Raw genomic sequence first — 230,686 nt, 5'->3', positions numbered from 1 at the left:
CTACTTGTTCACGTTCTTTGGTGAAAATATTGACCAATAAATCAGGATTTTCACTCTTGCTAAAGCCTTTGGCAGTCATTTGTTCGTCAATGGCACGCAGGATTCTTTTTTTGTCTAAATCGGAAATCTCGACTTTGTCAATACCGCTTTTTTGATAGGCATACGTTCGGTATTGCGTAAAATCAACACTTTTATCATAATCTGAATAAACTCTTACGGAGCTACATGAAGCAAATACGAAGAGAAAAAGTAAGGGTAGGAATTTGAGTGTTTTCATAGTATTTTGTTGTTTCAGGTTTCACGTTTCAGGTTTCAAGTCCTCAGGGTTAACTTGAAACCTGAAACTTGAAACAATTTATAATAAATCATCATCTACTACATTAGGGATGGTCACTTTCAATAAAGGTTGCGTCTCCATCGCTCTTTTTATCGCAAAAATTGCACCTTCATTTCTTGCCCAATTTCTGCGAGCGATTCCATTGTTGACATCCCAAAACAACATCGATTTTAGTCGTCTGTCGCTATCCTCTGTACCATCAAGAACCATACCAAATCCGCCGTTAATTACTTCTCCCCAACCAACGCCACCACCATTGTGGATGGATACCCAAGTGGCTCCACGGAAACTATCACCAATCACGTTGTGAATCGCCATATCTGCCGTAAAACTCGAACCGTCATAAATGTTAGACGTCTCACGATAAGGCGAATCGGTTCCGGAAACATCGTGGTGGTCGCGACCTAAAATGACATACCCAATTTCCTTTTTCGCAATGGCTTTGTTGAATGCTTCGGCAATTTTCATTCTTCCTTCGGCATCGGCGTATAAAATTCGGGCTTGCGAGCCTACGACTAATTTATTTTTCTGAGCTTCTTTAATCCATTTGATGTTGTCTTGCATTTGCTGTTGGATTTCTATTGGAGCGGTTTTAGCCATTTCCTCCAAAACATCACATGCAATTTGATCAGTTTTAGCTAAATCTTCCGATTTCCCACTGGCACAAACCCATCTAAACGGACCAAATCCATAATCAAAACACATCGGACCCATAATGTCTTGCACATAACTGGGGTACTTAAAATGAATGCCATCCATCGCCATTACATCAGCACCGGCTCGAGAAGCCTCTAATAAAAAGGCATTTCCGTAATCAAAGAAATAGGTTCCTTTGGCAGTGTGTTTGTTCACAGCCGCAGCATGTCGAACTAACGTTTCTTTCACTTTTGTTTTGAAAAGTTCTGGATTATTGGCCATTAACTCATTCGATTCCTCAAAAGAAAGTCCAACCGGATAATAACCACCCGCCCACGGATTGTGCAACGAAGTTTGGTCTGAACCTAAATCGATATGAATATTTTCAGCATCAAATCGTTCCCAAACATCTACAATATTTCCAAGATAAGCGATGGAAACGACCTCTTTATTGGCTTGAGCTTTTCGTACTCGAATCACCAATTCATCTATATTTTCAATCACTTCGTTAATCCATCCTTGCGAGTGACGAATATGTGTTATTTTAGGATTCACTTCAGCACAAACGGTCACACAACCGGCAATGTTTCCTGCTTTGGGTTGTGCACCACTCATTCCACCTAAACCGGAGGTAACAAATAAGGAACCAACAGGGTCTTTTTTAATTTTTCTAAAACCATTCAATACCGTGATGGTTGTTCCGTGCACGATTCCTTGCGGACCAATGTACATATAACTTCCGGCTGTCATTTGACCGTATTGTGAAACACCAAGTGCATTCATTTTTTCCCAATCATCGGGTTTGGAATAATTTGGAATTACCATTCCGTTGGTAACCACAACCCTCGGAGCATCTTTGTGGGAAGGAAATAATCCCATTGGATGACCGGAATACATCACTAAGGTTTGTTCGTCGGTCATTTCCGAAAGGTATTTCATGGTTAAGCGATATTGAGCCCAATTTTGAAAAACCGCTCCATTTCCTCCATACGTAATTAATTCATGCGGATGTTGTGCCACAGCATAGTCTAAATTGTTTTGAATCATCAGCATAATCGCTTTTGCTTGTTCGCTTTTTCCGGGATATTCCGAAATGGGTCGAGCATACATTCGGTAGTCCGGACGAAGACGATACATGTAAATACGTCCGTATTTTTCTAATTCTTCTCTGAATTCAGGTAGGAGCGTAGCATGGTGTTTCGGTTCAAAGTAGCGTAATGCATTGCGAAGAGCTAATTTTTTTTCTTCCTCTGAAAGAATTTCTTTTCGCTTAGGAGCGTGATTTATTTCAATTTCGTATGGTTTTGGAGAAGGTAATTCGGTTGGAATTCCTTCTGAAATTTGCTCTTTGAATGTTTTCGTATGTATTGCTTCCATTTTTGGATTGTTTGATAATCTGATTTGACTAATTAAAGCCATTATAATGTGTTTTATTCAAGTCTTAGTTCAATCAATTGCTTTATCATTGGATGATTTTCCGCTTTATTCAATTCACTCAGCGTTCTTTTTCCAATTCGTTTATCAACTACTGCGAGAGCCTTAATAATAGGATTATAACTTTTAATAGCATCTTGAACATTCAGGTTTAAAAATCGGAAGGCGTTATCTGCAAAATCATATTTTGAAAATTCACCTTTTTCCATAATTTTTCCTTCGGTTCTGTCAGTAGTTTTTATTCCTTCGTGAGAAATGTAATGAGTTTCGGCTAATTTATTAGAGTAGCTTTGAAATTCATTCCAAGTGTCTTGGTTAGAGAAATTCAAAATCTCTTTTCCTTCCCAAGTTATCCAAGCTCTACCTATATAACTTGTCGAATTTTTATAAGTAGTCAAATGATAGTCAAGTCGGTCTTTTAAATTATCCGCCAATCTATCTTTCAACTCTTTTCTTAATTTACTCCATTTCATTTTTCAACATTATGCACAACTATTTACTAATCACTAATTACTTCTTCACCCTTCCTGTTTTTTTATCAAAACCATACGGACAATGTCGGCATCCGCTTTTGCAGCAATAGCCTCTTTTTAAATGGTATTTTTCTGTAAAACATTTATAACCTTCCGGCGTATAATAAAAATCTTCGCCTTCGATTAATTTATTTTCAGGATTTGGTGTATTCATAACTACAAAATTAGCAACTTTGCCACAAATGTTTGTATTAGTTATTAAATATTTAACCCCGAAAGGTTTTCGAGGACTCACTTTGTATCCGTTTGTGTTTTTAAAAGACAAATCGGACAAAGAAAATGTTGTGTTATTGAACCACGAACGCATTCATATTCGGCAACAAATTGAATTGTTGGTTGTGCCTTTTTATGTTTGGTATAGTTTAGAATATTTAGTCCGCTTCATTCAATATAAAGATAGAAATTTGGCTTACAGAAATATTTCTTTTGAAAGAGAAGCGTATCAAAACGAAAAAAACCTTCACTATGTAAAGCAAAGGTCTTTTTGGCGTTTTATCAATTATCTTTAATAGATTACTTTTTCGATGGATGTTGTAGTATTTTGTAATTTTATTTTCAATAATAAAGTGGAATTATTTTTTTGTAAATCACTCAATATTAATTGATTTGCATTAACGTTTTTGTATTCGGCTAATTTTTGCCCCAACACATTATAAACCAAAACAGATTCCATTAATTCGCTACTGGAATGAACAATAAGATTTTCATTTGATGTAACTCTTATTATATTTTCTAGAGAAAAATCTGGATTATTTAGCGTTTCATTTTGATATACAACTTCAAATCGATTGTTAAATGTTCCTTGTTCTGAATAAAAAGAATAAGGATTTTCTTTGATGTTGTGAAAGATATTTGTCAATTTATCTTTTAAATAAATGATTTGGTTTTCAAATAAACCATCAATGGCAGCTAGAGCAATGGTGTATTGACCACCGGATGGAATGTACACTCCGATTGGAACAATATCATTTACATCAAATGGTAAGCTTCTTCCTTGAATGGTTAGTTTTTCTTCGTCCAATAGAGAATAAATAATCATATTTCCGGCAACGGCTGTATTTGCATCAAAGAAACTGTCTCTTCCCATGGTTGCATTTTCAATATAGCCGATTAACGTTCGGTCATTTAATCCATCTGAATTGATAATGTCAAACCACATTCTGTGCCTTTCTAAATTGGTTAAATTGGATTCAGTTTCAATTTGATACGCATTTCTGTAGAATAAACTGTTATCATAGCTTGGATTTCTCAAACCATTATCAAAAGAGACAAAATCACTAGCCGGAGGTCCATCAATCATTTGAACAAAGAAACCTTGACCAGCTCCTATAAACAAATCGGATCCTGCGGCAGGACAACAAGAAGCTCCAGTGAAATTAAAGATATAATAATCACCCGGAGTATAATTATAAGCATAGGTGTCATAAAACGGACTGGTTATGGCGGCGGGTAAAGTGCCGTGTGTCCATAATCGTACATTACCTTCAATTTTGGTGTTATTATTATAAAGAAACTGACTGGCTCTAATTGCGGAAGGGTAAGGATTTCCTATCAAGTTGTAATTATCACTCAGATTGGTAATTTCTGTCCCGTTTAAACCATAATGAGTGGCAGTATTGGTGTCGCTTCCACGTGAGATGGATGTTGTGATTTGACCATTGTTTGGGACTCCTGTAAAACTGCCATTCAGAGTTGTTGGAGTATTTCCAAAACTATTTGGCCCACGCATGATATAGCCAACAGCAGGTTGCATGGTACTTCCGGCAGCACCTATCCAATAACCTTGACCTCCGTTTGGATTAGCAAACGTAGGGTTCCAGGTAAAAATAGGACCGGGAGTAATAGGGGCTGGGATATTGCTTACATTGAATCCTGCAACTGGCGATGACCAATAAACATAATCTAATCTTCGGATATCTGTATCCCTTCGGTAGATTATATTTCCTACGTTGGCAGTATTATTGATTTGAACTAAGCTGGAATTGTCCTGAATGTCAAATGTTCCATTCGGTTGTACATTTACCCAATCTGTGACGGTTATGCTATTGTTTGAGTTTACAGTTAAGGTTGCATTATTCAGAATTCGTAATGTTCCTGCCAATCCATTGTAATTGGTTCCTGAGATGATAGGATCGTTTGGTGTAATTGGAATTAAAACACAATCGGTATTATTAGGAATGCCTACAGGAGTCCAGTTATTGTTTTTATTCCAATCTGAATCAATTGACCCGTTCCAAGTTTTGTCTCCAATTACGGTTACAATCGTTTCATCGTTTTCAACAATTGTTGAGCCGTTGCAAAGGGCATACGTAACTTGTGCAGTATAGGTAGTTGTAACAGTTGGACAAACATTGATTACGTCAGTATTACCAATAACAGGACCTGATGTGCCGGAACCTTCATACCATTGTATTGATGTTATCGATGGTCCAGAAGGAACAAAACGCCAAGCTTCATTAGTTACAGTCCAATCAGCATCGAGACCATTTCTTCCGGGAGCTACAACGGCTTGCGTTCCGGTTTCATCTTGTATACCTACTATGGCATTTCCTCCATTCCAAGTAGCACATACGTTTTTTTCTTTGATATACACTTCAATTACATTTGTGTCTTCATATAAAACAATCATTCCGGTATAAAGTATAGAATTACAAACGGATGAAAACATTGGGATGTCATTCCAAGAAGCTACAAGTGCTCTACAGCCTGTGTTTAGTGTAATTAACTCCCATCCAACCGTGCCTCCTACGCTTGGATCTATATCGTGGTAAACACCGTAAATTGTATTGGGGAATAATGCACCGACCAAACTTGGAAGATTATCACTAAAAGCATAACCGGAAGGACTACTTGCATTAGTGGTGTCGAACGAAATCATTCCATTAGAACCCATTATACAGGAATTATAGGTGTTTCCATAGAAACAGAAATCGAAAGGAATATTAATTACCGGAGACCAAATGTCGTCAATATTAACGCTTACCGGATTTTGAAGACAATCAAATTGATAAGGAGGAGCATAAGTTATTGATTCTACTGTATAGGAAGAAGTATCCCCTAATTGTAGGTAAGTAGCTTCTAAGTCAACACATGTAGAAACTGAGTTACAATCTAACGGAATAGGGTCGGCTCCGTTTAAACCTAATCCTCCGGATAGAACAGACGGACAAGCCAGAGCTGAAGTGCCTGTTCCTGATCCATTGGTACAAGGATTTGTGGTACAGTTTATTATAAAACTAACATTTCCTCCCGCACTGTTTTCAGGATCTAAGAGAAAATAATATTGAATACCTGCCGAAAGGAAAAAAGAAGAGCTGGTGGAAGCTCCAAACAAATCATCAACACAACTCCAACCAATATTATTACAACCATCGGATACGGCTTTATAATGGTAATCAATTGTTGTATAAGAATTTAATTGTTGAATAGTATAAGTCCCTGATTGAGTAGGAGTAAAAGTATAGATAGATTCAATACCCGGTGTAGTCCATCCGCAAGGAGAATTTGGGTAGCTTCCGATTCCGGAAGGAACAGTAAGATTTATGGTTGACCCACAAGTAGCAATATTTGTTACAGTTAAACAAGGGTTTGGAGGAGTAGTGACACACATAGTAAAAGTTCCTTGTCCACTTCCATTAGCATAACTATAGACTCTAACAAAGTAAGTGTTTCCTACTGTTAAGCCAGTTATGACAGAAGATTCGTTTCCTGTTATAGTATCGTCAACACAATCTAAACTAGACAAAGTACCACAAGAGCCACTAAAAACTTGTAGTACGGCATCACTTAAGGAGCCTGGTGTTACAGTAACATTATGGATCGTTGAAGTAGCTACAAAACTAAACCAAACATCATCATCTGCACCTCCAACACAACCTGCTAAAGATTGACTTGCTCCAAAGGTTGATCCTGCAGTTGTAGAAGTGCATGTAGTAGTTGGATTAACAGTTAGATTAACTGCATTTAAACAGTCGTCGTTACCAATTGGAGGTGTACAACTTCGAGAGATTGTAAAGGTTCCTGTTGTCGTACTTCCTGAAAGCCAATGAGCTATGTAAACGTAGTAAGTGGTACCATTTATTGTGCTAAATGTGGCTGTTTCTGGGAATGCATCAGTACAAGCAATATTAGTTAAAGAACCACAAGTTCCTGTGGCTACTGAAAGTTTTATATCAAAAGAAGGATTTGTTGTTATAGTTGTTACATTCCCATCTCCGACAAAAGTATACCAAACACCATAGTTAGACATTGAACAACCTGAAACATTAGCAATATTAGTTGTGTTAACAGTTGTGCCTGCAAGATTGGTCGTTCCGCAAGGAAGAGGTGTTGCATTGGAACATAAGTCATTAGCTGGAGGTGTAGGAGCGGGTGAACAAGTCCTACTAATGGTAAATGTACCGGTTGTGGTACTTCCTGCTAACCAATGAGCAACATAAACATAATAGGTAACACCATTTACTGTAGTAAAAGTGGCAGTTTCTGGGGCTGTATCTGTACAAACAATATTTGTCATTGAGCCACAAGTTCCAGTTGAAACCGATAATTTAATATCAAAGGAAGGATTTGTAGTGATTGTAGTCTGTTGACCATCTCCGACAAAAGTATACCAAACACCATAATTAGACATTGAACAACCTGAAACATTAGCAATATTAGTTGTGCCAACAGTTGTTCCGGCTAAATTTGAAGTTCCGCAAGGGAGTGGAGTGGCGTTTGAACATAAATCATTTGAGGGTGCCGGTGGTGCTGCCCCAATTAAAGTAACAGTAATTGTTCCGTTTAATTGATTTGTAGTACTGCAATTAAAACGATTTAATTGCATACGATAATCGCCAGTAGCTGGGGGAACGAAATCAATAGAAGCGGCTGATCCCGCACAACCCGGGCCATCATCATCATTGTATGCTAAGGAGGCAGTTCCTGCAGCATTAAAGATTGTTAATTGTGTGTCAAAACCTGAGCCGCAATTTGATACTCTATAAACATTTCCTGCTATCATATTTGTAACTAAAAAATTTCTTCTACCGCCATTATTCGTTGGAGGAGTACAAGTAATGCTATTCCCAATTATTGTTGGAGCAGCTGTTGTACAATGAATATTAGCTGTGTAGGCAGTACATTGAGCATTTATCTCAATACCGTTCAAAAAAAGTATAGTTGTGAAAGTAATAAATCGAAATACGAATAGCGGAAAAAAAAATCTCCAATTTTCTTTTATCATTGTCAGGTTTCAATTAATTTCCACTAAAATAAAAATTTTAATTTAAAATGTAACAAAACAATAATCATTTGTTAATAAATTGTTATAAAGTTTAAAAAAATCGTTAAAATCACCTTTCTATATAAGTTTTTACTTAATATTTTAAGATTGAAAATAATAAAGATTATACAAACCGACAGTTTTTAGTAAACTTATTATTTATTCTCTCATAAAATTAAATATAAAAAAACCGTCTGATTTTTCAGACGGTTTTTTTAATTTATATTTGATTTTTAAAACAGTACTTTCTTAATCGAAATATTATCATTTACGGTTTTAATTTTTAATAAGAGAGTTTGTTTACTTCTTTTTTCATTTAATGAAAACTCATTTGCATTGACAGAAAAATAGTGATTAACTTTTCTTCCTAACATATCAAAAACCTCAATTTCACTTATTTGCTCATTACCGGATCGTATAACAATGTTTTCATTTGTAATTACTTTTATTCCAAAATTTTCTACTTGGTCAATTCCAAGTGTTTCGTCTTGATACAGTAATTCAAATCTATCATTATAGATTCCAGAATTTACAGTGAAAGTATAGGGATTTGCTGACAAATCATGCACTAAGTTTAGAACTTTATCTCTCAAGTAAATGGTTTGATTGTTAGAAAAAATTCCATCAACAGCTGCTATTGCAATGGTATAAATCCCATCTGTGCTAACTTTGAAACCAAGAGGAACCACATCATTAGAATCAAACGGTAATGGTCTTCCTTGAATACAAGCTTTTTCACTATCGATTAATGAATATATTATCATTGCATTTGATGTCTTTGTATAGGCATCAAACATTCGATCTTTTTCGTAAGTAGCACCTTCTATATAACCAATTAGTGTTCTACTAACAGTTCCACTTTGAGCTACTATATCCAACCAAATTCTACTTTGTTCTTGACCGGATTGAACTTCATTAGTTGAATTTCTATAAAATTGAGTGTTATAATTTCTAACTCGCATAGAATTTGTAAAATTAGCATTGGTAGTCAAAGCGGGTCCATCTAACATTGCCACAAAGAAACTTTGACCAGCAGGAATAAATCCGTCATAGGTTTCAGGACCACTAATAGTTCCGGTACCGTTATGTATAATATAATCTGCCGAAGTATAATTGTAACCAAAACTTCCATAGAATGGGTTAGGAGTTGAATTATTAGGTAATGTACCATGTGTCCACACTCTTATTGAGCCTTCTAAATCAGGGTTAGCAGCCATAAAGTCTGTAAATCTGATAGCCGATGGATATGGATTTCCAATAAGGTTAAAATTATCATCCATATTTGTTATTATTACTCCGTTGGTACCTGGGTAATCTGCTCCCGTATAACTACCACGAGCAATAGGAACACTAATATTTCCATTATTTGGCACGCCAACAAAGTTTGCGGTAAATTGTTGTATTGTTGTATCGAAGGAATTTGGTCCTCGTACAATATAACCTTTACCGGGGATCATATTTTCGTTAGCATTTGTCCAGGTTCCAAGACCACCATTTGCATTGGCAATAGTTGAATTCCAGAAGAATCTCAAAGAAGCTGAAGTTCCCGGCGAAACCGCACTTACGTGGAATGGAGACACAGGTGAAGACCAGTATACATAATCTAATTTTCTTATAAATGCATTTCTTTTGTATTCAATATTCCCTGTATTTGAAACATCGTTTATTTGAACAAGACTAGCATCATTTTCAATTTCAAAAAGAGCAGTTGGTTCAACTTCAACCCAATCAGTTACTGTGATTGCATTTTCAGATTTTATTGTAAGCGTCGCACCATTTAAAACTCTCAAATTTTTTGCTAAACCTTCATATTCTGTTCCAATTACTTCCGGGTTATTAGGGGTTACCGGAATAGTAACACAATCCGAACTATTTGGAACACCAACAGGAGTCCAGTTATTAGCGTTATCCCAATCTAAATCGATAGTACCATTCCAAATTTTATCTTCAATCACTAAAACTTCAGTTTCATCGGTTTCAACAACGGTTGATCCATTACATAATTCGTAAGTTACTCTAGCTGTGTAAGTAGTAGAGGTTAAAGGACATACCTCAATTGTGTCAGTTGTTCCAATCATTGGTCCTGATGTTCCAGATCCTTCAAACCATTCTAAGGTTGTGATAGGAGCTCCAGATGGAACAAAACGCCATGCTTCATTAGTCACAGTCCAGTTAGGGTCTAAAGAATTTCTATTTGGAGCAACTACAGCTTGTGTACCGGTACTATTTTGAATACCTACAACAGCATTTCCTCCATTCCAAGACGGACATACATTTTTTTCTTCTATATAGACTTCAATAACATTAGAGTCTTCATATAACACCATCATACCGGTGTAAAGAATAGAATTACAAGTGTTTGAGAACATTGGTATATCATGCCATGAAGCAACTAATGCTCTACATCCGCTGTCAAGGTAAATTAATTCCCATCCAACCGTTCCACCTTTACTTGGATCGATATCATGATAAACACCATAAATAGTATTGTTGAATAAAGCACCGACAGTACTAGGTAAGTTGTTGCTGAATTGCCATCCTGCATATCCACTGGCATTTGACGTATCAAAGGTTAATGTACCGTTTGATCCAATTAAGCATGAATTATAAGTGTTGCCAAAAAAGCAGAATGAAAAAGGTAAATAAATTTCCTCTGACCATACGTCATCAATGTTAACACTCACAGGGTTTGCTAAACATTCAAATTGATAAGGAGGAGCATAGGCAATCGATTCAACTGTATAATTTGTTGTTTGTCCTAATTTTAAATAGTTAGCTTCAAGGGTCGTACAAGTTGAAGGAGCATCACAAGGTATAGGATCCGGATTGGCACCGCTTAATCCCAAACCTCCTGATGTAACCGAAGGGCAACCCAAAGCAGAAGTTCCAACGCCTTCACCGGCAGTACAAGGAGCTGTTAAACAATTTATTTGAAATGTAAAACTACCACCAATACTATTTTCAGGGTCAACCATAATGTAATAGGTTGTACCTGCTGACATGTAAAATGTATAACTTGTTTGATTACCATTTAAATCCTGAATACACGTCCAGCCTGTTCCACTACACCCTGTAGCAGATGACTTGTATTGATAATTTATGGTTGTATAGGAACTTATTTGTTCTATGGCAAAAGTTCCTGACATAGTGGGAGTGTAAGAAAATATTTTCTCTAAACCCGGTGTTGAATTGAAACAAGCGGAAGTGCTATAAATACCACTACCTGATGCTATTGTTGTACTTGTAGTGGTTCCACAACCGCTGATACTGGTTATTGAGGAGCATGGGTCAGCAGGTGTTGTTACACAAATAGTAAAACTGCCACGGTCACTACTTGAACTATAATAGCTATAAGTTCTAACATAATATGTGTTTCCAATAGTTAAACCACTTGCTGTAGCTTCTTCCGGTGAGTATGCTAGTGTTGCATCTTGACACACTAAACTTGTTAAGGAACCACAGGATCCGGAGAATATTTCAACAACAGCATCATATAATGTGTTTGGTGTCACTGTTACCGTATGTATAGTAGATGTCGCTACAAAACTATACCATACGTCATCATCAGCAGAACCGGCACATCCCGATTGTGATTGTGTTGCTCCAATTGTAGATCCAATTGTTGATGAACTACAAATGGTATTAGGATTAACCGTTAAATTAATTGCATTGCTACAATCATTATTAATGACAGGTGCAGAAGTCAATGAAATGTTATCAATCGCAGCCGGAGGTTGTGTACCACTACTATTATTATTTATCCATTCAAAAATCAATCTAAAAGTTTGACCAGCATAATCAGTTGGTAAATATACAGTTGCATTAGTCCAAGATGATTGGTTTTGATAGACGGCTAATAATACTCTTCCAGTAGGAGCAGATCCTGTTGCAGTAACTGATGCCCCATAAGTAGGAGTGTAAGATGTTGGTGTTAACCAAATTCTCATAAAATCGTTATTTGTTTGACCTCTTCCAATCCAGTCAAAGTTTAACTCAATATTTGTTTCACCTGAAGGTACAGTTACATCACGGTACAAATGTGTTCTGCGACTTGCATTTAATGTATAACTATGAGGTGGAGGTGTAATTGATGTATTATTAGTTATATATGCACATCGTACTCCAGAAAATCCTGAAGTTGCTCCGGTATTACACACCCATTGATTTCTAGTGGATACGCTTGTTGTAGCAGTCCAACCATTAGCAGCGAATGTAGTTCCACTTTCGAATCCGCCATTGGTAGCTGGATCAATCAATAATGTTTGAGCTAATGACATTTGAATTGTACACAACAATACTAATGTGATTTTTAAAAAGAGTTTGTTTAGGCTAACTTCTTTTTTTGATTTATTAATTAGTGTAGAATAATTTTTCATGACTATTAATTTTTAGGATTTTCTTTTCTTAATTTTTGACTGGACAAATATATTATAAAATCGACAAAGTGTATAGAAAAATCGATGAAATACACAAAAATAATAAAAATGTAAGAAAAGTAATATCTAAATGTTAATTTTAAATGCTCACATTTGATAATTTAGACACTTTTTTTAAACAATGATTTACTTAATTTTCTAATTTCTTTAAAAAAAATATCTACAATTTATAATTGAATGAAATAATTAATTAAATTTGTTTTTTAAGTTTTTAATTATGAGAAGATTACTAAAGTTTTTTGTCGTTTTAGCATTTGTTTCTTTTGCATTGCAATCGCAAGCCCAACTATATGTTAGCCCGGGTAGTTTTGTTTATGTTAATGATCAATACGTTACAGTAACACAAGATGTAAATTTGGCTAGTACGAGTAATATTTATTTGCGAAATGAAAGTCAATTGCTACAAAAGACTACCGGAGGTTCTTCCAATACCGGATTAGGAACATTGTCTGCATTTCAAGAAGGTACATCAAATAATTTTGGTTATAATTATTGGTGTTCGCCAGTTGGAGAACCTTCTGCTTCTGTGGGTAATTCTAATTTTGGAATTACGCTCTTAAAACGCCCGACGGGTTTAACTTCATTTGGTGGGGAAACAATCACAACTAGTTTAAATGGTACTACTACAAATACGGCACTTAATATCTCAAGCCGTTGGATTTATACTTTAACCACAACCAATCAGTATTCAAGTTGGAATTACATTGCCGCAGCAACTTCTATTGCAGCCGGTCAAGGTTTTACTATGAAAGGAGTTAGTGGTACTGATAATACTACGGTTCTTGGTTTTCAAAACAATCCAGGAAATAACCAACGGTATGATTTTAGAGGAAAACCGAACGATGGTACAATTAATATTCCAGTCGGAAATTCTGTTGATGGAGGAACGGGATACACCGAAAGTACTTTAACAGGTAATCCATATCCCTCAGCAATTAATTTAAATTTATTTTTGTTAGAAAATAACGGTTACGCTGTTGATTATGTAACAGGGGTGGTAACACCATCAGGCTCACCAATAATCAATGGTCTTGCTTATTTTTGGGAACACCAGAAACCGGCTACTTCGCATACATTAACAGATTATGTTGGTGGTTACGGTGTTTATGCTCCAAATAATGTTAATGCTTTTTCACCCGGAACCTATACAAGTGCAACTTGGAATACCTATAATGGAGATGGATCACCAAATACTACTGGTGGATCTTCCGGTACAAATTACCGCAGAATGTTTTCTCCTGTTGGGCAAGGTTTTATTATCAAAGGTGATGTTGCTTCCGGAACTGCAGTAATGAGAAATCGTTACCGTGTTTTTATAAAGGAAGGAGTGGTAAACAATTCTGAATTTGAAAGAAATGCAAATAATTATGAAACATATTCAGAATCAGATACCAATTGGCCTTCTATTCCTAACTTAACAGGAACTGATTATACACAGTTTTCTAAATTGCAAGTACCTCAAATTAGAATTCAGACCATTTTAAATAATCAATTTACACGTGAAGTTGTTTTAGCTTTCAATCCCAACGCAACGGACGGTCTTGATAATGCTTACGACGCACCAATGCAAGGTTTAAATTTACCAACAGATGTATATTTTCCATTAACCGAGAATAATCAATTTGCTATTTCTACTTTACCTTTCGATATAAATAAAAGAGTGCCATTTGCTTTAAAAGCAGTTAATCAATCTACTTTCAGAGTCTATGTTGGCGAAATTATTAATTTTGATGAGGCGGAGAATATTTTTCTTTTTGATAGTGAAACCAATATTTATCATGACATCAAAAATGGTTTTGTAGATATTACTTTACCAGCTGGTGGAACCACAGCGGATCGATTTGAAGTTACTTTCCTTGACGAATCGTTAGGTAATGAAACAATTAAAAGCGAACAATTTATGATTGTTCAAAACAATGAAAATGAATTACTTTCCATCAAAAACCCAAATTTAGTTGATTTAAAATCAGCTACATTGTTTGATATTACCGGTAAATTGATTTTTACCAAAGAAAAGTTAGGAGCCGAGGAGCTTTATTCTTTTCCTACTGTTGGATTAAGTGAAAGCATTTACATTGTAAAATTAGTAACAGCTGACAATCAGGAAATAACTAAAAAAGTTTCTATTTTTAGAGTAAATTAATAATAATCTTTATACTAATTCGAAGACAGTTCTAATCGAGCTGTCTTTTTTTATTTAATAGCATTTCAATACCTTTGTACCATTATGATTTTTGATGTTTTTAATCAAGAAATAAAAGAGTTTACTAATCAAGTTTCGCTTTTTATCAAAAGAGAAGATTTGATTCATCCTTTTATTTCCGGAAATAAATATCGAAAACTCAAATATAACCTCATTCAAGCACAAGAAGAAGGGCATAAAACCTTATTGACTTTTGGTGGAGCTTTTTCAAATCATATTGCCGCAGTTGCTTTTGCAGGTAAAGAGTATGGTTTTAAAACGATTGGTGTAATTCGTGGAGAAGAACTTTCTTCTAAAGTAATTGATAATTCTACCCTTTCCTTTGCTCATGAAAACGGTATGGAATTCTACTTTGAAACACGAGAAAATTACAGAAAAAAAGATTCAGAGGAATATTTAAAGAATTTAAAATTACTTTTTGGAAACTTTTATATGGTTCCGGAAGGAGGGACAAATACATTGGCCATTCAAGGTTGTGAAGAGATTTTAACAAAAGAAGACAATAGGTTTGACTATATTTGTTGCTCTGTAGGAACAGGCGGAACGATTTCAGGATTAATAAATACCAGCTCAAAACATCAAAAAATAATTGGTTTTCCTGCAATATCAGGAGGTTTTTTAAAAAATGATATTCGTAAATTTGTAACCAAAGAAAATTGGGATTTAATAGAAACATATACTTTTGGAGGTTATGCTAAAACATCAAATGAATTGATTGCATTTATAAATTCATTTTATTATGACACTAAAATACCTTTAGATCCCGTTTACACCGGTAAAATGATGTTTGGAATAAACGATTTGATAAAGAAAAATTATTTTCCAAAAGGATCAAAAATTTTAGCCATTCATACAGGTGGATTACAAGGTATTAAAGGGATGAATGCAAAGTTAGAAAACAAAAAATTACAAAAAATAGAGTTCAATGTTTAAAAGAATGTTATTTATTTTCGGTTTGTTAGCCATAGTATCTTGCTCAAGTTCGAAACCTGTTGTTCGAACAACTAAGAAAAGTACACCGGTAACCCGAACTACAAAGAAACCAATAGCGAAATCCAATACCTCCGGTAAATCGAATCAAAAAACAATACATAAATCTGAAAAACCAACTACCGAAGTTTTAGAAGCCACTTCTAACGTAAAAGTAACAACAGAAATGGTACTCGATTACATTGAAGATTTTAAAAATATAGCAAAAGATAATATGCGTCAACATGGTATCCCGGCAAGTATCACATTAGCACAGGGAATTCTGGAATCCGGAGTTGGACAAGGTTCTTTGAGTAAAAGGGCAAATAATCATTTTGGTATAAAATGCCATAAAGAATGGAGTGGACCAAGCGTTCGGCATGACGACGATGCGGCTCAAGAATGTTTTAGAAAATATGATGACCCAGCCGATTCTTATCGAGACCACTCTTTGTTTTTGACTTCCAGAAGTAGATATGCATCTCTTTTTAAATTGGACAAAGATGATTATAAAGCATGGGCAAAAGGTCTTCGTGCTGCAGGATATGCAACTGACACAAAATACCCTGATAAATTGATTAGTTTAATTGAACGCTATCAGTTATATCAATATGATGAAGAAGTGTTAGATAGTTCAGCTTCTCCTTCAAATAAAGTTGTTTCAAATAAATCTGCTGAAAAAGAATATGTTGTAACCAAAGGTGACACATTGTATTCACTTTCTAAAAAGTTCAATATTTCAATAGAAGAAATAAAACGCAACAATAACATGAAATCAGATTCACTTTCTGTGGGTCAGGTTATTTACCTAAAATAATTCAAAAAATTACCCATGCAATACCAAAGAAGCAGCAAATTATTTGCGGAAGCTGAAAAAGTTATACCCGGCGGAGTTAACTCTCCTGTTAGAGCATTTAAAGGAGTTGGTGGAACTCCAATTTTTGTAAAAAGTGCCAAAGGGGCTTATTTATATGATGAAGATGGAAATAAACTCATTGACTATATAAATTCTTGGGGTCCGATGATTTTGGGTCATGCCCATGAACCGGTCATACAAGCTATCACCGAAAGAGCTAAATTGGGAACTTCTTTTGGAATGCCCACCGAGTTGGAAACGCAAATTGCAGAATTAGCCGTTTCAATGGTGCCCAACATTGATAAAATTCGTTTCGTTAATTCAGGTACAGAAGCTTGTATGAGTGCTATTCGTCTGGCTCGCGGATTTACGAAAAGGGATAAAATTATAAAATTTGCCGGTTGTTATCATGGTCATTCCGATTCGTTTTTAATTCAAGCGGGAAGCGGAGCCAGTACGTTTGGTATGCCAAATAGTCCGGGTGTAACTCAAGGAACTGCAAAAGACACTTTATTGGCTCAATATAATAATTTGGAAAACGTTCGGGAATTATTTGAAAACAATAAAAATGAAATTGCAGCTATTATAATTGAACCCGTAGCCGGTAATATGGGATGTATTCCTCCAAAAAAGGGGTTTTTAGAAGGATTAAGGGATTTATGCTATGAAAACGACACTTTATTAATCTTTGATGAAGTTATGACTGGATTCAGACTGGCAAAAGGTGGAGCACAAGAGTTGTACAATATTGATGCTGACATTGTTTGTTTTGGAAAAGTTATTGGTGGAGGTTTGCCGGTGGGAGCTTTTGCAGCAAGAAGTGAAATAATGAATTATTTGGCTCCATTAGGGCCGGTTTATCAAGCCGGAACGCTATCCGGAAATCCATTGGCTATGGCGGCCGGTTTAGCAATGCTATCGGAACTTAATACAGATTCAGAAATTTTTAAAAGATTAGATGAAAAGACTGCCTATTTAGAAAATGGAATACGTCAGGTTTTACTGCAAAATAAAGTTGTTTTTACTATCAATCGTGTGGGTTCAATGATTTCCGTTCATTTTAATGAAACTCCGGTTATTGATTTTGAAACAGCAAAAGGAGGGGATAATGAAAGGTTTAAAAAGTTCTTCCACGGATTATTGCAAGAAGGGATTTACATTGCTCCTTCCGCTTATGAAACATGGTTTATAACAGATGCTCTAACTTACGACGATTTAGATTTGACTATTAAAGCAATCGAAAAGGTTTCAAGAAATTTATAAAAAAAATCCCGGTTTTGTACCGGGATTTTTTTATTGCATTTTGTATTTTAAATTGGTTAATTTATTATACAATTCTTTATTTTCTGACAACTTTTTTGATTGCTCTTCACTCAAGCCACTTAAAAGTTTTTTTCCAAATCGCTCGTAAATTGCTGACTTTTCTTCGTAAGATTTAGCATTGTTAACAGCCTCATTTCTCATAATTAATATGTTGAGAAAATCATTTTTTAATTCAGGTGTTAATTCAACAACTGAGGAAAGTTCTCTTAATTCATTGTAAGCCATTTCTTTAACATTCAATTCTTTAGAATTAGCATCAGCCACTGATTTAATATTTGACTGTGCATTTGCTGAAAAACAAAAGGCAAACATTAATACTACTATAGAAACAATTTTTTTCATGATAAAGTTAATTATTTAATTTGTTAGAAAGCGAATATAAATCAAAAAGGCTAATTAACAAAATATTATCTTGAAATTTATTTCCGCTCGTTTTCTTTTTTTGCTTTTTTGTTTCTTCGACTTTCCATTTTGTCTTTTCTTTCTGCATGATTCGCTTCCCATTTTGAAAATTGATCCGCTGTAAGAATTTTTTTCATCTCAGCCTTCATGGCAATTTGTTCATCTAATGCTTCATTTTTCATAGCAAATTTTTCGTCTTTACTTATTGTTTTTCCGGCTTCTTTATTTGCTTTCCATTGTGCCTTTTTTGCTTCTCTTTTTTTGGCTTGTTCTAAGACAATTTTTTTAATTTCTCCTTGCTGTTTGGAATTTAAATCCAGCTGAAGAGTCATCCTTTTAACTTGAATTTCAGCTTGTTGTTCAGGCGAAAGACTTTCGCGATTTTCCATTCGGGCTTTTCTGTCTCTTTTTTGTTCTGCCTTTTCTTGAGCAAATGTTAGAAATCCGACTAACATAACTGCAACAAATACTAATTTTTTCATTTTCTTTAATTTTAATGATTATACTGCTAAGACTTTACAATTTGAAAAAGGTTTAATATTTAATTTTTATTTGCATAAATAGTAACAATATAAATTTTATATATTGCATACAATTAACCATACAAATCTTTAAAATTATGAATGAATTAGAGAATTCAAATCAAAAACCAATGTCAGTAAAAGACTGGCTCATTACCTTGTTAATCATGGCCATTCCTTTGGTAGGATTTATTATGCTTTTTGTATATGCTTTTAGCGATACCGAAAATGTAAATCGAAAAAATTGGGCAAAAGCACAATTGATTGTTTTAGCTGTAGTAATTGGTTTAGTGATTTTATTTGGAATTTTGTTTGGAGCGATATTTGCTTCCGCTCTTGCAGGTTCTCAAAACTACTAGAAATAAATAATCCCGACTAATAAAAAGTCGGGATTTGTTTTATTGGATCTCTGTTCTTATTAACTTTTTAGTTCAACAGTTTTTAATTCTCCATCAACATTTACTTTAACTAAAGCGTGTTTAGCTAAACCTTTCATCGCAGCATCCCATTTCTTTCCGCTTAAAGCAGTTTTTTCTTTTAGTTCACTTAAGCCAATGTTGTTGGATGTTTTTAGTATTTCAATGATTACTTTTTCATCATCTGTCAATTCAACTTGTTTTTTTTCTGGACGCATTTGAGGAAAAAATAAAACCTCTTGAATGGACTGGTTATTGGTTAAAAACATGATTAAACGGTCCATGCCGATTCCTAAACCTGAAGTTGGAGGCATACCATATTCTAATGCTCTTAAAAAATCGTTATCAATAAACATCGCTTCATCATCCCCACGGTCTGCTAATTTTAATTGGGCTTCAAAACGTTCGCGTTGGTCAATTGGATCATTTAATTCTGAATAAGCATTTGCAATTTCTTTGCCGCAAACCATTAATTCAAATCGTTCTGTTAGTTCAGGGTTTGAGCGATGTTCTTTGCATAGCGGACTCATTTCTTTTGGATAATCCGTAATAAAAGTAGGTTGTATAAAATTTCCTTCGCATTTTGCTCCAAAAATTTCATCAATTAATTTCCCTTTACCCATCGTATCATCCACTTGTATTCCCATTCCTAAAGCAGCTTTTCTAATTTCATCTTCCGATTTTCCTGAAATATCAAAACCCGTAAATTGAATGATGGCATCGGTCATGGTTACACGGGCATAAGGTGCTTTGAAATTCACGTTATACTCTCCAAAAGTTGCATCAGTTGTTCCGTTTACTTGTAAAGCACAGTATTCTAATAAGTTTTCTGTAAACTCCATCATCCAATTGTAGTCTTTGTAGGCTACATAAATTTCCATGGCAGTGAATTCCGGGTTGTGCGTTCTGTCCATTCCTTCGTTGCGGAAGTTTTTTGAGAATTCATAAACCCCGTCAAATCCACCAACGATAAGCCTTTTTAGGTATAATTCATTAGCAATTCGCATGTATAAAGGAATATCTAAACTATTGTGGTGGGTGATAAACGGACGTGCCGCCGCTCCACCTGGAATAGATTGCAAGATGGGAGTTTCAACTTCAAAGTAACCTCTGTCGTTAAAAAAAGTTCGCATGGCATTAAAAAGTTTTGTTCTTTTAACAAAAACTTCTTTTACATGCGGATTTACCACTAAATCAACATATCGCATACGGTAACGTAATTCAGCATCGTTAAATGCGTCGTATACTTTCCCGTCTTCGTCTGTTTTTGGTAAAGGTAATGGACGTAAAGTTTTGCTCAAAAAAGTAAAATGGTCAACACGAACGCATTGAGCACCCACTTTTGTGGTAAATAATTCACCTTCTATACCTACAAAATCGCCTAAATCGGTTAGCTTTTTAAAAACTTGGTTGTATAAGGTTTTGTCTTCGCCCGGGCAAAGCATATCACGGTTTACATACAGTTGAATACGACCTGTGCTGTCTTGTAATTCAGCAAAACAAGCTTTTCCTTGATCGCGGATACTCATGATTCTTCCGGAAATAATCACCTTTTTTCCTTCTTCAAAGTTTTCTTTAACTTGTTTGGAAGTATGGTTAACAGGAAATAAATCGGCAGGATAGGGATTGATCCCTAACTGACGAAGTCCGTTGAGTTTTTCTCTTCTGATGATTTCTTGTTCCGAAAGTTGCATAATATCGTTTTTTAAGCGTGCAAAGATAGGTAAATTTTAGATTTTTTAATGATTGGAATTTTAGATAGTTTGATTTTAGGAGCGAATTTATTTTGAAAAAGGAATTTTTTATGAATTCATTTTTAGCCCCGACAGCAGCGGCATCCTTTTGCAAAGCAAAAGATAGAGCGGATGGCGGGAACATGGATTACTGAAAAAGCCCAAGCCATTCGCTTCAAAAAAAAACAGGTATATATATTAAGGTATAAAATTGTATTTTTGTAATTTAAATATGGATTATGAATAAAGTGGTTTGGAAGGATGATTTAGGTTTAATGGATTATAAATTGGCTTGGGATTTTCAGGAAACTTTATTCAAGGAGATTGTCGATTTAAAAATTCGTAACAGGCGAGAGGAGGCTAATTTACCAACCTCAAATTATTTTTTATTTGTTGAGCATCCGCACGTTTACACGTTAGGCAAAAGTGGGGATTTAAGTAATTTGCTATTGAACGAAAATCAATTAGCAGAAAAAGGAGCGACTTTTCATAAAATTAACCGAGGCGGAGATATTACTTATCACGGTCCCGGTCAAATCGTAGGTTATCCGATTTTGGATTTAGAAAATTTTTTTACAGATATTCATAAGTATCTGCGTTTGCTCGAAGAAACCATTATTTTGGCATTAGCTGAATATGGTTTAAAAACTGAACGCAGTCCGGGCGAAACGGGAGTTTGGTTAGATGTAGGAACGCCGTTTGCGAGAAAAATATGTGCCATGGGTGTTCGGGCTTCGCGATGGGTCACCATGCATGGATTTGCTTTGAATGTAAATGCAGACTTGGGTTATTTTGATAATATTATTCCGTGTGGTATTCGTGGGAAAGCGGTTACTTCTTTGCAAGTGGAGTTAGGGATTGAAAAAGTAAATGAAGAAGAAGTAAAATCAAAAATTTTAAAACATTTTGAACATCTTTTTGAGTGTGAATTAAAAGCTGCTGTTTTGAATGATTCTTTAAATAGAACAAAGATTGATCAAAAGTGATAGGTTTTATAGATGACATCTTTTTTTATTTTGTCGTTTTTTTTGAACACAGATTTTAGAAATTAGAAAAATTTTTGAAATATATTTTTATACAACAATCTAACAATCTAAAAATCCAATTTCAATTGTTCGGGCAGTAAACGAAAACTCAGTCGGTGGTATTTTGTTATGCCGTATTTTGCGATTGCTTCTCTATGTTCTTTGGTTGGGTAGCCTTTATTTTTTTCCCAATTATACATTGGGAATTCCTCATGAATTTTATTCATGTAATCATCTCGGTAAGTTTTGGCCAAAACGGAAGCGGCTGCAATGCTCATGTATTTACTGTCTCCTTTTACGATGCAACTGTAGGGAATGTTGTTGAGTGGTTTAAAACGATTTCCGTCAACGATAATAAATTCAGGTGTAGGAGTTAATTTCAAAATACTTTCTTGCATAGCTTGAATAGACGCATTAAGTATATTGATTTTGTCAATAAGTGCTGGCTCGAGGTGTGTGTAGCTAAAAGAAATAGCTTGTTCTTCTATAATAGGTCTTAAGTTTTCTCTGATTTTTTCGGATAATTGTTTGGAGTCGTTTAGTAGTGGCAGCGAAAAGTTCTCAGGCAATATGACTGCGGCTGCAGTTACAGGGCCGGCAAGGCATCCACGTCCGGCTTCATCGGTGCCGGATTCGAGTTTAAAATTGGAATAATTTATAATTAACAAACAGACTAAATTTAATAATAGGTAAATTTAACATTAAAGATTGTAATATAATTGTTAGATTTGGCACAATTTTTAAAAATTTGTTAAAACATTTAAAAATGTATTAACATCAAGCAATAATAAATTATTTTTACAAAAAAAAGGTTATGAACAATAAATTATTATCCACAGGAGTGCTCTTGTTTTTTGCCTGTTATATTACAGTAGCACAAACTACAGAAAAAAGAGCAAAAATTATTTCGAATTACGATTTAAATTTTCTGAATGAACTATCGCAACAGTTAGAGATTGATTATTTAGAAAATAAAAGATTAGCCTACGAAGTAGCAAAAGAAAAAAATTGGCCGTTGAAGTTTAGAGCGGAGGATGGTTCTATGTCTGAACTTCAAGGTATAGATAATAATGGAAATCCAATTTATTATCAAACAGATAATAGAGGAGCTACCAGAACTATTAATGCACATCATATAAATACAGCCGGTTCATTAGGTTTAAATATAAATGGACAAAATATGATTGCCGGAGTTTGGGATGGTGATGCAATTAGAATTTCTCATCAAGAATTTCAAGGAAGAGCAATCAATAAAGATGGAGTAAGTTTTACAAATTATAATGATAACAGCGACCATGGAACACATGTAGCTGGAACTATTATTGCAGCTGGTATCAATATAAATGTGAAAGGAGCAGCTTTTCAAGGAAATGCATGGGGTAATGATTGGAATTCTGACACGTCAGAACTGGCCAGCCAAGCTGCAGAAGGATTATTAGTTTCTAATCATTCATACGGACCAAATGCTGAATTTTTAAGTGCATGGCAGTTTGGAGCATATAATTTTACTTCTAGAATATATGACCAAATAGCATTTAACGCACCCTATTTGCAGATTGTAAAATCGGCTGGAAACGATCGTACAACTCCTGGTTATTCGGGAAAAGGTGGTTATGATTTGCTAACTGCTGCTAGTTTATCTAAAAATGTATTAACGGTTGGAGCAGTAGAGCAAGTTACAAATTATACAAGCCCAGCTTCAGTTGTTATGAGTAATTTTAGTAGTTATGGACCTGCAGATGATGGGAGAGTAAAACCAGACATTGTTGCCAAAGGTGTAGGAGTTTTGTCGACAAGTTCTTTTAGTAATACAGCTACTGTAACAAAAGATGGAACTTCTATGTCATCTCCAAGTGCTGCGAGTGGTGTGTTGTTACTGCAACAATATTATGATGAGTTAAATGATAATTTCATGCGAGCTGCAACAGTAAAAGGGCTAGTTATTCATACTGCTCGTGAAGCTGGATTGCAACCAGGACCTGATTCCTCTTTTGGATGGGGTTTGATGGATGTTAGAGCAGCTGCATTAGTAATTCAAGGTAATGGAGAAACATCAATTATCGAAGAAAATGTTTTAAATCAAGGAAGTTCATATAGTTTTGATGTAATTAGCGATGGTGTTAACGAATTAGTAGCTACAATTTCTTGGACAGATCCGGAGGGTCCAATAGTTAACACTGGTACAGTAGATATACAAACTCCAGTATTAGTTAATGATTTAGATTTAAGAATAACTAAAAACGAAGAAGTATATTTTCCATGGAAACTAAGTGCAACAGCATATGCAAGTCCTGCAACATTAGGTGATAATTCAGTTGATAATGTTGAAAAAGTTCAGGTAGCAAATGCTGCAGGGACATATACAATTACCGTTTCTCATAAAGGGAATCTTCAAGGAGGTTTACAGAATTATTCCCTAATTGTTTCTGGTATAGATGAGTCATTAAGTTTGGTTTCTAATGAAAAATTAAATTACTCTGTTTATCCAAACCCAGTTAAAGATTATTTATTTGTAAATTTTGATAACAATAATTCAGAAGAACTTGAGTTAAGTTTATATGATTTGAATGGTAGAATGATTATGAGTGAATCGCATTTGGCTTCTACTGGACAAAAAATGATTAACATGCAGCAATTAGATTTAGGAGTTTATTTTCTGGTAATTTCAACTAATGGTTCTGTTAAGACGCATAAAATTATAAAAAATTAAAATTATTTTTATTACATGAAAACTCAAATCTCGATTATTTTTTTATTTATTCAATTTTCTTTTTTTGCTCAAGACATGAGCCAAAGTTTAATTTCTACCAATGGTAGTTCAAATTCAACCGGTTTGATAGATTTGAAACCTTTTGAAAATAACTCTAAAGTTGAAGGTAGTCAATACGTAATTGATAAATTTTTACCGGCTACTATAGAAGGTGTAGAAGGAACACACTTGATGCGTTACAATGCTTTAAATGATGATATTGAATACCAAAAAGAAGAAAATAAAATTTTTGTATTAGACAAAACAAATAAGAAGTATGATGTTGTTTTTACAACGAATAAACAAAAATTTGGTGTCTATGAATATACTGATATTAAAGGAGAAATGGTAAAAGGTTTTTTAATAGAATTATATGCGGGGAATGTTTCCTTATTGAAAAGAGAAAAGGTTAAGTATGTTAGTGAAAAGTATCCCAAAAGTGGGTACGAGGATTTAATCCCAGCACACTATGAAAGAGCCGATGACGAATTTTACATTAAAAGCGGAAATAATATTTTAGCCTTTCCAAAAAATAAAAAGGCATTGATTAAAATGTACCCAGACAAGAAGTCTAGTTTAGATGACTTTTTTAAAAAAAATAGAGTTTCATTTAAAAATGAAAAAGATATAATCTCTATTGTTGCTTTTTTGTCAAGTCTAGAAAATTAAGATTATAATAATTATGTAAAGGGTTTAGTTATTACTAAACCCTTTTTTTGTTTATAAAAATCAAATACCCTTTTTTTAAAATAATATATTGTTAAAAAAATTACGCAACCTTTTGTTAAATTTTGCATCTTAAAAAATGGTATTTGGTTTCAATGACTAAGCTTAATATTTTTTTAACATTAGAAAAACATTATTATTCCGAGGTAATATTTGTTTATTTAAGAAATTATTAAGAAGTTTGCGGAATAACTAACTCAAATAAATTTAATATGAGATCAAAGTTCAAATGGATTTTTACGCTTTTACTAGCGTTTTCAATGCAGTTTTCTTTCGCTCAAGAGAAAACCATTAGTGGTATCGTAACAGAAAGCGGCTTGCCACTGCCTGGAGCAACAGTTCTGGTTAAAGGAACAAATAATGGGGTTTCGACTGATTTTGATGGAAAATATTCCATTCAAGCAAAATCAGGTGATGTCCTTGAGTTTTCTTACGTAGGTATGAAAACAAAATCAGTTACTGTAGGTGCATCAAATAAAATTGATGTTACAATGGAGTCTGATACCAATTTAGAAGAGGTTGTAGTTGTTGGTGTTAATACCAAAACTAGAGCACAACTTACTTCTGCTGTGTCAAATGTAACTTCAGAACAATTAGCAAGAATTGCTCCTTCGGTGAGTATTGACAACATGCTACAAGGTCAGGCATCTGGTGTACAAGTTACAGCTCAGAATGGTAAACCAGGGCAAACGGCTTTTATAAGAGTACGTGGTATTGGTTCTATCCAAGCTGGTAATGAGCCTTTGTATATTGTTGATGGTGCTCAGATTAGTGAAGGTGATTTAAATGGTATTAATCCTGCTGATGTTGCATCTGTCAGTGTTTTAAAAGATGCCGCTTCCACCTCTATTTATGGTGCTCGTGGTGGTAATGGTGTTGTTTTGATAACTACTAAACGTGGTTCTAAAGACAGAGATGCTGTTATTAACTTTAATTCAAGAGTAGGTTTTACTAGAAGAATTAAAGATAATTTTACTATGATGAATGCAGAGCAAAAACTTCAATATGAAAGAGAATTAGGTATTGGAGTAGGTGGTAATGTTTCTTCTCAAGCTGAATGGGATCGTTTAGTAGGTCTTGATCACAATTGGGAAGATGATTTACTTGACGATGGATTCGTTACTTCAAATTCAATCTCAATCACTGGAGGTGATACTAAAACAAGATATTTCTTGTCATTAGCTAATGATGAAGATTCTGGTATTATTCGTGATATTAAAGAATACAGACGTATCGCTGGAAGATTAAATGTGGATTATGATGCGAAAAAATGGTTAACTGTTGGAACAAGTTTGTCTTTCTCTACAGTAGAATTAGCTGACTCTAGAGATAGAAATAACGTGCAAAACCCTTTCAGAGCAATGTATGATTATTTGCCATACCAAACATTATTTTTGTTTGATGCAGATGGTAATCAGTTGTTTGATGATTTTGGTAGACCTCGTTACAACCCAACTTCTGCAGGTTATCCTGTAAAAGATGAGATTTTGTATAACCGTACACAAAGAATTTTCAATCGTTTTATTGGAAACATGTTTGCTGAGTTAAAATTAGCCAAAGGGTTAACTTTCAGAACACAAGGTTCTGGGGTATATGAGCAATTCAGACGTGAGAATTACCTTGAGGCTGGTTCTACTTTAGATTTGATTGTAAATGGTGGAGAGCCAACAGGTTCAAGAACGGACAACGGTTCTTTTGATTTTACTTACAACTTTTTAAATCGTTTAAATTACCAAAAAACATTTAACGAGAAACATAATTTTGACGTATCGATTTTGTCAGAGTATATTGAGAATAACACCAGAACTTATTTGGCAAATGGTATTGGTGGTTTTTTACCGGGTCCAGGAAAGCCTAATTTGTTGGATGTGGCTAATGAACCAAATAATGTAGATGGTAATTGGTTTCAATTTTCACTTTTTTCGTTAGCAGGTAATATAGATTATAACTATGACGGAAAATACATTGTTACAGCAACTGTACGTCGTGATGGTTCGTCTCGTTTTGGTTACAATACTCAGTATGGAACTTTTTATTCAGGAAGTTTGGCTTGGAATATAGCAGAAGAGAACTTTATGAAAGGTGGTAAAGTGGATGTGTTAAAATTAAGAGCTTCTGCAGGAACATCGGGGAATGACCAAATTGGACGTTATACTTCAAGAACTACATTCACATTTACGCCTTATAATGGAGAAACTACAACTGGACCAGGTAACTTTGGTGATCCAAATTTATCTTGGGAACAGAATTTTAATTATGGTGTCGGTTTGGAGTTTGCTGCTTTTAACAGTAGATTAAGAGGTTTGGTGGATTATTACAGCAGAACAACCACAGATTTATTATTAGGAAAACAATTGTCCTTTTCAACTGGTGCTAATGCTGTAACTGGGAATCTTGGAGAAATGGTTAACACTGGTTTTGAGTTTGAGTTGGCTTATGATGTGATTAGAAATGAAAACTTAAAGTGGACCGTTCAAGGAAATTTGAATCTATATGACAACGAAGTTAAAAAATTAGATGGGACTGATCAATTATTTGTAGCTTCTAATTTTTATACAGTTTTAGAGATTGGTGAAGAGGTAAATACTTTCTTTTTACCACGTTATGCAGGAGTTAATCCGGCTAATGGAGAAGCTTTGTATTATGATACCGAGGGTAACATAACCAATGTTGCTGATGGTAACGAAGTGGCCCTTTCAGGAAAATCTCCTTTTGCTCGTTTTGATGGTAGCTTTAATACCAACATCGAATACAAAGGAATCGATTTATCTGCCAATTTTTACTTTAAGTATGGTAATTACACGTACAACATCGTGGAACAAAATATGTTAAGTGATGGTGATAATGCTGTAAACTCGAACCAACGTTTAGATGCTTTTAATTATTGGAGAGAGCCAGGTGATGTGAATGTTTTACCTCGTCCTTTTAGCAACGCAAATCAAACTTCGGATCGTTTCTTACAGGATGCTTCGTATATCCGTTTAAGAAGTGTTCAGTTAGGGTATACGATTCCTAAAAAGTTCCTTGAAAAAACTTCGCTTCAAAACATTAGATTTTATTTAGCCGGTACAAATCTTTGGACGTATGCACCTTACTTCAAAGGAGATCCTGAGGTTGGTATTGGTTCAGGTGAAACACAGGGTGCAAACGTAATTCCGGGTGAGTTTAATCTTTATAGTTATCCTACTACGAGAAACATTTCTTTCGGAGTTGATGTTAAATTTTAAAAATAAAAATGATTATGAAAAAATATTTTAGATTATTGCTTGTTGGAGCTGTCTTTAGTGTAGTTGTATCATGTGATGATAAATTAAACTTAGACCCTCTTGCTCAAGTTCCTTCAACTACAGCATTGGTTACTGCTCCTGATTTTGAAAATGGAGTTCGTAATTTGTATGTTGTCATGAGAAGAGAAAGTTATTATTCAGGAAACTTAATTTCTTTTCCTGATGTTCAGTCAGACAACCTTACTTTTAAAGAAGCAGGTAGACAAACGCAACGTGTAGCCCACGAGTGGCGATACAACAGTAATGCTACACAAGGAGCTTTTATGGCTAGTTGTTATTCTGTAGCTCAAAGAGCAAATTTTGTCCTTGAAAACATTGATCGTTTAGAAGACGGTGAATTTAAAGATAATATTATAGGTGAAGCAATTGCAGCTAGAGCTTTAGCACATTTTGATGTTGTTAAAACATTTGCACCTATACCATCATCAAGTGCTTCTGCAAATTCAGCACCGGGTATGCCATATATGTTTAGTTCTGATATCAATCAATTACCGTCAAGAATCCCAGTTGGTGAGTTTTATGATAATTTGGTAACAGATTTAACTACTGCTTTACCTCTTATCTCAGCTAATAATGGTTCTGGCAGACTAAATAAAGACGGTGTTAATGCCTTATTATCTCGTTTGTATTTATATATGGGTCGTTGGCAAGATGCAATCAACGCAGCTAATGCAGTTACTACAGCTACTGGTACTAGAGCTGACTTCACAGGAATTTGGAATGATTCTAATAGTTCTGATATTATTTTTGATATCAAATTAAATCAAGTAAATCCTGAAACTCCTGGAGTTCCATACAACCAAACGTTACCTTCTGGAATTCGTTCAGAGTATGTTTGTTCTTTCCAATTGTTCCAATTGTATAACAATTCTGATATCCGTAAAACAGCTTATATCACAACTGCTCCATTTGATGGAAACAACTATAACCATGTTATTAAATGGTTATCAAGTGTAAATAACCAAAGTACAGGTCGTGTAAACGTTAAAGTTTTACGTAAAGCAGAAGTTTTATTAAACAAAGCAGAAGCTCATGCTAATTTAAATCAAGATGTTGAAGCTTTAGCAGCGTTAGATGAATTAAGACAAAATCGCTATGCTCCATTTGTTTCAGGTGGTGAAACTGGACAAGCTCTAAAAGATGCAATTCAACTAGAAAGACGTTTAGAATTGGCTTTCGAAGGACATAGATTCTTCGATTTAAAACGTCAAAACAAAGCAATAGAAAGAGATCCAAATTATGGTGATTTTGCTGATGGTACCGGTTTATTACCACTTGAGCCAACTTTACCTGCAGGTGATTGTAGATTTAACATGCCAATTCCACAATTGGAGTTGAATGTTAATCCAAATATGACTCAAAACGAATGTACATTTTATTAATATAAAGCTATGAAAAAAATTCTTTTACTAACAGTCTTGTCTGTCTTTATGTTTGTCGGTTGTGATACTGATGACGACAGACTAATTTATAATGGTGATGACATTGCCTATTTTGATACCGCAACAGGAACTTTTTTGGTGACTGCCGATAATCCATCTTTTATGATTAAAGTTTTAACAACTACTTTATCTACTTCAGATAAATCATATAATGTAGTTGTTTATGTAGATGATGCTGAAGGTGTTCCTACTCCTGCCGGAGTAGAAGCTGTTTTAGCTTCTACAACTGTAACAATTCCTGCCGGTGAGTATTTTGGAATGATTACTGTTAATGGAAACTTTGAAGCTGCTTTGGAAAGTGGTTCAAGATTAAGCTTAAGACTTGAAGATGGTTCAGGTAAAGTTGCAGGTTTTAAAAACACCTATGCTTTAGATGTTTTCAAATTATGTGAATCTGATTTAGCAGGTGTTTATAATGTTACCACTACTTATGGTTTCCATGATTTCTTACCTGATTACAACCCAAACACTGTAGAAGGAGTTGTTATTTCTAGTGAAGGTGGTAATGTTTATTCTGTTACTGATTTCTCAGGAGGATTATACAGTACAGGTCCTTATGCTACAGCCTATGGTACCGGAGCAGCCGATAATTCATTGGTTTTCTCTGATGTTTGTGGAAATATAACTTGGTCAGGTCAAACTGATCCTTGGGGTGATATTAATATGAATGGTGTAAATTCAGTTGATTCAGCAACAGGAGTAATTACTATTTCTTGGTTCTGTACAGGTTACGGAGAAAATGGAGTGTCTGTTTATACTCCTCAATAATTAATTTTAATCTTTATTAAATGAAAAATATATTAAAATCTTTCGGTATCATTTTAGCTTTAGTAGTAGTAGCTTGTAGTACTAAAGAAGATGATTCTGTTTATTTAAATGACAGGACTTCTGTAGCTTATTTTGTTCCTGGTTCTGCAGGTACCTTATTTGTACGTGAAGATTCAGCTTCAGTATTCGAAGTTAAAGTAGGTGTTTCCGAAGCTAAAAGTTTTGCTCGTAATTTCGAAATAGAAGTACTTCCAACATCAACAGCTAACCCAGATTCATATACTATTCAATCTGGAGTTTTTACAATTCCTGCAAATAGTGTTGTTGGTTCTTTTACTGTTACGGGTGATTTCGCAAATGCATCTTTAAGTGGAGAAATTTTAAGACTTAAACTTTTAGGTGTTGAAGACACTATGTTGGGTTCTAGAGATGTTTTTAACTTAACTATCATTAGATTATGTCCTCTTAATGCAAGTTTTACAGGTGCTTATACACTTACTCAAGTTACACCTGGTTATGCACCAGCTGCTGGGGCACCAGTTTTTGGTAATAATGTTACCGTAAATGTAACAATGGGTTCAACTGAATTAGAAAGACAATTTGAAGTAAAATTTTACCCAAGTTTAGGTTTAGGTAATCCTTCAAATGTTCCAGTTGTATTTGAATTATCTTGTGGTAATGTTAACATGATAGGTAACTCATCAGCTTCTGGAATTGGATGTGGTGGAAGTATTGAAGTTGGTCCAACAAATGGAACTCCTTCAACTTTTGATGCCAATGATGATTCAGTTTTTGAAATTACGTTCCATGAAGATTCATCTGGAGGAGCCGGTTCTTGTAGTGCTGGTCAACAAACTACAATTCGTTTAGAAAAACAATAATTATAATTTATTATTATAATTTTAGAAGCCCGCTCTGTGCGGGCTTCTTTTATTATTTTTTTATTATTTTTGTCTCCAATTTTATTGTATGAAATATTTAATTGTAGTTTTCTTTTTTTATTGTAATGTTTTTTCTCAGGTCAGAGAGGAAAAAGTTCTCAAAGAAGTACCTGTGAGGACTAACAATAGGATTACTAACAATAGCCCTTCATCATTTGATGATTCAAAAGATAAAAAAGTTGCATCTATTGCTAAAATCTCAGAATATAAAATCATCACAATCGAACGTGATACTACTCATTATGACACTTCTTTAACCATTCAAAAAGAATATAAATACAATTACCTTCGCAAAGATATTTTTGGTTTACAACAATTTGCAAATGAAGGACAAACCTATACTACATTGGATTTTGGACTAACTCAATTCAATCCTTATCCGGAAATTGGTTTAACCGGTAAACATTTTAATTTTTTAACTGCTAATGATATTCTTTATTATCATGTGCCAACTCCATTAACGGAATTGTATTTTAAAACCGTGATGGAACAAGGTCAAAACCTCGATGCTTTCATTACTTTGAATACATCCGAAAGACTAAATTTTTCTATTGCATATAAAGGACTTCGTTCCCTCGGAAAATATATCAATCAGCTTTCCAGTACCGGAAATTTTCGCTTTTCAACCAGCTATCAAACAAAAAGTAATCGCTATCAATTAAAAGCTCATTTTACAGCACAAGATATTTTAAATGGTGAAAATGGGGGGATTATCAATTTAGAAGATTTTGAAGGAGGTGAGGAAGATTTCAGAAATCGTGCTCGAGTGCAAGTGTATCTCAATGATGCAGAATCGCTGCTAAAAGGGAATCGTTACTTTTACGACCATTATTTCAGAATTAATAAAAACGATGCTCAAAATAATCTTTATTTACATCATCAACTAAATTATGAACATAAGTTTTTTAATTACAAGCAATCTACCATTGCCACAACAATTATCTCTGATGAAGGGAATCGTGTAGTCAATCGTTTTGGTGATTCTTATGTGCTTAGTAATATCAATGATGAAAACCGTTACAATAGATTGTATAACAAAATTGGAGCTTTATACGAAAATAAATTACTGGGTGAGTTCCAGTTTTTTCTGGAAGATTTTAGATTCAATTATTTTTATAACAGGGTAATCGTTCAAAACGATCAACTTATTCCAAGTAATCTAAGCGATGAAATTCAATCTGTTGGAGGACAATATACCTATCAAAAAAACAAATGGAACGGAAAATTCAGTTATTCTACTTCCATCACAGACCAAAGTTTATCTAATCTTGATGCGAAATTACTTTTTAAATACAACGATAAAAACAGTTTTGATTTTCGTTTTCAAAATTTAAATCGTTTGCCGAATCATACCTTTTCTTTGTTTCAAAGCAGTTATGTCAATTACAATTGGGTCAATACTTTTAAAAATGAAAAAATTAATAACATCGAAGTAAAAGCCAAAACCCAATGGTTAGACTCGGCAATTCAACTCACAACGCTTAATGATTTTCTTTATTTCGGTCAAGTCACATCTTCGGAAGATCAATTATTGGTTTCACCAAAACAATACGATAATACCATTAATTACTTGAGCATAAAAGCAGGAAAAGATATAAAATTCTGGAAGTTAGGATTCGATAACACCGTGCTTTATCAAAAAGTAGATCAAGAGGATGACATATTAAACGTTCCCGAACTCACACTTCGAAGCACATTATATTTTTCAGGCCATTTTTTCAAAAAAGCACTTTTTCTTCAAACCGGTGTAACGGTGAATTATTTTAGCAAGTATTTCGCCAATGATTACAATCCGGTAATAGCTGATTTTTATGTGCAAAACACTCAAGAAATAGGTGATTTTCCCATGATTGATTTCTTTGTCAATGCCAAAATAAAAACAGCAAGAATTTATCTCAAAGCAGAACATTTTAATGCAGCTATGACGGGATTCAATTACTATTCTGCACCCAATAATCCGTACAGGGATTTTATAGTTCGTTTCGGACTCGAATGGAATTTCTTCTTATAAGGAGCGGAAGCACTCGGGCTTTTTCAGTTATTCATTTTCCCGCCATCCGCTATATCTTTTGCTTTGCAAAAGGATACCGCTGCTGTCGGGGCTAATATGTTAACCATAAAAAAAATAATTTCAAAAGTTAAGCGATCCAATAATCCATCCACTGAATAATCCAAAAATCCCTATCTTTGCCACCGTAAAACAAACAAAATGAATTTCGCCAAAAACATATTAGAAACAATCGGAAATACACCGCTTGTCAGAATCAACAAAATCACCCAAGAATTAGATTGTTTAGTGCTTGCCAAAGTAGAAACATTCAATCCAGGGAATTCGGTGAAAGACCGCATGGCTATCAAAATGATTGAAGATGCCGAGGCAGATGGTCGTTTAAAACCTGGAGGAACCATCATCGAAGGAACATCCGGAAACACCGGAATGGGCTTGGCATTAGGAGCAATTGTTAAAGGCTATAAGTTAATTTGCGTAATAACCGACAAACAATCCAAAGAAAAAATGGATATCCTTCGTGCTGTTGGAGCCAAAGTAATTGTTTGTCCAACCGACGTAGAACCCGACGATCCGCGTTCGTATTATTCTGTTTCCAAACGATTAGGAACTGAAATTCCGAATTCTTGGTATGTGAACCAATATGACAATCCTTCGAATGCGATCGCTCATTACGAACAAACCGGTCCGGAAATTTGGGAACAAACCGAAGGTAAAGTAACGCATTTTGTAGTTGGAGTGGGAACAGGAGGAACCATTTCTGGAGTAGCTAAATACCTGAAAGAACAAAATCCAAACGTGAAAATTTGGGGTGTTGATACCTATGGTTCGGTGTTTAAAAAATACCATGAAACCGGAATTTTCGACGAAAACGAAATCTATTCGTATATAACCGAAGGAATTGGGGAAGATATTTTACCAAAAAACGTAGACTTTTCACTCATCGATGGTTTTACCAAAGTAACCGATAAAGACGCTGCTGTTTTCACCAGAAGATTAGCTTTAGAGGAAGGGATTTTTGTAGGTAACTCTGCCGGTTCGGCCATCAAAGGTGTTTTGCAGTTAAAAGAACATTTCAAACCCGAAGATGTTGTCGTCGTTTTATTCCACGATTCAGGAAGTCGTTATGTTGGCAAAATGTTCAACGATGATTGGATGCGTGAACGTGGTTTTTTAGACGAAGAAATCACCACAGCAGCCGATTTAATTAAAAATCACAGAGATAAATCATTAGTTATTGTTCGTACAGAAGAATTGGTTTCACATGCTATCGATCGTTTGAAAAAATTTAATATCTCTCAAATTCCCGTGATTGACACTTCAGGCTTTGTAGGTTCACTTGACGAATCAGACTTGTTTAGAAGTTATTTTGCGGATAAAGATATTGCCGAAAAACCGATCCGTGAAATCATGGGAAAACCGTATCCGATTGTGCAGGAAAACACGCCCGTTGAGGAAGTTTCCAAACTCATCAATAAAGACAATCAGGCCGTTTTGGTTCGGTTGGAAAACGGAAAATACCATATTATTACGAAACATGATATTATTAGTTCCATAAAATAATCATTCTGATTAATAAATTTAAAATCCAATCGCATTAGGTTGGATTTTTTTATTAAATTAGCTTCTCTATTTAACGCCATAATTTTATACTACACGCCATGAAAGAAGATTTTCTCCATTACGTCTGGCAATACAAAAAGTTTGCCTTTACCAATCTCAAAACCGTTTCCGGTCAAGAACTTACAATCATTCATTCCGGTTATTATATTCAACAAGCAGGCCCCGATTTTTTTAATGCTCAAATTGTTATCGACACTCAAAAATGGGCCGGAAATGTTGAAATTCATCTAAAATCTTCCGATTGGTACGTACATCATCATCAAACGGATGCGAATTATGATAATGTTATTCTTCACGTAGTTTGGGAGCATGATACAGATGTTTATCGTAAAAATAATTCAGTTCTACCTGTGTTGGAACTTAAAAACTATGTTCTAAAGGAAGTTTTGCAGCAGTACCACCAATTATTTAAGCAAAAAGCATGGATTAATTGTGAAAATCAATTGGCAACAATCGATAATTTTACAATTTCGAATTGGATAGAACGGCTTTTTTTTGAACGATTGGAGAAGAAATCTAACGAAGTTGAAAACCTTCTTCAACAAAATACCTTCGATTGGGAAGCCACTTTTTTTCAATTATTGGCTAAAAGTTTTGGGCTCAATACAAACGGCGAAGCTTTTTTAAAAATGTCCCACTCAATCCCTTATGCTGTGATAAAAAAAGAACGATTTGACATAGAAAATATGGAAGCTCTTTTTTTTGGCTCAACTGGACTTCTTGATGAAGAATATGAAGATTTGTATTATGTTGATTTAAAACGGAGATGGCATTTTCTAAAGCATAAACATCAATTGGGAACAGCTTATTATCAACCGGTTCAGTTTTTTAAACATCGACCGGATAACTTTCCTACCATCCGATTAGTGCAATTGGCTCAGCTAATTGTTCAGCACCAACAAATTTTTCATTTGATTGTTAAAGCAAATTCAACCCAAGAAATTTACCCAATTTTTAATTGTACCGTTTCGGATTATTGGCAATCACATTATGTCTTTGATAAACCACATCCAAAGAAGCAAAAAAAAATATCAAAAAATTTTATAGATTTAATTATTTTGAATTGCATTCTTCCACTCAAATTTGCATACAGTCACGCCAATGGAAACATCAATCCCGAAGAACTTATTCGGTTGGCCTCAGAAGTTGGCTCAGAGAAAAATACTATCATTGAAAAGTTCAATTATTTTGGTCTTATTTCTAAAAATAGCTTTCATTCGCAAGCAATTCTTCAGCTAAAAAAAGAATATTGTAATACAAATAAATGCCTGAATTGTGCAATTGGGCAAAAGTTGATTAACTTTACTACTTAATTATCACAATATGGAAAAAAATACAGATAAAAAGTCGTTTGGAAAAAATGTAAAAAAATACTTTTTTCGCTTTATTTTTTTATTTGTTGTGTCATTTTTTGGTTACTTCGCTTTTATTTATTATGTTCCTTATTCAGAAGGGGTTCGTTCCGGTGAATTAATAAAATTTAGTAAAAAAGGAGTGGCCTTCAAAACCTGGGAAGGTGAAATGAGTCAAGGAATTTCAGGAGCTCAAATCTTTCAATTTACTGTTCCAAATAAAGAAAAAGACGTAATTCTAAAAATGGAAAACCTTCAAGGAAGGTATGTGAAACTAACGTATGAAGAACGCTATAAAACTTTTTTCTGGTGGGGAGATACACGTTATTTTGTTACAGCCGTTCAAGAAGAACAATCTCCATTTGTAACCCCAAAATAATTTTTCTAATGAATTGGATTACTTCAATCAGACTTTTTTTTGAAAAACGCGGTTTTCATGTTTCTTCCCGTCTAGCTGATAGGTTAGGAATGAGAGCAACAAATGTCCGACTGTTTTTTATTTATATTTCATTTGTTACAGTCGGCTTAGGATTTGGTGTTTATTTAACTTTTGCTTTTTGGTTAAAGCTAAAAGATATGATTTACACAAAGCGAAGTTCAGTGTTTGATTTATAGCAAATTTTTAAAAAAAGATGGATGATACTTTTTTTAAAACCAATTTTTTTTGCATCTTGCTGAGCTAAACTTAAAACAAGTAAAATGAGACTAAAATTATTTTTATTAATCTTATTTCTAAGTCAGGTTTCTTTTTCTCAAGACTTAATTATTAAAGAAAAGTTGATTAATGTATCAGAAAATATTGATGATGCAAAAATTGAGATTGAAGTTTTAAATGGTTCGGCACCATTTTCTTACAAATGGAATAAACAAGATGTTAGTCTAAGTTCAAATTTTGCAGACAAGTTAACAGAAGGAATACCATACTCAGTTATTATCACAGATAATTTGGGTAAAAAGATAGAAAAAACTTTTTTAGTAGAACCACAAAATATTGAGGAAAAACTAAATTCCTACATGAAACCAGTTGTTGGTAGAATAGGGGATTTTATTTTCTTTGATCCATTTGATAAAGTTGGTATTTATGATGCCACAATTAGAGATAACTCAGGTAAAATAGTGTTTCATCCAAATGGAGATCCTAAAAAAACAAACTTTCCTTTTATCGTTTTATGGTTAGTTATTGGAGCTACTTTTTTTACCATTTATATGGGTTTTATCAATCTTAAAGGTATTAAACATGCTTATCAATTAATTAGAGGAGATTATGATAAACCGGGTGATGAGGGTGAGGTTTCGCACTTTCAAGCATTGGTCACAGCACTTTCCGGAACGGTAGGTTTAGGTAATATTGCAGGAGTTGCTGTTGCAATATCATTAGGTGGGGCAGGGGCAACTTTTTGGATGATTTTAGCCGGATTTTTAGGAATGTCATCAAAGTTTGTAGAATGTACACTCGGTGTAAAATACAGACGATTAAATGATTTAGGAGAAGTATCCGGTGGACCAATGTATTATCTTTCAGAAGGTTTACGTAGAAAAGGATATGTTGGTTTAGGGAAAGTATTAGCCGTAATTTTTGCAATTTTAGCAGTTGGTGGTTCGTTTGGTGGAGGAAATATGTTTCAGGCAAACCAATCATTTGCTCAGTTAGCTAATGTTTTTCCTGTTTTTGAAGGAAAAGGTTTTTGGTATGGAATAGTAGTTGCTTTTTTTGTTGGAATAGTGATTATTGGTGGGATTAAAAAAATTGCTAGTGTAACGGATAAAATCGTACCCTTTATGGTAGGGATTTATGTACTAACTTCTCTAGTAATCATCTTTGTTAATATCGCTCATGTTGGAGATGCTTTTAGGGAAATTTTCGCAGGTGCTTTTACTGCGGATGGAATTACCGGTGGAGTAGTTGGAGTTTTGGTAGTTGGTTTCCAACGAGCAGCTTTTTCAAATGAAGCGGGTGTCGGATCGGCAGCCATTGCTCACTCAGCTGTTAAAACAGATGAACCTGTAAGCGAAGGTATCGTTGCTCTATTAGAACCTTTTGTAGATACAATTGTAGTTTGTACGATGACTGCTTTAGTACTTATTTTTTCTGGTTATGCTCATGATACTCAAGGATTAGAAGGTTCTGCCTTAACTTCTGCTGCGTTTAGTAGCGTTTTGCCTTGGTTTAAATATGTCTTATTGGTTGCTATTGTTCTTTTTGCCTTTTCAACAATGATTTCTTGGTCTTATTATGGAATGAAATCATGGACGTTTTTGTTCGGAAACACTAAGAAAATGGAAAACCTGTATAAGGCTCTTTTTTTAGTTTTTGTGGTTTTAGGTGCTTCTGCTAGTTTGGGAGCAGTTATAGATTTTTCAGATATGATGATTCTTGGAATGGCTTTTCCAAATATTTTAGGTTTATATTTTCTTTCTAGTGAAGTAAAAGAAGACTTAAAAGATTATTTCAAGCGACTCAAGTCCGGGGAAATAAAAAAATATGAGTAAATTCTAAATTAATGATACATGAATATAAAATCCTATTTCCGATTTGCTAAGCAACAACGAAATGGGATTTTTTTGTTGTTTTTTCTCATTATTTTAACTCAACTAGGTTATTTTTTTTGGATATCAAATCAACAATCTCGTACTAATAATTCTGATCATAAATGGTTAGGGATGCAATCGGTCATTGATAGTTTAAAAAATGCTGATAGCAATACAAATCCGCAAATTTACCCATTCAATCCTAATTTTATTTCGGATTATAAAGGATATAAACTCGGAATGTCGGTAAAAGAATTAGAAAAACTTTTTGCCTTTCGAAAGCAAAATAAATATGTTAATTCTGCTGAAGAATTTCAAACTGTTACCGGTGTTTCAGATAGTTTACTCAATGCAATTTCACCTTATTTTAAGTTTCCTGACTGGGTAAATCAACCCAAAAAGCAATATGCTTCTTATTCAAATAATAAGTTCGAGAACAAAAAAACAATTGTAAAAATTGATATTAATCAGGCAACGCAAGAAGATTTAATTAAGGTTTATGGAATTGGTCCGGCTTTGTCTGAAAGAATTTTAAAAAACAAAGAAAGTCTTGGCGGATTTTTCTCCATGGAACAATTGCAATTTATTTGGGGTCTTAGTCCGGAAGTTATCGAAAATCTCAATAAACATTTTGAGGTAACTACAGAACCAAAAATTAACAAAGTTGACATAAATAATGCTTCCGTAAAAGAATTAGCCAAATTCCCTTACTTCAATTATTCAATCGCAAAGGAGATTGTAACACACCGCAGCATGAATGGTGAAATAAAAAATATTGAGGATTTAACAAAAATTAAGGGTTTGACTAGTGAAAAAATCAAAATTATCGTCTTATATTTGGAATTCTAAAAAAATAGCTCATTCTAAGCAAATAATTTTAATCTATGAATTCAGAATACTTTACGGAAGAACATCAATTATTTAGGGCAACTTTACGCGATTTCCTGCAAAAAGAAGTTGTTCCTCACATTGAAAAATGGGAAAAAACCGGAAGCATTGAACGATTTATTTGGAAAAAGTTTGGTGATATGGGTTTTTTCGGATTAACCTATCCTGAAGCTTATGGCGGGATGAATTTGGATTTGTTTTATACCGTTATTTTTTTAGAAGAACTCCAAAAAATAAAGTCATCCGGTTTTGCTGCTGCTATGTGGGCACATTCCTATTTAGCCATGACACATTTGAATGCAGAAGGTGATGAACGAATTAAAGAAGATTATTTAGCACCTAGTATTTCCGGTGATCAAATAGGGGCATTATGCATCACCGAGCCTTTTGGAGGAAGTGATGTAGCAGGTATGCGAACTACAGCTGTTAAAAAAGGAGATAAATTTGTAATAAATGGCTCCAAAACTTTTATTACAAATGGTGTTTATGCAGATTATTACGTAGTAGCAGCAAAAACACAACCTGAATTGGGTAATAAAGGTATAAGTATTTTTTTGGTTGATACTTCAACAAAAGGAATATCAGCTACAAAGCTTGATAAATTGGGTTGGAGAGCTTCTGATACTGCAGAAATTTCATTTGACAATGTGGAAATTCCATTAGATAATTTAATGGGAGAAGAAGGAAAAGGGTTTCCTTATATTATGCAGCATTTTGCTTTGGAACGACTAATAATGGCCATTAATGCTCATGCTCGTGCAGAATATGCAATAGAATATACCATTGAATACATGTCGCAGCGAGAAGCTTTTGGAACTAGTATCAATAAATTTCAAGCATTAAGACATACTATGGTTGAACATGCTACCGATGTAGAGCATTGCAAAATTTTTAATTATGCTGCTGTAGCTCGATTAAATAAAGGAGAATATGTTGTAAAAGAAGCTACTATGGCCAAATTGAAATCCACTAAAGTGGCTGATGAAACCATTTATAGTTGTCTTCAAATGCTTGGCGGTTATGGTTATATGGAAGAATATCCGTTGGCAAGATTGTTAAGAGATAGTCGTTTAGGACCAATTGGGGGTGGAACTTCAGAAATCTTAAAAGAGATTTTATCCAAAATGATAATTGATAATCAAAATTATAAACCCGCAGTAAAATAATTTATTGTTTTAGTTTATAAGTAAAAAATAATTATTAGTTTTGCACCTCTAAATGAGAGGAGGTGTCTAGATTATGTTAATTATACCAATTAAAGACGGAGAAAATATCGACAGAGCGTTAAAACGCTACAAAAGAAAATTTGATAAAACTGGAACTGTTCGTCAGTTGAGAGCACGTCAAGCTTTTATTAAACCTTCTGTTGTTAGAAGAGCACAAGTACAAAAAGCTCAGTACATTCAAACATTGCGAGACAGTGTAGAAATTTAATAGCTTTTTTAAAAAAATAAACCGTTAGTTTGATAAGTTTTGTAACTTTGAGGCTAACGGTTTTTTTATGCAATCAAATCAGCAAGCTTTCAAAGATTATCTTCACATGCAAAAGAATTATTCTTTGCATACTGTAAAGGCATATTTGAAAGATTTAGAAGAATTTGAAGAATTTAATAAGGTTTATTTTGAACAAGATTCCATTGATCAAGTTATTTATTCGCAAATCAGAAGTTGGATAGTCTCGTTAGTAGATAATGGAATTTCAACCTCGTCAATCAACCGAAAAATTTCATCTTTAAAGAGTTATTATAGATTCCTGTTGCGAATTAAACAAATAGAACAAAGTCCTTTGCTCAAACACAAAGCACTCAAAACACCAAAAAAAATTCAGATTCCTTTCTCTGAAAAAGAAGTAGATTTGGTTCTCAATCAAATTGTGTATCAAGAAGGATTTGAAGGAATTCGTGATAAATTAATTATTGATTTGTTTTACACTACCGGAATAAGAAGAGCAGAACTAATTAACTTAAACATTAGTGGAATAGATTTTTCAAATGCAACTCTTAAAGTTTTAGGCAAAAGAAATAAGGAACGAATCATTCCTTTATTGCCCATTATTGTCAATCAATTAAACAGTTATATTTTACAACGTAGTCAACTTCAAGAAATTAAAGATGCAGACAAATTATTTTTAACACAAAAAGGTGTTAAATTGAATGATACACTTGTATATCGATTAATAAATATGTACTTTAGTAATGTCTCCGAGAAGGTAAAAAAGAGTCCTCATATTTTGCGGCACACGTTTGCAACGCACTTATTAAATAACGGAGCCGATTTGAATTCAGTTAAAGAATTATTAGGTCATTCGAGTTTGGCATCAACTCAGGTTTATACACACAGTAGTTTGTCTGAGTTGAAAAAAGTTTATGGAAATGCTCATCCTCGAAACCAAAAATAATTCGCAAAGTTTGTTTAACCTTAAAAATTAGATTATGAAGGTAAATGTTAATGCTGTAAACTTTAATATTGACGGAAAGTTAGTAGATTTCATTCAAACTCGAATGGATAAACTCGAAAAATATTATGATAAAGTAGTTGTAGCTGATGTTTTTTTAAAGGTAGAATCTACCAGTGAGAAAGAAAATAAAATTGTCGAAATTAAAATTCATGTACCGGGCGATGATTTTATGGTGAAAAAACAGTGTAAAACATTTGAAGAAGCAGTTGATTCTTCCACAGAAGCATTGGAGCGTTTGCTTTTAAAAAGGAAAGAAAAAATCAGAACACATATATAGTATAAATTTTTTTTAAAAAATGTTTTGATTGACAAATAAAATCTATACATTTGCAGTCCGTTAGAAATAGCGGGCTTTTTTTATTGAGTAACGCCGGTGTAGCTCAGCTGGCTAGAGCAGCTGATTTGTAATCAGCAGGTCGTGGGTTCGAGTCCCTCTATCGGCTCAATTAAAAGATTTGTTAGAAAATGTTTTGTAAGATTATAATTTCAAAGCATTTACGTTCATTTAAAAGTTTTAAAAATTTGAGGGGAGATACTCAAGCGGCCAACGAGGGCGGACTGTAAATCCGCTGATTACATCTTCGCAGGTTCGAATCCTGCTCTCCCCACAATTTTTAACTTGAAAGATTAATTTCTTGCCGGTGTAGCTCAGGGGTAGAGTGCTTCCTTGGTAAGGAAGAGGTCACGGGTTCAAATCCCGTCATTGGCTCAAAGTCGTAAGATTTAAACACTATTATATAACTAAGATTAAAAATTAAGTAAAATGGCAAAAGAAAGTTTTAATCGTTCCAAACCGCACTTAAATATAGGTACAATTGGACACGTAGATCACGGTAAAACTACATTAACTGCGGCAATTACTAAAGTATTGTCTGAGAAAGGTTTCTGTCAAGCAAAATCGTTTGATCAAATTGATAATGCTCCTGAGGAGAAAGAAAGAGGTATTACTATCAATACTTCACACGTAGAGTATGAAACAGCTAACCGTCACTACGCTCACGTAGACTGTCCAGGTCACGCGGATTATGTAAAAAACATGGTTACTGGTGCTGCTCAAATGGATGGTGCTATCTTAGTAGTTGCTGCTACAGACGGTCCAATGCCACAAACACGTGAGCACATCCTTTTAGGGCGTCAGGTTGGTATTCCAAGAATCGTTGTATTCATGAACAAAGTGGATATGGTTGATGATGCTGAGCTTTTAGAGCTAGTTGAAATGGAAATTAGAGACTTATTATCTTTTTATGAATATGATGGAGATAATGGTCCGGTTATCCAAGGTTCAGCTTTAGGAGGATTGAATGGAGATGCTAAATGGGTTGAAAAAATCATGGAATTAATGGAAGCTGTTGATGCTTGGATCGAAGAGCCAGTGCGTGATAATGCTAAACCATTCTTGATGCCTGTTGAAGACGTATTTACAATTACCGGTCGTGGAACTGTAGCTACAGGTCGTATCGAAACAGGTGTTGCTAATACTGGAGACCCAGTTGAAATCATCGGTATGGGTGCAGACAAATTGACTTCCACTATTACAGGGGTTGAGATGTTCCGTAAAATCCTTGATAGAGGTGAAGCTGGAGATAACGTAGGTCTTTTATTGAGAGGTATTGACAAAGCTGATATCCGCAGAGGTATGGTAATTTGTAAACCAGGTTCAGTAAAACCACACGCTAAATTCAAAGCTGAGGTGTATATCTTGAAAAAAGAAGAAGGTGGTCGTCATACGCCATTCCACAACAACTATCGTCCACAGTTCTATGTAAGAACAACTGACGTAACTGGTACTATTTCTTTACCGGCTGGAGTTGAAATGGTAATGCCTGGTGATAACTTAACTATCGACGTAACTTTATTGAGCCCTATCGCTCTTAACCTAGGTTTACGTTTTGCTATCCGTGAAGGTGGTAGAACTGTAGGTGCTGGTCAGGTTACTGAAATCGTTGACTAATTCATAAATTATATAAAGCCAGTTCATATTCTTCGGAGTGTGACTGGCTTTTAACAAACGGGTGTAGTTCAAGGGTAGAATAGCGGTCTCCAAAACCGTTGATGGGAGTTCGAATCTCTCCATCCGTGCAAAAATCAATTATAATGACAAAAGTTGTTAACTATATAACAGAAGCTTTTCAAGAACTTAAAACCAATGTAACTTGGTTGCCTTGGGCAGAAGTACAACGTTTAACCATAATTGTAGCGGTATTTACAATTGTATTTTCACTTGCTACGTGGGGTGTTGATGAAGTTTTCAGAAAAGCAATATCAGGATTTTTTAATTTGATAAAAGGATAATATCTGTTATGGCTGATAGTAGTTTAAAAAAGTGGTATGTCGTTAGAGCTGTAAGTGGCCAAGAAAATAAGGTTAAAACTTATATCGAAAACGAAATAAATCGTCTTCAATTAGCAGATCATATTGCTCAGGTTTTGGTTCCTACCGAAAAAGTAGTACAAGTAAGAGACGGCAAGAAAATAGCAAAGGATAAAGTATATTTTCCTGGTTATGTTATGATTGAAGCTAATTTGATAGGTGAAATTCCACACATTATTAAATCTATTACAGGAGTAATTGGTTTTTTAGGTGAAGTAAAAGGTGGCGATCCTGTCCCTTTACGTTTATCTGAAGTGAATAGAATGTTAGGTAAAGTAGATGAATTGGCGATTACTGCCGATACTCAAAATATACCATTCAATATTGGTGAAACCATCAAAGTAATTGACGGTCCTTTCAACGGTTTCAATGGAACAGTTGAAAAAATTAATGAAGACAAGCGTAAACTTGAAGTAATGGTGAAAATTTTCGGAAGAAAAACACCTTTAGAATTAGGGTTTATGCAAGTTGAAAAAGTATAATTTGTTACATTATTATAAACCGCATCTTGCTTCCAATTGAGATGTGCTAAATTTTTTAAAACACAATGGCTAAAGAAGTTAGTAAAGTAGTTAAACTACAAGTAAAGGGAGGTGCCGCGAATCCTTCGCCACCGGTCGGACCTGCTTTGGGAGCTGCTGGAGTTAACATCATGGAGTTCTGTAAGCAATTTAATGCAAGAACTCAGGATAAACCCGGCAAAGTTTTACCAGTACAGATTACAGTGTACAAAGACAAATCGTTTGATTTTGTCGTAAAAACTCCACCCGCTGCTATCCAATTATTGGATGCAACGAAGCTTAAGTCAGGTTCAGGTCAACCAAATCGTAAAAAAGTAGCTAGCGTTACTTGGGATCAAATTAGAACAATTGCTGAAGACAAAATGGTAGATTTAAATGCATTTACTATCGAGTCCGCTATGAGTATGATAGCAGGAACAGCTCGTTCTATGGGTATAACAGTATCAGGAGTTGCTCCTTTTTAATTAAAAGAAAGACATGGCAAAATTGACAAAAAAGCAAAAAGAGGCTGCAGCAAAAATTGAAAAAAGCAAATTATATTCTTTAAAAGATGCTTCGGCATTGTTAAAAGAAGTTGCTTCTGCAAAATTTGATGAGTCTGTTGATATCGCAGTAAAATTAGGAGTTGATCCTAGAAAAGCGAATCAAATGGTAAGAGGTGTGGTTGCGTTACCACACGGTACTGGTAAAGATGTTAGAGTATTAGCACTTGTTACTCCAGATAAAGAAGCTGAAGCTAAAGCTGCTGGTGCAGACCACGTAGGTTTAGATGATTATTTACAAAAAATTAAGGACGGTTGGACAGATGTTGATGTAATCATCACAATGCCTGCTGTAATGGGAAAATTAGGTCCATTAGGTCGTGTTTTAGGACCCAGAGGTTTAATGCCTAATCCTAAAACAGGTACTGTAACAATGGATGTTGCTAAAGCTGTTCAAGAAGTGAAAGCGGGTAAAATCGACTTTAAAGTGGATAAAACCGGAATCGTTCACGCCGGAATCGGAAGAATTTCTTTCGATGCAGATAAAATTGTAGATAATGCACACGAAATTATTCAAACATTAATCAAAATGAAACCAACTGCAGCAAAAGGTACTTATATCAAGTCTATTCACTTGTCTAGTACAATGAGTCCTGCAATTGCTTTAGACCCTAAAGCAGTTTAATTGGTAGTTAAACAAATATATTATGACTAGAGAAGAAAAATCAAGAGTTATTGAAGATTTAACTGCACAGTTGGCTGATACTAATGTTGTCTACATTGCAGATATTTCTAACCTTAATGCTGAAACTACTTCAAATCTTAGAAGAGCTTGTTTCAAAGCCGGAATCCAATTGAATGTTGTAAAAAACACGTTGTTGGAAAAAGCGATGGAAGCATCTTCAAATGATTATGGAGATTTACCTTCAATATTAAAAGGAAATACTTCAATAATGATTGCTGAGAACGGAAACGCTCCTGCAAAAATCATTAAAGAATTCCGTAAGAAATCTGATAAACCAATCTTAAAAGGAGCTTATATTCATCAAGCAGTATTTATTGGCGACAACCAATTAGATGCTTTGATTGCTCTTAAATCAAAAGAAGAAGTTATTGGAGAAATTATTGGACTTCTTCAATCTCCTGCTAAAAATGTTATATCTGCACTTAAATCAGGTGGAGGTAAAATTGCAGGAATTGTTAAAACCTTATCTGAAAGATAAGAAACCCGCGAGAACGCACTTAATAAATTATATTTTACAAACTATTTAAATCGATAGAAAAAATGGCAGATTTGAAACAATTCGCAGAACAATTAGTTAACTTAACAGTAAAAGAAGTTAACGAATTAGCAACAATTTTAAAAGAAGAGTACGGTATCGAGCCTGCTGCTGCAGCTGTTGCAGTTGCTGGTCCTGCTGCTGGTGGTGGTGATACTGCTGCTGCTGAAGAGCAAACGGAGTTTACTGTAGTATTAAAAGACGCTGGAGCTTCTAAATTAGCTGTAGTTAAAGCTGTAAAAGAATTAACAGGTTTAGGACTTAAAGAAGCTAAAGATTTAGTTGATGCTGCTCCTTCTAATGTAAAAGAAGGTGTATCTAAAGATGAGGCTGAAGGGCTTAAAAAATCTTTAGAAGAAGCTGGAGCTGTAGTAGAGCTTAAATAAGCTAACTTAGGTTTTAAGAACTAGGTTTAGGTCTTGGATTAACCTCCAACGACCTAAACCATTTTTCGTATAATAAAATTATAACAAGTTTTATTATCATAGTAGTTTACTATACGAAAAGAATTTTTGATTGATACGAAGAAAAAATATAAATGAATTATACCATTTATTTTTAGAGATGTAACAATTTTAAAAAAGAAAGTATAAGTTAAACAGTGTATTTACACAAAAAAATTACTTTTTTTTAATCAAAATTTTGTCCATTGATGATAACAAATCAGACTGAAAGATTGAATTTTGCCTCTACAAAAAATATACCGCAATATCCAGATTTTTTGGATATACAGGTTAAATCTTTTAAGGATTTCTTCCAATTAGAAACGAAATCTGACGAAAGAGGCAACGAAGGTCTATACAACACCTTCATGGAAAATTTTCCAATCACCGATACAAGAAACAATTTCGTACTTGAATTTTTAGATTATTTTGTAGATCCTCCTCGTTATTCTATTTCGGAATGTATCGAAAGAGGGCTAACTTACAGCGTGCCATTAAAAGCAAGGCTAAAACTTTATTGTACAGATCCTGAACATGAAGATTTTGAAACTATAGTACAAGATGTTTACCTAGGTACTATTCCTTATATGACACCTAGCGGTACTTTTGTAATCAATGGTGCTGAGAGAGTTGTTGTATCGCAGTTACACCGTTCACCGGGTGTTTTCTTTGGACAGTCATTCCATGCTAATGGAACCAAATTATATTCTGCCCGTGTAATTCCTTTTAAAGGTTCATGGATTGAATTTGCTACCGATATCAATAACGTGATGTATGCGTATATCGATAGAAAGAAAAAATTACCTGTAACCACTTTATTCCGTGCAATCGGTTTTGAAAGAGATAAAGATATTCTAGAAATCTTTGACCTTGCAGAGGAAATTAAAGTATCTAAAACAGGATTAAAAAAATACATCGGACGTAAATTAGCTGCTCGTGTATTAAACACTTGGCACGAAGATTTCGTTGATGAAGATACCGGAGAAGTAGTTTCTATTGAAAGAAACGAAATCATCTTAGATCGTGATACCATTATCGATAAAGATAATGTGGAAGAAATCATCGATTCTAATGTGAAATCTATTTTGTTACACAAAGAGGATAATAATCAAGCAGATTATGCAATTATCCATAACACGTTACAAAAAGATCCAACCAACTCAGAAAAAGAAGCCGTAGAGCACATCTACCGTCAGTTGCGTAATGCAGAACCGCCTGATGAAGAAACTGCTCGTGGTATTATCGATAAATTATTCTTCTCAGATCAACGTTATAACTTAGGTGAAGTTGGTCGTTATAGAATGAACAAAAAATTAGGTTTGGATATCCCAATGGAAAAACAAGTGTTGACCAAAGAGGATATTATTACCATTGTAAAATATTTGATTGAATTAATTAACTCGAAAGCAGAGATTGATGATATCGATCACTTATCAAACCGTCGTGTGAGAACTGTTGGAGAACAACTTTCTGCACAATTTGGTGTAGGTCTTGCTCGTATGGCGAGAACTATCCGTGAAAGAATGAACGTTAGAGATAACGAGGTGTTTACACCTATCGATTTGATAAATGCGAAAACATTATCATCGGTAATCAACTCTTTCTTCGGAACCAACCAGTTATCTCAATTCATGGATCAAACCAATCCATTGGCTGAGATTACACACAAAAGAAGATTGTCTGCTCTAGGACCTGGTGGTCTTTCGAGAGAAAGAGCCGGATTCGAGGTGCGTGACGTTCACTATACCCATTATGGTCGTCTTTGTCCGATTGAAACACCTGAAGGGCCAAACATTGGTTTGATTTCTTCGCTTGGTGTTTATGCTAAAGTAAACGGAATGGGATTCATCGAAACACCTTATCGTACAGTAACGAATGGTGTGGTTGATTTAAAATCTGAACCAATTTACTTAAGTGCTGAGGAAGAAGAAGGTAAAATGATTGCTCAGGCAAACATTGAAATGGATGACAATGGAAAAATTACTTCCGATAAGGTTATTGCCCGTGAAGAAGGCGATTTCCCGGTAGTAGAACCAAATGTTGTACATTATACTGACGTAGCTCCAAACCAAATTGCATCGATTTCAGCTTCGTTAATTCCTTTCTTGGAACACGATGATGCGAACCGTGCGTTGATGGGATCAAACATGATGCGTCAGGCCGTACCATTGTTACGCCCTGAAGCTCCAATTGTTGGTACCGGTTTAGAAAGGCAAGTTGCTTCAGATTCCAGAGTTCTGATTAATGCTGAAGGAAATGGAGTGGTAGAATATGTTGATTCTGAAAAAATCACTATTAAATATGATCGTACAGATGCTGAACGAATGGTGAGTTTTGATTCAGATGAAAAAACCTATCAATTAATTAAGTTTCAAAAAACCAATCAAAGTACCTGTATTAACCTAAAACCAATCGTAAGAAAAGGGGATAGAGTTACAAAAGGACAAGTACTTTGTGAAGGATATGCAACACAAAACGGAGAATTAGCCATCGGTAGAAACCTTAAAGTAGCATTTATGCCATGGAAGGGATACAACTTCGAGGATGCAATTGTAATCTCTGAAAAGGTTGTTCGTGATGATATTTTTACTTCTATCCACATCGATGATTATTCGTTGGAAGTTCGTGATACCAAATTAGGTAACGAAGAATTAACCAATGATATTCCAAACGTTTCAGAAGAAGCGACAAAAGATTTGGATGAAAACGGTATGATTAGAATTGGTGCTGAAGTAAAACCTGGCGACATCCTTATCGGAAAGATTACTCCAAAAGGTGAATCAGATCCAACACCGGAGGAAAAATTATTACGTGCTATCTTTGGTGACAAAGCGGGTGATGTAAAAGATGCTTCCTTAAAAGCTTCTCCCTCATTACATGGTGTTGTTCTTGATAAAAAATTATTTGCAAGAGCTGTTAAAGATAAGCGTAAGCGAACTAAAGACAAAGATGATTTGGCTTCATTAGAAATGGAGTTCGAAGTAAAATTCAACGAATTAAAAGATAAATTAGTCGATAAATTATTCAACATCGTAAACGGAAAAACATCGCAAGGTGTCATGAACGATTTAGGAGAAGAAGTTTTACCAAAAGGTAAAAAATATACTCAGAAAATGTTGAATGCAGTGGAAGATTTTGCTCACTTAACAAAAGGACAATGGGTAGCCGATGACGAAACGAATGCATTAGTAAACGATTTGATTCACAATTATAAAATCAAATTAAACGATTTACAAGGTGCGTTAAGAAGAGAGAAATTTACTATTACTGTAGGAGATGAATTACCGGCCGGAATTTTAAAATTAGCCAAAGTTTACATCGCTAAGAAACGTAAGTTGAAAGTGGGTGATAAAATGGCAGGTCGTCACGGAAATAAAGGTATTGTTGCACGAATCGTAAGAGACGAAGACATGCCATTCTTAGAAGACGGAACACCTGTAGACATCGTGTTGAATCCTCTAGGTGTACCTTCTCGTATGAACATCGGTCAGATTTATGAAACGGTTTTAGGATGGGCTGGTAAGAATTTAGGAAGAAAGTATGCAACGCCAATTTTTGATGGGGCTACGATCGATCAAATAAATGCTTTAACAGACGAAGCAGGAATTCCAAGATTTGGTCACACCTATCTATATGATGGCGGAACCGGAGAACGTTTCCACCAAGCAGCAACAGTAGGAGTAATCTATATGTTGAAATTAGGTCACATGATCGACGATAAAATGCACGCACGTTCTATCGGACCATACTCGCTTATTACACAACAACCATTGGGTGGTAAAGCTCAATTTGGAGGTCAGCGTTTTGGAGAGATGGAGGTTTGGGCTCTTGAAGCGTATGGAGCTTCCAGTACTTTAAGAGAAATATTGACGGTAAAATCAGATGACGTTATCGGTAGAGCAAAAACTTACGAAGCTATCGTAAAGGGTGAGCCAATGCCGGAACCGGGATTACCAGAATCATTCAACGTTTTAATGCACGAATTGAAAGGTCTTGGTCTAGACATCCGATTAGAGGAATAATAGTATTGTTTCAAGTTTCAGGTTTCAAGATAATTGTTACCTGAAACTTAAAACTTGAAACAAAAACAACAAATTTTATTAACTATGATGAATAATAGAAATAATAAAGATAAAAATACCGTTAAAAGGTTTAATAAAATCACCATCGGTCTTGCTTCACCAGAATCTATTTTGGCTGAATCAAGAGGAGAAGTTCTTAAACCGGAGACAATCAATTATAGAACCCACAAACCGGAACGTGATGGTCTTTTTTGCGAACGAATTTTCGGTCCTGTAAAAGATTATGAATGTGCTTGTGGTAAGTATAAAAGAATTCGCTACAAAGGAATCGTTTGTGACCGTTGTGGTGTTGAAGTTACCGAGAAGAAAGTACGTCGTGATAGAGTAGGACATATCAATTTGGTAGTGCCGATTGCTCACATTTGGTATTTCCGTTCGCTTCCAAATAAAATTGGATACATTTTAGGTTTACCATCTAAGAAATTAGATATGATTATTTACTACGAAAGATACGTAGTAATTCAAGCCGGTATTGCTAAAAATGTGGATGGTGAACCATTAGAAAGATTAGACTTTTTAACAGAAGAAGAGTATTTAAATATTTTAGATACCCTTCCGATGGAAAACCAATATTTAGATGATAGTGATCCAAATAAATTCATCGCCAAAATGGGTGCAGAGTGTATTATGGATTTATTGGCTCGTACAAACTTAGACGAATTGTCTTATGATTTACGTCACGCGGCTAACAATGAAACATCTAAACAAAGAAAAACAGAAGCATTAAAACGTCTTCAAGTTGTAGAATCATTCCGTGAAGCAAATGAAAACAGAGAAAACCGTCCGGAATGGATGATTTTAAAAGTAATTCCGGTTATACCACCAGAATTACGTCCGTTAGTGCCGCTTGATGGTGGTCGTTTTGCAACTTCCGATTTGAATGATTTATATCGTCGTGTAATCATCCGTAACAACCGTTTAAAAAGATTAATGGAGATCAAAGCTCCTGAAGTAATCTTACGTAACGAAAAACGTATGTTGCAAGAAGCGGTTGACTCATTATTTGATAATACGCGTAAAGCTTCTGCGGTTAAAACAGAATCAAACAGACCATTAAAATCGCTTTCAGATTCTTTGAAAGGTAAACAAGGTCGTTTCCGTCAAAACTTATTAGGAAAACGTGTGGATTATTCTGCTCGTTCTGTAATTGTCGTTGGTCCGGAATTGAAATTGTTCGAATGTGGTTTACCAAAAGATATGGCGGCTGAATTGTATAAACCATTCGTTATTCGAAAACTAATCGAAAGAGGAATCGTTAAAACAGTAAAGTCGGCTAAGAAAATTATCGACAAAAAAGAGCCTGTGGTATGGGATATCCTTGAAAATGTTATCAAAGGTCATCCGGTATTACTAAACCGTGCTCCTACGTTACACCGTTTAGGTATTCAAGCTTTCCAACCAAAATTAATTGAAGGAAAAGCAATTCAGTTGCACCCATTAGTGTGTACGGCTTTTAACGCAGATTTTGATGGTGACCAGATGGCGGTTCACTTACCACTTGGACCGGAAGCTATTTTGGAAGCTCAATTGTTAATGTTGGCTTCACACAATATCTTGAATCCTGCAAACGGTGCTCCAATTACGGTTCCTTCTCAAGACATGGTTTTAGGTCTATATTACATGACCAAAGAGCGTTTGTCAACTCCGGATCATAAAATTTTGGGTGAAGGTTTGACATTCTATTCTGCTGAAGAAGTAAATATTGCTTTAAACGAAGGCAGATTAGAATTGAATGCCCGCGTTAAAATTAGAGCAAAAGATTTTAATGAAAACGGTGAATTAGTTTATCAATTAATTCAAACAACTGCCGGTAGAGTATTATTTAATGAAGTAGTACCGGAAGCTGCCGGATATATCAATGAAGTTTTAACCAAAAAATCGTTAAGAGATATTATTGGTAGAATTTTATCGGTAACGAATGTGCCAACAACTGCCGCTTTCTTGGATAGCATGAAAGACATGGGATACAAATTTGCATTCCGAGGTGGTTTATCATTCAGTTTAGGTGATATTATCATTCCTCACCAAAAGCAAGAATTGATTGCCGATGCAAGAGAAGAAGTAGATGCAATCACCATGAATTATAACATGGGATTGATTACCAATAACGAAAGATACAATCAAGTTATTGACGTTTGGACTTCTAAAAACGCCTTGTTAACTGAGTTAGCGATGAAAAATATCCGCGAAGATCAACAAGGATTTAACTCGGTATACATGATGCTTGACTCTGGTGCAAGGGGTTCTAAAGAGCAAATTCGTCAGTTAACCGGTATGCGTGGTTTGATGGCTAAGCCAAAAAAATCAACTGCTGGTGGTGGTGAAATTATTGAAAACCCGATTCTTTCTAACTTTAAAGAAGGTCTATCCATTTTAGAATACTTTATTTCTACGCACGGTGCTCGTAAAGGTCTTGCCGATACGGCTTTGAAAACGGCCGATGCCGGATACTTAACAAGAAGATTACATGATGTTTCTCAAGACGTTATCGTAAACACAGATGATTGTGGTACGTTAAGAGGAATTGAAGTTTCTGCTTTGAAAAAGAATGAAGAAATCGTTGAAACCTTAGGAGAAAGAATTTTAGGACGTGTAGCTCTTCAGGATGTAATCAATCCATTGAATTTGGAAGTATTGGTTGAAGGCGGTCAAGAAATTACTGAATCTATTGTAAAAGCGATCGAAGCTTCTCCATTAGAAAAAGTAGAAGTACGTTCTCCATTAACTTGTGAAGCAACAAAAGGTATCTGTGCAAAATGTTACGGAAGAAACTTAGCCACTGGCCGTATGACCCAAAAAGGGGAAGCGGTTGGGGTAATTGCGGCACAATCAATTGGTGAGCCTGGAACTCAGTTAACTCTTAGAACATTCCACGTTGGAGGGGTTGCAGGAGGTATGTCGGAGGAATCTAGTATTGTTACCCGTTTCAAAGGAAGATTAGAAATAGACGATTTAAAAACAGTTAAAGGTGAAGATGCTGAAGGTAATTCAATTGACATCGTTATTTCTCGTTCAACCGAATTAAAATTAGTTGATGAGAACACCGGAATTGTTCTAAATACGCACAATATTCCTTATGGTTCTACCATTTTTGTAAAAGATGGTCAAACCGTAGACAAAGGCACTACTATTTGTAAATGGGATCCATATAACGGAGTTATTATTTCTGAATTTACCGGAAAAATCGCTTATGAAGATTTAGAACAAGGTCAATCGTTCCAAGTAGAAATCGATGAGCAAACCGGATTCCAAGAAAAAGTAATTTCGGAAGGTAGAAATAAAAAATTAATTCCAACTTTATTAATTTATGGTAAAGACGGGGAGTTAATTCGTTCTTACAACTTACCGGTTGGTGCTCACTTAATGGTTGACGATGGTGAAAAAATTAAAGCAGGTAAGATTTTAGTAAAAATACCTAGACGTTCATCAAAAGCAGGTGATATTACCGGAGGTCTTCCAAGAATTACGGAGCTACTTGAAGCACGTAATCCTTCGAATCCGGCTGTAGTTTCTGAGATTGATGGAGTGGTAACATTCGGTAAAATTAAAAGAGGTAACCGTGAAATCATCATCGAATCTAAGTTTGGTGAGGTGAAGAAATACTTAGTGAAATTATCTAACCAAATTTTGGTACAAGAAAATGACTTCGTAAAAGCGGGTATGTCTTTGTCGGATGGTGCAATTACACCGGAAGATATCTTGAGAATTCAAGGACCATCTGCTGTTCAACAATATTTGGTGAATGAAATTCAGGAAGTGTACCGTTTGCAAGGGGTAAAAATCAACGATAAACACTTTGAGGTGGTTATCCGTCAGATGATGCGTAAAGTTAGAGTAGAAGATCCGGGTGATACGTTGTTCCTTGAAGAGCAATTAGTACATACCAAAGATTTTATTATCGAAAACGATAAGTTATTCGGAATGAAAGTGGTAGAAGATGCGGGCGATTCTCAGAACTTGAAACCAGGACAAATGATTACGCCAAGACAGTTGCGTGATGAAAACTCCTTGTTAAAACGTGAGGATAAAAACCTTGTTGTAGCTCGTGATGTTATTACTGCTACAGCAACACCAGTTCTTCAAGGTATTACAAGAGCTTCGCTTCAAACCAAATCGTTTATTTCTGCGGCATCGTTCCAGGAAACAACAAAAGTATTAAACGAAGCAGCTGTGGCAGGAAAAGTAGATACGTTAGAAGGCTTAAAAGAAAACGTTATTGTTGGACACAGAATCCCAGCCGGTACCGGAATGAGAGAATATGACAATAATATTGTAGGTTCTAAAGAAGACTATAACGAGTTAATGGCTGCCAAAGAAGAATATAATTATTAAGAAAATGAGTGATAACAATCAACAACCCGGACAAATTAACATTGAATTGGATGAAAAAGTTGCAGAAGGAATTTATTCTAACTTAGCAATTATCAATCATTCAGCGTCTGAATTTGTATTGGATTTTGTAACATTGATGCCCGGAGTTCCTAAAGCAAAAGTGAAATCAAGAATCATTTTAACACCTCAACATGCTAAACGTTTGTTGAAAGCTATTGGTGAAAATATTCATCGTTTTGAATTAGCTCATGGTGAAATTAAGGATTCTGAACAACCACAAGTTCCATTAAGTTTTGGACCAACAGGACAAGCATAAATAGTTATTCAACTTTTAAGAAAAAGCTTTCGAGAAATCGAAGGCTTTTTTGTTTTTATTAAATCCAATCTATATAAATTTTCGTAATTGTTAAGTAATTAATTTAAGATAGAGAATCTGATTTTTTAAAAGTAAAATACCTATTGATAGGGATTTCTGTATTCATTTCATCAATTAATTTTGTTGTGAAAATATTATTATTAATGTTTTTCTTTTAAAAGCATAAATCGTCGATTTAATACTACATAGATGCATTTCATCGATTATTTAAGCTTATTACCGTTAATTATTTAATGCGGAATAGGAGTAGTGTAATTTTGACAAAAAATTAAAAATTCCAACAAATTGTATTGAAGTGAATTGTATGTTGTTAATATTCAATTATTTAAAATAGAATTAAAAAATAGTATTTTCTTTTTATTCTGTTTTTATTAAGAATTTATTAGCAAAAATATATTTAAAAATGTTAAATAAACTTACATTTTTTATTAAAAGTTAATAAATGTATTAATCATACAAATTCGAATGAATTGTTTTTATAGATTTTCTATCAAGAAGATTTCTGAAAATTAATTTTTACAAATTATAAAAAGCATGTTTTTTTAATTTTAATATAGGCCCCCAAATACTATGAAAAGGATAAATAGACAATGTGATCTAGAAAAGTTTTGTTTTTCAATTAAGGCAATTTTTGTACTTTATTTTATTGTTTTTTCAACAAATAATGCTCTAAGTCAAGATGGTCAATTTGAGCTTGACGGAATCGGTGCTACTGATCAAGTAATTGGATCTTCAATTTTAAACATGTATCCATCTCCTTTTTTACCTAATAAAAAGGACACACGTGTGCAGTTTTTATACGAAGCTGCCGAAACGGGACTTTCTTTAGCTAACATGTCTGGATATACAACAATTTCTTCGTTGGCTTTTCATGTGTCCGGATTTTCCCTTGAAAGTTTAAAGAGCTATCAAATGGAAAATATCAAAATCAGTATGGGGCATACGATTGCCACCTACGATGGATATGATGGTACAGAAGTATGGGGAATAAAAATGCCACCACCAGGCTATTGCACTTGGTCAGGTTCAACAGATCCTATGGCTGAACCACTTCAATTAGTGAAAAATTCATTCAACCTTATCATTAGCGATACAGGGTGGGTAGAACTTGAATTAGATACTCCCTTTGTTTGGGATGGTGTTAATAGTATTGTCGTTGAAATTTGTAAAGCAGATCCCAAAATTGGCTCCTCTCCAGCGTTTAGTTCCGGGAGATATCAATTTACGGGAATAAGGCATACAACACCTCCGGGTAGTTCTAATTTTACCTTAACAAGAAGTTTATATAGTAATAATAACAACGGAACTGGTTCAAATTATACCTTAGGTTGTGATATGGAGTTGTCAGGAAGTAGTTACAATACATCAGCAGCTTTAAATAACTCGTATAGAAAATATCGTCCAAATATACGTTTTACTTTTCAATGTGCAGGTGCTCCTGCAAGTGGTGAGGCAATAATTGAAGCTGATAATTTTTGTAAAGATGAAGCAGTTACGATACGTGTCATTAATGGTGAAAAATCTACAGGATTGAACTATCAATGGTACTATTCTTATGCAGATGACGATAATTATTTACCTCTTCCAGGTAAAACAAATGCCACAATTACAGTAGATAGAGCTGAGGTTGATATGTGGTATAAAAGAGATGTAGGTTGTGATTTTGACCCATTGGTAGGAACCAGGTCTTCCTTTCCTGTAAAAGTTGAGGGTGTTAATACTTGGGATGGTACATTTTGGAGTTTTGGAACAAATCCATTACCCTCTTTACCAGTAAGAATTCAAGGTGATTACAATTCTTCTGTTGACGGGAGTGGGATTCTTGAAGCTTGTAGCTTAAAAGTTTTGTCGGGCACTTTTACTGTAGGAAGTGGAGATATTGTTTCAATTAAAGATAAATTATTTGTCCACGAAGACGCTACCGTAATTTTTGATAATAATGCTAGCTTAATTCAGGAAAATGATAATGTTATTAATGAAGGTAAAATTGTATACAAAAGAGATTCTCAACCGGTTCGAATGCTGGATTACACCTATTGGTCCTCTCCTGTTGCTGGTATGACTCCCTTTCAATTTTCACCGGGAACTCCTACAAATAGAGTTTATCATTGGAATCATCTAACAACAGGTTCTAATCCACAAAGTTGGGTTGGTGGTGTTGCAAATAGTCCAATGTTAGCAGGTAAAGGCTATATAATTCGTGCACCTAATGGTTATCCTTCATCTGGTAATGGAATTGTTTTTGAAGGCTCTTTTGAAGGGGTGCCTAATAATGGACTCATTTCCATTCCTGCCCAAGGCGGGGCTGGTAATTGGAATTTAATCGGAAATCCATATCCGGCTGCTATTGATGCAAATAAGTTCTTATTGGCGAATAGTGCTGTTTTAGATGGTACAATTCGATTTTGGACACATAATTCTCTTCCAAGTGCTATACCGTCCTATCCTGGATTTTCTCCACAAGCTTTGAATTACTCTTCAGATGACTATGCAACCTATAATTTATCAGGCTCAATAGGTTTTCCTGCGGATAATTCCGGTTTCAATAATAATTCACCCGGGCGTTTTATTGGGGCTGGTCAGAGTTTTATGATCGAAGGTGGGGCCTCATCCGGAAATGTGATTTTTAACAATGAAATGAGAAAAATTGAATCAGGCTATGATAACACTCAATTTTTTAGAAATAGTATTAGTAGCTCAAGTGAGGTAGAAAAAAATCGATTGTGGTTAGAAGTGATTCATCAAAATGGAAAATTTCATCAATCGATGGTTGGTTACATTGAAGGAGCAACAAATGATGTAGATTGGGGTTATGATTCAAAAATTAGACCTTCAGGAAACGTTAGATTATATAGTTTAGTAGGTGAAACTAAATTAGCAATTCAAGGAAAAGCTTTGCCTTTTAATGAAAATGATGTCATTCCATTAGGCTATACAACTACTTTATCGGGTGAGTTTATATTAAAATTATATCAATTCGATGAGTTTTTTGAGAACCAAACAGTTTATTTATTTGATAAATACACCAATACATTTCACAATATTAAAGAAGAGATTTATCTCTTTACCACTGAAATTGGTACAGTTGATGATCGATTTGAACTTCGATTTACAAATGAAACATTAAGTTTAAATCCAATAATTAAAACTACTAATAATGTACTTTGTTATTCGAAAGACAATACCATTTTGATAAAGTCTAAAGAGGTTCAAATACACTCTGTAACAGTTTTTGACAGTGCAGGAAGAGTACTATTTGATCAAAATGAATTAAACACAACAGAATTAACAATTTCAGATGTTGCAAAAATCAATCAGGTGTTATTTATTCAAACCATAACGACTGATGAAGAAAAAACAACACAAAAACTTATATTCTAAAAAAAACGATTTTAATTTAATTATGTTTAAAGATAACAAAATCATGAATCAACTTGCACAAAGCGATAGAATTATAAAAAATACATTCTTATTCAAGTGTGTACTATTAATTACACTATTTCATTTTTGTGATTTGAGAGCTCAAGAGACATTCACTTTAGGAGATGGCGAAGAATCTTATAACACTCTTGGGGTATCTCCTTTTGCAACTATAAACCGTAACAACAGATCTCAATATATTTATTATGCAGAAGAATTGTATAATGCCGGATTTAATATTTCCGGTAATGTAATTTCCTTAGCGATTAATATTACAGAACTAGGATTGCCAGCTAGCTTAAAGCCTGAGAATATTAAAATAAAGATGGGGATGACTACTTCATTTGAAATGGGACCTAATCTTGTTGATAATTTACCGATTTATTATGAGTCTTCAATTGAAAATATAACTGAATTAGGATGGTATACATTTGAGTTAGATACACCTTTTGCTTGGGATGGTTTTAGAAATATTATTGTAGAAATTTGTAGAAGTAATACAGATTTTGGAACTAGTTTTGCAATACAAGGGAAGAATTTTCCAATGGGAGAAATTGTTGCCGCTGCAAATTATACTAACAATTCCGAATTAACCGGATGTAATTTAAATAATGAGAATCTTTTACAGGATCTATTTGCCAGAAGAAGACCAAACATGCAATTTACTCTAACGAATCCTTGTGAAACTACTCCAACTGGAGGTCAAACTGTTGTAACACAAGGACCCTATTGCTCTGGAGATTTATTTACCCTTTCGGTACAAAACGGTTCTATTGAGTCTGGTCTTTCCTATCAATGGCAGTCTTCTCCAAATGATAATGGACCTTGGACAGATATTCCTGATGCTACAGATGCTTTTTTAGTAACTTCTCAATCAATAGCAACTTATTATCGTCGTGCAACTACTTGTGACATAGCTTCTTCAACAATATTTGATTTTCCATTGTTAGTTGGTGGTGAAGGTTGTTATTGTACTTCTTTAGTAGTCAATTCAAATGAAATTGGAATTACAAACGTTGCTTTTGGTGAAATTGATAATGCATCGTTTAGTACACCTTCCTATTCAAATTTTACATCCATTCAAACTGAGTTAGAAAGAGAATCTATTGTTCCATTATCTGTAAACGTAAATACTTCAGGAGGAACAAATCAAACTAAAGCTTGGATTGATTGGAACCAAAACGGAGATTTTGAAATTAGTGAATCAATTGAATTAGGTTTTGTTACAGGAGGAAGTAATGTGAATTCCGGTATTATTGCCAATATTCTTGTGCCAAGTAATGCAGCTTTAGGAAATACGATCATGCGTGTTAGAACAAATCAATCTAATACAACGGAAGAGCTAACTCCTTGTGATTCTATCGAAAATGGTGAAGCAGAAGATTATACAGTTATTATTACTGAAAACTTAAGTATTGTAGAATTTAATAATTCTAAAAATAATATTCTGATTGCTGCTAATGATGAAGGTATCCATTTCAAAATTTCAGAAACGGGTATACAACAAATCGATTTATTTGATATAAGTGGTCGTTTGATTGTTAGTAAAAAGCTATCGGACTTATTAGAAGTTACTATTTCTGAAGTGAAAAAATCAAATCAATTATTTATTGTTAAAGTTAGTTTATCTAATGGAGAACAGATTGCGAATAAAATTCTATATTAAAAAAAATCACCCTACTAATCTATACCTAAATTAATCAATTATGAAGTTTAAATTTACTACTAAAATACATTTTTTAATTTTGAGTTTAATTATAGCAACGACTAATTATGCTCAATGTAATCAGCCAACTGGAATTAATGTAACAGATATTACTTCTGTTTCTGCTGTTTTAAGTTGGTCTGAATCAACTTCAGCACCCGGAATAGCTTATAGTTTTGAAGTTCGATTATCCGGTTTACCGGGTAGTGGTGTATCTGGTCTGGTAGATAGTGGCTCCGTTGGTGACGGTGTTTTTACTTCTCCACTTTCTGGTTTAATATCAGATACAACTTATTTCGTTTATATGCGTTTTCAATGTTCTTCTGAACCACTATTTAGTGATTGGACATCAGCGGTTACTTTTACCACAAGCACCTTATCCTCTCCAGTTGCAGGAGCTCCTGCTGGATTGTCTGATACATTCTTTTCTGCTCGTTGGATTGCAGTTCCGGGAGCCACCGGATATCGTTTAGACGTTAGTGAATTTAGTGACTTTTCAACCATGTTGGCGGGTTATGATAACTTATTTGTTTCCGGTGGTTCAACAAGTAGATTAGTAAGTGGATTAAATCCTTCAACAGACTACTATTATCGTTTGCGTGCTGAAGGATTAAGTGGAAGTGGTCCCGTAACCAGTGATAATTCAAATGTGATTATGATAACTACTTTTAATGAGCCAACATTCGTAGCTGTTTGGACAGAAGGTGCCTGGTTAAATGATATTTTGCCAACCGCTGATCATGATGTTATTTTAGATGATGACTTTGTTTCTGATGAGAATAATTCTACAATGTTTGAAGTAAAAAGTATTACACTAAATGAAGGCTACTCTTACACCATAGCTTCTGGGAACAGTCTTATTGTTTATGAAAACATCATTAACAATAGTAATGCCAGTTCATTTGTTGTTCAAAATAATGCTAATTTGTTTCAACTTAATGATGCTGCTTCACCAAACTTTGGAGAAATTACTGTAATACGAAATAGTTCCGAAATTTTTCGTTTGGATTATACAATGTGGTCATCGCCGGTGATTGGAACTCAAACATTGAAACAGTTCTCTCCTCAAACGGTAGATTCGCGCTTTTATGAATATAATTCTTCAGATGATATTTATTCTCCAATTGATCCTTTGACTTCAACTTTTGAACCTGGAAATGGTTATTTTATTCGATCTCCAAATAATCATGTAGCAAATAATGGTACGAATGATCCGCAACGTTGGACAGGTACTTTTACAGGAGTTCCAACGAATGGTGAAGTAAATGTTGCCTTAGAAACAAGTGGTCAAGGATTTAATTTAGTTGGAAATCCTTATCCGACAGTTATTAGTGCTGATGTTTTGCTACAGCAAAATGCTGCAAATATTGACGGCACTATTTATTTTTGGAGAAGGTTAAACGATATATCGGGTTCAGGGCCTTTGGGTTCTTTTTATGCAACATATACTGAATTTGGTGGTGTCGGTTCATCAACAAGCGAGGATCCAAATGGCTTTATTCAAGTTGGACAAGGGTTTTTAGTAAAAGCATTGAACACTGAATTAGTATTTAATAGCGAAATGAAAGTGCCTGACGAATTTGAAAATCAATTTTTTAGATACTCTACACAAAATCAAATGGATAAACACCGTTTGTGGTTAAACTTAACTAATGAAAATGGTTTGTATAGTAAATTATTATTGGGTTATGCAGCCGAAGCTTCAAATGGGCTAGACCGTTTAGATGGAAAGTATATAAATGATTCTCCAGTGGCTTTAACTTCTTTATTAAATAATGAGGAATTTACTATTCAAGCAAAAGCATTACCCTTTTCAATGGATGATTTCTTTCCACTTGGTTTGAAGATAGTTAGTGGTGGTGAATACAGCATTGCAATAGAAAACATGGATGGTTTTTTTGCAGAAGGTCAACTTGTTTACTTGGAAGATACTTTTACTGCTACAATTCATAATCTTAGTGAATCAGCATATGTTTTCAGTTCTGAGGCTGGAGCGTTTAACAACCGATTTATCTTGCGTTTTACTGATGAAGTAATGAGTATTGAACAACCATTAAATACAAATGCTATTGCAATTTTTGAACAAGACAATCAGATTAAAATAAATGCAGGTGACCAAGAAATAAAAACATTAAAAGTAGTTGACATTCAGGGTAGAATTCTGTTTTTTGAAAATGATATAAACGCTACTGAATTTTCAATAAATTCTTTAAATAAAAATAATCAAATTTTAATTTTTCAAATACAAGATTATAATAACAATGTTATTATTAAAAAACGGATTTATTAAGAAGAAAATGATTAATTATTTATATCAACTCCTCAATTTTTTGAGGAGTTTTTTTATTTTTTATCATTTTATTTAATTTATTTTTGAGAACATCATTTTTTACGTGTATTTCATCGATGATTTAAGATTTTAATCGATTTGATAACATATTGTTAACGGTTATTTTAAGAATCACCTTAACTTTATGTATTAATTTAATTTTATTAACTAATTATGAATTCAAACTACAATTTTTTGAACACGCGATTGGGGTCGCTATTCAAAGGTGAAGAAAATGATGATGGGAAATCATTCGACTTTTTTCGATGGTGTAATTTAATAACAGCATCAGTAATTATACTTTTTGCAAATATTTCATTTGCACAAACCGTATCAATTGGTTCTGGAACGGGAACTAATACAAATTTACCGATTGTTTCCTGTTATGGTTTTACCTATTCTCAACAAATTTACACTGCTGCTCAATTAACACAAGCGGGTAACATTGAAAAAATCAGATTTTATTACAGTAGTGGAGGAACAACACTCTCAACTTGGAATAACTGGACAGTCTATGTAGGGCATACTTCAAAAACTACATTTAGTTCGAGTACCGATTGGGAACCAATTGCTAATTTAACACAAGTTTTTACAGGTAATATTGTTGCAGTAGCGGGGAATTGGTTTGATGTAGTTTTTACAACACCTTTTTCATACAATGGGACTGATAATTTGATTATTGCAGTTGATGAAAATACAACTGGATTTTCTTGTTCTGCAGCATTTAGATCGTTTTCAAGTGGAACAAATACTGGTATTTATTATAGGTCTGATAGTACCAATCCTGATCCTTCAAGTCCTCCAACTTCAACTAGTCGTACTAGTACTTTAGCTCAAATGCAAGTTGTTTTTCAGTCCTTAACACCGCCAAATTGTGCTATTTCGCAAATTCCAGCAGATGGTGCAATAGATGTTGCAAAAAATCCAACATTAACTTGGGCAGATGGAGGTGGAGGCCCAACTTCATATGATGTATATTTCGGAACTTCAGCCGGAGCACCACTTGTTGGAAATCAAGCAGGGACATCTTATACACCACCAACTCTTTTAGCTGCTAATACGCAGTATTTTTGGAAAATTGTTCCAAAAAATGCTAATGGAGCTGCAATTGGTTGTGTTGAACAATCATTTACAACAGGAACTGATTTAGCCTATTGTGCTCCAACCTATTCAAGTGGATGTGGAAGTGCAGGTGCTGATGCGATAACGAATGTTGCTTTAGAAACGTTAAGCAACACCTCGGGTTGTGCGGCTTCTCCATACTACACTTTCTTTAATGCTGTAACGGTTCCTGATTTAAACCAAAGTGGTAACTTTACTGTTTCAGTTACAATGGGTGCCGATGGTTCTCAATTTTCAGCTGTTTGGATTGATTTTAACCAAAATGGAGTGTTTGAAGCCACAGAAGGGTTTTTAGCACCTGGGAATGCCGGTGCTAGCGGTACGGCTTCAATTGCAATCAGTATTCCATCCGATGCAGTTCTTGGTCAAACCAGAATGAGAGTTAGAGGGGGTAATGATACTGCCTTAACAACAGCACAAGCTTGTGGAGCTTCTTCAAGTACTTGGGGTGAAACCGAAGATTATATTGTGAACATAGTGACTCCTGCTGTTTTACCACCAAGTTGTGCTTCTGCTCTTGTTCCTGCTGATTTGGCAATAGATGTTATTAGAAATTCATCCTTATCTTGGTCTGCCGCTACCGGTGGTCCAACAAGTTATGATGTTTATTTTGGAACTTCTACTAATCCCGGATTAGTGGCAAATGTTACTACTTTAAACTATACACCAGCAGTAATGGCTGCCAATACAACTTATTACTGGAAAATAGTTCCTAAAAATGATAACGGTGATGCAATTGGTTGTGTTGAACAATCTTTCACAACAGGTGCTCAATTACAATATTGTACATCTGTACCGACTAGTAATGATAACTCAGGAATTACACAAGTAGTATTAGGATCTACTACTTTAGCCATCCCAGACGTAACATATCAAGATAATACGGCAACAACAGTTTCCATTAATCAAGGTGCAGAATTAAATACACAAATTACTTTTGCTACCGGATTTACTTATGGTACAAACATTTGGATAGATTTTAATGACAATGGCTCATTTGATGATTCAGGAGAATTAGTTTATTCAGGAACATCTTTAGCGACCAATCCTACCACTTTAGACGCAACATTTACTTTGTCCATGACTGCTGATTTAGGTGCTCATAGAATGAGAATTGGTACAGCTGATTCAGGTCAAGCTATTCCAAATCCTTGTTATAGTGGTACTTTTGGTGTAACCTTAGATTTTACAGTTCAAGTAAATCCATTGCCAACAGATACACCTAATTACGTAAATCTCCAATTCCCCGGAAGTGCAACCATTTTAGCGGGTGAATCAACTATAGTATATGCTCAGGTATATGAACCCGGCTTAACAGATGTAGAACCGGGTATTTCAGGACAAGCTGCAGGTATTGAGGCTTGGATTGGTATTAGTCCGGAAGGAGCAGACGCCTCTTCAAACCCAAATACATGGACAACATGGATTCCTGCAACACACAATGCAGGTGCCATTGGTAATAATGACGAATACCAAGCGACTATTGGTTCTACCCTTGCAGCAGGTACTTATCGTTATGCTTCACGTTTCAGATTAAATGGAGGACCATTTGTTTATGGTGGATTCCCATTTAATCAATGGAATGGTTCAGATAGTAATAGTGGTGAGTTAACAGTTAATCCAAATCCAACTCAATGTGCTGGAATTGGAGTACCTGCAAATGCTGCTACAGACGTTACAATCGGAACTATTGCTTTGTCATGGACAGCTCCTACTTCTGGTCCAGCACCAACAGAATATAAAGTTTTCTTTGGTACTACTTCCGGAAGTTTAACCCAAATTGGTACTACTGCTAATTTAACATTTAATGCATCTGCACCGGCTTATTCTACAACATATTATTGGCAAATTGTACCGACATCTGCTATTGGTGGAGGTGATGCGATAGGATGTGCTGAATGGAGTTTTACAACTCAAGCTGATCCGTTTGCACCCTATTGTTCTGCAATTACCTTCTCTTCAAATGTAGAACCAATTACTTCTGTTAATTTTGCAGGTATTGATAATCAAAGTAGTGCAACATTAAATGGCACTCCTGCTTTACAAAACTTTATTTCAATATCTGGAAATGTTACTGCAGGGGAGTCATATACAATGACTCTAAAAGGTAATACAGATGGAAATTTTTTAAATAATTTTAGAGTGTTTATTGACTGGAATCAAGACGGTGATTTCAATGATGAAAACGAAACATTTAATGCGGGAACAGTTCAAAATTCAACCGGGTTAGATGCTCTTCAAGCAGTTTCAAATATTGAAGTACCCTCAAATGCTTTACCTGGTACAACTCGAATGAGAGTTAAAAAAATATTTGGTACCACCAATATTGACAATCCTTGTGTTGGTACAAGTTATGGTCAAGTTGAAGATTACTCATTACTTGTTAGTATTCCTTGGTATCTAGATGCAGACAATGATACTTATGGAGATGATAACAATGTTGTTGTAGCTGTTGAAAATCCTTTCCCAGGTTTATATGTTTCAGTTGGCGGCGACTGCGACGACACCAACGCCTCTATTAACCCAGGAGCAGCAGAAATCTGCTACGATGGATTAGACAACGATTGTGATGGCATCATCGATAATGGTTGTACGCCAATAGTATCGGTTGTTCAACCGGCACAGTGTGGAATAACATTACCAACCATTGACAGTTATGTTTATGCCAACTTGGTAGCGGGAGCACAAGGATACCGTTTTAGAGTAACCAATTTATCAACCAATGAAGTACAAACCATTGACAGAGCTTTACGTGTTTTCCGATTTACACAATTAACAAGCTATGCTTTTGCAACCGAATATTCGGTTGAAGTTTCTGTGAGAATCAATAATGTATGGCAACCGTTCTACGGCACACCATGTACTGTTTCTACACCGGATACCACTACGCAAATTCAAGCTTCTCAGTGTAATACCGCTATCAGTAACTTGAACAATTCAATTTTTGCTGATATTGTACCTTTTGCAACGGGTTACCGATTCAGAGTAACGAATACGTTGAATCCAATCGATGTACAAACCATTGACCGTCCGATTAGAGATTTTAGAATGACTAATTTGGCTACTGTAGAATTCAATACCACGTACAATGTGGAAGTAGCAGTTAGAAATACAGACGGAACGTATTTATCATATGGTGCTGTTTGTAACATTACTACGCCTATGTTCCCAACTGTTGGCTTGGAAGATGCACAATGTGATGAGTACTTAGTAAGTTCTAACACAGAAACATTATTTGCAGAATCTTACCCTGGTGTTGAACAATACCGATTCTTATTGGAGAACATCAACCTACCATACAGCCAAACGGTAGACAGAGCCACAAGAACAGTTACGTTGAATAATTTCACAGGTTTAGTACCGGGAGAGATGTATACCGTACGCGTTGCAATTCGCTTAAACGGCGTTTGGGGACCTTATGGAAAATCGTGTAGTATCATTACTCCTGGTGGAGAAATCATACTTATCCGACCAGAGGAATCAACTAACGAAACAGGCTTTAAAGCAGTAGCTTATCCAAACCCATTTGCAACAAGCTTTACCGTTGATGTGAGAACATCCAACACTGAAGCTGTAAGCTTGACCGTGTATGATATGGCAGGAAGACTTTTAGAAGTGAGAGAGGTAAAAGCTCAAGACGTTACCAACTACCAATTCGGTAATCAATATCCTTCCGGAGTTTACAATGTGATTGTAACACAAGGAGAAGAAACGAGAGCCGTACGAGTGGTGAAACAATAAGCTGAGTTGCTAAGCAACGAGTTAACCATATTAAACCTCCGAGTAATCGGAGGTTCTTTTATTTAAAGTCGTGAATTAGACCATTTGTAAACAAACAAAGTAATTTTCAACAAATAAACTCACAAAAAAATAATACATTTGAAAAAATTTTTTTTGAAGATGAATAAAACAAAAAATGAAGATTGGTTATTTGAAATTTCTCCGAAAAAATCAGCTTTAGAAATTAATTTTAAAGAGTTGTGGCATTATCGAGATTTATTGATGTTGTTTGTTAAAAGAGATATTGTTACTTTTTATAAACAAACTGTTTTAGGGCCTATTTGGTTTATTATTCAACCTTTATTAACTTCTGTAATACAGTTTATAATTTTTAGTAAAATAGCTAATATTCCTTCTGATGGTGTACCTTATTTTTTGTTTGTACTTGCGGGTAATATTTTGTGGTTCTATTTTTCAGATTGTTTAAAAGCAGTTTCTGAAACGTTTACAGCAAATCAAAATATTTTTGGAAAAGTTTATTTTCCTAGGGTAATAATGCCAATAAAAGTTGTTTTTTCGAATCTCGTAAAATTTAGCATACAATTTTCTTTTTTTATAATAGTTCTAATCTATTATATAAATAAAGGCTATGACATATCGCCTTCATTATTAATTTTAATAACACCGGTTTTGTTAATAATTACCGCTATGCTAGCCATGGGTGTTGGGATGATAATTTCTTCTTTAACTGTAAAATATCGAGATCTTAATTTTGTGATTACTTTTGGTATCTCGCTTTTTATGTATATCACTCCAATTGTCTATCCTACTTCATTGGTTTTAGAAAAAATCAATCCGAAATACCATATTTTAGTTTATTTAAACCCTTTAACAGGCATTTTAGATTTTTTTAAATATGCATTTTTAGGTTCAGGGTCGATTAATTTGAGTTATTTACTATATTCTTTGTTTTTTGGGATTGTTGTTCTTTTTTTAGGTGTACTTTTTTTTAATAGAACAGAGAAGAGTTTTATTGATGTAATTTAATTTTTGAGAATAAATTTAAATGAGTGATATTATATTAAAAGTTGAGAATCTTTCAAAACAATACCGACTAGGAAAAATAGGAACCGGAACATTGAGTCATGACTTAAATAGATGGTGGCATACTGTTAGAGGTAAAGAAGATCCCTACTTAAAAGTCGGAGAGGTTAACGATAGAAGCTCAATGTCAAACAACCAATATGTATGGGCTTTAAAAGATATAAATTTTGAAGTTCAACAAGGAGAAGTCTTAGGAATAATAGGCAAGAACGGTGCAGGGAAATCAACCTTATTAAAAATTTTATCAAGAGTAACTTCACCTACTGTTGGAAGTGTTAAAGCTAAAGGGCGTATTGCAAGTTTGTTGGAAGTGGGTACTGGTTTTCACCCGGAAATGACTGGTAGAGAAAATATATTTCTAAATGGTGCTATTCTAGGAATGACAAAAAAAGAGATAGCTTCAAAATTAGATGAAATAATTGACTTTTCCGGCTGCAAAAGATATATTGATACTCCTGTAAAAAGATATAGTAGTGGGATGACTGTACGTTTAGCTTTTGCTGTTGCTGCTCATTTAGAGCCTGAAATATTAGTTGTTGATGAGGTTTTAGCCGTTGGCGATGCTGAATTTCAAAAAAAAGCAATCGGTAAAATGCAAGACATTTCTAAAACAGACGGAAGAACCGTATTATTTGTGAGTCATAATATGGCTGCTGTTAAAAGTCTATGCACAAAAGGAATTGTTTTAGAGCATGGCGGAATAACTTTTAGCGGAACAAGTGATGATGCGATTAATTATTATCTTGAGAATTCCTATAAAAAGAGCGAAATTAAATTAAGTGAAAGAATTGACCGAAAAGGAAATCAAAAATTATCTATTCTAAATATTTTTGTCAAAAATAAAGATGAAGTTGTAGTAGGTGAAATGCATAGTGGTGAATACTATAAACTAATTTTTGAATACCAAAAGCAAAAAGATATCGATCCAAAACAATTGACAATTGTACTTCAATTTAAAAATGAAAATGATGAATTAGTCACAACCATTGCAACCGATGAATTGGGGACCAAATTTTCAGAAGTAAAAGAGAAAGGTACAATTGAAGTAGAAATCCCTCGATTACAATTCAGAGAAGGAAGATATTCTATGCAATACATGATTAGTGAAAAATTATCGTTTAACACGCCACATCAAGTTGTTGATTATTTACAAGATGCTTTCACGTTAACAGTGATTCGAGGTGATTATTGGCATTCAGGAGTTTTAAATCGACCAAAAGGGTTTATTCAAGAAGCATCAATTCAACTACTCTAAGTAGAGTTATTCAAATTATAAAATAGATGTAATGAGTTTTTTACAAAATAAAAAAATATTAGTCACCGGAGCAGATGGATTTATTGGTTCTCACTTAGTTGAATTTTTAATTACTCAAGGTTATCAAGTCAAGGCATTTTGTTTTTACAACTCATTTAATTCTTGGGGTTGGCTAGATAGTTTAGACAAAGAAAATCTGCAAAGAATTGAAATTTTTATGGGTGATGTGCGTGATCCAAATGGTGTTCGTGAAGCCATGAAGGATTGTCAGATAGTTTTTCATTTGGCAGCACTCATAGCCATTCCGTTTAGTTATCATTCTCCCGATTCTTATATAGATACTAATGTAAAAGGAACACTCAATATATTACAGACAGCTCGCGATTTAAACATAGAACGACTATTAATCACTTCTACTTCTGAAGTTTATGGAACTGCTCAATATGTTCCTATTGATGAAAAGCATCCAAAACAACCACAATCACCTTATTCTGCTTCTAAAATTGGTGCCGATGCAATTGCTGATTCTTTTTACAGAAGTTTTAATCTGCCCGTTACCATCGTTAGACCATTTAATACTTTTGGACCACGTCAATCAGCTAGAGCTTTTATTCCAACCATAATTACACAACTTCTGAGTGGGAAAACAGAAATTAAATTAGGTGATGTTACACCTACAAGAGATTTATTGTTTGTCAAAGATACTGTTAGAGCTTTTGAAGCAATAGCAAATTGTAACGAATTAATTGGTCATGAAGTAAATATTGCTACAAATTCAGAAATCAGCATTCAGGAAGTGGCAGATTTACTAATCCAAAAAATTAATCCGAAAGCAAAAATAGTTACTGATAAAAATAGAATTAGACCTGAAAAAAGTGAAGTTTTTAGACTTTTTGGAGACAACACTAAACTTAATAATTTAACGGGATGGGAACCCAAAACTAATTTTACCCAAGCTATTATACAAACCATTGAGTGGTTTTCAAATAGAGAAAATTTAAGCCATTATAAATCCGATATTTATAACGTTTAACAATGCTTAATTTTGATAAAAAAATTGCTGTTTTCGGAACTGGCGGATTGGCCAAAGATGTATTTTATTGTTTAAAAGATATTTTTAAAGCAAATAATATTTCCATCTATGATCAAGTTATTTTTGTTGATAAAGAAAAAACAAGTGAAAATTATTTTTTAAATTGTCCGTTATTGGTTGAAAATGATTTCATTAGCGATGATTTTCAGATTGTTTTAGCAATTGGAAATCCGAATATTCGTAAGCGACTTGTATCCGGCTTATCAAAAAATACTTTTTTCCCCACCATTATTCATCCTACAGTACTTTTGAATGAAACGGCTAATGTTGGAAAAGGGGTTATAATTTTACAAAATTCAGTAATTAGTTGTGATGTGACAATAGGTGATTTTACCATAGTTGATCGAGCGGTTCAAGTAGGCCATGATTGTAATATAAGCAATTTTGTCCATTTATCGCCTGCTTCTGTTCTTAGTGGAAATGTCAACCTACACGCATGTGTTGAAATCGGTACAAATGCTTCATTAAAGCAAAATATTGAAATTGTAGAAGAAACTGTAATTGGTATGGGTGCTGTAGTTGTAAAATCAATTACAGAAAAAGGAACTTATATAGGAAATCCGGTAAAAAAATTGAAGTAATGGTAAAGACAGCCTTTTGTAGTGTGATTTTTCCCGCAAACATAATTTATTTTAAGGATTTTTTAAGTTCACTTGAACAACAAACCAATAAAGATTTTGTTCTTCTTTTATTTAATGACGGTGTGCTTAATTTAGTTGATTATCTTAAAAACACACATTTAGTCTATAAAATAATTAACGTAAAAGGCTCTGTTTCTGAGACACGAACTCAACTTTTTGAATACATAAAAGAAACATCCTTTGAAAATTTTATTTTTGGGGATACCGATGATTACTTTTCTTCAAACAGAGTAGAAGTTTGCACAAAATGGTTAGAAAAGGTGGATATAATTGCAAACGATCTCATATTAGTTTCCAGTGATAAAACTCAATTAACAGGTTTGTATTGGGAAAACCGCCCAGAATTAAAAGAAACTATTTCAATTGAAAGTATAAAAAAATATAATTTCTTAGGACTTGGAAATACAGCTATTAAAAAAAAGGTTTTACCAAATCAAATAAAATTTGACTCTAATTTGGTGGCTCTTGATTGGTATTTTTTTTCGATTCTATTACAGAAGCATTGGAAAGTGGGATTTACTTCTCAATCAGTTGTTTATTACAGACAACACAATGCCAATATTGTTGGACGTAAAGAAATGACTTTTGAAGACTTTAAGAAAGGATTTAATGTGAAATTAAATCATTATATTAGCTTAGCAAAAATAAACGCTGATTTTCAGGAATTAGCCATAGAATACAGTAGTGTCAGCGATAAAATTTCTGAAATAAATTATACAAATTCATTACAAAACAGTACAATTAAAAACCCCTTTTGGTGGGAAGAGATACAATTATGAAAGTACATTTAAGTCCAAAAAAGGAAGTTTACAATTTTTGTGAGCCCTATATAATCGCAGAAATTGGAGCCAATCATAACGGCGATATGGATCTAGCTAAAAAAATGATTGACAGTGCGGTAGAATGTGGTTGTGATGCCGTTAAATTTCAATCGTGGACACCTAAATCTTTGATAGCGAAAGAAGAATACGACAGAAATCAATCTTATGATGATTCGCCAAAGAAGCATTTTGGTTCACTTAAAGAAATGGTTGAAAGATACTATTTACGAGATGACCAACATGTTGAATTAAAAGAGTATTGTAAAACAAAAGGAGTTGATTTTTGTTCGTCTCCTTTTTCAAATGAAGAAGTAGATTTATTGGTTAAACTAGATGTGCCATTTCTTAAAATTGCATCGATGGATATCAATAATATTCCGTTTTTGAAATATGCAGCTAAAACAATGAAACCTTTAGTGATTTCTACCGGGATGTCGACTTTATCTGAAATAGAAACTGCTGTAAATACCGTTAAAGCGGAAGGAAATAATAACATAGTTTTGTTACATTGTATTTCAATTTATCCCCCAAAAGATAAAGACATCCATTTAAGAAATATCACCATGTTGCAACAAGCATTTGACTTGCCAATTGGCTTTTCCGACCATTCATTTGGAGCCTCAATTCCCTTAGCTTCGGTAGCTTTGGGAGCTTGTATTATAGAAAAACATTTTACATTAGATAAAGATTTACCGGGTTGGGATCATGAAATATCAGCTAATCCGGTTGAAATGAAAACAATTTGTGAAGATTCTAAAAAAATTGCCGCAGCTTTAGGAAATGTTTTTAGAACGGTTTCTGATGAAGAAGAACAAAAGAAGTCAAAATTCAGGAGAAGTATTGTTTTAGAAAAAGCTCTTAAGAAAGGCGATATAATTAAAGAATCAGATTTAGCTTATAAAAGACCGGGAACCGGCATTCCACCTAACGAATTTTTATACGTGATTGGTAGAAAAGTTAATCAAGACTTAGAAATTGATTCAGTCTTAAATTGGAACTGTTTTGAGTAAAATTGGTATTAATAAAATGGAAGCTCTTCATTCGTTTTTTAATCAAAATGAATTAGATTTTATTAAGAAAAATATATTACGGGTTAAACAAAATCAGATTAATTTTGGCGAATGGTTTATCTATGATGAAAGTTTAAAATTAATTTTACTAAATTCTAGTAATTTAAATGATGAAGTCAAAGAATTTCATAAAATAAATACGGATGTTCATTTAACAATTTCAGGAAAGGATACATTTTATATTGGTGATGATTTTTATGAAGTTTTAGAAGATAACTTAAATGATCAAGATTATTGCTTAGTTAAATCAAACACAGAGCACCTTGTTGAAATATATGAAAATCAGTTTGTTATTGTAAAGCCGGGAATTATTCATTGTAATGTGTTAGACAAAGAAGCCATTAAATTAGTAATCAAAAAGAAAAATGCCTAAAGTAGTAGCGTGTATCATTGCTAGAACAGTTTCGCAAAGACTTCCTTTAAAAGTGCTTCGAGATATAAACGAGGGTACTTCTATGATAGACTTTTTAATTCAAAGAGTTAAAGGATGTAGTGCAATTGATAAAGTTTATATATGTACATCAAGAGAATCGGTTGATGATATTTTTGAAGACATTGCTAAAAGAAATAATGTTCAAATTTACAGAGGTTCATCGGATGCAGTTATTGAAAGAATGATTGAGGTTGGTGAAATTGAACAGGCAGATATCGTTTTAAGAATAACTGGCGATAATCCATTTTCATCTATTGAATATGTGTCTAGGCAAATTGAGTTTTTATTACAAGAAAAGTTAGATTATGTTAGACTTGTAGATGTGCCAATAGGAGCTGCCGTTGAAGTTATAAAATTTGAGAGTTTAAAAGATTGTTATGCCAAAATGGATCCTGCTATTAGTGAATACCTAATGTTATTTTTATTCGAGCCAAAACAATATAATTGCGGAATAGTTAAGCCATTTGAAAACGATTTTTCTTATTTAAGTGTAACTGTTGATACACCCGAAGATTTAATCAGAGCCAAAAATATTGCTCGTTTATGTGATAAGCAAAATCTGTTAATTGATATAATTTCCTTGCTTATTGATGAATCTAAAAATGAATTTTTTCCAAAAAAAGCTATTCAAGCAGGTGGAAAAATTAAATATCCTTATGGTGAAGAAATTACTTTTGAGCAATTCTCTAATGATATGCAAAGAAGAAAGGAAAATTCAAAAATAGTAAGGCTTTATGAATAAATCGTATTTTTATATCGAAACAGCTTTCCATCATGAAGGAGATATAGATTATCTTAAAAAGATAATAAATGCCGCAAAAGAATTGAAAGTTGATGGAGTAAAATTTCAAGTTTTAACCCGAGTAGAAGATTTTGTTTCAGTTTATCATTCGGCTTTTGAACAATTAAAATCATATTGCTTTTCATTAACACAATGGGATGAAGTATTTAAATATACACTAAGTTTAGGTTTAGATATTATTTTAATGCCACTAAATGTTGAGGCATTAAAGTTAGCTGATAAATATCCTGTTAAATATATAGATATACATTCAGTTTCATTTAACGATGTTAAGTTATTATCTGCTATAAATGAATATGATAATGATATTATTTTAGCAATTGGTGGAAGAGATAAAACTGAAATTGAAAATAAGATTGTTTTTTTCAAACATAAAATAAAAGTTTTAATGGTTGGTTTTCAATCTTTTCCAAGTAAATTAGAAGATGTTAATTTAGGTAAGATTGAATGGGTAAAAAAAGACTTTCCAAATTTTAAAATTGGCTATGCTGATCATTCTTCATTTGATGATGAATATGCTGTATTGAGTAATGAATATGCTCGCCTTTTAGGAGCTACAATTTTTGAAAAACATTTTACATTAGATGAAGGTTTGGAACGAGTGGATTTTAATTCAGCTATTGGAGTAAAAAAAATGCAAACAATATTGGACAGAATTAATTTTATTGATAAAAGCATACTAATTGAGCAAGAAAACGCCTATGTTTTTAATGAAAAAGAAGTTGTTTACAGAGAAAGACAATTAGTTTGTGTTGCAAATAGAGATATAGAAGAAAATGCAATTTTAAAATTAAATGATATTGATTTCAAAATGATAACAAGCGGAACAAATTGTATCAATGATTGTACAGAATTAATAGGAAAAAAAACACTTATAACCGTAAAAAAGGATGTTCCTTTTAAAAAAAGTGATTTAATTTAAATGAGTAAATATTCAGTAAAATATAACGAACTAAAAACTTTCGAAGACATAATTAGGAAGTTAGATTTTTATGGGGTTGGTTTTTTAGCTGTCGTTAATGAAGACGAATCTTTGTATGGAATTGTTACCGATGGAGATATTCGTAAAGCTTTATTAAACCAAAAAAAGAAAATTTCCGAAATAATAAACATTACTCCATTTACATTACCTTTTCATTCGCCTAAAAATCAAATTGTAAACTTCTTACAGGAAAAAAAACGATTTCATGTTCCTTTAGTAGATGAGCATAATATTTTAAAAGAAGTTTTTCTTTTAAATTCATTTGAAAAAGAAACAAAGCCAAATACTGTAATAATAATGGCTGGAGGTTTAGGGTCTAGGTTAGGGGAATTAACGAAGCAGACTCCAAAACCGATGCTACAAATTAAAGGAAAGCCAATATTAGAATATATTGTTGAATCCTTTAAAAATCAAGGTTTTGAAAATTTTATTTTTTGTGTAAATTATAGAAAAGAAGTGATAGAAGAATACTTTAAAGACGGGAGTCATATTGGAGTTTCTATTCAATACATTGTAGAAGAAAAAAGACTGGGAACAGCAGGTGCTTTAAGTTTAATTGATAATTCATTGATACAGTCTCCTTTTTTTGTGATTAATGGAGATGTCATTACAAGTTTAGATTATACTTCTATTTTAGATTATTGTGTTCATTCAAACGCAGATGCGGTAATGTGTACGAAAGAAATGAGTTATACAAACCCTTATGCAGAAGTTAAATATGATAGTAATTACAACTTAATTACTTTAAAAGAGAAGCCTACCTCTAATTTCGACATTAATCTGGGAATTTACGTTTTAAATACTAAAGCCAAATCATTGTTAGTAAAAAATGAGTTTTTCGATATGCCAAACTTGTTTTTAAAGTCAATCGAAAACAAACTAACAGTAAAGGTGTTTAAAGCAAATGATGATTGGATGGATATCGGTCTCCCAAAAGATTATATATCTATAAAAAATGATTAAAAACAGAGTAGATATAAAAGATTTTATTCTTAAAATCGAAGATGATTTTCCTGTTAACCAATGGAAAATAGGAACCATTCATCTTTGGCCTTACCTTAGAATTAAACTTTTTTTTTATCTAATAAACACGCTTGAGCAAAAAGAAGTTCGTGCTAAAGCCATTAAATCTAAAAGTGCAATTGAACAATTAAAAAGTACATTTAGAAAAATTAGAGCGATTTATCGCTATTTTAAATGGATGCGAACATTACCCAAAAAGGATTTTATTTTCGTAGGTGCCGATGCTCATCGAGTAGATTATAAAAACGCTAGATTTAATAGATTTTTTGACACGTTGATAGAAAGAAATGAAATAGAAAAATCATCTGTCTATTTTGAGTATGGATATGATTCCAAAAAGCAACACAATAAAGATTTAATTTTAAGCTTTTCTGAAGCCTTAAAAGGATATCTTCTTCTAAAAAAAAATAGGCCATATTCTCAAAAAGTGACATTAAATCAATACAATTCCTTCCTCCATTATTTGAAAGAAGATAAACTTTTTGAAAAATTTGTGAAAGTTTACTCCCAAGAAAATGTATTGAAATGGGCTAATAAAGAATTTTATCCCAGAGTATTGTTTTTTAATAAAGTATTGAAAGTTATTAAGCCAAAAAAAGTATTGATTTTATGTTATTATTTAGAAGATATTTTTGCTCTTACTACAGCTGCCAATCAGTTAAAAATTGACACAATTGAAATGCAACATGGCCCACAATCAGATGTGCATTTAGCATACAGTAATTGGATTTCTTTGCCGGAAACCGGCTACGATATGATTCCGAAACACTATTGGTGTTGGGATGTAGGAAGTGAAAATGTTATTCGGGAATGGTCGAAAAAAAATTCTGATTATTCCGTAAAAGTCATTGGTAATCCATGGATAGAATACTGGAAAGCTAAAGAAGTGAATTACAAACATAAAAACTATATTCTTTATTCTTTGCAACCGAATCCACTGACCATTATTCAGTTATTTCCTGAATCGGTACTGAGTTTTATTAAAAATAATCCTTACAAGTGGTTTGTTCGATTGCATCCTAGACAGTTAAACGAAATAGACAAAATCAAATCTTTTTTAGCGAGTAAAGGAGTTTTAGACTTGGTTAACCTTGATGATGCTACTTCTGATCCTTTACCACTTTTACTTTCAAAAGCAACTTTGCATGTAACTCATTTTTCTGGAACTATTATCGAAGCTTCATTTTTTGATGTTTATACTGTTTTATTGAATGAGATTGGTGTTTTTTCATTTCAATCGATTATTTCTTCTCAAAAGGCTGTATATTTGAATCCGGATGACATAGATTTTGAACAAAAATTGTATACTATCATTCAAAAAAATAATAATTTACCTAAGAATACTACTTTAATTTCTTCTCAGGAAAATTTATTTGAATTGTGATGAACTATTTTAATCGAATTTTATTAAAAATTAAATCCCGTTTAGATAGAATAAACGTGATTGGCCACGATGTAAAAATTCCAAAAAACACTTATGTTGTTAGTTCTATTCTAAAAGGAGAAATTAACCTATCAGAATCAATTGTAATTAAAGAAAGTATTGTAAATGGTAAAATTCAGATAGGAATTTCAAGTAAAATATCAAAAAGTAACTTGAAAGGTGAAATTAAAATTGGAGAAAATAATAAAATACAGGGTGCCACACTTTTAGGGAAAATTAAAATTGGCGATTATACATCACTTTGGGGACCAAACTTAGATGTTCATTCTAACAAAGAAGCAAGCGTTGAAATTGGAAATTTTTGCTCCATTGCTCGTAATGTCAGCTTTCAATCCTTTAATCACAATTTTAAAAAACCAACCAGTTATTTTGTCGGACAAAACTTATTTAAAGAAAAATGGGAAAATGAAAAGGTTTACAAAGGAAATATTGTTTTGCAAAATGATGTTTGGATTGGTGCTCATTCAATTATTCTGGGTGGAATTACTATTGAAAATGGAGCGGTAATTGCGGCCAATAGTGTAGTGAATAAAGACGTTCCTGCTTATGCGATTGTAGCCGGTAGTCCGGCAAAAATTATTGGTTATCGATTTGAACCACACATTGTCAGTCAATTTCAAGAGCTGGCATGGTGGAATTGGTCTACAGAAAAGATTAAAAGAAATAAGTCGTTTTTTGAACAAGAAGTGACGGAAGCTTCCTTAAATCATATTATTCATGACTAATGGTTTGGTTTCTATCATAATACCTACTTATAACAGAGGGCATTTATTGGGTGATACATTAAACAGTGTCTTGTCTCAAACCTATACAGATTGGGAATGCTTAGTAATTGATGACGGTTCAACAGACGAATCAGAAAAAATTGTACACGAATTTTGCAAAAGAGATCACCGAATTAAATTTTATAAAAGACCTGATTCTTTGCCCAAGGGAGCAAATTCATGCAGGAATTATGGTTTTGAATTAAGTGCCGGAGAATTCGTCAATTGGTTTGACAGTGATGATGTAATGTTAGAAGATTTTTTAGAAAAAAAGATAAATGCATTTACTTCTGAAACGCATTTTATAATTGCTTCCGGTTATTATTGGAATCCTGAAGATGATTCAAGAACTGTCTTGAAGATGGATCCAACAGATAAATTATACATAGATTTTGCTATGTGGAGAATAAAAATTATCACTAATTCCGTTTTGTTCAGAAAGAGATTCTTGGAAAATAAAGAATTATTCAACCCATTAATGAAGCGTGGTCAAGAGGCAGAATATTTCACAAGATTATTTTTTGATTGTAAACCAATTGATTACAAGGTGATTCCGGAATTTGGTTTTTTGTATAGACAACACGAAGATACAAAATCAGCTAAAAATTCGAAATATAATAGAGGATATAAAGAGTCATTGTTCTTTTTTTTATTTGAAAATTTTAAAAGAAGTGAAAAAATAAAATCCGCTGAATTACTCGATTTTTTTTATGACAAATTGATAAAATTAATAATTACAAGTAATGGAAATAACCATAAAGAAGTTACTTTGTCAATAATAAAAAAATTCTATCCTAGACTATTAAAATACAACAAAATTAAAGCTATAGAATTAATTTTGATGGGATGGATAATGTATTTACTAAAGAAATCTCCCTATTTTTTAAGGGATAGATGGTTGAAATTTAAATTCAATTGGAATGAGTAATTTGATTTCCATTATAATTCCAACCTACAATCGAGCCAATTTAATTATTCAAACGCTTGAAAGTATTCAAAATCAAACCTATCAAAACTTTGAGTGTATTATTGTTGATGATGGTTCAGAGGATGATTCAGAAAAAGTGGTTTCAAACTTTATTGAAAAAGATAACCGATTTCAATTTTACAAACGACCTTCTGATAAAATTAAAGGGCCAAACGCTTGTCGGAATTATGGATTTGAAAAATCCAAAGGTGAATTCATTTATTTTTTTGATAGTGATGATTTTTTAAAACCACATGCTTTAGAAACCTACTTCAAAGCTTTTAAAACTGATACAGACGGTGTTTTGGCTCAAGTGGAACGTGTGGATAGAGAGACAGGTGTATTACAAGATGTTAACATTATTGACTCGGATAATTTAATTGAAGATTATTTTTTAAATAAGGTTTGTTATTTTGTTAGTGGAATTTTATGGGAAAAATCTTTTTTAAATCAACAAACAGAATTATTTGATGAAACAATCGGACATCATGATGAATGGGATTTTAATTTAAGAATGATTTATGCAAAAGCTAGATTAATTAAAATCTACGAACCATTGACAATTTACTATCAGCATCAAAACTCTTTTAAAAAAGAAATAGAAAAAGCCAATGATTTTCAAATCGAATCAGCTATAAAAGCAAGGTTAAAGCATTTAAAATTATTAACGGGACAAAATCCAGTTAATGAAAAAGTTTATTTAAAGCACATTGCTGATTATCATAAAAAAATTGTTCGAAACAAGTTAATTGCAAAACAAAGTAATTGGTTTGTATATTATAAAAAAGCTTGTATACTGTTTTGGCAAACTCATTCAATTTTTTCAATAATAAAAATGACTGTTGGGGTTTTTTCTTTTTACTTTTTTGGAAAAGGTTATACTTACTTCAAATAAATTTTATATATCTATTTTTGTTTTAATAAATAAATCTATTTTTACATCGTATTGATTTATTAGTCAATTATGATAAAAACAAATAATAAAATCCTTGTAGTTGTTACAACATTTCCTTCAATAACAGAAACGTTTATTATCAACCAGATTACAGATCTTATTGATAAAGGATATAAAGTAACTGTTTTTTCCTATGTAAAACCGAAAAATCAACCAATTCACCAAATTTTTGAAGATTATAATTTGCATGATAGTACAGTAACACACTTTAAAAATGAAGGTTCTAAATGGGAAAAAATAAAAGCAGCCATTTTATTTTATACGAAGCATTTTTTGCAAATCAATCATTATCGTATGTTCAGTTTACTAAATCCTCTTAAAATAAAAACGAATTCGAGGAAAATAAAGGTTTATTACGATTTACCAATTTTATTGTTTAAAAAGAAGTTTGATATTATTCATTGTCATTTTGGCTTTAATGCAAAAAAAGTTGCCGATGCTTTCGAGCTAAAGCTATGTAGCCATTCTAAAGCTGTAGTTTCTTTTCATGGATCAGACTTAACGCCTTCAAAAGTAGATTACTATAAATCTCTTTATAGAGGCGTCTTTATTCATTTTGACGCATTTATTACCAATTCGGTTTATTTACAAAATATTTTGTTATTAGTCAATCCGACCATTACTAAAAATTACATCATACCGGTTGGATTTAAAGAAACGTATTTAAAAAAACATTTAATTGAAAAGCCAAAAGACAATATTTTCAACATTGTTTTTTGTGGTAGACTGATTAATTGGAAAGGTCCTGATAGAGCTATAAAAATGGTTTATCAAATGATGCAAAAAAAATGTGAAAACGTCGTTTTGCATATCATTGGTAATGGTGAAATGATTCAAGAATTAAAAGAATTAGCAAGAAAATTAAATATTACAGCCAACATAGTATTTTATGGTGCAATTAATCAGGAAAATGTATTTAAAATCATGGCAAACGGTTCTGTTTTTTTATATCCGGGAATAGAAGACAAAACCACAAAACGTTCTGAGACGCAAGGATTGGTGCTTCAAGAAGCTCAATATTTTAAATTACCAATTATCACTTCTGATGTGGGAGGAATTAAATATGGGATAGTTCCAAATGAAACGGGTTTTTTAATTTCCAATGAAAAAGAGGAAGAATTTGTAGAAAAACTTATTTTACTTTATAATAATCCAAAATTGAGAATGGAAATGGGAGAAAAAGGACATAAATTTGTACTGAATGAATTTGAGAGCAACATTATTGGACAAAAACTAATAAAAGTTTATGCAAGTATTTAATTAGTTTAATCCTAAAGTGTTAGAAAGGTTATGAAAATATTATACGTTTACATGGATTATCCTGGAGTATATCAAAAATATCTTCAATTGTCAATTGATTATATCAAGACAAAATGTAATATAAAAATATTAACTTATAGATTTAGTCATAGTTCAAATTATAATATAAAATCGTATGGATTTTTAGATTATTTCCAACGATTAAAATACTATTTACGAATTTCTAATTCAAAAAGTATTGATCTACAGATTTTTTCTAAGTTTGATATAATTCATATACAACATTCCTATTTATTTTCAAAAATTTTACCTCTTTTAAAGCTGCCTTCTTCCAAAAGACCTAAAATTATAATTACTTTAAGAGGAGGTGATACTTATGTTAAGCCATGGGTAAATTCAAAATGGAAAGATTTTTATTCCAAATACGGAAATGAAATTGATACTTTTATTACTGTAAGCGAGGATCAAAAAAAGTACTTGCAAAAGTGGGGAGTCAACCCATCAAAAATTACTGTTATTCCTGTTTCTTTTGGTTTTTTTTCAACTTCAAAGCCCAAATACCCTAACCAGAATAAATTGATGTTGGTCTCTGCATTTAGAATGACATGGGAAAAAAATATTCAAGGATCAATAGGTTTAGCAGTTGAATTAAAAAAAAATAAAATTGATTTTAGATGGGATATTTATGGAGATGGTAACGATTTAGGTGAATTATATTTTACAATCAATAAGTACAACCTTGAAAATAATGTTTTTGTTAAAGGGAAAATCGAAAATGAGGAGTTAAAAAAAAGATATCAATCATATGATTTCTATGTTCAATTAAGCATCTCTGAAGCTCTTTCTGCTAGCGTTCTAGAAGCACAGTCAGTAGGTTTACCTTGTATTGTATCTGATGCAGGAGGATTGCCTGAAGCTGTGATAAAAAATAAAACAGCAATTGTGTATGAAGATAAAGATATTTCTACTTTAGCAAGTAGAGTTGCAGATTTATGGCTTAATAGGGAAGAGTATTTTGATTATTCAAATAGTTCAATAGAATTTGTTAATCAAAATTTCACTCTTGAAATTGAGCGTAGTAAGACAATAGAACTGTATAAAAAACTAGTAGGTTTAAACATTTAGAATAGAAGTTTACTTGATAAATAGTCATAATGCCAAAAGTTAGTATAATAGTACCAATTTACAATGGATCAACTTTTTTGCCTGATTTCATAGAACACATTAACAATTTTTCTTTCAAAGATTTTGAAACCATTTTTGTTGATAATAATTCTAGTGATGATTCGGTTAAAATCTTAAATCAATTATTGGCACAAACTAAATTTGAATTTTCAATTTTATCTGAAAAACAACAAGGTGCAGGAAGTGCCAGAAACTTAGGTATAAGTAAGGCGAAAGGTAAATATATTACATTCATAGATTGTGATGATTATGTTGATTCAAAAAAAATAGAAACAGATATTCATCTTTTTGAAACCCATAATGTGGATTATGTATTGTGCCGTACAGAAAGAAAGTATACTGACGGAAGAACAATGCTACAACCATTAGAAGGAGTTAAAGAAGGGGTTGTAGAGCCACCACTTTTAGGTTTAATTTGGTTAAAAAACTTTTTCTATCTTCAAGGGCCGGGTGCAATAGTAGCAAAAACAGAAGTAATAAAAAAACTTGGTGGATTTCATTCTTCTACGACAGGAGAAGATGCTTTTTTATTTATTAAACTTGGTCTTTTCTATAGTGGATATTACTACAATAAAGTGTATAATTTTTATACTCGACATGTCGATTCTACAATTTCATTGAGAAATAAAAAGAAAAATGGTGCTTTGCTATCGTACTTCAATTTAAGAAAAAATCTTATTAATGATGAATTAGTAAAAACAAATAAAGAAGCAATTACCATATTAAACAAACAGCTTAATGTTGATATATTTAAATTGTGCAGTAACGATAAAATTCTTGTTTCAGAATTAATATATGATGAAAGACTAAAAGATTTTAAGTTAGATTCATTACTAATAAATAAATTGAGTTTGATGATTAATAAAATTATTCCAAACATAAAATACAATCCTTTTTTTTATTTATGGAGAAGAATAAACTAAAAATATTACTAACCATATCAAATTTTGAAAGCTCTGGAAGTGGTAAAGTTCTTTATGATTTGGCAAAACACTTGGACAAATCTAAGTTTGAAGTTGAAATTGCTTGTAAAAATTCTAAGGGAAACTTTTTTAATGAAGTTAAGTCTCTAAATTTACCAATTCACTTTATAAACTTCAATCAACCTTATCAACCCTATTATAGCCTTTTTTCTAGAGTTAGACCTTTTAAAGATTTTGTTAAAAGAAATAAATATGATATAATTCACTCATGGTATTGGAGTAGTGACTGGACAGAAGCGTTAGCAGTATGTTTAACAAGATCAAAATTTGTATATACAAAAAAGTCAATGTCCTGGGGTAACATTCACTGGAAAATTAAAAGTTATTTTTCTTACTTTATAATTACAACCAATTTAGAGATGAAAAATTTCTTTCCAAATAAAAGAAATGTCGCTTTGATTCCCTTTGGTGTTAATACTGATTATTTTAAAAAACAAGAGACAGAATCTTCTGCTAATAAGCATAGTTTTAACATAATAACTGTTGCCAATTTAGTTCCTGTTAAGGCAATTGAAGACATCTTAAAAGCTTTACAATTAATTGACATTCAAGATGTTAAATTAAAAATAGTGGGTGATGATCAAAATGAATATGCAGAATATTTAAAAAAATTAGTAGTAGAGTTAAAGTTAGAAGAACAAGTGAAATTTTTAGGTAAGTATAATGATGTCAGACCATTTCAAAACGAGTCAGATTTATACATAATTTCGAGTCAAAGAGAAGGTTTGCCTGTTGCACTTCTAGAAGCAATGAGCATGAGATTACCTGTGTTAGGTTCCGATATTCCCGGAATAAGATATGTATTAAATGATTTTGAAGATTTACTTTTTGAACAAGGCAATTACAAGCAACTTGCCGATAAAATTATTTACTTTTACAAAATGTCAATTCAAGAACGAAATGTGATAGGTCAAAAGATGAGGAAGCACTGTGAAGATTATTTTTCTCTTAAAAAGTTTATAGAAAGACATGAAGAACTTTATTTAAAAATTGCAAAAAAATAATGACTGGTATTAAAACCGAAATAATTCCTCCTAAGCCAATTTTTGTTGGTGAAACGAAAACAATAGACTACAAAGCTATATGTGTTTTTGCTGCAACTGGTTTTTTTTTGGACCAAGACACATATTTTAAAGAACAAAAAGTATTAAAACCATGTTTTAATTATTCTGTAGATGAGCAAACCATTGTTTCTGAAAACAATTATTTCAAATGGCATTATTCCCCAATTGAAAGACCTTTTGAACAAGTTGTAAAAGAATTTGCAGTACTTTTTGAAAAAATAATTGACGAACAAGTTGGAGATAAAAAAGTTATTCTACCTCTTTCAGGGGGGTTAGATAGCAGAACGCAAGCGGCTGCCCTTCATTATCTTAAAAAAAATGTGAATAGTTATAGCTACGAATTTGAAAATGGATTAGTGGAAACTTGTTTTGCTGAAAAAATAGCTAACGTTTGCCAATTTTCTTTTGAAAAATGGATAATTCCGAAAGGTTATTTGTGGAAAGATATCGGAAAAATTGCTGGAATAAATCAATGTTATACAGAGTTTACTCATCCTCGTCAAGCAGCTGTCTTGGATAAATTGTCAAATATGGGTGATGTTTTTTGCTTAGGTCATTGGGGAGATGTTCTTTTTGATGATATGAAAGTAGAAGATCATTTACCGTTTGATGAACAAGTCAATTTGATGGCCAAAAAAGTGTTGAAAAAAGGGGGGTTAATTTTGGGAAAAAAACTCTGGGATTCATGGGGGATTGAAGGGGATTTTGAATCTTATTTAAAAGAAAGAATAAAACAGCTACTTAAAGAAATAAATATTCCGGAAAATGCTAATGCCCAAATTAGGGCATTTAAAAGTTTATATTGGGCACCACGTTGGACAAGTGTAAATTTATCTTTTTTTGAATCGGTCAAACCTATTACTTTACCTTATTACGATAATCGAATGTGTGAATTCATTTGTACGATACCGGAAAAATACTTAGCCGGTCGACAAATTCAAATCGCATATCTTAAAATGAGAAATCCTGCATTGGCAAGAATTGCATGGCAAGATCAACGTCCTTTTAACCTATATAATTATCATTTTAATAAATTCCCCTATAATTTTCCTTATCGATTATATAAAAAATTTGATAGAGAGTTTATTACTAAAAATAAGGTAGTAAACAACTATGAAAATCAATTTTTAGGTACTGATAATGAGCGTAACTTAACGCATTGGTTATTTCAAAATAAAAATTTTCAGAATTTTATCGATCCTAAACTCACTGAGGAAATATATACTAATTTTAAAGGGAAAGAATCTTTAAAATATTCTCATCCTGTAAGTACATTATTAACGCTTTCACTTTTTATGCATTTATATAATAATGAGAAAGTTTAAGATAGCTATCTATTGTGGTGAAATTCCACCTCCAACCTTTATAGATCGATTGATAAATGGTTTAGCAGAACAAGGTAGCAAACTAATTATCATAGGGAATTTAACTCAAAAAGTTTCCTATGAATTTAATAATATAAAAATTGTAGGTTACTCTGGTAAGATTAATAAATTTTTTATTTTAATGTATTATTCATTATTACTTTCTTTATTTAGACGCAAAGAAAAGACTCAATTAAAAAATTGGATGAAATTGAATAATAAAAATAATACTATTTCTAAAATCCGATACTATCCAATTCTTTATGATAAACCGGATGTTTTTCATTTACAATGGATTAAAGGTATTGAAGATTGGGTTTGGGTAAGAGATTTTGACATCAAATTAATTGTTAGTCTTCGTGGGGCTCATATCAATTATACTCCTATTTGCGAACCAAAATATGCAGAAATTTATAAGAAATACTTTCCTTTGGTTGATGGTTTTCATGGCGTTTCAAATGAAATTATTCAAGAAGCTACGAAGTACAATGCTGAAATTTCAAAATCTAATACTGTTTACAGTGGTTTAGATTTAAATTATCTAACATTTAATCAACAAAAACCAACAAATGAAGTTTTTCAAATTCTTTCAGTAGGTCGTTCACATTGGATTAAAGGATACACGGTAGCTTTAGATGCGATGCGAATTTTAAAGAATAATAATGTGAAATTTCATTACACAATTGTAGGAGTAGGACAGAATGAAGAGTTACAATTTCAACGTAAACAACTCGATTTAATCAACGAAGTTGAATTTGTGGAAAAATTACCATTTGATAAAATTATTTCAAAAATTCAACAGTCAGATGTCGTTTTGTTACCGAGTTTTAAGGAAGGAATTGCAAATGTAATTTTAGAATCAATGGCATTAGGCACCCCCGTAATTTCAACTGATTGTGGAGGAATTAATGAAGTTGTTAATGACAATGAAAATGGATTTATTGTTCCAATTAGAAATCCTGAAGTTATGGCAATAGCCCTTCAAAAAGTTGCAAATCTGGACGAAAGTACATATGTGAAAATAATAAATAACGCTAGAAATTCAATCGAAAACAATCATACAGAAAGTAAAATGATTCAAGATATGATGCTATTATACAAAAAAAGTTATGGCGAATAAACCTAAAATAGGATTAGTTTTAGCAAACGTTCCGGCCTATTCTGAAACTTTTTTTAATTCAAAAATTAAAGGTTTACAAGAGAATGGTTTTGACGTTATTTTGTTTTCTAGTAGTAAAAGTAAAGTTAGTCATCCCACTTGTAAAACAATTTTTGCTCCTAATTTTGATTTACGATTTTCATTAATATTTGAATTTATTTTCATATTCATAAATTGTTTAAAAAATTTAAAAGCAACATATAAACTTTTAAAATTAAACAGAAAAGATGGCTTAAGTGTCAAAAGTTCTATTAAAAATATTTTCATTAACAGTCACTTTTTACCTTATAAATTAAGTTGGTTACACTTTGGATTCGGAACAATGGCTTTGCAAAGTGAAAATGTTGCTAAAGCAATCGGATCCAAAATGGCAGTGAGTTTTAGAGGTTTTGATTTATATATCTATCCGGCTAAATTTCCAAATTGTTATCAGCTATTGTTTTCCAAAAATGTAATATACCATGTTTTATCTGATGAAATGAAAAATACTTTAATAGAATATGGAGTTTCAGCTGAATCAATAAACAAAATCACACCGGCAATAAATGTCGATTTTTTTCAGCCTTCAATAAAATACGAAACAAAAAATTCTGTCTTTCAATTTATAACCATTGGTCGTCTTCATTGGAAAAAAGGTTTAGAATATACTTTAGAAGCATTTTCGATTTTAAAAAAACAAAATATTCCTTTCCATTACACGATAATTGGAGAAGGAATTGAAAGAGAAAAACTTATGTTTGCCGTTCATCAATTAAATTTGCATTCAAATGTTACGTTTGTTGGAAAAATATCGCATAATGATGTAAAAAATATTCTCGAAAAAAGTGATTTTTACATTCAATATAGTATTCAAGAAGGTTTTTGCAACGCGGTTTTAGAAGCTCAAGCCATTGGTTTACTTTGCATTGTAAGCGATGCTGATGGATTAAGCGAAAATGTGCTTCATGAAAAAACAGGATGGGTTGTTCCTAAAAGAAATCCACCTTTACTAGCAGAAAGAATAGTAAAGACTATTGCATTAAGTGAGGCAGAAAAAATAAAAATTAGAGAAAACGCTATGGATAGAGTTAAAAGAGAGTTTAATTTGACTAAACAAATGGAGCTTTTTAAAGCTTTTTATTCATTTTAATTTGTACATGAATTAGTTATAATAAACTAAAAAATATGATTTTTAATTTTTTAAAATACACACGCCCGATATGGTATTTCAACTTGAAATCAACAAAAGATTTTGGATATTTTCCAACAGAAAAACAATTAATTGATTCCGGTTACATTATACAAAAAGATATTCGTTTTAAATCTGATGAAAGTATGAAAAGAGAGTTGGCATGGACTGCTTTTCAATCAGGTTTTATCAATAAAAATTTTGATTCTGGTCTTAATGTATGGGAAAAAAAATTGTTACCATTAGAAGATGAGTATTTGTTTTTAAAAAAAAATTTCCATAAAGTTTGGTCTATATATGTATTAATAATAAGAATTATAACCTTTAATAATCCTGTAAAAGAAATTCTAGCTTTTTTCAAACACAAAAATATAAGCAGACAAGATTATTCTAAGCAAATCTATCAATATCAAGATTATGAAGGTTTTAAAAGTAATTTAATTGATACAAATCCACAAGTATCTATTATTATTCCAACGTTAAATCGATATCAATATTTAAAAAATGTACTTAGAGATTTAGAAAATCAAACCTATAAAAATTTTGAACTTATTGTTGTAGATCAAACGGATGACTTCAAAGAAGAATTTTATCAAAATTGGAATTTAGATTTGAAATATTGGTTTCAAGAAGAAAAAGCATTATGGAAGGCAAGAAATGAAGCAATTAAAACAGCAAAGGGAGAGTTGATTCTTCTTTATGATGATGATTCTTTAATTGAATCTAATTGGATAGAGGAGCATTTAAAATGTTTGGACTATTTCAAAGCAGATTTGTCTTCAGGTGTTTCAATTAGTGTTGTTGGAGCAGAAGTCCCTAAAAATTATAGTTATTTTAAATGGAGTGATCAATTAGATACTGGCAATGTATTAATTAAAAAAGAAATTTTTTATAAAATAGGTTTCTTTGATTTACAATTTGAAAAGCAACGTATGGGAGATGGCGAATTTGGATTACGATGTTATTTAAATGGTTATAAAAACATATCTAACTATAAGGCTAAGCGAATACATTTAAAAGTTTCGGAAGGAGGGCTCAGACAAATGGGAAGTTGGGATGGTTGGCGGCCAAAAAAAATGTTTGGTCCTAGGCCTGTGCCAAGCGTGTTGTATTATACAAGAAAATACTATAAGACAAATGCTTCTATTTACATGTTGTTAATAAACATTATACCATCATATATTCCATATAAATTTAAAAAAAGTAGGGTGTTAAAATCACTTTCATTTTTGATGATTGCTTTTTTATTACCTTTGATTACTTTTCAAATATTTAAATCTTGGCAGATGTCAAGTAAAAAATTAAAAGAAAAAAGCAAAATTAGTAGGTCATGAAATTAAAAAAAATTAAAAATATTTTAAGTTATTACATTAGAAAAGAGAAACTATACAACAAAGTAGATTTTTGTGGTGTCAAGCTGAAAGTTTTGCCTAATTCAATAAGAAAAAAAATTGATAAAGATGATGCGTGGTATTTTGCTCTTGCTAAAAATTCAGAAAATGTTTTTGATCTGGGTTGTAATATCGGGTATAATTCTTTGATAGCCGCCATTCAAAACAAAAATAAAAATATTTTATTGGTAGACCCCAATCCAGAAGTATTAGCAAAAGCCGCTCAAAACATGATTTATAATGGTTTTGGTCTAAAATCTAAATTTATATCAGCTTTTATAGGAGAAAAGGATGGTGAGAAAATAAACTTTTATACAGTAGGTTCAGGTGCAGCAGGAAGTATGTATTCTAGTCATGCCACAACGGCTGCTGCTATTAACTCATTTTCAGAAGTTGAAAAAATTACAATAGACACTCTGGTTAATAAAGTTGGGTTTTCCCCGGATTTGATAAAAATAGATGTTGAAGGGGCTGAATATTTAGCTGTTTTGGGAGCAAAAGATACAGCAGCAAAACAAAAAACTAAGTTTTTTATAGAAATGCATTCTCTAAAAGAACTCCCTATGAAAGAGAATGCTCAATGTATTATAAATTGGTGTAAAGAAAATAATTATAAAGCTTATTATTTGGCCCAATCCATTCAAATTACAGATTCTGAAATAGTTGCTAAAAGAGGAAAATGTCATTTTTTATTATTGCCTTTTAATGAAGACTATCCTACTTACCTTAAAATGATTAAAGAAGGGGATGCACTTCCAACAAATTGTTAGGATTTTGAATTTTTCAATTATATGATTATTATTTTATTTACTTTGCTCATTGAACCTTGAGGCCGTTAAAATTAGTTAATACAATTTTTAATTACCTTCTTCATAAAAACACTTCTGGAATGTATAGAATTATCAGATTTTTTTACACTTTTTTACCCCAAAAAATGATTGTATTTTTAGGTAAAAGCAAATTTCTTAGATCAATTAGAAATTTTATTCTGAGACCTAATAATGTTGATGTAATTATTGACGACTTAATTAAGTGGGAAAAGGGTAAATTTTATTTTTTTGCATCAATCAAAGTGGTTCACAAAGCAAAAACAAAAGGCATTGAAAATAAATTATTAAAAAATACAATTTACTTGTTGACTAAAAATGAAATTAGTGAACCAGTAATTTTAGATGTTGGAGCAAATTATGGCTTTATAAGTCTTGCTCTTCAATCAAATTTAAGTAAAAAATCAACTTTTTATTCTTTTGAACCACATCCCGATATTTTTTCTGCTTTTAAAAAAAGTATTAAAAAAAACAATATAAAAAATATTACTTTAGAAAATTATGCTGTTGGTCATAGGGAAGATAATATATCAATAAATCTGTATGGTCAAACAAGTAACATATTAAATACCGGAAATAAAGTTATAAATACCGTTGAAATAAAGCAAATTAAATTAGATTCGTATTTATCTGAAAGAAATATAATACCTGACTTCATTAAAATTGATGTAGATGGTTATGAACTCATGGTTTTAGAAGGATTAAAAGAAACCATTGCCAAACATAAGCCTATTTTAGTTGTAGAGTTAAATGATGATAAAAAAGTATTAGATTTTTTGTTAACATTTGATTATGAGTTATTGAATTTAGATCTTAATTCGTTTTCAGATCTACCGAATAATATATTTTGTGTAAAAAAGAATTGAATAATATTGTTATAATTACATCCGAATTTCCACCTCAACCAGGTGGGATAGGCAACCATGCTTTTTTTTTGTCTAAATATTTAAAAAAAGAAGGTTACGAAGTTACAGTTGTTACCAATCACAGAAAAGTTGATGAAGATTTAGCCTTTGATGTTGTTCAAAATTTTAAAATAAACAGAATTAGACGTAATATTTTTACTTATTTAAATAGAATAATAAAAGCTATAAAAATTTCTCGAAATACTGAAATTATTTTTCTGTCAGGAAAGTTCTCTTTATGGACAGGAGGGTTTTTAAAATTTTTGTTTAAATCAAAAAAAGTTATAGCTATTATTCATGGTTCAGAATTGAATGCCGGAGGCAATTTTTCAAAATTTTTAACAAGATGGAGTTTAAATAAAGTAGATCATATTATTGCTGTGTCTACATTTACTAAATCCATTGCTTTAAAGATTAATCCGAAATTGAAAATTTATGTTATAAATAATGGTATAGAAATAAAACTTAATTCTTCAATTAAGAATAAAATTTTTAATCAAAAAAATCGATTAGCAATGGTAAGCGTTGGAAATCTATCCTACAGAAAAGGACAACAAAATCTTATTAGAGCATTACCATTGTTAAAAAAAGAATATCCTAATATTCATTATCATTGCGTAGGTATTCCGACTGAAAAAGAAAACTTCGAAAAATTAGCTGAGAAATTAAATGTTTTAGAACATATCACATTTCATGGTGTACTTTCAGAAATTGATAAAAATAGACTTTTAAGTGAATGCGATTTGTTTTGTATGTTAAGTAGCGTTTTGAAAAATGGTAATGTTGAAGGTTTTGGAATTGCTATATTAGAAGCAAATTCAATGGGTTTGCCTGCAATAGGTTCAAATAACTCGGGTATTGTAGATGCAATTAAAAATTATTTTAGTGGAGTATTAGTCTTCCCCGAGGAGGAGGAGGAAATACTAAAGGCTGTTAAATTAATTGTGGAGGACTATGATAATTATAGTAGAAAAGCCATGGATTGGTCTAAGAATTTTCAATGGAATAAAGTTATTAAAAAATATATTAATGTTTTAAACTCATGAGAAGGAAAAAACTTGTTATTATCTCTCATACTAAACATTATAAAGATGGCAAAAACATTGTGGGTTGGGGAGCTACAATCAATGAGGTAAATTATTTGGCTGATTATTGGGAAGAGGTTGTTCACATAGGTTGTTTATATAATTCTAAAGCTCCAAATAGTTCGTTACCCTATAATAAAGAAAACATTTCCTTTATTCCCATACCACCATTTGGAGGGAAAAACTTTATATCAAAACTTTTAATTTTTACAACCATCCCTATAATAGTTTTTAAGGTTTATAAAAATTGTATTGGAGCAACAGAGGTTCAATTACGGTTACCTACTTCAATGGGTTTATTTCTATTACCAATATTTTCATTCTTTATTCCTCGAAAGTTTATGTTTTGGGTTAAGTATGCTGGAGATTGGGGGCAAATAAAACCACCTTTAGCCAATAGAATTCAAAGATATTGGTTAAAAAAAAATTGGGCAAAATGTAAAGTAACTATAAATGGATTTTGGAATAATCAACCCAATCATTGTTATTCCTTTGAAAACCCTTGTTTATCAGAAGAAGATGTGAGTTATGGAAAAACTATTGCATTGGAAAAAGTTTTTCAAAAACCCTATAACTTCTGTTTTGTTGGCAGAGTTAATGATGCAAAAGGTGTTTCAGATATTATTTCATCATTCAAGAATGTTCCTTTAGATGAAATTAAAAACATACATATAATTGGAGATGGAGATGAAATTGATAAATACAAAAGAGATGCTGAATATTTAAATGGTAAAATTATTTTTCATGGATTTCAAGACAAAGAATATGTTCATCTTATTCTTAAATCAATTCACTTTTTTCTTTTACCTAGCAAAGCAGAAGGTTTTCCAAAAGTTGTAGCAGAGGCGGCCTGTTATGGAGGGATTCCTATTGTTTCTAATGTTGGTAGTATAGCTCACTACATTAATGATCAAAATGGATTCGTTTGGAATATAAAAAACAAAAAATGCACCTATGATAAATTTTTCAATATTGTATTGGAAACAGACCAAGATAAACTCAAGTTAATGTCAAATAATGTAGTCAAATTAGCTGAAATGTTTACATTTGATAATTATTTAAAAAAAATAGAACAGCATATACTTAATTGATTTTTTATGCAAACTTCAAAAGTTTATTATAATCATTTAAATCAGCTTAATCCGAAAAGTGATTTCACTTTTTTGGTTCGAAAAAACTCATATTTTTTTTTAGTCTTAACTATGATTTTTTCTTATTTTTATAATCTTCCTGTTCTAAGTTATAGTGTGAAAGGTGATAATGAACTAAGATTATATGATTTAATCGGTATAATTGTACTTTATGTCTTTTTTACAAATTTTAAATTTTATTATTATATTATTAATAAGAATAATGCTTTTAAATGGTTTTATTATTTTGTCGTATGGTGCTCGTTGACAATATTGGTTACTTTCTTCTTTAGTGTTTTTAAAAATAGACTTAGTGATTTTCTTCAATCTGTATTATACCTTTATCATTTGTGGGTATTCTTTGTAACTTCATTAATGTTTTTTGTAATTAGTTTTAATAAGAATAAATTAAAAATATTTGTTTATTTTATATTATTACTTTCAGCACTTTCATGTACAATAATAATATTACAAAATTTTAATATTATTCCCTTTTTATGGAGTAGTGCTTATAAGTTTAGCTATTCAGGATTTTTATCCGGTACCTTGGGACCTAATAAAATTGTTTCTGGAATGTATGCTTTAATGATGGCGGTATTTTCAATCGGCTTATTATCAAATAGAAAATCAGGTGTAAACAAAACATTACTAATCGTAGTTTTGATTTTTAATCTCTATGTATTGTTAGTCTCAGGTTCGAGAACAAGTTATGTGGGGATTTTGGTTTTCTTGTCTTTTTTTGCTTTCTTTAAAACCACAAGATTTATTTTTTTCGCTGTAATTATTGGGTCATTTTTTTCTTTTTTAATCTTGTCAAATGAACTACTCTATGCAAAAATTGACGAAGTAATTAATAAAAGGGTAGTCAATAAAATTGAAAATGAAGAAGACTTTGAAAATGCAAATGTTGGTAAATTGTACGAAGACTTAGGGGCAGGTAGAGATAACATATCATTAGGTTATTTGAATTATATTTTACGAAACCCTGAAATCATTCCATTTGGATTAGGATTCAATAATAGAATCACCAGAAAGATTGCAGCTCATAATATGTATTTAACAACGATCAAAGAACTCGGTCTTGTAGGATTTGTACTTTATTTTGGTTGGTTGATACAATATTTCTTAATTTCTTTCAAAAGAAATAGCGGTAATGAATTGGCTATGAAAGGCTTAACGCTGTCAATGTTAATTACACTTTTTTTTGGAGAACATTTGTATATATATAGACCATTATTTGCCACATTAGGAATGTTTTTATTAGTTATGTCTGCACTATTATCCTACCTTCACGACAATGAATTTATCAAAAAAAAATACAGTTGATTTTTTCTTTGGTTTTTTGTTTATACTTTTGAATGTATGCTTTAAATTTTTTTTCCTCATTATATTTTTCTGCCAAATTATAACCTAAGTTATGAATAAAATTAAATTACTAACAATCATGATTCCTGTTTACAATGAGGAAGAATGCATAAACAAGCTTTATCTTCAGTTAGATAAGGTAAGTAAATTATTAACATGTAAATGCGAATTTTTATTTATAAATGATGGGAGTTTTGACAAAACACTCGAATTAATTGTGAAAATTCAACAAAGTGATTCAAGAATTTCAATTGTTGATTTGTCTAGAAATTATGGGAAAGAGATTGCTATGACTGCCGGCTTAGATTATATGAAAGGTGATACTTTGGTAATTATAGATGCTGATTTGCAAGACAATCCAGAATTACTTCCAATAATGGTTAAAGAAATTGAAAATGGTTACGATGATGTTTATGCCCAGCGAACTTCCAGAAAAGGGGAAAGTTGGTTAAAAAAAACAACTTCATTTCTATTTTACCGCATTTTAGCAATTATGTCCTCTGTTCCAATCCAAAAAGATACAGGTGATTTTAGAATGTTGAGTTTTAAAGCAATCCAGGCATTAAGACGACTAGGAGAAAATGAACGAAATATGAAAGGTCTTTTTTCGTTCATTGGTTTCAAAAAAAAGGCAATCTATTATGAACGTAACGAAAGGATTGCAGGTAAAACTAAATGGAATTATTTTAAGTTAATTAATTTAGCAATCAGAGGTATAACTGCATTTTCTATGAAGCCTTTGCGAATAATTTCAGTAACAGGCTTAATTATTTCTTTAGCATCATTTGCGTTTTTATTAAAAGTTGTTATTAAGGCCATATTCTTCGGAGACCCTGTTGCAGGTTATCCTTCAATGATGTCTGCTATTTTATTGCTTGGCGGACTTCAATTATTATCAATAGGTGTATTAGGCGAATATCTTGGGATTGTTTTTTCAGAAACTAAGAAAAGACCAATTTATTTTGTCAATGATTACATTAATTCAAACTCAGAAAAAAATCCTGATGTATAAAGCTATTCGATTAAATCCACTTCAATTTTTAAGTTTTTTTATATTCATCTATACTATCTTTCCTTTTATAGTATTGTCCTTTTACAATGTCCCATTAGGAGATGATTTTTGGTATGCTGAGAGCTTTAGAACAAATGGATTTTGGAAAACACAATTAAAATTTTATTATGAATGGTCGGGAAGATACATTGCATCCGCAGCAATTTCAACTTTAAATCCAATTTCTTTTGGTTATTTTAATTTATCCTTTGTGCATCCATTATTATTAATTAGTGGTTTTGCTTTTGCTCTAAATCATTTTATAAAAAATGTTGTAGTTTTTTTTAATCTTTTAATAAACCCTACTTTACTTTTTTGTATTTTGTTCTTTTTTTATTTCAATTATGTGCCTGACTTTGGAGAAACTTTTTACTGGGTGGCGGGTGCATATACCTATCAGTTACCAGTTATATTTTTTCTATTATACCTAAGCTCTTTAATAAATTTATTTAAAAATGATTCTAAACTTTCAATATTTAAAAATCAGGTTCTAGCACTAATTAGTCTATTTATAGTGCTTGGATGTAATGAAGTAATTGTGGTTTATATGAATTTTGTAAACTTTATTTTGGTTTTAATATTATTAAAAAATAAAAATTATTTCAATCGATTCACTCCGATTTTTTTAATAGCCATATTTGTTTCATTTTTAATGATTACCGCTCCTGGCAATTTTGGAAGAGGAAGTTTATTTGAAAAATCTGATTTTCATTTCTTAAAATCTTCCCTACATTCTTTATCAAGATCTATTTTTGTAATGTTTTTTTGGCTTTCGTCTTTATTTGTAATTTTACTTTGCTTGCCAAAAAGTTATACTTTTAATGTTGATGGAATTAACAAATTATTTTTGTTTATAAGAACACAGAAGATTTATTTAATTTCTGGTTCAGTTTTTCTACTTGGTGTTTTGTTTACTGGTTTTTTTCCCAGTATTTATACAACTAACTGGATTCCTCAAAGAGCCTACACCCCAATTTTCTTTATTTTTATACTATTTGCCTCCCTATTAATATTAATGACAATTAAAAAAATAAAATTACTTTCAGAGATTAACATGATGCTTTCCACCAAAAAGATTTTGTTAGTTTTATTGCCTTTACTTATAATTACACTTTCTCACAATTCAAATATTATGAATGCTTATGTTGATATAACTTCTGGTAAAGCAAGTTCTTATCATAATCAAGTACTTCAAACTTATGAAATGTTAAATAATAGTAAATTAGATACGGTTTTTGTAAATCCTATTAAAAAGAAACCCTTAATCCTTCCTTATCGTTGGCCAGGTGAAAATCGACTAGTAAATAGTGAATGGGAAAAATATTTTAAGATTAAAAGAATTGAACTTTCTGTTGATCAAACTCAATAAGATTTATTTTTATGAAACCGATTCTTCTTTACATTGGGAATAAGCTTTTAAAACACGGTTATTCAGCAACATCCATTGAAACACTAGGGACTTTACTAGAAAAAGAAAATTATACATTATATTATTCTTCTTCAAAAAAAAACAAGATTCTTCGATTTTTAGACATGTTTTTTTCAACCTTATATAATGTTCGTAAAATTGATTACGTTTTAATAGACACTTACAGCACAAATAATTTTTGGTATGCCTTTATGGTCAGTCAAATCTGTAGATTTTTTAATAAACCTTATATTCCCATTTTAAGGGGGGGAGATTTACCAAATAGATTAGCTTCATCTCCTTATGTTTCTAAACTAATTTTTTCAAATTCTCTATACAATATAGCTCCTTCTAAATATCTTTTTGACGTTTTTAAAGAGCACAGCTTCTATAAAAATCTAAAACTTATCCCAAACACAATAGAGATTAGTAATTATAATTTTCATAAAAAAATAAACATAGCACCCAAGATTTTATGGGTTAGATCCCTATCCTCAATATATAATCCAAAAATGGCTATTGATGTTTTGGCTAAATTAAAAACTGATTTTTTGGATGCTGAGTTGTGCATGGTAGGGCAAGAAAAAGAGGTTAAAATTATTGAGTTAAATCAGTATGCTGTTTCTTTACAAGTAAACGTCACCTTCACCGGAAAACTCTCAAAAGAAGAATGGATCGAACTCTCAAAAAACTTTGATATTTTTATCAATACTACCCATTTTGATAATACTCCGGTGAGTCTCATCGAAGCTTTAGCACTTGGTTTACCTGTTGTTTCAACAAATGTAGGTGGAATTCCCTATTTAGTGAAAGATAGGGAAACTGCAATTTTAGTTAACGATTCAGATGTTCAAGCGATGGCTGATGCAATTATTGAGTTAATTAAAAACCCTGAATTGGCTCAAAAAATTGCTGCAAATGGTCGTAAATTAGCAGAACAATTTGATTGGCATATTGTTAAGAACCAATGGAAAGAAATATTAAAATAGCTTAAAAAATCTTCTTAAAATTGTTAAATTGCAGCCTCAATTCAACAATCAGATAGAATGAAAGGTAAGAAGAAAATTCATTTTGAAGTTTCGGAGAGAAAAATTCTTCTCAGGGTTTTCGACGTCTTGTTTGTATTGTTTATGCTTTATATTGTAGGCATAATTTTTAAGTTTGATTATTTTTCCATTACACCTTCAAATTTTTATTGGACCCTAGTTCTAGGGGTCTACGTTTTAATTGTTGGTTCTGTCTTTGAAATGTATAACCTTCAAGTGGCCAGTAATCAATTTCAAGTGATAAGGAGTATAATTTTGACTTCCTCCTCAACCGTATTATTTTATCTTTTAACTCCTTTTTTTACACCAACTCTACCAAGTAATAGGATTCAAATTGTTTACTTCTTTTTAGCTATTTTTTTAGCATTGTTTTTATGGCGAATGTTCTATCAAAAATATTTAGCCTCACACCGTTTTGAAAAAAAAGTTATTCTTATTTCTGAAAAAGAATTGGCAGATGAATTAATATCCGGATTAAAAAGTATCGACCCACATTACAATATTATTGCTTTTGTAAACACTGATGAAAATGCTGATATCAAGATTTTTAACAAGGCTGTGTCCATATTGTCTGTTGAAAATCTACAAAAATTTGTATCCAAAAACTCAATATCCGAAATAGTTATCGCAACGCAAAGAACAGAAGATATTACGGTTGAATTATACAACAAATTATTATTATTGTTAGAAAATGGCTATATCATTCGAGAATATACGCAAGTATATGAAAGTTTAACCCAACGTATTCCGGTTCAATTTGTAGCAAGAGATTTTTATAAATATTTTCCTTTTAGCCGAAGCAATCAAAATCAACTTTATCTCCTTTTTGTTCGTTTTTTTGAAATTGTAATTGCATTAACCGGGATAACTTTAGGTTTGATTTTACTTCCCCTTATTTTGATTGGGAATCTTATTGGAAACAAAGGCAATCTTTTTTACACGCAGATACGCGTCGGAAAAAATGGTGAAGAATTCCGAATATTGAAATTCAGAACGATGGTTAAAAATGCTGAATCGGCCGGAGCCGTTTTTGCGACAACAAATGATGCAAGAATTACCCCTTTTGGTAAATTTCTACGAAAAAGTAGAATTGATGAATTCCCTCAGTTTATCAATATTCTTTTGGGTGAAATGGCAGTTATTGGTCCAAGACCGGAACGTCCTGTTTTTGTGAATGAAATTGCAGAGGTTATGCCTTTTTATCAAACAAGACACGTTGTTAAACCCGGACTTACAGGTTGGGCTCAAGTAAATTATTCCTATGGAGACTCAATTGATGACAGTTTGATTAAGCTTCAATATGATTTATACTACATCAAGCACAGAAGTATTTTTTTGGATATTAACATTATGATTAAAACGTTGAGTACGATTCTGTTTTATCGCGGACAATAATTACAATTGTTTAAGTCTTGCTTTTAGTTTTAACAGAATTAATATTTCTAAAATCAATAGTGGAAGCATTAAAAATAAATGAGCTTTATTGAAGATGAAAAGCAAGTATACCGAAAAACAAAAAAGAATAAAATAAAACAATCGATTAAACCACACTGCATTTTTCTTAATAAAAGTGATGACAAGTCCAATCAAAAAAGGATTAAAAAGTAACACGTTGTAATTTTGAGAAACCTCTCTGTGTAATGAATAAAAACCAACGGTAGAAAGAAAAATTCCCAAAACACCTAAAAGCACTAAAAAAGGCAAGTAGATTTTATTTTGATTAGTAATAAATAGCATTACCAAGAATAAAATAAACGTATAAATTGAATTCCACCACGATTTAGTTGAAATTGAATTATCTTTTTCAAATAACACTTTTGTTTTTTGAGCAAAAGGTAGTTGATTAGTTTTTGTAACTTCTAAACTCTTTAGTAGTTCTATCGGAAGAAAGAGTTGTTCTGCAGGTTGATCTGTTCGATAGCCAAACATGATATTGATTCCCAATTTTTGATAAAAAAGTTTATCCATAAACGGATTCAATACATGACGATAACTCTGAGTTGTATTGCCAATTTTTACAATACTCGGTTGTTTTAATTGTTTGTTGATTTTGTCAACTACCATAGTGGTACAATTTTTATCTATAAATTTATAGAGATAAAACCGTTCTTCCGAATATAATGATTTTTCTAATTCATCAAATAATTGTTGTTTTTGTGCTGATGAAAAGTTTAATTCTTGTTCATAAACACTTCTGTTTTCCATCCGATAAGAATACATAAAGTGTTCAAATGACCCTTTGGCTACATAATAGTATAAATCACCTTTTACAAATTTTAAATAAAAATTGGGCGTGTTAAAATCAAACATGCCATAATTATATACGATATCAATACCCTGTTTCTGATCCTGAATTCGGATGGCCGTGTGACCAAAAATGGAATGTAGCTCTTCACCACTGCCACAAGTTAAGACACTGATTTTTGCTTCGGAAGACAAAGGATAATTTTGAGCAAAACTCAAAAAACTGCAGAACAATAAAAGAAGAAATTGTAATTTTACTTTCATACAATTTATCTAAAAATTCCTAAATCTACTTTTACAGAAAAAATATTGGAATATAATGCGGCACTTTGGTCGCCAATGTCCGTTAGAGCATAATCTACTTGAATGCCTTTATATTTAAATCCTAATCCAATGTTAGGTTGAAATCCAATTTTTTCAGTATTGTCAATTTGCATTACATTCTGAAAATTTCCGACTCCGGCACGAAGAAAAACTAAGTCAGTATAGCCAAATTCAAACCCTAATGCAGGATCTATACTCACAAAGTCTGATGCAATAATATCGTTGGTCTTGAAAAACTGCATATTCAAATTAAACGCAGCTAAAATCGAATAATCATAACGGTATTCAAATTTTCTTGAAATTCCCAATTGAGCTTTGGGTAAAGTAATTTCTGTACTTTCCGGTAAATCTTGATTTTCACCCGGAATGGCATCGGAAATTTTTTCAAATTCTTCTTCATCTATGTTCCAAATATTATAGGTGGTCGTAATATCTCGAACCATTAATCCTACTTTCCAATTGTTACGTTCAAATTGAATGCCAACATCTAATCCAAACCCCCAAGAATTAGCAAAATCACCTATAATTCTTCGAATTACTTTGGCATTCACCCCATATTGCCAACCCGGAACTTGTAAACTCCTGGCATAGGAAAAAGTAGCTCCATAATCGGCAGTAGAAAATTTACTAATTCGGTTGTAGTCAATATTACCTTCACTGTCAATGAGTTGGGTTGTGTTTAAGATATCGTCCACTCCAAAACGAATTAAAGAAATTCCCCATGCACTGCGGTCATCAATTGGCATCGCAAAAGCGGCATAATCATATTGGGCAATGTTGGCAAAATAACTAGCGTGCATCAACGCTCCTTGACTGTCTTCCAAAAAAACCAATCCTGCCGGATTCCAGTAACCTGAATTTACATCTGCTGTACTTGCAGTAACGGCATTAGACATGCCCAAAGCAGCAGCATCCACACCGATACTCATAAATTCATTTGAATATTTTCGCACAGCCTGACTGTTCGCCAAAAACGGAATCAGAAGTAAAGCAAAAAAAAGATTTTTTTTCAAAGCAAAATTTTATTTTCAAACAGCAAAAGGCAATTTTTTTTCAAAAATAGGAATTTTTAGCTTGTCTCTTTCTATGATTTTATGAAATAAAAAACAATCAAAATAGTTGACTAAAAATATCAATTAAAAAACGCACTTGTTTCTCACTTATTGTATTAAATTTGTTATCAAACCTCAAAAGATGAATATAAAAGCAAAAATTCCTAATTTCATTACATTACTTAACTTGTTATCAGGGTGTATCGCTTTGGTATTTGTGGCAAGAAACAATTTCGAATTGGCTTTTTTCTTTGTTTGTTTAGGTATATTTTTTGACTTTTTTGATGGTTTTTTTGCTAGAATTTTTAAAGTGCAAAGTCCGCTTGGTGTTCAATTGGATTCATTGGCCGATATGATAACGAGTGGTGTAGTGCCTGGCTTTACTATGTTTCAATTGATATTCAAATACCAAAATGAAGGAATTTCAGTTTTGGATGCTTATTTTCCGATGAACCATATTTTACCATTAGCCGGATTTATCATCACCTTGGGTTCCTGCTATCGTTTAGCAAAATTTAATATCGATACGCGTCAAACCGATTCTTTTATTGGATTACCTACGCCCGCCAATGCTTTGTTAATAATGAGTATTCCCGTAATCATGAATCACACGCAATTTGAAGTTTTATATAGTATCCTAAGCAATCCTTATCTATTAATAGGTATTGCTATTTTTAGTGCCTATATCTTAAATGCTGAAATACCACTTTTCTCACTGAAAATGAAGAGCTTTTCATGGCAAAACAATAAATTCCAAATACTATTCTTAATTTTATCAGTCGTTTTGTTGTTGGTATTGCAAATTGTTGCCTTGCCTTTAATTATTCTACTTTATGTTTTGATGTCTGTCATTCAAAATAAAATGACTACTTAGTCGTTTTGTCTTTCTTTCTTTATGGCAAAGCAAACCAAACAAAAACCGACGACTAAAAGGCGTTCAACAAAGAAAAAATCATTTTTTTCGGGTTGGATTATCAGTTTTACCATTACCTTTTTCATTCTACTAATCATAGGAATTACTGCTTATCATTACCGAGATGCTCTAGCTTATTATTTTAGTTTTCGTTCTAAACATGCGATTGAAAACTACAATGCGTCCAAAGTGGAAGAAGCTCGAATTTTTCAGGTTTTAAAACGCCACAAGAAGAAAGTTTTTGGTTTTGATGTCTCTGAATACCAAGGAAAAATTAATTGGCAAGAAACCAAAACAGTAGAAGACACTTTTCAATTGAAATTTGTTTTCATCAGAGCAACAGCCGGAAAAGACAAAGTAGATGGCCGCTTTAAACAAAATTGGACAAAGGCTAAAGAAAATGGTTTTGTTCGAGGGGCCTATCATTACTATCGGCCGAATGAAAATTCAATTCAACAAGCCACTAATTTCATCAAAACAGTAAAGCTCCAAAAAGGGGATTTTCCACCTGTTTTAGATATTGAAAATTTACCTAAAACCCAATCCATTGACAGTTTGAAAGTAGGGTTGAAACGTTGGTTGACCAAAGTGGAAAATCATTACAACGTCAAACCCATTATTTATTCGGGAGAAAGTTATTATAATGATTTTCTTGAAAAAGAGTTCAAAGGGTATACTTTTTGGATTGCCAATTATAATTTTTTTGTGGAAGATATCAAAGACCATTGGACTATTTGGCAATTCACGGAAAAAGGAACAGTGCTCGGAATTGAGGGACCGGTTGACATCAATATTTATAATGGAACGCCTAAAATGTTGAATTATATGCTCCTGCAGTAGAAATTAAAACTCCAATTTCTTTTTTCGCAATTCGAAATTTTGTCCTAAATATACTTTTCTAACCATTTCGTCAGCTGCCAAATCTTCTGGAATTCCGGCTTTCAAAATGCCGCCTTCAAACATTAAATAGGTTTTGTCGGTAATGGCTAATGTTTCTTGTACATTATGATCGGTGATTAAAATACCAATGTTTTTGTTTTTCAATTGGGCCACAATCCGTTGAATATCTTCCACGGCAACCGGGTCAACGCCTGCAAAAGGTTCGTCAAGCAAAATAAACTTTGGGTCGGTTGCCAAGGCTCGGGCAATTTCAGTTCTTCGCCTTTCTCCGCCCGAAAGTAAGTCACCACGATTGGTTCGAATATGTTCTAAACTAAATTCAGCAATCAAACTTTCCATTTTTGCAACTTGTTCCGCTTTGGAAAGTTTAGTGAGTTGCAAAACACTCAGAATATTATCTTCGATACTCAATTTTCTAAAAACAGAGGCTTCTTGGGCCAAATAACCAATTCCGTTTTGAGCACGTTTATACATTGGATAATCGGTAATTTCCATATTATCCAAGTATATTTTTCCGCTATTGGGTTTTACCAACCCTACAATCATGTAAAAAGAAGTAGTTTTTCCGGCTCCGTTTGGGCCCAATAATCCCACAATTTCTCCTTGATTTACTTCTACAGAAACACCTTTTACAACACTTCTGCCTTTGTAGGTTTTAACGATATTTTCGGCTCTTAATTTCATGGTTTAATTTGTCAACGAGTCAATTTGTCAATACGACAATTGAAGAAACATGTTGTAAAAATAGAAATTTTATTTTCAGTTCAAATTTTATTGTTTTTTGATTAACATTTTGTCAATGTGCCAATTAATCAATTAGCCATTGTGTCAATTAGTTTAAACGTATTTTATTATGTGCTGTTATTCAATTGACTAATCGACACATTGATTAATTGGTACATTACCTTTCTAAAGCTTCCCAAAATTCATATGCTCTTCGCAAATGAGGAATCACAATAGTGCCACCAACCAATGTGGCAATCCCCATCGCTTCCATCATTTCCTCTTTGGTAACACCGTGCTTGTAGCTTGTTTCTAAATGATATTTGATACAATCATCACATCGCAATACAGCGGAAGCTACCAAACCTAATAATTCTTTAGTTTTTACATCCAAAGCACCTTCCGCATAGGCATTTGTATCTAAATTGAAAATTCGTTTGATGACTAAATTATTGTCAGCCAACAGCTTTTCATTCATTTTAGAACGATAATCATTAAATTCTTGAACCAAATCTGACATTTTTTTATTTTTAAGTTGATTTTTTTAATTCTTTTCTAACAACAATAAAGCTAATGAAAATACTAATTTCATACAAAATCATAATTGGAACAGCTACAATTACTTGACTAATAACATCAGGTGGAGTTATAATAGCGGATAAAATCAATACAATAATAAGTGCATACTTTCTATATTTTCTTAAAAAAGCAGGAGTTACCAATCCTAATTTACTTAAAAAATAGATAAAAATTGGTAATTCAAACAGTAATCCACAAGCTATTGAAGATGTTTTGATCATGCTGGTATAAGAATCCAAATTAAATTCGTTCACAATCTCAGAACTCGCACTAAATGATCCAAAAAAATAAACAGATAAAGGGGTGATAATATAATAACCGAACAAAACCCCTAAAAAGAACAATAATGACGAAAGTATAATAAATGCTTTGGCATATTTTTTCTCTTTTTCATATAATGCCGGACTGATAAACTTCCATATTTCCCATAGAATAAAAGGAAATCCAGCTATAAATCCAACTGTAATGCAAGTCCAAATTAAAAAGGAAACCTGACCACCCATGTTCGTATTTTGAATAATGAATGGCATTTTCACATTACATATTTCTGCATCATTTATTCCAAAAAAACGAGTTACATCACAGAAAAAATGATAGGTCACAAAATTTGGATCTTTTGGGCCGAATAAAATTTTTTCAAAAATAAAATCGCTTACAAAAAAAGCGGCACAGGCTAAGATTAAAACAGCAGAAGTGCTTCGGACTAACAACCATCTCAACTCTTCGAGATGATCTAAAAATGACATTTCTTTCGGATTACTGGTTGCCATTATACAATGCCTTCTTTTAAAATGTCATGCAAATGGATTACTCCTTTATACGAGTTGTTTTCCGCTACAATTAATTGAGTAATCGAGAAATCTTCCATTATATTTAGTGCTTCAACAACCATATCATTAGGTTGAATCATTTTTGGATTTTTGGTCATAATATCTCGAGCGTAAATTCCGGTTATAGTTGCTGTCTTGCTCAACATTCTTCTTATATCACCATCAGTAATGATTCCAATTATTTTATCATTTTCAACGACAGCTGTAACACCAAGTCTTTTTTCAGAAATCTCAAAAATAACAGTCTGAACATTCGAATCAGGTGACACGGATGGTTTTTTTGAATCATCCAACATGTCTTTCACTCGAAGCAAAAGTTTTTTTCCTAAGGCTCCGCCGGGATGGTATTTGGCAAAATCTTCTCCTTTAAAGTTTCGCATTTCCATTAAACAAACAGCTAAACAATCACCCATAACCAATTGTGCAGTAGTACTATTGGTTGGAGCTAAATTGTTTGGACAAGCTTCTTTCTCTACCGTTGTATCTAAAACATATTGCGAATTTTTAGCTAAAAAAGAAGTCAAATTTCCGGTCATCGCAATTAATGTATTTCCAAATCGGTTCAATATCGGGACCAAAATTTTAATTTCGGGACTATTTCCGCTTTTTGATATACAAATCACAACATCATCCGGTTGAACCATCCCTAAATCGCCATGAACTGCCTCAGAAGCATGTAAAAACATTGACGGAGTTCCTGTAGAATTTAGAGTCGCTACAATTTTTTGAGCGATAATGGCACTTTTTCCAATTCCGGTAACAATTAAGCGGCCTTTTGATTGATAAATTAGCCGAACACTTTCTACAAAATCATTAGTTAGTAAATCAGCCAATTTTGAAATGGCTTGACTTTCAGTTAAAATGGTTTCTCTGGCAGTTGCTAAAATTTTTTCTTTTGTAATCAAAACGGATTGTATATAAAATTTGTATGAATAAAAGAAAGTTGTATCTTTATGGATGCAAATTTAAAATAAAATACCCATACATAAGAATGAATCCCAACGAAATTGACATTCATAAGGAATTAAAAAAGTATTTTGGTTTTGATCAGTTCAAAGGTCTTCAGGAACAAGTGATCAAAAGTATCCTGAATAAAACAAATACTTTCGTGATTATGCCAACCGGAGGAGGTAAATCATTGTGCTACCAACTTCCTGCATTATTTCAAAACGGAACAGCTATTGTTGTTTCTCCACTTATTGCATTAATGAAAAACCAAGTGGATGCCATCCGAAGTGTTTCTTCGGAAGACGGTATAGCACACGTTTTAAATTCATCTTTAACAAAGACTGAAATCAATCAAGTTAAAAAAGATATTGTTTCGGGCATTACAAAGTTATTATACGTTGCACCAGAATCATTGGCAAAAGAGGAATATGTTGAGTTTTTAAAGTCAGTTCCCATTTCATTTATTGCGATTGACGAGGCTCACTGTATTTCTGAATGGGGGCATGATTTTCGTCCGGAATACAGAAACTTAAAAAACATAATTAAACATTTGGGAAATGTACCTGTGATCGGTCTCACAGCCACTGCTACCCCAAAAGTACAGGAAGATATACTTAAAAACTTGGACATGTCCGATGCCAAAACATTCAAAGCATCGTTCAATCGACCAAATTTATTTTATGAAGTTCGTCCGAAAACCAAAAATGTGGAGTCGGATATTATTAAATTTATCAAACAAAATAAAGGTAAGTCAGGAATTATTTATTGCCTTAGCCGAAAAAAGGTAGAGGAAATTGCTCAGGTATTACAAGTGAATGGGATAAGTGCCGTCCCTTATCATGCCGGTTTAGATGCCAAAACCAGAGCGAAACACCAAGATATGTTTTTGATGGAGGATGTTGAAGTGGTAGTTGCTACAATTGCTTTTGGAATGGGAATTGACAAACCGGATGTTCGATTTGTGATTCATCATGATATCCCTAAATCGCTCGAAAGTTATTACCAAGAAACAGGCCGTGCCGGTCGAGATGGTGGCGAAGGCCATTGTTTAGCCTATTATTCGTATAAAGATGTAGAAAAACTTGAAAAGTTCATGTCAGGCAAACCGGTAGCAGAACAAGAAATTGGATTTGCTTTGCTTCAAGAAGTGGTTGCCTATGCCGAAACTTCGATGTCAAGAAGAAAATTTCTACTGCATTATTTCGGAGAAGAATTTGACAACGAAACAGGAGAAGGAGGAGATATGGATGACAATGTACGTAATCCAAAACCAAAATCTGAAGCCAAAGATAACGTAGTTAAAGTACTTCAGGTGGTTAGAGATACAAAACATTTATACAAGTCTAAAGAAATTGTTTTTACCTTAATGGGTAAGATTAATGCTGTAATCAAAGCACATCGAACCGATTCTCAAGACTTTTTTGGTTGCGGAAACGATAAAGAGGAACGTTATTGGATGGCTCTCATTCGTCAGGTTTTAGTAGCAGGGTTATTAAAAAAAGACATTGAGACCTATGGAATTTTGAAATTATCCCCTGAAGGAATAGCTTATTTAAAAAATCCAACTTCTTTCATGATGACAGAAGACCATGAGTATAGCGAGGAAGAAGACGATGCAATTGTAGCTGCTTCAAAATCCTCCGGAACTGCTGACGAGGCTTTGATGGCGATGTTGAAAGATTTACGTAAAAAAGAAGCCAAAAAATTGGGTGTGCCCCCTTTTGTGGTTTTTCAAGATCCATCATTGGAAGACATGGCTTTAAAATACCCAATTTCGATAGAAGAACTTAGTAATGTGCATGGTGTGGGCGAAGGAAAAGCCAAAAAATACGGCAAACCATTTGTAGATTTAATTGCCCGTTATGTAGATGAAAATGATATTATTCGTCCGGATGATTTGGTTGTGAAGTCAACCGGTGCAAATTCTGCCAATAAATTATACATCATTCAAAATATTGACAGAAAGTTATCTTTGGAAGATATTGCCAAAGCAAAAGGCCTTACGATGGATAATCTATTGAAGGAAATGGAACAAATTGTGTACTCAGGAACTAAATTAAATATCAAATATTGGATTGATGAGATTTTAGACGATGAGCAACAAGATGAAATTCATGACTACTTTATGGATTCACAAACCGACAAAATAGAAGACGCTTTGAAAGAATTTGATGGCGATTATGACATCGAAGAATTGCGTTTGATGCGAATTAAATTTATAAGTGAAGTAGCCAATTAGTGTTCAGTCTTTGTTTTCAGTTACAGTTTACAATTTCAGTATCTTGCAAACTGCGACTGCAAACTGCGACTGTAAACTATTCATACAATTCCCCCCGATGAGGTTTCAAAGCATCGCGAACCGCAATCATGTTTTCATCAGTAACAACCATAAAGGCAATGGCATACATTTCGTTGTATATTTCAAACCCCGTAATGTTAAGTGGAAGTTGTTCTGCTTCAATGAATTCTTTTAAATGAATTTCATGATGCTCTGCCGTTTTAGCTGAAGCCGGACCTCTAAAATCCCAAATCAATTTAATTTTTCTTGACATTTTTTTATGCAAAAATAAATTCATTTTATGAAAAAACTCGTCTTAGGTTTACTTTTATTTTCAGTTGGGATGAAAGCTCAAAAACTTTCAACTGATCAAGCTAATCATTTGGCTTCGCTTCCGTTAAAGTGTTTACAGCAGGAATATCCCAACAAATTAAACCAACTTTTATGGGATGCCACCGAAATTCAATCACCCGTTCAATTGCATCCCGCTTTTTATGGATGCTTCGATTGGCATTCTTCCGTTCACGGTCATTGGAGTTTGGTGTATTTACTGAATCATTTTCCTGATATAGCGAATAAAAATGAGATTATTCAAAAGTTAAAAACCAATTTGTCGAAAGAAAATATTCAATTGGAAGTGGCCTATTTTTCTAAAAATCACGAAAAATCCTTTGAACGAACCTATGGTTGGAATTGGTTATTAAAATTGCAATTAGAATTAGAAATCAGTAAGGAACCTTTTGCTAAAGAATTGGCTCAAAATCTAAAACCACTTTCTGACTTAATTGTGCAACGATATTATGAATTTCTCCCAAAATTACTTTATCCGGTTCGAGCGGGAACACACAATAACACGGCATTCGGACTCACATTTGCGTGGGATTATGCTGTTTATTCCAACAACAAAGATTTTCAAAATTTAATAACCGAAAATGCCAAACGATTATTTTTATCCGATGAAAATTGTCCGTTAAATTGGGAACCCAGCGGTACCGATTTTCTTTCGCCTTGTATGGAAGAAATTGGAATTATGAGTAGAGTTTTACCGGAGAAAGAATTCTTATCGTGGCTAAAGAAGTTTAATAAGTCCATTTTTAAGAAAGATTTTGATTGGGAAGTTGCCCGAGTTTCAGACCGAACCGATGGCCATTTGGTGCATTTAGACGGATTAAATTTTAGCCGTGCTTGGAATTTTTATCATTTGATAAAGTTATATCCAAAACACTTTTCTCATCTTAAGTCGTTAGCTGAAAAGCATCTCAATTTTTCTCTCCCATCAGTTGTTGATGGCAATTATGAAGGTGAACATTGGTTGGCTTCGTTTGCGTTAAGAGCATTTGAAGAAAAAAATTAGCAAATCAAATTTTATTAATTATATTTGAAAAAAAACAAACATATGATAAACAACTACTTGTCAAAAATTATCGTACTTTTTTTATTACTTACTAACCTTGGTTTTTCGCAAAACAATTATTCGGTTTCACCAATTCCACACCAAGTTTACACTACTGGTGCAACGTCATTAGCAACTCTTGATGATAGATACTCAGAAGTAATACCAATTGGTTTTGACTTTGATTTTTATGGGAATAATCACAATGAATTAGTAATTAGCACAAATGGATACGTTAATTTTAATTTAGAAAATGCAACTATTTACAGCGAATATTTTTTTGATACACCTTTAGCTCAGTTAAATGTTAATGTGCAAAATTCAATATTTGCTTGCTATCATGATTTATATAATTTTGATGATATTGGTTCGTTAACGTATTCAACTGTTGGTAATGCACCTTTTAGAAAGTTTGTTGTAATATTTGAAAATCAGCCTCATTTTGGAGGTCAATGTTCTTCCAATCTCAGTTCCTTTCAACTAATATTGTATGAAACATTTAATTTTATTGATGTTCAAATTATAGATAAGCCTGCTTGTACAGCTTGGATGGGAGGAAGAGCACTCATTGGTATTCTAAACCAAGACGGTACCAACTCCTTGGCACCACCCGGAAGAGATACTGGCGTTTGGACTGCAAGCCAAGAAGGTTGGCGTTTTTCAAGACCATTTGAAAATGCAACTTATAATTATGTTGTTTGTGATGATGATGAAGATGGAATAGCGGTTTTTAATTTAAATTTAGTGAAAGAAGAATTAAGTTCAGGTGCTCCTGAGTCAGTTTTAATTTATACCTCGCAATCAGATGCTGAAGCTGGAACAAATGGTATTAGTTCTTCAGATTTCTCAAATGTAAATCCAAACGAACAAACCCTTTTTGCTTTTTTTAATGGTACAATAACGCAAGTAAAATTGATGGTCATAGATTGTAATACAGATTATGATTTGGATTCTATAGCCAATGATTTAGAAGATTTAAATGGTGATGGAAATTTATATAACGATGATACTGATGGGGACGGAATCCCAAATTTTTTAGATAATGACGATGATGGTGATATGGTTTTAACTGAATTTGAATATGTATTCCCGAATGGTAGAAGTTCTGATGCCGGTGATCCGTTAGATACAGACGCTGATGGAATTCCGAATTATCTCGATAATGATGATGATGGAGATGGTGTATTGACAATTAATGAAGATTACAATGGCAATAATAATCCAATGGATGATGATACAAATTCAAATGAAATTCCGGATTATTTAGACAATCAAGTAGCTCTAAGTTTAACAGAAAATCAACTGGTAAAATTAATTCAGATTTATCCAAATCCGGCAGAAAATTTTATTTCAATAGCCAACCAATCGGAATGGAGTATTGATAAAATCTCAATTTATGCTATTAATGGTTCAAAAGTAAAAGAAGTAAATAATTTCAATAATAATCAAACTATTGATGTTTCAACTCTTCAATCTGGATTGTATTTGATTAATATTCAAATGAATAATCAAAATTTAAATTATAAGTTTTTGAAAAAATAACCGAATAGAATTGTTCTAAAGAAGGTTTAGCATTTGCTGAACCTTTTTTGTTGGATACAAATTAAAAAAATTACTTTTGCAAAAAAGAATTCCATGCCCAAAGAGCTTCTCATTCAAGTCACACCCGAAGTTGCTGCCAATGATTTTTTACTCAAAGATCATGTGGCTAAAATGATTCGGGTTTCAATGAATGAAGTGCAGCATATTTCGATTGTAAAACGTTCGATTGATGCCCGTCAAAAAGCCATAAAAATCAATTTAAAGTTGATGATTTTTTTTCAAGGCGAACCGTTTACTGAGCAAAAAATTGAATTACCCATTTATCCGAATGTAGCCAATCAAAAAGAAGTAATCGTGATTGGAGCGGGGCCTGCCGGACTTTTTGCCGCTCTTCAACTCATCGAACTAGGTTTGAAACCCATCGTTCTCGAACGGGGGAAAGATGTTCGTGGCCGTCGTCGAGATTTAAAAGCGATAAATCGTGACCATATTGTAAATGAAGATTCTAACTATTGTTTTGGCGAAGGTGGTGCCGGAACCTATTCTGATGGAAAACTCTACACGCGTTCCAAAAAACGAGGTGATGTAGACAGAATTTTGCAATTGTTAGTGGGTTTTGGTGCTTCTCCCGATATTTTAGTAGAAGCTCATCCACACATCGGAACCAATAAATTGCCACAAATTATTCAAGACATTCGTGAAAAAATCATCGAATGTGGCGGGCAAGTTCTGTTTGAAACCCGTGTAACCGATTTTATCATTAAAAACAATGAAATACAAGGCATCGTTACCCAAAAAGGTGATACGATTTCGGCGAATAAAGTCATTTTGGCAACCGGACATTCGGCACGGGATATTTTTGAATTGTTGGATAGAAAAAAAATCCTCATCGAAGCCAAACCTTTTGCGTTAGGCGTTCGGGCGGAACATCCGCAAGAGTTGATTGACTCGATTCAATACAGTTGTGATTTTCGAGGGGACTATTTGCCACCGGCTCCGTATTCCATCGTCAAGCAAGTGAATGGTCGTGGGATGTATTCGTTTTGTATGTGTCCGGGCGGCGTAATTGCACCGTGTTCAACAAGTCCTGGCGAAGTAGTGACTAATGGTTGGTCACCTTCCAAAAGAGATCAAGCTACCGCCAATTCAGGAATTGTAGTCGAATTAAAATTGGAAGATTTCAAACCCTTTGCCAAATTCGGACCCTTAGCCGGCATGGAATTTCAAAAAGCCATCGAACAAAAAGCATGGAACTTAGCGGGTCAGACGCAAAAAGTTCCGGCACAACGCATGGTTGATTTTACACAAAACAAAGTTTCTACTTCCATTCCCAAAACATCGTATGTTCCGGGAACTACTTCAGTAGAAATGGGTCAGGTTTTTCCCGGATTTTTAACGCAAATCATGCGAGAAGGCTTTGTGCAATTCGGAAAATCAATGAAAGGTTATTTAACCAACGAAGCTATTTTGCATGCACCGGAAAGCCGCACATCTTCACCTGTTCGCATTCCAAGAGATGCACAAACGTTAGAACATCTTCAAATCAAAGGTTTATATCCGTGTGGAGAAGGAGCAGGGTTTGCTGGCGGAATCGTCTCAGCTGCAATTGATGGAGAGAAATGTGCTTTAAAGATTAAGGAGAGTTTGGGGTAAGATAATCGTTTAGTTTTACAAAAAAGTCGTTGTGTTCGGAACATTTTTTGTCTTCAATAAAATTTAACAAATAGACAAGCAATTCATCACCTAACATTGGAAATTTTTTATTTTCTAAAATTATTTTATTGTATAACTTTTCCAATTCAAGACCTGATTCTTTTGTGCAATAACTTGTAATTGCATCGTAAAAATCTAAATTTTGATATTGATTTTCACAAGACTCTTGCAGGTAAGAGAAAAAAGATGAATGAGGAAATTTTGATATTGCTAAAAAATTAATTTTTTTATTTTCAAGAATGATATTCAGATCTTTATCTTCTTTAAAACTGGCTAAAGTAGCTAGAGTTTCTCGAGTGGGGTATTTAGTTGCAATTGATTTTACTTTGACATAATCATTTAACTGATAATCATTTAATCTAAATATAGTATTAATTGTTATTGGATTAATTGAGTCAGTTTTTAATGCAATTCCATTTAGTTCATTGATTGAATTTATTATTTCTTCATAATTCCAATTCGAATGATAATCTTCAATAGGAAAAAATTCATATGCTTTTGGATCTTTTAAAATTTCAGATTCTAATGCTTTTCTGTCTTCAATTTTTCTTTTTTCATTAAAAAAATAACTATAGAATTCAGCCGCTAAAGTAGAAGTATGACCAACACAACCAACCGTAATATTTAAAGTGTCATTATTTTTAAGAAAAAGTTTGAAAATTTCGGTATTCTTTTCATATTTTCTATCAACTAACAAGTAAGAGAGATAAGCTTTTGTGGATAAGTTTCCATTTTTTACCATGTAGACTAATTCATCAGTTGAAGCAATGGAATCAATATCTTCAAATAGTTGATAGGATTTACTTTGAATGCCACCAAAAGAAATATGTTCACTTTCAACTCTTTCAAAAGTATTTAATTCTGAAAAAAGAATGTTGACCTTTTCGGAGAGTTGTGAAAAGGCTACTATTGGGAAAAATAAAAAAATAAATTTTTTCATATATTTCTAATAACTCAAAAATAACTAAACTATTTTAAATTCAAACCAAAATTACTATCTTCAACACCCGTTAAACTTATCACAAATCCATATAAATCAAAATAAAAACGAACTTTTTCTTACCTTTGAAGTGCTATTAAAAAGCTATGACAGAAGAAAAAGTAATTTTAGTAAACGAAAACGACGAGCCAATTGGGTTGATGGAAAAACTCGAAGCTCATGAAAAGGCGGTACTTCATCGTGCTTTTTCCGTTTTTGTATTGAATGATAAAAACGAAGTGATGTTGCAACAACGTGCTCATCATAAATACCATTCGCCTTTGTTGTGGACGAACACCTGTTGCAGTCACCAACGGGAGGGCGAAACCAATATTCAAGCCGGAACCCGTCGATTATACGAAGAAATGGGTTTTACCACCGAATTAAAAGAATTATTTCATTTTATTTACAAAGCTCCGTTTGATAACGGTTTAACCGAACATGAACTCGACCACGTTATGATTGGATATTACAATGAAGCTCCAAAAATTAATCCCGATGAGGTAGAAAGTTGGAAATGGATGAGTATTGAAGCGATTAAAGACGATATTCAAACGCAATCTGAAAACTACACTGTTTGGTTTAAAATCATTTTTGATGAGTTTTATCATTTTTTGGAAGAACACAAACTGTAAAATAACAAGAACAAAAATCAACTTCAAATTTCAATAAAATGAGAGTCACTGTTTCCAGAAAAGCTCACTTTAACGCTGCTCACCGATTGTATCGCAAAGATTGGTCGATGGAAAAAAACGATTTGGTTTTTGGAAAATGTAACAATCCCAACTATCACGGACACAATTATGAATTGATCGTAAGTGTAACTGGAGAAATAGACCAAGAAACCGGTTTTGTGATGGATGTAAAAATTCTTTCCGACTTAATCAAGGAACATATTGAAAATGCATTTGACCATAAAAACTTGAATTTGGATGTTCCGGATTTTGATAATTTGAATCCGACGGCTGAGAATATTGCCGTTGTAATTTGGAATAAATTACGTAATTACATCAAAGATTCACTTGATTTAGAAGTCGTTTTATACGAAACTCCTCGAAATTTTGTAACCTATAAAGGAAATTAAAATGGCATTGAAAGTAGGTGATACAGTTCCACATTTTATAGCAAAAAATACACAAGGAGAACGTTTTGACAGTTCATCGGTAATAGGAAAAAAACCGGTTGTTATATATTTCTATCCAAAAGATGATACACGCGTTTGTACTGAACAAGCATGTACATTTCGAGACAAATATGAAGAATTTACCGATTTAGGAGCGGAGGTGATTGGTGTGAGCGGAGATTCATCCACTTCACATCAAAAGTTTGCTCAAAAATATCAATTGCCTTTTACACTTTTATCCGATCATGATAAAAAATTACGCAATCTATTTGGTGTTCCCACCGCTTTATTTGGACTCATACCCGGTCGTGTGACCTATGTAATTGATGAAAAAGGAATTATACGTTTGATTTTTGATAACCTTTCCGGAAAAATCCATATCGAAAAAGCTCTTCAAATGCTAAAAAAAATAGTATAAGTCTTTGAATAAAAAATAGTATCAATTCAATTGCTTATTTTTGACCTTTGTAAAAAAACAATGGCATCATTTTATCCGCTTACTTTTCATCCCATTTTAAAAGAACGCATTTGGGGTGGGACCAAATTAAAAACCTATTTAAATAAGCCAATCAACTCTGAAATCACCGGAGAAAGTTGGGAAATTTCTACCGTTCCTAATGATGTAAGTGTTATCAAGAATGGTCTTTTCAAAGGGAAAAATATTAATGAATTGATTGACTTATATCCTGAAGAAATACTGGGCAAAACGGTTTTTGCTCGATTCGGGAAACAATTTCCTTTGCTTTTTAAATATTTAGATGCCCGAGAAGACTTATCGATTCAGTTGCACCCTAATGACGAATTAGCAAAAGCACGTCATAACTCTTTTGGAAAAACCGAAATGTGGTATGTCATGCAAGCGGATGAAAATGCTCGTCTGATAATTGGATTTAAAGAAGATTCTTCTCGTGAGGAATATTTAGAGCATATTGAAAATAAAACGCTCATTTCACTTTTGAATGAAGTTCCTGTGAAAAAGGGCGATGTTTTCTTTTTAGAAACCGGAACCATACATGCTATTGGTGCCGGCATTGTGATAGCGGAAATTCAACAAACCAGTGATGTTACCTATCGAATTTATGATTGGGATAGGGTAGATGCCAATGGAAACGAACGTGAATTGCACACCGAATTGGCGTTGGATGCAATCAATTATAAAACAACTTCTTCCAAAAAAGAATACAAAGCAATAGAAAATAATAGTTCATCATTAGTAGATTGTCCGTATTTTAAAACCAATATAATTTCACTTAACGGTGAATTGATAATTGAAAAGAATAATGATTCTTTCATGGTTTTTATGTGCACAGGAGGTAGTTTTGAATTGTTTCTGAAGGATGAAAAATATGCTTATCAAACGGGTGATACGATTTTACTTCCGGCTATACTTACTTCTTTCAAGTTAAAAGGAACTTCAACACTATTAGAAATTACGGTTTAGTTCAAAATTGATTCTTTTTCAACACGAATTTCACTAATTAACACGAATTGGTTAAATTATAAATTCGTGCTAATTCGTGAAATTCGTGTTTAATAACAAGTACACACTTTTTTCGTCTTGAATTTCATTATTCACACAAATTAGTGAAGTATAAAATTCGTGCTAATTCGTGTATTTTGTGGCTTTTAATAAAATTTTATGTACTTTTGCACCGCAATTAAAATTAAATAAAAAATGGCAAGTATTAGAAATTTAAAGAAAGATATCAATTTTGTAATGGGTGATATTATCGAGGCGGTTTATTACCATGAAATGACAACAACCGGAAAACCAACAGAACAATCCAGTGCTTTGATTGATGAGGCGATAGCTACGTTTGATACCTTAATTACAAAAGTAAACGATAAAAAAGTAGAAAGCCGTAAAGCTCATTTAAAGCAAGTAGAGAAGGATTTAGAAGCGGCTGCTATTCAATTAGTTGAAAAAGTAAACGCACTTTAATCCATTTTTTTGATAAAAAAAGTGCTTTTTTGTTTTGGAATATTCATTTTCAAAATTATATTTGCACTCACATTGAGACGCCGGTGTAGCTCAGCTGGCTAGAGCAGCTGATTTGTAATCAGCAGGTCGTGGGTTCGAGTCCCTCTATCGGCTCAATTGAAAAGGACAATCTTAGGGTTGTCCTTTTTTTATTTTACTTATTAACTTCACAACTGTAAAAGGACTAATTTAAACACGATAAATCGGTAAAGACTAATCAAGAATAAAGTGTGTAAAACAGCAAATCCTATTCCTTTTAAAATTGAAACCCACCTTTTTTGTTGAAAAACACGTTGGAAAATAATTGAACTGTAAATAACAAAAATTGTAATTGAAATGAATGAAATATGGATGTCTGAATTTTGGTTTTCATTTGAAATTGAAAATAAAGAAGAAATTAAATTTAATATTAATAGATATAAAATTGGAAAAACAAAAAATAGAGCTGATAAGTAAAAAATATTCATTTCTGTCGCTAAAATAATATTGTCATACAACATTAGCTTTTGTTTATAAAACAAAAAGAAAATAAAAATAGAAGAAATTGGAATAAACGAAAAAAGAACCACTTTAGAAACAAATTCTGATTTACTTTTAAATTTTTGACTTAATTCTTCAAAAGAAATTTGTTCTTTTTCCAATTTATTATTCAGCTCTTTTTTTACGGTACTACCAAAAATAAGGGTGCCTTTATAGTATTTCATTTCAGTATTCAATCCACTAAAAATAGGAAAAAGTAAATACAATACGACCATTACAAAAAATAGAGAAATAGGCTTGAAATATCTTTTTTGCTTTCCGTTACAATAATCTAATGTCAACTGTCCCGGACTTTTGATAACTGTGAATAGCGATTTAAAAAAAGAATTATCAAAATTGGTAAAAAAATGAAAAATCTCAACACCAATTTTTTTTATGGATTTATCTTCTTCATGAAAAACTTTTTGTCCACACATAGGACAAAAGTTTCCTGAGAAATCGGTTTGACAGTTTTTACACTTTTCCATACGTGTAAAGGTAAATAGTTTTCTCTAATAAAGATTTAGAAATCAATTTTTTAGAACTTTTTTCCAAATCACATCCTTGTCAGATTGAATTTTAACCCAATACATTCCTTGGGCATAAACACTAAAATCAGGCGATGAAAATTGATCTCCGCGTTGAATAAATTGCAACGTGTGAGTATACAATTCCCAGGTGTGGGATAGATGTTCAGCCGATTGAATAGTCAATTCATGAACCACTGGATTGGGAAAAACTTGCCATTTCTCTTTTGTAATATCAGTGGTTGAAAGTGGACAAACCAAATCATTTATTTTGTCCCAAATCTGAGTATTCAATAAAAAGGGAACGGGCAAATCATCCGGATTGTCACCCATTCTAATCCATACCAATCCTTCGCTGGGAGTGATACTCAAAAACTGACCGTTTTTTCCTGCCGCCAAATAAGTGTCTGCAGGGGCATTGGGAATTAAGAATCCTGGGAAAGTTGCGGTTGTACCTGGAACCATAAAAGAACTTTTTCCATTGAGCCACCACAAATACCCATAAGACAAATTCAGGTCTTGTGAGGTGTTTATCATCTCATTAAAATACGTAGCATCGGTCATGATGGGTGTTGTACCCCAACTACCTTCATTAAGCATGAGCAAGCCAAAACGGGCCATACTGCGGGGTGTACTAAAATACACATTGTTTTCTTCTACCGGAAGAAACGTACCATTCATCCCGATTGGGATTCTTACTTTTTGCGAAAAATATTGATTTAATGTGGTGTTCGTGGCACCTTCAATTACTTGATCCAATAGGGTATAAGGAGCATTGTGATAATACCATTGTTCGCCTGCATCAGCAAGATACAACAAACACGTAGGGTCTGTACACCCTAAATTAGGAACTGTATAATCCAATCCGGTGGTCATGCTGAGTTGGTTTTTGACGGTAATGAGTTGTTCTTTTTCCAGAGGTGCTGTTGTCCAACCTTCTCCTAAATAATCAGCGGTAGGATCATCAATAGATAAGAAACCTTCTTGTTGTGCAATGCCTACCGTAAAAGCGGTTATTGTTTTTCCGGCAGAAGCCCAATACCAATTATCAGTGGGCTGAAAACCATCAAAATACTGCTCTAACACTATTTTTCCGTCTTTCAATAATAAAAAGGCTTTGGATTGATTTTCTTCTAAAAAGGTATAAAGAGCTTCAATTTTTTCCGGGCAATAGCCCAACATAGCAGGTGAGGTAGTTTCCCAAGCCGTTCCGGAGGTGGGCGGGAAATAGATGTCCTGTCCCACAACGGCACCAGTACAGCCAAACAACAAGAAAAAGTAGATTTTTTTCATAGCTTTTTTTTTTAAAGGATTGGTAGTTAGACACTAAAATTAATAAAAGGTTTAACATTCATCATTTAAATACAATTTAATTTATTCTTCATCCGTCACATACTCCAAAATATCACCGGGTTGGCAATCCAAGGCCTTACAAATGGCTTCTAGCGTACTGAATCGAATGGCTTTTGCCTTTCCGGTTTTTAAAATGGATAAGTTGGATAAAGTTAAATCTACTTTAGCAGAAAGTTCGTTCAACGATATTTTCCGTTTGGCCATCATCACATCGAGGTTTACAATAATTGCCATGACTTATATGGTTAAATCGTTTTCTGCCTGAATGGCTACTCCTCTTGCAAAAAGTGTTGCTATCACATAAATTACCGCTGCCATTAAGATAAACGCTTGACTGTCTACCCAAAAGTCCTGTAAGGCATCCATATTATACCCTTTATCTACCAACTTTTCAGCAATTTGTTTCGCCAAATAACTCAACAGCCCTATTGAAAGAGTAGTGGAGCTTATCTTGGTAATTTGTCCGGAAACAAATGTACTAAATGGTTTTTCAAGGTCTAGTTTATGCAAGAGTACAATCACTTCATAAAAAAGATAGGCTTTCAAAACAGCAATGGACAAAATAAAACTGTACATACCAAAAAAAGTAGGTTTACTTTGTTTATACATGTCCATTAAATCTAACTTTTGATATAAGTTAGCAATGATTTCCGGTTTGAAAAGACTAAATACAAAGTTCACTAACAAACCACCGGCTTCAATGCACAAACCCACAAAAATGATATAAGCTACAACGTGCAAGCCTTTAAAAATGATGTTATTTCTTTTTGACATAATGAGATTGATTTACAATTATGCCGTAAATATATAAAAAATATTTATTGATAAACAATAAAAATGTATTTTTATTCGATATTTTTAAGGGGTTTCTGTTGATGTGATTTCTAAAGATACTTGCTATACTTAATAAAATCCTAGAAAACTTATTTGAACGAGATAGATTTTTTTGTTAACAAATAAATCGGCGACTTTATTCTGAAATTTGTCCTAAGCATATTTGATTATAAGAGGCTACAATTTTTGCTATTTCATTGATTTTAAATACTTCTTGTTCAATTTTTCCAATTAGTTTCGGACAGTTAGTAAAATATTCTTTCATGGCGTTTTTAAAGCTTTTTGCAAAGGGTAGTCCTTTTGTATAAAGATGTTCAACTTCATCACTTATTCCATGACCAACATAATAACTATATCTTGGAATGTTGACTTCGGTATAAACATTTGTTCTGTTGTTGATTTTTAATGTTTCACCATTTTCTATTCCAACTGTTGGGTTATCCAATTCGTTAAATATACTTCATCTACAATGGTCCAGGAATGACAATTTCTGTTTCCTTGGCGATCAAATCCTTTTTGTGTTGTGGTTATTAATTCGACATTTTTATTTCCTAATGAACGAAGTTTTAAAGTAAATGCGACAATATCGTAAGAATTAATATCAAAATAGGAACAGCCTCGCTCGTTCATCCACCATTCGATATCCGGTTCATGAAATAATATAATTTTCACATTTTTTAAAGAAACTGCATTCCCGCCTGAATCATCTGAATGTGAAAACACGGACGCATTTCTGAATTCCTCTTCATATTTTGTTGGAGAACCGCTAAATAGTTGTTCAAAAACAGGTTTCATCAGTTCGGCTTCCCACAACATTCCCTCTTTAAAGTGATGTCTATGTTTATGAACGGATTCATAAAATCTTGCCAAATCTAACGGTGAATCTACCGAAAAAACTCCTTTTATCTGAATACCATGTTTTGATTTACCTTGTTGGCAATATTGAGCATACCGCAATGCTCTGGTTCCACTGGCTGAAATACCACCGATAAAAATGTTTGTAATTGGAATTTTGTGTTCTTGAACAACCTCATAAACCATCTCGTCCAAAACAGCAATAGTTTCATCCGATGTAAAAAATTCAGGAAAATTCTTTGAAGAAACGGTATATAAAGTCATTAATCCCTCATTACTACAAAGACTTGTAAATTGATGGGGAGAAGGCACAGCAAAGTTTGGTAAAGCACTGTAATCTCTAATCACAAGCCCTCTTATGGATTGTGAATTCGGAATTACTTTTACGTAACAATTAGACGTGCTGTCACTTTTGTTTTTATAAACGTATTCGAATTGCTGACAGTAAATTGTTGAGCAGACAATTAAAGTTATTATTGCAAACAGTATCTTCATTGGTTTTTCAAATTTGCCACTAACATGATAAACTTTTTCAAGTTCACTTACTTTTTAAAAAAGGATTTCCTTTATCTAATGAGCCATGATTTTAAAAAAGTGCTGCAATTTTATATTCCAAAGCTAATAAAATTAATACATTTTTTTCTTTTTTTAGACAATTTCCTTCCCCAACTTAATCCTTTCTATGATAAGAGACTTCTCTTTATTTTTATATGTATTTATTAACCACTATGTTTATCTTCAAATAAGTTTTTTTGAATATTGAATAAGTCTTAATTCTTGGCAGTATAAGCATTGTAAAAATTCCTAGTGGCGGGTATCTTCTTTAAGTTTTTGTTTGACAGATTGAAACCATTCCTCCTTCAAAATACTCAATACAATACTGTCTCTTCTTGTGCCGTCGGGTTTGTAAGTGTTGCTTCGTAGTATGCCATCTACTTTACATCCAATGCTTTTCATCGCATTGATACTACGTGTATTTTCATGATCTGCTCTAAATTCTACACGTTCCATTTTTAAAACCTCAAAGGCAAATTCGAGTAGTAATAATTTACAGTTTTTATTAATACCGGTTCCCTGAAATTTTTTCCCATACCATGTAAAACCAAGTTGTAGCGTTGCATTTTCTACTTGAATATCATAAAACCGTGTGCTTCCGGCATATTGATTGGTCCGTTTATCAAACACAAGAAACGGATAGCTGTTTTTATTTTGTCGCCCTTCTAAAGCTTTTTCGATGTAAATTTTCATCTTTGCAGGTGAATCGGCTTGAATAAGCGAATACCTCCAAAGTTCAGGTTCATCAATGGAAAAATGAACTAATTTTTCTATGTCATCGCTCTTTAAAGGGGTTAATTTAACGACACTGTTTTCTAAGGTATATTCTTCTTGAAAGGCTAGCATATTATTTTATTAATTCCATTAATTTTTCAGGATTCTTTAAAGGTTTAAATCCAAATTGCTCATAAAGTTTTTGAGCATCACTGGAGGCTAATCGCCATATTTTGACCTCGTTAAGCTCGGGGTGATTCACTATAAAATCCATTAGTAGTTTTGAATACCCTTTCCCTCGATGTTCTTCTGTGATGAACACGTCCATAAGATAGGCAAATTGGGCATAGTCGGTCACAAGTCTGGCATATCCAATCTGTACATCATCCAAATAAACACCAAAATTCAAAGAATTCTCCACGAGAACTTTCATCTGTTCCAAAGTCCGCCCTTTCGCCCAATAGGTTTTGGAAAGAAAGGAGTGGAGAAAGACGATGTCCAACTTATTTTTATCCGTCGAAAGGGTAATTTTACCTTTCATTTTATCAAGTGTTATGTAAACTCATGCTTAATCAATATCAATTTTAAGATTTGAAAGCATTTTATTATAAGCCGATAATAATACTATCATAAATATACTATTTCCAATCCCATCCCAAAGCTAAAAAAATTAAAACATTATTTTCTTTTTATTACCAATTTCTTCCCCAACGGTGACCTATTAACAATTGGAAACATGCTCTATTCATTTACGTTTTAACTCGCGAATTGGCGGTGAAATGATGATTTGCGACAAAGTCAATCCATAAAGCCATCAGGATTTGCCCAACAGTGTGTTATCAAAGAAGACTTAGATGAACTGATATGCTTATTTTTTCAATTGACTTTCATACAGGTTGATCCACTGTTCAACACTCATTTTCTGCATTAATTCACCAATGAGTGCAAAAGGAATGGCTTCCGGTTTTTTAAAACGTATACAACTTTTACCCATGTCTAGTTTTTGAGAGCAATGTTTAGGATATTCTGCTACAAACCACTGTAAAAGTGTTGGGTCTGTATAGATACCCATATGGTAGAAGTTAATTGAGTTTTTTTGATTGGCTAACCCGGCAAAGGGTAGGGGTTCTGTGGGTTTGCAATGATAACCGGCCGGATAATGAGAGTGAGGAACTACATAACCTAAACCGCCGTAACTGATTCCGGGTTCAAATCCTTTGGGGAGATTTTTTACAATTACGTCATGCAAATGTCGAAAAGCTGCTGCTCGTTCTGCAGGAATGTTTTCCAAGATAGCTTCTACAGTGGTGCCGATGGCTTTCATGAGTTTTAGTTTTGAAGCGAGGGTGAGCTGACGTGCTTTCACCTCACCGATTTTACTTAATCAAATATAAAAAAAATAATTTAAGTTAGAAGGCTGGTTGTTCAATACAAACATTTTTAAAAAGTAGACTGAATTTTTTATAATCGTGAACTTACTTTTGGAAGGAGATAACCGCCTATTTTAACCATTTACAACCGGTTATCGATAGACATTCTTACTACTTAATCCAACGCAATTTTGTATTTTTGATTCAAAAATTACCTACGATGTGTTTTTACATGGCACAAAAAGACCCTATTCCAAAAGTGGAAAAGCGGTTTAAAGCAAGGGTAGACCAACCCGAACAATTTCTCCAATCCGATTATATCATTGGGTTTGAGTTTCGCAACGTGCCCATCATCTTGAATACGTCACCCGAAATCATCTCCACTAATTTTCATTGGGGATTGGTGCCTTCGTGGGCCAAAGACGTAGATATCAGAAAAAACACATTGAACGCCCGAATGGAATCCTTGGAAGAAAAACCCAGCTTTGCCAACGTAACCACCAACCGCTGCCTGGTGATTGCCTCCAGTTTTTTTGAATGGCATTGGAACGATGAGAAAGGAAAATCGAAAGACAAATACGAAATCTTTTCCGCTCAAGACGAACTGTTTGCGATGGCAGGATTGTATGACACATGGCTGAACCCGCAAAACGGAACCACCTACAATTCGTTTACCATTGTAACAACCGCTGCGAATAAACCCATGGAATACATCCACAACCACAAAAAAAGAATGCCGGTTATTCTGAAAAAAGGCGATGAGGCCGCTTGGTTGGATTCAACCAACGACTACGAGGCGTTTGCTTTTCCGTATTCAGCAGAATTGGTTGGCTTTCGGGTTTAACCCTTAACCCTCGATAGGTTTGGAACCTTTAGAGGATTAATTCGCGAATTGATGGTAGTTTTATTTAATGATGAGTCAAAGCCAAAGACATTCACAGAACGGGTGGTGGTTTGAAAGACGAAGCATTACACGGTGTTTTTTCTCTTTATCACGACTTTCTTCCCCATCTGTGTCCTGTCGACCATAGGAGATAGCTCATTATTCTTTTCACGTTTTCCTATTCGTATATATGTTTTTTTAGTATGTTGCGGTGAAGTCACAGACATTCGCCGAGCGGAGGCACCGCTATCATTAATTACAACAAGGAGATAAATTATATAATTCTGTTATATCATTTTGTGTTAAAAGACGATTATAAAGGATAATATCATCAAGTTTCCCGGTTAGAAATTCACCAATAAACAAATCCCCAACGTTTAAGGACGGAGTTGGGCCAGAGCCACATGAAACAGATTCTAAGTCCGCAATTAAAACGCCATCCTGATAAACTTTTAAATCGTTATTATCGCTTGTAACTACTAAATGATGCCATTCATTTAGTTGAAGAACTGCCGGATTAGGAGTAATTCCAATAATTCTGTAACCATTGATATGAAAATAAATCCAATTATTGTCCCATAGGCTTACATTCCATTCACCTCTACCACCTGCACAATTACCCAAATCGTTGCCTCGGGATAGTAAACCGGCACCTTGAATTTCGGATAAATACCATAAAGAAATGGAGAATGAACCATTTTGTAAATCATTTAAAAATACAGGATTGATAAAGGTCAAAAACTCATTATTACTGGAATTAAATTGAAAGGCACAAGTTGGATTTCCGTTTCGGTCATCAGTTGCACTGGCAGAAGTCGTATTCGATAAATGATTATTGTTTCCGGATTCGTCATTTATTGAACCGTTATTAAAGGGATAAAAGGCAACCACTCCGGTTTGTAAATTGGTAGTTAAACAATCTTGTAGCAGAATGTTTGGTTGTTCGTCTGAATTATTGCATCCAAAAAGGAGTAAAGTTGAAACTACAATAGTAAACTTAAAAATTTGACTTTTTTTCATATCGTTTATTTAAAAGATGAAGGAAATATAATTTGCTTGCGTCAATTGTAGTTTATATGATGCATCAACTTTAACATTTTCAAATTTAAAAAAAATAAAAGTATTATTTACCTTTTTATCACCACTTTATTCCCCAACTGTGTCCTATCGACCAAAGGAGATAGCTCATTATTCTTTTCGCATTTTCCTATTCGTATATATTTTTTTTAGCATGTTGCGGCGAAGTCACAGACATTCGCCGAGCGGGGGGTGGTGGTATATAAGACGAAGCATTGCACGGTGTTTTTTCTCTTTATCACCACTTTCTTAACCATCTGTGTCATGTCGACGATAGGAGACATCTCATCATTATTATTAAAGTTTTAATTTGCGAATTAGCGGTGTTTTATTTTAAATGTTGCAACAAAGTCAAACCCAAAAGCAATCGGGGTTCGCCGAGCAAAGTGTGCAGTTTTCACTCTTCACCGGTGTTTAACTTCTTGTCTTCCAAGAACGTTTTTAGGCTATCCATATAGATTTTTTTTGCATCTAACCAACCATAATGTCCACAGTGATCTATCAAAACTATGTTTGCATTGCCAAATGAATCTGCAATTTCTTTTGCTGTTTCAATACGTATAATATCGTTTTTTCCCTGAATGACCAAAACAGGTTTCTTAAAATTTTTAAATTTATTGGTAAAATCAAACTTGATTCGTTGTAAGTCTTGAAAGACTAAGCCATTTATTTTGAAATTTACTTGTGTCAATCGGTTTGCTATAAGGGGTGCTTTTGATTTGTCATAAACATACGCCTTGGATAAAAACGCTGCTCTTTTGATAATCCTTTCACTTTCGGGGATTTTGGCATTCTGATAATAAGTCAAACTATCTTGTTCTGCAGGGGTTAAATTTGCATTAATTCGTTGTGAAACGTAGTTTAAGAAGTTCAGATTAACCCCTCCCGAAGAAGAGAATATAATTTTATCGATAGCGTTGGGATATTTTGAAGCATAGTATGTTGCTAATAGTCCTCCAAATGAATGTCCGAATACGGTCCATTTTTTAATGTTCAATTTTTTTCTTAAATGCTCCATGTCCTGAACCATCAAATCCATTGTAATGGTTGAAGAATCAATCACTTCAAGTTTAGAATTTCCCGTTCCTCGTTGGTCATAGATAATAGCTTGGTAATTCAAAGCCGCTATTTCTTTTGCAATTTCCACAAAACCTTCGCTGTTCATTCCCGGACCTCCGTTGATGATTAATATAGGGTTTCCCTTGCCGAAAACACGAAATGATGTTTCAAGTTCTTGGTTTTCTCTTAGCGTTTTTTGAGCGTCGCAAGAAGTAAATGTTAAAAATAAACCCAGAATTATATATTTCATTTTCTTGTGCTATTAATTTGCAACCAACCCAAATCTAAAAAAAAATCCAACATGTTCTACAACCGGATGGTTTTTATGGATATTGCCGGGTTGGGTGGTGGCAGCTTGTTCTCTTAAAATTGCCGCAAAGTCGGGAAACGTTTACTACGTCTGTTCGCTTCGCTCGGGTGCGGAGCGTTTTATAGGATAGTTGTGGTGAATGCTTTGCTTAGCTGAGTTATAAAATTGTTATTATCATAGGATAGCGAATTTCTACAAGATAATTTCCATCAGGTTTAGAGATTGCATCATAGATAGTTATTTGATCCCCACGTTTTAATTTTGATAATCCGCGAAGAGCTACATCAGTTAATTTATTCCCTTTTATTACAATTTCTTTTTGCCCAGTATATTTAACGGTAAACCCTTTTAAACCTACGCGACCAACCATTTCTGGATAAAATGAGTGCACACCAAATGTGGCGGTCTTAAACTCTTCTTTTGTCATTGATGCTTCGAGAAACTTCGCATTAACACTGACCGCAAATCCTTGTCTTTTGATTATTTCTTGTGACTGGCAAAGAATAGATATAAAACAAATTAGTAAAAGGTATTTTCTTGAAACGTTTTTCATTCTTTTGTTTTTTTGTTGGATATTTATAAATCTACGCTAACAAATAGTATAAAAATAATGCGATCTAGGCATTTACAATCTCTCCACACACAATAAATCCTACTACTTCTCCCCACCAACCCAAATCTAAAAAAAAAATCCAACATGTCCTACAACCGGAGATAGCTCATTATCCTTTTAAACGTTTTAATTTGCGAATTGGCGGTTGGTTTTTTAAAATATTGTCTTGAAGTCACTAAGGACTATTTATATAAAACAAAGTTTAGACTTTTTTTAAACTCACCGCCTTTAATTAGGGTTTTAAATTACTGTTTTATTATTTTTTTTGTTTCAATTGTGCTATTTTCTTTTTGTAAAGTTAAGATATAAGTTCCATTTGAGAATTTTGAAAAATCAATGCTATTGGTGTTTTCCAGCTTTTCAATTCGTTTACCAGTAAAGTCATATACTTCTATGTAATTGAAATTTTTATTCAAATACAGCCTATTCTTCACTGGGTTTGGATAGGCTTGTATATCATTATTTGGTAATTCAAACTCATCAACCGGCAGGATAGCATCTCCCTCTAAACGAATGGCAGAAAAAGAAGAAATACTTTGGTACGCAAAAAAACTACCAGCCAACCAAATCTTACCATCTGCTTGCATAATAATTTCAGAACATACGCCAGTATCAAATCCTCCATAATAATTAGGATTACCACCGCTTACGTCAAATGTTTCGTCAAATGTTCCATCTGGATGTAGTCGCATTACTCTTCTTTGATTAGGATTTATGCCGTTTATACCCAAAAATGTCCCTCCTACGATGACTTTTCCGTTTTGTTGCACAGCTAAAGCGTCAATTGTGGCAGACCCGCTTATGTTGGCAGCACTCATAAATGTAGTGTCTAACGTTCCGTCAGGGAGTAATCGAATCGGCATTCGCACCAAATTTCCATTATAGAAACCCGAAAATGCAGTTATATACAAACTGCCATTCGGTAAAATTTCAAGATCTCTGACTACATCATTGTTATTCACTGAAATAAATCCCGTTCCTATATTGAATGATTCATCTTTTGTGCCATCGGAATTTAAACGAATCAAGTGTTTTTGCAATTCTCCGTTGAAGGATGTGAAGTTTCCACCCACCATAATTTTACCATCGTCTTGTATGTTTAAACAGGTTATTCGATCATTAAATCCTGTCTCCACTGAAAATGAATTATCTTTTGTGCCGTCTGAATTTAGGCGAACACAATAATTTTGTGGTTCACCATTCAACGCTGTAAAATTGCCACCCAAGATAATTTTACCATCAGACTGTAAAGCAATTGTTTTTACCTCATTATTAAAACCGGTCCCAATTGTAAATGATGTATCAACACTTCCATCACTATTAAGCCGTATTATTGAATTTGCATTAACACCATTGAACTGAGTAAAGCTCCCCCCAATAAGTAGTTTATTATTCGGTTGAACAACAATTTTATTTACGGTATTGTTAAATCCCGAGCCGATTGAAAAAGATTCATCTTTACTACCATCATCAAGAATACGCATTATTTTATTTTGAGAAAAACCGTTAAATGTAGTGAAATGACCACCAAGTAATGTTTTGTTGTCTGTTTGAAGTGCAACGGTTAATACTTTATCATTTAAACCTGTATTCAAATTAAAAGCCATGTCAAGAAAACCATCCGTGTTTAGTCGAGCTAAATTATTTTTACTTATTCCATTAATATTAGCAAGAAGGCCACCTAACAAAATTTTATTATCCGATTGTAGTGATACACAATTTACAGCATTACTTGGCTGTACATTTTCAAAACTATTATTTAAACTCCCGTCATTATTTAATCTAATGATTTTTCGGTTAGTTCCGTTTATTGTAAAACTGCCTATTGCAATTATTTTTCCGTCTTGTTGTAAGGAACACTGAGGAACATATGAATTTTGTATTGCCAAAAAAAAGTCCTGATCCAAGCTTCCATCATTGTTTAATCTGCACAAGGAACCGGTCGCTTGACCGTTCCAACTATTAAAACCACCTCCTACTAATATTTTACCATCCGGTTGCACAATGATTTCATTAACACCATTGCTGGATAATGCTCCGGTACCCACATCAAATGAATTGTCTTTCGACCCATCACTATTGAAACGAATAATTCTGCCTTGAGGTTGTCCATTGAACGCATTAAAAAAGCCAGCGGCTAAAATTTTACCATCGGGTTGAATTGTTACTTTGTAAAGAGCTGTTCCAACACCCGGAAAACCGGGAAACCCAAAATCAAACGAATGATCAGTAGTGCCATCGGCATTTAAACGAAGGACATATCGCTGAATATGTTCATTGATATAAGTAGTTGGACTTCCTGCAATCATAATTTTACCATCCGGTTGCAAAGCAATGGAGTTTATTGCACCCCCAATGGTAGGCACAAAACTGGTATCTTTTGTCCCATCGGGATGTAATCTGATAATTTGACTGACAGCTTCTCCATTAAGTGTACTGAAATTACCACACACAAGAATTTTACCATCTGTTTGCAATGCGATGTCATTGATAACACCACTTGTTAACAAAATAACTTCTTCAAAACTTGTATCGATAGTTCCGTCTGGATTAAAACGGGCTACTCTTCCTTCCCACGTTGAACTTTGTGGACCAAATTTCATATTGCCGCCAACCACAATTTTACCATCGGGTTGAACCTTAATGACAGTTATATCATTAAATCCTATATATCCTGAACCTAAAACTAAGTCTATATCAGCTGCATTTTGTGCTTTTATCGAAGTTGATAGGACTATGAGTAAAAAGATTATTTTTATTTTCATAATGAAGCACTATTTTAGTGTGAATGTTAAAAAGTAAAAGTTAAAAATAGTATTATTTATCAAAATATCCTTACCCTTTTATAAAAAATCAAGAAATGGATTGAGCGAGTTTTTTAATTGTTGCGGCGAAGTCACAGACATTCGCCTAGCGTGTTTCTTTCGGGGTAGTCTACTCGATAGAACTACGTTTTTTATTCAATTGTTGACCATCCTGGAAGTTTTTTCGCTTGTTCAATCCAAGAGCGAATCAATTTCTCGTCAAATTCCGATTCGTTTTTAATATCAATTCTTCTAGCTTTGTAATTCGAATTCCGATTCCAAGGGCCTGACATTTTGGTTACTGGTGGTTCAGGGTCTAAAAGGGTTCCTGCAATAAAGCCAACTGCAAATTCATTTTTAAATGACCACATCGCTATTATCCAACCTTTGTCGGTAAGTCCATAGAAAGGTACTCCAAGTGGTTGTGACGGTTTATGCCATTTAGTAGTAAACTGAATATCAGGTATCAATTCTTTTATTAAACCGTCTACTTTTTGAGCCATTATACCGTGTTCAGGCTTAATTCCGTCAATCCAAGTTTTTACACTTTCTGATTTCATTTTCGTTTTTTTTAATTGCAGTAAAACTACTAAATAAATTAATGTATATATAACTTTTATAACTCCACACAATCTCCCCACATTCCAAAACCCTCATTACCTCTACCACCAACCCAAATCTAAAAAAAAAATCCAACATGTCCTACAACCGGATGGTTTTTATGGTTATTGCCGTGTAGGGTGGTGGCAGGTTGTTCTCTTAAAATTGCCGCAAAGTCGGGAGACTTTGCGGAGCGTTTCATAGGTTATTTATGCTGAACACTTTGCTTAGCTGGGTTTTTTTACCATGTTGCGGCGAAGTCACAGACATTCGCCGAGCGGGCTACCAACGACTACGAAGCATTTGCTTTTCCGTATTCAGCAGAATTGGTTGGCTTTCTGGTTTAACCTTTCGAGAGAAGAAGAGTAAGACTTCTTTTATTGATTGATTTTATTCAGTATATAATCAATTTTTTCTTTGAGTGCTTTATTATCCTCTTTTAGCTTTTCAATTTCTGTTTGTTGTTCTTGAATAGCCTTAACTAAATGAGGGACTAAACCGGTATAGTTCACCGCTTTATATTCAATATTATCATGAGGTATTTCTAACCCTTTTTTGACTAACTCATCATCTGATTCCGGATGAATGGCTTTGGTGACTAATTCCGGAAACAGAAGTTCCATTTCTTCCGCAATAAAACCGGTTTGATTGCCTTTGGGTAAATTCATAAAAGGGAGTTCTTCGGTTTTATATTGGTATTCTTTTACTTTTAAAGCTGATAATTTAGGTAGCGAAGTGTTGGCTTCTTTTACATTGTATTTTAATATCGACGCAGAGGGTAAATAGGTACCGGTAGTGTAAACGTTACCGGCAAAAAAACCGGCATAACTTGTTGTTCCCCCTCCAAAGGAAGCATAAAGGCCATACGAACCGGTTCCTGATTGATTATAGGCATAATTATAACTTCCGTATGAAATTCCGTTTGTACCATTGTATTTATAGGATGTATTATAACTGCCATAACTTCTACTTAAACTGGTACCATTATAATAATTTGATCCGGTGTTAAAGTCAGCAATTACATCACCTGTATTGAGCGTAGAAGTAGGTTTTAAAACAGAATTATAAACTCCATAACTAAGGGAAGAAGAAGTAGAATTATTTAAACAAAATAAATTCAACGTTCTGGTTTGAGATGTTCCTGAAAAGTTTCTTGAAATACTGGTAGCGTAAATTGAATTACCATTATTATCATAAACATAAAGAGGATGAGGATTTGTAGAATCACCAATAGAAACATATCCGTTGTTTTTATACACATTGTTGCCGTTAACAGACCAATCGCCATCATCTAAGCTGCTGGGATTAACCCAATTTACATTCCCGGCACCATCAGTTTGCATCACTTGTCCTGCCGTACCTCGGGTCAAAGGAAGAATATAATGATCTGTATTTAAAGTTGTATCACCAATAGAAACCCTGCCCGAAAAGTAACCGGCATAACCGTTGGTTAAGTTTCCGGCATGAGAATAAATACCAAAATGATTTCCACCGCCAACACCTAGCGGGATATTAACAGCAACTCCATATTTGTTTCCGGTTGTTGAAGAGGTTGTTATATTATCAAAATTGGCGGAATATCCAACCCAATCCCCATTACCACTTCCTAAGAAATTCAAATAAGTTCCATAACGAACACTGTTTCCGGCACCATTAAATAAACTGTATTCACCATATGTAGGTCCAAAACTAGAGTTAAACTGATTGTAAATGCCGTATTGGTTATTATTATTATTACTTATAAACTCATTTCGTATTCCTGTATTTAAGGTGTTGGTGGTACTGGCAAAATAATTGAATAAACCATATTTTTCTCCAAAAGACGTTGAAGAAAAATTATTTCTTATTCCTTGTTTTATTCCCGTTCCTGAACCTGAAATATTGTTTGAAACTCCAACATGTCCACCATTTCCGGTTGAATTTAATGTATTCCAAATGGCAACATTAATCCCATTATTTGTACCGTATAGCGTGTTTTGTACACCAACCTGAGTGAAAGAGTTTGAGGAGTTATTAGAAACACTATTTTCTATACCTACATTATCTCCAAAGCCCGAAATTAAATTTCTTGTACCATAAATATTGGTTGTTTGATTACCGGCATTGATAGCATTTAATGTTCCATTAAATGAACTATAACCGGTTCCTGTTATTTCATTATAAAGACCGATTTTTTCACCCGAACCATTATTCAATAAACGATTGTAATTCCCGTAAACATTATTCCCGTTTATGCCGCTTATCAGATGGTAGGATCCATATCTTGCTCCGGTAGAATTACTGCTGATATTTAAATAATCGCCATAAACATCCGCCGGAGTTGTATTAAAAACTTCACCAAAATTTATATATTTTGGACCACTACCTGTATTAAAAATTGAATTATAAGTTCCATAAATAGGGCCATTCCCGTTTCCGTCAAACCTGGAACGGAAACCAAAGACTGTAGCTCCTCCGGACGAATTAAAACCATTATATACCCCGGTAACGTCTCTATTACTGGCAATAATACTGTTTATTCCAATAATAGAACCACTAGTTGAATTTTTAACCAAATAATTATCTAATCCAAATAAATCACCTTGTGAATTGTCCGTAAAATTATTTCTTAACCCATACGTGTCATGATTGGATCCGGTCAATGTATTAAAACCATAATTTCTAAAACCAATTTGATCACCACCACCTAGGGTTTCAAAATAATTATGATACCCTGTGTTGGGGCCTACACCCGAAATTCGGTTATAAAAACCATAGGTTTGAAAAGAGGTAACCGGATGAACTAAATAATTTCTAAAACCATAATGATCACCATTACTATTTTCCGTGTAGAGTGTATGATCAATACCAACGCTTAAACCCGTGGTAGGACCCGTTGTTTTTTGTGCTCTTAAGGTAGGAAATGCATTAGAAGTTGTATAAATGTCGACTACTGCGTTGGCGGTGTTTTGACCAATACCAACTCTTCCCATGTGGTAAATGTTATCATTTATATTATCAGGGGCAACGGTAGTGCTTTGTTCATACCAATCGTGATCAGGGGTGTTACCGGAAATCACAGGGATCCAATCACCGGCAGTATTGTCCCAATAATAAAAACCTTTTGTTACACTCCCGTTTCCCGTTGCAAAAACCATCATTCCGTCTTGTGATGCTGTGGGATTTGTGGCGGGAAATTCATCCATTTTTGGAATCAAAATTCCGTCGTTATTGGCAGGATTTGACAGGTTTGAAGACCGAATGTCCAGCTGAGCTTGTGGGGAAGTTGTTCCAATACCAACCTGTGAAAAGGTTAAATTAAATACTAATACCAAAAATAGTATACTTATTTTTTTCATAGAATAAAATTTGGATAAATATATTTATTTTTCTGAAAATAAGAAATACTCTATAAAAAAAACGAATTTTTTTTATTAAAACCAACTATTTGGCATTGAAACGATTAGAGTAGGGAAGTTAGGTTGATTTCATTACAAAGTCTCACTTATAAGGGTTGATTTGCGAATTGGTGGTAGTTTTATTTAATGATGAGTCAAAGTCAAAGACATTCACAGAACGGGGAAGTTACAGACATTAGGCGTGCGGGAGACTATGGATAACACCTATAAATTATTAGCAAACGTATTTATTCCATTTCATGTTCTTCGATTTCAATCGGTTGTGGTGGAGGAACCATATATTCAAGTTTATATTTTTCCATTTCTTTAGGATACAACTCATACATAATCTTTTGATAACGTTCAATATTGAATCCGCGATTACTCAGTCCTTTTGTTCGTAATCGAATCGTGTCTTTTTCTTTTGGATTAACGATTATAAAAAAGGGACTGCTTATTTCATCTTGATAATTAATATCAAAATCAGCCATCATTTTTTCTAAATTCAGCGTGTCGTTATGTAATTCATAAAGAACTTTATTAAAATGAACAGGTTTTTCATCCATTACCCGTTTTTCCAATAATTGAAGAAATACACTATCATTATTTTTTGTGATTTGTAAAAGGTCATATTCACTCCACATACAAATAGACAAAGTGACCCCGATATTCAGTGTATCGTTATTTTCCATTTTAGTTTTAAACGAAGCATAATCTTGAGCAACTTTAAACGCAGATTTTTCCGGTTCAACTTTTTGTTCACAACCAAAAATTAAAGTTGAAAATACTAAAATTAATATGTTAAAATTTTTATTTCTCATATGTTTACTACTTTTCTTGTCAGTGAATAGTAGTTAGGTTTAGTTTTTACGATACAAGTATTGAAAATTGTAATTCCAGTAAGAATTTTTATAATTGATCAGTAAAAGTAATTACTTTTAGCTATAGTTGCTATTAGTATTTTTTTGTTAATTTTTCAAATCCATTCATTAATTCAACTAGTTTTTTTCTTTCTTCCCATCCCGGAAATTCGCTATCGATAAAAGATAAGGGCGAATAACTTCCATATGCTAAATAATTTTTTCCTTGAAACATCCAAAAACTATAATTTGTACCATCAGAAACAGAAATCACAGAACTCGTTCCATCTCCATTTGATTTTGAAGTAATATTCAATTTGGATTTATCAATTATATACTTTTTTCCATGAATAATATTGTTTAGGTGATTCCAATAAAATTTATATTCTTTTTTACTAATTCTTTTCCTTTTTATTTTTGTTTTCAATTCACTCGAATTTGGCTGATAAACATTGAATCTCAATACTTTTCCGTTATTTTGAAAAACAATAAATTCTGAAACCTGTGCTTTTGTCCAATATGATGAATAAGCTATTTTTATTATCAGTGAATTTCTATCTTTTAACTTCAGAAAATCCACGTAATTGTTTTCAGTTTCAGTTTCGATTTGCCAATCAATTTTCGGGATGGTTCGTTTCTGTGAAAAAACTAATATTGGAATCAGGATCAATATGTAGACAAGAATTTTATTCATATTAATGGCAACTTATAAATATATTCAGCTTTTTTCAACTTCTCTAAAAAATACACCCAATCACTCTAGACCCATAAACCCCAACTACCTCTCCCCACCAACCCAAATCTAAAAAAATAATCCAACATGTCCTACAACCGCATTGTTTTTATGGTTATTGCTGGGTAGGGTATTGGCAGCTTGTTCTCATAAAATTGCCGCAAAGTCGGGAAACGTTTACTACGTCTGTTCGCTTCGCTCGGGTGCGGAGCGTTTCATAGGATAGTTGTGGTGAATGCTTTGCTTAGCTGGTTACAGGGGTTGACATCATTATTTTTATTCCGATTTACTGTATTCAATCAGTTTTTCGATTTCATTTTCGGTTAATAGTTTTCCGAAAGTTTTTCTGTGGTAACTAATGCCAAATTCTGTTGTGTCTATTTTGGTCATTTCCGTTGAATCAAGAATCCATTTTTTAAACTTCAATTCATTTATTCCACTAAAGGCTGGTCCGGTCATAATTTTGTTTTTATGATGACAAGCAGCACAGTTTGTATAAAATAAACTCCTACCAGAATAAGGAGTTATTTTTTCAGAAAATTCGATTGTTTTAGAATTTGAAGTTGTGTCGCTGTCTTTAAATTTTATTGATTTAAAAATTTCAAACACAGTTTTTTCATCCGAAATGTTATTTCCTAAAAGATTGAAATGGTTTTTCTTGTATGCATTCTCAATGTAAAGTCCGATTGTTCCGTAACCAACTTTTTTGGGTTTTGTTATTAAGGCAATTTTTCCATTGATTGTGTCTGTAGCAAAAAGTTGCTTTTCTCCATTCTCATAACTCAAATCATAAGAATACCAACCATAGTCAAAAGTCAATGAGTCAGTCCCATTTGTAATTCCGCCAACATAACTGTCTATTCCTATATGCTCAATTTTTTCCCAATTCTCCGGTATATAAATGTAGAAATCACCAAAATTAAAATTATTATTGGATTGTTGAGCATTTGAACTATATAAGTAGAATATGCTTATTAAAAGCAATAAAATTATTCCAAAATAGATTGTCAATTTATTCATTTCTTAAATAACGGCCAATTTATTAACTCCTTATAACTTTCTAAAAACCCAACCCAATCACCCCACACCCAAAACCATCACTACCTCTCCTCACCAACCCAAATCTAAAAAAAAATCCAACATGTCCTACAACCGGATTGTTTTTATGGTTATTGCCGAGTAGGGTGGTGGCAGGTTGTTCTCTTAAAATTGCCGCAAAGTCGGGAGGTACTATCTTCTAAACCAAATTTTATTAGACATTTTTTCATTCAATTTTCATTAGTCCATTCCTATTACTTTTTACAAATTCCACCATTTTTGCTTGAAATTCTTTTACATAATCCTCATCATAAAAGTAGTTTTCAATTTCAAATGTTGATTCTAATTCTTTGTAACCTTCTGCAAATGAATTCCAACGTTTATCCCATTTTTTACTATCGTCTTGAAATTGTTTATTTAGATCTTGAATTGTCTCAAATTTTCCAAAATACTCGTGTAGGACTTTTTCATAATCGGCAGCCAATTTATCCATTTTTGCTGCTTTCATTGCTTCGAGTGTTATTAATGATAATTCAGAGTTATTAAATAAAAACTGGTAAACTCCGCCATTATTAGTTTGAGATTCAAAATTAATCAACGCAAAATACATTCTTTGTTCTTTAGTCATCTTGTTTAAAAACTCTGAATGAGTAATTTCTCCTTTCCAAGGTCTGTAGACATCGTTGCATAATTTTTCTGATTGGTCAGTATGTTCGTTTGGATAAGTTTTCCATTCCTTTCCAGCGTATTTTAGTTCAATTTCTTTCAGCCAGTTTTTATCAACGATTGGAAGGTAATCAGTTGATTCGGTTTTCGATTCGAGCATAACAAAATCGATTGGTGCTTTTTCATACACTTTCGATTTACTACGAAACCAATAAATTCCAATTATTATTAGAATGATTACTATTAAGATTATTCCTGTTTTCATTGATTTGGTTAAATGTTTGCAACTAATAAATATATTTATGTTTATATAACTTTTAAAAACCCCACCCAATCTCCCCACCAACCCAAATCTAAAAAAAAATCCAACATGTCCTACAACCGGATGGTTTTTATGGTTATTGCCGGGTAAGGTGGTGGCAGGTTGTTCTCTTAAAATTGCCGCAAAGTCGGGAGACTTTGCGGAGCGTTTCATAGGTTATTTATGCTGAACACTTTGCGTATCGGGGTTCGTTTTTTTTACCATTCTTGAAATCTTATTCCGACTTGCTTGTCTAAAATCGCGAATTCCTTTGCACCCCAAGGTCTTATAGTTACTTTATTGAGGTTCGGATGAAGTAGTTGAGGATGTGATTCAGCAATTGTGTTATATACTTCTTCAATATTTTTAGTGACGATTCTTAATTCTGGATAATGTTCTTTCGCTAACTTCTCGTCTTGAAAGATTATAATTGAAATTCCGTCTTTTTCCAATACACAGTATGGTTGCGAACAGTTTAAATCTTTATGTTCAATTTTGAATTGCAGACAGTCAACGAAAAGTTTAAGTCCATCTGAAATATCTTGATAAAATATACTTGGTACTAACTTGGAAAAATTCATAAATATTTTTTTTGGTAAAGGTCGAGAATAATTTTTAAAAAAGCACTTGATTGAAATCAAGAAATCTAAGAAGTCGCTCGAACTCTGCTTAATGTTTCAGGTGCTAATTTAAGATAGGAAGCTATAAGCTTTAAAGGAAAGGTATTAGTTAGCTTTGGTCTAATTTTATTAATGAATTCATACTTTTCCAGAGGATTTAGAGAACTGTCAAAAAGTGAAGTTCTGTGTTTATCTTGATTAAGAATTTTTGCAAACTGTAAGAACGTTTGTGATTTTGAACACAGAAAATGAAATCCGTTTAGCGATAAAGTGAGTATTTCGGAATTTGAATAGGCTCTAATGTTGGTTTTCGATGGTATTTGTTCAGTTAGACTGTCTTGATTGAACATCCATTCATTGCTCATATGCAGGTCAATAATCTTTTCATCTACATCCTTAATTTGATATTGTATAAACGAACCTTCTATAACAAAGTGTAAAGAATTACATATTTCACCTTGTTTTAATATGAACTCATCTTTATTCAGTTTTTGCCTTGTGGAATATTTTTCAAAAAGTTCACAATCCAATTCCGAAAATTTTCCAATTCCGTTTAAAATGTCCTCATTTGTCATAATTCTGTTCCGAAGATTTTGTTTTAAAATGACCGCTAACTACTAAATATATTCATGTTTATATAACTTTTAAAAAATCCACCTAATCTCCCCAAACTCCAAAACCCCAACTACCTCTCCCCACCAACCCAAATCTAAAAAAAAAATCCAACATGTCCTACAACCGGATGGTTTTTATGGTTATTGCCGGGTAGGGTGGTGGCATTGAAGACTCTGGATTATAGCGTTCATAGAAGTTAATAAAGTCAAACGTTTAATGAATCAAGTGTTCGATTTCGCTGTATTTGATGCCTATGTAATCACAAAACTCTTGAAAGGTGATGAGTTGGTATTTTTCTTTGTTGTAGTGTTCTTTCATTTTTGCGATTAGGTTTTGAGCGTAACGTTTGCTTTTACCGGTGATGAATTGTATGTCTTCGGTTGTTACACTAACTCTTGTTTTTCTTCTCATTTTTTTGTGGCTTTTAGTATCCTCACCCCCGACCCCTCTCCAAAGGAGAGGGGGGACTGGACGTTTAAGGTTTGTGTTTTACTTTTTTTACTATTTGTTATTTTTTGATTGAATTAGAATTGAGATTGGTTTTTTTTCCTCACCCCCGACTCCTCTCCAAAGGAGAGGGGGGACTGGACGGATATAGATTGTGTTTTATATTTTTTTCAATTCAATTATTTTTAGTTTTTTAATTTTTTTGGTTTGATTTTATTCCCACTATGTTCCCTTTATCTTCCCTTTATGTTCCCTTCATCTTCCCTTTATCTTTTTTTTAGATTATTCGATTATTCGTTTTTTGGATTATATGAGTATTTGATTATTCGATTTTTGGATTATTTTATTTTGTTTTTATTCGTGTTAAAATTATACTTCAAATATATCAAAAAAAAAGTGAACATACAATGTATTTTTATGCTTATTTATGTAAATTAACGCAGGAAGTGTATGGGGTTTTTGGATTGAATATCAGCATGTTATATCTTTGATTTATAATTTTAATTTTTTTAATTATGGCCAAGTCAAATGGTATCCTCAAGATTGAGGGAACGTTGGAAAATCTGACGTTTTACAAGAGTGCTGATGGGCACATGGTACGCACGAAAGGGGGCGTTAGTCGGAATCGAATTTTGAATGATCCGGCGTTTGTGAGAACCCGTGAAAACGGTGTAGAGTTTGGGCACAGTGCTCAGGCGGGTAAGTTATTACGCATGGCAGCGGGTCAGTTGGTTTTTAAGGCCAAGGACAGCAAGTTGTCGAGTCGTATGTTGAAGGTTATGTCGGGCATTAAGAATGCTGATACGGCGAGTGCGAGGGGTGAACGCACGGTTTCGGAAGGTATTCAGAGTGAAGACGGCAAGCAGTATTTGAGAGGGTTTGATTTTAATCAGCGTGCGGTTTTGCCTGCGGTATTGTATGCTCCTTATGAGGTTGATACTGCTACGGGAGCGATTACGATTGCGGATTTTAATCCTTTGCAACAGTTACGTACTCCACAGGGAGCGACGCATTTTTCGTTGCAAAGTGCTTTTTTGAATTTGGATTTTGGTACTGCCGAGTATGCCATTACGTACAGCGATGTGGTTAATTTGCCTACCAACAGCGGTATTGCTACCCAAACCTTGACCCCGAGTGGTGTTCCTGCGGGAAGCGGTATCCAGTTTTATTTTTTACTGATTGAATTTTTTCAAGAGGTGAATGCTGTACAGTATCCGTTGAATAATGGAGCGTTTAACGTATTGAACATTGTAGCGGTTCAATAAGCCCTTTTTGCCCCTTGCTACTGTAAACTCCCAGACGTTATGTTTTGGGAGTTTTTTTAACAATTTTTAGTTGATAACTTCCAGTAATTTTATTCTTTTGGTTTTTTAAAGATTATTTAATTTTAACAAAAAATAAAAGCCATATTGTATGACCCTCATCTTACCGAAGGGGTTGGATTTAAAAGCCATAGAAAAGCAGTTTCCGCCCCAATTTCCTGCGTATAAAACCGATAAGCTTGCTTATATTCTGCATGCGATTGCTACGATTCCGGTTTATAATAAAAATATCAAATTACATGACGATTATGTGCCTTTGTCCTCTAAGATTTTAGAGGGTTTGGTTGATAATTATAAACCGCACATTAATTATGCGATTGAAAGGGGAATTATTGAGGTTAATACCGATAAAAATTATTTGAGTGGCGTGTATTGTAAGCACTATCGATTTACGGTACCTTATCGGGATTTGAGCGGTACTTATGAATTGATAGATGTTTGTTTAATAAGAAAGCTAAAGGAATACCAAAGAAAGCAAAAAACAGACAATAAAAATTATGATTATTTGAATAGATGGTTTAACCCCAACTTAAAAATTGATTATGATTTGGTACAAGACTTTTTGAAGGAAGAATTTTTCTTTAAAGAAAATTTTGTGAACTTACGTGATTATTCATTTGTGAAAAATAAACATAAATGTCCTTATCAGCAGTATGAGTATTCAAAGTTATCTGCTCAATTTTTGCATAGCGGTCAATTTCGGTTTAAGGTTGATGGTTTAGTTTATCGTTATCATACTAGTTTAACGAATATGAGGGGTATTATTCGAAACGCCCTTACGTATGACGGAAAGCAACTGGTAGCGGTAGATATTTCGAATAGTCAGCCTTATTTGTCGTTATTGCTTTTGGACGTACATTTTTGGGAGCGATTTTACCAAATTTTAGCTGAAAAGCAAAAAAAGTGCAAAAAAAATAGCGAGCCGCATGACTATTCTCGCTTGTTTTTATATAAATTTATTAAAGAAATAGATAGAAGAATTAATAAAGGATTAAAGAATGATATATCTATAACTTCTATCATTATGTTAGTAGAAAGTATGCTCAAGCTAATAAATACAATGGATGAGGAAGAATTTACTATTTACAGAGATAAAGTTTGTAAAGGTAAATTGTATGATTATTTATTGCTTCGTTTTCAAGAGCATTATAAGCTCTATACTATAACCCGAGATGATGCAAAGGTTGCTGTTTTGCAAGCCTTTTTTTCTGATAACCGTTTTTTAGCTCATCCCAAAGCAAAACCTAAGTTAATGTTTAAACAAGAGTTTGAAGATGTATATCAAGTTTTAGCTGCTATTAAAAGGGTATATAAAGAACTACTCCCTATTTTATTGCAAAACATTGAAAGTTATTTGGTGATTGAAATTATTGCCAAACGCATTAGTAAGGAACACCCGAAAATGCCCTTGTTTACTATACATGACAGTTTGGTTACCACTGTTGGGAACGAGCATATCTTGCAACGGATTATGACTGAAGAACTCACCCGCTATGTTGGACATGCTCCGCATTTGAAAACTGAGTATTGGGAACCGGAAAAATTAGGGCAACATTTGGATAAATTGAAAGGGAAGTTGAGTGCGTAAGATGTACTTTATTTGAAGCTATACTTTGTTTTTGAAAACTTGTATTCTTTTGTAGGAAATCTAGATTTAATTTTTTAGATTTGGATTTCCGAATACAAATACCATAGTTTTTAACGGGAGAATGACTAATTGCCTTTTGGGGCGGGTATAACTTTTATATATAAACGTTTGAGAATGTAAAAATGCTAACTTATTGGATACATTGATATAAAGACAATATAATGAAACCAGAAAAAGGACAACTAAACATATTTTTTGACAGAGACTCTGTAACCACAACCGAATCACAACAGATTCTATCTTTAGTAAACGCTGCGATAGGTCTAGCAAACCTTGACATTGTCAAATCTGAAAGCAACAAAAAGTTTGAAAGCTTAAAGTATTCATTTTATGCAAACCAATATGAAAAAAATCAATTTTTTGCTAAAGCTGCTTTTAACAGTTTCATTCCATATGATAAAAGATATGAAGAAATAATTTTTGAACGTTTCCGAAAAATTAGGTATCGTATTAATGAAAAATTAAATGACCCTTATTTTGAGGAGTTAATTTACCTATTTGAAGAATTTTATTTAATTAGAAGACATTTTACATATAGATATTTAAGAAAAGATTTTCAAAGTAAAATTATATCTGAATTATCTGATTTTAAACAATTTGAAAATAGAGAATTTAATTTAGAAGACTTTAATGATTGGTTAAATTCAGAATCGGAAAACAAAATTTCTGAAATTGGACTAGCTACCACTGAGAATAGTCTTGAATACGAAATTAAATTCCTTATAATTTGGGGACTACAAAATCATGACCTTCTTAAAGATATAACACTTCTTTCATTTGACTACCTTCAAGCACTATTTAACAAACAGCCTAGAGAGGGTAAAAAATTAATCATCCCAAAACTTCCAGATAATTTTAAAAAAATAATTAAGGACTATGACGAAGTGAAATTTGAAGTTGATAATAAAAACGGGACAATGAAATTAAAACTTAAAAAAAGAAAATAAATATAATTGCAATAAAAAGATTGTGTTTATTTTAAGAGACATTGGTAAATTTAAGTTAAAGACTTTTAATGTGGCAATTGCTTTAGTTAAACGTATTGTAAACTCATAAACCGAACTAATTCCATTCATGTGAAGACTTTCAAATACTAGGAATCAAAAAAATGATATGACACAAAATCCTAAAATATATAGAATTAATAAAAAACACAATGATTTAAAAAATCTATTAAATACAACTTTAATATTAACAAAAATTATAAATTCGTATAATTCCTTAACAGGACTTAAGTCAAACTTCAAAGCAGAAGATTTAAAAACTTTTACCAAAGAGAATTTTCATTACTTTTTGTATTTATTTAATTCAGATGAAGTTGTTTCAGATTGGCAAGAATTTTTACCAAGTGAATTAGCAAATAATCCAACTGATTTTACACAACAAAAACTTTCATTAATCTTATTTATTGAAACTGACAGAGAAGAAATATTTTGTGTTATAGGTGGTAATTCTTATCAAATTATTTTGCCGTTTATAGATCATTCATTTGGTTTAGATACTTACTCCAGAATTATGAAACCAGAAATGGATGAACTTGCATCTATAAGATCACGGGGTATAACAGGTACAGTAGCCGGTGAAAATAAACAATATAGAGGAGTGTTTCGAATAATTGATTTTATACGTTTTGGAAAGGTCCCCCAAGAAATACACTTAAAATTAAGTCCTGAAATAAGTAACCTTCATTTTAATTTTTTAAAAAATAAACAAACTGATAGAATACAAATATATGTAGGAAAAGCATTTAAAATTAAGAAAAATGTTGATTTTAATAACCTTCATAAAATAATTAAAGAACTTGGAATAATATCTGAACTTGAGAAATCTGACTATTTAAGTTCTTATGAAGAAGTTACTGATAGTAATTTTATAGAAAATTTTTGCAAACCTGAATTAATTCAAAGAATGTATAATGATATTGGCAATTTAAATAATAAAAACTTAAGTCCTCATAATAAATTTGAATATGATTTTACAAATCCAAACAACATTGAATTATTCTATGAGGCTGATTATTATGTATTGAAAGAAAGAATTGGAGAAAAACAATATACCACTTTCAAAACTGTTTATGATAAAGATGATATATATAATGTAGTTCTAACCAGAGCTGTTGAAATATATGGCGAAAATGACCTTTTTAATTTTAAAGTATTTCTTCAAGGAGTAAGGGTTCTATGCTATCGAAATGAAAACAAGAGAAAAAGTACTATTGCATCTAGCTTTTTATATCATATTTCAACAGAATTTCCAGTTCAAGGAAGACCTGTTTTCCTTGTTGATACAAAATGGTATATACTGAGAGACTCATTCATACAAGATTTAAAAGTTAATACAAGCCATATTTTAAAAACCTATCCAGCACCCCTAAATCTACTACCTATACCTTGGGATAAACTTATTATAAAAACTGAAAAGAAATACAATTTAGAATACAAAAAACTTTCAAATTATATTGTTATTGATACTATAATTGCAGATGGATTAGAACTGTGTGATATTCTAAAATATGATGATAGTAATATTTATTTAATACATGTCAAATACGGTTTTGCTTCTAATATGAGGGAATTAACAAACCAAATAACAATTTCAGCAAGAAGGTTAAAAGAGGTCTTAGCAACAGAAAATAAATCTACATTGGATATTATTTACAATAAACTTATGAATAAAAAAGGACGTATAAAAAATATGTCTCTGGAAGAATTTAAAATGTTATTTAATAAAAAAATAACCTATGTTTTAGCTTTTACTTCGCATTTGACTAAAGATTTGTTGGTTGAAGAAAATATAGACAAATTTGATTCAAATATTGCACGTTTCTCTCTAATCCAATGTTCAAGTGATATGAGAGCAAATTATTATGATTTACTCACTTACCAAATCCGGAGACAAAATCATCAAATGTGAGACCTATATAATATAAATGACTTAATTAAATTTCAAGTTTAAACGAATTTATTATGAATATCGTAGAAAAAGAAGCAAAAGATTTTTATGAATATGATTTTTTAAATGGAGTAAATACATTGGAAAACATTAAATCTAAATTAGACAACAAACTATATTATTTTAATCGAGAAAGAGATAAATTAGATTTTTTAAAAACCTTAAAAAACACTTCATTGGAGGATATAAAAGATCATATAAGTAGAGGATGTATTGGTTGTGGCTATGAAGAACAGAGAAACTTAGCAATTTTTGCTATCGACCAAGAAATTGATAGTATTAAAAAATATTATTATTTTGAACCTAAAAGTGATGAAGAATTTTCAATAAACGAAGAATCAAGTTTACATTTAAAGTTAAATCAAATTATTGAAAAACTTGAAAAACAAGGGTTTGGACAACAAATTATTTTTGATGAGATTGAAGAATTAAAAAATCATTTTAATCTAGGAAAAAAAACTTGGTTCCAATTATTAAAAGGTAAACTAATAGATTTGACAATTGAAAATGCTTTAGAAAAAACAGTTGTTCAAGAAATTTATAGTAATTTAAGTGAAGGCTATGAGCATTTTACTAAAATGATTAGTTAAAAATTCAAGTTTTCATTTAACTTCACAAAAATTTTGAGATTTTGTAAGTTATAAAATAGCCATTATAAATAAATTATTCCGTTTCATCAAAAATAAAATATTGAAAATCAATAATGCAAATAAATTATAAAAATCAATATCAAAAAATAAAACCAAACTTTTTCCCAAAACCATCACCTAAAAAACATTCACAATTCAATACCCAACCCCTCCCCATCTCCCCAGAATCCTTTATATTTGAGCATGTAATTTTTGAGCCATGACCCTACACCACTACGTATCCAACCTAAACACATTATACCAAACCGGAAAAGCCCGAGAGCACAGTTATCGCAGTGATTTGCAAGTGTTGTTAACGCATTTGTTGCCGGATATTTTGGTGACGAATGAACCCGCACGCAGTGAATGTGGAGCACCGGACTATATGTTGAGTCGCAAAGATATTCCGGTGGGTTATATTGAGGCGAAGGATATTGGGGTGGACTTGAAAAGCAAAACCCTCAAAGAACAATTTGACCGCTACAAAGCCGGTTTGAGCAATTTGATTTTTACCGATTATATGGATTTCCATTTTTATAAAGATGGGAATTTTGTGACTTCGGTGGCGATTGCTTCGTTGGAACATGGGGTAATTGTTCCGAAGGAAGAGCATTTTGAAACGTTTGTGGGGTTGATTCAGAATTTTGTGGCGGTGGTTTCGCAAACGATAAAATCGCCTACGAAATTGGCGGAAATGATGGCGGGAAAAGCCAAGTTAATGGCTAGTGTGATTGAGCAATCGCTGGCAAAGGATGATGTGAATTTAACTCGCTCGGCCTTGAAGCAACAAATGTTGTCTTTTCAGCAGATGTTGATTCATGATATTGATAACAAAGCATTTGCGGATATTTATGCCCAAACCATTGCGTATGGTATGTTTGCTGCACGGTATCACGACCCTACTTTGCCTACTTTTTCACGGGAAGAAGCGGCGACTTTGATACCGAAGAGTAACCCGTTTTTGCGGAAACTGTTTCAGGATATTGCCGGTTATGATTTGGATGACCGATTGGTGTGGATAGTGGATGAATTGGTTTCAATTTTCTTAGCGACGGATGTGGCGGAGATTATGAAAAACTTTGGTAAAAGCACCAAGCAGGAAGACCCGGTGGTGCATTTTTATGAAACGTTTTTGGCGGCTTATAATCCGGCGTTGCGAAAAGCTCGTGGGGTTTGGTACACACCCCAACCGGTGGTGAATTTTATTGTGCGTGCCGTAGATGACATTTTAAAAACCGAATTTGGTTTATCGCAAGGTTTGGCGGATACGAGTAAGATTAAAATTAAGAAAAAAGCGGTAACGCAAACCGGCACGGGAGCCAACTCGAAGATTAAAGAAGTGGAAACCGAAGTAGAGGTTCACAAAGTACAAATTCTTGACCCTGCCACGGGAACGGGAACGTTTTTGGCGGAAGTGGTGAAACACATTTATCAGAAGTTTGAAGGGCAACAAGGTATTTGGAGCAAGTATGTTACCAACGATTTGATACCCCGATTGAATGGTTTTGAGTTGTTGATGGCGAGTTATGCGATGGCTCATTTGAAAATGGATATGTTGCTGACGGAAACGGGATATAAACCCACAGACGATCAACGTTTTCGTATCTTTTTGACAAATAGTTTGGAAGAAGCTCACCCCGATACGGCCACTCTGTTTAGTAGTTGGTTGAGTGATGAAGCCGACCAAGCTAATGCGATAAAACGCGATGCTCCGGTGATGGTGGTGATGGGGAATCCGCCTTATAGTGGAATTTCTTCCAATAATGGAAAATGGATTTCAGATTTAATTGAAGATTATAAATATGTTGATGGAGAACATTTTAAAGAACGTAAACATTGGTTGAATGATGACTATGTTAAGTTTATACGTTTTGGACAACATTTTATTGATAAAAACGGAAGTGGAATTTTAGCTTATATTAATCCACATGGTTTTTTAGATAATCCTACTTTTAGAGGAATGCGATGGCATTTGATGCAAAGTTTTGATAAAATATATACCATCGATTTGCATGGAAACAGTAAGAAAAAAGAAACTGCACCTGATGGTTCTACAGATGTAAATGTTTTTGATATTCAGCAAGGTGTTTCAATAAATTTATTTATTAAAACTGGTAAGAAAAAGAAAGATGAATTAGGACAAGTATACCATTATGATATTTATGGCAAACGAGAATTAAAGTATGATTTTTTAATTCAAAATTCATTGACATCAATTTCTTTCAATAAGTTAATTCCAGAAAAACCTTATATGTTTTTTATTCAAAAGAACGATGATGGAAAAAAAGATTATGAAAAAGGTTTTAGAATAGATGATATTTTACCATTAAACGTGACTGGAATAGTTACAGCTCGAGATAGTTTAGTTATTGATATGTCAAAAGATAAGCTTATTGAAAGAATGAAAAATTTTAGTAACAGCTTTTTCAATGATGATTATGTAAGAAACTTATATTTTGGTAATAAAAAATCAGGAAAATATTTAGCTGGCGATTCTAGAGGTTGGTCATTAATCTCAGCGAGGAAAAAAATTGAACATTTTGATCATCAGATAATTATAAAAAAAATTGATTATAGACCTTTTGATACAAGATATATTTATTACACACCTGAGATGGTTGATTGGGGTCGAGAAAAATATATGAAACATGTATTAAAAGAAAACAATCCTAGCTTAGTTTTAGCAAGACAAACAACAGATGAATATTGGAATAATATCCAAGTAACAAATAATATGGTTGATAATAGGTATCATTTTAGCTACAAAGGAATACCATCTCAATTTCCCCTTTACCTATACCCCGACACCACCGGTCAGCAAGATGCTTTTTCGGAACAAGCCGAGCGGGTGCCTAATTTGAATATGGAAATTGTGAGTAAAATGGCTGAGGGATTGGGGTTGAAGTTTGTTGCGGAGAAAGATGGCCTTGAAACCCTTCGAGGGTTGATGGCTCCAATTGATATTTTGGATTATATCTATGCGGTGTTGCATTCGCCCAACTACCGAGAGAAATACAAAGAGTTTTTAAAGATTGATTTTCCGAGGGTGCCCTATCCGAAAGACCAAAAAACGTTTTTTGAGTTGGTGGAATTGGGTGGTCAGTTACGGGAGATTCATTTGTTGGAAAGTCCGGTGGTTGAAAAGTTTATTACGCAGTATCCGGAAGATGGGGATAATGTGGTGGTGAAGCCACAGTATAAAGACGGCAAAGTTTACATAAACGACACGCAATATTTTGCGAATGTTCCTGAAGTGGCTTGGAATTTTTATATCGGTGGCTATCAACCTGCTCAAAAGTGGTTGAAAGACCGCAAAGACCGTGAGTTGAGTTATGAGGATATTTTGCATTATCAGAAGATTATTGTGGCGTTGAAGGAAACGGATGGGATTATGGGGAGGATTGATGGGGTTTTGGAGGTTTAAATTTTGGGATGGGGTGATGTGTTGTTTACTTCTTAAAAAAAAAGGTGTAACAAGATTAACAGTTTATTTGTAACAACAAATTATCAATTTACGTATAATTAACATTAATGTCAATCAAGCTCATTAAATATAAGATAGAGAAAAGGTCAGGTCTTACCTTGACTGCAAAACATTTAGATGTTATAAAAAGCCACTCTATTGTTATATTAGATGGTACTGTTGGTGGTGATGCTCCAAAAGATTTAATACGTTTATACACTTATGGAGAAGGTAGAAAATGTAAACCTCAAACCTGGAAAAAATATATTGCTAAAATAGGCCATAAATGGTATCCAAATGAAAGCATTACAGAGCATTATTTGACAGTTGTAGGTAAGTGTTTTGGCATAAATATTGCTAATTCAAAGGTAATCATAGCGGAAGATTATGTTAGGTATTTGAGTGAACATTTTCATAACGAAGAGCAAACGTTAAATCATGGAGCGAATATTTTATCACGATATATTAACGAGGATAATAATGAATGGATAGATGAACTTGATAAAAATAAGGTGTTAAAGAAAGAAATAAACATTGTTGATGTTTTAAATGCCATAAAAAAAATATTTCCAGACGAGCATTCAGCACTATTTAACAGTTTCTTTCATATGCTTTTATTTGATGCGTTAACCGGTAATAATGACCGTCATTACTATAATTGGGGCGTTATTTCACATATTAAAAATGAACACAAACCCTACTTTTCTCCGGTATATGATACCGCCAGAGGGTTATTATGGAATGATTCTGATAAAAAAGTTATATCTTTGCACAAAGAATTAAGCCATTCAAATAATAAAAGGTTAGAAAATTACGTTCTGAAATCGGTACCAAAGATTAGTGTACCGAATAACAGTAAATGCAATCATTTCGAATTAATTGAATTTCTTAAAGAAAATGAATATTTTAACAATGAACACAAACGTGTTTGGACGAACCGTACATTTCTTGATGAGGCAATCGTAAAATTGAACTCTGAATTTGAACGCTTGTTCATTAAAGAAAGAAGAGAAGTGATCCAATATATATTGGACTTAAGGTTTAAAAAAATAGCTGAAATATTAAATAAATAATTATGATTACTACTATTTTAAGTATATTCAATAATAATAAAAATAAGAAATCTAAAGGTTTACTTAAGGATAATTGCGTTGTAGAACATAAAGAAACAACCCACCGATTTTCATTAAAGTACCAAAATACAATTATTGGTAATTTGACTTTCGATAAGGATGAATGGCTTTTTGAGTATTCAGATTGGTTTAAAAATCAAAGTGAATTACAACCGTTGTTAGAATTTCCAATAGTTAGTAATACTTATAAAACTAAAGAATTATGGCCGTTTTTCTCCAACCGTATTCCATCTTTCAAACAACCAAAGATTAAAGAATACATTGAAAAACATCCATCAGAACGAACCAACACAGCTAAATTGTTAGAATTGTTTGGTGAATATTCTGTCAATAATCCATTCAAATTAGAAACAAAATAAGGTGCTGAAAAGCATCTTTTTTTTTGCCACCATACATAAATAGAAGAAGTTGCCGTAGATCATGTAAATATAGAATATTTACTATTTTTGCCTAACCAAACACGACTATATTACTATGACCATTGCAATTAAATTTATACCGGTTCTTAAAAGTGAAGCTGCAAAATCTTTTGAAGATAGAATTTGTGGTAATACTGCAAAAAAATCTACTGTAGATTTTTCCAAGCAAGCCCATGTTGCGTCTAAAATTTTAGCAAAAGCAAAACTGTAATTTTATTTTTGACTTCTTTGATTATTCAATGTACACTTTACGTTTACAGTAAAGAATTATTAGGTTCTTCTTTATTCATTTTGATTTAATCTTTTTATCGCGTTGATTGTTTTTGTTTAGTACTTTTTTATTGATTGTTACTACTTTATGTGTAATGAGATTCCTCCTGCGTCGGAATGACAAAGATAGTGGTGATTCTTCCTTCGTCGGAATGACACAGCCGTGAAGGAGAGATGTTGATACAGAAGAAAAGGATGACCCATTCAAATCTTCCCTAGACTCCGGTAATTCGTGTTCCATTAATAAGTACTTTTTGTCCGCCACTGATGCACAGATTTAAAACCTAAATTCCTCTTCATTTCGTAATGCTAAAAAAAACAAGCAAAGCATCTTTGTGTCCTTAGTGCCTTCTTCGCGTTCTTTGCGGTTAAAAAAAGAAAATAGTTCAATAAACCAATCCGACCCATTCGCTAATCCGCTCATTGACCCATTCGCTCATTGCCAAATTAAACCTTTCCCCAAAACAACAGTCTAACCTTCAAATCCGCACCCATGGAAAAGCATCATTTAGTATCCCTTCGACTGGGGTTTTCTACGCAACAAGCTCAACAAGTCAAGCAATTGGGACTTTCTAAGTTTATTGCCATGCAATTAGCTACCACTGATACGATTGCCGAACCGGTTTTTTTAAAGGATTCGCCTAAAACTTTTAGGGATTTACAAGCCCTTCGGAAACAAGTGGCGGCAGAACCTAACAGCGAGAAATTAGCTAAAGACATCATCAAAAAAGGATTCGAATGGAAAGCGTTTGTGTTGCAACGATGCTTTGAAACCAAAACTCCTTTGCGGGAAAAAATCAATTTGTACTTTCAAAACCATTTTGTCACCACGCTCAAAGGGGTGAAAGTGCCTTATTGGAGTTATACGTATTACAAAACCATTCACGACCATGCCCTGGGGAATTATAAAACTTTGGTGAAAGAAATGGTGTATTCCAATGCCATGATCATGTATTTGGATAACCAACAAAACAAAAAAGGGAAGAGCAACGAAAACTTAGCCCGTGAATTATTGGAACTGTTTACGTTAGGGGAGGGCAACTATTCGGAAGCGGATATTAAAAACACCGCCTTGGCTTTGGCCGGTTTGAGTTTTGGAGAAACGAAAGGGGTGTACCGTCCGTTTTTAAAAGATGATTCCACCAAAACCCTTTGGGGAAAATCAGGGAATTTTACCATTGATGAGGTGATTGATTTGATTTTTGAACAACCTAATACGGCTTATTTTCTCTCGGAAAAAGTGTTAAAATGGTTTTTTGAAGACCAACCCCAACCCGAGAAAGTGAAACACTATGGTGATTATTTAACCCAACACGGTTTTGAATTAAAACCCTTTTTTCAATACCTTTTTGAAACGGAATGCACATCCGACAAGGGCGGCACACAATTGAAAAATCCGTTAGTGTATCTCCTTCAAGTGTACAATGATTTACAGCTTAAACCAAACTATAAACTCATGGTGTTTTGGTTGAAAAACCAAGGTATGGACTTGTTTGACCAACCCAATGTAAAAGGTTGGAAAGGCGGAAAAGATTGGCTCACCGCTCAAATTTATGCGGATAGAAATCAATTTATTGATTTTATTATTTATGGGAATCAACACTACGCCAATCGACTCAGCAAACGGTTAGAAAAGTTTGATGTAGGAACGATTTCGTTTGAGCCACAAGTAGCCCTTTCCAACGGTGCAAGTGCTCAAACAATTTTAGAGGAACTCACCCAACGAATGGTGTTTGCCACCAATGAGGAAATGTGGGTAGAATTGCACCAACTACTGAAATATGATTTTGATGTAAAAGCAGAAAATGCTTCTAAAAACATTTTGAAAGTGTATCATTACTTAGCCCAATCACCGGAATTTCAACTCATTTGATCATGGAAAGAAGAAAGTTTATCCAATTAACGGCTACCGGAACAGGAGGGCTATTGCTGTTGCCTAATTTTTTATCGGCACAATCGCTATGGACAGCCGATACCAATTTGCTAACAGATGAAGTGGTGGTGTTTATTCAGCTCAATGGCGGAAATGATGGTTTGAATACGTTTATCCCGTTTGATGACCCGTTGTATTATGACAACCGTCCAACGATTGGTATTGGGAAACAGCAGATTATCAATGCCATTAACGGGATGGGTTTTCACCCGGCGTTAAAGGATTTGGCTACCATTTCACAGGAAGGAAACCTGAGTGTTATTCAAAATGTGGGCTATCCGGAACCCAATCGGTCGCATTTTCGAAGCATCGAAATTTGGCAAACCGCATCGGATAGTCATCAATATTTAGACAACGGATGGTTAGGCCGGTTTTTGGATATTCAATGCAAAGACGAGACCGTGGCGGCTCTTAATGTGGACAGCATTGATAATTTGGCTTTGAAGTCGACGTTGATGCATAGTGTAACCGTAAAAGATTTTAATAAAATCAAGAACTATGGCTTAGAGGAACGGGAGCTTACGTTGTCGGATAATCCACAATTGGACTTTGTGCGAAAGTTGCAATTTGCTTCGTTAGAGGGAATGGAAGAAATTCAAAAAGCCTTAAAAAATGGCAAGGCAGTGGAGGAAACCTACAGCAATAACGAACTCGCTAAAAATCTACAATGGATAGGCAAATTAATCAAAGGCAATTTGTCTTCAAAAGTGTATTACACCGCTTTGAACGGATTTGATACCCATAAAAATCAAACCAACGTTCATCAAAAACAATTGACCATACTGAACGATGCGGTTTATTCGTTTTATAAAGACATGAAGAAGCACAATCTATTGCCACGTGTAACCGTGGTAGTGTTTTCAGAATTTGGCCGTAGAGTCAAAGAAAATGGCACCGGTACAGACCACGGTACTGCCGGTCCGATGCTGGTTATCGGAGGGAAAAACAAAGGCAAAATCATTGGGAATAACCCGAATTTAGCTACGTTAGACAAAGGTGATTTAGTACACGAGATTGATTTTAGAAGTGTGTATGCCGCCTTACTGCAAAACAAGTTTAACTTTGACGCCTCTGCTATCGGAATTAAGAATGCACCGTTGGGAGGATTGTTTTGATTTTTTTTAATTGGTTGAGATGTCTCTCCCTGTCGATATGAAACAGCCGGTGATGGGGGTAGTTGAAATAAGTGGAAAAGATAGCCCAAACGCATCTGTTTCCATCCCCCTTTGCGAAGCAAATCCATAAAAAAAATCCGTGTTCATCTTCTCCATCCCTCCCGAGACTTCGGGAATCCGCGTTCCATTAAAAAATATTTTAGGCTCACCGCAAATTCGCAAATTGACACCTTACCAAATTGGCTCATTGCCACATTGCTGAATAGCCACATTAAATTCATACCTTTGCCAAAAAAAGTCCATGCTCACCCTCGGCGTTTACCATACCCTTAAAATCGACAGAAGCACGCAAGTGGGATTATTCCTTACCAACGGCACTGATGATGTACTCTTACCCCTAAAATATGTACCCAAAACCTTTGAAATAGGCGATGAGCTTACAGTTTTTGTGTATCTTGACCACGAAGAACGTCCGGTGGCTACCACCTTAAAACCCTATATTACATTGGACGATTTTGCCTTTTTACGGGTGAATTACACCAATAAATTTGGAGCTTTTTTAGATTGGGGATTGGAAAAAGACCTCTTTGTACCCTTTAAAGAGCAAGCTCGAGAAATGGAACAAGGCAAACGCTATTTGGTTCATTTGTATTTGGATAAGAAAACCAATCGATTGGTGGCTTCCAGCAAATTAAATCAGTTTTTGAACCTGGAAACCGCTTCGTTTCAAATTGGAGAAGAAGTACATTTGATTATTTCCCACGTGACAGATATGGGTATAAACGTCATCATCAACGGTACTCATAAAGGATTGGTGTATAAAAATGAAGTATATATAGATAAAATACGACCGGGAGACAAAACCAAAGGGTACATTAAGTTAATAAGACCCGATGGTAAGATTGATGTCACGTTTACCAAAGTAGGAGTAGAAAGTATTGAAGAAAATGCTCAATTTGTTTTGGACGAACTCAAAGCCAGCCGTGGTTTCCTTCGTTTGACAGATAACAGCCACCCGGAAGAAATTAAAACGGTGCTAAAAATGAGTAAAAAAGCGTTTAAAAAAGCGATTGGGACATTATACCGCCAGAAGTTGATTGAGATTAAAGAAGATGGGGTTTATTTGGTGAAGTAGGGTTGAGAGGTTTCAAGTTTCAGGTTTCAGGTTTCAGGTTTGCGTCATTGTTAGAAATTTTAATTTTTTTTCTCACAGAACACAAAGAAATCTCAATAAAAGCTAACTTCCACTGTTTAAAAATTTCGCGAAATCCGATAACGAACAACAGTCAACAGACAACTGTACATCAACTATTCCTTCTCGTTCAGCTCAAACGGATAGTCGCCAAAAAGAGCTGCCAACTTCATGGCTTGGTAGGTTTTGCGAGTGTATTTGTTAGACAAGGCAATAATGGCAATCGTGTCGTTTTTCAAAGTAGTATAGGAAGAGGTATTACCATGCCACCAGCCGTTGTGGTAATGCAATGTTTGTCCGGTTTCCCATTCGCGAAGGCGAATCCCTAATCCGTAATTTTTTATTCCCTTTTTCTCGTAACTATAACCTTTGAGGGCTTCTTCCCATAAATCTTTACGCAGAAATTCAGAGGAATAGGTAGCTAAGTCAAACTTAACCAAATCGCGTGGAGTAGAATAAATATTTTTATCTCCGTATAAAGCGTCAAACTGATCCCAACCATGATTGACATAATTGGATTTATACGATTGACTTACCTCGTTTTTTTGGTTGATAAAATCAAATACAAATGTGTCCTTCATGCCCAGCGGGGTAAAAATTTGTTCTTGCATGGCTTCGGCATAGGTTTTCCCTGTGACTTTTTCAATGACAAGAGCTAATATTACGTAATTGGTGTTGCAATAATTGAATTTGGTATCGTTTTTTGCGAGTAAAGCAAATTTGTACCGCTTTAAATAGTCCAATACATCTGCATTGGTTAAGGTTTTGCGAGCGTTCCATTTTTTTACACTTTCACTGAAGCGTGAATAATGCGGTAGTCCACTGCGGTGGTTCAAAAGTGTTTTGACTGTAGTGTTTTGATAAGGAAAATCCGGGAGGTAAGTTTGTACCTTCTCATTCAAATCGATTTTATTCTCTTGCACTAATCTTAAAACTAAAGTGGCAGTCATTACTTTGCTTACTGATGCCAAATGTAAAGCCGTTGTTTTTGATACCGGTGTTTTGGTAGCATAATTGGCATAGCCTTGATAGTCTTCAAAAATGATTTTACCGTTTTTGGTTACCAAGAGGGCTCCGCTAAAATCGGATAGTCCGATTTTTGTATTGTAGTATTCACCAATTATTTTGGATTTTTCTAATTTATACTCCTCTGATACAGGATGTAATTCCATTGAAAACGGTAGGGTGATGAGTGAAGAATCAATTGGTTTGATTTCTTTTTCAGGAACATAATGTGCCAATAGAGGGGATTCTTCTTTTTTCTGACAAGAAAAAGAAAGGAATATCACAAAAATTGCTACAGCAATTGTATGTTTAGACATGTGTTAAAAGGGTGTTCAGTTTATTGGAAAAAACAAAACTAAACTTTTTAAACTTAAAATTTTCTAAATTATTTCAATTTTAGGATTAATTTTCAACAGGTAATTAACAAAAGCCTCTTTGTCTTCCGGAGAAATATAGATGTCGTCAAACTTATTGTAGTAAATATACAATCCATTCATCCCCAATGCGGGTTTTAGAAAACTTTCATTGATCCATCCTTTTTGGTGTTTGATTTTCCGAATGGTATCTATAGCAATTTTACCTCTGATGGGTCCATTGGAATAAAAAAGGCAGTTGGTCGTAAAAGTATATTTTGTGTCTACCAGCATCCATACAAAAATTCCGCCTAACGCATACATAACAAAACTTCCGATTAAAACAGCTAACTGTTCTTTATTTTGCCACCATGCAAAAGTTCCCAAGCAAAACATAAATGTTGCCATGACAACCAGCACTATACCGGTAAACATTGAAATGGACGATTTAAAAGTAACCATTTATTACAATTGCAATCTTTTTTTTGTAGTGGTCAATAAAGCATCTTGATGCACTAATACGGAAATGGATTTTAATTTAAGGTAGGCAACACTCATATAAACATACCCTTCATTACCCAAGTTTTCAGTCCCCCATGAATTTTTGACCTTATAATAGCTGTTTCCTTTTTGGTCTTTTACTTTACCAACTATATGCATTAAGTGATCGTCTTGGGTTGTAAGGTTTTCAAATTCCTGCTGACGGTATTCAGGCGTAATGGTTTTTTCCGGTTTTATTTCGGTAAGAATGGTTTTGTTATCGGCTTCATCAGCAGGAACGACGGCAATACCATATTTTCCGGAAAAATAAGGTTCACTTACATCGCAATCCAAGGATAATGTAAAACCTTTGTCTAAGGCGTTATCAATGTTTTGAACCAATTCTTCCAACGGTAAATTATAGAAACTTCCGTTTGAAAAGTTATCGGGAATGTTGAGAATAAAAGATTTGTAATACGGTTGATGAGTGAATGAAGTTAAAGATACATAGCTGTCGGGATTAATCGTGGTGTAGGCTAAAAAAGATACGGGGGTATATTTTTTTCCTTCATACATAAAATCGGTTGGGTTTTTACCTAAGTATACATCTAAAACGGCTTGTATGGATGCTTTCCATTTAGGGGATAACTTTTTTCCCGGGTTATCTATAAATACGTTTAACATGCCGCTTAAAAGTGCTTGCATTTCGGCATGGTTATGTTTTTCCTCCATGCCGTTTAATCCGGTGTATGCCGTATTTGGAACCAAACCGTATTCTTTAATGCTATTGATAACATCATGAGCTAACCCACCTTCGCTAAATTGAGCTTTTCCTTGCCTCATGACGTAGTTTTCTGCTTTTTTAGGATAGGTATTTCGAACAGTATACATTTCGGATAAATCGATGCTTTTACCGGTAAGCCTTGTAATTTCTGCTTCTAAAAAAGAAGTAGTAGAAAAGGACCAACATGTTACGGTTATCCCCTGCGAGATAATTGGTGTACACGGAATTTCCTTTATAGTTTGAAACGAATAGGACTGAGATACTCCGTTCAAAGTACAGATTAAGCCAATAAATAAACAAATTCTTTTCATCTTATTCAACCACAATAATTTCTAATTGAGCCATAAAGTCCTTTGCTTCTTTCGATTTTATGTCGCCAATAAATATAATTTGTAAAAAATTATTCTGACTGCGAAGTGTGGTAGATTCAAAATTCATACCGTTAACGGTGGCAGTAGTTTGAATAGTTTCGGAAGCGTTTTTGAATTTGATGCTTTTTTCAACCGGTTTTTCGGGGAAAGTACCCATTAACGCATTTAACTTTTCAAAACCTTCTTGATTTACTTCTTTTAAAAGGTTTGTTAGTTTTTCTTTTTCTAAGGTTTGGATGTATTCCAATGGATAAATACTTTCATAAGCCAAAATGACTAAACCGTTTTCCTCGGTTAAATAATTTTTTTTATCAATGGTTATTTCATCTTTTTTAAGAGAGGTTTTGCTTTCCATTGCTTCTTCAGAGAGATTCATCACAAAAACAGATGGGTTCTCAGTTTGACCTGAAACAGTTAAATAAACAAAGAACGCAATCAGGGAAATAAAAATGTTTTTCATAAATATTAAGAGGTGTATGGGTTAATAGTTTTTTTATTATTCAATTAATTTCTTCAAATATAAACACTTTTATGAATTTGGGGTAGTGATAAACTTTTAATACTAAGTTAATTAAAGTATAATACTAATATTTCAGAGACAAATTTCTTTAATTCAAAATTTAAAAGTACTATTTTTACGCTAAAAATAGGAGAATATGTCAAAAATAAATTGGAAAATCGCAAAAGATTTTGAAGATATAACTTATAAGAAGTGCAATGGCGTAGCCCGAATTGCCTTTAACAGACCGGAGGTTCGTAACGCATTCCGCCCCAAAACAACAGCCGAATTGTATCAGGCTTTTTACGATGCTCAGGAAGATACCTCCATTGGGGTAGTGTTACTTTCTGCAGAAGGACCATCACCCAAAGACGGCGTGTATTCCTTTTGTAGTGGAGGTGATCAACGAGCAAGAGGACATCAAGGCTATGTTGGTGAAGATGGTATGCACCGATTAAATATTTTAGAAGTACAACGATTGATTCGTTTTATGCCGAAAGCTGTAATTGCCGTGGTTCCCGGATGGGCAGTGGGTGGTGGACACAGTTTGCATGTGGTATGCGACTTAACGTTGGCCAGCAAAGAACACGCTATTTTCAAACAAACCGATGCTGATGTAACAAGTTTTGACGGAGGATACGGTTCTGCATATCTAGCCAAAATGGTAGGACAAAAAAAGGCACGTGAAATTTTCTTTTTGGGAAGAAATTATTCTGCCCAAGAGGCGTTTGAAATGGGCATGGTGAATGCCGTGATTCCGCATGATGAATTGGAGACAACAGCCTATGAGTGGGCACAGGAGATTTTAGCAAAATCACCAACGTCTATCAAAATGCTCAAGTTTGCAATGAACTTGACGGATGACGGTATGGTGGGGCAACAAGTATTTGCCGGCGAAGCCACTCGGTTAGCTTATATGACGGAAGAGGCAAAAGAGGGCAGAAACGCCTTTTTGGAAAAAAGAAAGCCTAACTTTGAGAAAAAATGGATTCCTTAATCATCAACTAACACTATCACTTTGGAAGAATTTACAAATTCAACGGTTTCATTTGATGCGTTGCCAAAAGTTGAATCCGTTTCGTTTCAACCCTTAAACAAAAATTATTTAAATGTGGTATACCTCAGCAATGCTATTTTTTCGGTGGTATTGGCTGTAGGACTCACTTTTTTTATCCTTTTTAATGATTTTGTTCGTGAAAACGTGATTATTTGGATAGCTCTTTTGGTAGGAACAATTGCTCTTCAATTTTGGCTTTCAACAGTAAGTTTCAGAAAAAAAGGATACGCTCTCCGGGAAAAAGATATTTTGTTCCGAAAAGGGATTTTATCAACCACTACGACTGTGATACCTTTTAACCGAATTCAACACGTGGCTTTACACGAAGGAGTTTTTTCACGCATGTATCAATTGACCGAATTACAAGTGTATACCGCCGGAGGAAGCAGTAGTGATTTACATATTCCGGGTTTACCAAAAGAAGAGGCGGAACGCATAAAATCGTTTTTACTTAACAAAATTACGGTATTGGAAAATGTTTCTTCGGTAATTGAAGAATCAATTGTTTCAGAAGGAGTGAAAGAGGAGATACAAGCAGCAATTCATATGATAGAGGAAAACCCTTCTGATTCCGAAAACGAAATTCAACCCTAGCCGTATGTACGATTTTAGTCAACCCCAACGGCAATCTATCAAAGGAATTGCCATTATGTTTGCCGATACGTTGCAAGGCATCATTCGCGGATTATGGGCACCGATTTTACTGATAATCTATAAGTTCGATTGGAGTAAAATGTATTTTTTAATTTTTGGTTTCTTCCTTTTACTGCTGTTAATTGGGGTAGTTGCGTATTTAAAATACATGAATTTTACTTTCTTTTTGAATGAAGAAAAGCAGGAATTTGTGATTCAAAAAGGGGTAATCACTAAGAACAACATCACGATTCAATTGGATAAAATTCAGCAAGTTAACATCAATCAGTCCGTTGTACAAAAACTGGTGGGTGTTTTCAGTGTCGATATTGATACCGCCGGCAGCAATAAAAAAGAAGCAAGCATTCGAGCGGTTGACAATGCGGTTGCATTACATTTAAAAAACAAATTGCTTTCTTATGAAACTAATGCAGCACAAACTTCTGCCCATGAGACGAGTTCGGAATCGGAAAAACCCTTTTTAAAAATTAGCTTTCTAACGTTGTTAAAAGTAGGTGTTACTTCCAATTACGGGCGAAGTATTGCCTTGTTGATCGGTTTTATCGGAACGCTTTACGGTGGTTTTCAAGATGTTGTGAATTCCTTTGAGGTAAATGAGGAGGAAGTCAATGGCTTAGTAGATCAAGGGTTGAGTTATTTTTCGTTATCGTTTTTTTTGATGGGGGTTTTGGTTTTGGTACTTTTCATAAATCTTGTCCGAACGGTAGTGAAATATTTTGATTATCAAATGGTTATACAACGCAAAGCCTTAGCGATAACACATGGATTATTTGCTAAAAAAAATACCTTACTAAAACCATCCAAAGTTCAAATCACTGCGTTTAGTCAGAATTTTTTTCAGCGAAAACTTAATTTATTTGATTTGCGACTGAAACAAGCTTCTTCCACCGATGAAGCAGAATCAGAAGGTAAAAACAACAACGACATTGAAGTGCCCGGTTGTAGTTCTTCAGAAAAGGAAGCAATAGTGCAAATGATATTAGATAAACTCCCAATCAATAAAGAAATTCTGACGCCCAACTATCGCTATCTCATTAAAGCAATTGTACTGGGAATTGTTCTTCCGTGTACTTTGTTTACGGTTCTGGGTTTGTTTGTGTTTGAAGCAATTCAGGATTATTTTCCAATTATGATTGGTTACGTCATGTTGGTTGGTGTTATTGTTTTTTTTAAATTTAGGAATTACCGTCTATTACTCAGCCTTGATTTTATCACATTGAAAGGAAATGCATGGGATGTACAACATCAGTTGATAGAACCATTTAAAATACAAGGGATTACCACGAAGCAATATTTTTGGCATAAACGTTCCGATGTGGTGCATTTGACTTTTCATACGGCTGCCGGTGATTTGTCGTTTAAATTTGCTAATTATTCCGCTTTAAAACCCTGGATCAATTATTGGTTGTATGAAGTTGAACGAAGCAATCGAAATTGGATGTAAATTGTTAAAATTAGCTTACTTTTGTATAATAAATTTAAAGAATAATGAAGCATTGGATTGAAGCTGCTCGGGTTAGAACACTCCCTCTTTCGGTATCCGGAATTTTAGTGGGAAGTTTTTACGCATTATCTAAACCAACAGAAAGTGTGCTCACGCCAACACAAGTATTCAGTTGGAAGATTTTCGGTTTGTTGATGTTAACCACCATTGGTTTGCAAGTGTTATCTAATTTTGCTAATGATTATGGTGATGGTATAAAAGGAACCGATAACAACGACCGTATTGGTCCGAAACGAGCGTTGCAAAGTGGTGTGATTTCACCTGCTGCGATGAAACGAGCGATTGTGATTACCGCTTTTTTAACCTTTTTGTCGGCCGTTTTATTAATTTACACAGCTTTTGGTTTAGAATACCTCTATTATTCCATTTTCTTTTTACTGTTAGGAATTATTGCTATTGCTTCTGCCATACGTTACACGGTTGGCAAAAGTGCTTATGGTTACAAAGGATATGGAGATGTTTTTGTTTTTGTTTTCTTTGGATTAGTGAGTACTTATGGTTCTTATTTTATGTTTTCAAAAGTAATCGATTGGTATTTATTGCTACCCGCCATCGCCATCGGATTTTTGAGTGTAGGTGTTTTAAATTTGAATAACATGCGAGATGAAGTTTCGGATAAAAAAGCCGGAAAAAACACGATTGTTGTAAAAATAGGCGGAGAAAAAGCTAAGCAATACCATTATTTTTTGCTGATTACAGCAATGATTTTGTTATTAGTATTTGGTATTTTGCAACAGTTTGCCATTGATCAGTACATTTATCTCATTGTTTTTCTCCCTATAATAAGTCATTTACTTCGAGTTAGCAGAACACAAAATCCGGCAGATTTAGACCCGGAGTTAAAACGATTGGCCATTAGTACTTTTATGGTTTCTTTACTGCTTTCGTTGTGTTTGATTTATTTTATCTCAGATATTATTGTTTAATTAAAAAATACAGCTATGAAAATTACATTTTACGGTCATGCTTCACTTGGCATAGAGGTGAGCGGAATGCACATTTTAGTAGATCCTTTTATTTCAGGAAATCCCAAAGCAGCTCATATAGATATTCATTCCTTGCAAGCTGATTTTATTTTGTTAACACATGCTCATCAAGACCATATTTTGGATGTTGAAGCCATTGCAAAACGAACCAATGCCGTAATAGTTTCCAATTGGGAAATTGCCACGTATTATGGAAACAAAGGCTTTCAGAGTCACCCCATGAATCATGGAGGAAGTTGGCAGTTTGATTTTGGGAAAGTAAAATATGTCAACGCCATTCATTCCAGTTCATTTCCCGATGGCACCTATGGAGGTAATCCCGGCGGATTTGTGATTGAAAGCGAACATAAAAACATTTATATTTCAGGCGATACGGCATTAACCTTGGATATGAAGTTAATTCCGCTTCGCACGAAGTTGGATTTAGCGATTTTTCCCATTGGAAGTAATTTTACTATGGATGTAGAAGATGCCATCACAGCCGCAGATTTTGTGGAATGTGATAAGGTGTTAGGGGTTCACTATGATACGTTCGGATACATTGAAATTGACCACGCTGAAGCGATCAAAAAATTCTTTAACAGCGGAAAAGACCTTATGTTATTAGAAATTGGCGATTTAATTGAGCTGTAATCAGTGAAAGCCACGTATCAAAAATATATTTTAAATTTTAAAAGACCTTCCGGTACTTCCAGAGGCGTTTTGACCCAAAAAGAAACTTGGTTTATCATCTTAGAAAAGGACGGTAAAAAAGGAATAGGTGAGTGCGGTATTTTGCGAACATTGAGCATTGACGACCGACCGGATTATGAAGAAAAACTGAAGTGGGTATGCGAACATATTCATTTGGGTATTGATGAACTTTGGGAACGTTTAACGGAATTTCCTTCTATTCAATTTGGGCTTGAAACGGCTTTTCTTTCGCTGGAAAGTAAAAATCCGTTTGAATTATTTCCTTCTGCATTTACTTCCGGACAAAAAGATATGGAAATAAATGGTCTGGTTTGGATGGGAGAAGAATCATATATGAAAGCCCAAATTGAAGAAAAATTAGCTCAAGGTTTTCGCTGTGTAAAATTGAAAATAGGTGCAATAAATTTTGAAAAGGAATTGGGTTTATTGCGATTTATTAGACAACATTTTGATGCGAATTCCGTTGAAATAAGAGTAGATGCCAATGGGGCTTTTAATCCTAAAGAAGCTTTAAAAAGACTTAATCAATTAGCTGAATATCAAATACATAGTATTGAACAGCCCATTGCTCAAAATCAGTCTGATAAAATGATGGAATTATGTCTAAAAACACCGATTCCTATTGCGTTAGATGAAGAATTGATTGGCGTTTTTTCAATTGAAAAAAAGCGTAAATTACTGGAACGGATTAAACCTCAATACATTATTTTAAAACCGAGTTTAGTAGGAGGATTTACCGGAACTAAGGAATGGATTTCCATTGCCGATGATTTTCAAATCGGTTGGTGGATTACTTCTGCGTTGGAAAGTAATATTGGATTGAATGCAATTTCACAATGGACTTTCACCTTACAGAATCCTTTGCCTCAAGGCTTGGGTACAGGTGGCCTTTATTCAAATAATTTTAATTGTCCGTTAACTATTATTAACGGAAGTATACAGTATGATCCATCAGTTAGTTGGAACACAAGAGCAATTAATTTTTAGTCATGTATTTTTTTAATGACAAATTGGCTTGTTGTCGAACTTTATTTCTAAAAAAGGGAGTCCAACCTAAAAGATAACCTTTCCATCCCAAGGCCATTCCACTCCAAAACCAAAAATTAAACGAATCGTTATGACTGATGATAAGACCATCTTTAAATTTGAATTTTGCTTGAATTATGTTTTTAACTTTCCGATTGGTTTGGCTGAACGTATAGGTAGCAATCCACTTGGCTTTACCACTTTTTTTTGTAACTTTAATATTTGAAAATTCAATAGTTAGATTTCCGTTGCTTTTCTCAATAAGCATTCTCCACATCGTACAAACTTCTTGATAATTTAAATTTCCGAATGCCGGATCTTTGAATGTAACTTTGGGGTGATAACAGCTAATCATATTATCCGCATCAAGCTTGCTAAATGAGTCGTAAAATTTTAAAATTAGATTATGGGAGGTATGCATCTTTCCAGTCTTTTGTTGTAATGGCAGTAATTTTGTTTTCGTCGTTAATTGTAACTTGGAGTTCTTTAGTTTTATATTTTTTTTCGTAATCGCATTTGTATCGGAAAAGAGTGGTTTGGTTTTCATCAAACCGAAGCACTTCAACTAATTGCATATCATTAAATTGACCAAATACTCGGAGGATGTTTTGGCAAGTCATGGAAATCTTTTCTTTGTTAATTTTTTTCAAGACTTCCTCAGTTGCTTCTTCTTTAGTAAAGGGTTTAAAAAAGGAGGTGTTACAAGTCATCAAAACGCGTTTGCCTAACTCATAAGCTCGATTTTTTTTTATTGAACTAACTTCACTTAAGGGAAGCTTTATAAATTCAGGTTTGTTTCCAGCTGTGGCAGAAGTAGATGAAGTTTTGCCCGATTTACAGCTTATTAAAAACGTTAAACAGCAAATTAAGGCGACTTTTTTCATTTTAAATTTTTAAAAGCAAAGCGGGGTTAGGACAATTGTTTTTGTACTTATTCAACTCTTTTTCACTGCACACACCCGGATAATCACCATAAAACCCTTCAAGATCTTTGATGATTTGAAAATGTAAATGAGGGGCATAATCACCATTTACATTTGCATCGCCTAATTGTGCAATTTCATCACCCTTTTTGAATGATTGATTAATTTTTAGCAAAGCTATACTTTCTAACGAAAGATGACCGTATAGCGTATAAAATTCACAATTATTTAACGTATGCTTCAGAATGATAGTAGGACCATAGTCGCCAAGTGCTGCATTATTTTGAAAGCTGTGAATAACACCATCTAAAGCGGCTAAAACCGGAGTTCCTGCTTTTACCCACAAATCTAAGCCAATGTGAATATTGCGTTCTTCTGTTTTGGTATTATTGAAAATTGTACTTCGTTGGTATAAATTTCTTTTTTCTAAATAACCACCATAGGCTACTCTTGCTTCTTTTTGATTTAAATAATCTTCCAAAAAAGCCTCATAATCCAAAGAAGTTACTAATTTTCTATTTAATAAAGTTTTTGAGTGAACCGATAAATCAAGAGGGACATACTGCTTGTAAGGCAATTTTTTATCAATAACATAACAGTCTTCTTGACTGAAAAGAAGTTCTTCAAAGGAATTCATAGATGGATTTTTATTTATTGAGCTTTTAAAGCAAATTTACCACCTAAATAGGCCATTGGTAGATAGGCTAAAATTAAATCGGTTACATTAAACCACATGGGAGCCGGAATCATCATTATATTGGCAATTCCACCCAAAAGGAAAAAAAAACCTATTCCATAGGAAAATTTCATCTTGCGATTTGTGGCCATTTTAGCTGCTACAAAAGCTCCCACTAATGTTCCCAAGGCATGGGCTAAGAAAGGAAAAATAAAATTGACAGGTTTAAATAAATGAATGGATGCTTTGAGACCTTCTGTCGTGGTTATGTCTGCTCCTTCAGGCGGTGGAATGATTGAACTGCTAATTAAAATTAGACACATGTTGACAATACTGCCAATCACAATTCCTAGTACAACTGCCAAAATATTTTTTAGAATTGGGTTCATAATTTATTAGTTTATTGGTTATTGTTCAAATTTATTAAAAAAAAGTTAAGCATATACACTTAACTATACTATACATTACCACATCAAAAGAATAAAAAGGGCTTATTTTTTTTAGATTAAGTATAGAAGAGTAACTGTTATTATACACTTGCCTAAATTTTGATGTGAATTATGAATTGTATAGTTTTTATAATCTGTAAATTTTAATTTCTTAATTTTTATGAACTATTTTTATAAATATCAAAAAAACTATAATTATGAAAATACAAACGCCTTTTTTTGTTCAATCAATTGTTTTCATGTGCATCTCAGTTATGACGGTAGGGACAACTCTTACTGCACAAAATTTATTAAACAATGGAGATTTTGAAACAGGAGGAAGTGGTGTTGGTTTTCTTGTTAATAATTATACATTAATTAACCCATTAAATGGCGTTAGTAATCCCGGTCAATATGCTCGTACAACGAATCCAAACTTAATGAATACTAATTATATTTCTGGTGGAGATCATACCACCGGTACAGGAAATATGTTAGTTTTTGATGGTGCTATTTCGCCGGGCGGTTTCTTTTGGACAACCAGCGATACCGGTGGGGCGATAGGAGGATTTACAGTAGGGACTAGTTATGTGTTCAGCTATTGGATAAAGTCGGTTTCAAACGAGGTTACATCAGATGAATCACGTTCAAATATTGGTGTTTTTTTTGTTGGTGTGAATAATATCAGTCCGGCTGTTCTCAATAAGTTGGCACCCTTACCGGAAGAAGGATGGCAAAAAGTAAGTTATTCGTTTGTTGCTACAGCTCCGGCTATTTTGGTTAGATTACGAACACTTAATGGAGGTGCATTAGGTAACGATTTTGCTGTTGATGATTTTGTTATCGAAGAAGGGTCACTACCTTTAGAGGGGTCAATAGCCACTACAAACCCTAATTGTCCTACTTCCACCGATGGTTCAATTAGTGTAACGGTAACGGGAGGTTCTTTGCCGTATGGAAGTTTTAATTTAACAGGTACTGTAACGCAATCCAATTCAAATGGAATATTTTCTGACCTTCCAACAGGCACATACAGTGTTTCTGTAATCGATAATAATGGAGAGGAATTTACTGTTGAGACCATTGTTTTAGTTGCACCAAATGATTTAGTGATCAGTGAACCGGCAACAATATGTGAAGGAGAATCAACTGAATTATCAGTTAGTGGAGGTGTGGGTTCGTTTACTTGGACGGCAAATCCTGAAGATAGTTCCCTTATCAATCCAAACGCGTCTACGTTAACGGTAAGTCCATTAGTAACCACTACGTATACAGTTATTTCCGGTGAAGAATCGTCGACAACTAATCTTGTTTTTAATGGTGATTTTACCCAAGGTAATGTTGGATTTATAACTGACTACAGTCAAGTTCCTGATCCCAATCCTTTTGGAGTTCAATCCTCCTATGATATAGTTCAGAATCCAAATTCTTGGTTTAGTCCATTTGCTTCGTGTGGGGATCATACCACCGGAGACGGGAATTTAATTGTGTTTGATGGTTCTACCGATCCAACCGGAACTATACGCGTTTGGTGTAATGAAAACCTGATTAATGTTGAACCTAATACAGATTATACTTTTTCCTATTATATTGCTTCTGTAGCTCCTGAAAATCCTGCCATCATGCAAGTACAGATAAATGGTGTAACTTTAACAGAAACATTAGATGCACCTTCAGTAACCTGTCTTTGGACTTTGCATTCCTTTACATGGAATTCCGGAGCTGCCACAACTGCTTCAATTTGTATTTTTAACTTAGAATTTGCTAATAATGGAAATGATTTTGCTTTAGATGATATTTCTCTTGTAGAAACACTTACCTGTGTTTACGAAAAAAGTGTTACCATAACTGTGAATCCTCAGGTTATTCCAGAATTTGATCCCGTTGGACCAATTTGTTCAGGAGATGTTTTAGCGGAATTACCGCTTGTATCATTAAACGGAATAGCCGGAAGTTGGTTCCCGGAGTTGGTGGATAATACAACCACTACTACCTATACATTTACTCCTGATGATCAAACTGCGTGTATATCCAGTCCAACCTTAACGTTTGTAGTATCTCCTCTCATAACCCCGGTTTTTGAATCGGTTAGTCCTATATGTTTGGGTGACGAATTAAATGCATTGCCAACGACATCTCAAAATGGAGTTACAGGATTTTGGACACCGGAACTTAATAATACACAAACTACTACCTATCAGTTTACTCCTGATCCAGGACAATGTGCTATTGGAAATATTGAACTAGTTATTACGGTTAATCCTATTCCACAGTTTACTATTTCGCAAGGATGTGAAGGTTCTGTTTATATGTTAAATTCAATTATTGAATCAGCCGATGCCACAACTTCTTATGCATGGTTTAATTCTTCGTCCGTTCAAATTGGAAACAGTGATTCAATCACTATTTCTTCAGCAGGAATTTACAGATTAATAGTCACGCAAAATGGTTGTAGTGAGGAACAGATGGTAGATGTCTTGAGTACGCTTTGTGTTATACAAAAAGGTATTTCACCCAATCATGATGGACTCAATGACAGTTTTGACCTATCTTCCTACAATGTAACAGAATTACAAATTTTTAACCGCTATGGTGTTTCAGTATACAAAAAAGCCAATTACACTAATGAATGGTTTGGACAATGTAACAAAGGAAATGAATTACCGGATGGCACTTACTATTACGTAATCAACTTTGATGATCTTGAAACAAAAACCGGTTGGATTTATATCAATAAACCTTACTAAAAAATTCCAAGCCATTGTCATCCTGAATATTCATAAATGAATCGATTCGCAACATTATTTTTTTTTCTACTTTCCTTTTGTTCCTATAAAAGCTATGCCCAATTAGGGTTTTGTACTGGGAGTAAAGGAGAGCCTATTTTTACTGAAAATTTTGGAAACGGTACCAACTACGGTCCTGCTTTACCTACCGGAACCACAAATTACAATTTTGTGGTAGGAAATCCAAACGATGGTAGTTATACACTTTATTACAGAACTAATCTTTACAGTACATGGCATTATTCGCTTGATCATACTCCGGATGCAACAAATGGAGTAAATGGGAAAGCATTAATTGTAAACGCTAATGCCAGCACAACTGGAGATTTTTACAAACGCATTGTCACCGGATTATGTATAAATACCACTTTTGAGTTTTCCGCTTGGGTAATGAATGTATACAATCCCGGTTCGGGTTTTTGTGGTGCAAGTGAAATTCCGATAAATGTACGATTTGAAATTTGGAATGATACCGAAACGGTACTTCTTGGATCCGGAGATACCGGAAATATCATGGGAACTGCTTCACCGCTTTGGCAACAGTTTGCACTTGTATTTACAACAGGAAGTGAAACCTCAGTTGTTTTAAAAATGAAGAACAATGGAGTAGGTGGTTGCGGAAATGACCTAGCCATAGATGATATTGAATTTAGAGCCTGTGGCGAATTGACCACAGTTACGAGTCCACCTTTAACCGGACAAACTTATCAAGCATGTTCGAATGAAATACCATTGTCTTTAACTTTTCAAGCTGCTACAACGGGAGTTTTGCCTCATTTTTATCAATGGCAATCCAGTAATGATGGAACAACCTGGACTGATATTTCCGGAGAAACATCTTCGACATATACCGCTTCTGCTATCAGTTCTGCCACTTACATTAGAACGAAAGTGGCACAAGATGCTGCCAATTTGAACAATAGTTTTTGCTCTACAATTTCAAACGTTTTTACCGTTTCGTTTCAAAATTCACCTGCAGTTGCTGTAAGTGATGGCAATTTCGAAATTTGTGGCAGCGATCCATTTCCCACACTTTCGGTAACTGCCAATGCTGGTTCAGGTGTCAATTGGTATGATTCCCCATCTGGAGGAAATTTGTTACTTTCAAATTCTACTACGTTTATACCCACTGCGGCCGGAATTTTTTATGCTGAAACCTTTGACTTAAGTTCAAATTGTGTTAGTGATACCCGAACGCCGGTCTCTTTAACTATTGTCCCTTTGGCTACAGCAACCATTTCTGCAACAACGCCAATATGTTCCGGAAATAGTACAAATGTTACATTTAATGGAACACCAAATGCTGAAGTAACCTACACCATAGAGGGTGGTTCTGACCAATTCATTACTTTGAATGGAAGTGGTACAGCGAGTCTAACGACACCGGTTTTGAATACACCGATTACTTATAGTATAGTTAGTGTAGCTTCACCAGTTTCAGCCAGTTGTAATCAATTGGTTTCAGATTCAGTTACCATTACCGTTAATCAACCGCCAACTGCTACTATATCTGGTGGTCAATCACTTTGCTCAGGAGCTAATGGAACGATCCAATTTGTTGGAACCCCAAATGCAATAGTTTATTATGAAGTAAATAGTGGTCCAATTCAATCCATCGTTTTAAATGCCATTGGTGAACGAACTGTAACAATTTCCAACATTACCACTACCACAGTTGTTACGCTTACAGATGTGGAAACGATTGGTATAAATGGTTGTTCACAGTCAATCAATCAATCGACAACTTTTACAGTTGTTCAATCACCAACAGCCACGCTTTCTGTTAATACAACCTCTGTTTGTGCAGGCGACACAGTAACTTTAACTTTTACCGGCACCCCAAACTCGCAAGTTACTTATAATGAGAACAGTGGAGTCAATCAAACCATTGATTTGGATGCGAGTGGAACTGCAGTAATAACCACTTCAGCTATTAATTCAACAACCGTATATCAGTTAGTGAGTGTTGAATTAGTACAAAGTCCGTTTTGCTTTCAAACAATAAATGATGTTGAAACAATTACGATAAATCCTGTACCAGTTGCAACTTTTAGCGGAAATATAGACTATTGTTCCGGGGAAACCATAGCAATTTTGCTTTCTTCAAATTTAACAGGAACCACATTCTCTTGGACTGTAAACCAAAATGGTGTTGCAGGTGCAACTTCCGATAGCGGTGACCAAATTAATCAATTGCTTTCAGCTACAAACGATGGAACAGTTACCTATACTGTGACTCCTTTTAATAACGGTTGTGCCGGTAGTCCGATTATTATTGTTGTGAATGTGTATGCCATTCCAACTCCAACTTTAACAGATGGAGCTATTTGTCTATTGTCAGGAAATACGGCCGCTCAACCTTATTTATTAGATTCCGGATTGGATATTTCTACTCACAGTTTTGTTTGGTATTTTGAAAATAATTTGATTCCAATGGCAAATGACAGTACATATGAAGCAAATCAAATTGGAGAATACGGTGTGGTGGTAACAAACCTCATTTCGGGGTGTGTGTCTCCTCTAGAAACGGCTTTGGTAGTTGAATCTGTTTTAGGTGAAAGCTTATTGATAGAACAATCGGAAGCATTTAGTGAAAATCCAACCATTACTGTAACTGTTGTGGGTGGTGAAGGACCGTTTTATTATCAATTGGATGATTTTGGCTTTCAAACGTCAAATGTGTTTACCAATGTAGCCCCCGGTTTTCATACAATTACAGTAGTGGATGACAGTTCATGTACGAATTTAACCGAAACCGCCACCATTATAAATTATCCGAAGTTTTTTACTCCCAATGGTGACGGATTAAACGACACATGGAATATTTCCGGAGTTGATGGCACATCCCTAATTTATATTTTTGATCGTTATGGTAAATTGATCAAGCAAATCAGTCCTTTAGGAACAGGCTGGGATGGCACATACAATGGACAACCGGTTTTTTCAAGTGACTATTGGTTTACGATTGATTTCGCAGAAAATGGAGTACCTAAGACTTTTAAATCGCATTTTAGTTTAAAGCGATAAATTCAACTAGTTATGTTGTTAATCCATTAGATTAATTCTCTTCTTTTCTCCTTTCATCAATATATTTTGTCAGCATTTTTCCATATTTGGATTTTGCTACTTTGGGCGACATCGAATTATGAATCGTATCTAAATATTTCAATTGGGCATCGTGTATTTCAGACAAAGCAATGTAAGGACTCACTTCGTATTCTTTTTGGTTTAATGCAAAGTTGATAGAATACAAGTATTTTCTTTTGATTAGTTTTTCATTTTCCACTTGAATACTGTCTAAACTGGCTTGATTGTTTTCTTGTTTTGCTTTGATTTCTTTTTCTAATAACAATAATTGTTCATTGTTAAATCGAGAGTTAATTTTTAGGAAGTCTTGAAAAAGTTCGTGATTTTTTGACCCTTTTATTTGGGCATTACCATAGAAAGTCTCCAAAGAAGTCTCGATGGATAGGTCTCCATGTTCGGCAAAAACTACTAAGTTATTATCTAACGAATTCGTCTGTCCACGGTCTAAAAATAAGTAAAGCATTTCGGGTGAATCGATTTTTAAATGGCTTTCAAAGGTTGATTTTCCATCAAAAATAATGGAATCCATTACTACTAATGTGGAATCTTGGAGCATTTGAATATATAATTTTCCTTGTTTTATTCCTTTTACATTTCCTGTAATGTGGAGGTTAGCATCGCTTTTGGTTTCTTCTTTTTTACAAGCGATAAACAGACTGAATGCTACGAAAAGCAATACGGTTTTTTTCATTTTTAGTGATTCTGATTTTATTAATTTATTAAATGGGTGCGGAAATTTCCATGAGATAAGCACAGAGCAAAGCACCATAAGTGCCAACTACGTAACCAAAAACGGCTAAAAGAACACCCACACTGGCTAAGGAGGGATGAAATGCCGAGGCAATAATGGGTGCCGAAGCTGCTCCACCAATATTAGCCTTACTTCCCACAGCGAGGAAGAAAAAAGGAGCTTTGATTATTTTTCCGACAATGACAAGTAAAAGTACGTGAATTGTCATCCAAATCAAACCTACAATTAATAGTCCGGGATTGCTGAGAACAGAGCCTAAATCCATTTTCATTCCGATGGAAGCGACTAAGATATAGATGAAAACACTTCCAATCTTACTGGCACCGGCTCCTTCGTATTCTTTGAGTTTGGTGTAGGAGAAAATGATACCAAGTGCAGTGGCAAAAGTTACCATCCAAAAGAAGCGGTCTCCAAATGTGGAGACAAAACTAGTAGGGTCGTTTACGGCTTCGAAATTTGCCTTTAGAACACCTGAAATAGTGTTACTTCCCCAATGTGATAATCCGACTGCTGTGAAAGCGATTCCCAAAATAATCATCAAATCGGTTAAACTTGGGTTTCTTGTTACGCTTGCGGCGTAGTTTGACACTTTATTTTTTAGTTCTTCAATGGAACTGTTATCGGCTTTTAACCAATTATCAATTTTTTCTTTTCGACCAATTCCGAAAAGAAGAACGGCCATCCAAATATTGGCCACTACAATGTCTACTAACACCATGGCACCATATTTTTCTTGATTATACTTAAACACCTCTAACATTGCTGCTTGGTTAGCACCACCGCCAATCCAACTTCCTGCTAAGGTGGAGAGACCACGCCATACAGCATCAAAACCTGCTCCTCCAACGGTTTCGGGAGAAAAGAGGGATACAATGAGTATTGCTATTGGTCCGCCTAAAACAACACCAATTGTTCCGGTGAAAAACATGATTAATGCTTTTGGACCTAATTTAAACATGGCTTTTAAGTCGATACTTAATGTCATTAAAACCAAAGCAGCCGGCAATAAATAACGACTGGCTACAAAATAAATGGATGATTTTTTAGTGATTGTTTCACCATTTTCACCTATTTCACTCCATTCAGGTGAAATAATATTTAGCGAACTAAACACAGAGGGAAGTAAATAACACATTAACAAAGACGGGAAAATAACGTAGAATTTTTTCCAAAAACCTTCTTTGATGGAAGAGGTATAAAAAACAAATGCTAACAAAAATAGTAATAATCCAAAAACGATGGTGTCGTCTGTAATGTACGGTGCGTTTTTCATTCGTTGAAATTTGGTTGCAAAATAGGGATTTTTTAAAAATTCTTTGGTGTTTTTTTGAGTAAGTTCTAAAAATGAGCCACGAATTGAATTATTAGAACACAGATTATAAAAATTTATAAAATTTACAAAATTTAATATTTCTATAATTTCTCAAATTTTTATAATCAGTGTTCTTTTTTATTATTAATAAAAAAAAATCCCTGAATCGAACGTTTCAGGGATTTCTATAATTTATTTTTTAATTTTAACCTTTTAGCCACGCTTCGCGAAGTGCTTTTTTAGATTCGTCTGTGGCTTGGTAACCATCAATCTCGTCCATTGGAACTTTAACGTTTCCTTTCAAGGTAAGTTCTTTATCTTCTCTTTTAATTACAAAAGTTATTGGGTCATTTTCCTGCCATGACATACTTCCGATGATCATATCATAAATGTTGTCAAGGTTGTATTTGGTGTCATTAATTGACACAATAATGTCGCCACCTTGCAAGCCCATTGATTTCATAAAATCATTCAATTCGATTCCGGGGAGAATGATAATTTCTTTGGTAGTTGGGTTTACTGTAATATAGGGCACTTGACCTTTTAAGAAAATATTACCCGGAATTTGCACTTTGGTTTTGCTTACGCCTACTTTTCCGAAAAATTCTTCATAGTTCAACGGTGTGTTTCCCGACACGTACGTTTCTAAAAATGTTCTGATTTCAGGAAAGGTTACTGAAACAATCTTGTCAAATAATTCACTGTCTTCAAAAGGTTTTTCGTTACCGTATTCTTTTGAAAGTTTTTGCATTAAGTCTAAAATTCCACGTTGACCATTGCTCAATTCACGTAGTTCAATATCCAGGCACATGGCTATCAAAGCCCCTTTTTCATAAACATTTAAATAAGCATCTTTGTATTCTTTTTTCAAGACTTCCGCACTCATTTTAGTAAATGGCATGGTGTCATCAAAACGTTGAGAATTAGTAATTTTTCCGGCCATTCGCTGATAAAATTCTGATTCATCAATTAAGCCTTGATTGACCTGAAATAAGTTGGCAAAATACTCAGTAATTCCTTCATACATCCATAAATGTTGTGACATTTTTGGGGTATTAAAATCAAAATAATGAATTTCTTTAGAATGCACACTCAATGGAGTTACGATGTGAAAGAATTCGTGAGAAACTACATCAATCATGCTTTGGTTCAGTTGATCTGCCGGCATTGCCTCCGGAAAAACAACTACGGTTGAGGTGTTGTGCTCTAAAGCTCCAAAACCTTTTGCATCTTCTTTTTCATAATCAGATAAATACAACAAAATGGCATATTTTTTTGTGTTATTGATTGGACCCAAAAATTTCTTTTGAGCCTTCATCATCGTTTCCATCGCAGGTTTAAAATCTTCGGCTGTGTACATTCCTTTAGGTGAATGAACACTGATGATGATTTCCATGTTGTCCACCATAAAAGACGCACTTTTACCTTTGGTATACATAATGGGATGATCGGCTAATTCCGCGTAACGAGAAGTTTTGAAAACATCTACAGCATCACTACTATCTAAATCAACCATGGCAGAAGCACCATTTAAATGGGAAGGTTTGCTTACGGTTAATTGATAAGGAAGTTCGTTTAAATCTTTAAAGTAGCCAATAAAGGCATGCGTGTTGATTACAAAATTTTCGCCTTCTAAAATATTGGTACCTGCCGGTGAAAAAATATCACCTTGACCAAATTGGGTTCCGGATTCCGAATCATACGTATCGTTGATTAAATAAGAAACGTAAGCCAACTTTTTAGCGTTTTTAATTACCCATGAATTTTCATCCATTTTAGCAACAGGCAATTCATTTCCTTTATTGTCGAAGGCTTTAAAATTTTCGGCATATCGTCCATAATCATCTTCAGAGTAGGTTCCCGGAACAATTTTAGGTAGAAAAAAAGTCGTTTCGTCGTTCTTAATTTTTGGAGGTGTAATTTTTACAGCTACACGATCGTTGTTGATTTTCACTAAATCAAGTTCAACCACTATTTCATTGTTTTTGTTTTGTGCAAAAGCAATTACACCGCTTAAAAACAAAAAGCTGCTTGTGAGTACAAGCGATAAAAAAGATTTTCTCATGAAAGTTAAAATTTTATCATAAGTAGCGTGACTGCTAATTATGTTACAAATAACAGTAAAAAACCGTTATATAAAAAATATTTTAATGTTAAGGCTTTGGTAAAATTACTTGGCGTGAAGGAGTATCCAATCTTTTATATCTGATAAAACTTGAGGAGAGAAAGTTTGTTCGATTTCTCCGTATTCTTCGGTTGAACCGGTTGTGCATTCTTGAAAAAGATGGTTTAAATTGGGGTATTGTTTGATGGTTGTTTTTTTGTTTCCGCCATTTTTAAATGCTGTTTTGATGCCTTCTAAATTAGATTGAGGAGGTACTTGCAGGTCTTTTTCGCCATTTAAAACCAATACCGGGCATTTTATTTTTTTTAAATATTCTTCCGGTTTAAAACGTAAGAAACTTCTAATCCAAGGATATGTAACACTTTGAATTTGTTGGTTAATCATTTGATTTTTATCGGTTTCACTCAAATTGGCAAACGAAGGGTCGTTTTTAAATTGCGAATAAAAAACATTAGCTAATTCAGATTTAATTTCGTCATTGCTTTTGTCACTTTTTACCAAATCATAAATCATCCTATTGGTTTTTTGTGATTTTGAAATTTCAGCATCTGAAGCTCCACTCACTTTTGCCATTAAAAAAGTTTGTTCCATAAGCAACTCATCACACGGAATACCGGGAGCAGCCAGCAAAACTATAAAACTGATGTTTTTATCTTTAGATGCCACAATGGGTGCAATCATTCCACCTTCGCTATGACCAATTAAACCAATTTTTTTGGGATTGACGCCTTTTTTTGTTTTTATATATTGGACGGCAGCTTCAATGTCGGTTGCAAAATCATAGGTGGTAGAGGTGGAGGGATTTCCTCCGGATTTTCCTATACCACGGTCGTCGATTCGTAATACACCAATGCCATTTTTGGTCAAATAATCTGCGATTACCCAAAAAGGTTTGTGTCCAAAAATCTCGGAATTTCGATCTTGTTGACCACTTCCAGAAATTAAAATGGCAAGAGGGAAATTTTCAGATTTTGGAGTAGTAAAAGTACCACTTAGCGTTATGTTGTCTTTTTCATTTATAAAACTGACCTCTTCAATGTTATAATCAAAAGGTGGTTTTGGTTCTTGTGGACGGTTAATTTTTTTTAAAGTAGTTTCTGTACGAGTTAAATTTAGTGGAAAATTTTGACCGTTTTGCGAAAAAACACCTTCAAATTCATTAGAAGCATTTAATTTACCGGTATAAGAAAATTTCGCTTGATCAAATTTAAAAACCAATGTTTTATCCTCAAAAGTAACGGAGGAAAGAGGAATTCCTTTTGCATTTTGTTGTGGAATATCCATTTTTCCGGAGTAGGAAGTATCATTCTTACTGAAATCTAAACCGAATAACAATTCGGACCCCATGACACTTAATTTACCATACCATTTTCCGGTAATGTCTTGGGCATAAAAAATAAAAGGACATAACAGTAGAGTTAATAAAACAACTTTTTTCATAACGATTGATTAGGAATATAATGCAATAAAGTTACTAAATCAATCTTAAATTGATGTTTAAATTTTATCTTTTAGAAATTTTATTACCTGTAATTTGTCTTTGTAGTTTGCATTTAAAACGATCAATTCCGTTTTTGCGTAATTTGGCATGTTTGGTTGTTCTTCCTTGTACACGTTCACGCCACATTTTAAAACTCGAAGGCTTCATTTCTCTTCGCATGAGTTCGATGGTTTCTTGTTCAGTGATACCAAATTGAAAAGTGATGGCTTCAAATGGTGTTCTATCTTCCCAAGCCATTTCGATGATGCGATCAATTTGAATATCACTAAATACTTTGGTTGTTGGCATAATTTAATTTTAAAGACAGAACAAAGAAACACTTAAAATAAAAAAACTCTTGCTGAACAAGAGTTAAACTTATATTAATCAAATTTATTTTTGATATAATATTTACTGTCTAAATCATCATCAAAATCATCGATGATAGGTTTTGGCTTGGGTTTACTTGCCGTAACCTTCTTTTTCCAAAGTTCAAAATTGTCTTTAGAAAGTCGTTTCCTCATTAGCTCCGTTACTTCGTTTTCTGAAATTCCGAATTCAACTTTAAGCACTTCAAAAGGTTTTTTCTCCTCTTGAGCCATACTAATCACGCGTTCAATTTCTTCGTGAGTCAGTTCCACTCTTTTACTTTTTTTCATTAGTCCAAAAGCACATTAATATTTATTACTTTTTTTGTTTTTTAAATTTAAACCAATATTAAGAAAAAAATAAATTACTTTTTCACTCCTCAGCATTTTTTTTAGTTAAACTTCGGGAGCACGGTATTTTTGAAAAGGTATCTTCAGTAAATTACCTAATTCATTATGTTCATTTGGGTTCATATGCGTATCGATGCCATATATGATTTTGTCACGGTCTAAATAGGAATAAGTACCAAAAATTCTATCCCATAAAGAAAAAATATTCCCATAATTACTGTCTGTATAAGGTAGCTTATAATGATGATGGATTTTGTGCATATCCGGAGAAATGATAATAAAACTTAAAATTTTGTCCAGTTTTTTCGGGAGTGGAATATTGGCATGATTGAATTGAGAAAAAACCACAGAAAGTGATTGATAAAGGAAAACCATCCACATCGGACTACCAACGATAAGGACTCCAAGAGCAGTAAATACAAATCGAATCACGCTTTCTCCCGGATGGTGACGGTTGGCCGAAGTGGTGTCAATCCATGTGTCGGTATGATGAATGAGGTGAAAACGCCATAAAAATTTTACTTTGTGTTCAATTAAATGTACAAGGTAAGCACCGATTAAATCCAATAACAATAACCCAATTATTGTATAAAGCCAAATATTCAGGTTTGGTAACCATTGTAGAATACCAAAATTTTGCTGAATAGCTAAGTCGGCAGCAAAAAGCAAAATAAATGCCATTACAAAGTTAATAATGATTGTAGTTATGGTAAAAAAGATATTAATTCCGGCATGATTGAATTTGTTGTATTTAAATTTAAAAAGCGGAAAAGCATTTTCAATCAACCAAAAAACAGTAATACCACACACCAAAATCAAACCCCTGTGAAGGGAAGGGATGGTTTCAAAATAATCGATTATAAGATTCATAACAATATTTTTTTTTAAAGTACTTAAAAATATAAAATTATTTGATGATTCTAAAAGTGAGATTGATTCTTGGACCTATGGGTTTTGCTGTTTTTGGGATCTGGTGTTTCCAAAAATGTTGTGTTGTTCCTTTCATGAGTAACAAGCTGCCGTGTTCAAGATTGATTTTTAATTTGGCTTCTTTGATAGAATTGTGTTGGAGGTGAAAACTTCTTTCGACCCCAAAACTTACAGAGGCAATGAAAGGGTTTCTACCCAATTCTTTTTCATTATCAGCGTGCCAACCGTTGCTGTCTTTTCCATCTCGATACAAATTTAAAAGAACAGTGGTGAAATTTTCCTGGCAAAATTCTTCAATTTCATTTTTTACAAACATTAACAATGTGTTCCATTTGTGAGGATGCATAGTAATATTAGAGTAAGAATATGATTTCCCATCATTACCAAACAAAGCGGTAAGTCTTGGCTGTAGATGAGTTTGACCGAAAACAGTAATATAGTCTTGTTGCCAAGGAGTTTCAGTTTTTAGTTTTTCGAATAACACATTGGCTTTTTCAATAGAGAAAAAATTAGGATAATATTCAATTTCGGCATCCGGTAAATCAAATACAATTTTATCTTTTGGAAAGAGTAAGTTCATTTTGTAAAAATAAAAAAAGCGATGGAAATAACCATCGCTTTAAAGAAAACTTAAGATTGAAATTTGTTAGTTTTCGTGGTTTTGTAAAACATTTTTATAGATAAATCCGGCTGCTAAAGCACCTAAAATTGGGGCTAGCCAGAATAACCATAGTTGCATCAAAGGTTCACCACCGGCAAAAATCGCTTGTGATGTTGAACGAGCTGGGTTTACGGATGTGTTTGTAATTGGAATACTAATTAAATGGATTAATGTCAATGCCAAACCAATAGCAATTCCGGCAAACTTACCATTAGCAAATTTATCGGTGGCTCCTATAATAACCAATAGAAAGAACATGGTTAAAACAAATTCGGTAACAAATGCAGCAGCCATTGAATAACCGGAAGGTGAAAAAGCTCCAAAACCATTCGAAGCGAAAGCTCCGGCCTTTGTATTGTCTATTCCTAAGAAGCTGTCTTGTCCATTCATGATGAAATAAAGAGTACCTGCGGCTGCTAACGCACCTATACATTGTGAAATAATATAGGGTACTAATTCTTTAGCATCAAAACGACCCCCGGCCCATAGTCCAAATGAAACAGCCGGATTAAAATGACCACCTGAAATATGGCCCACCGCATAAGCCATTGTTAAAACGGTTAAACCAAAAGCTAATGCTACACCGGCAAAACCTATGCCTAAATTAGGTATTCCTGCTGCAAATAGAGCACTTCCACAACCGCCGAAAACCAACCAATAGGTTCCAAAAAATTCTGCAAATAGTTTTTTCATGATTTGTTTGTTTAGTTATTATAAAGTTATTAATTAGTATATTGATAAGCCCAAAAAATTAATATAAATTGCAAAGGTAAACGGATAAAAAGTACCCATTTTGGCAACCCTAATCCCGCTCTTTCATTTTGAAACATATATAGATTTGCGGGAAAAACTGCCAATAATAAAAGTATAATCCCCCAAGCTGCCATAATGGAAGTTTGTGGAATGCACAAAAGAATTGCCAAAACAATTTCAGACAATCCAGAAATATAATTTAGTAATTTAGGTTTAGAAAAAAACGGAGGAATTATTTTTAAATATAATCTTGGATTACGAAAATGATTACAACCGGCTATAAAATAGATAGCCGCCATGCAGTAGAGATGCCAAGATAAATTCATAAATAATCGCTATGATTACTACGAATTTATAAAAAAAATGTTAAATAACTGCATAAGTAGAATAAATTCTACAAAAATATTAATTATTTTTTCTTGGTAAAGTTAAGATTCATAATACAAATTGCTAAGATAATCAACATAATTCCAGTCCATTGAGAAGGATTCACGTTTTCATTTAGAAGAAAATAGGCCATTAAAACGGATACAGGTAGTTCCAAAGATGAAACAATACTGCCTAATCCGATTCCGGTTTGAGGGAAACCTGCATTTAAAAGCATGGGAGGTATAATTGTACCAAAAAGAGCTAAAACAATTCCCCATTTTAAGAAAATTTCAAAATTAAACGGTGTGTTTTGCGTTAATAATGCAAACACAAAAACTACAACTGCTCCACCTAATAACATGTATAAACTTCGTTGTGCAGATGAAATTCCTAGTGCTATTCGATTTGCAGTAAACATCGTAGTTGTAAAAGAAGCGGCTGCTAAAATTCCCCAAAATAAACCTCTCCAGTCTAGTTTAATTTCATTTTTTAACAAGTTGGTTGCTAGTATTGTACCAATTAAAACGATTATGACTGCGACTATTTTTTGGAACGATGGAAGTTTTTTATCTAAAATCATTTCCAACAGAACGCCCATCCAAACCGTTTGCATTAACAAAACAATTGCTATTGATACATCAATGTATCGTACACACAAGTAATAGAAAACACTGGTCATTCCCAACGAAGTTCCAGCCAACATTAACTGAAAAATGTTCTTTTTTGTGGCTGTTACAGTTGTGTTATTATTTTGGAATCGTTGAAACGAATTAATAATTAACACACCAATAATTCCCCAAATAAATTGAGCAGTAGTTACTTCTGCAGTGGTGAAATTTTCTTTGTAGGCAAGTTTGACAAAAGTGGCTAACATACCGTAACTTGTGGCACCCAAACCAACCAGAATAACACCTTTTAAAACACTATTTGTTGACATACCAAAATTTTTAAAAGCCGGCAAATATAGAGAAAAGTTGTCAGTAACAGGTTGTAAGTTTCAAGTTTCAGGTTTTTTAAGTTGATAATACTTTTTTAAATGATTTTTAGTTAGAATAAGAAAAGTCTATGAAAAAGTTACTCTTGCTCTTTGTTTTAAGTTTTGTTTGTTGCAACAACACGCCAGTAACTGAAGAGATGAAATATTATACATCTATTCACAATGAAGCCTTGATTTTTTGTCAGGAAAATCAATTTAATCAAGATTTTTATTTTTTAAAAGACATGAGTATCCACTCGGGAAAAAATCGCTTTTTTGTCTATAATTTTAAATCTAAAAAAATTAGTAATCAAAATCTTGTGACCCACGGTGCTTGTGATGTATTTCAAGATAATCCAAACAAATATAAAACAGCAAAATTTAGTAATGTTACCAATAGCCATTGCTCAATGAAAGGTAAATTTAAGATTGGAAAACGCGATTACAGTTCGTGGGGAATTAATGTGAAATATTGGTTACACGGTTTAGAATCAACCAACAATAATGCGGTGGAACGTGTAGTGGTTTTACACTCATGGAATGCTGTTTCTAACGATGAAATTTACCCAAGATATTCACCATTAAGCTGGGGGTGTCCTGCAGTTTCTGATGAATTCATGCAAGTTTTAGATGAAAAATTAAAAACTGTTGATCGACCTGTTTTGTTGTGGATTATGGAGTAATTTTAAAGCCATGAAAATTTTTCGGCCATTATTTTGGTTTTATTGTTAAGCAAATAATTGGTAAAAGCAGTTGCAACGGGTGACAGATTTTTCTGTTTGAGCCAAATTAAACTCCAAGTCGATTTTAAAGGTAATCCTTTGATTGGAATAATATGTAAATCGCCATTGTTTAACTCATTTTTAATACCAATCAACGGCATAATGGAACAACCTAAACCGGCAATAACAGCTTGTTTTACCGCTTCATTTGATGTTAATTCCATTTTTTTAACCAATTGCAGCTTATTCGATTCTAAAAATCGTTCCATCACCTGTCTGGTGCCGGAACCTTTTTCTCTGTAAATGATAGGAATATTTTCAATGATGGATTTGTTATTCATTTTTTCCGAAAAAATATATTCTTTGTTTCCTACAAAATAAAGTCTGTTCTCCATCAAATCAATTTTTTCAATATCCATATTTTCCGGTAAAAGAGAAACAAGAGAAAAATCTACTTCATTGTATTGTAAACTTTCTATGACTTTAAGTTTGTTCGTCACATCAAGTTCTAATTCGACGGCTGAATTTTCTTTCAGAAAATCGGTAATAAAATAGGGGATAACATATTTACCGGTAGAAACCACCGAAATTTTAAGACGACCCGATAATTGCCCTTTAAACGAGGAAGTTTTATAGTTAATCGCTTGAATTTCATAAACAATTTTTTGTGCTGCAAGAGCAATTTCCTTTCCAAAATCGGTTACATACAATTGTCTGCCAATTACTTCTGTAAGTGGTATATCAAACTGATCCTGAAATTTTTTCAACTGAATTGAAACAGCCGGTTGGGTTAAATGTAAAGCTTCCGAAGCCTTAGTAATGCTTTTGGTTTCGGTTATCTTCAAAAAGATAATTAATTGATGTAAGGTATAATGCATAACTAATGTTTATGTATCTCATTACAAATATAAATAAAAATATATAAAATGTTTTAAGGAAATTTGCAGTATTAAATTTTATGTAATGAAAAATAAAATTAGCAAATACGGTTTAATCTATGCTTTAATTTGGCTTTTAACAGGTTTAATAGCAACCTTATTGCAACCTAACAATGTTATTTTAAATTTTTATTTAGGACTCGGAATCTTGTTTACACTGTATTTTTTCAAGTCCAAGAAACTAAAAATCGAATAATCTAAAATTAAACAATTTAAAAATACATCACAATGAAAACAAATTTATCCTTCGACCTTATCAATGGAACATTCCATCCCGCAGAAGCCAAAAATATTTTGTTTACGTTAATTAAAGATAAAATTAATTTTCATGAATTAGAAATGTTCAGTGCTTATGAACGCTATGGTATAGAATTACCACATTCCAAAAAAAGAGTCGCTGAGCTAAAGAACGAATTGCTCAAAATTGAAGAAACCATTAAGGAATTTGAAAAGGCAAATGCTGATATTCAAATTATAGGTTCAATTGAAATGAAAGCAGTAGAAAAGAAACAGAAACATGAAGTTTTTTAATGGTAGAAAACTTATCATTGCCACAAAGCATCAAAAAGAAAAAGTGATTTTACCATTAGTCAAAGCAAACATGCAAGTTGAAGTTTTTGTGCCGTCGGATTATGATACGGACAAGTTTGGCACTTTTTCGGGAGAGATTGCGAGAACGACCAATGCGTTGGAAACAGTCAGAAAAAAATGTCTTGATGCGATGAATCATTATGGTTATGATTTAGGAATTGCCTCTGAAGGTTCGTTTGGTCCGCATCCCAATTTGTTTTTTGCTCAAGCAGATGATGAATTATTAATTCTGATTGATCAAAAAAATAATCTTGAAATTATTGCTCGAGCGGTTAGTTTAGAAACTAATTTTTCCGTAGAAAAAATTCAATCTTATGAACAATTGATTGAGTTTGCCAAACAGGTTCACTTTCCATCGCACGGTTTACTTTTAAAAGATAGGGAAAACCAATTTTCAAAAATTCATAAAGACATTTTGGATTGGGAACAGTTAAAACTAAGTTATGATTCTCTTACTGAACATTCGAAAGAGATTTGGGTGGAGACAGACATGCGGGCTCACCGAAATCCAACTCGAATGCAAATAATTGAGCAAGCAACACAAAAGCTGATAAAGAAAGTTGCTTCACTTTGCCCAAATTGTGAAACACCAGGCTATGATGTCCGGGAAGTTGTTAAAGGACTTCCATGCAATTGGTGTAAATCTCCCACTTCATCAACTTTAGCTTTACGCTATGCCTGTCAAAAATGTAGTCACACAACGCTTGAAAAATATCCAAATGGAAAACACTATGAATCACCCGAATTCTGCTCCAACTGCAACCCCTAACAAAAGAGGAAGCATTACAAAATCTGTTAAAAAAGCAGCTTTTTATTTAAACAAAGGCGAGGTGGTTGCCATACCCACCGAGACGGTTTATGGATTAGCAGCATCAATTTACAATGAAAATGCACTAAAAAAAATATTTGAAATAAAAGATCGCCCTTATTTTAATCCGCTGATTGTGCACATTGATTCTTTGCAGTCTTTAAATAAAATCGCAATTAATGTCCCTGAAGTTGCCTATCGATTAGCGGATAAGTTTTGGCCGGGTCCGTTAACCATGATTTTTGAAAAAAATAAATCTATTTCAACTATAATTACAGGCGGAAAGAATACTATTGCCGTACGAATGCCTAATCATCCGCTCGCCTTGGAATTAATAAAAACAGTTGATGTTCCACTGGCAGCACCAAGTGCTAATCCATTTGGGTCAATCAGTCCAACTTCGGCCAAACACGTTGAAAAATATTTCAAAAACAAACTCGATGTTATTTTGGATGGAGGATCTTGTTCCAAAGGAATTGAATCAACCATCATCGGTTTTAAAAATAATGAAATTGTAATTTATCGCCTAGGTTCTCTTTCAATAGAAATGTTAGAGTCAGTAGTAGGCCCCGTTAGTGTTAGAAAACATACTCAAAAAACCCCCATTGCACCGGGAATGTTGGACAAACATTATGCTCCAAAAACCCCAATGATTTTATGTGACAATCCAATTAAAACGGCATCAAATTTAATCGGGAAAAACATTGGCCTAATTGTATTTGATAAAAAAACACTTTGCACCGATTATCAAATTGAAGTTTTATCACCTAGTGGTGATTTAGAAGAAGCAGCAAAAAATCTATATGCAGCCATGCATAAGTTTGATGACAAAGGGTTTGACTTGCTCATTGCACAAAAGTTTCCGGAGGTTGGCCTAGGAAAAGCCATCAATGACAGGTTGATAAGAGCCTGTAAAAGAGACACTAATTTTACACCTAATAACATATTTATTTAATGAAACTAGATCTTTTACTTCAAAACTTAACCAATCCGGCCTTACTTTTTTTTGTACTTGGAATTTTAGCAGTACGATTTAAAAGCGATTTGGAAATTCCGAATAATTCTTCAAAGTTCATTTCATTATATCTTTTGTTTTCAATCGGATTCAAAGGTGGTCAGGAATTAGTTCACAGTGAACTCAATCTTTCCATATTATGGGCTTTGTTTTTTGGAATTGTTGTGGCAATTGCTATTCCGCTTTATACTTTCTTTATTTTGAAAAGAAAATTATCAATTGAAAATTCCGGAGCGATAGCAGCGGCATATGGTTCAGTAAGTGCTGTTACATTTGTAACCGCAGTTTCTTTTTTAGAAATTCAAAATATTTCATTTAACGGTCACATGGTTGCAGTCATGGCTTTGATGGAAGCACCGGCAATTATAGTTGGAGTCATTTTGATTCGATTATTTGGACAAAAAAATTCTTGTAATGGAAAAATGGGGTCTATAATCAAACATTCTTTTACAAACGGTAGTGTTTTTTTAATTATGGGAAGTTTAATCATTGGGTTTTTAGCCAGTGATAAAGAAGCAATGGGAATTAAACCTTTTACAACGGATATTTTTAAAGGATTTTTAGCCATTTTTCTATTGGATATGGGAATTGTATGTGGAAAGAAAATAGGTGACTTTTTAAAAGGGGGTTGGTTTACTGCATTATTCGCCATTTTAATTCCTTTAATCAACGGAATTGTTGTAGCCATTTTGAGTGGATTTATAACACAATCCAACGGTGACCGATTTATGTTTGCTGTTCTAGCGGCCAGTGCCTCTTACATTGCCGTACCGGCAGCGATGAAAATGGCTGTACCCAAAGCTAATCCCGGGATTTTTGTTCCCATGGCATTAGCAGTGACTTTCCCATTCAATATCACCATTGGGATGCCTATTTATTTGGCAATAATAGAAGCGTATTAACCTACTAAATCTTTTAAATGTACCCGTAAGGCTTTGACAGAAATACTAATTTCCCAAAACGAAATTCCTAAGGAAATGAGCAGCATCAAAAGACTACCTCCAAAAAGAATAATACCCGGCATTTGATATTCAAAAAACAATACTAACATTGCAAAAACAGATAGAAATAAGCTGAGTACACCAGCCAATTGCATATAGCGAATCAATGTTAATCGCAGATTTAAATTTGCAATTTCAATCAAAATGCTTTTGTTTTCTTTTTCATCATAGGTCTTTTTTAAACCCCGTACAATTTGTGCAATGGTTAAAAAGCGGTTGGTATACGCCAATAAAATCAACGAAGTAGCAGAAAAGAGTAAGGCGGGAGTGTCGATAGTGAGGGTCATTTTTTTCGTTTCAGGTTTCAGGTTTCAGGTTCAAAGTTCGTTAATCTTCATACATTAGTCAATAATTAAATTGAAAATTAATTTGTAAAAATCAGAACTTTTACGAAGTTTAAAACTCTATTAATTAAATCAATAAGAATTTATTTTAATTTAGGCCATTCAATTGAACCAAATTCAAAATCAGATAGCTTCGGGATAGTGCTTTTTACATAAGGAAAATTATAAATTAAATTCTCATTAGACTCCGGATCTATTTTGTTTATAATGATTTTTTTTTCTCGAAAATTTATTTGTTTGAAGTATCGAAAATAATCGTTTTTGTCAGTTTCGTTGTGATAAAGTAAGTCAAAATCATAATTATCATAGACAAAACTAAAAAAATAATCGATTTTATTTCGACGAATAAGTAACAAGATTGAATTATCTTCCTCATTGTAATTAAATACTGCTACATAAATTAATTGAGGATTATTCTCCGAATCATTTGCCTCAAAAGTTATTTTTTTTGAAATACATTCTTTAATGATTTGATTTTCATCATAAAAATAAATGGTTGTTTGTATGGAACTGAAAGATTCACCTTTTTCTAAAGTACAATAGGCTTTATCCAACGTACCATTTTTATCAAAATCACAGCTAAACTCTCTGAATCTGGAAATTCCATGCTGCGAAAAAGCAAATGAAGTCGATAAAATGTAACAAAAAGCAAAAATATATTTCATTTCTAATAGACTATACAATACAATACGTTAAAAATCTTAAAATATTGCCATAAAAAAAACCTGCAAGTTTCCACTCACAGGTTTTACTAATCACTAATTACTAGTTACTTATTACTTTTACTTAATCATCTCGAAACTTCGCTTCACAAAAGCTGTCAATTCCTCGCCTTTCAACAATCCTTGCGAGATTTTGGCTAAGTCCATCGCTTGTTTGACCAGATGTTCCTGAGCTGATTTGTCTTCTGTTGAAAGTATTGTCGATGCCAAATTCGAGTTGGTATTCACCACCAAATTATACATTTCCGGGAAGTTACCCATTCCAAACATTCCACCGCCACCGGTTTGACTCATTTCTTTCATTCTTCGCATGAATTCCGGTTGCGTAATCATGAAGGGTGCTGCATTGCTATCCATGGCTTCTAATTGAACGGTATATGTTGCTTTAGGAACCAATTCTTCTAAAACTGTTTTCAATTTGGTTGATTCTTCTTCTGATAATTTTGAAATCTGTGTGTCTTCTTTTTGAATCAATTTGTCAATGTGATCGGAATCGACACGAACAAACGTCAAGTTTTCATTATCGGCTTCTAATTTTTGAATTAAATGGGATACAATCGGACTGTCTAACAACAATACTTCATACCCTTTTTCTTTAGCTATGTCGATGTAGCCGTGTTGTGCTTCTTTGTTGGATGCATATAACACCACCACTTTTCCGTTTTTGTCGGTTTGATTGGCAGCAATTTTTTCTTTTAATTCAGCTAACGTGAAATACTTTTCATCAACAGTTGGATACAACACAAATTCGCCTGCTTTTTCATAGAATTTCGGTTCAGACAGCATTCCGTATTCCAACACAATTTTAATGTCATTCCATTTTTGTTGAAAATCTTCTCGGTTTTCGTTGAATAACGATTTCAATTTATCCGCTACTTTTCGGGTAATGTAGTTGGAAATCTTTTTCACATTGCCATCCGATTGCAAATACGAACGCGAAACATTCAAGGGAATATCCGGAGAGTCAATCACTCCGCGAAGCATCACTAAAAATTCAGGTACAATGCCTTCCACATTATCGGTTACAAAAACCTGATTTTGGTACAATTGAATTTTGTCTTTTTGAATTTGTAAATCCGCCGACATTTTTGGGAAATATAAAATTCCGGTCAAATTAAATGGATAATCCACGTTCAAATGAATGCTGAACAACGGATCTTCAAATTGCATCGGATATAATTCGCGGTAGAATTCTTTATAATCTTCGTCTTTCAATTCCGTTGGGGCTTTGGTCCAAGCCGGAGTAGGGTTGTTGATGATGTTATCAACTTCAACTTCCTCTGCTTTAAAGTCTTCCGGAGCATCTTCCGGTTTGGGAAGGCTTTCTTTTTTGGTTCCGAATTTAATCGGCACCGGCATGAATTTGTTGTATTTTTTTAACAATTCACGGATTTTGAATTCTTCTAAGAATTCGGTAGAGTCATCGGCGATGTGTAAAATGATTTCGGTACCACGTTCTGTTTTGTCATGAGGAACTAAAGTGAATTCCGGGCTTCCATCACACGTCCAGTGAGCAGCCGGTTCGTCTTTATAGGATTTGGTGATGATTTCCACTTTGGAAGCCACCATAAAAGCAGAGTAGAAACCAAGTCCAAAATGACCAATGATACCTGAATCTTTGGCAGAATCTTTGTATTTTTCTAAAAATTCTTCAGCACCGGAGAATGCTACTTGGTTAATGTATTTTTCTACTTCATCAGCTGACATCCCTAAACCTTGATCGATGATGTGGAGTTTTTTGTTGTCCTTATCGATTTTAACTTCAATTTTCGGATTGCCGTATTCCACTTTGGCTTCACCAATGCTGGTTAAGTGTTTTAATTTTAAAGTAGCATCGGTTGCATTAGACACTAATTCACGAAGAAAAATTTCGTGATCACTGTATAAAAACTTTTTAATTAAAGGAAAGATGTTTTCTACAGAAACATTAATTTTTCCGGTTGTCATATTTTGAATTTTAAGTTAAACATTATTACTATCTCCCTATACAAAAGCAATACCAATTCAATCAACCTGACAAATTGACGTAGAGATTAATTTCTATATCTACTTATTTTTTTTGAAAAAACTTTAACAAATATTTTGTTTAAATAATTTTGATAAAAGTTAAACAAAGCAGTATCTTTACAGTCAATAAATTAGACCAATAATGACAGCAACAAAGAAAGCATCATCAAAGAAAAAGCCGATTACCGACGATGAAATTATAAGCGTATACATGGATCAGGTGTTACAACACAATGCAGAACCTAAAAATGTATATCAATTTTGTCAAGAAAATAAAATCGTAGAAAGTGATTTTTATGCTTTTTATGGCTCGTTGGAAGCATTGAAACAAGACATTTGGTTGAAATTTTTTGAAAATGTAAAAAATACAGTGGAGACGGATAAGAATTATGATACTTATTCTAACAAAAACAAATTACTTACGTTGTATTTTTCATTGATTGAAATTTTGACATTAAACAGAAGTTATGTGGTGTTCGCTTTGAAGGAAGAAAAGAACATGTTGAAAAATTTACAACAATTAAAAACTTTTCGAAACCATTTTAAAAGTTTTATCGTAGATATGATGAACACGCAGACTTCGGAAGAGGATTTTAAAGTCAACAAGATTGCAAAACCGCTTTATGTAGAAGGTGCTTGGGTTGAGTTCTTATTTATATTGAAATTTTGGTTGGACGATACTTCCAAAGGATTTGAAAAAACCGATGTGATGATTGAAAAAGCAGTAAAAGCTACTTTTGATGTGTTAGACACCACTCCATTGGACAGTTTAATGGATTTGGGAAAATTTGTTTGGAAAGAAAAATTTAATTAATAGCCGTTGAAAACTTTAGATAAAATACCAACCAACAAAATTGAACGTGCCGGGCAATTGGTGAAAACCGGTTTGAAAGTAGGAGGGAACTACATAGCCTATTACGGTGAAAAAGTGGTGAATCCAAGTTTGACTAAAGATAAATTGAACGAGAATAATGCAGAGGATATCTATGACGGACTCAAAAACCTGAAAGGAAGTGCGTTGAAAGTGGCACAAATGCTGAGTATGGAGAAAAACATTATGCCAAAAGCCTATGTGGAAAAGTTTTCGTTGGCACAATTTTCGGTGCCGCCGTTGAGTGCTCCCTTGGTAAGAAAGACATTTAAAAATTATTTGGGAAAATATCCTGAACAACTATACGATTCGTTTACGCCTGATTCAATTAATGCGGCCAGCATCGGTCAGGTGCACAAAGCCGCAAAGGATGGGAAAAATCTTGCTGTGAAAATTCAATATCCGGGCGTAGCGGAAAGTATTAGTTCAGACTTGGCAATAGTGAAACCTTTTGCTATTAAGATGTTCAACCTCCAAGGAAAAGATTCGGAGAAATATTTCAAGGAGGTTGAACATAAATTAATGGAAGAAACAGATTATGAGTTGGAATTAAAGCAAGGAAAATTTATCTCCGAAGCGTGTGCAATGATACCGAATTTGAGATTTCCAACCTATTATGAAGAGCTTTCGTCAAAGCGAATTTTAACGATGGATTGGATGGAAGGTGAGCATTTGTCAGAGTTTACGTCCCACAATTCGGATAAAGCTAAAGGAGATAGATTAGGACAAGCATTATGGGATTTTTATATGTATCAAATGCATCATTTAAAACAAGTGCACGCCGATCCACACCCAGGAAATTTTCTAATTGATGAGAATGCGAATTTGATTGCGATTGATTTTGGTTGTATCAAACAAGTTCCGGAGGAATTTTATGTGCCTTATTTTGAATTGGCAAGACCGGAAGTGATTGGAAATCCAAAGTTATTTAATGAGAAGTTATTTGAATTAGAAATATTGCGGACTGATGATTCACCTAAAGAAATTGAGTATTTCACAGGATTATTTCATCAATTGTTGAGTTTATTTACGCAACCGTTTCACGGTGATTTCTTTGATTTTTCAGATGAAAAATTTTTTGGAGCGATTGCAAAAATGGGCGAGGAGTTTTCGAAAGACACCCAATTGCGAAAAATGAACGGAAACAGAGGTTCAAAACACTTTTTATACATTAACAGAACGTTCTTTGGTTTATATAATGTTTTACACGATTTAAAAGCAAGAGTGAAGACCAAAGAATTTGAAAAATACATTCCCAACTAAATTTTAGTTGTTTATATAAAGTTTGTTTATTTATTGGTTAGGTTGACAAGAGCGACACTCCACGTTTGAGTTTTGTCGCTCTTGTTCTTTTTTAGAAATTCATAAACAACGTAATTGTGAATGGAACACGGATTCAACGGATGAAATTGATGCAATTGGATTTTGATAGCTTTGCTATAATAGATGAAAATGGATTTACTTAGTATTTATTTTCTTTGAAACACTAATCTGCCAAAAATCTTCTCCCATTGACTAATTGCCTAATGCCCAAACCAACGCTTTCTCTTTCGTAGCCCGATAAATGGTATGATGCTTTTCTTTAGGTTCGTTGGAATATGTCCATTTTAAGTTAGTAGGATTTACTTCAGTCAGGATTTTCGCTAATTCTTTTGTGTGTTTTGCGATGTCTTTCGCATTGGAACCGGCAAACCAAAATTGTTTGGGAGATGTAGGAAACTGAGCCAAATTGGATTTTGCGTTTTTAACCAAATGTTGATTATTCCACCACAGCGAAGGATCCATCGCAATATAAAAATCAAACATATCGGGATGGTTAAATAGCGTTTCTACGATGAAAAGTCCGGCTAGTGATTCACCAATGATTCCTTTTTCAGCTTTGGTGCGGTAGCGTTTCTCTACTTCTTTAAAAAGTTCTTTGTTCATAAAAGTTCTAAACTTTTCTGCACCGCCAATTACCGGTGCAACTTTCTTGTCTTCTTCCACTTCGGTAGGACCGGAAAGGTCTCTGCGACGCACCGTGTTTTCAATACCAACTAAAATGACTGGTTTGATTCGTTTACTTTCGATTAGCTGTGCCAACGTATTGGCAATATGCGGAAAATCTTCCTTGATACCACCATCAGGCATATACAAAACAGTCAGAGAGTCACTACTTTTTTTATAATTTGGTGGTGTCCACACATTGATTGTTCGAGTTTCACTCAGTATTTTGGATTCTATTGTAAACGAATCGTGAGTTGGAATCGGATCTTGCGGTTGAGCATTGTTTTGGCAAGCGATTAATAATAAACAGGCTAAGAATACATAAATGTTTTTCATATATTTATATTTTAATTATATTAGACGGTATAAACTTTTATAGACCTACTTTTTAATTATCAATTCAAAACTAACCGGAGATGTTTCTTTTAAAACTTGACTGTAGGAAAGTTTTCCGTCATAAGAATAATAATGTTTTTCAACGACAAGTCCATCTGGAAAGTTTTTTTTCTCTCTCCAAACCTCAAACGCAAGCGGTTCGTTAAAAAAGGGTTTCATCTTGATATTTGTATCTACTAAATAGATTTCATAACCAATTTTTTTGCGTTTTGCTCTTTTAGGATTTAATGAGGAAAGTTTTATTTGAGTATATTTCTTTTCACCTATTATTGTATCGTTCATTTTAGAAAAAAAATAATGCTCTTTAGCTATATTTTTTCCACTCCAATTAGTTGTGAGGGAGTCCGGAATAACAACTTTCCCCGGGCTTTTATAATTTCCTTCCAAATTTAGCATTATCGTCATTTTGTTATTGTCTCGGAAATAGAATTTCATGGTGTCTTTTTCAAGATTATAAGTAACAGCATGAAAATGATTATTTTCGCTGTTGGTATAAAAGTGTTGAATCTTTCTAGTATTATTTTTTACGGAAATATTTTCATAAACTAACCGATAATCAAATTGATAGGTTTCGTTAAAATGAATAAAAAGCCAGGTTATAAATAAAAAAGTAGTTTTCATTTCTTTTATTTTCTTTTGTAATCTTGAGCTGCAATTTAATAGTTTTTACTAGAAAAGTAAAAAAAAACCTAGTTTCTAGGAGTCACTTTTAAAATTATATAGTATTTTATTTTATGGAAATCACACCCCAAACTGCGTTAAATGATGGTTCAAATGTTTATAAAATAAAACATTCCATTCCTTGGAGGACATTTTTCCAAACGAGTGGTTTTCTTTTCCTTCAAAATACGATTCGCCCAATTCTTGACATTTGCGAACATACGCAATGAGTTTTGCTTTTTCTGTTTCAAAATCTTTTGATCCCACTATAACAAACTCAGGAGAAGTCCGACTGTTTTTGGGATAAGGTTTTTCTCCCGTTACCATTTTTTTAATGAAAGTCTTTAACATAAAACCCATTATTAAGCCGGGTTTTTTAAACTTTTCGGGTTCAAATGTATACGAATAAGCGACATTGCAATGAGCAAGCATTTGGTCGGCATTCATTTTTCCCCATAATGGTTGCTGGGTAGGAGTGATTTGATTGATGCGGCTTATTAATTCTTGGGTTACTTCTGGAGTAAAAATGTTTTTGGTCATAAAATTACTGTTTTATCTTTTTTGAAATAGCTAAATAGAAAAAATAATTATACAAATTAAACAAATAAAAATAGTAGAACTCACCAGAGAAAAAATCTTTGAATTACTTTTTTGATCTTTTGAATATTTTTTATTTAATTTATTGAGAAAGTTTCTACCTTCTACTTTTCTTGTTTCCACATCTTTAATTTCCAGTATTTTATCCAAATTTGAATTTCTATAACTGCTATTTTTTATAGGTACAAAGTCAATTGTTTTAGTGTTTTCTTTTAATGTAAAAACACTAGTAATTGTTAAAATAACAATAAATAAAAGTGAAGTTTTTAATCTTAGGTTTCTCATCTAATTTAAGTTATTATACTTCGGTATATAAAGTCTATTAAGTTAGTAATAAATATAAAAAACAAAAACAACTACTTTATAATAGTTTTATTAAGAGGTCTTTAAAGTTTACCTAATACATATATTCAGTTATTGTGCTTTTTTTTTCGCCGTTACAATCGTGTGAATATCAAACTCCGTTTTCGAAGTTTTATACTTCACTTTAAACGTATTTATTTCTTCAAATTGAAAACGATTCAATTGTTGTAAAATGTCTTCTAATTTGTGGTAATAAAAATAAACACGTCCGCTGCTACCCACTTTAAAATCAGATTTTTCAGGATCGCCTTCTACAAAACTTAAATAAATCAAGCCATTTTCGTTTAATAAATCATATGTGTTTGCAATTAGTTCGTTGCACTCCGTTTGCGATAAATAGGGCAAACAAAACCCACCAATAATGCCGTCATAGTGTGTGTCAAGCGAGTGAATGTCTCGACTATCCATTACCGCAAAATCTGCTGTTGGGTTGTTTTGCTTTGCTAGTTCAATCATATTGGGTGCAATATCAATTCCAAATATGTCAAAGTCCGGTCTTTTTGACAAAATATATTTCGTGATGTTGCCTGGTCCGCAACCAATTTCCAACAGTTTGGCTTTGGGTTTGTCAATTGTTTTGCAAATAAAATCGTACGTATCATTATACAAGTCTAATTCCATAAACTTGTCTTGGTATAGTGAAGCAATGTTGTTCCAAGTGTGAAATGTTTCCTTGTATTTGTCCATTGTTTGGTGTTTTATTTTCTTTTTGGAGATAGAAAATAGTTGAATAGTATGGAGATTAAGAGCTAATGTTTGCTCTAGCGTTGGTTATTCTAGTTTTGAAAAGGTATCATAGCTTAAAAAGTCCTTTCTGCTTATGGTAAATAATGGTACTCCGTTTTCATCTAAAATGATGCCTATAGTTTCGTCATTTTTTGGAAAATAAATTTGGTATTTGGCACCATTGTTTAGTAAAATAGTATAGTTGTCAATTGTTCTTTCAGTTGATCCCTGATGACCCATACCTGTTTGAATAAAAGTATGTTGGACTGTATTTCCTGAAATCTCTTTTATAGTAATTTTTTTTTGCAAAAAAGTAATTTCATATTTGTCTCCCTCTAAGTTAACTGCTTTCCATTTGCCTTGATAATCTTCAGAGCTTCCGCAAGAGTAAAGTAAGAGAAGTAAACAGTTCACTAAAACTAATTTTATTTTTTCCATGGTATAATATAAAAAATTATGGATAATATAAAGTACACTTTTCTAGTTTGGGTGTCACAATCATAAACAATTTGTTTATTAAATTCTTCCAAAGATAGAAAATAGTTGCATAAGTTGGGTTGGTTTGTTGCGAGGTGTGGAGACATCTTTGAGCGGGGAGACTTACCTGAATACCAAAGCCTTTCAAAAGTATATACAGTATATGACTAATATATAAATTGCAGTAAATTAAACAGAGTTTATCGTGCCTTTTAAAAACAATAAGTAGGGATAAAATATAAACCCAATGACCATGCATACACATGGTCATACAGTTTCGGGTTTACTAAATAGGAAGTAAGTTACTTTATAGGGCTTCCAAAAAATGAACTTTTGCTACACTGTCCTAAGTAGGCACAGTTGTAGTTATCTAATTTGTTGTACTTCAAAGAAGGTTTTGGTAGCAAACGAGTCGATGGCTACAGTAGGTTGGTAGTTTTGTACATAAATTTCCACAGTACCGCCAGCGGCTAAGTTCACCATGCAATTAATGTTTCTGTGAACAGGACCATTGTTGTAATGGTTTCCGGTAGTTTCTTGATATAATGTACCGTTAACATACACACCAATGGAGTAAAATTGGCCATTGCTTTGGTTGTCTGTATGAAACCCGGCATTCACTTGATAGATTCCGGCAGTAGCAGCCGTAAATGTACCACCTGCAAATTCAGATTTTGTATCAATAACCGTGGTGTCAAAATTTATTTTTTCCCATCCTGTAATGCCCAACGTCTGATTAGCACTCAAGTTAATTCGCATAGCTGATAGTGTAGTCAAAGGATTAGGAACCCAAGAAGCATTTCCGGTAGCATCACTTTGCAAAATATAATTAGCTGTAGCTCCGTTTGTCATTTGAAAAGTGGTGGTAGTGGTATTTCCTGCCACGTTCACACTCGTGCCATTGTCAGTGATAATTCCGTCTACTAGGGTAGTGCCATCCCACTTCGGAACTGCATTTGCCGTAACGGAAGAAACTTGCGGATCGGTTTCGGTAACAGTCAATGCACTCGGGTTTACCCAAGATAATACGCCCGTTGCATAGGTTTGCAAAATTTGAGTATCAGCACCTCGAGTCGCCGGAAATTGATATCCAGTTCCGGTAGGATCACCAATTTGGAAAGTACTGTTTGTTCTTAGAATTCTAGTGGGAGCAAATTCTCCATAAATCAATGAAGTGGCCGGTGTTGAATTTGTATTTGAAATATATAATTTATTTGAACCAGTTTCTGCCAAACCTGCTTGATAACCTAAGGCTACATTTCCTGATCCGGCTGCAACGTTCAGTAAGGCACTATGTCCTACAGCTGTATTATTTGTACCAGTAGTGTTTGTTAAAGCGTTATATCCAACAGCTACGCTTCGAGCGGTAGCAGCATTGGCATCTAAAGCATTTGCTCCAATAGCAGTGTTTTGAGCACCCGTTGAAAAGCCACCTGCATTATACCCAACAAATGTTCCATCCGATGATGTTGCTGCAAAACCTGCATCACGTCCAACTGCTGTATTGCGGGAACCAGCACTGTTGTTGTTTAATGAACCTGCACCTACAGCTGTGTTATTTGTCGCCCCAGCATTACCTTGTAAAGCATTCCAACCTACAGCTGTATTGTTAGAACCGGAGTTGTTAAATAAAGCATGCCATCCGATTCCAGTTGAATTACTTGCAGTTGAAGTTGCACCAAACATGGCTTCCCAACCAATCACGGTGTTGGCACTTCCGTTGTTTCTTCCAAGTGATCGCTCACCAATAGCAACATTTTGAACTCCTGAGGTCGCTGTAGAATGTGCCTGATATCCCATTGAAGTATTTGAAGCTCCGGTTGTAAGAGCGGATGATGCTTGTGTTCCTACCGCGGTATTAAAACTTGCTCGATTATTATTTAATGCTTGAAATCCTAAAGCGGTATTATCCGATCCTACCAAGTTGTTTCGTAAAGTTTGGAATCCTATTCCGGTATTGTTGCTACCCGTGGTATTTCCTCGCATTGCCTCAAAGCCAACTCCGGTGTTGTTGTTGCCGCTGGAATTGGTTCGTAATGCTTCAAATCCAAGAGCAGAGTTGGCACTTCCGGTGTTTAATGTTAGTGCACTATTTCCAACACCCGTGTTTTGTATTCCGGTGGTATTGGTGGCTAAAGTACCGTTTCCAACGGCAACATTATTGTCGCCTGTGTTGAGTACCAAAGCATTATTTCCAAAAGCGGAACTATTTGTTGCTGTACCTGCTGTTAATGCTCCAACTCCAAACGAGGTGCTAGTTGTAGCTATTTTTCCTGCTGCCACATTATTTCTTCTAAAAGCAACATCCACATTATTTCCTGCTGCAGTTCCCATAAAATTAACATTGTCTACAATATCGGTATTTCCTGTAATTTGCCAACCTGAACCACCTGTGGCTATTCTTATCCAAGGGCCTGTAGCCGTGCTTAGATAATAAAATCCCGGGGTTACATCACCGGTTGTGGCGGTATTGTAAACTAATTCAGATATTGTTCCTGTTGAAATGGTTACTGTTGTTGTATTCACTAATGCCACTCTTGGAATCAAAAGCCCTTCATCAGTTGAAGTAATTTCTAAAGCTGCTGTTGGAGTGGTTGTCCCTATTCCAACTTGTGCATTTATACTATTTACTACTGAATTAAAAAATAATAGTGTGAATAAGATTTTAAAGTTTTTCATAACTGTTTTTGTTTTCACCTTTCGTGACATGCTCTCTTTTGCTTCTAAGAAAATATTTAGTAGAAAAAACAAATTAAAAATACCTCTCAGTTAAGAGAGGCATTTTAATTTGCTTAAATTATAAAACTTAATTTTTAATCATTCGTATACTTCTCGTTTCTTCTCCTTGTGTTACAATCACATTGTAAACTCCGGATGGATATTGATTACCGAATTGGTAGTTGGTAACGTCTTGAGCTTTTACCTCTCTCACTTCTAAAAGTCTTCCTGCCATGTCATACACGGTCAAGCTTACTGCTTCAGTGTTGGATGTTCTCACATCAAGGGTAAAGCTTGTTGCAAATGGGTTTGGATATGCTACTGCTTTGAATTCATTCACAGTATCTGCATCCACTCTTGAAACCTCGTCTGTTCTACCAACTCCACCAGGAGTAATGATACTACACGATTTTCCATAAGGTCCCCAAACACCGTTTAATCGAATTGAAACGCGTACGGTATACATCTCTCCCGGTACTAAACCTGTGAAATTATTCAATGTAACTGTTCTTGTGGCTCTGTCTACTGTTTGGTTGTATGCTAAACTTACGTTTTCCAATAAGAATCGGTATTGTTCAACACCAGGGTAAGATTCTGCAAATAATGTTTCTGTGTTAGAACTTACTAAGTACTCATCACATTGTGCATCTTCCAAGCCAACAGTTGGGAACATAGGCGTAGTAATGTTACAAACAGCACCATATGATAAATACGTTCCGTCTGTATTTCTAACTGCTACTTCCACATTGTAAGTGGTATTGAATTCTACAGTAGCCAAATTAGTCATTCTAAAATCTCTAATCGGACGGTCAATGGTTTGTACATCGATTGGATTCAACGTATTCGTTACTCTGAATCGGTAACCCGTTGCAAAAGGTACAATATCAGCAAAAATTGAATTGTTCAAGTTACTGATAGCGGTATTACACTGAGAAGCTTGAATTTGCGTAGTGGTATCCGGTGTAGAAACAGTACATGGTGTGCCGTAGAACGGTTGCCATACATTATTGATTCTCACAGAAACTTCAACCGAATATTCGGTTGCAAAAGCATAGCTTGTTAATTGTGTAAAACGGAAAACACGTAAAGCTCTGTCAATGGTTTGTACTTCATTGGTTGATAAATTGGTTACTCTAAAACGGTATCCTTGTGCTCCCGCTACCAAGTTGGCATAAACATAACTGTCAATGGTTGGTAACGTTATTCCACACTGTGCCGGTTGAACAACCGATACTATTGGCGTACAACCATTATCGATGATGCCATCACAATCGTTGTCCCGACCATCGTAGCAGATTTCGGTCGCTCCCGGATAAACTGTGTCGTTAGTGTCGTCGCAGTCGCCCCCAACGGCTACATAGCCAATTGGTTGGTCAACAGCTAAAAGTGTGTCATTATCATCACCAAAACCATCGTCATCATTGTCAGCATACCAAAGAACAGGTGGAGGAGCTAATGTTGTTAACGAAGCAGTACCTGGGGAAGAGAATTGGTTCGTTTCAGTATTATATTGATATAAATAAAAAGTATAGTTTGTGCTTGGTGATAGCCCTGGAATATTAAATCCAAAAGGACTAGCTCCGCCACCATCACCTGCTGTTTCACCAAAATTATATTCTGTTGCAGTTGTTGGATCTACAGGAGCTGTTGCAGTTGGTGAATAAAATAATCTGTAGACAATGTTACCATCAACATTATTTGGACCGCAAGCTAAAAATGCTGTTGTTGCAGTTGGGTTAAATGCTACAAATCCAACTGGTTGAGCCGGTGGTGGAGGGAAAGCAAAATTCACTGTATAAGTCAATTGTACTGAAGGATCCTCGGCTGTAACTAATACAGTTGCACTACCTGGTAAAGTAGAAGCTTGTGTAATTACAGCTGATGCTAAACCATCGTTTGGTGTAGCTGATGTTATTTGAGGAATATCAATAGTACCGAATGGTATGTTATAAGTGTATGAAAGTTGAGAAGAATCAAATCCATCTACTGATGCAAAATCTACCTGTAAATCACTTAAAGTAGCATCTGTGCTTACACCTGGATTATTCCAAAAATACACATTATCTAAATAGATGTCAATTGGTGTTGTACTTCCTGGTCCATTTGCAGCAAATTTCATTTGTATCACATTATCCCATGTCATACCAATAAATAGACTTTTAGGCAAATCAACGCTAACCCATTGACCCTGAACATGATTGATAGTTACTAAAAATTCACCAGCACCAGTACCTGCGTTAATAGGGCTTACTTGAACTATTGCTGTGGATGTAGGTGCATTTGTCCAAAGGTCAACATGCAAAAATTCCATAGAAGACAAATCAGTTCCTGTAAGTTCAGTTCCTTGATAATTAAAATTAGGATAATGTAAGATGTTATTACCAGAACCTGATACAGCTTCAAAAGCAGTATTGACTAAAGTATGGCCTGATTGTCCCCAGTTAGGATCATAATTAGTTGCAATGTTTGTATATGTATCACTATAAACCGAAACTACATTAGCAGAATTCCGTGTTGGAATTGGTGCATTAGTTGTTGGTGGAACCAAAACCGGTGGAGGAGCTAATGTGGTATTTGTTGATGAAGCAGGAAGAGAATATGCTGATGTTACAGTATTATATTGATATAACCAAAAAGTATAATTCGTTGCTGAATCAAGACCTCCCAAAGCAAAACCAAATGCATTTGCACCATTTGCATCTCCAGGAGTACTACCAAACATATATTCTGTAGCAGTTAAAGGATCAACTGGTGCTGTTGCAGTTGGTGAATAAAATAATTTATAAACAATATCACCACCTGTATTATTTGATCCTACTGCTAAAAAAATACTTGATGAAGTCGGACTGACTGCAACAAATCCCACCGGCTGCGGTAATAAAGAACCTGAAAGAGTTGTTGCCGTTACTGCATTAGGAGAGGAGTATAAATCTGTTGTAGAATTATATTGGTATAACCAAAAAGTGTATTCTGTACCTGAAGTTAATCCCGTTAAGGTGAATCCAAATGCACTGAAACCATTTCCATCTCCCGGAGTACTACCAAAAGAGTATTGAGTTGCGGTTAATGGGTTTCCAGGAGCAGTTGCTGTTGGTGAGTAAAATAGGCGATATTCAATTTCTCCACCTACTTGATTAGGCCCAATAGCTAAAAATACACTCGAAGATGTCGGTGTATTTGCCACAAAACCAACAGGTTGTGCTGGAGGAGTTTCACCGCCTCCACCTTCGTTTAGAATAAGTTCAACATCATCAATATAAACAGCTTCAGTTGTATTGACTCCCATATTAGCCATATGAAAATTAAGTTGAGCGTTGTTATTAGTTGACGTAGCGTTAAATGTATAACTGTAAGTAGTCATCGTAGTGGTTAAAGCAACAGCATTATTTCTGAATTGATCATTCCAAATACCTGTATTTTGAATATTAACAGACATGGTTCTGTTTGCAGCTGCACGTGCTTTGAAGGTTAACGTGTATGACTCACCTCCTGTAAATGACAAGTTTGTTTGTTTGAGTTCCGTGTCCCAAGGATTTCCTGCAGCATTTGCAGTGCTGTAAAAAGCTTCTCCTGAAGCAACTACTCCAGGGGGGCCAAAAACCCAACCTGTAGTTCCATTTTCAAAATCACCATTGGTGAGTAAGTTCTGTGAAATTCCTATCATTGATAAGAATAACATAATAAGTAAAGTAAATTTTTTCATTATTAAATTGATTTTTTAGACATTCAAATTTAATTTTATAATATATACAATAGTTTTTTTATAACTGTACAAAAACTATACAGCCAATTAAAACGTTTTCGTTGATTCTATTTCAACTGTAATAGCTGTATTTCAAGGCTTCATAGAGTAGCTAATTTATTTTGTTTCTGTGCATTTAAAATTTTGCAAAAAATATAATGTTGTGTTTTTGTATTGGTGAAAAAAGCTTTATTCTTACAAAAAGATATTGTGAAATTATTTATTATTGAATTTATTAGGGGCATAATTATGCTATATTTAATAAATGAGTAGTTTAATTATTGAATTAATAAATTTATTTTCATCAATAATTTAATTAAAAAGTTATCAAAATCGGAGTAATATTTTTCTTTTCATGTGAACTTCTTAATATTGCAATAACAGATTTATTCAAAATTTGGTATTCACTCAAATAGTTTTACTTTTTTAGAATTATTATAGTTTTATTCATAACTTACTCTAAATTTGAAACTCAAACACAACCTTCTTTTTATGCTACAAGTTAACCATGTTTCATTCTCCTATGATAAGAACGAAATCATTAAAAAGGTCAATTTTTCTCTTGAAAAAGGTAAAAACTTAGCAATGATTGGTGAAAGCGGTTGTGGAAAGAGCACACTTTTGAAACTCATTTATGGCCTTTATGATGTAAATGAAGGAAAGATTTTTTGGAATAATCAGGAAGTACTCGGACCCAAATTTCACCTCCTACCCGGAATGTCATTTATGAAGTATTTAGCTCAAGATTTTGATTTGATGCCTTTTATAACCGTTGCAGAAAATGTAGGTAAATACCTTTCCAATTTTTATCCCGACGAAAAAAAGAAACGCATTGCTGAATTGCTCGAAATCGTAGAAATGACTGAGTTTGCTAACATCAAAGCTAAATTCCTAAGTGGTGGACAAATGCAACGGGTAGCTTTAGCAAGGGTTTTGGCACTTGAACCGGAAGTTCTATTGCTAGATGAGCCGTTTAGTCACATTGATAATTTTAGAAAAAACAGCTTACGCAGAAAATTGTTTACCTACTTAAAAAGTAAAAATATAACCACCTTAATTGCCACCCATGACAGTACCGATGTGCTTTCCTTTGCCGATGAAGTACTTGTTATGCAACATGGATTAATAGTGGCAGAAAATTCCCCAAATGAATTGTATCAAAATCCTACTTCAAACTATGTTGCTTCACTTTTTGGCGATGTAAACGAAATTCCAGGTTACTATTTTGATAGAGAAGAAAATCAATTATTATATCCTCATCAATTAAAAATAGTGACAAATTCAAATTTAAAGGTTATAGTATCTAATGCCTACTTTCGTGGAAACTATTACTTAATTGAGGCAAATTATCCTGAAGGAATTTTATACTTTGAAAACGAAAATCACGTAGAATCTCACACGATTTTGTTTTTATCAAAAAATTAACCCTGAAATTTTTTTAACTTCAGGGTTAATTGTTGACTATTGTCAGTTATCTGTTATAAATTATCATTTTCTTCCGACAACTCTTCACATTCATCTATTTCAAATACTTCTCTAAAAACTGGTCTTGTTCCCACAACAGGTGTAAAATATTATCTTTGGCTACATAACCGTGGCTTTCTTTTGGTAAAATAACCATTCTAACCGGAGCACCAAGATTTTTTAATGCTTGAAAATAACGCTCGGTTTGTAAAGTAAATGTTCCCGGGTTGTTATCGGCTTCGCCATGTGTTAACAATAATGGAGTTTTCATTTTGTTGGCATTCATAAAAGGCGACATAGTGTTGTAAACTTCAGGAACATCCCAATAATTACGTTGTTCGCTTTGAAAACCAAATGGAGTTAAAGTTCGGTTATAAGCTCCACTTCGTGCTATTCCACACGCAAATAAGTTGGAATGAGTCAACAAATTGGCTGTCATAAATGCACCATACGAATGTCCGCCAACACCCACTTTTGTTCTGTCTATATAGCCTAGTTTATCAACTGCATCAATCGCAGCTTCTGCATTTGCAACCAATTGCTCAATGAATGTGTCGTTTGGTTCAGTAGTTCCTTCACCAATAATTGGAAACGAGGCATCATCTAAAACGACATAACCCCTTGTTACCCAATATACAAACGAACCATAGTATGGAAACGTAAATTCATTTGGATTTTTATCGCTTTGACCGGCTGAATTTTTGTCCTTGTATTCAGCTGGATAAGCCCAAATCAAAAGCGGTTTTTTCTCTTTTTTCGATTTGTCATAACCAACCGGAAGGTATAACGTTCCGGATAATTCAACACCGTCTTTGCGTTTGTATTTAATCACTTCTTTGTGAACATTTTCAATACTCGCAAATGGATTTTTAAAATGGGTTAATTGTGTTAATTTCCCTTTTGATTTAAAATTTCTGTAGTAATAATTAGGATATTCATTTTTTGACTGAATCATAACCAACGCTTCGCCTTTTTTTACGTCTTCCACCGACAGGATATCTTCTTTTCTGTCTTTATAAGTTGATTGATATAAACGTTTGGTTTTTAGCGTGCTCAAGTTAAATTCATCAATAAACGGAAATTGACCTTCTTTTGTAAATCCATCACCAATTAAATAAGCTTTATCATTATCCAAGGTTAAAACAAATTTACCATATTGGTTTTTCTTTGTTTCAAAATTCCCCGGATCCGAATAAATATCTTGGTAATTTCTATCCCAAATCACTTTTGGAGCTTGTGAAGGATTAGACGGGTTTATGATATAGGTTTTAGCATTTCGAGTATCATACCAATAATCAGAAAGAATGGCGATGTTGTCATTCCCCCAAGTTATTCCCCCAAATCGTTGTTGTGTTTTGGCTAAAGATGTTGGATTCGCAGTAAAAGGAGCTTCCCATAAAAATACTTCGTCTCTAAAGTCAACTTTATTGGCTTGATCTCCCTCGTCTAACGCCTCTACAAACGATAGGGTAGAAGGCTTGTCATTTCTCCATCCCATACTTCTTTTTCCTTTTCTAACAGAAGTAAAACCTTTGGGCATAACTTCCGTCAAAGGAACTTCGTTCACCACTTTTACTTCTTTTCCAAATTTGTCATAGACCACCGATTTTTGAGGAAAACGACTCAAAGGAACAATATATGAGAACGGTTTTTGAAGGGTGGTAATCATCACATAATTACCATCCGGAGAAATGCTCTCGCCGGCATACATATCTGCTTTTTTAAACAATTCTGCCTTTCCGTCTAAAGTTACTTTGTATAATTCGGAAGTAACTAGGGTTTCAAAATTCTGTTCATCCAAAGGGTTTTTAAGTAAATCTTGATAAGTTCTGTTCTGTGAAACACTTCCATCTCCTGTTGAAACGATTGGACCGGTTGGCAAATCTTTTTTTAAATCAATTAAAGCCGGGCGGTTTTTTACCAGCATTCTCACCAAGATTGTTTGATTATCGGTAAACCAACTAAAAGGGTTTCCCATGTTGGCGTTTACAGTTGCATCCGTTAATTTGGTGGCTTGAGCGGTGGCTATATCTAAAACCCAAAGTTCCACACCGGTGTTTGTGGTGTTTGAAAATGAAAGCTTCTTTTCATCTGGAGACATTCCAAGATTACTAATTCTTGGATTCTCAGGCAAACCTTTCACTTGTACTTCATTTTTTTCGGAAACTTTTCTAACTTTTAAGTTGGTAATGTAGGTAACTGTGCTGGAAATGTTGGTTACCGGATTGATTCGAAGTCCGCCTAAACGCATTTCTTCCTGATTCAAATCATCTAAGGTTTTGTAAGTACTTCGATAGGATAACAGCATATATTCTTTTTTGCTGTCCATGTTTACCGATGGAGCTCTTTCATAATCGGCCAATTCCAAAATTTCTTTAGGTGGCTTTTGATACGATAAATTTTCTTGAGCCGAAACAAAATAGCCCACACATAAAAGGAGTAGTAATTTAATTTTCATAAAGATTTTGATTGATTTATTGAGCCTCTAAAATAAGACTTATAAAAATCAAACTTCTAAAAAATCTGTTAAAATAAAGAAAAAGAGGTGTGTTGGGATTGAATTATTCTCTGAAAATACTCATTGAAGCTTTTGCTCCGGTAGCTAAATTCCAAATATTCGACATGATGGTAGCATCAAATTCATCCAAAACTGCAAATTGAGCGGTGTTTGGACCAGAATTACCTTGGTTTAACGCTACAAATTCTAAATTGTTGAACCCCGGGGCTAGTTCAATGTAGTAAACTGAAAATTCACCATCCAAAAAAATTGAAGCTTCTACCACTTTGTCATTTAAGATGATACTAACACGGTCGCCATCAATAGCTTGGTGATCTCGGCATAATACTTTGACAAATTTTGATTTACTGATAAAACTGCCATAATGTTTTCCGCGTTTAAATTCCTCCATCATTTCGCTCTCACCATTTAAATTAGGTTGTAGCTTGAATTCAGGTTTCGCAAAGCCATAATTTTGGGTTAAATCAATTTCTTTTTCTTTGCGTAATGGAGCATAATAATTATCAGATTTTTTATCTTCTTTTTCTTTGGGAGAAAAGATGGATGTTCCGGAAGTACTTGGACTAATACCAAAGTTTCCACTGGGTGAAATCGATTTTCCGCCCGTATCAAACTGTGCCATTCCCGTAAGGGAAAAACATATAATAGAGAGGATGGAAAAAAACACTTTCATAGTCCAAATATACTGTTTTAATCAAAAAAGAGTCTTAACAAAACGCTAATTTTGAAAATACCTTTACAACAATAATGCCAAATTAAGAGGGTTGGTTTTTATCAACTCATAAAAAAAACGTTAACAATGACGACTATTTTTAAAAGATTGCTAAATTTGTTAGACTAATTTTATTAAAAAAGCAGATTATGTATCATTCAAAAATTTCCGGGTTAGGGTTTTATGTTCCTGAAAATGTGGTGACTAATGATGATTTATCGAAGATTATTGACACCAATGACGAATGGATTCAAGAGCGAACCGGAATTAAAGAACGAAGACATGTACAAAAAGGTGATGGAAATACGACCACTTCGATGGGGGTAAAAGCCGCCAAAATTGCCATCGAACGTTCCGGATTATCAAATGATGAGATAGATTTTGTGGTTTTTGCCACTCTGAGTCCCGATTATTATTTTCCCGGTCCCGGTGTGTTGGTACAAAAGGAATTAGGTCTGCGAACAGTAGGAGCATTAGACATCAGAAACCAATGTTCAGGGTTTGTTTATGCTCTTTCCATTGCCGATCAATACATTAAAACCGGTATGTATAAAAATATTTTAATAATTGGTTCTGAATTGCATTCCTTTGGTTTAGATATGACAACCAGAGGTAGAGGCGTTTCTGTTATTTTTGGCGATGGTGCCGGAGCAGCTGTAATTTCAAGAGAAGAAGATACTACCAAAGGGATTCTCTCCACGCACCTTCACTCCGAAGGACAACATGCCGAAGAATTAGCCGTTATCGCACCCGGAATGGGCAAACGATGGGTGACTGATATTATTAAAGACAACGACCCCAACGACGAAAGTTTCTTCCCGTACATGAACGGACAATTTGTGTTTAAAAACGCAGTCGTTCGCTTTAGCGAGGTAATTCATGAAGGTTTGCAAGCCAATAATCTCAATGTTTCCGACATCAATATGTTGATTCCACATCAGGCTAATTTGCGTATTTCGCAATTTATTCAGCAAAAATTCAAACTAGCCGATGAGCAAGTATATAACAACATTCAAAATTACGGAAACACCACTGCCGCTTCCATTCCAATCGCTTTAACAGAAGCGTGGGAACAAGGCAAAATTAAATCAGGTGATTTGGTTGTATTAGCCGCTTTCGGAAGCGGTTTCACTTGGGGAAGTGCGATTATTCGTTGGTAATTTTTTGAACCTTTTTCCAGCTTTTCACTACAAGATTTTGGGCAAAAAAAAGAATTCAACAAACCAAAAAGAGCTTCTGCTAGTCGCTTTTTTGCTTTAAGAATTCTAACTTTTTTTTGCCCAAAATGCTTTCCGTTGCAATCTGGGGTAGGGATGAGGTGCAATCAATCAAATTCATAAGAAAAACAAAACCCGAAGTATCACTACTCCGGGTTTGCTGATTAACTAAAGCAATATATAAAAAAAACCAATTTTAAAATATTCCACCGCCTTGGGTTTCGTTTTGATCACGTTGTTTGCGTTGCAATGCTCTGTTTTTTCCGGAACCAAAACGGTAATTAAAGGTCACATTAACCATTCGGCTTTCCCATCTAAACTGACCGGTTGTTATATCCGGATTTTCACCATAAAAGCGAGCTCTCATTGTATTGAAAATATCATTAACACGAACACTAATCGAACCTTGGTCTTTTAAGATGGTATATCTAGCTCCTAAATCTGTTCGCCACATTTCTTTATTACTAAACTGAATGTCTTCAATTCCCGCTCTGTACATAGAAAACCATGTGATATTTACTTTTTTACTCACTTTAAAGTTATGATTCATTCGGGCATTAAAAGGAACGGATAAAACAGTTTTTTCAACTAAATCTTGATTTACATCTTCCACCACGCCGGTTGCATTTCGAAAATACACATCGGCACCATAATTCACACTCCACCATTTTTTTAAGTTTAAATTACCGGAGGCTTCAATACCATATTCAGTGGTACTTTCAAAATTATCAAAAGTCATTAACTTTTTGTTGGGGTCATACGGACTTTGGATAAATACCTGATTAATAGGGTCGTTGATATATCTAAAAAATACACCGGATGTAATGGCTCCAATTTTGGTAACACGCGTATAATTCAATTCCACCGAATTCGTAAATTGCGGTTCCAAATTTGGATTTCCTTCCTGATCGATAGTTGGGCTACTCCAATTTCTGATAGGATTAACTTGTCCAAGATTTGGACGATCTACTCTTCTGGAATAACTTAAGTTAAACGTATTTTTTTCGGAAGGAACATACGATAAAAAGGCAGAAGGATAAGCGGTGAAAATATCATCTTTAAATTGTCCTGCGTTTTCACCAATCCTTCTGAAATTGGCCTCAACTTGAAAACTTTCCAAACGCATTCCTATTTGATAACTCCATTTTTCCATTTGTTTGCCTAAATTGGCATAAGCACTCTGAATATTTCTTTTGTAGTCAAAGTCAGAGAAATAGGTAAAATCTCGGTCAAAAGTGTTGTCTGTTCCATCAAAACGGCTTTCTAAACCTAGTTCAAGTTTTGTTTTTTCATTGATTGGATTTACAAAATCTACATTTACAATCACATTTTTCCCCAATGTTTCAATTTGATTGGTTTGTAACAAATTATTATCACCATCCAAAAACACACTGTCTTCCGGTCTGTCGTTGCGGTTGTAATTGATTTCTACATCGAAAGTTTTTTGCGGTTTTTCAAATTCATATTTATAACCTAAATTATAAACTTCATTTCTACTTTCAACCAAAGCTAAGTTGTTTTGAACAATGCTTGGGTTTATTCCGGAAAAATAATCAATACGATTGTAAAATTCACCCTCTGAATCATTGATGTTTTGATTGGTAAAGAAAGAAAGTGTATTTTTTTCATTGATATAAAAATCAACGCCGGCTTTTACAAAATGATTTTTATTAAAATTGTTGATGATAAAATCAGAACGATTAGAATTATCGGCATCCACAACATCGGTCGTGTTCAAGTAACCTTTATTGTTCCATTTTCCATGATTTAATGAATACGTGGTATAAAAATTAAACTTGTTTACACGGTAATTCAAATCCAATGAAGCGTTTGCTTTTGGGGTAACTCCAAAATTTGTTCCTGCGTTAATACTTCCATTAAATCCTAGATTGGAATTTTTCTTTAAAATGATATTGATGATTCCACTCATTCCTTCCGGATTATATTTTGCAGAAGGATTGGTAATCAATTCAATTTGCTTTATTGAAGTGGAAGGAATTTGTTGCAACGCTTGTGAAGCTGACATTTGTGATGGTTTTCCATCAATGAATATCTGTACATTCGGATTTCCTCTCAAGGTAACCGAATTGTTTTGCGGATCAACGCTCACTGACGGAATGTTGTTTAAAATATCAGAGGCAGTTGGACCGGCATTAATTAAGTCGGGACCCACATTTACCACTTTTCGATCGATTTTTTGTTCAATAGTAGTTCGTTCACCCACAACTTCTACTTCGGCTAGTGACATTGCGTCTTCTGATAAATAAATTGTACCTACATTTAAATTTTTTGTATTAACATCTATTTTTCCTGAATGTGAAGTATAACCAATAAATTGGGCTTCAAATTCATAATTTCCAAAAGCGATTTTGTCGATAGAAAATTCACCTTTTTCATCGCTAATTCCACCGGAAATAATTTTGTCACCCATTTTTATAACTAGGGTTGCAAAGGGGATAGGGGAGTTGTTTGATTTGTCTAAAACTTTTCCATTTACGGTTGCTGTTTGTGCAAATAATGATGAAATGGCACATAAAAGCAATACAAAGGTAACTTTGATTCTCATTTGATTGATTTTTTGATTGATGATGCAAAGGTATTCGCTTTTTATTATTATGCAATACAAAGTACTTTGTATTGTAAAATTTTAACAAATGTTTATCTTTTTTTACTAATAGACTCTTAAAGGAATAGTTTGTTACATTATTTAACAAAAAAAGACCCTCACGTGGAGGGTCTAATTTTCTAAACAACAAAACAATATAAAACTATCTCTTTAATGAAAAGTGAGATTTAAACTCTTTGGTTTGATTATTTTCTTCATAAGTTACTGTAAACCAGTAATCAGTTGATGGCATGGCTGCACCATTATAGTATCCGTCCCAACCATTTTTTGATGGGTAAATTTGAGACAGTAATTTTCCATAGCGATCGTAGATGTAGATTACTGCATTTAGCTGTTCTTCTAAATCAACAATATTCCATGTTTCGTTATGACCATCACCGTTTGGCGTAAAGAATTTAGGATAATTAATAACCAATACTTCATCGGTTACACTTCCACAACCATTTTTATCTCTTACGGTTACTATATGAGTTCCAGAAGAAACATTATCAAACGTTGGACTATCTTGAAACGGACCACCATCTAATGAATATTCATAATTTCCTCCTACACCGGTAGCATTAATGGTAATCGAATTAGTAGAACTAAACGCCATGCTTACAGTAAAGCCTATGGCAGCCGGTTCAGAAGCAACCACAGTTACTTCAGTAGGTTCAGAGGAACAGCCTGTCGCATTGCTGGTGGCTATTACACTATAGATTCCGGGTTCGGTAACTTGAAGAGTGCTTCCTGTAGCTCCATCAATTAACGTTGTATCCAAATACCATTCAAAGGTGTGTGTTGAGGAGGATAATCCACTTACAATTGTAAACGGGTTCAATAAATTTCCTGTTTCACTTTCCACACAAACAATTCCACCTATGGGAGTTGGTTCAGGAATTTTATGTACAATAAACGTGATTGGAAGTATGTCAAAACAATTCGGTGCAAGCGAGTTATTTACTCTTACATAAACAGTTGATAAAGTTGTATCCGTAATTGAATTTATTCCTTCAGTTGCATCAGCCAAAGTTGGATAATAAGCAACAGTAAATTCTGCACCGGTTTGTGTTCCTAAAACAATACTGTTTAGGCTATTCAAATCAAAACTAGTTACTCCATCATTTGTACCGTCCTCTTCACAAACTGTTCTGTTTGCAACCGGAACAGCATTTGCAACCGGAGTAGGTACAATGGTAACTTCAAACGAGCTTTCATCTGAACAGTTTGGAGAGAAGCCTGATTGAGCAAAAATATAAACCGTTTGAGAAGTTGTAATTGAACTACCAAAAGCCAATTGACCTCCTGTTCCATTCGGACCATTATAATATCTTCCTGTTGTTAAAGTTGGAAGTTCATAACTAGAACAAATAGTAACATCTTCTACTTCATCCACATTAAAAATTGTCACTGTAAATATTTCTTGGTCAAAACAATTCGGATTAGTACCTGTTTCAGCATAAACATAGAGTGTTTGTGAAACGGTTAATTCTGTTCCTTCTGCGAGTTGCGTCCCGCCACCATTTGGTTCAGTGAAATAATTCCCAACCGACAATGCAGGTAAAACATAGGAATTACATACGTTAACATTAGCAATTGGAGCAATATCCGGTGTTTCATATACAGTAACTGTAAATGAAGTTTGATCAATACAAGAAAAGGCTGGACGAATTTGATTTTCTTTATAAATGTAAATAGTTTGAGTTGATGTTATTGGTGTACCAGGTGCTAATAATGTACCAAAACCATTTGGTCCGTCGATAGCAGTGTAATATAAGTTACCGCTTGTTAAAGTTGGTAAAATATAACTATCACATACTTGAACATCCTCTAATGAATCAGCTTGAATTTCAAATACATTAATTTGGAAACTTGTTTCAGCAGAACATCCATTTTCTTCTGCATAAATATAGATAACTTGTGAATTAGTAATTACATCTCCACCTTGTAACATTGTACCTGTTCCATTTGGACCGGTAAAATAGTTACCAAGTTCTAAATCTGTTAAAACATAATTATTACAACCATCGATATCAGATCTGGAATCAATTTTTGGTGGTGAAAGTACAGTTACTTCAAAACTCACTGAATTTTGACAACCTTGACCATTATTTAAGTAAATATAAATGGTTTGTGATTCTTCAATTACTGTTCCTTCAGTTAATTGTGTTCCTGTACCATTTTCCCCAGTAAAATAATTACCTAGCGGAATTGATGGTAAAACGTATGTCTCACAGGCAGAAGTTACATCCGGGGTTTCAATCACCGGTAACGAAATGGTAATGGTGAAGTTCAAGTTATCGGTACAGTTTGGACTTGATTGACTCTCTGCGTAAACATAGATGGTTTGTGTCGAATTGATAACTGTTCCGGCTGGAATTTGTTGTCCACCTCCATTTGGTTCAGTAAAATACCCTCCAATCGCTAAAGATGGTAAGGTGTAACTCACACATTCGGTTGTAGAGGTTGGAGCTTCTAATCCAATAAAAACAGTAAAGCTCGATTGATTTGTACAAATGCCGTTTTGTGCATAAATATAAATGGTTTGTGTTTCCGTAATAACAGTACCGGGAGCTATCTCATTTCCCATACCATTGGCAGCATCATAATAAGTACCATTTGATAAATTTGGCAACGTATACGCAGTACAATCAAAAACCGTTGGTAATGAATCAACTTCAGGAGATGGAATGATTTCAACATCAAAACCTAAGTCAATAGCACAAAAAGGTGGCTCCGGTGATAAATAATAGAGATGAACAGTTTGAGAGGTTGTAATAGACATCCCCGGAAAAAGTTCTGTACCTGTTCCGTTTTCACCTGTAAAATATTGTCCAAAAGTCAATGTTGGCAGTGTATAGCTGTTACAATATTGTCCATCACCTAATGAAATATCATCCGGATCAATAATTGTTACTAAAAAGCTGCTTTCATTCGGACAAGAAGGTTCAGTAGGTAGCGTATTGTAAATATAGATTCGTTGTGTTTCAGTGATAACATCCCCTGCAAATTTTTGTTCTCCGGTTCCATTAGGGCCAGTATAATATTCACCATTTGTAATTTCCTCCAAGGTGTAGCTTTCACAAACAATTACGTCTTCAAAACTATCCACATCAGGAAGTTGTTGAACTACTAAATTTATTGGAGCAATTGAGAAACATGATGAGTCAGTTGCATTTTGCACACGTACATATACTGTAGTAGAAACGGTAAATATTTGGTTTCCTCCAATTGCGTTGGTTCCATTTGTTGCTTGTTCCTGAGTTCTGTGTATGGTTACTACAAAATTGGCTGGATTTTGGTCTCCCAATACAGCATTGATAGTAGATTGTGCAAAAACAAACCATGCTTTGTCTTGAATTGTTAAATGTTCGCAGGAAACAATATCCGCTATTTGATTTACTATCGGTGGGTCCGTTACCAAAAGTTGAAAAGATTTAACCACATAACAATCCCCGTCATGTTTTTTGATTCGAACATAAACAGTTTGATTTCCCGTGCTGTTGATCACATTCGCTAATGGACTGGTATTTGCATGAGCCTGTGCTTCTGATGAATGATAAGATACAACTGTATTTGGGTTTAATCCGGCAGTTACAATTGGTGTGTTAATTGCCAGATTGAATGAATAGGTTCCAGCTCCTGTATCACACTTTAGAATGTCAATAGGATTGGGAGTGTTAAAAACGCCATTGAATTCCACAAGTACGGAATCAGTTATAGTTTGACATGGAAACGCATTGTTAGAATAGGTTAATTCATAGATTCCGGATTCTGTAACTGTTAAACTGGCACCTGTTTCTGCAGGAAGAATTACTCCATTTCTTTTCCAAATGAATGTATATTCACTAGGATTTAAACCGGTATTTATCACATGAGATTCTCCATCACATAAAGCTGTATTAGAGGCTAATGTTAAATCTTCTCCTAAGACATTTTGGCCTATATTAAAACTATTGGCAGAAAGGAATATAGCAGAGTCAGATTGTGGGTCAATTCTATCCGCAACCACCAATTTAATTTTATATGGCGTATTGGGAGTTAAAACTGCAGATGCATTCATTACAACAGTTTGACCGTTAAAGTTTATTGGTGATAAATTTGCATTGGCTCCACCATTGAATGTACCAAAATATTCAGCATTTGAGGATGGACATGATGAGTTATATAAAAAATCCCTTACCGTAACTACAGATATAGGGGTGTTTGTACCCGGAATTACAGCTAAATTTGTTGTTACTCCAGTATTCAAATTTGTTAATAGAAATGCAAAGGCATCAGAAAACTGACACTGAAAATTACCATATTCCTCAGAGGCAAATAGAAAATCAAAATCAAAATGAGGAGACAAGGCTGTAAAATTAAATTCTAAAACCGTTGCGTTTGTTGAGGTCATAGAAATGCCGGCATTGGCAAGAATGACTTCTAAATCATTATCACCAGGCCAAGTAGTTAATCCATCATTCAACATTGAGTTATTTGGACCCGGTGCATTTGAAACATTTCCGGTACTCAAAATAACACCACTTTGCATTGGAAAATTTGGATTGGTATTTTGAAAGTAACCAATTCCGTTAGAAGAACCAAAATTTGATCCTGTACTCCAATTAACATTAGTTACGTCCAAACAAGGGGAACTTACTAATACATTGGTTACTAATTCTGGTACAGTATAAGTTGTTGTGTTAACCGTTATCGCTTGTGAAAAACATACAAGCGGAAGCAGTAGCAGGAAGTTAAGTAATTTCGTTTTCATGTTATTAAATTTGGGTGAACAAGAATAAGTTGAATTTTGACTCTGCAAATAAAATGATATTCATCGATAAAATGCAAATAAAATCGATGAAATGCATAAAAATGTAATATAGTTGTATAAAATACTTACAAATATAAATTATGAATTAATTTTTTCATTTCTGAAACAGTCGAATTATAAAAAACCCTATGACAAAATATGGAATGCATCAAAAAATTTTAGAATTTAAAATTATCTTTGTCCCATTAAATGAATAAAATGAACTTAGAAAATATTTTATATTCCTCCATTCAAAAAGCTATTCTGCAAGTATTTGAAATTGAAATCGAAAAAATAGAATTTCAGTCTACCCGAAAGGATTTTGAAGGTGATGTCACGGTAGTTGTTTTTCCGCTATTGAAATTAATCAAAGGGAATCCGGCAGAGATAGGCAATAAAATTGGAACCTATCTTGTTGACCATGTTAAAGTTGTTGAAAAATTTAACGTGGTTTCCGGTTTTTTAAATATTGTGATTAGCGATACATATTACATCCAATTCTTTTCTTCCATAAAAAATGATGCTTCTTATGGATTTGTTCCACAAAACCAAGCTGAAAAAGCGGTGATGGTCGAATACTCTTCACCAAACACTAACAAGCCACTGCATTTAGGACACATTCGTAATAATTTATTAGGTTTTTCGGTAGCCGAAATCATCAAAGCGTCCGGTAAAAAAGTCTATAAAACCCAAATCATTAACGATCGCGGAATTCATATTTGCAAATCGATGTTGGCTTGGAAAAAATCAAATAAGAATGAAACTCCAGAGTCAACCGGTTTAAAAGGTGATAAATTGGTTGGGAATTATTATGTTGCTTTTGATAAACAATACAAATCCGAAATTAATGAATTAATCGGAAAAGGTCAAACCGAAGAAGAAGCTAAAAAAAATGCTCCTATCATTCAAGAAGCTCAACAAATGCTCCTTGATTGGGAAGCCGGTAAACCCGAAGTCATCGAACTTTGGAAAACCATGAACCAATGGGTGTATGACGGTTTTAATGCAACCTATAAAAACTTAGGAGTCGATTTTGACAGTTATTATTACGAATCCAATACGTATTTGTTAGGAAAAGAAGTGGTTCAATTCGGTTTGGAAAAAGGCATCTTCGAGAAAGACCCTGACGGTTCAGTGTGGATTGATTTAACCGAAGACGGTTTAGACCGAAAAATTGTACTTCGTTCGGATGGAACAGCTGTGTATATGACGCAAGACATTGGTACCGCCATTCAACGGGTCAAAGATTTTCCCGATGTGGGCGGAATGGTGTATACGGTTGGAAATGAACAAGATTATCATTTTAAAGTATTGTTTCTAATCCTGAAAAAGCTCGGTTTTGATTGGGCAGAAAATTTATATCATTTGTCGTATGGAATGGTCGAATTGCCATCCGGAAAAATGAAATCTCGTGAAGGAACTGTGGTGGATGCTGACGATTTAATGGAAGAAATGACCGAAACCGCCGCTAAAATTTCTCAAGAATTAGGAAAATTAGACGGTTATTCCGAAGATGAAAAACAACGATTGTATAAAATCATCGGATTGGGAGCGTTAAAGTATTTTATGTTGAAAGTGGATCCTAAGAAATCAATGCTCTTTAATCCGGAGGAGTCTGTTGATTTTGCCGGAAATACAGGCCCGTTTATTCAATATACGTATGCTCGAATTCAATCGATTTTACGAAAGGCCGACTTTGATTTTTCTACTGAAATAGCTGCAATAACCTTGCATCCCAAAGAAAAAGAACTGATAAAGTTATTAGAATCCTACCCGGAACTCATTCAACATGCGGCACAATCGTTTAGTCCGGCTTTGGTGGCCAATTATACGTACGAATTGGTGAAAGAATACAATTCTTTTTATCAAACAGTACCAATTTTACCGGAAACGGATGAGCAATTGAAAAAATTCCGTGTGCAACTCTCCAAAAAAGTGGGCGAAACCATCAAGTCAGCCTTCTCTTTATTGGGAATAGAAGTGCCGGAACGCATGTAAATTTAGTTCGATTTAGATAACAAAAGACAGTCAAAGTTAGGCTGTCTTTTTTGTTTTATTTAGATTTGAATTTAATACATTTGCACTCTATTTTTGATAGTTGTGGGCAATAAAATTTCTTATTTTTTTCAAACGCTGGCAGTGATTTTTATTTCTGCTTTCTGCTTTCTGTTTTTGAAAGAAGTATTACCAAAACGTATTTTTTCAGAATCGCAGTCCGCATCGAAAAATGTGGTGGTAGACAGTGTTTTATTAGAAGCCGTCGCGTTGGATGAAAAAATGGATAGCACTGCTCAAATTGCACTAGATACATTTAAAAGAAAGAAAATTGTCTTTGAACAAATTGAAGGCATCGCTTTTCCACCGGAAGAGTACGAACAATACAAAGGTTTTCAGTTTTTAATTCCGTTCTTCGAAAAATTATATTTGTTGGAAACCGAACAAAAAGGAGATATCCGCATTGCTTATTTTGGTGATTCCATGACGGATGGTGACTTGATTGTGCAAGACTTCAGAAGTGCAATGCAATCAAAATACGGAGGAAAAGGAGTGGGTTTTGTTTCCATTACTTCTGAATCGGCCGGTTCAAGAAGTTCTATTTCTCATCACTATTCCGGTAATTGGAAAACACAGTCTTATCTTAACGTGAAACGACCTCTCAAACCCTTTGGTGTAAACGGGCATGTGTTTTTTGCGAATGATACCCTTTCCAATCCGTGGGTGAATTACAAAGCCGGGCAAGGTGTGCATACTTCTCAACTGAATAATCCCACTTTGTTTTATGGCAATTCTGATAATCAAGAAGGGGAACTTATTGTCAAAACCGGAAAAGACACTATTGTAAAAAAACTAAGTCCGGAGAAGTTGCTCAACACGTTAGCAATTTCCAATACAGCCTTAAAAAGTTTTAAAGCGTCTTTTCACAAAGCCGATTCAATTCCGATTTATGGCTTTAATTTTGATGATGGGAAAGGGGTACATGTAGATAATTTTTCCAATCGAGGAAATTCCGGTTTGCCGATTTCTACGTTTAATGTGAAATTGATGAACGAGTTTCAGGAGCGATTTGACTATGATTTAATCATTTTGCATTACGGAACGAATGTACTGAATTATGGTTCCTACAACTACGATTGGTACGAACGAAGCATGACGCGTGTAGTGAATCATTTGAAAGCTTGTTTTCCGGGCGTAACCGTTTTGGTGATTTCAACGGCAGACAAAGCCACCAAATACGATTTGGAAATGAAAACTGACTCAGCAGTAATTCCGTTAACCATGGCTCAACGGAAATATGCCGTGCAATCCAAAGCCGGTTATTTCAATTTGTTTGAAGCAATGGGTGGAGACGGATCGATGACTAAATGGGTGGAAGAGGAAGTTCCTGCCTTAGCAGCCAAAGATTATACTCATTTTAATTACAAAGGAGCACAAAAAGTGGCCGGTTTGTTGTATCAACAAATTCAAACCGGGTATACTCAATACAAAGAAATGCGAAAAAATAGAAAAACAGTACCTAATCAAGCGGCAGTAGATTCCGTTTCATCTAAAACGACTCCCTCGAATGTTCAATAAAATCCTTTGTTTTCTTTTGGTTGGTTTACTGCATTTCAACGTGGCTGCTCAGACTGATTCGCTCTATGTGGTAGTGGATACCACTGCCGTTGAAATTGCTGTGAATGAAATCACTAATAAAAAAGCCTTACATCCCCTTTTTGAAAAGATTAATAGAATACAAGCGGATAAAAGTGGGAAAATCAATATCGTGCACATTGGTGATTCGCACATTCAAGCGGATTTTTTCTCCGGTAAATTTCGTCAGAACTTACAACAACAGTTTGGCGATGGCGGTCGCGGATTTGTTTTTCCATATAATTTAGCCAAAACAAACGGACCCGGTGATATACGATTTTCTTCTAATGAAGCCTGGGAAAGTCAGCGAAACATTTATGCAGATAATGGTAATCCTGTGGGGTTAAGTGGTATAGCTTTGTGGACAAAAAACAAGGATTTTGCCTTGGAAATGAATGTAAAAACCAAAGAAAGCGGTTTTTCTAAACTGAAAATCTTTACGCCCAACAATCAAAAAATGTTTGACGTGGCGTTGGCTTCCAAAATCATTCAATTAGAATCGGATATTCCGAAAAAAATCGTGCATAAAATTAGAAACGGTGAGAGTTTGTCGGTTATTGCCGATAAATATAATGTAACAATCAAATCCATCAAATCGGCAAATAGCTTAAAAAGCAACAACATCAGAGCCGGGAAAACACTCAAAATTCCATCCAATCAGATGGAAAAAAAAGTGGTAGAACGTTCTGAATTTATTCCGATAGAGACCTTGCGAGAGGAAGGTTTTCATTCGTTTGCCTCTGATTCGCTTTTACATAAAATCTATCTGATTCCGGCTCTCGAACAAACTGATTTTGCTTTAAATGGTTTGGTATTGGAAAACAATAGTCCGGGTATTATTTACCATACGATTGGTGTAAACGGTGCAAAAAGTTCTGACTATAACAAGTTTCCTTTGTTTTTTGAGCAACTAAAAACTTTGACTCCTGATTTGGTCATCATTTCTTTGGGAACCAATGAAAGTTTTGATAAATTAGTGACTGCCGATTATTTCCTGCAATTGAGTCTGATGATGGAAACCATTGTCAACCAAAATCCTTCCGTTACTATTTTAATTACCACTCCGCCGCCTTCACAATTTAAACGAAAGTTTCCCAATACGTTTGTGGCAGATTATACCAAAGAAATTTTGGCTCAAGCGGAGTTGAGAAATTATGCTGTTTGGGATATGTTTGCCCATTTTGGAGGTCTTTTTGGCATTAATCAAATGGTAAAAGAAGGTTTGATTGGTGCCGATCGAGTGCATTACACCAAAGCAGGCTACGAAAAACAAGGACAATTGTTAACGGACGCATTTTTAGAAGCTTTACAAAATTATAACACTGAAACAGGCAAGTGATACCGCTTTTTAATTTCAATCAATGGATTGATCAGAACATTGGAACAATCACTTGGGAACAGGTGGAAAGTTGGTTTGTGTTTGACATTCAAAAACCGCTTTTGTTTAACAGTGCATTGTTTTTAGGATTATTTCTTGTCTTTTATTTCTTTTATATTCTGACGCAAAAAACGCACCGGCTTCGCATTGCCTATGTGGTGGCTTTTTCACTTTTTTTCTATTATAAATCAAGTGGGATTTTCTTTTTGTTGATTATTTTTTCTTCGGTGCTGGATTATGTGATTGCCAAATTGATTTATGAGGAAGAAGATAATTTCTATCGAAGGTTTTATCTTGTTGTCAGTTTGGTGGTCAATTTAGGATTGTTGGGCTATTTTAAATACACCAACTTTTTTATTGACAATACCAATTTACTGTTCGATCGAAATTTTGAGTTTCAAGATATTATTCTTCCTGTTGGGATTTCCTTTTATACCTTTCAAACGCTGAGTTATACGATTGATGTGTATCGAAAGGAATTGGAACCTACCAAGAGCTTCATGGATTTTCTGTTTTTCGTTTCGTTCTTTCCGCAGTTAGTGGCGGGTCCGATTGTGAGAGCCAGTGATTTTATTCCGCAAATCTATAAGCGTCTCAATTTGACGAAAGAAGAATTCAATACCGCTTTGTTTTTGATTATTGGTGGTTTGTTGAAAAAGGCGGTGATTTCCGATTATATTTCCATCAACTTTGTCGACCGGGTTTTTGATGCACCAAATAGTTATACTTCCTTTGAAAACTTAATGGCCTCGTATGGCTATGCCATTCAAATCTATTGTGACTTTTCCGGATATTCTGATATGGCGATTGGGTTGGCGTTATTGATGGGTTTTTGGTTGCCACCGAATTTCAGAACACCTTATCAATCCACATCGGTAACGGAGTTTTGGCGACGCTGGCATATTTCATTATCGTCTTGGTTACGGGATTATTTATACATTTCTTTAGGCGGTAATCGAAAAGGGAAGTTCAGAACGTATGTCAATTTATTCCTCACGATGCTGTTAGGTGGTTTGTGGCACGGAGCTTCCTGGAAGTTTGTGTTTTGGGGCGTTTTACACGGATTAGCTTTAGCGGTTGAACGCTATTTTGGGATGTTCATTAAGTTGCCCAAAAACTATTTCGTTAGAACGATTCAAGTCTTTTTAACCTTTCATTTTGTGGCGTTTTGTTGGTTGTTTTTTAGAGCGAAAGATTTTCATACCGCCTTTGAAATCATGTTTAACATTGGTGAGATGACTTTTAATCCTCAGCAATGGTTGATTATTGCTCAAGGCTATCAAAATGTGTTTTTATTGATTGCGATTGGTTTTATATGGCATTTTCTACCCAACAATATCATCAAACTACTCCAAAAAGGATTTGATGCCACGCCTTTGGTTGGTAAAGCCATTGTGTTGGCTTTTGTGTATTGGATTGTGTATGCCACTGCTTCTGCCGGTCCGCAGCCATTTATTTATTTTCAGTTTTAGAAAATTTATTGAAGTTTTCATAAATAAAAAACGTAAAGTCATTTGGTCTGCAATGTATAGTTGTATTGCTACATAGTCTCATATATTCGCAAAACATCAAATGGACAATATAACTTCAAAAAGTAAAGAATATGAATAAAATTCCCGAAGACACTTTGCCATGTTACAAAGCATCTTCGGGATGAATAAATTTACTACAAACGAAAAACTATTATTTTTTTACTAATCGAATGACGGAATTATTGTCAGCTGTTTGTATTGTTACAAAATAAATTCCGGCTAGTTCGTCAATGGAAAGGTTCACTTGTTGTCCTTGTGTATGGGTAGTTGACATGATTTTTCTGCCAAGCAAATCTGTTATTGTAATGTGGGCATTATCATACGTTGCTCCTAAATCAATGGTAAAGTTACCGGCAGTAGGGTTTGGATAAAGACTAAATTGCTTTTTATCGTTTATATTTAGTAAATCAAGTGATTCGTTCTCTCTAAAAACCAGAAACGGAAATCCACTTGTGCCAAAGCCGGTTGAAAATATGATTTCGTTGGAAGCACTAAAAGCAATATGAGGTCTTACTAAGGCATTTATGGTTATATAACTCCAAAATGATAAAGGGCCAATGTGTTCCCAAGATGTTCCGTTGTATTTAAACAGAAATCCGGTGTTATTGCCTCCTTGATAAATTAAATAAAGCGTATTGTTATTATCATATCTTAATAAATTATGACTGGAAAAAGTTGCATTAATACCGGTAGTAGTAAAAGGAACCCAAGTATCATTAGCCTCGTTGTGTGTTACCATTGACAGACCATTTCCGGTAGCCGGTCTATACGATATAATTATCTCTCCGGTAGCACTAACCACCATTGAACTCAGCCCTAAACCTGTAAATAGTGTAGAACCATTATTGGGTGCACTTTGTTCTAATTTTTGAAAACCTTCAGTTGGATTTCCTTTAAATACATAGAGTTGATTGGTACTTTGGCGTACTGTTGAAATGTAAAAAGTATCATTTTTGATTATTATTTTATTGGAGGCATTTACTTTTCTGGGTGTCATCAAAATATTTGTAGCTAAAGTTCCTTCTATGGTTACTTCACCATTATCAAATTTTGCCAGACTTAAATCAGAGTTGGCCGCACCGGAAGAACCGTCCACTCTGTGAATGAAATAAATAGTACCGCTGTCATCGGAGCAAAGACCACCATAATATTCTGGGATAGTAGTACTCTCCCACATATTTGTAGTTGTATTGAATTTTGCAATAGTATCTTTCATCCCTAAGTATATTTCTCCCGAGGGGGTAATGATAAAATCAATATGACTTTCGTTATTTTCTACATTTCTGAGTAGATTTTGACCAATTTGATCCCAACCGGTTCCATTGAATTTTTTGAGTTTTAAAAAAACTGTTCCTCCAAAAGTATTGACAACCGCTTCACTTTCCAGTACATAAATGGAGTTATCGGGAGCTACTTCAACATAGCCTTGAAGGTTTTGATAATTATCAGGACTAAGCGTGGTTGAGAGATAAATTTGATCCCATGGATTTTGACCCCACATGTTGTAGGTAATCAAAAAAATGAAAATAAATAGATACTGTTTTTTCATAATTATTAACTTTTTAATGAATATTATTTTCTCTTACGATTAGTTGATGAAAAGGCGAATTATAACTCGTTTAGCTATTTGTAAACGCAATCTTCTATGGCAGTACTGCTATTCTACTGAAAGTAAAATGATGATGCTAAATTAGGTGTGAAACAAGCGTAGGACAATACGGCAAATGTCGTATTTTTAAAAGAATACAATAATGACTCCTCATCTTAATGACATTCTTAGAGTAACTGGCAGAAGGGAAGATTCCGAATTGCAGATATCTTTTTTTTTCTTGATTTTAAGTAGCTTGATTTGAATTTTGAAAAATCACTTGTTGAGATTGGAATGCTAATTTGCTGCGAAGTCGCAGACGTTCGCAGAGCAACGTGCCATAAAGTAGACTTCGGTCAGCGGGTTTTTAAAAGAATACAATAATGACTTCGCATCTTAAGAGATATTCGTAGAGTGACTGGCAGAGGAAAAGATTCCGAATTGCAGACATCTTTTTTTCTCTTGATTTGAAAGTGGTTAGTTTTGAACTTTGAAAAATAACTTTTTGAGAATGGAATTATAATTTGCTGCGAAGTCGCAGACATTCGCAGAGCATGTGCTATCAAAGAAGACTTAGGTGAGCGGGTCGCAGACATTCGCAGAGCAACGTGCCATTAAGTAGACTTCGGTCAGCGGAGGTTATACATTTTTGTCAGTAGTTTTTTCTTTTAAGGTCATTAAATCTACTTCTTTTCCGTCATATTTTATTGTTAATTGACGACATAATTTATTTGATGGATTTTCGACAACCGAAACTTCCTCTAAATCCATTTTATGAATTTCTCGAACACATAATTGACCTTTATACATTTTCCCTTTCATATGCTCGCAGTCTTCATAATCTTTTTTGCAAATACTACATTTAGTTTCTCTAAAAATTCCTCCGACACTTGCAAAGGTCATTTTTGGAAACAATAATTTTTCGTATAAATCTAACCTTTGAATATATCCATTTAGGTACTCGCCATTTATAGGATGATTTCTAGCTACTACAGAAATATTATTTTGAGCAGTAACTAAACTAGCCCAAGCAGCTTCCATTTCATTATTTTTCAAACTAATTAAAAAAGATAATTCTAGTTTGATGGTTTCAGCACTTATTATCAAACATAAAATTAGGTTCAATTCAAGTTCTGTATAATTATCTAAATTTTTAGCCTTAAGACTTTCAGCTTTTTCACAAAATTTATCTAATGTATCAATCTCCTTTTTTTGTAATTCAATATCACGAGCAAATATTGCAAGGTTTTGGGATTTTTCAACAGTCTCATTAAACTCCTCAAAAAGCTCTTTTACTTCTATTGATTGAATTATCATTTTTTAAGCTTATTAATAACCTTTTCAAGTTCTTTTATTCCTTCAACATTTCCCTCGTAATTTATTTTCTGAAATTGTTTTTTCTTTTTGTCTTCTAGTATAATATCGAATTTCACTTTTTTATCTTTTGTAGTACCTTTAAATATGTCGTATAAATAACTTGATAAAATGTCAAATGTAACTTCTATCAAATGAGGGTTTTCGGTTAGAATTGTTGCTCCAATTAGAATTGTAGGACCAAACCAATCTGCACTTTTTCTTGTTCGCAAAAGAGGTTTGTCTTTTGTCAGATAATCAATTTGTTGTTTACCTTCAAATACTTTTCTTAAATCTGTTGTAGTTTCATAGTAGATAAAGTCTTTAGTATTTTCAGCATTTTCAATGTTCTCTGGTATAAATAATAAACTAGCTGTTTCAACAATTTGAAATTTGTTGAATAAGTCTGTTAGTTCGTTATATTCTTTTATTTCGTAGTTCAATGTATTTTCAAATTACTGACAACGGTCAAGTATAAGAGCAGTAGCGAATTTCAAGGCGATTACCTGTCTGCCACCACCAAAGTTTATTAAATGCAAATACCTTGATTTTACCACTTTACCAGCTATTGCTCTTATACAATGTGTGTGCCCTGCATCCGCAGGACACACCCCGAAAGCTTTTCAAATAGTTCAAAAATACAAATTTGGATTACAAAAACTAATTCTCGGGGTGTTATTTTTCTAGAGGGTGCGAGTCCCTTAACCGC

The 230,686-nt window shown here is 33.8% G+C and carries 193 protein-coding genes and 5 tRNA genes (1 of these 198 cut by a window edge); 119 read left to right on the top strand and 79 right to left on the bottom strand.

Annotation, left to right across the window (positions count from 1 at the left end):
* The 4 genes from EQG68_RS06515 to EQG68_RS15025 all read right to left on the bottom strand — a co-directional run.
* Nucleotides 1–277, bottom strand: the 5' portion of a protein-coding gene (locus EQG68_RS06515) for a DUF4136 domain-containing protein (RefSeq protein WP_129463980.1). Its footprint begins 248 nt before the window's first position; only the first 277 of its 525 coding nucleotides appear in the window; its start codon is at nt 275–277; the stop codon falls past the left edge of the window.
* Nucleotides 278–355: 78 nt separating this feature from the next.
* Nucleotides 356–2,350, bottom strand: a complete 1,995-nt coding sequence (locus EQG68_RS06510) for a urocanate hydratase (protein ID WP_129464009.1) — start codon at nt 2,348–2,350, stop codon at nt 356–358.
* Between the two features lie 53 nt (nt 2,351–2,403).
* Nucleotides 2,404–2,880: an SF0329 family protein gene (locus EQG68_RS06505; protein WP_129463979.1), complete on the bottom strand. Its 477-nt coding sequence runs from the start codon at nt 2,878–2,880 to the stop codon at nt 2,404–2,406.
* Nucleotides 2,881–2,917: 37 nt separating this feature from the next.
* A complete protein-coding gene (locus tag EQG68_RS15025) occupies nt 2,918–3,094 on the bottom strand; it encodes a DUF5522 domain-containing protein (protein WP_164975402.1) in 177 nt (58 codons plus the stop codon).
* Between the two features lie 28 nt (nt 3,095–3,122).
* Between EQG68_RS15025 and EQG68_RS06500 the strand changes: the two genes are divergently transcribed.
* Nucleotides 3,123–3,449: a hypothetical protein gene (locus EQG68_RS06500; RefSeq protein ID WP_129463978.1), complete on the top strand. Its 327-nt coding sequence runs from the start codon at nt 3,123–3,125 to the stop codon at nt 3,447–3,449.
* Here EQG68_RS06500 and EQG68_RS06495 read toward each other — a convergent pair.
* Both EQG68_RS06495 and EQG68_RS06490 read right to left on the bottom strand, forming a co-directional pair.
* Nucleotides 3,446–8,089 carry a hypothetical protein gene (locus EQG68_RS06495; RefSeq protein WP_129463977.1) on the bottom strand — a complete coding sequence of 1,548 codons (4,644 nt, stop codon included), beginning with the start codon at nt 8,087–8,089 and terminating at the stop codon, nt 3,446–3,448. The genes EQG68_RS06500 and EQG68_RS06495 overlap by 4 nt on opposite strands.
* A gap of 347 nt (nt 8,090–8,436) precedes the next feature.
* Nucleotides 8,437–12,579 carry a hypothetical protein gene (locus EQG68_RS06490; RefSeq protein WP_129463976.1) on the bottom strand — a complete coding sequence of 1,381 codons (4,143 nt, stop codon included), beginning with the start codon at nt 12,577–12,579 and terminating at the stop codon, nt 8,437–8,439.
* Between the two features lie 277 nt (nt 12,580–12,856).
* On the opposite strand from EQG68_RS06490, the gene EQG68_RS06485 reads away from it, so the two are divergent.
* The 4 genes from EQG68_RS06485 to hemL all read left to right on the top strand — a co-directional run bounded on the left by EQG68_RS06485 (nt 12,857) and on the right by hemL (nt 17,930).
* Nucleotides 12,857–14,782 carry a T9SS sorting signal type C domain-containing protein gene (locus EQG68_RS06485; protein ID WP_129463975.1) on the top strand — a complete coding sequence of 642 codons (1,926 nt, stop codon included), beginning with the start codon at nt 12,857–12,859 and terminating at the stop codon, nt 14,780–14,782.
* Nucleotides 14,783–14,866: 84 nt separating this feature from the next.
* Nucleotides 14,867–15,775 (top strand): 1-aminocyclopropane-1-carboxylate deaminase/D-cysteine desulfhydrase, encoded by a 909-nt coding sequence (locus EQG68_RS06480; RefSeq protein ID WP_129463974.1) that lies wholly within the window; start codon nt 14,867–14,869, stop codon nt 15,773–15,775.
* A complete protein-coding gene (locus EQG68_RS06475; RefSeq protein ID WP_129463973.1) occupies nt 15,768–16,628 on the top strand; it encodes a glucosaminidase domain-containing protein in 861 nt (286 codons plus the stop codon). The genes EQG68_RS06480 and EQG68_RS06475 overlap by 8 nt, the downstream gene beginning before the upstream one ends.
* Before the next feature lie 15 nt (nt 16,629–16,643).
* Nucleotides 16,644–17,930 carry a glutamate-1-semialdehyde 2,1-aminomutase gene (gene hemL / locus EQG68_RS06470; RefSeq protein WP_129463972.1) on the top strand — a complete coding sequence of 429 codons (1,287 nt, stop codon included), beginning with the start codon at nt 16,644–16,646 and terminating at the stop codon, nt 17,928–17,930.
* Between the two features lie 30 nt (nt 17,931–17,960).
* Here the strand turns inward: hemL and EQG68_RS06465 are convergent, their stop codons facing one another.
* Entirely contained in the window at nt 17,961–18,332 is a 372-nt protein-coding gene (locus tag EQG68_RS06465; protein ID WP_129463971.1) for a hypothetical protein, read from the bottom strand.
* Between the two features lie 77 nt (nt 18,333–18,409).
* Nucleotides 18,410–18,874 carry a hypothetical protein gene (locus tag EQG68_RS06460; RefSeq protein ID WP_129463970.1) on the bottom strand — a complete coding sequence of 155 codons (465 nt, stop codon included), beginning with the start codon at nt 18,872–18,874 and terminating at the stop codon, nt 18,410–18,412.
* A 137-nt stretch (nt 18,875–19,011) separates the two neighbouring features.
* Between EQG68_RS06460 and EQG68_RS06455 the strand changes: the two genes are divergently transcribed.
* Nucleotides 19,012–19,272 (top strand): hypothetical protein, encoded by a 261-nt coding sequence (locus EQG68_RS06455; RefSeq protein WP_129463969.1) that lies wholly within the window; start codon nt 19,012–19,014, stop codon nt 19,270–19,272.
* A 59-nt stretch (nt 19,273–19,331) separates the two neighbouring features.
* Here the strand turns inward: EQG68_RS06455 and lysS are convergent, their stop codons facing one another.
* Nucleotides 19,332–21,023, bottom strand: a complete 1,692-nt coding sequence (gene lysS / locus EQG68_RS06450) for a lysine--tRNA ligase (RefSeq protein WP_129463968.1) — start codon at nt 21,021–21,023, stop codon at nt 19,332–19,334.
* Nucleotides 21,024–21,301: 278 nt separating this feature from the next.
* Between lysS and lipB the strand changes: the two genes are divergently transcribed.
* Nucleotides 21,302–22,048 carry a lipoyl(octanoyl) transferase LipB gene (lipB, locus tag EQG68_RS06445; protein ID WP_129463967.1) on the top strand — a complete coding sequence of 249 codons (747 nt, stop codon included), beginning with the start codon at nt 21,302–21,304 and terminating at the stop codon, nt 22,046–22,048.
* Nucleotides 22,049–22,155: 107 nt separating this feature from the next.
* Here the strand turns inward: lipB and EQG68_RS06440 are convergent, their stop codons facing one another.
* Complete coding sequence (locus tag EQG68_RS06440) at nt 22,156–22,755, bottom strand: ribonuclease HII (protein WP_129463966.1); 600 nt, start codon at nt 22,753–22,755, stop codon at nt 22,156–22,158.
* Between the two features lie 146 nt (nt 22,756–22,901).
* Between EQG68_RS06440 and EQG68_RS06435 the strand changes: the two genes are divergently transcribed.
* The 66 genes from EQG68_RS06435 (at nt 22,902) to EQG68_RS06110 (ending at nt 102,180) form a co-directional block, all read left to right on the top strand.
* Nucleotides 22,902–24,797 carry a S8 family serine peptidase gene (locus tag EQG68_RS06435; RefSeq protein WP_129463965.1) on the top strand — a complete coding sequence of 632 codons (1,896 nt, stop codon included), beginning with the start codon at nt 22,902–22,904 and terminating at the stop codon, nt 24,795–24,797.
* 123 nt (nt 24,798–24,920) lie between these two features.
* Entirely contained in the window at nt 24,921–25,505 is a 585-nt protein-coding gene (locus EQG68_RS06430) for a hypothetical protein (RefSeq protein WP_164975401.1), read from the top strand.
* Nucleotides 25,506–25,774: 269 nt separating this feature from the next.
* Nucleotides 25,775–28,789, top strand: a complete 3,015-nt coding sequence (locus EQG68_RS06425) for a SusC/RagA family TonB-linked outer membrane protein (RefSeq protein ID WP_129463963.1) — start codon at nt 25,775–25,777, stop codon at nt 28,787–28,789.
* Nucleotides 28,790–28,803: 14 nt separating this feature from the next.
* Nucleotides 28,804–30,231 (top strand): RagB/SusD family nutrient uptake outer membrane protein, encoded by a 1,428-nt coding sequence (locus tag EQG68_RS06420; protein ID WP_164975400.1) that lies wholly within the window; start codon nt 28,804–28,806, stop codon nt 30,229–30,231.
* A gap of 9 nt (nt 30,232–30,240) precedes the next feature.
* The gene (locus EQG68_RS06415) at nt 30,241–31,059 is read left to right on the top strand and encodes a hypothetical protein (RefSeq protein ID WP_129463961.1); all 819 of its coding nucleotides are present in this window, start codon (nt 30,241–30,243) and stop codon (nt 31,057–31,059) included.
* 20 nt (nt 31,060–31,079) lie between these two features.
* Nucleotides 31,080–31,940 (top strand): hypothetical protein, encoded by an 861-nt coding sequence (locus EQG68_RS06410; protein ID WP_129463960.1) that lies wholly within the window; start codon nt 31,080–31,082, stop codon nt 31,938–31,940.
* Nucleotides 31,941–32,028: 88 nt separating this feature from the next.
* Entirely contained in the window at nt 32,029–34,011 is a 1,983-nt protein-coding gene (locus EQG68_RS06405) for a putative porin (protein WP_129463959.1), read from the top strand.
* A 198-nt stretch (nt 34,012–34,209) separates the two neighbouring features.
* Entirely contained in the window at nt 34,210–35,571 is a 1,362-nt protein-coding gene (locus EQG68_RS06400) for a pyridoxal-phosphate dependent enzyme (protein ID WP_129463958.1), read from the top strand.
* Between the two features lie 98 nt (nt 35,572–35,669).
* Nucleotides 35,670–36,944 carry a DUF2851 family protein gene (locus EQG68_RS06395; RefSeq protein WP_129463957.1) on the top strand — a complete coding sequence of 425 codons (1,275 nt, stop codon included), beginning with the start codon at nt 35,670–35,672 and terminating at the stop codon, nt 36,942–36,944.
* 10 nt (nt 36,945–36,954) lie between these two features.
* Nucleotides 36,955–37,362 carry a 6-phosphogluconate dehydrogenase gene (locus EQG68_RS06390; RefSeq protein WP_246011663.1) on the top strand — a complete coding sequence of 136 codons (408 nt, stop codon included), beginning with the start codon at nt 36,955–36,957 and terminating at the stop codon, nt 37,360–37,362.
* Nucleotides 37,363–37,370: 8 nt separating this feature from the next.
* Nucleotides 37,371–37,598: a PspC domain-containing protein gene (locus tag EQG68_RS06385; protein WP_129463956.1), complete on the top strand. Its 228-nt coding sequence runs from the start codon at nt 37,371–37,373 to the stop codon at nt 37,596–37,598.
* 84 nt (nt 37,599–37,682) lie between these two features.
* Entirely contained in the window at nt 37,683–39,473 is a 1,791-nt protein-coding gene (locus EQG68_RS06380) for an alanine/glycine:cation symporter family protein (protein ID WP_129463955.1), read from the top strand.
* Between the two features lie 18 nt (nt 39,474–39,491).
* Complete coding sequence (locus EQG68_RS06375) at nt 39,492–40,361, top strand: ComEA family DNA-binding protein (RefSeq protein ID WP_129463954.1); 870 nt, start codon at nt 39,492–39,494, stop codon at nt 40,359–40,361.
* A gap of 35 nt (nt 40,362–40,396) precedes the next feature.
* Nucleotides 40,397–41,566: an acyl-CoA dehydrogenase family protein gene (locus tag EQG68_RS06370; protein ID WP_129463953.1), complete on the top strand. Its 1,170-nt coding sequence runs from the start codon at nt 40,397–40,399 to the stop codon at nt 41,564–41,566.
* 73 nt (nt 41,567–41,639) lie between these two features.
* A complete protein-coding gene (gene rpsU / locus EQG68_RS06365; RefSeq protein WP_129463952.1) occupies nt 41,640–41,834 on the top strand; it encodes a 30S ribosomal protein S21 in 195 nt (64 codons plus the stop codon).
* A gap of 67 nt (nt 41,835–41,901) precedes the next feature.
* Complete coding sequence (locus tag EQG68_RS06360; protein WP_129463951.1) at nt 41,902–42,798, top strand: tyrosine-type recombinase/integrase; 897 nt, start codon at nt 41,902–41,904, stop codon at nt 42,796–42,798.
* Nucleotides 42,799–42,832: 34 nt separating this feature from the next.
* Complete coding sequence (gene hpf / locus EQG68_RS06355) at nt 42,833–43,135, top strand: ribosome hibernation-promoting factor, HPF/YfiA family (RefSeq protein WP_129463950.1); 303 nt, start codon at nt 42,833–42,835, stop codon at nt 43,133–43,135.
* A gap of 92 nt (nt 43,136–43,227) precedes the next feature.
* A tRNA-Thr gene (locus EQG68_RS06350) sits at nt 43,228–43,301 on the top strand.
* 83 nt (nt 43,302–43,384) lie between these two features.
* Nucleotides 43,385–43,466: transfer RNA gene (locus EQG68_RS06345), tRNA-Tyr, on the top strand.
* A gap of 29 nt (nt 43,467–43,495) precedes the next feature.
* Nucleotides 43,496–43,567 (top strand) — tRNA-Thr (locus tag EQG68_RS06340).
* Nucleotides 43,568–43,621: 54 nt separating this feature from the next.
* On the top strand, nt 43,622–44,809 hold the full coding sequence (tuf, locus tag EQG68_RS06335; RefSeq protein WP_129463949.1) for an elongation factor Tu: 1,188 nt from the start codon (nt 43,622–43,624) through the stop codon (nt 44,807–44,809).
* Between the two features lie 57 nt (nt 44,810–44,866).
* Nucleotides 44,867–44,937: transfer RNA gene (locus tag EQG68_RS06330), tRNA-Trp, on the top strand.
* 15 nt (nt 44,938–44,952) lie between these two features.
* Nucleotides 44,953–45,150, top strand: a complete 198-nt coding sequence (secE, locus tag EQG68_RS06325) for a preprotein translocase subunit SecE (protein ID WP_129463948.1) — start codon at nt 44,953–44,955, stop codon at nt 45,148–45,150.
* An 8-nt stretch (nt 45,151–45,158) separates the two neighbouring features.
* Entirely contained in the window at nt 45,159–45,710 is a 552-nt protein-coding gene (nusG, locus tag EQG68_RS06320) for a transcription termination/antitermination protein NusG (protein ID WP_129463947.1), read from the top strand.
* Between the two features lie 65 nt (nt 45,711–45,775).
* Nucleotides 45,776–46,213 (top strand): 50S ribosomal protein L11, encoded by a 438-nt coding sequence (gene rplK, locus EQG68_RS06315; protein ID WP_129463946.1) that lies wholly within the window; start codon nt 45,776–45,778, stop codon nt 46,211–46,213.
* Between the two features lie 13 nt (nt 46,214–46,226).
* Nucleotides 46,227–46,916 (top strand): 50S ribosomal protein L1, encoded by a 690-nt coding sequence (gene rplA / locus EQG68_RS06310; protein WP_129463945.1) that lies wholly within the window; start codon nt 46,227–46,229, stop codon nt 46,914–46,916.
* Nucleotides 46,917–46,938: 22 nt separating this feature from the next.
* Nucleotides 46,939–47,454, top strand: coding sequence for a 50S ribosomal protein L10 (gene rplJ / locus EQG68_RS06305; RefSeq protein WP_129463944.1), 516 nt, complete (start codon nt 46,939–46,941; stop codon nt 47,452–47,454).
* A 62-nt stretch (nt 47,455–47,516) separates the two neighbouring features.
* On the top strand, nt 47,517–47,897 hold the full coding sequence (gene rplL, locus EQG68_RS06300) for a 50S ribosomal protein L7/L12 (protein WP_129463943.1): 381 nt from the start codon (nt 47,517–47,519) through the stop codon (nt 47,895–47,897).
* A gap of 266 nt (nt 47,898–48,163) precedes the next feature.
* A complete protein-coding gene (gene rpoB, locus EQG68_RS06295; protein WP_129463942.1) occupies nt 48,164–51,976 on the top strand; it encodes a DNA-directed RNA polymerase subunit beta in 3,813 nt (1,270 codons plus the stop codon).
* An 84-nt stretch (nt 51,977–52,060) separates the two neighbouring features.
* On the top strand, nt 52,061–56,368 hold the full coding sequence (gene rpoC, locus EQG68_RS06290) for a DNA-directed RNA polymerase subunit beta' (protein ID WP_129463941.1): 4,308 nt from the start codon (nt 52,061–52,063) through the stop codon (nt 56,366–56,368).
* A gap of 4 nt (nt 56,369–56,372) precedes the next feature.
* On the top strand, nt 56,373–56,684 hold the full coding sequence (locus tag EQG68_RS06285; RefSeq protein WP_129463940.1) for a DUF3467 domain-containing protein: 312 nt from the start codon (nt 56,373–56,375) through the stop codon (nt 56,682–56,684).
* 630 nt (nt 56,685–57,314) lie between these two features.
* Complete coding sequence (locus EQG68_RS06280) at nt 57,315–60,125, top strand: T9SS sorting signal type C domain-containing protein (protein ID WP_129463939.1); 2,811 nt, start codon at nt 57,315–57,317, stop codon at nt 60,123–60,125.
* Between the two features lie 43 nt (nt 60,126–60,168).
* Complete coding sequence (locus EQG68_RS06275) at nt 60,169–61,830, top strand: GEVED domain-containing protein (RefSeq protein ID WP_164975399.1); 1,662 nt, start codon at nt 60,169–60,171, stop codon at nt 61,828–61,830.
* A gap of 40 nt (nt 61,831–61,870) precedes the next feature.
* The gene (locus EQG68_RS06270; protein WP_129463937.1) at nt 61,871–64,159 is read left to right on the top strand and encodes a fibronectin type III domain-containing protein; all 2,289 of its coding nucleotides are present in this window, start codon (nt 61,871–61,873) and stop codon (nt 64,157–64,159) included.
* 213 nt (nt 64,160–64,372) lie between these two features.
* Nucleotides 64,373–69,061 (top strand): GEVED domain-containing protein, encoded by a 4,689-nt coding sequence (locus tag EQG68_RS06265; protein WP_129463936.1) that lies wholly within the window; start codon nt 64,373–64,375, stop codon nt 69,059–69,061.
* A gap of 159 nt (nt 69,062–69,220) precedes the next feature.
* Nucleotides 69,221–70,087, top strand: a complete 867-nt coding sequence (locus tag EQG68_RS06260; RefSeq protein ID WP_129463935.1) for an ABC transporter permease — start codon at nt 69,221–69,223, stop codon at nt 70,085–70,087.
* 19 nt (nt 70,088–70,106) lie between these two features.
* Nucleotides 70,107–71,399: an ABC transporter ATP-binding protein gene (locus EQG68_RS06255; RefSeq protein ID WP_129463934.1), complete on the top strand. Its 1,293-nt coding sequence runs from the start codon at nt 70,107–70,109 to the stop codon at nt 71,397–71,399.
* Between the two features lie 31 nt (nt 71,400–71,430).
* Complete coding sequence (locus EQG68_RS06250) at nt 71,431–72,432, top strand: NAD-dependent 4,6-dehydratase LegB (protein ID WP_129463933.1); 1,002 nt, start codon at nt 71,431–71,433, stop codon at nt 72,430–72,432.
* A gap of 2 nt (nt 72,433–72,434) precedes the next feature.
* The gene (locus tag EQG68_RS06245; protein WP_129463932.1) at nt 72,435–73,073 is read left to right on the top strand and encodes a NeuD/PglB/VioB family sugar acetyltransferase; all 639 of its coding nucleotides are present in this window, start codon (nt 72,435–72,437) and stop codon (nt 73,071–73,073) included.
* On the top strand, nt 73,073–73,912 hold the full coding sequence (locus tag EQG68_RS06240) for a glycosyltransferase family protein (RefSeq protein WP_129463931.1): 840 nt from the start codon (nt 73,073–73,075) through the stop codon (nt 73,910–73,912). The genes EQG68_RS06245 and EQG68_RS06240 overlap by 1 nt, the downstream gene beginning before the upstream one ends.
* Nucleotides 73,909–74,964: an N-acetylneuraminate synthase family protein gene (locus EQG68_RS06235; protein ID WP_129463930.1), complete on the top strand. Its 1,056-nt coding sequence runs from the start codon at nt 73,909–73,911 to the stop codon at nt 74,962–74,964. The genes EQG68_RS06240 and EQG68_RS06235 overlap by 4 nt, the downstream gene beginning before the upstream one ends.
* Nucleotides 74,957–75,397: a YhcH/YjgK/YiaL family protein gene (locus EQG68_RS06230; RefSeq protein ID WP_129463929.1), complete on the top strand. Its 441-nt coding sequence runs from the start codon at nt 74,957–74,959 to the stop codon at nt 75,395–75,397. Before EQG68_RS06235 ends, EQG68_RS06230 begins: the two co-directional genes overlap by 8 nt.
* Nucleotides 75,390–76,199: a cytidylyltransferase domain-containing protein gene (locus EQG68_RS06225; RefSeq protein WP_129463928.1), complete on the top strand. Its 810-nt coding sequence runs from the start codon at nt 75,390–75,392 to the stop codon at nt 76,197–76,199. The genes EQG68_RS06230 and EQG68_RS06225 overlap by 8 nt, the downstream gene beginning before the upstream one ends.
* Nucleotides 76,192–77,181 carry an N-acetylneuraminate synthase family protein gene (locus EQG68_RS06220; RefSeq protein ID WP_129463927.1) on the top strand — a complete coding sequence of 330 codons (990 nt, stop codon included), beginning with the start codon at nt 76,192–76,194 and terminating at the stop codon, nt 77,179–77,181. The genes EQG68_RS06225 and EQG68_RS06220 overlap by 8 nt, the downstream gene beginning before the upstream one ends.
* Entirely contained in the window at nt 77,182–78,204 is a 1,023-nt protein-coding gene (locus tag EQG68_RS06215; RefSeq protein WP_129463926.1) for a sugar phosphate nucleotidyltransferase, read from the top strand.
* On the top strand, nt 78,197–79,648 hold the full coding sequence (locus EQG68_RS06210; RefSeq protein WP_129463925.1) for a hypothetical protein: 1,452 nt from the start codon (nt 78,197–78,199) through the stop codon (nt 79,646–79,648). The genes EQG68_RS06215 and EQG68_RS06210 overlap by 8 nt, the downstream gene beginning before the upstream one ends.
* Nucleotides 79,648–80,433, top strand: coding sequence for a CatB-related O-acetyltransferase (locus tag EQG68_RS06205; RefSeq protein ID WP_129463924.1), 786 nt, complete (start codon nt 79,648–79,650; stop codon nt 80,431–80,433). The genes EQG68_RS06210 and EQG68_RS06205 overlap by 1 nt, the downstream gene beginning before the upstream one ends.
* Complete coding sequence (locus EQG68_RS06200; RefSeq protein WP_129463923.1) at nt 80,426–81,400, top strand: glycosyltransferase family 2 protein; 975 nt, start codon at nt 80,426–80,428, stop codon at nt 81,398–81,400. Before EQG68_RS06205 ends, EQG68_RS06200 begins: the two co-directional genes overlap by 8 nt.
* Complete coding sequence (locus EQG68_RS06195; protein WP_129463922.1) at nt 81,393–82,334, top strand: glycosyltransferase family 2 protein; 942 nt, start codon at nt 81,393–81,395, stop codon at nt 82,332–82,334. The genes EQG68_RS06200 and EQG68_RS06195 overlap by 8 nt, the downstream gene beginning before the upstream one ends.
* 69 nt (nt 82,335–82,403) lie before the next feature.
* Nucleotides 82,404–83,654, top strand: a complete 1,251-nt coding sequence (locus EQG68_RS06190) for a glycosyltransferase family 4 protein (protein WP_129463921.1) — start codon at nt 82,404–82,406, stop codon at nt 83,652–83,654.
* A gap of 51 nt (nt 83,655–83,705) precedes the next feature.
* A complete protein-coding gene (locus tag EQG68_RS06185; RefSeq protein ID WP_164975398.1) occupies nt 83,706–84,779 on the top strand; it encodes a glycosyltransferase family 4 protein in 1,074 nt (357 codons plus the stop codon).
* Between the two features lie 29 nt (nt 84,780–84,808).
* On the top strand, nt 84,809–85,762 hold the full coding sequence (locus tag EQG68_RS06180; protein ID WP_129463919.1) for a glycosyltransferase family 2 protein: 954 nt from the start codon (nt 84,809–84,811) through the stop codon (nt 85,760–85,762).
* Nucleotides 85,744–86,826, top strand: coding sequence for a glycosyltransferase family 4 protein (locus tag EQG68_RS06175; protein WP_129463918.1), 1,083 nt, complete (start codon nt 85,744–85,746; stop codon nt 86,824–86,826). The genes EQG68_RS06180 and EQG68_RS06175 overlap by 19 nt, the downstream gene beginning before the upstream one ends.
* Nucleotides 86,826–88,211, top strand: coding sequence for an asparagine synthase (glutamine-hydrolyzing) (locus EQG68_RS06170; protein WP_129463917.1), 1,386 nt, complete (start codon nt 86,826–86,828; stop codon nt 88,209–88,211). Before EQG68_RS06175 ends, EQG68_RS06170 begins: the two co-directional genes overlap by 1 nt.
* Nucleotides 88,198–89,370 carry a glycosyltransferase family 4 protein gene (locus tag EQG68_RS06165; RefSeq protein WP_129463916.1) on the top strand — a complete coding sequence of 391 codons (1,173 nt, stop codon included), beginning with the start codon at nt 88,198–88,200 and terminating at the stop codon, nt 89,368–89,370. Before EQG68_RS06170 ends, EQG68_RS06165 begins: the two co-directional genes overlap by 14 nt.
* Nucleotides 89,360–90,538: a glycosyltransferase gene (locus EQG68_RS06160; protein WP_129463915.1), complete on the top strand. Its 1,179-nt coding sequence runs from the start codon at nt 89,360–89,362 to the stop codon at nt 90,536–90,538. Before EQG68_RS06165 ends, EQG68_RS06160 begins: the two co-directional genes overlap by 11 nt.
* 83 nt (nt 90,539–90,621) lie before the next feature.
* Nucleotides 90,622–91,911, top strand: a complete 1,290-nt coding sequence (locus EQG68_RS06155) for a glycosyltransferase family 2 protein (RefSeq protein WP_246011661.1) — start codon at nt 90,622–90,624, stop codon at nt 91,909–91,911.
* Nucleotides 91,908–92,738, top strand: coding sequence for an FkbM family methyltransferase (locus tag EQG68_RS06150; protein ID WP_129463913.1), 831 nt, complete (start codon nt 91,908–91,910; stop codon nt 92,736–92,738). The genes EQG68_RS06155 and EQG68_RS06150 overlap by 4 nt, the downstream gene beginning before the upstream one ends.
* Nucleotides 92,739–92,857: 119 nt before the next feature.
* The gene (locus EQG68_RS06145) at nt 92,858–93,661 is read left to right on the top strand and encodes an FkbM family methyltransferase (protein ID WP_129463912.1); all 804 of its coding nucleotides are present in this window, start codon (nt 92,858–92,860) and stop codon (nt 93,659–93,661) included.
* Nucleotides 93,658–94,746, top strand: coding sequence for a glycosyltransferase family 4 protein (locus EQG68_RS06140; RefSeq protein WP_129463911.1), 1,089 nt, complete (start codon nt 93,658–93,660; stop codon nt 94,744–94,746). The genes EQG68_RS06145 and EQG68_RS06140 overlap by 4 nt, the downstream gene beginning before the upstream one ends.
* Nucleotides 94,743–95,876 (top strand): glycosyltransferase, encoded by a 1,134-nt coding sequence (locus EQG68_RS06135; RefSeq protein WP_129463910.1) that lies wholly within the window; start codon nt 94,743–94,745, stop codon nt 95,874–95,876. Before EQG68_RS06140 ends, EQG68_RS06135 begins: the two co-directional genes overlap by 4 nt.
* Nucleotides 95,877–95,882: 6 nt before the next feature.
* The gene (locus tag EQG68_RS06130) at nt 95,883–97,241 is read left to right on the top strand and encodes an O-antigen ligase family protein (protein WP_129463909.1); all 1,359 of its coding nucleotides are present in this window, start codon (nt 95,883–95,885) and stop codon (nt 97,239–97,241) included.
* Between the two features lie 91 nt (nt 97,242–97,332).
* A complete protein-coding gene (locus tag EQG68_RS06125) occupies nt 97,333–98,292 on the top strand; it encodes a glycosyltransferase family 2 protein (RefSeq protein ID WP_222845201.1) in 960 nt (319 codons plus the stop codon).
* Nucleotides 98,285–99,700, top strand: coding sequence for a DUF6056 family protein (locus EQG68_RS06120; protein WP_129463908.1), 1,416 nt, complete (start codon nt 98,285–98,287; stop codon nt 99,698–99,700). The genes EQG68_RS06125 and EQG68_RS06120 overlap by 8 nt, the downstream gene beginning before the upstream one ends.
* Before the next feature lie 11 nt (nt 99,701–99,711).
* On the top strand, nt 99,712–100,728 hold the full coding sequence (locus EQG68_RS06115; RefSeq protein ID WP_129463907.1) for a glycosyltransferase family 4 protein: 1,017 nt from the start codon (nt 99,712–99,714) through the stop codon (nt 100,726–100,728).
* 57 nt (nt 100,729–100,785) lie between these two features.
* Nucleotides 100,786–102,180, top strand: coding sequence for an exopolysaccharide biosynthesis polyprenyl glycosylphosphotransferase (locus EQG68_RS06110; protein WP_129463906.1), 1,395 nt, complete (start codon nt 100,786–100,788; stop codon nt 102,178–102,180).
* Here the strand turns inward: EQG68_RS06110 and EQG68_RS06105 are convergent, their stop codons facing one another.
* Nucleotides 102,181–103,293 carry a lipoprotein N-acyltransferase Lnb domain-containing protein gene (locus tag EQG68_RS06105; RefSeq protein ID WP_129463905.1) on the bottom strand — a complete coding sequence of 371 codons (1,113 nt, stop codon included), beginning with the start codon at nt 103,291–103,293 and terminating at the stop codon, nt 102,181–102,183.
* Between the two features lie 5 nt (nt 103,294–103,298).
* Entirely contained in the window at nt 103,299–104,366 is a 1,068-nt protein-coding gene (locus EQG68_RS06100) for a putative type IX sorting system protein PorV2 (protein ID WP_449404219.1), read from the bottom strand.
* A 181-nt stretch (nt 104,367–104,547) separates the two neighbouring features.
* Between EQG68_RS06100 and EQG68_RS06095 the strand changes: the two genes are divergently transcribed.
* Both EQG68_RS06095 and EQG68_RS06090 read left to right on the top strand, forming a co-directional pair.
* Nucleotides 104,548–105,279 (top strand): CDP-alcohol phosphatidyltransferase family protein, encoded by a 732-nt coding sequence (locus EQG68_RS06095; RefSeq protein ID WP_129463904.1) that lies wholly within the window; start codon nt 104,548–104,550, stop codon nt 105,277–105,279.
* A 21-nt stretch (nt 105,280–105,300) separates the two neighbouring features.
* Nucleotides 105,301–106,158 carry a glycoside hydrolase family 25 protein gene (locus EQG68_RS06090; protein ID WP_129463903.1) on the top strand — a complete coding sequence of 286 codons (858 nt, stop codon included), beginning with the start codon at nt 105,301–105,303 and terminating at the stop codon, nt 106,156–106,158.
* A gap of 3 nt (nt 106,159–106,161) precedes the next feature.
* Here EQG68_RS06090 and lptB read toward each other — a convergent pair whose 3' ends face one another.
* The 4 genes from lptB to EQG68_RS06070 form a co-directional block, all read right to left on the bottom strand.
* Nucleotides 106,162–106,902 carry an LPS export ABC transporter ATP-binding protein gene (gene lptB, locus EQG68_RS06085; protein WP_129463902.1) on the bottom strand — a complete coding sequence of 247 codons (741 nt, stop codon included), beginning with the start codon at nt 106,900–106,902 and terminating at the stop codon, nt 106,162–106,164.
* Nucleotides 106,903–107,119: 217 nt separating this feature from the next.
* Entirely contained in the window at nt 107,120–107,461 is a 342-nt protein-coding gene (locus tag EQG68_RS06080; RefSeq protein WP_129463901.1) for a carboxymuconolactone decarboxylase family protein, read from the bottom strand.
* Nucleotides 107,462–107,471: 10 nt separating this feature from the next.
* Nucleotides 107,472–108,290, bottom strand: a complete 819-nt coding sequence (gene tatC, locus EQG68_RS06075) for a twin-arginine translocase subunit TatC (protein WP_129463900.1) — start codon at nt 108,288–108,290, stop codon at nt 107,472–107,474.
* On the bottom strand, nt 108,290–109,255 hold the full coding sequence (locus EQG68_RS06070; RefSeq protein WP_164975397.1) for a KpsF/GutQ family sugar-phosphate isomerase: 966 nt from the start codon (nt 109,253–109,255) through the stop codon (nt 108,290–108,292). Before EQG68_RS06070 ends, tatC begins: the two co-directional genes overlap by 1 nt.
* An 86-nt stretch (nt 109,256–109,341) precedes the next feature.
* Here EQG68_RS06070 and recQ point away from each other — a divergent pair, with 86 nt between their 5' ends.
* On the top strand, nt 109,342–111,537 hold the full coding sequence (recQ, locus tag EQG68_RS06065) for a DNA helicase RecQ (protein ID WP_129463899.1): 2,196 nt from the start codon (nt 109,342–109,344) through the stop codon (nt 111,535–111,537).
* Nucleotides 111,538–111,613: 76 nt separating this feature from the next.
* Here recQ and EQG68_RS06060 read toward each other — a convergent pair whose 3' ends face one another.
* Nucleotides 111,614–111,850, bottom strand: a complete 237-nt coding sequence (locus EQG68_RS06060; RefSeq protein WP_129463898.1) for a hypothetical protein — start codon at nt 111,848–111,850, stop codon at nt 111,614–111,616.
* A 27-nt stretch (nt 111,851–111,877) separates the two neighbouring features.
* On the opposite strand from EQG68_RS06060, the gene EQG68_RS06055 reads away from it, so the two are divergent.
* The 3 genes from EQG68_RS06055 to EQG68_RS06045 all read left to right on the top strand — a co-directional run bounded on the left by EQG68_RS06055 (nt 111,878) and on the right by EQG68_RS06045 (nt 116,164).
* The gene (locus EQG68_RS06055; protein ID WP_129463897.1) at nt 111,878–112,930 is read left to right on the top strand and encodes a DUF2891 domain-containing protein; all 1,053 of its coding nucleotides are present in this window, start codon (nt 111,878–111,880) and stop codon (nt 112,928–112,930) included.
* A 42-nt stretch (nt 112,931–112,972) separates the two neighbouring features.
* Nucleotides 112,973–114,511, top strand: coding sequence for a T9SS type A sorting domain-containing protein (locus EQG68_RS06050; RefSeq protein ID WP_129463896.1), 1,539 nt, complete (start codon nt 112,973–112,975; stop codon nt 114,509–114,511).
* Between the two features lie 93 nt (nt 114,512–114,604).
* Complete coding sequence (locus EQG68_RS06045; protein WP_129463895.1) at nt 114,605–116,164, top strand: NAD(P)/FAD-dependent oxidoreductase; 1,560 nt, start codon at nt 114,605–114,607, stop codon at nt 116,162–116,164.
* Here EQG68_RS06045 and EQG68_RS06040 read toward each other — a convergent pair.
* A complete protein-coding gene (locus tag EQG68_RS06040) occupies nt 116,145–117,164 on the bottom strand; it encodes a hypothetical protein (RefSeq protein ID WP_129463894.1) in 1,020 nt (339 codons plus the stop codon). The genes EQG68_RS06045 and EQG68_RS06040 overlap by 20 nt on opposite strands.
* A 146-nt stretch (nt 117,165–117,310) precedes the next feature.
* Here EQG68_RS06040 and idi point away from each other — a divergent pair, with 146 nt between their 5' ends.
* From idi to EQG68_RS06010, 6 genes are all read left to right on the top strand, one after another.
* Complete coding sequence (gene idi / locus EQG68_RS06035) at nt 117,311–117,838, top strand: isopentenyl-diphosphate Delta-isomerase (RefSeq protein ID WP_129463893.1); 528 nt, start codon at nt 117,311–117,313, stop codon at nt 117,836–117,838.
* Between the two features lie 38 nt (nt 117,839–117,876).
* Nucleotides 117,877–118,287, top strand: coding sequence for a 6-pyruvoyl trahydropterin synthase family protein (locus EQG68_RS06030; RefSeq protein ID WP_129463892.1), 411 nt, complete (start codon nt 117,877–117,879; stop codon nt 118,285–118,287).
* A 1-nt stretch (nt 118,288) separates the two neighbouring features.
* The gene (locus tag EQG68_RS06025) at nt 118,289–118,744 is read left to right on the top strand and encodes a peroxiredoxin (RefSeq protein WP_129463891.1); all 456 of its coding nucleotides are present in this window, start codon (nt 118,289–118,291) and stop codon (nt 118,742–118,744) included.
* 60 nt (nt 118,745–118,804) lie between these two features.
* Complete coding sequence (locus EQG68_RS06020) at nt 118,805–119,767, top strand: type I phosphomannose isomerase catalytic subunit (protein WP_129463890.1); 963 nt, start codon at nt 118,805–118,807, stop codon at nt 119,765–119,767.
* A 234-nt stretch (nt 119,768–120,001) separates the two neighbouring features.
* Nucleotides 120,002–120,268 carry a hypothetical protein gene (locus tag EQG68_RS06015; protein WP_129463889.1) on the top strand — a complete coding sequence of 89 codons (267 nt, stop codon included), beginning with the start codon at nt 120,002–120,004 and terminating at the stop codon, nt 120,266–120,268.
* A gap of 79 nt (nt 120,269–120,347) precedes the next feature.
* Nucleotides 120,348–120,421 (top strand) — tRNA-Thr (locus tag EQG68_RS06010).
* 53 nt (nt 120,422–120,474) lie between these two features.
* Here EQG68_RS06010 and EQG68_RS06005 read toward each other — a convergent pair.
* The 9 genes from EQG68_RS06005 to EQG68_RS05965 all read right to left on the bottom strand — a co-directional run bounded on the left by EQG68_RS06005 (nt 120,475) and on the right by EQG68_RS05965 (nt 126,988).
* Entirely contained in the window at nt 120,475–121,314 is an 840-nt protein-coding gene (locus tag EQG68_RS06005; protein WP_129463888.1) for a DUF3667 domain-containing protein, read from the bottom strand.
* Nucleotides 121,315–121,356: 42 nt separating this feature from the next.
* Complete coding sequence (locus tag EQG68_RS06000; protein WP_222845200.1) at nt 121,357–122,646, bottom strand: serine hydrolase; 1,290 nt, start codon at nt 122,644–122,646, stop codon at nt 121,357–121,359.
* An 81-nt stretch (nt 122,647–122,727) separates the two neighbouring features.
* Nucleotides 122,728–122,940 (bottom strand): helix-turn-helix domain-containing protein, encoded by a 213-nt coding sequence (locus EQG68_RS05995; RefSeq protein WP_129463887.1) that lies wholly within the window; start codon nt 122,938–122,940, stop codon nt 122,728–122,730.
* 3 nt (nt 122,941–122,943) lie between these two features.
* Nucleotides 122,944–123,480, bottom strand: a complete 537-nt coding sequence (locus EQG68_RS05990; RefSeq protein WP_129463886.1) for a DUF2975 domain-containing protein — start codon at nt 123,478–123,480, stop codon at nt 122,944–122,946.
* Between the two features lie 196 nt (nt 123,481–123,676).
* The gene (locus tag EQG68_RS05985; RefSeq protein ID WP_129463885.1) at nt 123,677–123,985 is read right to left on the bottom strand and encodes a hypothetical protein; all 309 of its coding nucleotides are present in this window, start codon (nt 123,983–123,985) and stop codon (nt 123,677–123,679) included.
* On the bottom strand, nt 123,961–124,890 hold the full coding sequence (locus tag EQG68_RS05980; RefSeq protein ID WP_129463884.1) for a hypothetical protein: 930 nt from the start codon (nt 124,888–124,890) through the stop codon (nt 123,961–123,963). Before EQG68_RS05980 ends, EQG68_RS05985 begins: the two co-directional genes overlap by 25 nt.
* A gap of 309 nt (nt 124,891–125,199) precedes the next feature.
* Nucleotides 125,200–125,796: a GNAT family N-acetyltransferase gene (locus tag EQG68_RS05975; RefSeq protein WP_129463883.1), complete on the bottom strand. Its 597-nt coding sequence runs from the start codon at nt 125,794–125,796 to the stop codon at nt 125,200–125,202.
* A gap of 1 nt (nt 125,797) precedes the next feature.
* Entirely contained in the window at nt 125,798–126,205 is a 408-nt protein-coding gene (locus EQG68_RS05970) for a GNAT family N-acetyltransferase (RefSeq protein ID WP_129463882.1), read from the bottom strand.
* A 327-nt stretch (nt 126,206–126,532) separates the two neighbouring features.
* Nucleotides 126,533–126,988: a DUF1801 domain-containing protein gene (locus tag EQG68_RS05965; protein ID WP_129463881.1), complete on the bottom strand. Its 456-nt coding sequence runs from the start codon at nt 126,986–126,988 to the stop codon at nt 126,533–126,535.
* 266 nt (nt 126,989–127,254) lie between these two features.
* Between EQG68_RS05965 and EQG68_RS05960 the strand changes: the two genes are divergently transcribed.
* The gene (locus tag EQG68_RS05960) at nt 127,255–127,878 is read left to right on the top strand and encodes an SOS response-associated peptidase (protein WP_129463880.1); all 624 of its coding nucleotides are present in this window, start codon (nt 127,255–127,257) and stop codon (nt 127,876–127,878) included.
* 291 nt (nt 127,879–128,169) lie between these two features.
* Here the strand turns inward: EQG68_RS05960 and EQG68_RS05955 are convergent, their stop codons facing one another.
* The 14 genes from EQG68_RS05955 to EQG68_RS05895 all read right to left on the bottom strand — a co-directional run bounded on the left by EQG68_RS05955 (nt 128,170) and on the right by EQG68_RS05895 (nt 143,001).
* Nucleotides 128,170–128,937: a LamG domain-containing protein gene (locus tag EQG68_RS05955; protein WP_129463879.1), complete on the bottom strand. Its 768-nt coding sequence runs from the start codon at nt 128,935–128,937 to the stop codon at nt 128,170–128,172.
* A 454-nt stretch (nt 128,938–129,391) separates the two neighbouring features.
* Nucleotides 129,392–130,303 (bottom strand): alpha/beta fold hydrolase, encoded by a 912-nt coding sequence (locus EQG68_RS05950; RefSeq protein ID WP_129463878.1) that lies wholly within the window; start codon nt 130,301–130,303, stop codon nt 129,392–129,394.
* Between the two features lie 217 nt (nt 130,304–130,520).
* Nucleotides 130,521–130,916, bottom strand: a complete 396-nt coding sequence (locus EQG68_RS05945; protein ID WP_129463877.1) for a hypothetical protein — start codon at nt 130,914–130,916, stop codon at nt 130,521–130,523.
* A 305-nt stretch (nt 130,917–131,221) separates the two neighbouring features.
* Entirely contained in the window at nt 131,222–133,741 is a 2,520-nt protein-coding gene (locus tag EQG68_RS05940; protein WP_129463876.1) for a T9SS type A sorting domain-containing protein, read from the bottom strand.
* A 191-nt stretch (nt 133,742–133,932) separates the two neighbouring features.
* A complete protein-coding gene (locus EQG68_RS05935) occupies nt 133,933–134,340 on the bottom strand; it encodes a DUF1801 domain-containing protein (protein WP_129463875.1) in 408 nt (135 codons plus the stop codon).
* 119 nt (nt 134,341–134,459) lie between these two features.
* Entirely contained in the window at nt 134,460–134,582 is a 123-nt protein-coding gene (locus EQG68_RS15305) for a hypothetical protein (protein WP_262707600.1), read from the bottom strand.
* Between the two features lie 175 nt (nt 134,583–134,757).
* Nucleotides 134,758–137,718 carry a tail fiber domain-containing protein gene (locus EQG68_RS05930; protein ID WP_129463874.1) on the bottom strand — a complete coding sequence of 987 codons (2,961 nt, stop codon included), beginning with the start codon at nt 137,716–137,718 and terminating at the stop codon, nt 134,758–134,760.
* 287 nt (nt 137,719–138,005) lie between these two features.
* Nucleotides 138,006–138,578, bottom strand: a complete 573-nt coding sequence (locus EQG68_RS05925) for a hypothetical protein (protein WP_129463873.1) — start codon at nt 138,576–138,578, stop codon at nt 138,006–138,008.
* 133 nt (nt 138,579–138,711) lie between these two features.
* Nucleotides 138,712–139,311: a hypothetical protein gene (locus EQG68_RS05920; protein ID WP_129463872.1), complete on the bottom strand. Its 600-nt coding sequence runs from the start codon at nt 139,309–139,311 to the stop codon at nt 138,712–138,714.
* Nucleotides 139,312–139,626: 315 nt separating this feature from the next.
* Nucleotides 139,627–140,370: a c-type cytochrome gene (locus EQG68_RS05915; RefSeq protein WP_129463871.1), complete on the bottom strand. Its 744-nt coding sequence runs from the start codon at nt 140,368–140,370 to the stop codon at nt 139,627–139,629.
* Nucleotides 140,371–140,614: 244 nt separating this feature from the next.
* Nucleotides 140,615–141,529: a DMP19 family protein gene (locus tag EQG68_RS05910; RefSeq protein WP_129463870.1), complete on the bottom strand. Its 915-nt coding sequence runs from the start codon at nt 141,527–141,529 to the stop codon at nt 140,615–140,617.
* A 44-nt stretch (nt 141,530–141,573) separates the two neighbouring features.
* Nucleotides 141,574–141,936 carry a VOC family protein gene (locus EQG68_RS05905; protein WP_129463869.1) on the bottom strand — a complete coding sequence of 121 codons (363 nt, stop codon included), beginning with the start codon at nt 141,934–141,936 and terminating at the stop codon, nt 141,574–141,576.
* 65 nt (nt 141,937–142,001) lie between these two features.
* A complete protein-coding gene (locus EQG68_RS05900; protein ID WP_129463868.1) occupies nt 142,002–142,550 on the bottom strand; it encodes a Crp/Fnr family transcriptional regulator in 549 nt (182 codons plus the stop codon).
* A 253-nt stretch (nt 142,551–142,803) separates the two neighbouring features.
* Complete coding sequence (locus EQG68_RS05895; protein WP_129463867.1) at nt 142,804–143,001, bottom strand: SMC-Scp complex subunit ScpB; 198 nt, start codon at nt 142,999–143,001, stop codon at nt 142,804–142,806.
* 803 nt (nt 143,002–143,804) lie between these two features.
* On the opposite strand from EQG68_RS05895, the gene EQG68_RS05890 reads away from it, so the two are divergent.
* From EQG68_RS05890 to EQG68_RS05840, 12 genes are all read left to right on the top strand, one after another.
* Nucleotides 143,805–144,302: a hypothetical protein gene (locus EQG68_RS05890; protein WP_246011659.1), complete on the top strand. Its 498-nt coding sequence runs from the start codon at nt 143,805–143,807 to the stop codon at nt 144,300–144,302.
* 148 nt (nt 144,303–144,450) lie between these two features.
* Nucleotides 144,451–145,947: a hypothetical protein gene (locus EQG68_RS05885; RefSeq protein ID WP_129463865.1), complete on the top strand. Its 1,497-nt coding sequence runs from the start codon at nt 144,451–144,453 to the stop codon at nt 145,945–145,947.
* A gap of 221 nt (nt 145,948–146,168) precedes the next feature.
* On the top strand, nt 146,169–146,954 hold the full coding sequence (locus EQG68_RS05880) for a hypothetical protein (protein WP_129463864.1): 786 nt from the start codon (nt 146,169–146,171) through the stop codon (nt 146,952–146,954).
* A 166-nt stretch (nt 146,955–147,120) separates the two neighbouring features.
* Nucleotides 147,121–148,920 carry a DUF6119 family protein gene (locus EQG68_RS05875; RefSeq protein ID WP_129463863.1) on the top strand — a complete coding sequence of 600 codons (1,800 nt, stop codon included), beginning with the start codon at nt 147,121–147,123 and terminating at the stop codon, nt 148,918–148,920.
* 53 nt (nt 148,921–148,973) lie between these two features.
* Nucleotides 148,974–149,549 carry a hypothetical protein gene (locus EQG68_RS15230; RefSeq protein ID WP_246011657.1) on the top strand — a complete coding sequence of 192 codons (576 nt, stop codon included), beginning with the start codon at nt 148,974–148,976 and terminating at the stop codon, nt 149,547–149,549.
* Nucleotides 149,550–149,808: 259 nt separating this feature from the next.
* On the top strand, nt 149,809–153,012 hold the full coding sequence (locus EQG68_RS05865) for a type ISP restriction/modification enzyme (protein WP_129463862.1): 3,204 nt from the start codon (nt 149,809–149,811) through the stop codon (nt 153,010–153,012).
* Nucleotides 153,013–153,119: 107 nt separating this feature from the next.
* Nucleotides 153,120–154,124, top strand: coding sequence for a HipA domain-containing protein (locus EQG68_RS05860; protein WP_129463861.1), 1,005 nt, complete (start codon nt 153,120–153,122; stop codon nt 154,122–154,124).
* A gap of 2 nt (nt 154,125–154,126) precedes the next feature.
* Entirely contained in the window at nt 154,127–154,543 is a 417-nt protein-coding gene (locus EQG68_RS05855) for a HipA N-terminal domain-containing protein (protein ID WP_129463860.1), read from the top strand.
* 115 nt (nt 154,544–154,658) lie between these two features.
* Entirely contained in the window at nt 154,659–154,814 is a 156-nt protein-coding gene (locus EQG68_RS15020; protein WP_164975396.1) for a hypothetical protein, read from the top strand.
* A gap of 552 nt (nt 154,815–155,366) precedes the next feature.
* The gene (locus EQG68_RS05850) at nt 155,367–156,746 is read left to right on the top strand and encodes a DUF1800 family protein (RefSeq protein ID WP_129463859.1); all 1,380 of its coding nucleotides are present in this window, start codon (nt 155,367–155,369) and stop codon (nt 156,744–156,746) included.
* Nucleotides 156,747–156,748: 2 nt separating this feature from the next.
* Nucleotides 156,749–157,921, top strand: a complete 1,173-nt coding sequence (locus EQG68_RS05845; protein ID WP_129463858.1) for a DUF1501 domain-containing protein — start codon at nt 156,749–156,751, stop codon at nt 157,919–157,921.
* A 301-nt stretch (nt 157,922–158,222) separates the two neighbouring features.
* Complete coding sequence (locus EQG68_RS05840; RefSeq protein ID WP_129463857.1) at nt 158,223–159,056, top strand: CvfB family protein; 834 nt, start codon at nt 158,223–158,225, stop codon at nt 159,054–159,056.
* A gap of 173 nt (nt 159,057–159,229) precedes the next feature.
* Here EQG68_RS05840 and EQG68_RS05835 read toward each other — a convergent pair whose 3' ends face one another.
* The 4 genes from EQG68_RS05835 to EQG68_RS05820 form a co-directional block, all read right to left on the bottom strand.
* A complete protein-coding gene (locus EQG68_RS05835) occupies nt 159,230–160,435 on the bottom strand; it encodes a serine hydrolase domain-containing protein (RefSeq protein WP_129463856.1) in 1,206 nt (401 codons plus the stop codon).
* Between the two features lie 63 nt (nt 160,436–160,498).
* Entirely contained in the window at nt 160,499–160,906 is a 408-nt protein-coding gene (locus EQG68_RS05830) for a PH domain-containing protein (protein ID WP_164975395.1), read from the bottom strand.
* A 30-nt stretch (nt 160,907–160,936) separates the two neighbouring features.
* On the bottom strand, nt 160,937–162,046 hold the full coding sequence (locus EQG68_RS05825) for a C1 family peptidase (RefSeq protein WP_129463854.1): 1,110 nt from the start codon (nt 162,044–162,046) through the stop codon (nt 160,937–160,939).
* Nucleotide 162,047: 1 nt separating this feature from the next.
* Complete coding sequence (locus tag EQG68_RS05820; RefSeq protein WP_129463853.1) at nt 162,048–162,566, bottom strand: hypothetical protein; 519 nt, start codon at nt 162,564–162,566, stop codon at nt 162,048–162,050.
* 196 nt (nt 162,567–162,762) lie between these two features.
* On the opposite strand from EQG68_RS05820, the gene EQG68_RS05815 reads away from it, so the two are divergent.
* The 6 genes from EQG68_RS05815 to EQG68_RS05790 are packed head-to-tail and all read left to right on the top strand — an operon-like array spanning nt 162,763 to nt 168,486.
* Entirely contained in the window at nt 162,763–163,602 is an 840-nt protein-coding gene (locus EQG68_RS05815; protein WP_129463852.1) for a 1,4-dihydroxy-2-naphthoyl-CoA synthase, read from the top strand.
* 21 nt (nt 163,603–163,623) lie between these two features.
* A complete protein-coding gene (locus EQG68_RS05810) occupies nt 163,624–164,256 on the top strand; it encodes a PH domain-containing protein (RefSeq protein WP_164975394.1) in 633 nt (210 codons plus the stop codon).
* 4 nt (nt 164,257–164,260) lie between these two features.
* Nucleotides 164,261–165,760 (top strand): PH domain-containing protein, encoded by a 1,500-nt coding sequence (locus EQG68_RS05805; protein ID WP_129463850.1) that lies wholly within the window; start codon nt 164,261–164,263, stop codon nt 165,758–165,760.
* Between the two features lie 44 nt (nt 165,761–165,804).
* Nucleotides 165,805–166,746: a 1,4-dihydroxy-2-naphthoate octaprenyltransferase gene (menA, locus tag EQG68_RS05800; protein WP_129463849.1), complete on the top strand. Its 942-nt coding sequence runs from the start codon at nt 165,805–165,807 to the stop codon at nt 166,744–166,746.
* A 15-nt stretch (nt 166,747–166,761) separates the two neighbouring features.
* On the top strand, nt 166,762–167,439 hold the full coding sequence (locus EQG68_RS05795; RefSeq protein ID WP_129463848.1) for a metal-dependent hydrolase: 678 nt from the start codon (nt 166,762–166,764) through the stop codon (nt 167,437–167,439).
* A 3-nt stretch (nt 167,440–167,442) separates the two neighbouring features.
* Nucleotides 167,443–168,486: an o-succinylbenzoate synthase gene (locus tag EQG68_RS05790; RefSeq protein WP_129463847.1), complete on the top strand. Its 1,044-nt coding sequence runs from the start codon at nt 167,443–167,445 to the stop codon at nt 168,484–168,486.
* Here EQG68_RS05790 and EQG68_RS05785 read toward each other — a convergent pair.
* The 4 genes from EQG68_RS05785 to EQG68_RS05770 are packed head-to-tail and all read right to left on the bottom strand — an operon-like array spanning nt 168,476 to nt 170,513.
* Nucleotides 168,476–168,946, bottom strand: coding sequence for a nuclear transport factor 2 family protein (locus EQG68_RS05785; protein ID WP_129463846.1), 471 nt, complete (start codon nt 168,944–168,946; stop codon nt 168,476–168,478). The genes EQG68_RS05790 and EQG68_RS05785 overlap by 11 nt on opposite strands.
* The gene (locus EQG68_RS05780; protein WP_129463845.1) at nt 168,930–169,409 is read right to left on the bottom strand and encodes a hypothetical protein; all 480 of its coding nucleotides are present in this window, start codon (nt 169,407–169,409) and stop codon (nt 168,930–168,932) included. Before EQG68_RS05780 ends, EQG68_RS05785 begins: the two co-directional genes overlap by 17 nt.
* Before the next feature lies 1 nt (nt 169,410).
* Nucleotides 169,411–170,085 carry a peptidoglycan DD-metalloendopeptidase family protein gene (locus EQG68_RS05775; RefSeq protein WP_129463844.1) on the bottom strand — a complete coding sequence of 225 codons (675 nt, stop codon included), beginning with the start codon at nt 170,083–170,085 and terminating at the stop codon, nt 169,411–169,413.
* A gap of 14 nt (nt 170,086–170,099) precedes the next feature.
* Complete coding sequence (locus EQG68_RS05770) at nt 170,100–170,513, bottom strand: hypothetical protein (RefSeq protein WP_129463843.1); 414 nt, start codon at nt 170,511–170,513, stop codon at nt 170,100–170,102.
* Nucleotides 170,514–170,770: 257 nt separating this feature from the next.
* Here EQG68_RS05770 and EQG68_RS15225 point away from each other — a divergent pair, with 257 nt between their 5' ends.
* Both EQG68_RS15225 and EQG68_RS05760 read left to right on the top strand, forming a co-directional pair.
* The gene (locus EQG68_RS15225; RefSeq protein ID WP_129463842.1) at nt 170,771–173,299 is read left to right on the top strand and encodes a T9SS type B sorting domain-containing protein; all 2,529 of its coding nucleotides are present in this window, start codon (nt 170,771–170,773) and stop codon (nt 173,297–173,299) included.
* A 36-nt stretch (nt 173,300–173,335) separates the two neighbouring features.
* The gene (locus EQG68_RS05760) at nt 173,336–176,365 is read left to right on the top strand and encodes a T9SS type B sorting domain-containing protein (protein WP_129463841.1); all 3,030 of its coding nucleotides are present in this window, start codon (nt 173,336–173,338) and stop codon (nt 176,363–176,365) included.
* Nucleotides 176,366–176,396: 31 nt separating this feature from the next.
* Here the strand turns inward: EQG68_RS05760 and EQG68_RS05755 are convergent, their stop codons facing one another.
* The 11 genes from EQG68_RS05755 to EQG68_RS05705 all read right to left on the bottom strand — a co-directional run bounded on the left by EQG68_RS05755 (nt 176,397) and on the right by EQG68_RS05705 (nt 186,462).
* Complete coding sequence (locus tag EQG68_RS05755) at nt 176,397–177,116, bottom strand: DUF4369 domain-containing protein (RefSeq protein WP_129463840.1); 720 nt, start codon at nt 177,114–177,116, stop codon at nt 176,397–176,399.
* 28 nt (nt 177,117–177,144) lie between these two features.
* Nucleotides 177,145–178,449: a DUF819 family protein gene (locus EQG68_RS05750; protein ID WP_129463839.1), complete on the bottom strand. Its 1,305-nt coding sequence runs from the start codon at nt 178,447–178,449 to the stop codon at nt 177,145–177,147.
* Nucleotides 178,450–178,693: 244 nt separating this feature from the next.
* A complete protein-coding gene (locus EQG68_RS05745) occupies nt 178,694–180,553 on the bottom strand; it encodes a M61 family metallopeptidase (protein WP_129463838.1) in 1,860 nt (619 codons plus the stop codon).
* Between the two features lie 105 nt (nt 180,554–180,658).
* Nucleotides 180,659–182,053: an alpha/beta hydrolase family protein gene (locus EQG68_RS05740; RefSeq protein ID WP_129463837.1), complete on the bottom strand. Its 1,395-nt coding sequence runs from the start codon at nt 182,051–182,053 to the stop codon at nt 180,659–180,661.
* 64 nt (nt 182,054–182,117) lie between these two features.
* Entirely contained in the window at nt 182,118–182,402 is a 285-nt protein-coding gene (locus EQG68_RS05735; protein WP_129463836.1) for a TIGR03643 family protein, read from the bottom strand.
* Between the two features lie 74 nt (nt 182,403–182,476).
* Nucleotides 182,477–182,752 carry a TIGR03643 family protein gene (locus tag EQG68_RS05730; protein ID WP_129463835.1) on the bottom strand — a complete coding sequence of 92 codons (276 nt, stop codon included), beginning with the start codon at nt 182,750–182,752 and terminating at the stop codon, nt 182,477–182,479.
* A gap of 105 nt (nt 182,753–182,857) precedes the next feature.
* On the bottom strand, nt 182,858–183,682 hold the full coding sequence (locus EQG68_RS05725) for a sterol desaturase family protein (protein WP_129463834.1): 825 nt from the start codon (nt 183,680–183,682) through the stop codon (nt 182,858–182,860).
* A 37-nt stretch (nt 183,683–183,719) separates the two neighbouring features.
* A complete protein-coding gene (locus EQG68_RS05720) occupies nt 183,720–184,322 on the bottom strand; it encodes an alpha-ketoglutarate-dependent dioxygenase AlkB family protein (protein WP_129463833.1) in 603 nt (200 codons plus the stop codon).
* A 66-nt stretch (nt 184,323–184,388) separates the two neighbouring features.
* Nucleotides 184,389–185,096 carry an aquaporin Z gene (aqpZ, locus tag EQG68_RS05715; protein ID WP_129463832.1) on the bottom strand — a complete coding sequence of 236 codons (708 nt, stop codon included), beginning with the start codon at nt 185,094–185,096 and terminating at the stop codon, nt 184,389–184,391.
* Nucleotides 185,097–185,125: 29 nt separating this feature from the next.
* Complete coding sequence (locus EQG68_RS05710) at nt 185,126–185,482, bottom strand: DoxX family protein (protein ID WP_129463831.1); 357 nt, start codon at nt 185,480–185,482, stop codon at nt 185,126–185,128.
* 83 nt (nt 185,483–185,565) lie between these two features.
* Nucleotides 185,566–186,462 carry an EamA family transporter gene (locus EQG68_RS05705; protein WP_129463830.1) on the bottom strand — a complete coding sequence of 299 codons (897 nt, stop codon included), beginning with the start codon at nt 186,460–186,462 and terminating at the stop codon, nt 185,566–185,568.
* A 128-nt stretch (nt 186,463–186,590) separates the two neighbouring features.
* Here EQG68_RS05705 and EQG68_RS05700 point away from each other — a divergent pair, with 128 nt between their 5' ends.
* Nucleotides 186,591–187,184, top strand: a complete 594-nt coding sequence (locus EQG68_RS05700; RefSeq protein ID WP_129463829.1) for a murein L,D-transpeptidase catalytic domain-containing protein — start codon at nt 186,591–186,593, stop codon at nt 187,182–187,184.
* A gap of 2 nt (nt 187,185–187,186) precedes the next feature.
* On the opposite strand, the gene EQG68_RS05695 is transcribed toward EQG68_RS05700, so the two are convergent.
* Nucleotides 187,187–188,101, bottom strand: coding sequence for a LysR family transcriptional regulator (locus EQG68_RS05695; RefSeq protein WP_129463828.1), 915 nt, complete (start codon nt 188,099–188,101; stop codon nt 187,187–187,189).
* Nucleotides 188,102–188,389: 288 nt separating this feature from the next.
* Here EQG68_RS05695 and EQG68_RS05690 point away from each other — a divergent pair, with 288 nt between their 5' ends.
* The 4 genes from EQG68_RS05690 to EQG68_RS05675 are packed head-to-tail and all read left to right on the top strand — an operon-like array spanning nt 188,390 to nt 191,477.
* Nucleotides 188,390–188,692, top strand: coding sequence for a hypothetical protein (locus EQG68_RS05690; RefSeq protein WP_129463827.1), 303 nt, complete (start codon nt 188,390–188,392; stop codon nt 188,690–188,692).
* On the top strand, nt 188,679–189,521 hold the full coding sequence (locus EQG68_RS05685; RefSeq protein ID WP_129463826.1) for a DUF6671 family protein: 843 nt from the start codon (nt 188,679–188,681) through the stop codon (nt 189,519–189,521). Before EQG68_RS05690 ends, EQG68_RS05685 begins: the two co-directional genes overlap by 14 nt.
* The gene (locus EQG68_RS05680; protein ID WP_246011655.1) at nt 189,472–190,515 is read left to right on the top strand and encodes an L-threonylcarbamoyladenylate synthase; all 1,044 of its coding nucleotides are present in this window, start codon (nt 189,472–189,474) and stop codon (nt 190,513–190,515) included. Before EQG68_RS05685 ends, EQG68_RS05680 begins: the two co-directional genes overlap by 50 nt.
* Nucleotides 190,515–191,477 carry a sodium-dependent bicarbonate transport family permease gene (locus tag EQG68_RS05675; protein ID WP_129463825.1) on the top strand — a complete coding sequence of 321 codons (963 nt, stop codon included), beginning with the start codon at nt 190,515–190,517 and terminating at the stop codon, nt 191,475–191,477. Before EQG68_RS05680 ends, EQG68_RS05675 begins: the two co-directional genes overlap by 1 nt.
* Here the strand turns inward: EQG68_RS05675 and EQG68_RS05670 are convergent.
* From EQG68_RS05670 to htpG, 3 genes are all read right to left on the bottom strand, one after another.
* On the bottom strand, nt 191,474–191,863 hold the full coding sequence (locus EQG68_RS05670; protein ID WP_129463824.1) for a DUF2721 domain-containing protein: 390 nt from the start codon (nt 191,861–191,863) through the stop codon (nt 191,474–191,476). The two genes, EQG68_RS05675 and EQG68_RS05670, sit on opposite strands and share 4 nt — an antisense overlap.
* 140 nt (nt 191,864–192,003) lie before the next feature.
* Complete coding sequence (locus EQG68_RS05665) at nt 192,004–192,585, bottom strand: hypothetical protein (protein WP_129463823.1); 582 nt, start codon at nt 192,583–192,585, stop codon at nt 192,004–192,006.
* Between the two features lie 117 nt (nt 192,586–192,702).
* Complete coding sequence (htpG, locus tag EQG68_RS05660; RefSeq protein WP_129463822.1) at nt 192,703–194,589, bottom strand: molecular chaperone HtpG; 1,887 nt, start codon at nt 194,587–194,589, stop codon at nt 192,703–192,705.
* A 202-nt stretch (nt 194,590–194,791) separates the two neighbouring features.
* Here htpG and EQG68_RS05655 point away from each other — a divergent pair, with 202 nt between their 5' ends.
* Both EQG68_RS05655 and EQG68_RS05650 read left to right on the top strand, forming a co-directional pair.
* Nucleotides 194,792–195,463: a TetR family transcriptional regulator C-terminal domain-containing protein gene (locus EQG68_RS05655; RefSeq protein ID WP_129463821.1), complete on the top strand. Its 672-nt coding sequence runs from the start codon at nt 194,792–194,794 to the stop codon at nt 195,461–195,463.
* 6 nt (nt 195,464–195,469) lie between these two features.
* Entirely contained in the window at nt 195,470–196,783 is a 1,314-nt protein-coding gene (locus EQG68_RS05650; RefSeq protein WP_129463820.1) for an ABC1 kinase family protein, read from the top strand.
* Between the two features lie 252 nt (nt 196,784–197,035).
* Here EQG68_RS05650 and EQG68_RS05645 read toward each other — a convergent pair whose 3' ends face one another.
* From EQG68_RS05645 to EQG68_RS05610, 8 genes are all read right to left on the bottom strand, one after another.
* Nucleotides 197,036–197,842, bottom strand: a complete 807-nt coding sequence (locus tag EQG68_RS05645; protein ID WP_129463819.1) for an alpha/beta hydrolase — start codon at nt 197,840–197,842, stop codon at nt 197,036–197,038.
* Between the two features lie 45 nt (nt 197,843–197,887).
* Nucleotides 197,888–198,523 (bottom strand): hypothetical protein, encoded by a 636-nt coding sequence (locus EQG68_RS05640; RefSeq protein ID WP_129463818.1) that lies wholly within the window; start codon nt 198,521–198,523, stop codon nt 197,888–197,890.
* Between the two features lie 120 nt (nt 198,524–198,643).
* Nucleotides 198,644–199,102: a DUF1569 domain-containing protein gene (locus EQG68_RS05635; protein WP_129463817.1), complete on the bottom strand. Its 459-nt coding sequence runs from the start codon at nt 199,100–199,102 to the stop codon at nt 198,644–198,646.
* A 30-nt stretch (nt 199,103–199,132) separates the two neighbouring features.
* Complete coding sequence (locus EQG68_RS05630; RefSeq protein WP_129463816.1) at nt 199,133–199,444, bottom strand: hypothetical protein; 312 nt, start codon at nt 199,442–199,444, stop codon at nt 199,133–199,135.
* 129 nt (nt 199,445–199,573) lie between these two features.
* Entirely contained in the window at nt 199,574–200,209 is a 636-nt protein-coding gene (locus tag EQG68_RS05625) for a class I SAM-dependent methyltransferase (protein ID WP_129463815.1), read from the bottom strand.
* 84 nt (nt 200,210–200,293) lie between these two features.
* Complete coding sequence (locus EQG68_RS05620; RefSeq protein ID WP_129463814.1) at nt 200,294–200,686, bottom strand: hypothetical protein; 393 nt, start codon at nt 200,684–200,686, stop codon at nt 200,294–200,296.
* 405 nt (nt 200,687–201,091) lie between these two features.
* Nucleotides 201,092–203,404 (bottom strand): beta strand repeat-containing protein, encoded by a 2,313-nt coding sequence (locus EQG68_RS05615; RefSeq protein ID WP_129463813.1) that lies wholly within the window; start codon nt 203,402–203,404, stop codon nt 201,092–201,094.
* 127 nt (nt 203,405–203,531) lie between these two features.
* Complete coding sequence (locus EQG68_RS05610; protein WP_129463812.1) at nt 203,532–207,146, bottom strand: carbohydrate binding domain-containing protein; 3,615 nt, start codon at nt 207,144–207,146, stop codon at nt 203,532–203,534.
* 531 nt (nt 207,147–207,677) lie between these two features.
* Here EQG68_RS05610 and EQG68_RS05605 point away from each other — a divergent pair.
* A complete protein-coding gene (locus EQG68_RS05605; RefSeq protein WP_129463811.1) occupies nt 207,678–208,610 on the top strand; it encodes an ABC transporter ATP-binding protein in 933 nt (310 codons plus the stop codon).
* A gap of 94 nt (nt 208,611–208,704) precedes the next feature.
* Here EQG68_RS05605 and EQG68_RS05600 read toward each other — a convergent pair whose 3' ends face one another.
* Both EQG68_RS05600 and EQG68_RS05595 read right to left on the bottom strand, forming a co-directional pair.
* Nucleotides 208,705–211,107: an alpha/beta hydrolase family protein gene (locus EQG68_RS05600; protein WP_129463810.1), complete on the bottom strand. Its 2,403-nt coding sequence runs from the start codon at nt 211,105–211,107 to the stop codon at nt 208,705–208,707.
* A gap of 103 nt (nt 211,108–211,210) precedes the next feature.
* The gene (locus EQG68_RS05595; protein ID WP_129463809.1) at nt 211,211–211,840 is read right to left on the bottom strand and encodes a hypothetical protein; all 630 of its coding nucleotides are present in this window, start codon (nt 211,838–211,840) and stop codon (nt 211,211–211,213) included.
* A gap of 188 nt (nt 211,841–212,028) precedes the next feature.
* Between EQG68_RS05595 and EQG68_RS05590 the strand changes: the two genes are divergently transcribed.
* Nucleotides 212,029–213,039, top strand: coding sequence for a 3-oxoacyl-ACP synthase III family protein (locus EQG68_RS05590; protein WP_129463808.1), 1,011 nt, complete (start codon nt 212,029–212,031; stop codon nt 213,037–213,039).
* A gap of 253 nt (nt 213,040–213,292) precedes the next feature.
* On the opposite strand, the gene EQG68_RS05585 is transcribed toward EQG68_RS05590, so the two are convergent.
* Together EQG68_RS05585 and EQG68_RS05580 are read right to left on the bottom strand one after the other, a co-directional pair.
* A complete protein-coding gene (locus tag EQG68_RS05585) occupies nt 213,293–215,662 on the bottom strand; it encodes an outer membrane beta-barrel family protein (RefSeq protein ID WP_129463807.1) in 2,370 nt (789 codons plus the stop codon).
* 202 nt (nt 215,663–215,864) lie between these two features.
* Entirely contained in the window at nt 215,865–220,457 is a 4,593-nt protein-coding gene (locus EQG68_RS05580; RefSeq protein WP_129463806.1) for a T9SS type B sorting domain-containing protein, read from the bottom strand.
* A gap of 258 nt (nt 220,458–220,715) precedes the next feature.
* Between EQG68_RS05580 and argS the strand changes: the two genes are divergently transcribed.
* The 4 genes from argS (at nt 220,716) to EQG68_RS05560 (ending at nt 226,976) form a co-directional block, all read left to right on the top strand.
* Nucleotides 220,716–222,494 carry an arginine--tRNA ligase gene (argS, locus tag EQG68_RS05575; RefSeq protein WP_129463805.1) on the top strand — a complete coding sequence of 593 codons (1,779 nt, stop codon included), beginning with the start codon at nt 220,716–220,718 and terminating at the stop codon, nt 222,492–222,494.
* Between the two features lie 174 nt (nt 222,495–222,668).
* Complete coding sequence (locus EQG68_RS05570) at nt 222,669–224,069, top strand: SGNH/GDSL hydrolase family protein (protein ID WP_222845199.1); 1,401 nt, start codon at nt 222,669–222,671, stop codon at nt 224,067–224,069.
* The gene (locus tag EQG68_RS05565; RefSeq protein ID WP_129463803.1) at nt 224,059–225,465 is read left to right on the top strand and encodes a LysM peptidoglycan-binding domain-containing protein; all 1,407 of its coding nucleotides are present in this window, start codon (nt 224,059–224,061) and stop codon (nt 225,463–225,465) included. The genes EQG68_RS05570 and EQG68_RS05565 overlap by 11 nt, the downstream gene beginning before the upstream one ends.
* Nucleotides 225,462–226,976, top strand: a complete 1,515-nt coding sequence (locus EQG68_RS05560; RefSeq protein WP_129463802.1) for an MBOAT family O-acyltransferase — start codon at nt 225,462–225,464, stop codon at nt 226,974–226,976. Before EQG68_RS05565 ends, EQG68_RS05560 begins: the two co-directional genes overlap by 4 nt.
* A gap of 211 nt (nt 226,977–227,187) precedes the next feature.
* On the opposite strand, the gene EQG68_RS05555 is transcribed toward EQG68_RS05560, so the two are convergent.
* The 3 genes from EQG68_RS05555 to EQG68_RS05545 form a co-directional block, all read right to left on the bottom strand.
* Entirely contained in the window at nt 227,188–228,585 is a 1,398-nt protein-coding gene (locus tag EQG68_RS05555) for a T9SS type A sorting domain-containing protein (protein ID WP_129463801.1), read from the bottom strand.
* Nucleotides 228,586–229,263: 678 nt separating this feature from the next.
* Nucleotides 229,264–229,941, bottom strand: a complete 678-nt coding sequence (locus EQG68_RS05550) for a hypothetical protein (protein WP_129463800.1) — start codon at nt 229,939–229,941, stop codon at nt 229,264–229,266.
* Nucleotides 229,938–230,420, bottom strand: a complete 483-nt coding sequence (locus EQG68_RS05545) for a hypothetical protein (protein ID WP_129463799.1) — start codon at nt 230,418–230,420, stop codon at nt 229,938–229,940. Before EQG68_RS05545 ends, EQG68_RS05550 begins: the two co-directional genes overlap by 4 nt.
* Between the last annotated feature and the right edge of the window lie 266 nt (nt 230,421–230,686).

The organism is Flavobacterium piscinae (assembly GCF_004122145.1).
Lineage (GTDB): Bacteria > Bacteroidota > Bacteroidia > Flavobacteriales > Flavobacteriaceae > Flavobacterium > Flavobacterium piscinae.
Note: the sequence above shows the minus strand (reverse complement) of the source record. Positions and strands in the feature narration are given on the sequence as shown.

Bases quoted from the DNA above. Each gene is read 5' to 3' on its own strand.
- EQG68_RS06060 (WP_129463898.1), bottom strand. From the start codon at position 111,850: ATGTCAAGAAAAATTAAATTGATTTGGGATTTTAGAGGTCCGGCTTCA.
- EQG68_RS05595 (WP_129463809.1), bottom strand. From the start codon at position 211,840: ATGAAAGTGTTTTTTTCCATCCTCTCTATTATATGTTTTTCCCTTACG.
- EQG68_RS06410 (WP_129463960.1), top strand. From the start codon at position 31,080: ATGAAAAATATATTAAAATCTTTCGGTATCATTTTAGCTTTAGTAGTA.
- rplL (WP_129463943.1), top strand. From the start codon at position 47,517: ATGGCAGATTTGAAACAATTCGCAGAACAATTAGTTAACTTAACAGTA.
- nusG (WP_129463947.1), top strand. From the start codon at position 45,159: ATGGCTGATAGTAGTTTAAAAAAGTGGTATGTCGTTAGAGCTGTAAGT.
- EQG68_RS05625 (WP_129463815.1), bottom strand. From the start codon at position 200,209: ATGGACAAATACAAGGAAACATTTCACACTTGGAACAACATTGCTTCA.
- EQG68_RS06360 (WP_129463951.1), top strand. From the start codon at position 41,902: ATGCAATCAAATCAGCAAGCTTTCAAAGATTATCTTCACATGCAAAAG.
- lysS (WP_129463968.1), bottom strand. From the start codon at position 21,023: ATGCAACTTTCGGAACAAGAAATCATCAGAAGAGAAAAACTCAACGGA.
- EQG68_RS06225 (WP_129463928.1), top strand. From the start codon at position 75,390: ATGCCTAAAGTAGTAGCGTGTATCATTGCTAGAACAGTTTCGCAAAGA.
- EQG68_RS05740 (WP_129463837.1), bottom strand. From the start codon at position 182,053: ATGAAAAAAGTTGTTTTATTAACTCTACTGTTATGTCCTTTTATTTTT.
- EQG68_RS05610 (WP_129463812.1), bottom strand. From the start codon at position 207,146: ATGAAAAAATTTACTTTACTTATTATGTTATTCTTATCAATGATAGGA.
- EQG68_RS06435 (WP_129463965.1), top strand. From the start codon at position 22,902: ATGAACAATAAATTATTATCCACAGGAGTGCTCTTGTTTTTTGCCTGT.
- EQG68_RS05820 (WP_129463853.1), bottom strand. From the start codon at position 162,566: ATGAAAAACATTTTTATTTCCCTGATTGCGTTCTTTGTTTATTTAACT.
- EQG68_RS06280 (WP_129463939.1), top strand. From the start codon at position 57,315: ATGAAAAGGATAAATAGACAATGTGATCTAGAAAAGTTTTGTTTTTCA.
- EQG68_RS05835 (WP_129463856.1), bottom strand. From the start codon at position 160,435: ATGTCTAAACATACAATTGCTGTAGCAATTTTTGTGATATTCCTTTCT.
- recQ (WP_129463899.1), top strand. From the start codon at position 109,342: ATGAATCCCAACGAAATTGACATTCATAAGGAATTAAAAAAGTATTTT.
- argS (WP_129463805.1), top strand. From the start codon at position 220,716: ATGAACTTAGAAAATATTTTATATTCCTCCATTCAAAAAGCTATTCTG.
- EQG68_RS05720 (WP_129463833.1), bottom strand. From the start codon at position 184,322: ATGAACTTACTCTTTCCAAAAGATAAAATTGTATTTGATTTACCGGAT.
- EQG68_RS05865 (WP_129463862.1), top strand. From the start codon at position 149,809: ATGACCCTACACCACTACGTATCCAACCTAAACACATTATACCAAACC.
- EQG68_RS06485 (WP_129463975.1), top strand. From the start codon at position 12,857: ATGAGAAGATTACTAAAGTTTTTTGTCGTTTTAGCATTTGTTTCTTTT.
- EQG68_RS05910 (WP_129463870.1), bottom strand. From the start codon at position 141,529: ATGAAACGCTCCGCAAAGTCTCCCGACTTTGCGGCAATTTTAAGAGAA.
- EQG68_RS06380 (WP_129463955.1), top strand. From the start codon at position 37,683: ATGAGACTAAAATTATTTTTATTAATCTTATTTCTAAGTCAGGTTTCT.
- EQG68_RS06095 (WP_129463904.1), top strand. From the start codon at position 104,548: ATGAATATAAAAGCAAAAATTCCTAATTTCATTACATTACTTAACTTG.
- EQG68_RS05975 (WP_129463883.1), bottom strand. From the start codon at position 125,796: ATGCTAGCCTTTCAAGAAGAATATACCTTAGAAAACAGTGTCGTTAAA.
- EQG68_RS05695 (WP_129463828.1), bottom strand. From the start codon at position 188,101: ATGCATTATACCTTACATCAATTAATTATCTTTTTGAAGATAACCGAA.
- EQG68_RS05930 (WP_129463874.1), bottom strand. From the start codon at position 137,718: ATGAAAAAAATAAGTATACTATTTTTGGTATTAGTATTTAATTTAACC.
- EQG68_RS05960 (WP_129463880.1), top strand. From the start codon at position 127,255: ATGTGTTTTTACATGGCACAAAAAGACCCTATTCCAAAAGTGGAAAAG.
- EQG68_RS05875 (WP_129463863.1), top strand. From the start codon at position 147,121: ATGACACAAAATCCTAAAATATATAGAATTAATAAAAAACACAATGAT.
- tuf (WP_129463949.1), top strand. From the start codon at position 43,622: ATGGCAAAAGAAAGTTTTAATCGTTCCAAACCGCACTTAAATATAGGT.
- rplK (WP_129463946.1), top strand. From the start codon at position 45,776: ATGGCTAAAGAAGTTAGTAAAGTAGTTAAACTACAAGTAAAGGGAGGT.
- EQG68_RS06145 (WP_129463912.1), top strand. From the start codon at position 92,858: ATGTATAGAATTATCAGATTTTTTTACACTTTTTTACCCCAAAAAATG.
- EQG68_RS05850 (WP_129463859.1), top strand. From the start codon at position 155,367: ATGGAAAAGCATCATTTAGTATCCCTTCGACTGGGGTTTTCTACGCAA.
- EQG68_RS05920 (WP_129463872.1), bottom strand. From the start codon at position 139,311: ATGAATAAAATTCTTGTCTACATATTGATCCTGATTCCAATATTAGTT.
- EQG68_RS05615 (WP_129463813.1), bottom strand. From the start codon at position 203,404: ATGAAAAACTTTAAAATCTTATTCACACTATTATTTTTTAATTCAGTA.
- EQG68_RS15020 (WP_164975396.1), top strand. From the start codon at position 154,659: ATGACCATTGCAATTAAATTTATACCGGTTCTTAAAAGTGAAGCTGCA.
- aqpZ (WP_129463832.1), bottom strand. From the start codon at position 185,096: ATGAAAAAACTATTTGCAGAATTTTTTGGAACCTATTGGTTGGTTTTC.
- EQG68_RS06045 (WP_129463895.1), top strand. From the start codon at position 114,605: ATGCCCAAAGAGCTTCTCATTCAAGTCACACCCGAAGTTGCTGCCAAT.
- EQG68_RS06475 (WP_129463973.1), top strand. From the start codon at position 15,768: ATGTTTAAAAGAATGTTATTTATTTTCGGTTTGTTAGCCATAGTATCT.
- rpoB (WP_129463942.1), top strand. From the start codon at position 48,164: ATGATAACAAATCAGACTGAAAGATTGAATTTTGCCTCTACAAAAAAT.
- EQG68_RS06465 (WP_129463971.1), bottom strand. From the start codon at position 18,332: ATGAAAAAAATTGTTTCTATAGTAGTATTAATGTTTGCCTTTTGTTTT.
- EQG68_RS06200 (WP_129463923.1), top strand. From the start codon at position 80,426: ATGACTAATGGTTTGGTTTCTATCATAATACCTACTTATAACAGAGGG.
- EQG68_RS05665 (WP_129463823.1), bottom strand. From the start codon at position 192,585: ATGAAATATATTTTTGCTTTTTGTTACATTTTATCGACTTCATTTGCT.
- EQG68_RS06185 (WP_164975398.1), top strand. From the start codon at position 83,706: ATGGATTATCCTGGAGTATATCAAAAATATCTTCAATTGTCAATTGAT.
- EQG68_RS05710 (WP_129463831.1), bottom strand. From the start codon at position 185,482: ATGAATTTATCTTGGCATCTCTACTGCATGGCGGCTATCTATTTTATA.
- EQG68_RS06025 (WP_129463891.1), top strand. From the start codon at position 118,289: ATGGCATTGAAAGTAGGTGATACAGTTCCACATTTTATAGCAAAAAAT.
- EQG68_RS06270 (WP_129463937.1), top strand. From the start codon at position 61,871: ATGAAGTTTAAATTTACTACTAAAATACATTTTTTAATTTTGAGTTTA.
- EQG68_RS05895 (WP_129463867.1), bottom strand. From the start codon at position 143,001: ATGAGAAGAAAAACAAGAGTTAGTGTAACAACCGAAGACATACAATTC.
- EQG68_RS05755 (WP_129463840.1), bottom strand. From the start codon at position 177,116: ATGAAAAAAACCGTATTGCTTTTCGTAGCATTCAGTCTGTTTATCGCT.
- EQG68_RS06020 (WP_129463890.1), top strand. From the start codon at position 118,805: ATGGCATCATTTTATCCGCTTACTTTTCATCCCATTTTAAAAGAACGC.
- EQG68_RS05775 (WP_129463844.1), bottom strand. From the start codon at position 170,085: ATGAATTCCTTTGAAGAACTTCTTTTCAGTCAAGAAGACTGTTATGTT.
- EQG68_RS06455 (WP_129463969.1), top strand. From the start codon at position 19,012: ATGAATGAATTAGAGAATTCAAATCAAAAACCAATGTCAGTAAAAGAC.
- EQG68_RS06490 (WP_129463976.1), bottom strand. From the start codon at position 12,579: ATGAAAAATTATTCTACACTAATTAATAAATCAAAAAAAGAAGTTAGC.
- EQG68_RS05565 (WP_129463803.1), top strand. From the start codon at position 224,059: ATGTTCAATAAAATCCTTTGTTTTCTTTTGGTTGGTTTACTGCATTTC.
- lipB (WP_129463967.1), top strand. From the start codon at position 21,302: ATGAATAAAGTGGTTTGGAAGGATGATTTAGGTTTAATGGATTATAAA.
- tatC (WP_129463900.1), bottom strand. From the start codon at position 108,290: ATGGCAACCAGTAATCCGAAAGAAATGTCATTTTTAGATCATCTCGAA.
- EQG68_RS06425 (WP_129463963.1), top strand. From the start codon at position 25,775: ATGAGATCAAAGTTCAAATGGATTTTTACGCTTTTACTAGCGTTTTCA.
- EQG68_RS06245 (WP_129463932.1), top strand. From the start codon at position 72,435: ATGCTTAATTTTGATAAAAAAATTGCTGTTTTCGGAACTGGCGGATTG.
- EQG68_RS06505 (WP_129463979.1), bottom strand. From the start codon at position 2,880: ATGAAATGGAGTAAATTAAGAAAAGAGTTGAAAGATAGATTGGCGGAT.
- EQG68_RS06285 (WP_129463940.1), top strand. From the start codon at position 56,373: ATGAGTGATAACAATCAACAACCCGGACAAATTAACATTGAATTGGAT.
- EQG68_RS05990 (WP_129463886.1), bottom strand. From the start codon at position 123,480: ATGTCAAAAAGAAATAACATCATTTTTAAAGGCTTGCACGTTGTAGCT.
- EQG68_RS06050 (WP_129463896.1), top strand. From the start codon at position 112,973: ATGATAAACAACTACTTGTCAAAAATTATCGTACTTTTTTTATTACTT.
- EQG68_RS05700 (WP_129463829.1), top strand. From the start codon at position 186,591: ATGAAAAAGTTACTCTTGCTCTTTGTTTTAAGTTTTGTTTGTTGCAAC.
- EQG68_RS05685 (WP_129463826.1), top strand. From the start codon at position 188,679: ATGAAGTTTTTTAATGGTAGAAAACTTATCATTGCCACAAAGCATCAA.
- EQG68_RS05855 (WP_129463860.1), top strand. From the start codon at position 154,127: ATGATTACTACTATTTTAAGTATATTCAATAATAATAAAAATAAGAAA.
- EQG68_RS05970 (WP_129463882.1), bottom strand. From the start codon at position 126,205: ATGAAAGGTAAAATTACCCTTTCGACGGATAAAAATAAGTTGGACATC.
- EQG68_RS15305 (WP_262707600.1), bottom strand. From the start codon at position 134,582: ATGAAACGCTCCGCAAAGTCTCCCGACTTTGCGGCAATTTTAAGAGAA.
- EQG68_RS05555 (WP_129463801.1), bottom strand. From the start codon at position 228,585: ATGAAAAAACAGTATCTATTTATTTTCATTTTTTTGATTACCTACAAC.
- idi (WP_129463893.1), top strand. From the start codon at position 117,311: ATGACAGAAGAAAAAGTAATTTTAGTAAACGAAAACGACGAGCCAATT.
- EQG68_RS06005 (WP_129463888.1), bottom strand. From the start codon at position 121,314: ATGGAAAAGTGTAAAAACTGTCAAACCGATTTCTCAGGAAACTTTTGT.
- EQG68_RS06215 (WP_129463926.1), top strand. From the start codon at position 77,182: ATGAGTAAATATTCAGTAAAATATAACGAACTAAAAACTTTCGAAGAC.
- EQG68_RS06260 (WP_129463935.1), top strand. From the start codon at position 69,221: ATGAATAAAACAAAAAATGAAGATTGGTTATTTGAAATTTCTCCGAAA.
- EQG68_RS05980 (WP_129463884.1), bottom strand. From the start codon at position 124,890: ATGAAGATACTGTTTGCAATAATAACTTTAATTGTCTGCTCAACAATT.
- EQG68_RS06235 (WP_129463930.1), top strand. From the start codon at position 73,909: ATGAAAGTACATTTAAGTCCAAAAAAGGAAGTTTACAATTTTTGTGAG.
- EQG68_RS06015 (WP_129463889.1), top strand. From the start codon at position 120,002: ATGGCAAGTATTAGAAATTTAAAGAAAGATATCAATTTTGTAATGGGT.
- EQG68_RS06405 (WP_129463959.1), top strand. From the start codon at position 32,029: ATGAAATATTTAATTGTAGTTTTCTTTTTTTATTGTAATGTTTTTTCT.
- EQG68_RS06390 (WP_246011663.1), top strand. From the start codon at position 36,955: ATGGAAAAAAATACAGATAAAAAGTCGTTTGGAAAAAATGTAAAAAAA.
- EQG68_RS05995 (WP_129463887.1), bottom strand. From the start codon at position 122,940: ATGGCAATTATTGTAAACCTCGATGTGATGATGGCCAAACGGAAAATA.
- EQG68_RS06220 (WP_129463927.1), top strand. From the start codon at position 76,192: ATGAATAAATCGTATTTTTATATCGAAACAGCTTTCCATCATGAAGGA.
- EQG68_RS06180 (WP_129463919.1), top strand. From the start codon at position 84,809: ATGCCAAAAGTTAGTATAATAGTACCAATTTACAATGGATCAACTTTT.
- EQG68_RS05585 (WP_129463807.1), bottom strand. From the start codon at position 215,662: ATGAGAATCAAAGTTACCTTTGTATTGCTTTTATGTGCCATTTCATCA.
- EQG68_RS06110 (WP_129463906.1), top strand. From the start codon at position 100,786: ATGAAAGGTAAGAAGAAAATTCATTTTGAAGTTTCGGAGAGAAAAATT.
- EQG68_RS06135 (WP_129463910.1), top strand. From the start codon at position 94,743: ATGAGAAGGAAAAAACTTGTTATTATCTCTCATACTAAACATTATAAA.
- EQG68_RS05675 (WP_129463825.1), top strand. From the start codon at position 190,515: ATGAAACTAGATCTTTTACTTCAAAACTTAACCAATCCGGCCTTACTT.
- EQG68_RS05935 (WP_129463875.1), bottom strand. From the start codon at position 134,340: ATGAAATCAGAAAGTGTAAAAACTTGGATTGACGGAATTAAGCCTGAA.
- EQG68_RS05950 (WP_129463878.1), bottom strand. From the start codon at position 130,303: ATGAAATATATAATTCTGGGTTTATTTTTAACATTTACTTCTTGCGAC.
- secE (WP_129463948.1), top strand. From the start codon at position 44,953: ATGACAAAAGTTGTTAACTATATAACAGAAGCTTTTCAAGAACTTAAA.
- EQG68_RS06460 (WP_129463970.1), bottom strand. From the start codon at position 18,874: ATGAAAAAATTAGTATTTGTTGCAGTTATGTTAGTCGGATTTCTAACA.
- EQG68_RS05830 (WP_164975395.1), bottom strand. From the start codon at position 160,906: ATGTTTACCGGTATAGTGCTGGTTGTCATGGCAACATTTATGTTTTGC.
- EQG68_RS06195 (WP_129463922.1), top strand. From the start codon at position 81,393: ATGAGTAATTTGATTTCCATTATAATTCCAACCTACAATCGAGCCAAT.
- EQG68_RS06125 (WP_222845201.1), top strand. From the start codon at position 97,333: ATGAATAAAATTAAATTACTAACAATCATGATTCCTGTTTACAATGAG.
- EQG68_RS05620 (WP_129463814.1), bottom strand. From the start codon at position 200,686: ATGGAAAAAATAAAATTAGTTTTAGTGAACTGTTTACTTCTCTTACTT.
- EQG68_RS05840 (WP_129463857.1), top strand. From the start codon at position 158,223: ATGCTCACCCTCGGCGTTTACCATACCCTTAAAATCGACAGAAGCACG.
- rpsU (WP_129463952.1), top strand. From the start codon at position 41,640: ATGTTAATTATACCAATTAAAGACGGAGAAAATATCGACAGAGCGTTA.
- EQG68_RS05915 (WP_129463871.1), bottom strand. From the start codon at position 140,370: ATGAATAAATTGACAATCTATTTTGGAATAATTTTATTGCTTTTAATA.
- EQG68_RS06165 (WP_129463916.1), top strand. From the start codon at position 88,198: ATGAGAAAGTTTAAGATAGCTATCTATTGTGGTGAAATTCCACCTCCA.
- EQG68_RS05735 (WP_129463836.1), bottom strand. From the start codon at position 182,402: ATGCCAACAACCAAAGTATTTAGTGATATTCAAATTGATCGCATCATC.
- EQG68_RS05680 (WP_246011655.1), top strand. From the start codon at position 189,472: ATGGAAAACACTATGAATCACCCGAATTCTGCTCCAACTGCAACCCCT.
- EQG68_RS06395 (WP_129463957.1), top strand. From the start codon at position 35,670: ATGAAAGAAGATTTTCTCCATTACGTCTGGCAATACAAAAAGTTTGCC.
- EQG68_RS05670 (WP_129463824.1), bottom strand. From the start codon at position 191,863: ATGACCCTCACTATCGACACTCCCGCCTTACTCTTTTCTGCTACTTCG.
- EQG68_RS05780 (WP_129463845.1), bottom strand. From the start codon at position 169,409: ATGAAAAAAGTCGCCTTAATTTGCTGTTTAACGTTTTTAATAAGCTGT.
- EQG68_RS06500 (WP_129463978.1), top strand. From the start codon at position 3,123: ATGTTTGTATTAGTTATTAAATATTTAACCCCGAAAGGTTTTCGAGGA.
- EQG68_RS06130 (WP_129463909.1), top strand. From the start codon at position 95,883: ATGCAAACTTCAAAAGTTTATTATAATCATTTAAATCAGCTTAATCCG.
- EQG68_RS05785 (WP_129463846.1), bottom strand. From the start codon at position 168,946: ATGCATACCTCCCATAATCTAATTTTAAAATTTTACGACTCATTTAGC.
- EQG68_RS05925 (WP_129463873.1), bottom strand. From the start codon at position 138,578: ATGAGAAATAAAAATTTTAACATATTAATTTTAGTATTTTCAACTTTA.
- EQG68_RS05900 (WP_129463868.1), bottom strand. From the start codon at position 142,550: ATGACAAATGAGGACATTTTAAACGGAATTGGAAAATTTTCGGAATTG.
- EQG68_RS05940 (WP_129463876.1), bottom strand. From the start codon at position 133,741: ATGAAAATAAAAATAATCTTTTTACTCATAGTCCTATCAACTTCGATA.
- EQG68_RS05880 (WP_129463864.1), top strand. From the start codon at position 146,169: ATGAAACCAGAAAAAGGACAACTAAACATATTTTTTGACAGAGACTCT.
- EQG68_RS06080 (WP_129463901.1), bottom strand. From the start codon at position 107,461: ATGTCAGATTTGGTTCAAGAATTTAATGATTATCGTTCTAAAATGAAT.
- EQG68_RS05795 (WP_129463848.1), top strand. From the start codon at position 166,762: ATGAAAATTACATTTTACGGTCATGCTTCACTTGGCATAGAGGTGAGC.
- EQG68_RS06385 (WP_129463956.1), top strand. From the start codon at position 37,371: ATGAATTGGATTACTTCAATCAGACTTTTTTTTGAAAAACGCGGTTTT.
- lptB (WP_129463902.1), bottom strand. From the start codon at position 106,902: ATGAAATTAAGAGCCGAAAATATCGTTAAAACCTACAAAGGCAGAAGT.
- EQG68_RS06190 (WP_129463921.1), top strand. From the start codon at position 82,404: ATGATAAAAACAAATAATAAAATCCTTGTAGTTGTTACAACATTTCCT.
- EQG68_RS06170 (WP_129463917.1), top strand. From the start codon at position 86,826: ATGACTGGTATTAAAACCGAAATAATTCCTCCTAAGCCAATTTTTGTT.
- EQG68_RS05725 (WP_129463834.1), bottom strand. From the start codon at position 183,682: ATGAATCTTATAATCGATTATTTTGAAACCATCCCTTCCCTTCACAGG.
- EQG68_RS06275 (WP_164975399.1), top strand. From the start codon at position 60,169: ATGAATCAACTTGCACAAAGCGATAGAATTATAAAAAATACATTCTTA.
- EQG68_RS06090 (WP_129463903.1), top strand. From the start codon at position 105,301: ATGGCAAAGCAAACCAAACAAAAACCGACGACTAAAAGGCGTTCAACA.
- EQG68_RS05845 (WP_129463858.1), top strand. From the start codon at position 156,749: ATGGAAAGAAGAAAGTTTATCCAATTAACGGCTACCGGAACAGGAGGG.
- EQG68_RS06055 (WP_129463897.1), top strand. From the start codon at position 111,878: ATGAAAAAACTCGTCTTAGGTTTACTTTTATTTTCAGTTGGGATGAAA.
- EQG68_RS06030 (WP_129463892.1), top strand. From the start codon at position 117,877: ATGAGAGTCACTGTTTCCAGAAAAGCTCACTTTAACGCTGCTCACCGA.
- rpoC (WP_129463941.1), top strand. From the start codon at position 52,061: ATGATGAATAATAGAAATAATAAAGATAAAAATACCGTTAAAAGGTTT.
- hemL (WP_129463972.1), top strand. From the start codon at position 16,644: ATGCAATACCAAAGAAGCAGCAAATTATTTGCGGAAGCTGAAAAAGTT.
- EQG68_RS06150 (WP_129463913.1), top strand. From the start codon at position 91,908: ATGAAATTAAAAAAAATTAAAAATATTTTAAGTTATTACATTAGAAAA.
- EQG68_RS06415 (WP_129463961.1), top strand. From the start codon at position 30,241: ATGAAAAAAATTCTTTTACTAACAGTCTTGTCTGTCTTTATGTTTGTC.
- EQG68_RS06205 (WP_129463924.1), top strand. From the start codon at position 79,648: ATGAACTATTTTAATCGAATTTTATTAAAAATTAAATCCCGTTTAGAT.
- EQG68_RS05705 (WP_129463830.1), bottom strand. From the start codon at position 186,462: ATGTCAACAAATAGTGTTTTAAAAGGTGTTATTCTGGTTGGTTTGGGT.
- EQG68_RS05955 (WP_129463879.1), bottom strand. From the start codon at position 128,937: ATGAAAAAAAGTCAAATTTTTAAGTTTACTATTGTAGTTTCAACTTTA.
- EQG68_RS05640 (WP_129463818.1), bottom strand. From the start codon at position 198,523: ATGAAAACTACTTTTTTATTTATAACCTGGCTTTTTATTCATTTTAAC.
- EQG68_RS06400 (WP_129463958.1), top strand. From the start codon at position 34,210: ATGAATTTCGCCAAAAACATATTAGAAACAATCGGAAATACACCGCTT.
- EQG68_RS06210 (WP_129463925.1), top strand. From the start codon at position 78,197: ATGATTAAAAACAGAGTAGATATAAAAGATTTTATTCTTAAAATCGAA.
- EQG68_RS05600 (WP_129463810.1), bottom strand. From the start codon at position 211,107: ATGAAAATTAAATTACTACTCCTTTTATGTGTGGGCTATTTTGTTTCG.
- rplA (WP_129463945.1), top strand. From the start codon at position 46,227: ATGGCAAAATTGACAAAAAAGCAAAAAGAGGCTGCAGCAAAAATTGAA.
- EQG68_RS06265 (WP_129463936.1), top strand. From the start codon at position 64,373: ATGAATTCAAACTACAATTTTTTGAACACGCGATTGGGGTCGCTATTC.
- EQG68_RS06370 (WP_129463953.1), top strand. From the start codon at position 40,397: ATGAATTCAGAATACTTTACGGAAGAACATCAATTATTTAGGGCAACT.
- EQG68_RS06040 (WP_129463894.1), bottom strand. From the start codon at position 117,164: ATGAAAAAATTTATTTTTTTATTTTTCCCAATAGTAGCCTTTTCACAA.
- EQG68_RS05655 (WP_129463821.1), top strand. From the start codon at position 194,792: ATGACAGCAACAAAGAAAGCATCATCAAAGAAAAAGCCGATTACCGAC.
- EQG68_RS05885 (WP_129463865.1), top strand. From the start codon at position 144,451: ATGACCCTCATCTTACCGAAGGGGTTGGATTTAAAAGCCATAGAAAAG.
- EQG68_RS06105 (WP_129463905.1), bottom strand. From the start codon at position 103,293: ATGAAAGTAAAATTACAATTTCTTCTTTTATTGTTCTGCAGTTTTTTG.
- rplJ (WP_129463944.1), top strand. From the start codon at position 46,939: ATGACTAGAGAAGAAAAATCAAGAGTTATTGAAGATTTAACTGCACAG.
- EQG68_RS05550 (WP_129463800.1), bottom strand. From the start codon at position 229,941: ATGATAATTCAATCAATAGAAGTAAAAGAGCTTTTTGAGGAGTTTAAT.
- EQG68_RS06160 (WP_129463915.1), top strand. From the start codon at position 89,360: ATGGCGAATAAACCTAAAATAGGATTAGTTTTAGCAAACGTTCCGGCC.
- EQG68_RS05825 (WP_129463854.1), bottom strand. From the start codon at position 162,046: ATGAAAAGAATTTGTTTATTTATTGGCTTAATCTGTACTTTGAACGGA.
- EQG68_RS05890 (WP_246011659.1), top strand. From the start codon at position 143,805: ATGTTGAAGGTTATGTCGGGCATTAAGAATGCTGATACGGCGAGTGCG.
- EQG68_RS05690 (WP_129463827.1), top strand. From the start codon at position 188,390: ATGAAAACAAATTTATCCTTCGACCTTATCAATGGAACATTCCATCCC.
- EQG68_RS06480 (WP_129463974.1), top strand. From the start codon at position 14,867: ATGATTTTTGATGTTTTTAATCAAGAAATAAAAGAGTTTACTAATCAA.
- EQG68_RS05905 (WP_129463869.1), bottom strand. From the start codon at position 141,936: ATGAATTTTTCCAAGTTAGTACCAAGTATATTTTATCAAGATATTTCA.
- EQG68_RS05815 (WP_129463852.1), top strand. From the start codon at position 162,763: ATGTCAAAAATAAATTGGAAAATCGCAAAAGATTTTGAAGATATAACT.
- EQG68_RS06120 (WP_129463908.1), top strand. From the start codon at position 98,285: ATGTATAAAGCTATTCGATTAAATCCACTTCAATTTTTAAGTTTTTTT.
- EQG68_RS06420 (WP_164975400.1), top strand. From the start codon at position 28,804: ATGAAAAAATATTTTAGATTATTGCTTGTTGGAGCTGTCTTTAGTGTA.
- menA (WP_129463849.1), top strand. From the start codon at position 165,805: ATGAAGCATTGGATTGAAGCTGCTCGGGTTAGAACACTCCCTCTTTCG.
- EQG68_RS05770 (WP_129463843.1), bottom strand. From the start codon at position 170,513: ATGAACCCAATTCTAAAAAATATTTTGGCAGTTGTACTAGGAATTGTG.
- hpf (WP_129463950.1), top strand. From the start codon at position 42,833: ATGAAGGTAAATGTTAATGCTGTAAACTTTAATATTGACGGAAAGTTA.
- EQG68_RS05605 (WP_129463811.1), top strand. From the start codon at position 207,678: ATGCTACAAGTTAACCATGTTTCATTCTCCTATGATAAGAACGAAATC.
- EQG68_RS05580 (WP_129463806.1), bottom strand. From the start codon at position 220,457: ATGAAAACGAAATTACTTAACTTCCTGCTACTGCTTCCGCTTGTATGT.
- EQG68_RS15230 (WP_246011657.1), top strand. From the start codon at position 148,974: ATGAATATCGTAGAAAAAGAAGCAAAAGATTTTTATGAATATGATTTT.
- EQG68_RS05860 (WP_129463861.1), top strand. From the start codon at position 153,120: ATGTCAATCAAGCTCATTAAATATAAGATAGAGAAAAGGTCAGGTCTT.
- EQG68_RS05750 (WP_129463839.1), bottom strand. From the start codon at position 178,449: ATGAAAAACGCACCGTACATTACAGACGACACCATCGTTTTTGGATTA.
- EQG68_RS05805 (WP_129463850.1), top strand. From the start codon at position 164,261: ATGTACGATTTTAGTCAACCCCAACGGCAATCTATCAAAGGAATTGCC.
- EQG68_RS15225 (WP_129463842.1), top strand. From the start codon at position 170,771: ATGAAAATACAAACGCCTTTTTTTGTTCAATCAATTGTTTTCATGTGC.
- EQG68_RS05630 (WP_129463816.1), bottom strand. From the start codon at position 199,444: ATGAGAAACCTAAGATTAAAAACTTCACTTTTATTTATTGTTATTTTA.
- htpG (WP_129463822.1), bottom strand. From the start codon at position 194,589: ATGACAACCGGAAAAATTAATGTTTCTGTAGAAAACATCTTTCCTTTA.
- EQG68_RS06510 (WP_129464009.1), bottom strand. From the start codon at position 2,350: ATGGAAGCAATACATACGAAAACATTCAAAGAGCAAATTTCAGAAGGA.
- EQG68_RS05590 (WP_129463808.1), top strand. From the start codon at position 212,029: ATGTATCATTCAAAAATTTCCGGGTTAGGGTTTTATGTTCCTGAAAAT.
- EQG68_RS05965 (WP_129463881.1), bottom strand. From the start codon at position 126,988: ATGAAAGCCATCGGCACCACTGTAGAAGCTATCTTGGAAAACATTCCT.
- EQG68_RS06240 (WP_129463931.1), top strand. From the start codon at position 73,073: ATGGTAAAGACAGCCTTTTGTAGTGTGATTTTTCCCGCAAACATAATT.
- EQG68_RS06115 (WP_129463907.1), top strand. From the start codon at position 99,712: ATGAAACCGATTCTTCTTTACATTGGGAATAAGCTTTTAAAACACGGT.
- EQG68_RS06000 (WP_222845200.1), bottom strand. From the start codon at position 122,646: ATGAAAAAAATCTACTTTTTCTTGTTGTTTGGCTGTACTGGTGCCGTT.
- EQG68_RS05945 (WP_129463877.1), bottom strand. From the start codon at position 130,916: ATGAAAAACGTTTCAAGAAAATACCTTTTACTAATTTGTTTTATATCT.
- EQG68_RS05745 (WP_129463838.1), bottom strand. From the start codon at position 180,553: ATGAGAAAATCTTTTTTATCGCTTGTACTCACAAGCAGCTTTTTGTTT.
- EQG68_RS05635 (WP_129463817.1), bottom strand. From the start codon at position 199,102: ATGACCAAAAACATTTTTACTCCAGAAGTAACCCAAGAATTAATAAGC.
- EQG68_RS15025 (WP_164975402.1), bottom strand. From the start codon at position 3,094: ATGAATACACCAAATCCTGAAAATAAATTAATCGAAGGCGAAGATTTT.
- EQG68_RS06255 (WP_129463934.1), top strand. From the start codon at position 70,107: ATGAGTGATATTATATTAAAAGTTGAGAATCTTTCAAAACAATACCGA.
- EQG68_RS05760 (WP_129463841.1), top strand. From the start codon at position 173,336: ATGAATCGATTCGCAACATTATTTTTTTTTCTACTTTCCTTTTGTTCC.
- EQG68_RS06375 (WP_129463954.1), top strand. From the start codon at position 39,492: ATGAATATAAAATCCTATTTCCGATTTGCTAAGCAACAACGAAATGGG.
- EQG68_RS06250 (WP_129463933.1), top strand. From the start codon at position 71,431: ATGAGTTTTTTACAAAATAAAAAAATATTAGTCACCGGAGCAGATGGA.
- EQG68_RS05730 (WP_129463835.1), bottom strand. From the start codon at position 182,752: ATGAAAAAAAGTAAAAGAGTGGAACTGACTCACGAAGAAATTGAACGC.
- EQG68_RS06175 (WP_129463918.1), top strand. From the start codon at position 85,744: ATGGAGAAGAATAAACTAAAAATATTACTAACCATATCAAATTTTGAA.
- EQG68_RS05645 (WP_129463819.1), bottom strand. From the start codon at position 197,842: ATGAAAAACATTTATGTATTCTTAGCCTGTTTATTATTAATCGCTTGC.